Annotated in this window: 209 protein-coding genes, 6 tRNA genes, 3 rRNA genes, 1 other RNA gene, 2 pseudogenes and 1 riboswitch (2 of these 222 only partly in view); of the genes and pseudogenes, 115 read left to right on the forward strand and 106 right to left on the reverse strand. The window is 69.4% G+C overall.

Going from position 1 to position 229,030, the window contains the following annotated elements; translation table 11 throughout:
• Window positions 1–164 carry the end of a GNAT family N-acetyltransferase gene (locus tag OIE47_RS12110; RefSeq protein WP_326561593.1) on the forward strand. 376 nt of this gene lie to the left of the window's left edge, so only the last 164 of its 540 coding nucleotides appear in the window; its start codon lies beyond the left edge, outside the window; its stop codon occupies window positions 162–164.
• A gap of 23 nt (window positions 165–187) precedes the next feature.
• Here the strand turns inward: OIE47_RS12110 and OIE47_RS12115 are convergent, their stop codons facing one another.
• From OIE47_RS12115 to OIE47_RS12135, 5 genes are all read right to left on the reverse strand, one after another.
• Window positions 188–1,366 carry a MarP family serine protease gene (locus tag OIE47_RS12115; RefSeq protein WP_326561594.1) on the reverse strand — a complete coding sequence of 393 codons (1,179 nt, stop codon included), beginning with the start codon at window positions 1,364–1,366 and terminating at the stop codon, window positions 188–190.
• 72 nt (window positions 1,367–1,438) lie between these two features.
• A complete protein-coding gene (locus OIE47_RS12120) occupies window positions 1,439–2,158 on the reverse strand; it encodes an NUDIX hydrolase (RefSeq protein ID WP_326561595.1) in 720 nt (239 codons plus the stop codon).
• A complete protein-coding gene (locus OIE47_RS12125) occupies window positions 2,155–2,757 on the reverse strand; it encodes a TlpA family protein disulfide reductase (RefSeq protein ID WP_326561596.1) in 603 nt (200 codons plus the stop codon). The genes OIE47_RS12120 and OIE47_RS12125 overlap by 4 nt, the downstream gene beginning before the upstream one ends.
• Window positions 2,754–3,566 carry an endonuclease III gene (gene nth, locus OIE47_RS12130; RefSeq protein ID WP_442792080.1) on the reverse strand — a complete coding sequence of 271 codons (813 nt, stop codon included), beginning with the start codon at window positions 3,564–3,566 and terminating at the stop codon, window positions 2,754–2,756. The genes OIE47_RS12125 and nth overlap by 4 nt, the downstream gene beginning before the upstream one ends.
• A gap of 61 nt (window positions 3,567–3,627) precedes the next feature.
• Complete coding sequence (locus OIE47_RS12135) at window positions 3,628–4,824, reverse strand: CapA family protein (protein ID WP_326561598.1); 1,197 nt, start codon at window positions 4,822–4,824, stop codon at window positions 3,628–3,630.
• 327 nt (window positions 4,825–5,151) lie between these two features.
• Here OIE47_RS12135 and OIE47_RS12140 point away from each other — a divergent pair, with 327 nt between their 5' ends.
• Entirely contained in the window at window positions 5,152–5,829 is a 678-nt protein-coding gene (locus OIE47_RS12140) for a Crp/Fnr family transcriptional regulator (RefSeq protein ID WP_326561599.1), read from the forward strand.
• Window positions 5,830–5,964: 135 nt separating this feature from the next.
• A complete protein-coding gene (locus OIE47_RS12145) occupies window positions 5,965–6,714 on the forward strand; it encodes a metallophosphoesterase family protein (RefSeq protein ID WP_326561600.1) in 750 nt (249 codons plus the stop codon).
• Window positions 6,715–6,754: 40 nt separating this feature from the next.
• Here the strand turns inward: OIE47_RS12145 and OIE47_RS12150 are convergent, their stop codons facing one another.
• Window positions 6,755–7,324 (reverse strand): DUF3592 domain-containing protein, encoded by a 570-nt coding sequence (locus OIE47_RS12150; protein WP_326561601.1) that lies wholly within the window; start codon window positions 7,322–7,324, stop codon window positions 6,755–6,757.
• 108 nt (window positions 7,325–7,432) lie between these two features.
• On the opposite strand from OIE47_RS12150, the gene OIE47_RS12155 reads away from it, so the two are divergent.
• The 6 genes from OIE47_RS12155 to OIE47_RS12180 all read left to right on the forward strand — a co-directional run bounded on the left by OIE47_RS12155 (window position 7,433) and on the right by OIE47_RS12180 (window position 15,654).
• Window positions 7,433–8,035: a TetR/AcrR family transcriptional regulator gene (locus OIE47_RS12155; RefSeq protein ID WP_326561602.1), complete on the forward strand. Its 603-nt coding sequence runs from the start codon at window positions 7,433–7,435 to the stop codon at window positions 8,033–8,035.
• A gap of 36 nt (window positions 8,036–8,071) precedes the next feature.
• Window positions 8,072–8,944: a TIGR03084 family metal-binding protein gene (locus tag OIE47_RS12160; protein WP_326561603.1), complete on the forward strand. Its 873-nt coding sequence runs from the start codon at window positions 8,072–8,074 to the stop codon at window positions 8,942–8,944.
• Complete coding sequence (locus tag OIE47_RS12165; protein WP_326561604.1) at window positions 8,941–10,671, forward strand: acyclic terpene utilization AtuA family protein; 1,731 nt, start codon at window positions 8,941–8,943, stop codon at window positions 10,669–10,671. Before OIE47_RS12160 ends, OIE47_RS12165 begins: the two co-directional genes overlap by 4 nt.
• Window positions 10,672–10,869: 198 nt before the next feature.
• Complete coding sequence (locus tag OIE47_RS12170) at window positions 10,870–12,426, forward strand: acyl-CoA carboxylase subunit beta (RefSeq protein WP_442792147.1); 1,557 nt, start codon at window positions 10,870–10,872, stop codon at window positions 12,424–12,426.
• A gap of 11 nt (window positions 12,427–12,437) precedes the next feature.
• The gene (locus tag OIE47_RS12175; protein ID WP_326561606.1) at window positions 12,438–14,474 is read left to right on the forward strand and encodes an acetyl/propionyl/methylcrotonyl-CoA carboxylase subunit alpha; all 2,037 of its coding nucleotides are present in this window, start codon (window positions 12,438–12,440) and stop codon (window positions 14,472–14,474) included.
• Window positions 14,475–14,490: 16 nt separating this feature from the next.
• Window positions 14,491–15,654, forward strand: a complete 1,164-nt coding sequence (locus tag OIE47_RS12180; RefSeq protein WP_326561607.1) for an acyl-CoA dehydrogenase family protein — start codon at window positions 14,491–14,493, stop codon at window positions 15,652–15,654.
• A gap of 19 nt (window positions 15,655–15,673) precedes the next feature.
• Here OIE47_RS12180 and OIE47_RS12185 read toward each other — a convergent pair whose 3' ends face one another.
• Window positions 15,674–16,078, reverse strand: coding sequence for a hypothetical protein (locus OIE47_RS12185; RefSeq protein ID WP_326561608.1), 405 nt, complete (start codon window positions 16,076–16,078; stop codon window positions 15,674–15,676).
• Window positions 16,079–16,241: 163 nt separating this feature from the next.
• Between OIE47_RS12185 and OIE47_RS12190 the strand changes: the two genes are divergently transcribed.
• Window positions 16,242–16,766: a helix-turn-helix domain-containing protein gene (locus OIE47_RS12190; protein ID WP_326561609.1), complete on the forward strand. Its 525-nt coding sequence runs from the start codon at window positions 16,242–16,244 to the stop codon at window positions 16,764–16,766.
• Window positions 16,767–16,810: 44 nt separating this feature from the next.
• Here OIE47_RS12190 and OIE47_RS12195 read toward each other — a convergent pair whose 3' ends face one another.
• The 3 genes from OIE47_RS12195 to OIE47_RS12205 form a co-directional block, all read right to left on the reverse strand.
• Window positions 16,811–17,317, reverse strand: a complete 507-nt coding sequence (locus OIE47_RS12195) for a DUF6584 family protein (RefSeq protein ID WP_326561610.1) — start codon at window positions 17,315–17,317, stop codon at window positions 16,811–16,813.
• A gap of 105 nt (window positions 17,318–17,422) precedes the next feature.
• Window positions 17,423–18,337 (reverse strand): CU044_5270 family protein, encoded by a 915-nt coding sequence (locus tag OIE47_RS12200; RefSeq protein WP_326561611.1) that lies wholly within the window; start codon window positions 18,335–18,337, stop codon window positions 17,423–17,425.
• Entirely contained in the window at window positions 18,330–18,950 is a 621-nt protein-coding gene (locus OIE47_RS12205) for an RNA polymerase sigma factor (RefSeq protein ID WP_326561612.1), read from the reverse strand. Before OIE47_RS12205 ends, OIE47_RS12200 begins: the two co-directional genes overlap by 8 nt.
• Before the next feature lie 117 nt (window positions 18,951–19,067).
• Between OIE47_RS12205 and OIE47_RS12210 the strand changes: the two genes are divergently transcribed.
• The gene (locus OIE47_RS12210) at window positions 19,068–19,550 is read left to right on the forward strand and encodes an NUDIX hydrolase (protein WP_326561613.1); all 483 of its coding nucleotides are present in this window, start codon (window positions 19,068–19,070) and stop codon (window positions 19,548–19,550) included.
• 51 nt (window positions 19,551–19,601) lie between these two features.
• Here the strand turns inward: OIE47_RS12210 and OIE47_RS12215 are convergent, their stop codons facing one another.
• The 7 genes from OIE47_RS12215 to OIE47_RS12245 all read right to left on the reverse strand — a co-directional run bounded on the left by OIE47_RS12215 (window position 19,602) and on the right by OIE47_RS12245 (window position 26,013).
• Complete coding sequence (locus tag OIE47_RS12215) at window positions 19,602–22,130, reverse strand: alkaline phosphatase D family protein (RefSeq protein WP_326561614.1); 2,529 nt, start codon at window positions 22,128–22,130, stop codon at window positions 19,602–19,604.
• A gap of 461 nt (window positions 22,131–22,591) precedes the next feature.
• The gene (locus OIE47_RS12220) at window positions 22,592–23,359 is read right to left on the reverse strand and encodes a hypothetical protein (protein ID WP_326561615.1); all 768 of its coding nucleotides are present in this window, start codon (window positions 23,357–23,359) and stop codon (window positions 22,592–22,594) included.
• A gap of 74 nt (window positions 23,360–23,433) precedes the next feature.
• The gene (locus OIE47_RS12225) at window positions 23,434–24,321 is read right to left on the reverse strand and encodes a hypothetical protein (RefSeq protein WP_326561616.1); all 888 of its coding nucleotides are present in this window, start codon (window positions 24,319–24,321) and stop codon (window positions 23,434–23,436) included.
• A gap of 550 nt (window positions 24,322–24,871) precedes the next feature.
• On the reverse strand, window positions 24,872–25,108 hold the full coding sequence (locus tag OIE47_RS12230) for a winged helix-turn-helix domain-containing protein (RefSeq protein ID WP_326561617.1): 237 nt from the start codon (window positions 25,106–25,108) through the stop codon (window positions 24,872–24,874).
• Between the two features lie 16 nt (window positions 25,109–25,124).
• Window positions 25,125–25,346 (reverse strand): winged helix-turn-helix domain-containing protein, encoded by a 222-nt coding sequence (locus OIE47_RS12235; RefSeq protein ID WP_326561618.1) that lies wholly within the window; start codon window positions 25,344–25,346, stop codon window positions 25,125–25,127.
• A 112-nt stretch (window positions 25,347–25,458) separates the two neighbouring features.
• Complete coding sequence (locus tag OIE47_RS12240) at window positions 25,459–25,677, reverse strand: winged helix-turn-helix domain-containing protein (protein WP_326561619.1); 219 nt, start codon at window positions 25,675–25,677, stop codon at window positions 25,459–25,461.
• A 90-nt stretch (window positions 25,678–25,767) separates the two neighbouring features.
• The gene (locus OIE47_RS12245; protein WP_326561620.1) at window positions 25,768–26,013 is read right to left on the reverse strand and encodes a winged helix-turn-helix domain-containing protein; all 246 of its coding nucleotides are present in this window, start codon (window positions 26,011–26,013) and stop codon (window positions 25,768–25,770) included.
• 307 nt (window positions 26,014–26,320) lie between these two features.
• Between OIE47_RS12245 and OIE47_RS12250 the strand changes: the two genes are divergently transcribed.
• Genes OIE47_RS12250 through OIE47_RS12260 form a run of 3 tightly spaced genes read left to right on the forward strand, consistent with a single transcriptional unit; the run spans window position 26,321 to window position 28,925 of the window.
• Window positions 26,321–26,713, forward strand: coding sequence for a DivIVA domain-containing protein (locus OIE47_RS12250; protein ID WP_326561621.1), 393 nt, complete (start codon window positions 26,321–26,323; stop codon window positions 26,711–26,713).
• Complete coding sequence (locus OIE47_RS12255) at window positions 26,710–26,973, forward strand: hypothetical protein (RefSeq protein WP_326561622.1); 264 nt, start codon at window positions 26,710–26,712, stop codon at window positions 26,971–26,973. Before OIE47_RS12250 ends, OIE47_RS12255 begins: the two co-directional genes overlap by 4 nt.
• Window positions 26,970–28,925, forward strand: a complete 1,956-nt coding sequence (locus OIE47_RS12260) for a hypothetical protein (protein WP_326561623.1) — start codon at window positions 26,970–26,972, stop codon at window positions 28,923–28,925. The genes OIE47_RS12255 and OIE47_RS12260 overlap by 4 nt, the downstream gene beginning before the upstream one ends.
• 7 nt (window positions 28,926–28,932) lie before the next feature.
• Here the strand turns inward: OIE47_RS12260 and OIE47_RS12265 are convergent, their stop codons facing one another.
• The 4 genes from OIE47_RS12265 to OIE47_RS12280 form a co-directional block, all read right to left on the reverse strand.
• Complete coding sequence (locus tag OIE47_RS12265; RefSeq protein WP_326561624.1) at window positions 28,933–29,769, reverse strand: GNAT family N-acetyltransferase; 837 nt, start codon at window positions 29,767–29,769, stop codon at window positions 28,933–28,935.
• Window positions 29,770–29,913: 144 nt separating this feature from the next.
• A complete protein-coding gene (locus OIE47_RS12270) occupies window positions 29,914–31,419 on the reverse strand; it encodes a hypothetical protein (protein WP_326561625.1) in 1,506 nt (501 codons plus the stop codon).
• A 155-nt stretch (window positions 31,420–31,574) separates the two neighbouring features.
• A complete protein-coding gene (locus OIE47_RS12275) occupies window positions 31,575–33,131 on the reverse strand; it encodes an RICIN domain-containing protein (protein WP_326561626.1) in 1,557 nt (518 codons plus the stop codon).
• Window positions 33,132–33,339: 208 nt separating this feature from the next.
• The gene (locus tag OIE47_RS12280) at window positions 33,340–34,383 is read right to left on the reverse strand and encodes a YeiH family protein (protein WP_326561627.1); all 1,044 of its coding nucleotides are present in this window, start codon (window positions 34,381–34,383) and stop codon (window positions 33,340–33,342) included.
• A 97-nt stretch (window positions 34,384–34,480) separates the two neighbouring features.
• On the opposite strand from OIE47_RS12280, the gene OIE47_RS12285 reads away from it, so the two are divergent.
• From OIE47_RS12285 to OIE47_RS12295, 3 genes are all read left to right on the forward strand, one after another.
• A complete protein-coding gene (locus OIE47_RS12285) occupies window positions 34,481–35,410 on the forward strand; it encodes a LysR family transcriptional regulator (RefSeq protein WP_326561628.1) in 930 nt (309 codons plus the stop codon).
• Between the two features lie 148 nt (window positions 35,411–35,558).
• Window positions 35,559–36,092 carry a cysteine dioxygenase family protein gene (locus tag OIE47_RS12290; RefSeq protein WP_326561629.1) on the forward strand — a complete coding sequence of 178 codons (534 nt, stop codon included), beginning with the start codon at window positions 35,559–35,561 and terminating at the stop codon, window positions 36,090–36,092.
• A gap of 111 nt (window positions 36,093–36,203) precedes the next feature.
• Window positions 36,204–37,145, forward strand: coding sequence for a LysR family transcriptional regulator (locus tag OIE47_RS12295; protein ID WP_326561630.1), 942 nt, complete (start codon window positions 36,204–36,206; stop codon window positions 37,143–37,145).
• A 31-nt stretch (window positions 37,146–37,176) separates the two neighbouring features.
• Here OIE47_RS12295 and OIE47_RS12300 read toward each other — a convergent pair whose 3' ends face one another.
• From OIE47_RS12300 to OIE47_RS12310, 3 genes are read right to left on the reverse strand one after another with little or no spacing between them, the layout of a single operon-like run.
• The gene (locus tag OIE47_RS12300) at window positions 37,177–38,442 is read right to left on the reverse strand and encodes a glycosyltransferase (RefSeq protein WP_326561631.1); all 1,266 of its coding nucleotides are present in this window, start codon (window positions 38,440–38,442) and stop codon (window positions 37,177–37,179) included.
• Between the two features lie 8 nt (window positions 38,443–38,450).
• The gene (locus tag OIE47_RS12305; protein WP_326561632.1) at window positions 38,451–39,068 is read right to left on the reverse strand and encodes a tetratricopeptide repeat protein; all 618 of its coding nucleotides are present in this window, start codon (window positions 39,066–39,068) and stop codon (window positions 38,451–38,453) included.
• Window positions 39,065–39,469 carry a hypothetical protein gene (locus tag OIE47_RS12310; protein ID WP_326561633.1) on the reverse strand — a complete coding sequence of 135 codons (405 nt, stop codon included), beginning with the start codon at window positions 39,467–39,469 and terminating at the stop codon, window positions 39,065–39,067. Before OIE47_RS12310 ends, OIE47_RS12305 begins: the two co-directional genes overlap by 4 nt.
• Here OIE47_RS12310 and OIE47_RS12315 point away from each other — a divergent pair.
• Window positions 39,455–41,383, forward strand: coding sequence for a hypothetical protein (locus OIE47_RS12315; protein ID WP_326561634.1), 1,929 nt, complete (start codon window positions 39,455–39,457; stop codon window positions 41,381–41,383). The genes OIE47_RS12310 and OIE47_RS12315 overlap by 15 nt on opposite strands.
• 534 nt (window positions 41,384–41,917) lie before the next feature.
• On the opposite strand, the gene OIE47_RS12320 is transcribed toward OIE47_RS12315, so the two are convergent.
• The 7 genes and pseudogenes from OIE47_RS12320 to OIE47_RS12350 all read right to left on the reverse strand — a co-directional run bounded on the left by OIE47_RS12320 (window position 41,918) and on the right by OIE47_RS12350 (window position 50,864).
• Window positions 41,918–42,832, reverse strand: a complete 915-nt coding sequence (locus OIE47_RS12320; protein WP_326561635.1) for a GNAT family N-acetyltransferase — start codon at window positions 42,830–42,832, stop codon at window positions 41,918–41,920.
• A 14-nt stretch (window positions 42,833–42,846) separates the two neighbouring features.
• Window positions 42,847–44,598, reverse strand: coding sequence for a protein kinase domain-containing protein (locus OIE47_RS12325; protein ID WP_326563070.1), 1,752 nt, complete (start codon window positions 44,596–44,598; stop codon window positions 42,847–42,849).
• A 70-nt stretch (window positions 44,599–44,668) separates the two neighbouring features.
• Window positions 44,669–45,136, reverse strand: coding sequence for a hypothetical protein (locus tag OIE47_RS12330; RefSeq protein ID WP_326561636.1), 468 nt, complete (start codon window positions 45,134–45,136; stop codon window positions 44,669–44,671).
• Between the two features lie 283 nt (window positions 45,137–45,419).
• A pseudogene (locus tag OIE47_RS12335) lies at window positions 45,420–49,106 on the reverse strand (adenylate/guanylate cyclase domain-containing protein); the annotation flags it as partial.
• The gene (locus tag OIE47_RS12340; RefSeq protein ID WP_442792081.1) at window positions 49,103–50,026 is read right to left on the reverse strand and encodes an MBL fold metallo-hydrolase; all 924 of its coding nucleotides are present in this window, start codon (window positions 50,024–50,026) and stop codon (window positions 49,103–49,105) included. The pseudogene OIE47_RS12335 and the gene OIE47_RS12340, both read right to left, overlap by 4 nt.
• Window positions 50,027–50,250: 224 nt before the next feature.
• Window positions 50,251–50,712: a RidA family protein gene (locus tag OIE47_RS12345; protein WP_326561637.1), complete on the reverse strand. Its 462-nt coding sequence runs from the start codon at window positions 50,710–50,712 to the stop codon at window positions 50,251–50,253.
• Complete coding sequence (locus OIE47_RS12350) at window positions 50,709–50,864, reverse strand: hypothetical protein (protein WP_326561638.1); 156 nt, start codon at window positions 50,862–50,864, stop codon at window positions 50,709–50,711. The genes OIE47_RS12345 and OIE47_RS12350 overlap by 4 nt, the downstream gene beginning before the upstream one ends.
• Window positions 50,865–51,994: 1,130 nt before the next feature.
• On the opposite strand from OIE47_RS12350, the gene OIE47_RS12355 reads away from it, so the two are divergent.
• From OIE47_RS12355 to OIE47_RS12365, 3 genes are read left to right on the forward strand one after another with little or no spacing between them, the layout of a single operon-like run.
• Window positions 51,995–52,573, forward strand: coding sequence for an Rv0361 family membrane protein (locus OIE47_RS12355; protein WP_442792148.1), 579 nt, complete (start codon window positions 51,995–51,997; stop codon window positions 52,571–52,573).
• A 39-nt stretch (window positions 52,574–52,612) separates the two neighbouring features.
• On the forward strand, window positions 52,613–53,587 hold the full coding sequence (locus OIE47_RS12360; RefSeq protein WP_326561640.1) for an ArsA-related P-loop ATPase: 975 nt from the start codon (window positions 52,613–52,615) through the stop codon (window positions 53,585–53,587).
• A 54-nt stretch (window positions 53,588–53,641) separates the two neighbouring features.
• A complete protein-coding gene (locus tag OIE47_RS12365) occupies window positions 53,642–54,793 on the forward strand; it encodes an ArsA family ATPase (protein WP_326563071.1) in 1,152 nt (383 codons plus the stop codon).
• Here the strand turns inward: OIE47_RS12365 and OIE47_RS12370 are convergent.
• Window positions 54,780–55,076, reverse strand: a complete 297-nt coding sequence (locus OIE47_RS12370) for a WhiB family transcriptional regulator (RefSeq protein WP_326561641.1) — start codon at window positions 55,074–55,076, stop codon at window positions 54,780–54,782. The genes OIE47_RS12365 and OIE47_RS12370 overlap by 14 nt on opposite strands.
• 409 nt (window positions 55,077–55,485) lie before the next feature.
• Between OIE47_RS12370 and OIE47_RS12375 the strand changes: the two genes are divergently transcribed.
• Window positions 55,486–57,921, forward strand: a complete 2,436-nt coding sequence (locus tag OIE47_RS12375; protein WP_326563072.1) for a penicillin-binding protein — start codon at window positions 55,486–55,488, stop codon at window positions 57,919–57,921.
• 140 nt (window positions 57,922–58,061) lie between these two features.
• On the opposite strand, the gene OIE47_RS12380 is transcribed toward OIE47_RS12375, so the two are convergent.
• Window positions 58,062–58,517, reverse strand: coding sequence for a GatB/YqeY domain-containing protein (locus OIE47_RS12380; RefSeq protein ID WP_326561642.1), 456 nt, complete (start codon window positions 58,515–58,517; stop codon window positions 58,062–58,064).
• 25 nt (window positions 58,518–58,542) lie between these two features.
• Between OIE47_RS12380 and OIE47_RS12385 the strand changes: the two genes are divergently transcribed.
• The 4 genes from OIE47_RS12385 (at window position 58,543) to OIE47_RS12400 (ending at window position 61,450) form a co-directional block, all read left to right on the forward strand.
• Entirely contained in the window at window positions 58,543–59,436 is an 894-nt protein-coding gene (locus OIE47_RS12385) for a metallophosphoesterase (protein ID WP_326561643.1), read from the forward strand.
• A gap of 95 nt (window positions 59,437–59,531) precedes the next feature.
• A tRNA-Pro gene (locus OIE47_RS12390) sits at window positions 59,532–59,605 on the forward strand.
• A gap of 30 nt (window positions 59,606–59,635) precedes the next feature.
• Complete coding sequence (locus tag OIE47_RS12395) at window positions 59,636–59,785, forward strand: hypothetical protein (protein ID WP_326561644.1); 150 nt, start codon at window positions 59,636–59,638, stop codon at window positions 59,783–59,785.
• Between the two features lie 252 nt (window positions 59,786–60,037).
• Entirely contained in the window at window positions 60,038–61,450 is a 1,413-nt protein-coding gene (locus OIE47_RS12400; protein ID WP_326561645.1) for a sensor domain-containing diguanylate cyclase, read from the forward strand.
• A 168-nt stretch (window positions 61,451–61,618) separates the two neighbouring features.
• Here the strand turns inward: OIE47_RS12400 and OIE47_RS12405 are convergent, their stop codons facing one another.
• The gene (locus OIE47_RS12405; RefSeq protein ID WP_326561646.1) at window positions 61,619–62,686 is read right to left on the reverse strand and encodes an aspartate-semialdehyde dehydrogenase; all 1,068 of its coding nucleotides are present in this window, start codon (window positions 62,684–62,686) and stop codon (window positions 61,619–61,621) included.
• A gap of 6 nt (window positions 62,687–62,692) precedes the next feature.
• A complete protein-coding gene (locus OIE47_RS12410) occupies window positions 62,693–63,958 on the reverse strand; it encodes an aspartate kinase (RefSeq protein ID WP_326561647.1) in 1,266 nt (421 codons plus the stop codon).
• Window positions 63,959–64,271: 313 nt separating this feature from the next.
• Here OIE47_RS12410 and OIE47_RS12415 point away from each other — a divergent pair, with 313 nt between their 5' ends.
• From OIE47_RS12415 to leuA, 3 genes are all read left to right on the forward strand, one after another.
• The gene (locus OIE47_RS12415) at window positions 64,272–65,243 is read left to right on the forward strand and encodes a hypothetical protein (protein ID WP_326561648.1); all 972 of its coding nucleotides are present in this window, start codon (window positions 64,272–64,274) and stop codon (window positions 65,241–65,243) included.
• 85 nt (window positions 65,244–65,328) lie between these two features.
• A complete protein-coding gene (locus OIE47_RS12420; RefSeq protein ID WP_326561649.1) occupies window positions 65,329–65,874 on the forward strand; it encodes a nitroreductase family protein in 546 nt (181 codons plus the stop codon).
• A 313-nt stretch (window positions 65,875–66,187) separates the two neighbouring features.
• Entirely contained in the window at window positions 66,188–67,936 is a 1,749-nt protein-coding gene (gene leuA / locus OIE47_RS12425) for a 2-isopropylmalate synthase (RefSeq protein WP_442792082.1), read from the forward strand.
• 66 nt (window positions 67,937–68,002) lie between these two features.
• Here the strand turns inward: leuA and OIE47_RS12430 are convergent, their stop codons facing one another.
• Window positions 68,003–69,508, reverse strand: coding sequence for an MFS transporter (locus tag OIE47_RS12430; RefSeq protein ID WP_442792083.1), 1,506 nt, complete (start codon window positions 69,506–69,508; stop codon window positions 68,003–68,005).
• An 88-nt stretch (window positions 69,509–69,596) separates the two neighbouring features.
• On the opposite strand from OIE47_RS12430, the gene OIE47_RS12435 reads away from it, so the two are divergent.
• Window positions 69,597–70,259, forward strand: a complete 663-nt coding sequence (locus OIE47_RS12435) for an HNH endonuclease family protein (protein WP_326561651.1) — start codon at window positions 69,597–69,599, stop codon at window positions 70,257–70,259.
• A gap of 63 nt (window positions 70,260–70,322) precedes the next feature.
• On the opposite strand, the gene OIE47_RS12440 is transcribed toward OIE47_RS12435, so the two are convergent.
• The 11 genes from OIE47_RS12440 to ffs form a co-directional block, all read right to left on the reverse strand.
• Window positions 70,323–71,456: an ABC transporter ATP-binding protein gene (locus OIE47_RS12440; RefSeq protein ID WP_326561652.1), complete on the reverse strand. Its 1,134-nt coding sequence runs from the start codon at window positions 71,454–71,456 to the stop codon at window positions 70,323–70,325.
• The gene (locus OIE47_RS12445; protein ID WP_326561653.1) at window positions 71,453–72,436 is read right to left on the reverse strand and encodes an ABC transporter ATP-binding protein; all 984 of its coding nucleotides are present in this window, start codon (window positions 72,434–72,436) and stop codon (window positions 71,453–71,455) included. The genes OIE47_RS12440 and OIE47_RS12445 overlap by 4 nt, the downstream gene beginning before the upstream one ends.
• Before the next feature lie 67 nt (window positions 72,437–72,503).
• Window positions 72,504–73,460 carry an ABC transporter permease gene (locus OIE47_RS12450; protein ID WP_326563074.1) on the reverse strand — a complete coding sequence of 319 codons (957 nt, stop codon included), beginning with the start codon at window positions 73,458–73,460 and terminating at the stop codon, window positions 72,504–72,506.
• A gap of 56 nt (window positions 73,461–73,516) precedes the next feature.
• A complete protein-coding gene (locus tag OIE47_RS12455; protein ID WP_326561654.1) occupies window positions 73,517–74,524 on the reverse strand; it encodes an ABC transporter permease in 1,008 nt (335 codons plus the stop codon).
• A 95-nt stretch (window positions 74,525–74,619) separates the two neighbouring features.
• Complete coding sequence (locus OIE47_RS12460; protein ID WP_326561655.1) at window positions 74,620–76,299, reverse strand: ABC transporter substrate-binding protein; 1,680 nt, start codon at window positions 76,297–76,299, stop codon at window positions 74,620–74,622.
• Window positions 76,300–76,721: 422 nt separating this feature from the next.
• Entirely contained in the window at window positions 76,722–77,315 is a 594-nt protein-coding gene (gene recR, locus OIE47_RS12465; protein ID WP_326561656.1) for a recombination mediator RecR, read from the reverse strand.
• A gap of 10 nt (window positions 77,316–77,325) precedes the next feature.
• Window positions 77,326–77,634 (reverse strand): YbaB/EbfC family nucleoid-associated protein, encoded by a 309-nt coding sequence (locus OIE47_RS12470; RefSeq protein WP_326563075.1) that lies wholly within the window; start codon window positions 77,632–77,634, stop codon window positions 77,326–77,328.
• 116 nt (window positions 77,635–77,750) lie between these two features.
• Window positions 77,751–78,146, reverse strand: a complete 396-nt coding sequence (locus OIE47_RS12475; protein ID WP_326561657.1) for an RDD family protein — start codon at window positions 78,144–78,146, stop codon at window positions 77,751–77,753.
• A gap of 32 nt (window positions 78,147–78,178) precedes the next feature.
• The gene (locus tag OIE47_RS12480) at window positions 78,179–78,580 is read right to left on the reverse strand and encodes a DUF2752 domain-containing protein (RefSeq protein WP_326561658.1); all 402 of its coding nucleotides are present in this window, start codon (window positions 78,578–78,580) and stop codon (window positions 78,179–78,181) included.
• Between the two features lie 153 nt (window positions 78,581–78,733).
• On the reverse strand, window positions 78,734–81,340 hold the full coding sequence (locus OIE47_RS12485) for a DNA polymerase III subunit gamma and tau (RefSeq protein WP_326561659.1): 2,607 nt from the start codon (window positions 81,338–81,340) through the stop codon (window positions 78,734–78,736).
• A gap of 186 nt (window positions 81,341–81,526) precedes the next feature.
• Window positions 81,527–81,616, reverse strand: an RNA gene (ffs, locus tag OIE47_RS12490) — signal recognition particle sRNA small type.
• Between the two features lie 83 nt (window positions 81,617–81,699).
• Between ffs and OIE47_RS12495 the strand changes: the two genes are divergently transcribed.
• Together OIE47_RS12495 and OIE47_RS12500 are read left to right on the forward strand one after the other, a co-directional pair.
• A tRNA-Ser gene (locus OIE47_RS12495) sits at window positions 81,700–81,787 on the forward strand.
• 211 nt (window positions 81,788–81,998) lie between these two features.
• On the forward strand, window positions 81,999–82,448 hold the full coding sequence (locus OIE47_RS12500) for a hypothetical protein (protein ID WP_326561660.1): 450 nt from the start codon (window positions 81,999–82,001) through the stop codon (window positions 82,446–82,448).
• Window positions 82,449–82,519: 71 nt separating this feature from the next.
• Here OIE47_RS12500 and OIE47_RS12505 read toward each other — a convergent pair whose 3' ends face one another.
• A complete protein-coding gene (locus OIE47_RS12505; RefSeq protein ID WP_326561661.1) occupies window positions 82,520–83,428 on the reverse strand; it encodes an AraC family transcriptional regulator in 909 nt (302 codons plus the stop codon).
• 156 nt (window positions 83,429–83,584) lie between these two features.
• Here OIE47_RS12505 and OIE47_RS12510 point away from each other — a divergent pair, with 156 nt between their 5' ends.
• A complete protein-coding gene (locus OIE47_RS12510) occupies window positions 83,585–83,890 on the forward strand; it encodes a putative quinol monooxygenase (RefSeq protein WP_326561662.1) in 306 nt (101 codons plus the stop codon).
• 52 nt (window positions 83,891–83,942) lie between these two features.
• On the forward strand, window positions 83,943–84,911 hold the full coding sequence (locus OIE47_RS12515; RefSeq protein ID WP_326561663.1) for an alpha/beta hydrolase: 969 nt from the start codon (window positions 83,943–83,945) through the stop codon (window positions 84,909–84,911).
• A gap of 134 nt (window positions 84,912–85,045) precedes the next feature.
• Here OIE47_RS12515 and OIE47_RS12520 read toward each other — a convergent pair whose 3' ends face one another.
• A complete protein-coding gene (locus OIE47_RS12520; RefSeq protein WP_326561664.1) occupies window positions 85,046–86,566 on the reverse strand; it encodes an MFS transporter in 1,521 nt (506 codons plus the stop codon).
• A 154-nt stretch (window positions 86,567–86,720) separates the two neighbouring features.
• On the opposite strand from OIE47_RS12520, the gene OIE47_RS12525 reads away from it, so the two are divergent.
• The 4 genes from OIE47_RS12525 (at window position 86,721) to OIE47_RS12540 (ending at window position 89,698) form a co-directional block, all read left to right on the forward strand.
• Complete coding sequence (locus OIE47_RS12525; RefSeq protein WP_326561665.1) at window positions 86,721–87,461, forward strand: TetR/AcrR family transcriptional regulator; 741 nt, start codon at window positions 86,721–86,723, stop codon at window positions 87,459–87,461.
• Window positions 87,462–87,513: 52 nt separating this feature from the next.
• Window positions 87,514–88,254 carry a class I SAM-dependent methyltransferase gene (locus tag OIE47_RS12530; protein WP_326561666.1) on the forward strand — a complete coding sequence of 247 codons (741 nt, stop codon included), beginning with the start codon at window positions 87,514–87,516 and terminating at the stop codon, window positions 88,252–88,254.
• 79 nt (window positions 88,255–88,333) lie between these two features.
• A complete protein-coding gene (locus OIE47_RS12535) occupies window positions 88,334–89,074 on the forward strand; it encodes a hypothetical protein (protein WP_326561667.1) in 741 nt (246 codons plus the stop codon).
• 87 nt (window positions 89,075–89,161) lie between these two features.
• Window positions 89,162–89,698: a hypothetical protein gene (locus OIE47_RS12540; RefSeq protein WP_326561668.1), complete on the forward strand. Its 537-nt coding sequence runs from the start codon at window positions 89,162–89,164 to the stop codon at window positions 89,696–89,698.
• A gap of 32 nt (window positions 89,699–89,730) precedes the next feature.
• On the opposite strand, the gene OIE47_RS12545 is transcribed toward OIE47_RS12540, so the two are convergent.
• Window positions 89,731–90,297 (reverse strand): NUDIX hydrolase, encoded by a 567-nt coding sequence (locus OIE47_RS12545; protein ID WP_326561669.1) that lies wholly within the window; start codon window positions 90,295–90,297, stop codon window positions 89,731–89,733.
• A gap of 598 nt (window positions 90,298–90,895) precedes the next feature.
• On the opposite strand from OIE47_RS12545, the gene OIE47_RS12550 reads away from it, so the two are divergent.
• From OIE47_RS12550 to OIE47_RS12575, 6 genes are all read left to right on the forward strand, one after another.
• Window positions 90,896–91,714, forward strand: a complete 819-nt coding sequence (locus tag OIE47_RS12550; RefSeq protein ID WP_326561670.1) for a serine/threonine-protein kinase — start codon at window positions 90,896–90,898, stop codon at window positions 91,712–91,714.
• A gap of 16 nt (window positions 91,715–91,730) precedes the next feature.
• Entirely contained in the window at window positions 91,731–93,197 is a 1,467-nt protein-coding gene (locus tag OIE47_RS12555) for a hypothetical protein (protein ID WP_326561671.1), read from the forward strand.
• Window positions 93,198–94,179: 982 nt separating this feature from the next.
• The gene (locus tag OIE47_RS12560; RefSeq protein ID WP_326563076.1) at window positions 94,180–94,395 is read left to right on the forward strand and encodes a hypothetical protein; all 216 of its coding nucleotides are present in this window, start codon (window positions 94,180–94,182) and stop codon (window positions 94,393–94,395) included.
• Window positions 94,373–94,891, forward strand: a complete 519-nt coding sequence (locus OIE47_RS12565) for a DUF6879 family protein (protein ID WP_326561672.1) — start codon at window positions 94,373–94,375, stop codon at window positions 94,889–94,891. Before OIE47_RS12560 ends, OIE47_RS12565 begins: the two co-directional genes overlap by 23 nt.
• 27 nt (window positions 94,892–94,918) lie before the next feature.
• Window positions 94,919–95,770, forward strand: a complete 852-nt coding sequence (locus OIE47_RS12570) for a helix-turn-helix domain-containing protein (RefSeq protein ID WP_326561673.1) — start codon at window positions 94,919–94,921, stop codon at window positions 95,768–95,770.
• A 580-nt stretch (window positions 95,771–96,350) separates the two neighbouring features.
• Complete coding sequence (locus OIE47_RS12575) at window positions 96,351–96,581, forward strand: hypothetical protein (RefSeq protein ID WP_326561674.1); 231 nt, start codon at window positions 96,351–96,353, stop codon at window positions 96,579–96,581.
• A 25-nt stretch (window positions 96,582–96,606) separates the two neighbouring features.
• On the opposite strand, the gene OIE47_RS12580 is transcribed toward OIE47_RS12575, so the two are convergent.
• The gene (locus OIE47_RS12580) at window positions 96,607–97,203 is read right to left on the reverse strand and encodes a GNAT family N-acetyltransferase (protein WP_326561675.1); all 597 of its coding nucleotides are present in this window, start codon (window positions 97,201–97,203) and stop codon (window positions 96,607–96,609) included.
• An 11-nt stretch (window positions 97,204–97,214) separates the two neighbouring features.
• Window positions 97,215–98,003, reverse strand: coding sequence for a GntR family transcriptional regulator (locus OIE47_RS12585; protein ID WP_326561676.1), 789 nt, complete (start codon window positions 98,001–98,003; stop codon window positions 97,215–97,217).
• 161 nt (window positions 98,004–98,164) lie between these two features.
• On the opposite strand from OIE47_RS12585, the gene OIE47_RS12590 reads away from it, so the two are divergent.
• The 8 genes from OIE47_RS12590 to OIE47_RS12625 all read left to right on the forward strand — a co-directional run bounded on the left by OIE47_RS12590 (window position 98,165) and on the right by OIE47_RS12625 (window position 105,999).
• Window positions 98,165–98,419: a DUF6284 family protein gene (locus OIE47_RS12590; RefSeq protein WP_326561677.1), complete on the forward strand. Its 255-nt coding sequence runs from the start codon at window positions 98,165–98,167 to the stop codon at window positions 98,417–98,419.
• On the forward strand, window positions 98,419–99,228 hold the full coding sequence (locus OIE47_RS12595; protein ID WP_326561678.1) for an ABC transporter permease: 810 nt from the start codon (window positions 98,419–98,421) through the stop codon (window positions 99,226–99,228). The genes OIE47_RS12590 and OIE47_RS12595 overlap by 1 nt, the downstream gene beginning before the upstream one ends.
• A gap of 188 nt (window positions 99,229–99,416) precedes the next feature.
• Window positions 99,417–101,618, forward strand: coding sequence for a cell division protein FtsK (locus tag OIE47_RS12600; RefSeq protein WP_326561679.1), 2,202 nt, complete (start codon window positions 99,417–99,419; stop codon window positions 101,616–101,618).
• 102 nt (window positions 101,619–101,720) lie between these two features.
• Entirely contained in the window at window positions 101,721–102,011 is a 291-nt protein-coding gene (locus OIE47_RS12605) for a hypothetical protein (protein ID WP_326561680.1), read from the forward strand.
• Window positions 102,008–102,292: a hypothetical protein gene (locus tag OIE47_RS12610; RefSeq protein ID WP_326561681.1), complete on the forward strand. Its 285-nt coding sequence runs from the start codon at window positions 102,008–102,010 to the stop codon at window positions 102,290–102,292. The genes OIE47_RS12605 and OIE47_RS12610 overlap by 4 nt, the downstream gene beginning before the upstream one ends.
• Before the next feature lie 30 nt (window positions 102,293–102,322).
• A complete protein-coding gene (locus tag OIE47_RS12615; RefSeq protein ID WP_326561682.1) occupies window positions 102,323–104,281 on the forward strand; it encodes a DUF3987 domain-containing protein in 1,959 nt (652 codons plus the stop codon).
• A gap of 265 nt (window positions 104,282–104,546) precedes the next feature.
• Window positions 104,547–104,756: a helix-turn-helix domain-containing protein gene (locus OIE47_RS12620; protein ID WP_326561683.1), complete on the forward strand. Its 210-nt coding sequence runs from the start codon at window positions 104,547–104,549 to the stop codon at window positions 104,754–104,756.
• Between the two features lie 13 nt (window positions 104,757–104,769).
• Window positions 104,770–105,999 (forward strand): tyrosine-type recombinase/integrase, encoded by a 1,230-nt coding sequence (locus tag OIE47_RS12625; RefSeq protein WP_326561684.1) that lies wholly within the window; start codon window positions 104,770–104,772, stop codon window positions 105,997–105,999.
• A gap of 1,632 nt (window positions 106,000–107,631) precedes the next feature.
• Here OIE47_RS12625 and OIE47_RS12630 read toward each other — a convergent pair.
• Window positions 107,632–107,721 (reverse strand) — tRNA-Ser (locus OIE47_RS12630).
• A 76-nt stretch (window positions 107,722–107,797) separates the two neighbouring features.
• On the opposite strand from OIE47_RS12630, the gene deoD reads away from it, so the two are divergent.
• Both deoD and OIE47_RS12640 read left to right on the forward strand, forming a co-directional pair.
• The gene (gene deoD / locus OIE47_RS12635) at window positions 107,798–108,505 is read left to right on the forward strand and encodes a purine-nucleoside phosphorylase (RefSeq protein WP_326561685.1); all 708 of its coding nucleotides are present in this window, start codon (window positions 107,798–107,800) and stop codon (window positions 108,503–108,505) included.
• A gap of 197 nt (window positions 108,506–108,702) precedes the next feature.
• Complete coding sequence (locus tag OIE47_RS12640; RefSeq protein ID WP_326561686.1) at window positions 108,703–109,602, forward strand: universal stress protein; 900 nt, start codon at window positions 108,703–108,705, stop codon at window positions 109,600–109,602.
• A gap of 123 nt (window positions 109,603–109,725) precedes the next feature.
• Here the strand turns inward: OIE47_RS12640 and OIE47_RS12645 are convergent, their stop codons facing one another.
• From OIE47_RS12645 to OIE47_RS12660, 4 genes are all read right to left on the reverse strand, one after another.
• On the reverse strand, window positions 109,726–110,937 hold the full coding sequence (locus OIE47_RS12645; protein WP_326561687.1) for an ABC transporter permease: 1,212 nt from the start codon (window positions 110,935–110,937) through the stop codon (window positions 109,726–109,728).
• On the reverse strand, window positions 110,934–111,656 hold the full coding sequence (locus OIE47_RS12650) for an ABC transporter ATP-binding protein (RefSeq protein WP_442792084.1): 723 nt from the start codon (window positions 111,654–111,656) through the stop codon (window positions 110,934–110,936). Before OIE47_RS12650 ends, OIE47_RS12645 begins: the two co-directional genes overlap by 4 nt.
• A complete protein-coding gene (locus tag OIE47_RS12655) occupies window positions 111,653–112,696 on the reverse strand; it encodes a peptidoglycan-binding protein (RefSeq protein ID WP_442792149.1) in 1,044 nt (347 codons plus the stop codon). The genes OIE47_RS12650 and OIE47_RS12655 overlap by 4 nt, the downstream gene beginning before the upstream one ends.
• A gap of 62 nt (window positions 112,697–112,758) precedes the next feature.
• Window positions 112,759–113,307 (reverse strand): hypothetical protein, encoded by a 549-nt coding sequence (locus OIE47_RS12660; protein ID WP_326561689.1) that lies wholly within the window; start codon window positions 113,305–113,307, stop codon window positions 112,759–112,761.
• 162 nt (window positions 113,308–113,469) lie between these two features.
• Here OIE47_RS12660 and OIE47_RS12665 point away from each other — a divergent pair, with 162 nt between their 5' ends.
• From OIE47_RS12665 to OIE47_RS12680, 4 genes are read left to right on the forward strand one after another with little or no spacing between them, the layout of a single operon-like run.
• Window positions 113,470–114,126, forward strand: a complete 657-nt coding sequence (locus OIE47_RS12665) for a response regulator transcription factor (RefSeq protein WP_326561690.1) — start codon at window positions 113,470–113,472, stop codon at window positions 114,124–114,126.
• Window positions 114,127–114,137: 11 nt separating this feature from the next.
• A complete protein-coding gene (locus tag OIE47_RS12670; protein WP_326561691.1) occupies window positions 114,138–115,319 on the forward strand; it encodes a sensor histidine kinase in 1,182 nt (393 codons plus the stop codon).
• Window positions 115,320–115,361: 42 nt separating this feature from the next.
• Window positions 115,362–116,000, forward strand: a complete 639-nt coding sequence (locus OIE47_RS12675) for a TetR/AcrR family transcriptional regulator (RefSeq protein WP_326561692.1) — start codon at window positions 115,362–115,364, stop codon at window positions 115,998–116,000.
• The gene (locus OIE47_RS12680) at window positions 115,997–116,470 is read left to right on the forward strand and encodes an acyl-CoA thioesterase (RefSeq protein WP_326561693.1); all 474 of its coding nucleotides are present in this window, start codon (window positions 115,997–115,999) and stop codon (window positions 116,468–116,470) included. Before OIE47_RS12675 ends, OIE47_RS12680 begins: the two co-directional genes overlap by 4 nt.
• Before the next feature lie 160 nt (window positions 116,471–116,630).
• Here the strand turns inward: OIE47_RS12680 and OIE47_RS12685 are convergent, their stop codons facing one another.
• From OIE47_RS12685 to OIE47_RS12700, 4 genes are all read right to left on the reverse strand, one after another.
• The gene (locus tag OIE47_RS12685) at window positions 116,631–117,155 is read right to left on the reverse strand and encodes a nucleoside deaminase (RefSeq protein WP_326561694.1); all 525 of its coding nucleotides are present in this window, start codon (window positions 117,153–117,155) and stop codon (window positions 116,631–116,633) included.
• Entirely contained in the window at window positions 117,152–117,685 is a 534-nt protein-coding gene (locus OIE47_RS12690) for a tRNA adenosine deaminase-associated protein (RefSeq protein ID WP_326561695.1), read from the reverse strand. The genes OIE47_RS12685 and OIE47_RS12690 overlap by 4 nt, the downstream gene beginning before the upstream one ends.
• A 138-nt stretch (window positions 117,686–117,823) precedes the next feature.
• Window positions 117,824–117,991: a hypothetical protein gene (locus OIE47_RS12695; RefSeq protein WP_326561696.1), complete on the reverse strand. Its 168-nt coding sequence runs from the start codon at window positions 117,989–117,991 to the stop codon at window positions 117,824–117,826.
• Window positions 117,992–118,106: 115 nt separating this feature from the next.
• Window positions 118,107–118,487, reverse strand: a complete 381-nt coding sequence (locus OIE47_RS12700) for a hypothetical protein (RefSeq protein ID WP_326561697.1) — start codon at window positions 118,485–118,487, stop codon at window positions 118,107–118,109.
• Window positions 118,488–118,646: 159 nt separating this feature from the next.
• Between OIE47_RS12700 and OIE47_RS12705 the strand changes: the two genes are divergently transcribed.
• Both OIE47_RS12705 and OIE47_RS12710 read left to right on the forward strand, forming a co-directional pair.
• Window positions 118,647–119,393, forward strand: coding sequence for a M23 family metallopeptidase (locus tag OIE47_RS12705; RefSeq protein WP_326561698.1), 747 nt, complete (start codon window positions 118,647–118,649; stop codon window positions 119,391–119,393).
• Between the two features lie 64 nt (window positions 119,394–119,457).
• Complete coding sequence (locus tag OIE47_RS12710; RefSeq protein WP_326561699.1) at window positions 119,458–120,462, forward strand: prephenate dehydrogenase; 1,005 nt, start codon at window positions 119,458–119,460, stop codon at window positions 120,460–120,462.
• On the opposite strand, the gene mtnA is transcribed toward OIE47_RS12710, so the two are convergent.
• Window positions 120,434–121,423, reverse strand: coding sequence for an S-methyl-5-thioribose-1-phosphate isomerase (mtnA, locus tag OIE47_RS12715; protein ID WP_326561700.1), 990 nt, complete (start codon window positions 121,421–121,423; stop codon window positions 120,434–120,436). The genes OIE47_RS12710 and mtnA overlap by 29 nt on opposite strands.
• A gap of 64 nt (window positions 121,424–121,487) precedes the next feature.
• Here mtnA and OIE47_RS12720 point away from each other — a divergent pair, with 64 nt between their 5' ends.
• Complete coding sequence (locus OIE47_RS12720) at window positions 121,488–122,561, forward strand: PHP domain-containing protein (RefSeq protein WP_326561701.1); 1,074 nt, start codon at window positions 121,488–121,490, stop codon at window positions 122,559–122,561.
• Window positions 122,562–122,585: 24 nt separating this feature from the next.
• Here the strand turns inward: OIE47_RS12720 and OIE47_RS12725 are convergent, their stop codons facing one another.
• A complete protein-coding gene (locus OIE47_RS12725) occupies window positions 122,586–123,587 on the reverse strand; it encodes a DMT family transporter (RefSeq protein ID WP_326561702.1) in 1,002 nt (333 codons plus the stop codon).
• 143 nt (window positions 123,588–123,730) lie between these two features.
• Here OIE47_RS12725 and OIE47_RS12730 point away from each other — a divergent pair, with 143 nt between their 5' ends.
• The 4 genes from OIE47_RS12730 (at window position 123,731) to OIE47_RS12745 (ending at window position 130,000) form a co-directional block, all read left to right on the forward strand.
• Window positions 123,731–125,401 carry a DUF885 domain-containing protein gene (locus OIE47_RS12730; RefSeq protein WP_326561703.1) on the forward strand — a complete coding sequence of 557 codons (1,671 nt, stop codon included), beginning with the start codon at window positions 123,731–123,733 and terminating at the stop codon, window positions 125,399–125,401.
• Window positions 125,402–125,587: 186 nt separating this feature from the next.
• The gene (gene murD, locus OIE47_RS12735) at window positions 125,588–126,949 is read left to right on the forward strand and encodes a UDP-N-acetylmuramoyl-L-alanine--D-glutamate ligase (protein WP_326561704.1); all 1,362 of its coding nucleotides are present in this window, start codon (window positions 125,588–125,590) and stop codon (window positions 126,947–126,949) included.
• Window positions 126,950–127,183: 234 nt separating this feature from the next.
• Window positions 127,184–129,058 (forward strand): VanW family protein, encoded by a 1,875-nt coding sequence (locus OIE47_RS12740; protein WP_326561705.1) that lies wholly within the window; start codon window positions 127,184–127,186, stop codon window positions 129,056–129,058.
• A gap of 144 nt (window positions 129,059–129,202) precedes the next feature.
• On the forward strand, window positions 129,203–130,000 hold the full coding sequence (locus OIE47_RS12745; RefSeq protein WP_326561706.1) for a S1 family peptidase: 798 nt from the start codon (window positions 129,203–129,205) through the stop codon (window positions 129,998–130,000).
• Window positions 130,001–130,067: 67 nt separating this feature from the next.
• Here the strand turns inward: OIE47_RS12745 and OIE47_RS12750 are convergent, their stop codons facing one another.
• The 6 genes from OIE47_RS12750 to OIE47_RS12775 form a co-directional block, all read right to left on the reverse strand.
• Window positions 130,068–132,161, reverse strand: coding sequence for an amylo-alpha-1,6-glucosidase (locus OIE47_RS12750; protein WP_326561707.1), 2,094 nt, complete (start codon window positions 132,159–132,161; stop codon window positions 130,068–130,070).
• Between the two features lie 227 nt (window positions 132,162–132,388).
• A 5S ribosomal RNA gene (gene rrf, locus OIE47_RS12755) occupies window positions 132,389–132,505 on the reverse strand.
• Window positions 132,506–132,591: 86 nt separating this feature from the next.
• Window positions 132,592–135,698 (reverse strand): 23S ribosomal RNA (locus OIE47_RS12760).
• Between the two features lie 375 nt (window positions 135,699–136,073).
• Window positions 136,074–137,588: ribosomal RNA gene (locus OIE47_RS12765) — 16S ribosomal RNA — on the reverse strand.
• The 16S, 23S and 5S rRNA genes sit together here, the layout of an rRNA operon.
• A 519-nt stretch (window positions 137,589–138,107) precedes the next feature.
• On the reverse strand, window positions 138,108–138,365 hold the full coding sequence (locus OIE47_RS12770) for an SCO4848 family membrane protein (RefSeq protein ID WP_326561708.1): 258 nt from the start codon (window positions 138,363–138,365) through the stop codon (window positions 138,108–138,110).
• Between the two features lie 105 nt (window positions 138,366–138,470).
• Window positions 138,471–138,878 (reverse strand): hypothetical protein, encoded by a 408-nt coding sequence (locus tag OIE47_RS12775; RefSeq protein WP_326561709.1) that lies wholly within the window; start codon window positions 138,876–138,878, stop codon window positions 138,471–138,473.
• 389 nt (window positions 138,879–139,267) lie between these two features.
• Here OIE47_RS12775 and rfbB point away from each other — a divergent pair, with 389 nt between their 5' ends.
• The 4 genes from rfbB (at window position 139,268) to OIE47_RS12795 (ending at window position 143,869) form a co-directional block, all read left to right on the forward strand.
• Window positions 139,268–140,260, forward strand: coding sequence for a dTDP-glucose 4,6-dehydratase (rfbB, locus tag OIE47_RS12780; RefSeq protein WP_326561710.1), 993 nt, complete (start codon window positions 139,268–139,270; stop codon window positions 140,258–140,260).
• A gap of 200 nt (window positions 140,261–140,460) precedes the next feature.
• Window positions 140,461–140,664: a heavy-metal-associated domain-containing protein gene (locus OIE47_RS12785; protein WP_326561711.1), complete on the forward strand. Its 204-nt coding sequence runs from the start codon at window positions 140,461–140,463 to the stop codon at window positions 140,662–140,664.
• A 6-nt stretch (window positions 140,665–140,670) separates the two neighbouring features.
• A complete protein-coding gene (locus tag OIE47_RS12790; protein ID WP_326561712.1) occupies window positions 140,671–141,594 on the forward strand; it encodes a hypothetical protein in 924 nt (307 codons plus the stop codon).
• A 10-nt stretch (window positions 141,595–141,604) separates the two neighbouring features.
• Window positions 141,605–143,869 carry a heavy metal translocating P-type ATPase gene (locus tag OIE47_RS12795; RefSeq protein WP_326561713.1) on the forward strand — a complete coding sequence of 755 codons (2,265 nt, stop codon included), beginning with the start codon at window positions 141,605–141,607 and terminating at the stop codon, window positions 143,867–143,869.
• Window positions 143,870–143,894: 25 nt separating this feature from the next.
• Here OIE47_RS12795 and OIE47_RS12800 read toward each other — a convergent pair whose 3' ends face one another.
• The 3 genes from OIE47_RS12800 to OIE47_RS12810 form a co-directional block, all read right to left on the reverse strand.
• Window positions 143,895–145,979, reverse strand: a complete 2,085-nt coding sequence (locus tag OIE47_RS12800) for a prolyl oligopeptidase family serine peptidase (protein ID WP_326561714.1) — start codon at window positions 145,977–145,979, stop codon at window positions 143,895–143,897.
• A 64-nt stretch (window positions 145,980–146,043) separates the two neighbouring features.
• Window positions 146,044–147,399, reverse strand: coding sequence for an FAD-dependent oxidoreductase (locus OIE47_RS12805; protein WP_326561715.1), 1,356 nt, complete (start codon window positions 147,397–147,399; stop codon window positions 146,044–146,046).
• 7 nt (window positions 147,400–147,406) lie between these two features.
• On the reverse strand, window positions 147,407–147,769 hold the full coding sequence (locus tag OIE47_RS12810) for a TcmI family type II polyketide cyclase (protein WP_326561716.1): 363 nt from the start codon (window positions 147,767–147,769) through the stop codon (window positions 147,407–147,409).
• Between the two features lie 273 nt (window positions 147,770–148,042).
• Here OIE47_RS12810 and OIE47_RS12815 point away from each other — a divergent pair, with 273 nt between their 5' ends.
• Window positions 148,043–149,341, forward strand: a complete 1,299-nt coding sequence (locus OIE47_RS12815) for a multidrug effflux MFS transporter (protein ID WP_326561717.1) — start codon at window positions 148,043–148,045, stop codon at window positions 149,339–149,341.
• A gap of 93 nt (window positions 149,342–149,434) precedes the next feature.
• Here the strand turns inward: OIE47_RS12815 and OIE47_RS12820 are convergent, their stop codons facing one another.
• The 3 genes from OIE47_RS12820 to OIE47_RS12830 all read right to left on the reverse strand — a co-directional run bounded on the left by OIE47_RS12820 (window position 149,435) and on the right by OIE47_RS12830 (window position 151,917).
• Window positions 149,435–150,049, reverse strand: a complete 615-nt coding sequence (locus tag OIE47_RS12820; protein WP_326561718.1) for an FMN reductase — start codon at window positions 150,047–150,049, stop codon at window positions 149,435–149,437.
• Window positions 150,046–151,188, reverse strand: coding sequence for an LLM class flavin-dependent oxidoreductase (locus OIE47_RS12825; protein ID WP_326561719.1), 1,143 nt, complete (start codon window positions 151,186–151,188; stop codon window positions 150,046–150,048). The genes OIE47_RS12820 and OIE47_RS12825 overlap by 4 nt, the downstream gene beginning before the upstream one ends.
• Window positions 151,189–151,323: 135 nt before the next feature.
• The gene (locus OIE47_RS12830; protein WP_326561720.1) at window positions 151,324–151,917 is read right to left on the reverse strand and encodes a TetR/AcrR family transcriptional regulator; all 594 of its coding nucleotides are present in this window, start codon (window positions 151,915–151,917) and stop codon (window positions 151,324–151,326) included.
• Between the two features lie 108 nt (window positions 151,918–152,025).
• On the opposite strand from OIE47_RS12830, the gene OIE47_RS12835 reads away from it, so the two are divergent.
• On the forward strand, window positions 152,026–152,769 hold the full coding sequence (locus tag OIE47_RS12835; RefSeq protein ID WP_326561721.1) for an SDR family NAD(P)-dependent oxidoreductase: 744 nt from the start codon (window positions 152,026–152,028) through the stop codon (window positions 152,767–152,769).
• Here OIE47_RS12835 and OIE47_RS12840 read toward each other — a convergent pair.
• A complete protein-coding gene (locus OIE47_RS12840; protein ID WP_326563078.1) occupies window positions 152,757–153,722 on the reverse strand; it encodes an EamA family transporter in 966 nt (321 codons plus the stop codon). The two genes, OIE47_RS12835 and OIE47_RS12840, sit on opposite strands and share 13 nt — an antisense overlap.
• Before the next feature lie 77 nt (window positions 153,723–153,799).
• Here OIE47_RS12840 and OIE47_RS12845 point away from each other — a divergent pair, with 77 nt between their 5' ends.
• On the forward strand, window positions 153,800–154,711 hold the full coding sequence (locus OIE47_RS12845; protein WP_326561722.1) for a LysR family transcriptional regulator: 912 nt from the start codon (window positions 153,800–153,802) through the stop codon (window positions 154,709–154,711).
• Here OIE47_RS12845 and OIE47_RS12850 read toward each other — a convergent pair.
• Together OIE47_RS12850 and OIE47_RS12855 are read right to left on the reverse strand one after the other, a co-directional pair.
• A complete protein-coding gene (locus OIE47_RS12850; protein ID WP_326561723.1) occupies window positions 154,708–155,106 on the reverse strand; it encodes a DNA polymerase ligase N-terminal domain-containing protein in 399 nt (132 codons plus the stop codon). The two genes, OIE47_RS12845 and OIE47_RS12850, sit on opposite strands and share 4 nt — an antisense overlap.
• Before the next feature lie 92 nt (window positions 155,107–155,198).
• Window positions 155,199–156,833: a fibronectin type III domain-containing protein gene (locus OIE47_RS12855; RefSeq protein ID WP_326561724.1), complete on the reverse strand. Its 1,635-nt coding sequence runs from the start codon at window positions 156,831–156,833 to the stop codon at window positions 155,199–155,201.
• A gap of 153 nt (window positions 156,834–156,986) precedes the next feature.
• Between OIE47_RS12855 and OIE47_RS12860 the strand changes: the two genes are divergently transcribed.
• The 3 genes and pseudogenes from OIE47_RS12860 (at window position 156,987) to OIE47_RS12870 (ending at window position 161,505) form a co-directional block, all read left to right on the forward strand.
• Entirely contained in the window at window positions 156,987–157,907 is a 921-nt protein-coding gene (locus OIE47_RS12860; protein ID WP_326561725.1) for an NADP-dependent oxidoreductase, read from the forward strand.
• A 431-nt stretch (window positions 157,908–158,338) separates the two neighbouring features.
• A pseudogene (rho, locus tag OIE47_RS12865) lies at window positions 158,339–159,664 on the forward strand (transcription termination factor Rho); the annotation flags it as partial.
• 197 nt (window positions 159,665–159,861) lie between these two features.
• Window positions 159,862–161,505, forward strand: a complete 1,644-nt coding sequence (locus tag OIE47_RS12870) for an RICIN domain-containing protein (protein ID WP_326561726.1) — start codon at window positions 159,862–159,864, stop codon at window positions 161,503–161,505.
• 84 nt (window positions 161,506–161,589) lie between these two features.
• Here the strand turns inward: OIE47_RS12870 and OIE47_RS12875 are convergent, their stop codons facing one another.
• The 5 genes from OIE47_RS12875 to OIE47_RS12895 all read right to left on the reverse strand — a co-directional run bounded on the left by OIE47_RS12875 (window position 161,590) and on the right by OIE47_RS12895 (window position 168,543).
• Window positions 161,590–162,609, reverse strand: coding sequence for a pyridoxal-phosphate dependent enzyme (locus OIE47_RS12875; RefSeq protein ID WP_326561727.1), 1,020 nt, complete (start codon window positions 162,607–162,609; stop codon window positions 161,590–161,592).
• 137 nt (window positions 162,610–162,746) lie between these two features.
• Window positions 162,747–163,922 carry a DDE-type integrase/transposase/recombinase gene (locus OIE47_RS12880; RefSeq protein WP_326559317.1) on the reverse strand — a complete coding sequence of 392 codons (1,176 nt, stop codon included), beginning with the start codon at window positions 163,920–163,922 and terminating at the stop codon, window positions 162,747–162,749.
• A gap of 142 nt (window positions 163,923–164,064) precedes the next feature.
• Window positions 164,065–165,144, reverse strand: coding sequence for a COG1470 family protein (locus OIE47_RS12885; RefSeq protein WP_326561728.1), 1,080 nt, complete (start codon window positions 165,142–165,144; stop codon window positions 164,065–164,067).
• A gap of 92 nt (window positions 165,145–165,236) precedes the next feature.
• Entirely contained in the window at window positions 165,237–167,162 is a 1,926-nt protein-coding gene (locus OIE47_RS12890; protein WP_442792085.1) for a fibronectin type III domain-containing protein, read from the reverse strand.
• A gap of 166 nt (window positions 167,163–167,328) precedes the next feature.
• Window positions 167,329–168,543 (reverse strand): HupE/UreJ family protein, encoded by a 1,215-nt coding sequence (locus OIE47_RS12895; RefSeq protein WP_326561730.1) that lies wholly within the window; start codon window positions 168,541–168,543, stop codon window positions 167,329–167,331.
• 185 nt (window positions 168,544–168,728) lie between these two features.
• Between OIE47_RS12895 and OIE47_RS12900 the strand changes: the two genes are divergently transcribed.
• The 4 genes from OIE47_RS12900 to OIE47_RS12915 all read left to right on the forward strand — a co-directional run bounded on the left by OIE47_RS12900 (window position 168,729) and on the right by OIE47_RS12915 (window position 171,723).
• Window positions 168,729–169,397: a hypothetical protein gene (locus tag OIE47_RS12900; RefSeq protein ID WP_326561731.1), complete on the forward strand. Its 669-nt coding sequence runs from the start codon at window positions 168,729–168,731 to the stop codon at window positions 169,395–169,397.
• A gap of 128 nt (window positions 169,398–169,525) precedes the next feature.
• The gene (locus tag OIE47_RS12905) at window positions 169,526–169,993 is read left to right on the forward strand and encodes a hypothetical protein (RefSeq protein ID WP_326561732.1); all 468 of its coding nucleotides are present in this window, start codon (window positions 169,526–169,528) and stop codon (window positions 169,991–169,993) included.
• Between the two features lie 402 nt (window positions 169,994–170,395).
• A complete protein-coding gene (locus tag OIE47_RS12910) occupies window positions 170,396–171,061 on the forward strand; it encodes a DsbA family protein (RefSeq protein WP_326561733.1) in 666 nt (221 codons plus the stop codon).
• A 53-nt stretch (window positions 171,062–171,114) separates the two neighbouring features.
• Complete coding sequence (locus OIE47_RS12915) at window positions 171,115–171,723, forward strand: vitamin K epoxide reductase family protein (protein ID WP_326563079.1); 609 nt, start codon at window positions 171,115–171,117, stop codon at window positions 171,721–171,723.
• 245 nt (window positions 171,724–171,968) lie between these two features.
• On the opposite strand, the gene OIE47_RS12920 is transcribed toward OIE47_RS12915, so the two are convergent.
• Window positions 171,969–172,041 (reverse strand) — tRNA-Arg (locus OIE47_RS12920).
• A 35-nt stretch (window positions 172,042–172,076) separates the two neighbouring features.
• Window positions 172,077–172,167, reverse strand: a tRNA-Ser gene (locus OIE47_RS12925).
• Between the two features lie 170 nt (window positions 172,168–172,337).
• On the opposite strand from OIE47_RS12925, the gene OIE47_RS12930 reads away from it, so the two are divergent.
• Window positions 172,338–173,876, forward strand: coding sequence for a hypothetical protein (locus OIE47_RS12930; protein ID WP_326561734.1), 1,539 nt, complete (start codon window positions 172,338–172,340; stop codon window positions 173,874–173,876).
• Between the two features lie 23 nt (window positions 173,877–173,899).
• Here OIE47_RS12930 and OIE47_RS12935 read toward each other — a convergent pair whose 3' ends face one another.
• Window positions 173,900–174,670 carry a CPBP family intramembrane glutamic endopeptidase gene (locus tag OIE47_RS12935; RefSeq protein WP_326561735.1) on the reverse strand — a complete coding sequence of 257 codons (771 nt, stop codon included), beginning with the start codon at window positions 174,668–174,670 and terminating at the stop codon, window positions 173,900–173,902.
• Window positions 174,671–174,878: 208 nt separating this feature from the next.
• On the opposite strand from OIE47_RS12935, the gene OIE47_RS12940 reads away from it, so the two are divergent.
• A complete protein-coding gene (locus OIE47_RS12940; protein WP_326561736.1) occupies window positions 174,879–175,994 on the forward strand; it encodes a globin domain-containing protein in 1,116 nt (371 codons plus the stop codon).
• Between the two features lie 194 nt (window positions 175,995–176,188).
• On the opposite strand, the gene OIE47_RS12945 is transcribed toward OIE47_RS12940, so the two are convergent.
• Window positions 176,189–177,703, reverse strand: a complete 1,515-nt coding sequence (locus OIE47_RS12945; RefSeq protein ID WP_326561737.1) for a peptide deformylase — start codon at window positions 177,701–177,703, stop codon at window positions 176,189–176,191.
• A 459-nt stretch (window positions 177,704–178,162) separates the two neighbouring features.
• On the opposite strand from OIE47_RS12945, the gene OIE47_RS12950 reads away from it, so the two are divergent.
• The gene (locus OIE47_RS12950) at window positions 178,163–178,945 is read left to right on the forward strand and encodes a hypothetical protein (protein WP_326563080.1); all 783 of its coding nucleotides are present in this window, start codon (window positions 178,163–178,165) and stop codon (window positions 178,943–178,945) included.
• A gap of 415 nt (window positions 178,946–179,360) precedes the next feature.
• Entirely contained in the window at window positions 179,361–180,089 is a 729-nt protein-coding gene (locus tag OIE47_RS12955) for a class I SAM-dependent methyltransferase (protein ID WP_326561738.1), read from the forward strand.
• A gap of 67 nt (window positions 180,090–180,156) precedes the next feature.
• Here OIE47_RS12955 and OIE47_RS12960 read toward each other — a convergent pair whose 3' ends face one another.
• A complete protein-coding gene (locus OIE47_RS12960; protein ID WP_326561739.1) occupies window positions 180,157–180,696 on the reverse strand; it encodes a YbhB/YbcL family Raf kinase inhibitor-like protein in 540 nt (179 codons plus the stop codon).
• Window positions 180,697–181,423: 727 nt separating this feature from the next.
• Window positions 181,424–181,567: riboswitch (cyclic di-AMP (ydaO/yuaA leader) on the forward strand.
• Window positions 181,568–181,978: 411 nt separating this feature from the next.
• Here OIE47_RS12960 and OIE47_RS12965 point away from each other — a divergent pair.
• From OIE47_RS12965 to OIE47_RS12975, 3 genes are all read left to right on the forward strand, one after another.
• Window positions 181,979–182,827 (forward strand): C39 family peptidase, encoded by an 849-nt coding sequence (locus OIE47_RS12965; RefSeq protein WP_326561740.1) that lies wholly within the window; start codon window positions 181,979–181,981, stop codon window positions 182,825–182,827.
• Window positions 182,828–182,952: 125 nt separating this feature from the next.
• Window positions 182,953–183,108, forward strand: coding sequence for a hypothetical protein (locus tag OIE47_RS12970; RefSeq protein ID WP_326561741.1), 156 nt, complete (start codon window positions 182,953–182,955; stop codon window positions 183,106–183,108).
• A complete protein-coding gene (locus OIE47_RS12975) occupies window positions 183,105–183,332 on the forward strand; it encodes a hypothetical protein (RefSeq protein WP_326561742.1) in 228 nt (75 codons plus the stop codon). Before OIE47_RS12970 ends, OIE47_RS12975 begins: the two co-directional genes overlap by 4 nt.
• 51 nt (window positions 183,333–183,383) lie before the next feature.
• Here OIE47_RS12975 and OIE47_RS12980 read toward each other — a convergent pair whose 3' ends face one another.
• The 4 genes from OIE47_RS12980 to OIE47_RS12995 all read right to left on the reverse strand — a co-directional run bounded on the left by OIE47_RS12980 (window position 183,384) and on the right by OIE47_RS12995 (window position 185,550).
• The gene (locus OIE47_RS12980) at window positions 183,384–183,758 is read right to left on the reverse strand and encodes a type II toxin-antitoxin system VapC family toxin (protein ID WP_326561743.1); all 375 of its coding nucleotides are present in this window, start codon (window positions 183,756–183,758) and stop codon (window positions 183,384–183,386) included.
• Window positions 183,755–184,012 carry a type II toxin-antitoxin system Phd/YefM family antitoxin gene (locus OIE47_RS12985; RefSeq protein WP_326561744.1) on the reverse strand — a complete coding sequence of 86 codons (258 nt, stop codon included), beginning with the start codon at window positions 184,010–184,012 and terminating at the stop codon, window positions 183,755–183,757. The genes OIE47_RS12980 and OIE47_RS12985 overlap by 4 nt, the downstream gene beginning before the upstream one ends.
• A 66-nt stretch (window positions 184,013–184,078) precedes the next feature.
• Window positions 184,079–185,281 (reverse strand): serine hydrolase domain-containing protein, encoded by a 1,203-nt coding sequence (locus tag OIE47_RS12990; RefSeq protein ID WP_326561745.1) that lies wholly within the window; start codon window positions 185,279–185,281, stop codon window positions 184,079–184,081.
• Window positions 185,282–185,461: 180 nt separating this feature from the next.
• Window positions 185,462–185,550, reverse strand: a tRNA-Ser gene (locus tag OIE47_RS12995).
• Window positions 185,551–185,672: 122 nt separating this feature from the next.
• On the opposite strand from OIE47_RS12995, the gene OIE47_RS13000 reads away from it, so the two are divergent.
• Window positions 185,673–186,650, forward strand: a complete 978-nt coding sequence (locus tag OIE47_RS13000; RefSeq protein ID WP_326561746.1) for an NAD(P)H-quinone oxidoreductase — start codon at window positions 185,673–185,675, stop codon at window positions 186,648–186,650.
• A gap of 300 nt (window positions 186,651–186,950) precedes the next feature.
• Here OIE47_RS13000 and soxR read toward each other — a convergent pair whose 3' ends face one another.
• Window positions 186,951–187,400, reverse strand: coding sequence for a redox-sensitive transcriptional activator SoxR (gene soxR, locus OIE47_RS13005; RefSeq protein ID WP_326561747.1), 450 nt, complete (start codon window positions 187,398–187,400; stop codon window positions 186,951–186,953).
• A 46-nt stretch (window positions 187,401–187,446) separates the two neighbouring features.
• Between soxR and OIE47_RS13010 the strand changes: the two genes are divergently transcribed.
• Both OIE47_RS13010 and OIE47_RS13015 read left to right on the forward strand, forming a co-directional pair.
• The gene (locus OIE47_RS13010; RefSeq protein ID WP_326561748.1) at window positions 187,447–188,139 is read left to right on the forward strand and encodes a transketolase; all 693 of its coding nucleotides are present in this window, start codon (window positions 187,447–187,449) and stop codon (window positions 188,137–188,139) included.
• Window positions 188,140–188,171: 32 nt separating this feature from the next.
• The gene (locus tag OIE47_RS13015) at window positions 188,172–189,065 is read left to right on the forward strand and encodes a transketolase family protein (protein ID WP_326563081.1); all 894 of its coding nucleotides are present in this window, start codon (window positions 188,172–188,174) and stop codon (window positions 189,063–189,065) included.
• Here OIE47_RS13015 and OIE47_RS13020 read toward each other — a convergent pair.
• Window positions 189,046–189,756, reverse strand: coding sequence for a glycosyltransferase family 2 protein (locus OIE47_RS13020; protein ID WP_326561749.1), 711 nt, complete (start codon window positions 189,754–189,756; stop codon window positions 189,046–189,048). The genes OIE47_RS13015 and OIE47_RS13020 overlap by 20 nt on opposite strands.
• Before the next feature lie 121 nt (window positions 189,757–189,877).
• On the opposite strand from OIE47_RS13020, the gene OIE47_RS13025 reads away from it, so the two are divergent.
• Window positions 189,878–191,944, forward strand: a complete 2,067-nt coding sequence (locus tag OIE47_RS13025) for a hypothetical protein (protein ID WP_326561750.1) — start codon at window positions 189,878–189,880, stop codon at window positions 191,942–191,944.
• 9 nt (window positions 191,945–191,953) lie between these two features.
• Here the strand turns inward: OIE47_RS13025 and OIE47_RS13030 are convergent, their stop codons facing one another.
• The 4 genes from OIE47_RS13030 to OIE47_RS13045 all read right to left on the reverse strand — a co-directional run bounded on the left by OIE47_RS13030 (window position 191,954) and on the right by OIE47_RS13045 (window position 195,978).
• Window positions 191,954–193,381, reverse strand: coding sequence for a sensor histidine kinase (locus OIE47_RS13030; protein ID WP_442792086.1), 1,428 nt, complete (start codon window positions 193,379–193,381; stop codon window positions 191,954–191,956).
• The gene (locus OIE47_RS13035; RefSeq protein WP_326561751.1) at window positions 193,371–194,066 is read right to left on the reverse strand and encodes a response regulator transcription factor; all 696 of its coding nucleotides are present in this window, start codon (window positions 194,064–194,066) and stop codon (window positions 193,371–193,373) included. Before OIE47_RS13035 ends, OIE47_RS13030 begins: the two co-directional genes overlap by 11 nt.
• 94 nt (window positions 194,067–194,160) lie before the next feature.
• Window positions 194,161–194,658: a hypothetical protein gene (locus OIE47_RS13040; RefSeq protein WP_326561752.1), complete on the reverse strand. Its 498-nt coding sequence runs from the start codon at window positions 194,656–194,658 to the stop codon at window positions 194,161–194,163.
• Window positions 194,659–194,787: 129 nt separating this feature from the next.
• Window positions 194,788–195,978 (reverse strand): thiolase family protein, encoded by a 1,191-nt coding sequence (locus OIE47_RS13045; RefSeq protein ID WP_326561753.1) that lies wholly within the window; start codon window positions 195,976–195,978, stop codon window positions 194,788–194,790.
• Window positions 195,979–196,057: 79 nt separating this feature from the next.
• On the opposite strand from OIE47_RS13045, the gene OIE47_RS13050 reads away from it, so the two are divergent.
• The gene (locus OIE47_RS13050; RefSeq protein WP_326561754.1) at window positions 196,058–196,516 is read left to right on the forward strand and encodes a PH domain-containing protein; all 459 of its coding nucleotides are present in this window, start codon (window positions 196,058–196,060) and stop codon (window positions 196,514–196,516) included.
• A gap of 49 nt (window positions 196,517–196,565) precedes the next feature.
• Here OIE47_RS13050 and OIE47_RS13055 read toward each other — a convergent pair whose 3' ends face one another.
• Both OIE47_RS13055 and OIE47_RS13060 read right to left on the reverse strand, forming a co-directional pair.
• The gene (locus OIE47_RS13055; protein WP_326561755.1) at window positions 196,566–197,477 is read right to left on the reverse strand and encodes a rhomboid family intramembrane serine protease; all 912 of its coding nucleotides are present in this window, start codon (window positions 197,475–197,477) and stop codon (window positions 196,566–196,568) included.
• 92 nt (window positions 197,478–197,569) lie between these two features.
• Window positions 197,570–198,100: a peptidylprolyl isomerase gene (locus OIE47_RS13060; RefSeq protein ID WP_326561756.1), complete on the reverse strand. Its 531-nt coding sequence runs from the start codon at window positions 198,098–198,100 to the stop codon at window positions 197,570–197,572.
• Window positions 198,101–198,259: 159 nt separating this feature from the next.
• Between OIE47_RS13060 and OIE47_RS13065 the strand changes: the two genes are divergently transcribed.
• Entirely contained in the window at window positions 198,260–199,018 is a 759-nt protein-coding gene (locus tag OIE47_RS13065) for a hypothetical protein (protein ID WP_326561757.1), read from the forward strand.
• An 11-nt stretch (window positions 199,019–199,029) separates the two neighbouring features.
• Here the strand turns inward: OIE47_RS13065 and corA are convergent, their stop codons facing one another.
• Window positions 199,030–200,193: a magnesium/cobalt transporter CorA gene (corA, locus tag OIE47_RS13070; RefSeq protein WP_326561758.1), complete on the reverse strand. Its 1,164-nt coding sequence runs from the start codon at window positions 200,191–200,193 to the stop codon at window positions 199,030–199,032.
• A gap of 394 nt (window positions 200,194–200,587) precedes the next feature.
• Window positions 200,588–201,688 (reverse strand): aminotransferase-like domain-containing protein, encoded by a 1,101-nt coding sequence (locus OIE47_RS13075; RefSeq protein ID WP_326561759.1) that lies wholly within the window; start codon window positions 201,686–201,688, stop codon window positions 200,588–200,590.
• A gap of 186 nt (window positions 201,689–201,874) precedes the next feature.
• Between OIE47_RS13075 and OIE47_RS13080 the strand changes: the two genes are divergently transcribed.
• The 4 genes from OIE47_RS13080 (at window position 201,875) to OIE47_RS13095 (ending at window position 205,010) form a co-directional block, all read left to right on the forward strand.
• Complete coding sequence (locus OIE47_RS13080) at window positions 201,875–202,324, forward strand: NUDIX hydrolase (protein WP_326561760.1); 450 nt, start codon at window positions 201,875–201,877, stop codon at window positions 202,322–202,324.
• A gap of 135 nt (window positions 202,325–202,459) precedes the next feature.
• Entirely contained in the window at window positions 202,460–203,233 is a 774-nt protein-coding gene (locus OIE47_RS13085) for a phosphocholine cytidylyltransferase family protein (RefSeq protein WP_326561761.1), read from the forward strand.
• Between the two features lie 9 nt (window positions 203,234–203,242).
• Complete coding sequence (locus tag OIE47_RS13090; RefSeq protein WP_326561762.1) at window positions 203,243–204,310, forward strand: iron-containing alcohol dehydrogenase family protein; 1,068 nt, start codon at window positions 203,243–203,245, stop codon at window positions 204,308–204,310.
• On the forward strand, window positions 204,294–205,010 hold the full coding sequence (locus tag OIE47_RS13095; RefSeq protein ID WP_326563083.1) for a CDP-alcohol phosphatidyltransferase family protein: 717 nt from the start codon (window positions 204,294–204,296) through the stop codon (window positions 205,008–205,010). The genes OIE47_RS13090 and OIE47_RS13095 overlap by 17 nt, the downstream gene beginning before the upstream one ends.
• Before the next feature lie 4 nt (window positions 205,011–205,014).
• Here OIE47_RS13095 and OIE47_RS13100 read toward each other — a convergent pair whose 3' ends face one another.
• Window positions 205,015–206,184: a glycosyltransferase gene (locus OIE47_RS13100; RefSeq protein WP_326561763.1), complete on the reverse strand. Its 1,170-nt coding sequence runs from the start codon at window positions 206,182–206,184 to the stop codon at window positions 205,015–205,017.
• Window positions 206,185–206,209: 25 nt separating this feature from the next.
• Between OIE47_RS13100 and OIE47_RS13105 the strand changes: the two genes are divergently transcribed.
• From OIE47_RS13105 to OIE47_RS13145, 9 genes are all read left to right on the forward strand, one after another.
• Entirely contained in the window at window positions 206,210–207,070 is an 861-nt protein-coding gene (locus tag OIE47_RS13105; protein WP_326561764.1) for an Fpg/Nei family DNA glycosylase, read from the forward strand.
• 271 nt (window positions 207,071–207,341) lie between these two features.
• On the forward strand, window positions 207,342–208,904 hold the full coding sequence (locus OIE47_RS13110) for a sugar transferase (protein WP_326561765.1): 1,563 nt from the start codon (window positions 207,342–207,344) through the stop codon (window positions 208,902–208,904).
• A gap of 50 nt (window positions 208,905–208,954) precedes the next feature.
• Complete coding sequence (locus tag OIE47_RS13115; RefSeq protein WP_326561766.1) at window positions 208,955–210,172, forward strand: sensor histidine kinase; 1,218 nt, start codon at window positions 208,955–208,957, stop codon at window positions 210,170–210,172.
• Window positions 210,173–210,194: 22 nt separating this feature from the next.
• Entirely contained in the window at window positions 210,195–210,950 is a 756-nt protein-coding gene (locus OIE47_RS13120) for a LytR/AlgR family response regulator transcription factor (protein ID WP_326561767.1), read from the forward strand.
• A gap of 88 nt (window positions 210,951–211,038) precedes the next feature.
• Window positions 211,039–211,716: a response regulator transcription factor gene (locus OIE47_RS13125; RefSeq protein ID WP_326561768.1), complete on the forward strand. Its 678-nt coding sequence runs from the start codon at window positions 211,039–211,041 to the stop codon at window positions 211,714–211,716.
• On the forward strand, window positions 211,713–212,804 hold the full coding sequence (locus tag OIE47_RS13130) for a sensor histidine kinase (protein ID WP_326561769.1): 1,092 nt from the start codon (window positions 211,713–211,715) through the stop codon (window positions 212,802–212,804). Before OIE47_RS13125 ends, OIE47_RS13130 begins: the two co-directional genes overlap by 4 nt.
• A gap of 399 nt (window positions 212,805–213,203) precedes the next feature.
• Window positions 213,204–215,048, forward strand: a complete 1,845-nt coding sequence (locus tag OIE47_RS13135; protein ID WP_326561770.1) for a DUF4153 domain-containing protein — start codon at window positions 213,204–213,206, stop codon at window positions 215,046–215,048.
• A 59-nt stretch (window positions 215,049–215,107) separates the two neighbouring features.
• On the forward strand, window positions 215,108–215,521 hold the full coding sequence (locus OIE47_RS13140; RefSeq protein ID WP_326561771.1) for a hypothetical protein: 414 nt from the start codon (window positions 215,108–215,110) through the stop codon (window positions 215,519–215,521).
• A gap of 1 nt (window position 215,522) precedes the next feature.
• Window positions 215,523–217,163, forward strand: a complete 1,641-nt coding sequence (locus tag OIE47_RS13145; protein WP_326561772.1) for a sodium/solute symporter — start codon at window positions 215,523–215,525, stop codon at window positions 217,161–217,163.
• A gap of 160 nt (window positions 217,164–217,323) precedes the next feature.
• Here the strand turns inward: OIE47_RS13145 and OIE47_RS13150 are convergent, their stop codons facing one another.
• Both OIE47_RS13150 and OIE47_RS13155 read right to left on the reverse strand, forming a co-directional pair.
• Complete coding sequence (locus OIE47_RS13150; RefSeq protein ID WP_326561773.1) at window positions 217,324–217,521, reverse strand: DUF397 domain-containing protein; 198 nt, start codon at window positions 217,519–217,521, stop codon at window positions 217,324–217,326.
• The gene (locus OIE47_RS13155) at window positions 217,518–218,450 is read right to left on the reverse strand and encodes a helix-turn-helix domain-containing protein (protein WP_326561774.1); all 933 of its coding nucleotides are present in this window, start codon (window positions 218,448–218,450) and stop codon (window positions 217,518–217,520) included. The genes OIE47_RS13150 and OIE47_RS13155 overlap by 4 nt, the downstream gene beginning before the upstream one ends.
• Window positions 218,451–218,580: 130 nt before the next feature.
• Here OIE47_RS13155 and OIE47_RS13160 point away from each other — a divergent pair, with 130 nt between their 5' ends.
• Window positions 218,581–218,922, forward strand: a complete 342-nt coding sequence (locus OIE47_RS13160) for a hypothetical protein (protein WP_326561775.1) — start codon at window positions 218,581–218,583, stop codon at window positions 218,920–218,922.
• 184 nt (window positions 218,923–219,106) lie between these two features.
• Here the strand turns inward: OIE47_RS13160 and OIE47_RS13165 are convergent, their stop codons facing one another.
• Complete coding sequence (locus OIE47_RS13165) at window positions 219,107–219,628, reverse strand: DUF5956 family protein (protein WP_326561776.1); 522 nt, start codon at window positions 219,626–219,628, stop codon at window positions 219,107–219,109.
• 128 nt (window positions 219,629–219,756) lie between these two features.
• Here OIE47_RS13165 and OIE47_RS13170 point away from each other — a divergent pair, with 128 nt between their 5' ends.
• From OIE47_RS13170 to OIE47_RS13210, 9 genes are all read left to right on the forward strand, one after another.
• Window positions 219,757–220,746, forward strand: a complete 990-nt coding sequence (locus OIE47_RS13170) for a hypothetical protein (protein WP_326561777.1) — start codon at window positions 219,757–219,759, stop codon at window positions 220,744–220,746.
• A gap of 114 nt (window positions 220,747–220,860) precedes the next feature.
• Window positions 220,861–221,619, forward strand: a complete 759-nt coding sequence (locus OIE47_RS13175) for an ABC transporter ATP-binding protein (protein ID WP_326563084.1) — start codon at window positions 220,861–220,863, stop codon at window positions 221,617–221,619.
• The gene (locus tag OIE47_RS13180) at window positions 221,610–223,289 is read left to right on the forward strand and encodes an ABC transporter permease (RefSeq protein ID WP_326561778.1); all 1,680 of its coding nucleotides are present in this window, start codon (window positions 221,610–221,612) and stop codon (window positions 223,287–223,289) included. Before OIE47_RS13175 ends, OIE47_RS13180 begins: the two co-directional genes overlap by 10 nt.
• Before the next feature lie 43 nt (window positions 223,290–223,332).
• Window positions 223,333–223,878 carry a flavin reductase family protein gene (locus OIE47_RS13185; RefSeq protein WP_442792087.1) on the forward strand — a complete coding sequence of 182 codons (546 nt, stop codon included), beginning with the start codon at window positions 223,333–223,335 and terminating at the stop codon, window positions 223,876–223,878.
• Window positions 223,879–224,072: 194 nt separating this feature from the next.
• Window positions 224,073–224,420, forward strand: coding sequence for a DUF485 domain-containing protein (locus OIE47_RS13190; protein WP_326561780.1), 348 nt, complete (start codon window positions 224,073–224,075; stop codon window positions 224,418–224,420).
• Window positions 224,420–226,093, forward strand: a complete 1,674-nt coding sequence (locus OIE47_RS13195) for a solute symporter family protein (protein ID WP_326561781.1) — start codon at window positions 224,420–224,422, stop codon at window positions 226,091–226,093. Before OIE47_RS13190 ends, OIE47_RS13195 begins: the two co-directional genes overlap by 1 nt.
• Window positions 226,094–226,266: 173 nt before the next feature.
• Window positions 226,267–227,244, forward strand: coding sequence for an NAD-dependent epimerase/dehydratase family protein (locus OIE47_RS13200; RefSeq protein WP_326561782.1), 978 nt, complete (start codon window positions 226,267–226,269; stop codon window positions 227,242–227,244).
• Between the two features lie 77 nt (window positions 227,245–227,321).
• Window positions 227,322–228,584, forward strand: coding sequence for an LCP family protein (locus tag OIE47_RS13205; RefSeq protein WP_326561783.1), 1,263 nt, complete (start codon window positions 227,322–227,324; stop codon window positions 228,582–228,584).
• Window positions 228,585–228,727: 143 nt separating this feature from the next.
• A protein-coding gene (locus OIE47_RS13210; RefSeq protein ID WP_326561784.1) for an LCP family protein crosses the window boundary here: on the forward strand, window positions 228,728–229,030 show its beginning. The gene runs 897 nt beyond the window's last position; 303 of the gene's 1,200 nt are visible here — the first part of the coding sequence; it begins with the start codon at window positions 228,728–228,730; its stop codon lies off the right edge, out of view.

Genomic DNA, 229,030 nt, shown 5'->3' on the forward strand with positions numbered 1-229,030 from the left:
AGATCCTCGCCATCACCACCAGGACGAACCTGCGCTCCCAGGCGGTGATGCGCCGGCTCGGGATGACCACCGACCCGGCGGAGGACTTCGACGACCCGGACTCCGAACCGGGCCCGCTGCGCCGCCAGGTCCTCTACCGCAAGCAGCGCGACTCGCACGGGTAGGTGAGGCGCGGCCCGCCGGTCGGTCAGGTGCAGGCGCCGGTGTCGGTCGAGCGGGTCCGCTCGGTGCCGGCGGTCGCGGTCGACCTGGCCTCGTTGGCGGTGACCGCGAACCCGGTGTTCGGGTCGTCCGCCGCCGCCGCGAAGATCACGCCAAGCACCTGGCCGTTCGGTGCCACCAGCGGCCCGCCGGAGTTGCCGCTGCGGACCAGCGCCCGGATCGTGTAGATCTCGCGGGTCACGTCCCCGGAGTCGTAGATGTTCGGTCCGGTGATCTTGCTGACGTCCCGGACCCGTGCCGACTGCGCGTTGTACGGACCGTCCAGCGGAAAGCCGAGCACGATCGCGTCGGCCTCGCTCGGCGCCTGCCGGGCGGCGAACGGCATCACCGGCGCCGAGAGCCCCGGCACGTAGATCACCGCCAGGTCCCGTTCCGGGTCGTAGACGACCACCCGCCCGTTGTGCCGGTCGCCGTCCAACTCCACCGAGACCGACCGGGTTCCGGCGACCACGTGGGCGTTGGTCATCACCCGGTCCTCGGCGTAGACGAACCCGGAGCCCTCGATCCGGCGGGAGCAGGCCGGCGCGGAGCCGAGCACCTTCACCACCGACCGCTTCCCGTTCACCACCACCTGGGAGCCGGCCAGCGCCGGATCGGGCGGCGACACGTCGCGGGCACGGGTCGGTGCCAGCCTGCCGAACGGGTCCGGGAAGCCGTCGGTGTCGACTGTCTCCCGGAGCTGGTCCGACAGGGCCTGCGCCTGGGCCGGCAGTACCCGGTCGACCACGTTGATCAGCGCACTGTTGCGTACGGCGCTGGCCAGCCAGGGCAGTGACGAGGACCCGAGCGGGACCGCCACCAGCCAGGCGGCCAGCAGCACCGCGAACAGCGACACGAAGGCCCCGCCGATGTCGTCGGCCTTGCGGCCGGCCTGGCTCCTGATCGCGTGCCGCAGGTGCGAACCGACCCAGCCGGAGAGGGTCTGGCCGAGCACCGCCAGACCGAAGATCGTTATCAGGGCGACCAGGATGCGCATCGCCTCGCCGGTGAACTGCTCCGCGAGCAGCGGGCCGAGTTGCAGCCCGATCAGCAGACCGACAAAAAAGCCGGCGAGGGAGAGCCCTCCGACGAAAAAGCCCTGCCGGTAGCCGGTGATCGCAAACACCAGCATGAGCAGGATGAGGACCGCATCCACCACCGACACGACCCCAGCGTACGGGGACGGGGCACTCCAGATGACAGGCCGCTCACACAGAATCGGAATAAGCGCCCGGAATCAGCGCCCCGGGATGACCTTCCCGCTCCCCGAACCGGGCTCGGCCAGTTCCCCGTCGTTGCCCGCGTACGGGGCCGGGGTGGTGCGTACGGGTGGGAGTTCCACCACCCGGTCCTGCGGCCACGGTCGGTTCCACCCACCCATCCCGAGCAGGGCGTCGAGCACTCCGGCGGTAAAGCCCCAGACGAGCATCCCCCGGACCTGGAAGGCGGGACCGACCCAACCGCTCGGGTGGCGGACCCGTACCCGGTTGGCGGGGTCGACCAGTTCGGCGATCGGCAGCCGGGCGACGTGGGCCACCTCCTCCGGTTCCCGTGCGTGCACCGGATGCGGCCGGTGCCACCAGCCGAGGATCGGGGTGACCACGAAGTCGCTCACCGGGATCCAGAGCGGTGGGAGTTGCGCCAGCACGGTCACGGTCGCCGGGTCGAGGCCGACCTCCTCCTCCGCCTCGCGCAGGGCGGTCGCCGCCGCGTCGGCGTCACCGGGGTCGGCGGCACCGCCGGGGAAGGCCGCCTGGCCGGCGTGGGTACGCATGGTCGCCGCCCGCTGGAGCACGAGGACGTCCGGCCCGTACGCCGGGTCCTCACCGAGCAGGACCAGTACGGCGCTGGGCCTACCGCCGCTGGTGGGCGTACGGAGTCGGGTGAAGTCCTCGGTACGCGCGGTGCGTACCCGGCTGACCAGTGGCTCGCACCACGAGGGAAGTTGCGCGCTCATGCCGGGACCACCACCCCGAGGTGCTGCTCGACCAGGGCGGCGAGCTTGTTGTCGTCGAGTGCGCCGGTGACGTCCAGGTGCCGGATCCGCCCCTGCGCGTCGACGAACACGGTGGCCGGCAGGCCGGGGGCGGCGACCCCGCTGCGGAGCTTCTCGCCGGGGTCGAACAGGGTGGGGAAGGTGAGGCCGAGTTCGCCGGCCAGGTCGCGGGCGTCGTCCCGGTCGTCGCGGGTGTCCACCCCGACGACGTGCAGTTGCCCGCCGGCCCGTTCGGCGAGCCGCTGGAAGGCGGGCAGTTCCTTGCGGCAGGGCAGGCACCAGGCGGCCCAGAGGTTGACCACGGCGGGTCCGCGTACGGCGGCCAGGGACACCTCGGCGCCGCCGGTGAAGCAGGGCAGCCCGACGTCCGGCAGCGGCCTGGTCGACCCGTCCGGTCTCCCGCCGGTGTCGGCCGGGGCCGCGCTCGGGACGGTGGTCAGTGCGGCACAGTCGGCGAACGGTGCCGGGGGCTCCGGCTCGGGTGCGGGGTCGGACCGGCCGCATGCGGTGACGGTGAGCAGCAGCAGGGGCAGGAGCAGCCCGGCGAGCGGACGCCTCACGGTGCCTCCGCGGCCACCGCCGTGGCCGGGACCAGGACCGGGTCGATCCCGGCCGCGATCGCGAGTTCGCGGGCCCGTGGCCCCTTGAGCAGCTTGGCGGCGGCTTCGGGCTCGGTCGGGCCGAGGCCGTACGAGGGGCAGAGCGGGGCGAGCGTGCAGGCGCCGCAGGCGGGCGTACGGGCGTGGCAGACCCGGCGGCCGTGGAAGATCACCCGGTGCGAGAGCATCGTCCAGTCGCGCTTCTCGTAGAGCGCACCGACCGCGTGCTCGATCTTGACCGGGTCGGTTTCGGTGGTCAGCTTCCACCGGTGCATCAGCCGCTGGAAGTGCGTGTCCACGGTGATGCCCGGTACGTCGAAGGCGTTGCCGAGGATGACGTTCGCCGTCTTGCGCCCGATTCCGGGCAGCTTCACCAGGTCGACGAGCTTGCCCGGCACCCGGCCGTCGTACTGCTCGACCAGGGTCCGCCCCAGGTTGATCAACGAGGTGGTCTTGTTCCGGAAGAAGCCGGTCGGCCGGATCAGCTCCTCCATCTCGGCCCGGTCCGCGCCGGCGAAGTCGGCGGCGTCGTGGTAGCGGGCGAAGAGCTTCGGCGTGACTTCGTTGACCTTCTTGTCGGTGCACTGGGCGGACAGGATGGTGGCCACGGCGAGTTGCAGCGGGCCGTCGTGGTCCAGCTCGCAGTGGGCGTCCGGGTGCGTCTCGGTCAGCACCCGGCCGATCCGGCGAGCCCTTCGCTTGCGGCCGAGGTCGGTCTCGGCGGCGGGGGCAGGGGTACGGCTCACGTCGGTCAGCCTACGTCGGCCCACCGACCTCCCGGCCGGTCCTACCGCCGCGACCGCGAACTGACCTCCGCGCCGGTCCTACCGGTCAGACCGGCTGACTGATCTTCCCGGCCGCGTCGAGTTTCGCGGCGGAGTTGTCGAAGTCGTCGCCGGACAGCTCCTGGACCGCCTTGAGTCCGCGCTTCTGCGTGTCCAGGGTGGGCTTGCCCGCGCTGTTCATGTACGTCGACACGAACTCGCCCCCGGACCAGCTCCCGTCGGCGGCGAGGGACACCTTGAGCACCCCGCCCCAGCCGAGCCGGCCGCTGTTGTTCAGCGCCCCGGCACCACCGGCGAAGTTCCCCAGGCTGTACGCGATCAGCCGGCCCTGGTAGAACTCCATCCCGCGCAGCACGTGCGGCCCGTGTCCGACGATCAGGTCGGCACCGGCGTCGATCATGGCGTGGGAGAACTTGACCGGGTCGCCCCGGTTCTCGCCGAGGAACATCTCGGTGCCCGGCTTGACGTGGATCTTGTCGGTGCCCTCCCCGCCCATGTGCACCTGCACCACCACCAGGTCGGCCTGGGTGGTCGCCTTCTTGATCACCTCTGCGGCGGCGGGGATGTCGACCAGGCTGTTGTTCCACGGGTACGACGAGAACCCGACAACCGCGACCTTGACCCCCTTGACGTCGACCACGGTGATCTGGTTCGGCGCCCCGGTGTTCGCCAGTCCCTGCTCCTCGAGGTGCTTCTGGGTGTTGCGGTAGCCGGCGGCGCCGTAGTCGTACCCGTGGTTGTTGGCCTGGTTCAGCAGCCCGAACCCGGCTTCCTTGAGGTGTGCCGCGTACGACGGGGGGACCCGGAACTGGTGGCACTGGGTGGATCCGGCACCGCACTTGGAGGTGCCGGTGTCGTCCGTTATCGGCTCCTCCAGGTTCCCCATCACCAGGTCGGCGGCGAGTGCCGGCTTGACCGAGTCGAAGAACCCCTTGCCCCCGTTGGCGGGCAGCCGGGCCGGGGCGTTGCCCATCACGATGTCGCCGGTCGCCGAGAGCGAGATGACCTGCGCCGTCGTCGGGGCGGCGCTCGGCGACTCCGAGCCGGGTGTGCCGCCGTCGCCGGCCGGCTCGGCCTGCCACTGGGACTGGGCCGGGTCGTCGCCGAGCAGGCGCGTGGCGGCCACCCCGGCCAGCCCGACACCGAGCAGGAGGGCCACGACCGCCCCGATCACGAGGACGAGTCGACCCGGGCCGCGACGTCGGCGGTCCGGGCGGGGCGGAGGTTGGCTGCTCTCGTACATCGCCCGCGACGCTACATAACCCGTTCACCTGGCGATGTCGGCCGTTCGGCTCGGGAAAACCGGTCACCGCGTCCAGAGGGGCCGCAACGTCCCCGATTCGCCGGTGTTGACCTGCTCGATCGGGGGTGGTCTGCGGGGTCGGGTGGACGCGACCGCCTGGCGCGCGGATGATAGCCGCTGTCATGGTCGGACGGGTTACCGTGCCGGATCAAGTTTCCAGGGGTGCACCCCCGGATCCCGTTGACGTGCGCTTAGACTTGGCGGCGCGCGACGGATCATCGGCCGGCGGACCCGGCCGACGGAGGTGCGCGCAGTCGGAGGTGCGCGATGGACGAGGTACTGGCCCGCAGCGGGATCTTCCAGGGCGTAGACCCGGAAGCGGCCGAGGCGCTCGCCAAGGAGATGGAGACGATCGACGTCCGCAAGGGCGAAATCGTCTTTAACGAGGGCGAACCCGGTGACAGCCTCTATATCCTACTCACCGGCAAGATCAAGGTTGGTCGACGCGCCGCCGACGGCCGACAGAATCTGATCGCCGTGATGGGTCCGTCGGACATGGTCGGGGAGCTGTCGCTCTTCGACCCGGGTCCGCGTACGGCCACCGCAACCGCGGTCACCGACACCCGGTTGGTCCGGTTGCGCAAGCAGGCGTTGCGGCCGTGGCTCAACAACCGGCCGGAGATCGCCGAGCAGTTGCTCCGGGTGCTCGCCCGCAGGCTGCGCCGGACGAACGACTCCCTGGCCGACCTGATCTTCACGGACGTACCGGGCCGGGTGGCGAAGAACCTGCTGCAGATGGCGGGCCGCTTCGGCACCCGCGACGGCGGCGTCCTGCGGGTCACCCACGACCTGACCCAGGAGGAGATCGCCCAGCTCGTCGGCGCCTCCCGGGAGACGGTGAACAAGGCGTTGGCCGACTTCGCCTCGCGTGGATGGCTGCGGCTCGACGGCAAGAGCATCATCATCCTCGACCCGGAGCGTCTCGCCCGACGCGCCCGCGTCTGAGTAACAGGCACAAAAGCGGGGACCGCCGACCGGCAGTCCCCGCTTTCTGCTGTCCGCCCACTGATGCCGGGCCCGCGTTCTGCCCTGCGCTAAGGGGCCTCGACCGGACCGGTACGCACAGGCGAGGCTGGACGGATGCCACAGACCATCGCCGTACTCTCCGACATCCACGGCGTACTGCCGGCACTGGAGGCGGTGCTGGCCGAGCCGGACGTCCGCGCGGCCGACCGGATCGTCCTGACCGGTGACATCGCCGCCGGTCCGCAGCCCGTCGAGACCCTGGACCTCCTGACCGCGCTCGGCGACCGCGCCATCTGGGTACGCGGAAACGCCGACCGCGAGCTGGTCGAGATGCGCGCCGGCAAGGAGCCGTCGATCCCGGACCCGATCGCCCCGTGGGCCGCCGCACAGCTCCGCGACGACCAACTCGACCTGCTGACCTCGATCCCCGAGACGGTCACGTTCCCGGTCGACGGGCTCGGCACGGTGATCTTCTGCCACGCCACCCCGCGCGACGACGAGGAGGTCGTGCTGGTCGACTCCCGCCTCGACCGGTGGACCGAGGTGTTCGACGGGCTGCCCGACGAGGTCGACACGATCGTCTGCGGCCACACCCACATGCCGTACGTCCGGCTCGCCCATCGCCGCCTGGTGGTCAACCCCGGCAGCGTCGGCATGCCGTACGGCCGATCCGGTGCCCACTGGGCCCTGCTCGGTCCGGGCGTGCAACTACGCCGCACCGCGTACGACATCGAGGCGGCCTGCACCCGCGTCGCCGCCGAGTCGACCTACCCCGACGCCGCCACCTGGGCCGACTACTACCTCCACTCCCGAGCCAGCGACGCCGAGGCGCTGACCGTCTTCGGCCCCCGCGACGGCCGCTGAAGCAAGCAGGACGGTCACCGGTGCCGGATGGCGTCGGCCGTCAGCGGCGGGGCACCCGGTGGCGCCACGACTCGGCAAGATCCCGCCAGCGCCCCCATGTCCGGCGCAGGTAGAGCAGGTAGGCCAGGCCGGAGACGACGCCGATCGCGAGCAGGGCCAGCGGGGTGCCGGCGCCGGGGAGGCCGTCCGCCGGGTACACCCACCGGCCGGGGTCGTCGGGGTGGTACACGATCGCGACCGAATCGCCGACCTCCGGCTCCGGATCGGGGCGGGTGGCCGACGCGGTGACGGTCTGCCCGGCGGCGGTGGTGAACCGAACCGTCATGCCGGAGGTCCGCCGGGCCAGACTCACCACCGTGCCGGTGGCTGCCTGGCCGTCCCGCGCGATGCTCACCCGGTTCGCGTTCGACGATGCCGCGAAAGCGATGTCGGCGGCCATGAAGAGCACGACCAGCACCAGGCTGAGGGCCGGGTGCCGCCGCCAGTAGCCGGGCCGCCACCTGCTCCGGAGGGGTCTTTCCGGCACCGCGTCCGCCACCCGAGCATCCGGTACGGGTGCGAGGAGCCGCCGCCGGGGTCGCCCACCACCCCGCCTGTCCCGCCTGGCCATGACGCCTCCCCAGCACCCCGCCGTCCCTACATGGCACCACTTCGGAGCAATACACGATCAGAAAAAGTCAGGCTTGACTGTTTGTTTTCCGCGCGGGACGCTGGTGGCGTGTCCGCCGTCACCCGTGTGCCGCAGCAGGAGCGCAGCCGTGCGACCCAGGCCCGGCTGCTCGAAGCCACCGTGGACTGCCTGGTCGAACACGGCTGGTCCGGCACCACCACAACCGTCGTCGCGGCGCGGGCCGGCGTCTCGCGGGGCGCCCAGTTGCACCACTACCCCACCAAGGCCGCCCTGGTGATGGCCGCCGTCGAGCACCTGGCCGAGCGGCGGGCGGAGGAGATCCGGGCCGAGGCCGTCGCGCTACCGTCCGGGCCGGATCGACTCGACCGGGTGATCGACATGCTCGCCACCGCGTTCACCGGGTCGCTCTTCGTCGCCGGCCTGGAACTCTGGCTGGCCGCGCGTACGGACCCGGAGTTGCGGGACGCGCTGGTGCCGCTGGAGGCGCGGGTCGGGCGGGAGATGCACCGGCTCACCGTCGAGCTGCTCGGCGCCGACGAGCGCAACCCCGGCGTACGGGAGTCGGTGCAGGCCACCCTGGACCTGCTGCGCGGGCTCGGGGTGGCGAACCTGCTCTCCGACGACTCGGCCCGCCGCGCCCCGCTGCTCGCCGTATGGAAACGCCAGCTCGCCGCCATCGTCAACCCGTAGTGCACCTGAGCACCCGAGCGAATCATCGGAGGCACCGTGGTCGACCTGGGTCAACTGCTGACCGACCTGACCGACGAATCAAGCGAGCTGGACGCGCTGGTCGCCGAGCGGCCGGCGGTCGACTGGGCCGAGCCGACACCCGCACCCGGCTGGACCATCGCCCACCAGATCGCCCACCTGGCCTGGACCGATCACCTCGCGCTGCTGGCCGCGACCGACGTACCGGCGTTCTACGCCTGGCTCGAACACGCGGCGACGGATCCGGGCGGTTTTGTCGACCGGGGCGCGAACGAGTTCCTCGACCAGGTGATGGCCGGTGCACCCGACTGCTCGGCCGACCCGCACACGGCTCCGACCGCCCTGCTCGACCGGTGGCGTACCGGCCGGTCGGCGCTCGTCGACGCCCTCGCCGCCGCCCCCGCCGGGACCAAACTTCCCTGGTACGGCACGAGGATGTCGCCCGCCTCGATGGCCACCGCCCGGCTGATGGAAACCTGGGCACACGGGCAGGACGTGGCGGACACCCTCGGTGTCACGCGTACCCCGAGCGGGCGGCTGCGGCACGTGGCGCACCTGGGCGTCCGTACCCTCGGGCACAGCTTCGCCACCCACGGCCGAGCCACGCCCGACGTGCCGGTCCGGGTCGAACTCCGCGCCCCCGACGGTGACGAGTGGACCTTCGGACCGGCCGACGCCACCGACCGGGTCGCCGGGCCGGCACTGGACTTCTGCCTCCTGGTCACCCAGCGCCGGCACCGGACCGACCTGTCCCTGGTCGCGACCGGGCAGGTCGCCGACGAGTGGCTGGACCTCGCCCAGGCGTTCGCCGGGCCGCCCGGCGCGGGCCGGGAACCGCGCGCCGGCCGCGACCGGGCCGCCCGCCGCTCCGGCGCCGGAACCCACCCATGAGTACGCCCACACCCCCGCCCGTCCTCCGGATCGGCAACGCCTCCGGTTTCTACGGCGACCGGTTCACCGCCTGGCGGGACATGCTCGACGGTGGGGAACTCGACGTCCTCACCGGCGACTACCTGGCCGAGCTGACCATGTTGATCCTCGGCCGGGACCGGCTCAGGAACCCCGATCTCGGGTACGCCAAAACGTTCCTGCGCCAGCTCGAATCCTGTCTCGGCACGGCGGTCGAACGCGGCGTCACCCTCGTCACCAACGCCGGTGGGCTGAACCCGGCCGGACTCGCCGACGCGATCCGCGCCCTCGGCACCCGCCTCGACATCCCGGTCAGCGTCGGCCACGTCACCGGTGACACGGTCGACCAACCGGGCGCGTTGACCGCCAATGCTTATCTGGGCGCGTTCGGGATCGCGCGCTGCCTGGCGGGGGGCGCGAACATCGTGGTGACCGGTCGGGTCACCGACGCGTCCCTGGTCGTCGGCCCGGCGATCGCCCGGTTCGGGTGGACGTACGCGGACCTCGACCAGCTCGCTGGGGCGACCGTCGCCGGGCACCTGCTCGAATGCGGCACCCAGGTCACCGGGGGCAACTTCAGCTTTTTCACCGAGCTGCCGGACGGCGGGCGCCGACCCGGTTTCCCGGTCGCCGAGCTGCACCACGACGGCTCCTCGGTCATCACCAAACATCCCGGCACCGGTGGCGGGGTGACCCGCGAAACCGTTACCGCGCAACTGCTCTACGAGATCGGCGCCCCGGACTATCTCGGCCCGGACGTGGTGACCCGCCTCGACACGGTGACGCTCACCGACGACGGCCCGGACCGCGTACGGGTCTCCGGGGTGCGGGGGCTGCCGCCGCCGCCCACCCTCAAGGTGGGTGCCAACTCCCTCGGTGGGTTCCGGAACACCGCCACCTTCGTCCTCTGTGGACTGGACATCGAGGCGAAGGCGGAACTGGTCCGGGCCCAGCTCACCGAGGCGGTCGGGGCGACCGGGCTGGAGTTCGTCCTCGCCCGTACGGACCATGCGGACGCGGTCGACACCGAGTCGGCGAGCGCGCTCCTGCACGTACACCTGCGTGACGGTGACGCCAAGCGGGCCGGGCGGTTGTTCTCGGCCGCCGCGGTGGAACTGGCCCTCGCCTCGTACCCCGGTTGCACGCTGACCGGTGTACCCGGCGACGCCAGCCCGTACGGGGTCTTCACCGCCACCGACCTCCCCCAGGACGCCGCCGACCACCTGGCCGTCCTCCCCTCCGGCGAACGGATCCCCGTCCCGGCCCCACCCCTCACCGCCACCCCGCCCACCCGTCCGCCGTCGCCGCCCCCCGCCCCCCACCAGCCGGGACCGACCTATCGCGCTCCACTGGGGACGGTCGTCGGAGCCCGGTCGGGCGACAAGGGCGGGGACGCCAACCTCGGAGTGTGGGTACGGGCGGTCGACGGCTACGCCTGGTTGCGCGACTGGCTGACCGTGGAACGCCTGCGTGACCTGCTGCCCGAAACGGCGAACCTCGACGTCGAGCGGTACGAGTTGCCGAACCTGGCGGCGGTCAACTTCGTCATCCGAGGGCTGCTCGGTGCCGGAGTCGCCGCGTCGACCCGGTTCGACCCGCAGGCAAAAGCCCTCGGCGAACTGCTCCGGGCCCGGATCGTCGACCTGCCCGCGGCGCTGTCCGACAACCGTCCGGCCCTGATCGGCGACCCCACGGCGGGTACGTCATGACCCCGTCGGCGTGTCCGTCTCGCACACACGTTCGGCCGGTGTCGGTCCGTATCGCCATCGGTGAGCTGCTCGTTACGGAGGTGGCGATGGCCCAGTCCATCGCCTTCGTCATCGCGAAGGGCATGGGAAGCTGACGTGGCCGTTCTGGAGACCGCGGTGCAGCCGCGGCAGCCGGCGTACCAGGGGAACAGGGCGGCGATGCTGGAGCGTCTCGCCGAACTGGACGCCGCCGTCGCCACCGCCCGTGCCGGCGGGGGCGAGAAGTACGTGACCCGCCACCACGCGCGGGGCAAGCTCCTGCCCCGGGAGCGGATCGAACTCCTGGTCGACCGGGACTCCCCGGTGCTGGAGCTGTCCCCGGTCGCGGCCTGGGGCACCGACTATCCGGTCGGGGCGAGCGTGGTGACCGCGATCGGTGTGGTCGAGGGTGTCGAGTGCGTGATCGTCGCCAACGACCCGACCGTACGCGGCGGCGCGGTGAACCCGTACACGCTGCGCAAGACCGTACGGGCCGGGGAGATCGCGCTGGCGAACCGGTTGCCGCTGGTCAACCTGGTCGAGTCGGGCGGGGCGGACCTGCCCAGCCAGGCGGAGATCTTCATCCCCGGTGGGCAGGTGTTCCGGGACCTGACCCGGCTCTCGGCGGCCGGCATCCCGACCGTGTCGGTGGTGTTCGGCAACGCGACCGCGGGTGGCGCGTATGTGCCGGGCATGTCCGACTACACGATCATGGTCCGGGGCAGGGCGAAGGTCTTCCTCGCCGGACCTCCCCTGGTGAAGATGGCCACCGGTGAGGTGACCGACGACGAGTCGCTGGGCGGCGCGGCAATGCACGCCTCCACCTCGGGTCTGGCCGACTGGCTCGCCGAGGACGAGCGCGACGGGCTGCGGCTGGCCCGGCAGTGCGTACGCCGGTTCAACTGGCGCAAGCAGGGACCGGCTCCCCGTACGGCGGTCGCGCCACCACCGAAGTACGACGCCGAGGACCTCCTCGCGATCGCGAGCGCCGATCCCCGTACCCCGTTCGATCCGCGCGAGGTCCTGGGCCGGATCCTCGACGGCTCCGAGTTCGACGAGTTCAAGCCCGGTTACGGCAGCGCCCTGGTCACCGGTTGGGGTGAGCTGCACGGCTACCCGGTCGGGGTGCTGGCCAACGCCCGAGGGGTCCTCTTCTCCGAGGAGGCGCAGAAGGCGACGCAGTTCATCCAGCTCGCCAACAACGCCGACACCCCGCTGGTCTTCCTCCAGAACACGACCGGTTACATGGTCGGCGCCGAGTACGAGCAGGGCGGCATCATCAAACACGGCGCGCTGATGATCAACGCGGTGTCGAACTCGACCGTGCCGCACCTGACGGTGAACCTCGGAGCGTCGTACGGGGCCGGCAACTACGGCATGTGCGGGCGGGCGTACGACCCGAGGTTCCTGTTCACCTGGCCGAACGCGAAATCGGCGGTGATGGGGCCGACCCAGCTCGCCGGGGTCCTGTCGATCGTGGCGAGGCAGGCGGCGGAGGCGAAGGGCCAGCCGTACGACGAGGACCGGGACCGGGCCATGCGCACGATGGTCGAGGGACAGGTCGAGTCGGAATCCGCCGCGCTGTTCCTCTCCGGGCGGCTGCTCGACGACGGGGTGATCGACCCCCGCGACACCCGTACGGTGCTCGGTCTCTGCCTTTCCGCGATCCACAGCGGCCCGGTCGCCTCGTCGCTCCACAGTGCACGAAGCGCCGGCTTCGGCGTCTTCCGGATGTGAGGGAATCCCGAATGATTCGCAGGCTGCTGGTGGCGAACCGGGGCGAGATCGCCCGCCGGATCTTCGCCACCTGCCGGTCGGTCGGCGTCGAAACGGTCGCGGTCTACTCCGACGCCGATGCCGACGCGCCGTACGTCAACGAGGCGGACTTCGCCGTACGCCTGCCCGGTCATGCCCCGGCGGACACCTACCTGCGCGCGGACCTGCTCGTCGCCGCCGCCCGCCGGTCGGGGGCGGACGCGGTCCACCCCGGTTACGGCTTCCTGGCCGAGAACGCCGACTTCGCCACCGCAGTCACCGACGCCGGCCTGACCTGGGTCGGCCCGACCGCCAAGGCGATCGCGGTGATGGGTTCGAAGATCGAGGCGAAGGCGTTGCTGGTCGACGCCGGGGTCCCGATGCTGCCCACCGAGACCGAACCGGACCGGGTGACGGACTTCCCGGTCCTGGTCAAGGCGTCGGCCGGGGGCGGCGGGCGGGGGATGCGGGTGGTCCGGGACGCGGCGACGCTGACCGAGGCGGTCGCCTCGGCCCGCCGGGAGGCGGCCAGCGCGTTCGGCGACGGGACCGTTTTCATCGAGCGGTACGTGGAACAGGCCCGGCACGTCGAGGTGCAGATCTTCGCCGACAGCCACGGCACCGTCCTGCCGCTCGGTGAACGGGAGTGCTCGATCCAGCGCCGGCACCAGAAAATCATCGAGGAGACCCCGTCGACGGCGGTCGGCCCGGAGCTGCGGGCGGCGCTGTTCGACGCGGCGACGGCGGCGGCCCGAGCGGTCGGTTACCTCGGCGCCGGCACGGTCGAGTTCCTGCTCGCCCCGACCGGCGAGTTCTTCTTCCTGGAGATGAACACCCGACTCCAGGTCGAACACCCGGTCACCGAGGCGGTCACCGGCCTGGACCTGGTCCGCTGGCAACTCCTGGTCGCCGAGGGCGGGGCCCTGCCGGTGCCGGGCGAGCCGACCGGTCACTCGATCGAGGTACGACTCTGCGCCGAGGACCCGGCGAACGTCTGGTTGCCGGCGACCGGGACCCTGCACCGGTTCTCGGTGCCGGAGGTGGTGACCGAGTTCGAGCCGGTACCAACCGGTGGCGCCGGCCGGGCCGGGCTCCGCCTCGACGCAGGCGTACGGGACGGTTCGGTGGTCGGGGTGCACTACGACTCCATGCTCGCCAAGCTCGTCGCCTGGGCACCGACCCGCTCCGAGGCCGCCCGTCTCCTGGCCAGCGCCCTGTCCCGGGCCGAGTTGCACGGCGTACGCACCAACCGTGACCTGCTCGTACGCGTACTGCGGCACCCGGAGTTCCGTACCGGTGCGATCGACACCGGGTTCCTGGACCGGCATCCGGAACTCTTCGCCCCGCTGCTCTCCTCGGTCGACGCGGTCCGGATCTCCTGCCTCGCCGCCGCGCTCGCCGGTGCCGCCGACCGCCGACGCAACGCCCCGGTCCTCGCCGGCCTCCCCTCCGGTTGGCGCAACGTCCCGGCCGGCGCCCAGACCAGCGTGTACGACGGACCGTCCGGCCCGGTCGAGGTCGGCTACCGGCTGGACCGGACCGGAGCGCTCGCCACCTGGTGGCTCCGCCCCGTCGACCCGGACGAACTCGACCTCGCCGGTCTGTACCCGTCCGCTCCCGCCCCGGCCGAGGAGCCGCCCGCGGTGACGATCCTGTCGGCCGCCCCGGACCGGGTGGTGCTCGACGTCGCCGGGGTGCGGACGGCGTTTGCCGTACACCGGGTCGGTTCGGAGTCCTTCGTGGACGGACCGGACGGTTCGGTGACGCTGTCGGAGCTCCCCCGCTTCCCGGAGCCGGCAGCCGACCTGGCCGAAGGTTCCCTGGTCGCACCCCTGCCGGGCGCGGTCAGCCGGGTCCTGGTTGTCCCCGGTCAACGGGTGGCGGCCGGTGAACTCCTGCTCACCCTCGAAGCGATGAAGCTCGAACACCCCGTGCACGCCCCCACCGCCGGAATCGTCGCCGAGTTGCCGGTCACCGCCGGCAGCCAGGTCGAAACCGGTGCTGTGCTCGCGGTGCTCACCGACGCGTAAAGGAAGGCCACCCCTCATGGACTTCGATCTCACCTCGGAACAGGAACAGCTCCGCGACGCGGTGCGCGCGTTGGGCCGCCGCTACGGGCACGAGTACTACGTCAGGAAGGCGAAGGCCGGCGAGCACACCACCGAGCTGTGGCAGGAGGCCGGCAGGCTCGGCTACCTCGGCGTCAACATTCCCGAGGAGTACGGCGGCGGTGGCGGCGGCATCACCGAACTGGCGATCGTCTGCGAGGAACTGGCCGCGACCGGCTCCCCGCTGCTGATGATCGTGGTCTCGCCCGCGATCGTGGCCACGGTCATCACCCGGCACGGCACCGAGGAGCAGCGCAAACGCTTCCTCCCCGGCATGGCCGACGGGACCCTGAAAATCGCGTTCGCGATCACCGAACCGGAGGCCGGATCCAACTCGCACAAGCTCGGCACGATCGCCCGCCGCGACGGCGACGGCTGGCTGCTGTCCGGGCGCAAGTGCTTCATCTCCGGGGTGGACGACGCCGCGTACGTCCTGGTCGTCGGGCGTACCGAGGACGCCACCACCGGCAAGCTCAAGCCGGCCCTGTTCGTGGTCCCGACCGACGCCCCCGGGTTCACCAAATCGAAGCTCGACATGGAGATCCTGTCCCCGGAAAGCCAGTGGATGCTCTACCTGGATGACGTCCGGCTACCCGCCGACGCGTTGATCGGTGGCGGGGTCGACGTCGGACTACAGGCACTCTTCGCCGGGCTGAACCCGGAACGCATCCTGGTCGCCGCCCTGGCCGCCGGTTCCGGCCGCTACGCGATCGAGCGCGCCTCGTCGTACGCGGCGAACCGGAAGGTCTGGGGTGGCCGGACCATCGGCGCGCACCAGGGGCTTTCGCACCCGCTCGCCCACGCGGCCGTGCAGGTCGAACTGGCCCGACTGATGATCGCGAAGGCGGCTGCCCTCTACGACGCCGGCCGCGACCTGGACGCCGGAGTCGCCGCGAACATGGCCAAGTACGCCTCGGCCGAGGCCGCCGCACTCGCCGTCGACACCGCCATCCAGGTCCACGGCGGCAACGGCATGACCACCGAGTACGGCGTGGCCACCCTGCTCGGAACCGTACGCGCCACCCGGATCGCCCCGGTCAGCCGCGAAATGATCCTCAACTTCGTCGCCCAGCACGTACTGGGGCAGGAGAAGTCGTACTGAGGCTCCTCAACCCGGTCGTTCAGAGTCCGACGAGGTAGTTCCTGAGCATCAGCGGGGGCCGTGCCGCAAACAGGATGATGAGGCCCGTGACGAGCCCACCCAAATCTTCGTTCGAGAAGCCGTTGCCGAGGGTGATGAGCGTCCAGATCACCCAGACGAAGAAGGCGAGGCTGACGAGGGCGGGTGTGACCGCGCGCCGGGTGAGCAGGGCGGCCCCGGTGGCCATGACCAGGAGAAAGCAGCTGGAGATTCCCCCCACGCAGGCGAAGAAAATCGGGCCATCTTCACCACGTAGAACATCGCTGGCACTCAGGACGAAGCCGACCACGCAGATGGCGCCCGTGACGAGGAAACGGAAGAAGCACAGGATTACGTAGCGGCGGGCGATCTCGGGGCTGGGTGGGTGGCGGTGAAGGGTAATCATCAGCAGTTGTCACGCTCGTTACCGGCCCCCGACATCGCAGCAGCGTACTTCGACACCGGCATAACCTGCTGCCCCACGGACCGAGCCACGGCACGTGCAATCCATGGTTTCATAGACGCAAGAAACGAATAGGGTTACGCTTGTTGTGATCGAAGGGGGAGCCATGAGCGCAGCAGCACTGAGGGAAGAGACGTACCTGCCAGGTGCTGCCGAGCAGGTCGCGCAGGTTTTCGACTTCCTTGCGGCCCACGAGAGCGCTGGCCGAGGGCGCCCTGAGCCGCGTTACTTCCTCGCCGGCCCCACCCCGAGCGACCGGGTCGAGTTGCCAGCCGAGGTCCACCGAGTGCTGCAACAGGTGGTCACAGCACTACAGCAGGGTCTCGCGGTGACCGTGGCACCGACGACCCAGACGCTGACCACACAACAGGCCGCAGATCTGCTCGGTGTCAGCCGACCAACCGTGATCAAGTTGCTGGACAACGGCAAGGTTCCCTTCGAACGGGTGGGCACCCACCGCCGCGTACTTCTCCGGGATCTTCTCGAATACCGGGAGCAGCGTCGGGCCGAACAGTACGCGGCACTCGAAGCCACAGCCATCGATCTTGACGACGAGGAAGATCTTGAAACTGTGCTCCAACAATTGCGCGAAACACGACGCGCAGTGGCGCGCCGCCGCAGGAGCGCCTGACAAGATAGCGCGGTGTTGATGGTGCTGTTCCGGCCGACCAGGGCCTATAGCGCCCACCGGATCAAGGTGGCCAGCCCGAAGCCGGCCAGGGCGATGACGATCACGGCGATCACCCCTGTCAGCAGGCAGGACAGGTCGTCGATCCACGTACCGGAGACCTGGGGTCGGGGTCCAACCTCGGTCCAGACGACCGGAGCCGGTCCTTCCTTTCCGGTCTGTTCGATCAGTCGACCGAACCGCGCGGATGCCATTGGCCCGAGTTTGTCGGTCGGGTCAGAGTTCACCTTCAGCACGAACAAGCGCCGCCAGGCACCCGGATGGGCCTTCTCGAATGCGGCGATCTCCTCCGCGGTGGCCTCCTCGGTGAGGAACCCCCACCGCCCGGCCTCGACCACGTTGCCGACCCGCCGATACAGCGCCGCACGCCGGGTACGCAGATCGAGGTCGTCGGGGTACGCGGCAGTCAGGCTCGCCAGACGTTGCATCGCCGGGTGAGAGTGCCCGCGCCGCAGATCGGCCTCAACCTTCGCCAGTACCTGCTCTTTTGCCATGGCGCTCATTCTCGGCAGTCGGGTGTCCCACCGCAGCCTCAATTCTTCCGTCCACCGCCACCGAGGCGGGCCGCGCCACGGCGACCCGCCCCGGATGTACGAACATCAGCCGGTCTGCCCGACCTGACTCACGATGGCGAGGTCAAGTACGGCTGACGACCCCGCCATACCCAGGTAGGCGTAGGTCTCGGCGTGGAAGACGAGGACGAGTTCGTCCGGTCCGATGCTCGTCGTCGACGGCCAGGCCACCCCGACACCCGGCCGCCCCGCCCCGTCCCGGACGTTCTCGACCGCACGCAGACCGGGCTCCTGTGCCGCGGCTTCGTACAGCGCGGCCCGCGACTGGGGTCGCAGATAATCCTGGGCGAGTACGAGCACATCCTTGGCAAACGCGTTCACGCTGCCGGGCTCGCCGCTGCGGTGCTCGGTCAGGTAGACCCGCATCGCAGCCGTGTCGGTAGGCAGGTCGGCGCGGTACGCACGCTCGGGCGTACACGGCTCGGTCTGGTTCGGAACCACCTGTCCGCCCTTCACGACGGCGGCCCGTCCGTTCCGGCACCCCGGGAGCGTGATCTCCTCGGTGGCGCCGGCCGTACTCTTTCTGATCAGTCCGTCGCGGGTCCCGTCCACCGACCGCCAGCTCTCATAGAGTTCTGGGCCGTCCTGGCTCCGCTGGTAGATGTACTGGTCAGGGTTGGGAATGGCGTCAGGCAGCCGGAGCGCCGCCGCCGCCGCGCTGTGCAGGACCCGGGTGGCGTCAGCCTTGGCGACCGGTACGTCACCGCCGACCTGATCGGGAGCCAGCACGAGTACCGAGGTGACCGCCGCCGCCACCCCGGCCGCCGCCAGACCGCCGAGCACGAGTCGCCAGCGAGGCCGGGCCCGATGCCGCGAGCGGGCAGCAGGAGCGGCCGTGTCCGGCATCGCGGCCAGCAGCCGGGCGCGGGCGGGCGCCAACCGTACGGGGGTCGCCAGCGGGGTCTCGTCGCCGAGTTCCCGGAGCAGTCGCAGCTCATCCATTGTCCAGTGCCTCCTCGATCGTGGTGGTGGTGTCGGCATCGCCCAACGCCTCGCGGACCAGCTTGCGAGCGCGGTTCAGTCGTGACCGGACGGTGCCGACGGGGATCGACAGCGCGGCTGCCACCTGCTCGTACGTCAGCTCCTCCCAGGCGACCAGGAGCAGGACGTCCCGATCACCGGTGGACAGCTTGGCCAGGGCGGCGGAGAGCAGCCCGCGCAGCGACCGAGCCGTGACGGCGGTGGCGACCCGGTCAGCGTGGGACACCTCGCTCGTCGCGGGGACGTACGCCTGCCGGATCCGGTACCGACGGTCCTCGTCGCGCCGGTGCTGGCTGACGATGTGGGTGGCAATCCCGTACAGCCAGGGCCGGGCGTCGCGGTGGGTGGTGTCGAACCGGTCCCGGCGACGGAACGCGGCCAGGAACGTTTCGCCGACCAGGTCGTCCGCGGCCTCCGCGCCGAGCCGCCGGGCCAGATAACGATGGATGTACGGTGCGTGCCGGTCGAAGATCGCGGCGAACCTCTCGGGGTCCCGCGTCGACCGTTCGATGATTGTTGCGTCGTTCTCTACTGGGCTGATGTGCGCTGCCTCGACTTGTTCCGATCGATTCATGCAGAACCTTCCACGACCCGGGGATCATCACCCTGTTATCCGTGGACCGCGGAAAAAGGGTTCACGCCCCGCTGCGGAGGGCGCGATTCGGGGCGCCGGTCGAGGTAGCTTCCGCTGGTGACGACGCTTCCAGGCGACTACACCGCCGCACTGCCGCGCAAACGCATGGCCTCGGCCGTGCTGCTACGTGATCGGGAGGACAGGATCCTGCTGGTCGAGCCGACGTACAAGGACTACTGGGAGTTTCCCGGAGGCTTGGTCGAGGACGACGAGCCGCCGTACCGGGCTGCGGTTCGGGAGGTGGCCGAGGAGTTGGGGCTGTCGGTCGCACCGGGGCGGCTGCTGGTGGTCGACTGGGTTCCGCCGCAGGATGGCCTTGCCGATGGGGTCATGTTCGTCTTCGACGGCGGCCTGCTCGACCCGGTACGTGCGGCGGAGATCAGGCTTCCCGCCGACGAACTCCGCAGTTGGGCCTGGTCGACGCCGGAGGAGGCGGAACAACGCCTGTCTTCCCTGCTCGCCCGCCGGGCAACCGCCGCACTGCTCGCCCTGACCCAGGGAGCAACCCTCTACCTGGAAGACGGGAACCGAGTCACCTGACGGTCGCGCGGGCGGTCGGTTGACCCGACCGCCCGCGCGAGCAGAACCAGCTCAGAGCCGGCCGAGCACCGCGAACGGGTCGGCGTCGGTCCCGCTGTCGACGGCGGCGATCCGCCGGCGCAGGGTGTACGTCTCGCCCGGTGCGAGGGTCACCTGACGCTGGCTCATCACCCAGTTGTACGCGGCATACGCCCCGAACCCGCCCTCGTCGTAGAGCAGCCCGTACGTCTGCCGGTCGGTCCCGGTCATGCCGATCCAGGGTGCCGTCGGCGGGTAGTCGGCGGGGTCGCTGGCCTCGATGGTCCCGTGCCCCGCGATGCCGCTGCGCTGACCGGCACCATCGTGGTCGAGCGCGTCACCGGCCCAGAACGTGCTCGGTGTCGTGCCCCGGTTGGTGAAGGTGCTCTCGGCCGCCACCCACGGCTCGTTCGGCCGGATCGTGTACGTCGTGACCACCGAAAGATTGGCCACGGTGGTGCTCGCCCCGGTCGCCCGTACGGTCGCGGCCGGGCCGCTCGCCGACAGCACCTCGATCGAGTCGGTCCGTACGGTCCGCTGCTGCCAGGCGTTGCCGCCGCGCGGCTGCGCAGGTGAGGCGTACGGCAGGTTGATCCAGTCGAGCTGGTCCAGCCGGCCGACCATCGCCATGTCGAGTGGCTTGCCGACCGCGACCGGGGTCAACTGCGAGTCGTCCGTACCGGCGGAGACGGCCAACGCCACCAGGTCGTTGCTGAGCACGATGTCGGAGGTGGTGGCGGACGCCTGCGGGCCGGGCACCGTACGCCCGGTTCCGGCACGGGTGGCCGCGCGGTCGAGCCGCAGGTCGAGCTTGGCCGGCGTACCCTCGACGACCGTGACCGGGCGACTCGCCGGCTCGTAGCCGACCCCGTTGACCGCGACGGTGTAGTTGCCGGGCGGCGCGAAGGCCAGCACCTCGCCGGACGGGTCGGTGGTGCTCGCCACCAGGCGGCTCCCGTCCTCACGGGTCACGATCACCTCGACGTTCGGCAGGGCCTTCCCGGTCGCCGCGTCGGTGACCTGCCCGACGATCCCGTCCCCGGCGTCGACCCGCTGCGCCCCGGGCTTGCCGTCACGGACCGCGAAAGCCGCGATCGTGTACGCCGGAGAGGCAGCATCCCGCGCGTCGAGCACAATCCGCAGGTCGGCCCGCCAGCGCTTCTCGTTGACGTCGCAGATGACGTAGCCCCGGTAACTTCCGTTGTAGAACTTGACGTGCGGGTTCGCCGCCAGACCCGCCCGTACGTCCGGGTCCCAGCTCGCCCCCGACGAGATCGACGTGCCGACGAACTCGCTGGCGACGACCATGGCGCGCGGGTCGTCAAAGTCGGTTTTCAGGTCGTTGACCCAGTGGGTGTGCCAGTCACCGCCGAGCACGATCGGGTTGCCGATCTGGTGCTTCACGATGTGGTTCAGGATCCGGTTCCGGGCCAGCGGGTACCCGTCCCACTGGTCCAGGTTGACGATTTTCGTCGGGCCGAGGTCATAGTCGAACTGGGCCATGATGGTCTGCTGGGCGATGACGTTCCACTGGGCGTCGGACGTGCGCAGCCCGTTGAGCAGCCAACGTTCCTGGTCGGGGCCGGTCATCGTCCGCGCTGGGTCGAAGACCTCACCGGTCGGTTCCTTGCGCCCGTCACCGAGCGCCTGGTCCGATCGGTACTGCCGGGTGTCGAGCACACTGAACTGGGCCAGCTTGCCAAAATCGAACCGGCGGTACATCAGCATGTCGGCGCCGTCCGGCTTGTGCATGGGCCGCAGCGGCAGGTGCTCGTAGTACGCCTGGTAGCCGTTGGCCCGGCGCTCCAGGAACGGCCGCCCGTCACCGGCGTTCGGCGGGATGTCCCCGGCGTAGTTGTTCTGCACCTCGTGGTCGTCCCAGGTCATGATGAACGGGAACCGGGCGTGCGCGGCGCGCAGGTCGGGCGAGGTCTTGTAGAGGGCGTGCAGCCGACGGAACTCGGTCAAACTGCCGTTGGTGGTCTCGTAGATGTAGTCGCCGAGGTGCACGACAAAATCCAGCTCCTGGGCGGCCATGTCGCGGTAGGCCGGGTAGGGGCCACCCACCCACGACTGGCAGGACGCGAAGGCAAACCGCATGTGTTCGACGTTCGCGCCGGGCCGGGGGAACGTCCGGGTACGACCGGTGCGGCTGTAGACCCCGTTGGCCTTGAACCGGTACCAGTACCACCGGTCGGGCGCCAGGTCAGAAACCAGAATGTGTACGGAGTGCGCCGACGCCGGGTCTGTCATCCGCCGACCCGACTGCACCACTCGCCGGAACTCCGGATCGGTCGCGACCTCGAAGTTCACCGCCACCGGCTCCGCCGGCATCCCACCGTCCACGGTGTTGAGCGGGTCCGCCACGAGCCTCGTCCAGAGCACCACACTCTGGTCGTCGGGCTCACCCGACGCGACCCCGAGGGTGAACGGCACCGGGTCCAGCTCGTCCGCGTACGCCGGGGGAAGTTGCGCGATCAGTTGGCTCACGGCGACCGCGCCTGCGGTCCCTCCGGCCAGGGTCAGGAAATGTCGACGGCTGATCGGGAAGGCATCCGACACGGGGCACACCTGCTTCGGGTAGGCACAGAGTTGTGCCAGACACCCTGTTCACCCCGCCTGCCCACCACCTGAAGCCAACATGAAGCCCGGCCGTACGCCAGGAGTCAAGATCGCCGTACGCCCATAAGGCCGAGAAGCTGGATCGGCGAGATGGTCGGTTAGCGACGACGCCACCTAACGACAGCCTGCCGTCGTCTACCTCAACGGAAATCGGTCGGAAGGGTGGTCGTGGATCGATGCCTGCAGACGGGTCGCGAGGGCTTCCGCAGAGATGGTGCAGCGCAGCCTTCCCCTCGGTGGGGTTCACGTCCTGCGCGCGCCCGTGTCGGGCGCACGGCACCCTGCGTAGTCTCTAGGCATTGACGCCGGCGCACGGAGGACCTCCGACGTACCAAACTTCGACTACGTCCGCAGGAGGCTTGACGTTGCCTGTGAACTCAACGCCTCAATATCGCCTCCGATCAAATTGACGATAATAGCCGCTCTTCCACGAATTTAACACCAAGAGGAGAGAGCGTGACGGTACCAGAATTCGCTACATACTCAATCATGCGCGCAGCATGCAATCGTTTCAATACTCGCTTATAGTTATAAAGATTTTGTTGTTCCAAATCCTTTGCCAATCGCAGGTCACTAAGCGAAGCCACCGAGGCATACAGCAGCAGCAAGGTGCCGTCCGCGAGACTCATCCTGGAATCGAGAATTCGACGTACCTGACCAACCTCCCAGATAAGCGGCAGAGTTCGCTCGACGAGGGCCTCAACCACCGCCGTCGCCGTCACGAGGTCAGTTCCATGGAATAAGCGAACAAACTCGGCCATCACCCACTGGGCAGCATGTAGAACAAATTCGGCGTCCATATGGTTGGCATTGACGTCACCGCCGACATGCCCAACCCCACGATTGTTTCGAAAATCGTACAGGGCAACCAATACACGCGGCACGGTTACCCGAGCTGACTTGCTGTAGGTTGCGGGGTTGATCTGTCCCAACAGCGTGCATGCCCGCTCGAAGTTATTCGGCTTTGATGCCCGAGCCGCAAAGTTGTCACCATCCAGGTAGCCAGCTAGCACTGTATAAGCTACCTCGGAAAACCGCCCGCCATCCAGTTCGGCCGCCTCCCACCGCCCTTCACGGTAGTTGCGCGAGATTTTGGAGAACTCCTGAAGCAACTCAGCCCGCAAGCCGGAGGGAAGACGCGCGAGAGCGGTATCCGGATCGAGTATCATTCCTTCAGCCCTTCTCTATCAGTCAGCCCGGCTCGACAACATGATTGGCAACCTCCGCACCATATCCGGTATGTCTAGCTAAGCGACGACAAATATGCTTCACCGGGCGGCGTGATCCGAATTGACCGATCGGTGGTTGAACGATTTGCGTAGCCATTCTTTCGCAGGCCGCGGAAGTGTCCGTTTATATCGCCTGATTCAATTCCATCGCCGACGTGGTCGGTCAACCACACGATTTCTCTGTTCGACAAGCTCTTAACTCCGAGATCCTTCGCGAGTTTCAATGCCCACAGCAACTTATCGCGCTTTAGCTTTACCTCATGGTAATTAGGGACACCTTCGATCGAATTCGGGATATCATCAATCTCAGCAAACGTGTCGGGCGTAGTTGCACTACGAGTCTTCTTGACTCCGCCGCGAGGCTTTGTGCCTGCACCGCGCTTGGGCCGAATTGCCCCGAAGCCGGTCTCGAGAACTTTCTCAGCACGAGCTGTGAGAAAAAGTTCGCCCTTTGCTTCAGCCTCACCTATCCATCCAGACCGAATGGCGCTAACCAAATCTCTGGCCAGATTCCCCGGCACCGCCTCACGTGCCCGACGGAACAGCGGCTTGATGGCATCAAGCGTAAAGGTTTCTACCTGATCTGCCTGGAGGAGATACGCGGCGAGCGCCACGATCTTCTCAGCATTTGTCTTAGCTTCACTCGCTTCTAGCGCCTCTCTCAAATCGGCGATGTTGTTTCGTTGAAAGTTGCTACGAACCTGTTCGGGCACCTCGACAGGAGGTGTCACCCTATGGACCGCGTCGGTAGCAATTGCTGACACCGACGGCATACCCGCCGTCACCTCGGGATCGGCAGGACCGTTTAGCAAGGCGACGATACGAGCCGCCTGGGCAATTGTGATTTCGTCGTCGTAGGAAAGACGCCCAGACAACTTCAACTGAACCTTCTCGCCATTCATCGGCGAAGTGTACCAAGATCACACCGACTACCAGTCGTTCGATTGCTTCAGCACCTCGACGGCAGGCGATCATCGCCAAATCGTCGGAGGCGCACGAAGAAAAATTTCACAGACTCACAGAGCAACGTGCCGAATTGCGCCCAATATTGCAGATGATACAGCGCGACAGTCGCACACCCGTTCGACAAGTCACGGAACGGGTGACAGCGAACGGGAGCGGAAACGCTCGACAGACCCGTTCTTTGCCTGCAGCTAGTAGATGAGAAAATCAGTCAATTCGCGGAGGAATTCGACATTGATAGCCTGACACGACTGCCCACCCAGTCTTTTATACGACAGAACCCACTGCACTCTCGGCGCACCCTCAAGCAGTCGATACCACGATGTAGGTATTCAAAGCTACAAAAATCACATAAAAGCGACAGATTGGACCCATCCCCCCTGCGCCCGTGTCGTGCGCCAACTCTTAAACGACCCCGCCTAATGGCTTGACACAACTCCGGGCTGGCCCACCCAGAAGGCCCCTGAGCACTGCCTGGGCCGACGACAGCTACCTTCGTGCAACTCTGCCATGTCCCACGACGAAGACACCCTTGCCCTGATGCCCTTCAAGAAGGCCTTCGACCTGCAGAATCAGCAGAGCTGAACGTACGGGCTCGGCGGACACGCCATACCGCACGATCAGCTCCCGGAGCGGCGGGAGCTTAGCACCGGGTGCATACTCGCCTGAGGCGATCCGCTCACGGATGTCCTGGGCGATGCGATGGCGGTCGGGAACTCGGGCCATGTCGGCGGATCAACTATCAGGTGCACTGGTCGATGACGTAGACACCTCGGCCTTGCTGCCCGTAGACGAGGCCCTGTGCCTTGAGCTGGATCATGACGAAGCGGATCACGGTCTCGCTGACCTCGTATCGCTCCATGAGTTGCTTGGTGCTAGGCAGCCGGTCGCCGGGCTTCAGCACGCCGTAGGTGATCTGCTCGGCGATGTCGTTAGAGATCCGTTGGTAGAGAGATGTAGGCATAGGTCGCTCCCTCGATCGGCAGCGTCAGCATTGTGCAGGAGGACGACCTACCTTAGGGACAGCGTCCGACAATCTCTGCGCCGACGTAGTGACGGTGGCGCCTCTGGGACGCCTACTTGCGGTCAGCGACGTACACCCCAACGCCTTCGAGGGTCTCGGTGAGGCCGGTAGCGCGCAGGAGCATCATCGCCTTGCCGACCACGGTGTCCGAAACGCCGTACTGCTTGCAGAGCTGAGACCGGCTAGGCAGCCTCGTCCCCGCTGACCACTCGCCTGATTCGATCTTCGCCCGCAGTTCGTCGGCGACCACCTGGTACTGCTGCCTGGGCATACACACTCCCCGGGTAGAGACACCTATGCCACGTCGGCCGTAGCACCGGGCTTCGATCCCCGATCGCGCACAAGGGACGGACAGAGCCCGCTACTTCTTCTCGGCAACGAAGACGCCTACGCCGTGAGCGCTCTCGACCAGGCCCTCCGTACGCAGCGCGTGCATCGCGTACCGGACCACGCCGTCACCGACGTTGTGCTCCGCCTTGAGCTGGGCGGTCGACGGCAACTGGTCGCCAGGCTTCAGCACTCCAGTCCTGATCTGTTCGCGGATGTGATCAGCGAGCTTTTCCCACTTCGTTGCAGGCACGGGCACTCCTCGGTCTCCACCAAACATGAGATCACGAGGGACTTGAGGCAGCAAGTTCCAGGTACAGCGAACTAGTTCCCTTGACCTAAGCGAACTAGTTCGCTTAAGTTCCCTGATGCGAGGTCTCCCCGGTCTCCAACCTTTGGTCACCTCGCACGGTCGGGACGGCCGGTCTGTCCGCTTTGGCTGCCCGTCCCGGCCCCTCTACCAGCGACTTTGTCGGCGTACGGCGACCCGAGGGGCGTACGGCGGCAGAGGCGGGGATGGTCTGTCCGTGCTCAGCACGCGGGCGGGCCATCCCCGGTCACCTCGTACCCGAAAGGCAGGTCTGCCCGTGCGTACGTTCCTCCGTCGCCTCTTCGCGTCCCGCTCCCGCCCACCGACCCCGACCGCCGCCACCCCCACCACCAGCACCCCACCCACACCCCGCCCCGACACCGGCCCGTTCCACCGGAACTCCCGCACCTCCACCTACCGCAGCACCGCCCAACTTCCCCTCCGCCCGTGGCACGTACGCAACCAGCGCTTCCACCCCACCCGCCTCGGCCGGCGGGGACTCGACCCCGACGAGGTGAACGTCTTCCTCAACCGGGTGGCCGATGACCTGCAACGGGTCTACGCCGAGCTGGCCGCGAGCCGGGACGAGAACGTACGCATCAAGACCGCACTGCGGCAGTGGCAGTCGACGCAGGCGCCGCGTCCCCGCGACCTGGCGAGGCACCGGTGAGCGGCAACCGCCGGCAGTTCACCATCCACCTGCCGATCCGGGCCGCGAACCCGCAGACCGCGGCCGTCATCGCCCGCACGATCGGGCACACGATCGCGGCGGCGTTCCGCGCGCTCGACACCCGCGACATCACGCTCAGCTCACCCGACGAGCCTGAGGTCGTACACCGGGTGTTCTGCGGTCGGGCTCTGACCACCGGGCGGCGCTGCGTGCTGCGGAGCGACCATTCCGGCGACTGCAACCCCCGGATCGCCCGATGACCGGACCACCAGCCCCGGTCGAGTGCCCGGACTGCGCTGGCACCACGTTTCTCCTGGTCGACTGCCGGTGCACCCGAGGCGGCAACCGTCTCCTGGTCGACACCACCAACCCCACAACCCACGAGGCGTACGTCGACTGCCTGCTCTGCCACGGCATCGGTACGGTCGCGGTCCCCTGCCACGACTGCCGGCAACTCGGCATCCGCCGCCCCCAGGTTGTGCTGACCGTCGTCAACCTCGACACCGGTGCGGTCGCCTCCGCGAGCGTGGTGCCCGGCAGCATCGAGCCGGGCTTCGACCGCGACGGTCATCCCGCACTCGACCTGGCCCCGCTCGTCCTGGACCTCGCCGCCCACGTCGGAGTCGCCTCCGTCCACGACCTGACCACCCCCGACCGGCCGTTCGAGGAGCTGACCGTCCTGCTCCCGAACGCGTGGCGACCCGACCTGCCCGCCGAGCAACGGCACAGCCTCGAAGCCACCGCGCTGGCCCGCCACTCCGGGGACCCGTGGCTCGTCCACCTCGGCCGCAGCACCCCGGCCCCGCCACCGCCCACCGTCCAGGAACGACTGGCGAACTTGGCGACTTTCGCCAGCCAGCTCTGCCTGGACCTGGTCATCGAGGCCCGCCGCCAACGGTCAGGCGACCTGACCTGGACAATCCGCTACGACGCCCCGGCCGCGCCCGTACCCGCCGAGCAGCATCGTCGGTTCGACAGTCTCACCGCCGCCCTCGATTCGACCGCCGTCGCCGACGCCCTGCACGGGCTGCACGAACGTGCCCTGACCGCGCCGGCCTACCTGGTGGTGCCGAACGGTCCGCCACAGCCGCCCACCACCCTCGACCTGGACGTGGACCGGCTCGAACAACGGATCCGCACCGACTCTGTCGACGTTTGCACGGGCAACCCGCTGCTCGGGGCGCAGGCGATCTGGCGGGACGGCCGCTGGTGGCACACCGGGCTGCGGCAGGCCGGGAGCTGGGAGACGTACACCGCTTCGGACACCGGCCAGATCGTGCGTCGCCGGCACATGCGGGCCGAGCGTGTCTGCGAGCCGCCGGATCCGAGCTGGCAGGGCGCAGCAATCCCGAGCCTCGACTGCACCGAGTGCACCGGCTCGCAGTCACCGTTGCCGGGCTGCCGCACCTGTCGGGGTAGCCGCCGGCTCTATCTCGGCGCGGTTGTCACGATCACCGACCTCGACAACCGCGTCCTGCACCTCAACTGGCTCGCCGACCCCGAGCGGCCGGTGCCCGCGCCGCCGGTCGCCCTGCAACCCGACGGCACGCCGGTGGTCGCCCTCCCCAGTCACTACCGGCTCGCGCACTGGGCCAACATCCTCGGCGTACGACCGGAGCACCTGACCGAGCTTGACACCGGGGTCCCCGTCGACCTGGGCAGCCGGGACGGGCTCATTCCGCTGCTCCACCCCGACGACGACCCGCTCACCCGGCACATTGCCACCCTCACCGCCGGCCGCCCCGCCGCCCGCCTCCTCGTACGCACCAGCCTCCCGGCCGCGCCCCCGCTGCCTGAGCTGATCCGACTCGTCCACGGGCTGCACCTCGCCCTGGCGGTGACCGTCGAGATGAACCAGCCCCAGCCCGACACCTCACTCCGCGAGTACGCCGAAGCGTGGCAGGTCGACGTGCTCCGGCCCGACCAGGTCGAGCACTTCACACCCCAGCGCCCGTTTCATCCGAGTGTGGAGTCGGCGGTTGCCACCTGTTGGGCGTACCTCGGAATGTCGATCTGTGCGGCCGTGCCCACCGACCCACGCCGGGCAATCCCGGAGCCGCAATCCCCGGCGCTGGCGGCCGGAACCGGCGACGACCCGGAGGAGAGCATTCGCCAGCTCGGTCGTCGCCATCCCGGGCAACCGGTCGCCGCGCTCCTCACACCCACCGGGTGTCACATCCACCTGTGGTTACCCGACGGCAGCGGCACCTGAAAGCCGGTCAGCCTGCGGTGGTGTTGCCTTCGGGGCGCCAGATCCAGCTCTGGTTGTCGTACATCGGGGTGAGCCCCGAGCGGATCATGTTGTTCAGCGACGGGTTCGACTCGCCCTCGGCCGGCTTGCCGGTGTCGCTGAACAGCCAACGGACACCCGCCTCGGCGGCGGCCTGCGCCCTGGCCGTCAGCAGAGCCGACTGTGCGCCACGGTTGCGGTGACTTTCCCGGGTCGCCCCATTGTGCAGCGAGGCGAACTCCCCGTACAGGAAGAGGCCGGCACCGGCGACCATCGTGTCCCCGTCCCAGGCCGCGAACGTGAGGAAGTCCGGGCGCCCGACGGCGGCGACGAGCGACGAGTTGAACTGCTCGGGCAGGCCGAAGACCTCTTCGAGCATGCTCGCCCACTCCTCGGCGTCCTCCACCCCGACCCGACCCACCCGCAGGTCGGTGGTGCCGGGCTTGAAGTCGTCCACGTCGCCGACGAGCTTCACCGTGGCGTCCCCAGCGGTCAGCCCGTACGCGGCGCGGATGTCGTCCCAGTCCGGGGGCAGGACCTCCGGGGCGAGCTGGATCTGGGCCGACGGGCTGCCGTGCTCCCGGTGGAAGTCGACAACCTCGCCGATCAGTTTCGCGCTGACGGGTTCGGTGAAACCGAGGCCGATCGTCTTGTTCCAGCCACCGTCGGTGGGGTCGTTCCGCATCGCCAGCGCGGCACCGCCGCCGATCCGGGCGCCGGTGAGACCGAGTTCGGTCCGGCCGCGCTCGGACATGATCTCGACGTACTGGAAGTTCAGCTCGGCGGTGATGAACTCGGTGGTCCTGGTCAGGTTCTCTGACGGCACGGGGCATCCCAATGAATATTCGCGGATTCGCGAGGCTTTCGCGGAGACGCCGCAATTCAACCGGCCGGTCCCGGTTACGGGTAGCCCCGGCGGATGATTGTGATGTGGATCGCCGGACAAACGGGCAGTTCAGTCACGTCGGGGTTAGCAGCCCGAGGGGCGGCTCACCGTACCCGACTTGGAGATCCGGGTGCCGGTGATCATGTCCCCGTTGACCCAGACCTCCAGTTCCCAACCCGCCGTGGGCGACGTCAGCTCGTGGTCCAGGCCGTAGTACTTCGGCACGGTCCCGGAGAAGCTGGTCGAGCCGTCCCCGCTGATCGGATAGCCGTAGATGGTGCCGTTCTGGTGGTCGACGCCCCCGTGCGGGTCGTACCCGACCGACGCGTTGTGCAACGTCCCCGAGATGGAGAAGCCCCAGCTCCCGCCGCCCCGACACTCGGTGCTCACGGAGGCGGTCAGGTACGGCGTGGCCGCCGGCTTGGGCTGTGGGGCCGGTGCCCCCACGGGCTCGTTCCCCCTGGCCGGGGTCGTCGGGGCGGTGGTTCCGGGCCGAGCCGTCGTAGGCCGTACGGCAGTCGGGCTGACCGGGGGTCGGGTGGAGGTGGCCGTGGCCGGGGTTGGCGTGACGGTCGACGCGGGCGCGTTCGGGGCGGGATCGGGCGTGCCGTCCTGCACCGGTACGTCGACGCCCTCCTCCTCCCCCGGCTCGTCGTCCAGGGCGTACGGGTCCTCGACGCCGGGCTGGTAGCCGTCGTCGGGTGCGGGACGGAGGTACCGCAGCACCCCACCGACGCCGATCAGCAGGAGGATCAGCACCAACGCCCCGGAGAGCACCCGTGCCGCCCAGCCGGTCCGGTACATGATCGGCGGGATCAGCCAGCGCAGTCCCGCCGGCCTCGGCACGTCGACCGCCGGGTCCCGCCGATGTACGCCCGTCCACCGGTAACGCTCCTGGAGAGCGGTCGCGGCAGCCAGCGGCCGTGACGCGGGCTGCGCTGTCGGCCACCCGTCCCCGGCGTCGCCACTCTTCTCCCCTGCCGGCTCGTCCGTCGGCTCGTCGGTCGGTGGCTCTGTCGGCCGCTCGTCCGTCGACACCTCCGCGGGCACATCCGCCCGCAGTTCCCCAGAGGGTTCCCCCTCTGCCGATGGCACGGGTTCACCGGCTGCCGATGGCACGAGTGGGGTGGGAGCGGCGTCGGCAGTGCGCTCCTCCGCAACCACGGTCCCCGGCTTCGCCACCGAGGAAAGCTCCTCCGCAACCACGGGCTTGTCCGCAGACGCCGGAGGCTCTGCCGCCGGCAAGGACTCGGGTTGGTCGGCTGGGGGCTGCTCGGTTCGGGCGGCGATGCTCTTGCGGATCGCCACCCACTGCTCGACCACCGCCTCGGAACCGCCGCAGGCGCGTACGAACGCGCGCAGCAGTTCCTCCCGAGGAAGGGTGCCCCGGCCGAGTACGGCCGCGAGGGTGCTGTGCGGGAGCACGTCCCCGGCCGTCTGGGCCCGGCCCTGCAACTGCCGGTACGTGAAGCCCGACCATTGGCGTAACGCGCGCATCGCCCTGACGAACGTCGCCGCGGATGCCGTCGCCTCCGGTGGCCCCGGCAGGGCGTCACCTTCTTCGCGCGCACCACTGTCGTGCGTCGACACGATTACCTCACCCCCGTGATGGTCCCGATCACCTGCCGTTCGTACGGTCAGAGAGCGGGTTCGATGCCACGCAACAGTTCACCCTGCCCGGTCATCGCTGTAAAGGACCGATCGGCCGACGCCGCCCGACTGGAACGATGGCAATGCCTGCAGTTTCACCGCGCCTCGATGGCAAAAACCTGGTGTTTACCGCCGTCGCAGCGGGTCTGGATCAGTTGCACTCCCACGTCGCCACTGCCCCGGTAGACCCCGATGCAATAGCTGCTGCCGGCGACGGAACGTATCCGGTGACCGGCCGACGGGGTGCTGACCGGTTCCAGGGTGAACTGCTGGTCCTTCCGGCTCGCGCCGCAGTTGGCCCCGGCGAGCAGCACCTCGCTGCCGGTCCCTCCCTCGTCCACTGTGGCGCATCCGATGCCGTTCGTCGGATGGTCGAGTTTGATCCGGTAGACGCTGCCGCTGACCCGTTCGAGAATCGTCGGCGGTCCCGCCGATCCGCAGCTCTGCTGCCCGAGCACGGTCCGCCCGGACGACTTGTACAGCTCTGGCCCTTCACCGACGCAGAGGCCGGTGTGCGCCGGACGGATCCGGTAGACACCGGCGAACGTACCCGGATTGCCGTTGGCCGGGGCTGGCGCGGCGGCCGTGGTGGGGGCGGGTTTCGGGGTGGTGGGCTTCGGGGTGGGCGGTTTGGCCGGTGGCTGGGCCGGTGCGCTACCGGGGGCCGGGGTCGGGGTGGGTCCCGTGGTCGGGGCCGGGGGCGTGACTCCACCGGCGCCGTCGTCGAGGGCGTCACCGGTCTCGGCGGGCTCGTCGCCCTCGGGTGCCTCGGCCAGGGTCGACGGGATCGCACCGGGGTCGTCGCCGCCTACCTCGCGGATGATCCGTACGGTGACCGCCGCGGCGACGAACACGAGGACGACCACGATCCCGGCGGAGAGGACGCGGGTCGCCCAACCCGTCCGGTACATGATCGGCGGCACCAGCCAGCGCAGCCCGGCCGGGCGCGGCACGTCGACGGCGGGGTCGTACCGGTGGGTGCCGACCCACTCGTCCTTCTTCCGCCGGGCGACCGTCGACGCCAACGTCCCCGAGGCGAACGACGGAACGGCCGGTTCGGCGCCGGCCCGGTCCGGGGTCGACTCCTGCTCCGTCGCGTCCCCCGGTGGAGGCCCGTCGTCCGCCGCCGGCTCCTCCTCGGGTACGACCACAGCCGCCCCAACCTCCACCGGCCTCTCAGCCGGCGCAACCTCAACCGGCCTCTCAGCCGGCGCAACCTCAACCGGCCCAACCACAGCCGGTTCCACCTCGGCGGGCTCGGCGACGGCGGTGAGGGGCGGCGGTTCGTCCGTACCCGAATCGGGGGTCGCCTCGACCGCGGCGGGCACGGGCAGACCTGCGGCGATCCGCTTCCGTACGGTGAGCCAGCCGGCGGCGGTCGCCTCGTCCTGGCCGCAGGCGCGGACGAAGCCGGTCACCAGGTCCTCGCGTGGCAACGTGTTCCGGCTCAGTGCGGCGGCGATCGTGCTGTGCGGCAGCAACTCGTCGACGGCCGCCGCCCGGCGCTGGAGCTGCCGGTAGGTCAGGCCCGACCACTCCTTCAACGCGCGCATCGCGTTGACGAACTCACCCGGAGAGGTGGCGCCGTACGGATCCGGAGCCCGCATCACGTCGCTCGCCGGGTTCACCTCCCGACTGTCAATCCCCCGCATAACCGCCTCTTTTCCCCGTACCTGCCGGCTGTTTGCCTCCGCACAGGTTAGGGTCGCCGCTCCATTGTGGCTACCCGAGTCGGTCAAGGGCATTGCTCGATCACGCAAGACCACGATCACGGAGCCGGTGCGGAATAGGCCGGGGACAAACGATTCCCGTACTCGCGGGAGCAGTTATTGAAACGCACTCTTCTCGTTCGGAGAAGCGTCAGGGGGTCGCGACGACCAGCAGCCCGCCGAGCGACGTGGCCGCCAGGACAACCGTGCCGACCGCTCCCGTCGCCAGGGCCCGTCCACTGCTCCGGGTGACCGTACGCAGGTCGACCGAGGTTCCGACGGCGAACATCGCGGCGGCCAGGAGCAGTCCGGCGCCCGTCGACACCGAGGAGACCACCTGGTGCGGCAGCAGGCCGGTGGAGCGCAGTGCCATCGCCGCCAGGAACCCGACCACGAACCAGGGCAGGACGGGTGGCCCGGAACGCTGCCCGTCCACCGTCGCCGTCGCGGTACGGCGGCCGATGGCGACCAGCGCCACCAGCGGTGCGAGCAGTACGACGCGGCAGAGTTTCACCACGACGGCGGTGGCGAGGGCGGCCGCTCCGATCGCACCGCCGACCGCCACGACCTGGCCGACCTCGTGGATGCTGGCACCGGCCCAGAGGCCGATCATCGTGTCGTCCAGGCCGAACAGCAGTCCCAGGGCGGGGATGAGCAGCATGCAGAGCGTGCCCAGGACGGTGACCACCCCGATGGCGGTGACCACGTCCTCCTCCTCGCCGTCGGCGACCTCGTTCATGCCGAGCACCGCGGACGCACCACAGATCGAAACACCCGTGGCGACCAGGAGCGACGTGGCGGGACGCAGCCCGAGTCGGCGCCCGACCCACCGGGTGGTGAGCCAGGCCGCCGCGACGCTGACCACCACCACGCCGATCGGCCCGAACCCGAGGTCGACGATGTCGGAGGCGACGAGTTGCAGGCCGAGCAGGACGATTCCCGCCCGCAGCAGCCCCTTGGCGGCGAAGGTCAGTCCGGGGCGCATCCACTCCCGGTAGCCGCCGAGGCTGCGTACGAGGACGCCGAGCAGGATCGCCACGATCATCGGGCTGACCGGGGTGGCGAGCTGGTTGACGCCGTACCCGATCGAAGCGACGGCGGCGGCGAGGGCGAGACCGGGCAGGATGGCGGTGGGTCCGGGCGGGGTCGGGGCTGGTGCCCGCCCGCTGACTCGTACCCGTTCCGCTACCGCCACCCTGTCACCCCCCGATACCGGTCCCACCGGCCCAGCCTGCGCCGACAGCTCGGCCGGCAGTAGTCCTCGATCACGAACGACGTCATAGCCTGGGGCTATGAGTGGTCTTCCGGATCTCGAAACCCTGCGACTCCTGGTCGACGTGGCCGAACTCGGCAGCATCGGTCAGGCGGCGCGGGCGGCCGGCATCGCCCAGCCGTCGGCGACGAAGCGGCTCGCCGCCCTGGAGCGTTGGGCCGGAGTGCCGCTGCTGCTGCGCACCCACCGGGGTTCACCGCTCACCGACGACGGCAGGGTTGTCGTCGGCTGGGCCGTACGGCTGCTCGGTGCGGCGGACGAGTTCCAGCACAGCCTGGTCGCACTGCGTGAGGCGCGGGCCGCCCAACTCCGGGTCGCCGCGAGCATGACGGTCGCCGAGGCGTTGCTGCCCCGGTGGCTGCACCACCTGCGGTTGACGTACCCGGACATCCGGGTCGGGCTGACGGTGATCAACTCGACCGAGGTGGCCCGGTTGGTCCTCGCCGACGAGGGGATCGACGTCGGTTTCGTCGAGGGACCGACGGTGCCGGAGGGGCTCGACAGCCTGATCGTCGGGCACGACCAGTTGATCGTGGTGGTAGCGCCGGGGCACCCGTGGGCGCGACGGCGCCGGCCGCTGGAGCCGGCCGAGCTGGCCGGCACCCGGTTGGTGGTCCGCGAGGTCGGTTCCGGCACCCGGGAGACCCTGGAACTGGCGCTGGCCGACCTCGACCCGCTACCGCCCGAACTGGCCCTCGGTTCCAACGCCGCGGTCAAGGGCGCCGCCATGGCCGGTACCGCCCCGGCGGTGCTCAGCCGGAACGCGGTGGAGATGGAACTGTCCGCGAAACTCCTGGTCGAAGTGCCGGTACGGGACCTTCGGCTGGCCCGTACCCTGCGGGCGGTCTGGCCGCGCGGACGGCGACTCACCGGCTCGGCCACGGCGCTGCTCCAGGCGATCGACCGGGCCGCCCGGACGCCACCGCCCGAGCATCGTCCCGCCGGGTGACCGGGCCGGGCGCGACCGGCTCCCGGCCCGACCCATAAGCCAGGCTTTGACCCGGCCAAGAAATCGCGATTGGTACGCCGACCGCCCGGTCCGCACACTGACCCTTGGGTGTCCGAGTCATCGCAGCTCGGGCCGGAAGGGGGCGAAGATGTCAGCGGAGCAGCTCGGCAACCTGGTCGACAGCGTGCGGGCCGCCGCCAACCGGGTCTGTCCACCGGAGGAGACCGCCGCCCTGGTCAGCGCCGCCCTCCAAGCCCACCTGCCGACCCGGGACATCCTCACCCCGGAGCAGTTGGCCGGCGACCCGGACGGCTACGTGCAGCACGTGTTGCACGTCGAGCCGGACGGTCTCTTCTCCATCGTCGCCCTCGTCTGGCGCCCCGGACAGGTCACCCCGATCCACGACCACCTCTGTTGGTGCGTGGTCGGCGTGGTCGACGGGGTCGAGTCCGAGGTCCGGTACGAGGTCACCGAGCGTGAGGGGGACGTGTTCCTGTCCCGGGCGGAGGTGACCGAGAACCCGACCGGGAGCGTCTGCGGCATCGCCCCACCCGGAGACATCCACGAGGTACGCAACGCCGGCACCGCCACCGCCGTCTCGATCCACATCTACGGCGCGGACATCTCCCGCGTCGGCAGCAGCATCCGCCGCCGCTACCACCTCCCGGTCCTGGTCGGTTAGCCGTTCCCTGACGGATCGGGCGTCCCGTTTCGACCGGTGACGGCGTCGCGGCCGTCACAGCCCGTGTTCGGACCAACGGGAAGGTCGATAAGCAGTGGTTATGCTTCCGCCGTGATCGACCTGCGCCAGCTTGTGATGTTCCGCCAGGTGGTGGAGAGCGGCTCGTTCTCCGCCGCCGCCCGCGCCATGCACTGCACCCAGCCGGCGGTGAGTCAGCAGATCAAGGCGCTGGAGCGTACGGTCGGCGGGCCGCTGTTCGCCCGGGTCGGGCGTACCCTGCGGTTGACCGAGGCGGGCACCACGCTGGCCCGGCACGCCGTCGACATCCTCGACAACATGGCCGTCGCCCAGCAGCAGGTCAGGGCGGTCGCCACCCTCGAAACCGGGACCGTACGGGTCTGCGCCTTCCCGAGCGCCAACGCGACCCTGGTGCCGTACGCAGCCGCCGCGCTCAAGGAACGCCACCCGCAGGTACGGCTGGAGCTGCTGGAGGCCGAGCCACCCGAGTCGTACCAGGTCCTCCGGCGGGCCGAGTGTGACGTGGTGGTCGCCTTCACGTACGAGTCCGACGTGACCCGGCCGGCGGAGAACGGCCCGGCCGAGGCCGGGATGCTGGAGGTGCCGTTGCTGGTCGACTCCCTCGTCCTGCTGGTGCCGACCGGGCACCGGCTCGCCGGGCGGCGGTCCGTGCAGCTCTCCGACCTGGCCGAGGAGACCTGGATCGCCGGCTGTCCCCGGTGCCGGAGCAGCTTCGTCGACGCCTGTGCCGGGAGCGGGTTCACGCCCAGCATCGCCTGCGCCACCGACGACAATCTGGCGTTGCAGGGCCTGGTCGCGGCGGGTCTCGGGGTCGCCCTGCTGCCGAGTCTGGTGCTCGCCTTCCTCCAGCACCCCGAGGTCGTGGCCGTACGGGTCGAGCCGGTGCTGCGACGTACGGTCTCGGCGTACACCTGGCCGGACCTGGCGAGGACGAGCGCGATCACCGCGATGCTGGAGTCGCTGCGTTCCGCCGCCGACTCGATCGGCCCGACCGCCTTCGCAACCTCCCCGTAGGGCAGTCCGTCGCCACGAACCCGCCCGATGGTCAGATGTTCAGCAGGCCACCGTTGCGGAGGTTGTCGTCCTTGATCGCGATGAGATTCGCGGAGACGTACGGAATGTTGTGCTTCTGGTGCCACTCACTCGGGAAGTACGTGACCAACCGCGACGCCTGGAATCGGCATTTTATTTCGGGCACGAACCGGGAATAGTTGGCGTCCGTGAAATACCAGAACGAGTTCTCGTTGTAGAACGCCACATGGGTCGGATCCTGGTAGGCACCCCGACCGTCGGTGCTGGGCGTCAGCGACAACAGCATCCCGTTCGGCGCGAGCAGGCGGTACAACTCGTTGAACAGTGCGATCTTGTCCGGGACGTGTTCCAGGAAGTCCGCGGCCCGGATGACTCCGACGCTGTTGTCCGGAAGATCGACACCCTTCGTCACATCGCAGACCATGTCGACACCCGACCCGTCATGGTAGTCCAGACCGAGATACCCTTCCGGCTTGTTGTGGGCCGCACCCAGGTCGAGCGCCAGAAGCCCCTGCCGCCGCGACCAGGTCAGCGCATTCTGTTGAATGTTCCGGTCATAGATCTCCACCGTACGCTGCTGGATGCGGGCGTTGACATCCGGAATGCGCTGCGTGTTCTTGGCATGCATGCGCTGCAGGTACAGGCATTTCTGAATGTGGTGGAACTCGCTCACCTGGTAGATCCGAGCCATGAGGTCGGCGTCGTCCGCGACGTCGAACGACTCGTTGTATCCGCCGACCTTCTCGTAGATGTCCCGCCGGAAGGCCCGCACGTGGTTCGGCGCGTACCAGATGTAGCTCACATTGTGCGGCGTCGGCGGCAACGCCCGGCAGACCAGCACCTCACGGCCGTCCACCTTCTCGTCGTAGTGCCGCCAGCCGAACGAGGTCGCGAAACGGTCTTCGCACCGACTGCCGTCCTCCTGGATCTGCGCGGTGTCGCTGTAGACGAACCCGACCTCCGGGTTGGAGTCGAAGGCGTCGACGATCTCCTGCAGACAGTCGCTGCTGAGCAGGTCGTCGTCGTCGAGCTCGACCAGGATGTCCCCGGCGGCCTCGGCGCAGGCGTACGCCTTCACGGCGCCGACGCCGTTGAGGTTGTCCTGGACGATGAGCCGGATCCGGTCGTCGTGGCTCTCGGGCCGCCAACGGGACCCCTGGTTGAGCACGACCACCCATTCCCAGTCGGTGAAGGTCTGCGCGACCAGCGATCGGAAACATTCGTCGATGAAACGGGTACGGTTGCTCCCCGTGAAAACCGTTACGCGCGGCGTACGCATTGAGCCGGTCACCTGTCCGCCGGGGACGGAGAGGTCGAGGCGCGGTACTTCGCCGGCACGGCTGAGGCGAGCCCCTTGTCGAGTCGGACCGCCGTGTTGAAGGCGTCGCGCGCTTCCGCCTCGTCGCCGGCCTGGGACAGCAGTATGCCCAGTCGGAGGTAGGCGGTTGACGACTTGTCGTCGATCGACACAACCTTGCGGTAAATGTCCATCGACGCCTTCGGGTCCTTGCCTTCCAGCGCAATGGCCTTGTTGTAAAGGGCCGGCTTGTAGTTGGCGTCGGTCTCCAACGCCTTGTCGTAGTTGGTGACCGCCTCGTCGGCCTGGTTACGCGACTGGGCGATGAAACCCAGGTTGAACCAGGCAAACTTGTTGTTGGTCTCGGCTGCCAGCACCTTCTCGAAGGTGCCCTTCGCCTCGTCGAATTTACCGGCCTGGCCCTGCTCGACTCCGAGATTCAGCAGGTCCGCCGCAGCGGCTCCGGTATCGGTGCCGCCATTCGCCTTGTCACTGCTGCTGGAACTGCTCGCCTGCGGCTTCTCAGCAGGCTCGTCGCTGCATGCCGCGACTCCGGTCAGCAGGACCGCACCACAGGCGAGTGACCCGAATATCTGACGCATGCTCATTTCTCCTCCTTGACGATAACGGGGCGCTCCGGCTTGCTGGTCGGCCGGCTGGGCTTAGTACTGTTGGCCTTCGCCCGGCCGGACGTGTTGGCCGGAGCCCTCAACGCCAGCGGTGCGGCGAGCGAGATGCAGGACACCCAGATGTCGGCACCTCCGCCGGTGAAGGTGAACTGGTAGCCACTGGTCGAGAGCGGCTGGATCAGCACCGGGTTGACGCCCGCACCTGCGAGCTGATAGCCGGTCCCGACGGCAATGTCTCCGGCCTGGCACCCGAAATCAACGGGGGTGTCAGCAATAACAGTCAGCGGGCCCTGAATGTAGGCGGCATCAATTCCGTTGCCGGAAACTCCCTGCGGTCCCTGCGCGCCCGTGTCGCCCTGCGGTCCTTGTACGCCCTGCAAACCCAGCGCACCCTGGGCGCCCTGGGGACCTTGAGCACCGGTGTCGCCCTGGAAGCCCTGAGCACCTTGGATTCCCTGGGGTCCTATGTCGCCCTGAGCGCCCACGTCGCCCTGGGTGCCCTGGAATCCTTGAGCACCCACGTCGCCCTGGGCACCCTGGGCACCCTGGGCACCCTGGAAACCTTGAGCACCTTGAACGCCCGCGTCGCCTTGGGTGCCCTGAAGACCTTGAGTACCCTGCACCCCTTGAACGCCCTGGGCACCCACGTCGCCCTGAGCACCCTGAACCCCCTGGGCGCCCACGTCGCCTTGAGGACCCTGTACTCCTTGAGGACCTTGAACTCCCGCATCGCCCTGGAAACCCTGGGCGCCTTGAACGCCCTGAAAACCTTGGGCGCCCTGCGGACCTTGAGCACCCTGAGCACCCACGGCGCCTTGAGCACCCACATCGCCCTGGGGGCCTTGAGCTCCCACGGCGCCCTGAGCACCCACATCACCCTGGGGGCCCTGAACACCCGCGACGCCCTGAGGACCTTGAACCCCCGCATCGCCCTGGAAACCCTGAACACCCTGCGGACCTTGAGCACCCACGGCGCCCTGAGCACCCTGAGCACCGACGGCGCCCTGAGCACCCACATCACCCTGGGGGCCCTGAACACCCGCGACGCCCTGAGGACCTTGAACCCCCGCATCGCCCTGGAAACCCTGAACGCCCTGCGGACCTTGAGCACCCACGGCGCCCTGAGCACCCTGAGCACCCTGAGCACCGACGGCGCCCTGAGCACCCACATCACCCTGGGCGCCCTGAACACCCGCAGCGCCCTGAGGACCCTGAACCCCCGCATCGCCCTGGAAACCCTGAACGCCCTGCGGACCTTGAGCACCCACGGCGCCCTGAGCACCTTGAGCACCGACGGCGCCCTGGGCGCCTACGTCGCCCTGAGGACCCTGAGCACCTACGTCACCCTGGACCCCCTGGGGACCTTGAACACCCGCACCGCCCTGGGCACCCTGGAAACCCTGAGCGCCCTGCACGCCTACGGCGCCCTGAGGACCCTGAACGCCCGTACCGCCCTGGGCACCTTGAATCCCCTGGGGACCTTGAACACCCGCACCGCCCTGCGTGCCTTGGAAACCCTGAGCCCCCTGGACGCCCACATCGCCCTGCGTACCCTGAGCACCCACGGCGCCCTGAGCGCCTTGAACGCCCACGTCCCCCTGGGCACCTTGAACCCCCTGGGGACCTTGAACACCCGCACCGCCTTGCGCGCCCTGGAAACCCTGAGCACCCTGAGCACCCTGAGCACCTGGAACGCCCTGGGCGCCCACATCGCCCTGGGGACCTTGAGCACCCACGTCCCCCTGCGGACCTTGAACGCCCGCACTGCCCTGGGGACCCTGGAAACCTTGAGCGCCCTGAACACCTTGAGCCCCCTGGGCACCCACGTCACCCTGGGCTCCTTGAACACCCTGGGCTCCTTGAACACCCTGAGGACCTTGAACACCCGCACCGCCCTGGGCACCCTGAAGACCTTGAGCGCCCTGGGCACCCACGTCACCCTGGGCACCTTGAACACCCTGAGGACCTTGAACACCCGCACCGCCCTGCGCGCCCTGCAGACCTTGAGCGCCCTGCAGACCTTGAGCGCCCGGAACACCTTGAGCGCCCTGGGCGCCCACATCGCCCCGAACGCCCTGAGGACCATGAACGCCCATATCGCCTTGGAAACCTTGGAAACCTTGAGCACCTTGAACGCCCTGGGGGCCCTGAGTGCCCTTGGAGTCATGCGGGTATTTGCCCCCGTCGTGCCCACCCCAGGGGCCCTGCCAGCCCTGCGGGCCGTAGTCAGGTCCACCGCCGTCGTCGCGGACAGTCGCCCAGGACATCGGCCATCCGCCGTACTGGCCGAATGAACCGGGCGTACCGATGTGCACGTCCTGCGCAGACGATTTCGCTTCCACCGGTTCCGCTGCGACTGCGGGCCCACCGGTCATCCCGACTGCCAGCAGGACAGAACTCAGCCCTGAAGCGGCATGGCCATGCTTCGGCCCTCGCCGCAGCCGTCGCTTGTTGCTCATGACCCCTCCAGAGAGTCGCCCCAGATACACGCAGAGCTACTTGCCGGTGACATAACGTCACCTGGCAGGCGATTTGCAGCGTATCTGAACGATTCGTCGAACGAGAGAGGTTTTAGGACCAGCTAGGCGGATTACGACCAAAGTGGATTTTCTTCGCGATCAGCCGGATCCCACCCCCGACCGCAGCACGATCCCCAGGCACAGCGCCCAGCACCTCGTGCCCAACCGGGACCCGCACCAAGCGCACCCGCGTAGCCACCGAAACTCGGCGCGATCTTGCAGTTGTGGTGCCCGAACAGCGTTGATGATCCGCTTTTGCGTACCGCCACAAGTGCAAGATCGACGCGCTGCTGGGGGCGGGAGGAGGGGTTACGGGTGGGGTGGGGATGGGCGGTGGTAGCCGTACGTCTGGTGGCGTCGGTGGAAGCCGAGGGATTCGTACAGGCGGGCGGCGGGCAGGTTCTCGGCGTCGTGGTTGATCGTTACGGTGGTCATTCCCACCGAGCGCATCAGGCGCATGGCGTGCAGCATCACCGCCCGCGCTAACCCCCGCCGCTGGAATTCGGGGTGGGTGCCGACCGGCTCGAAGTGCCCGGTGCCGTTGCGTACGTCGACCCAGTAGACGGCGAACGCGGCGATCCGCCCGTCCGGCGCCTCGACCACGATCTCCCGTTCGGGCTGGTAGCCGGGCTTCTCCATCACCGCCGTCCGGTACAGCTCCCCGGTCCAGTTGTCGTCGAACGAGTGGTTGCGAGCCGCCGCGAGCTGCTCGGCGTCGGCCATCCGCGCCGAGCGGACCACAAAACCGGCGGGCACCGGGGAGTCGCCGACGGGGTCGGACAGGTCGCGTTCCCTGCTGTCGTCCCAGGTGCGGAAACGGGCGAAGCCGAGTTCACCGAGCAGCCCGATCCGGGTCGTGTCGCAGTCGAACACGTCGGTCAGCACGTACCCGTCGCCGGATCCGCCGGTCAGCAGGCCGGCGGTGGTCTCGTACGCGTCGCGCAGCATGCGCAGCTCGGCGGGCGTACCGCGTAACGCGGGTGCGGTGAACACGTCGAACGCCGCACCGAAGCGGAGATTGATGGCTAGACCGACGACGGTGTCCCGGTCCTCCCACAGGTGCACGAGTTCGCCGACCGGACGCTGTCCACGGAGGTTCTCGTAGATCCGGTGCGGCAGCTCACCGACGTGGTCGTAACCGCATCTGCCGGCGGTGGCGATCCAGCCGGCGAAGGTTTCCTGGAGCCGTGGCAGGTCCTGGTCGGAGTAGGGGCGCCTGTTCACGTCGGTCGATCCGCTCAGCGGCCGAGGGTGGGACCGGTCAGGCCGTTGGTTCCCTTGCCTGCCAGGCACCGGAACAGGCGCTCACCCGGCGCCAGTTCGGCCCCGTTCGGCGGCAGCACCTGGAACTGCCAACCGCCGGTACTGCGCAACTGGGTGGCGACCCGGAAGGTGTTGTCGTTGCAGACCTTCTGCACGGTCGAGTCGCGCCAGATCGCCTGGTGGTCCGCGGCGTCGACCTCGGCCGGCAGGTCACCCACGGCGTACGCCTCCCAGGTGTGTCGGCCGGCGCAGGAGACGGAGGTGGCGGCTGCCTGGGTGCCGTCGATCCGCATCGGGCCGAAGCACTCCAGTGCGTCGGTGCAGCGACCCCCGCCCGGCAGCGGGGCGCCGCATCCGGGCAGCGCCCCACCGACCGGCAGGTTGGCCGTGGACCCGGTCGGTGGCGCGGCCGGTTCGGTCGTACGGACGCCGCTGCTCGCCGACATCGGCGGGTCGGACCGGGCCACGTACCAGGAGCCCGTGGCGGCGGCCACCATCAGGGCGAGTACGCCGAACCCGCCGAAGAACCAGCGCAGCCGCCGACGGCGCGGGTTGGTCCGTACGGTCGGGTGGTCGTCGTCGTAGCGGGCGGCGGCCGGCGGACGCGGCGCGGGCGGCTCGTCACGGTGGCCGAAGCCGGCCGGGGGGCGCGGGCCGGGGACCGTTGCGCCGCCGGTGTCGTGCGGGTGCGGTGCGGTCGGACCGGTGAACGTGTTGCCGAACGCGGGTGCCCCGGAGACGGGTGAGCCGAAGCTGGGCGGGCCCGAGGCCGGTGGGCCGTAGCCGGGTGGCCCGGAGACCGGTGAGCCGGTGTCCGGCGGGCGTGGGGTGCCGGAGGTCGGCGACGCCGGGTACGGGGACGGGGTGAACGGGGACCCGGAGATCGGCGCGCCGGAGGTGGGGATGCCGGAGACCGGGGCGCCGGAGATCGGGGCGACCGGGCCGAGCGGGAGCGCGGCGAGCAGGTCCCGGAACTGTTCGGCGGACGGCCGTGCCTGCGGGTCGTTGGCCATGCCGAACCGGAGCACCTCGACCAGCTCGGGTGGGACGCCGGGGAGGTCGGGGATGGGTTCGCTGAAGAGTTCCATCAGCGTGATCAGGCTCGGGTTGCGGTCGGCCCGCCAGCGCGGGGGCTTGCCGTGCATGACCGCGTAGAGGGTGGCGGAGAGCGCGTAGACGTCGACCGCCGGGGAGGGCGGGCTGTGCCGGAACATCTCCGGCGGCGCGTACGCCGGGGTGAGCACCTCCAGGGTGACCGACGAGTCCCGGACCTCGGCCAGCACGGCCAGCCCGAAGTCGGCGAGGACCGCCGGGTTGAAGTGGGAGTGCAGGATGTTCGCCGGTTTCACGTCGCGGTGCAGCACGCCCATGGCGTGCGAGTGGGCCAGGGCGTCGGCGATCTTCACCCCGAGGTCGCGGGCCTCCGCCGGGCCGAGTGGCGAGTTGCGCATCCGTTCCGCGTACGAGCCGTCGCAGAGTTCCATGATCAGGTACGGGTGCTGGTCGGCGGTGACCCCGGCGTCGAAGAGGTCGACAACGTGCGGGTGCGAGGACATCCGCCCGGCGGCCCGCGCCTCGCGGAGGAACCGGCGCTGGTCGCGTTCGCTACCGAGGGTGCGGTTCTCCACCTTGACGGCGACCTCGCGCCCGACCGACCCCTGCGTGGCCCGGTAGACGGTGGCATATCCACCCCGGGCAAACACGTGCAAATCCGTCAGACCGGGCACCACTGGTTTCGGTAGCGCGCCTGGCGGGGTGTTGGTCACGGTAACGAAAATACCGAAGACGGCGGACGCGTCAGCGGCCCGCATCGGTCGGCGACCGGACAACACCGGTCGCCGGGGAGGTCAGAGCCACATCGGACCGTCGCGAATCAATCCAGAGCCCGACCCCCGTGGCCACCGCGCCGAGCCCTTCCCAGGCGGCCACGCCGAAGAATTTTCCGGGCGCGGAGTCGGTCAGCACCAGAGTGGTGAAGACGCTGAACGTGACCAACCGGAAAAACACCGTGAAACGGAAGAACGCTCGCCATTCAGTGTGCACGGCGACCAGGTAGTAGACCCCCATGTTCACCGCGGCCATGGACGACGCCGCGATGTACGTACGGGTGTAGTCACCACTCGCCCGATCGGCCGCGTCGATCACCTCGAAGCCCAGCAGACGCAGCAACGCCTCCGGCCGGATCAGCCCGACCAACCCCAGCACCAGGGCGAGTACGCCGAAAACGGCGATCGTCCAGCCCGCAGCCGAGCGCGGCAGCTTCATCGGTTCCTCCAGACACCCGGCGTACGCAGACGGCCCGACCTGCGCACCCGACCCGACAGCCGGACGCGCGGAGGTGTCCCGCGGGCGTCCGGTGTGGACCGTGGAAGATCTACGCTAGCGGCTGAGCGGCCGACCCGGACTCGGCCAGACCGGCAGAGTCGGTCAAACCCGCCGCACCCGCCAGACCGGCGGCGTCGGCCAGACCGGCCGCGCGGGCCAGGGCGGCCGAATCCGACAGGGTGTCGCCGCCCGGAGACTCGTCGACCCTCGGGGCGGGCAGGCGCGACGCCAACTCGGCGCAGAGCGCGTCCACCCCGGCCCGCTCGCTCGTCTGCTGCGTCGAGTACGCCAACCGCACCGCCTCCGCGGCGGCCACCCCGGCCTCCGCGTACTCGCCCATCGCGGCCAGCGTCTCGGCCAACGTCCGGCGCGCCAGCACCACGCTCCGTACGTCCTCGGCCGATGCCGCCACCGCCCGACGCGCCCAGTCCAGCGCCTGCACCGGCTGACCCTCGGCGAGCAGCGCCGAGGCGTACCGGGCCAGGGTCTGCTGGCGGGAGAAGAGCAGCGACGGGGTGCTCGCACTGGTCGCCAGCGGGGCCAGCAGCCCCACGGCGGTGCTCGGGTCACCGGCGGTCAACCGGGCGGTGGCCAGCAGCACCCGGGGACCGACCTGCACCGGAGCCAGCGAGTTGTGCGGCTCGACCGCAGCCAGGACCGCCCGGGCGTCCCGCTCGGCCGTCTCCACGTCGCCCCGCTCCAACGCCACAAAACCGCGCAACGTCCCGGCCAGACCGGTCAGCAGCGGGTGCGCGGTCCGGTCGCCGTACGACAGGGCGTCGGTGAGCAGGTCGGCGGCGTGCTCCGGCTCGCCCAGCCCGCGCGCCACGACTCCGCGTACGACCAGGGCGAAGCCCCGGCCCCAGTCGTCGGAGACGGCCGCGAAGTCCCGGTACGCCCGGCGGGCCGCCCGGTCGGACTCGGTCAGCTCGCCCAGTTCGGCGGCGGCGAACGCCTCCACCGCGCGCAGGGTGCCGACCGCCCACGCCTCCCCGACCCGTTCACCGAACGGCAGGAAGACCCGGGCCAGCCGGCGGGCCTCGGCGAGTCGGCCGGCGAGCAGCCGGGCGAACGCGGTGGTGCCGCGCAACCAGGCCTGCCCGACCGGATCGTGGGTTTCGGCGAAGAGTCGGGCGGCCCGGCCGAGCACCGCGTCGGTGCCGGCGAAGTCGCCCCGGGTGGTGGTCACCCAGGCCAGGTTCTGCAACGACCAGGCCTGCCCGCGCCGGTCGTCCGCGGCGAGGTTGACCTGGTACGCCCCGGCGAACCGGCTGCTCGCCTGGCTCAACCGGCCGTTGAAGAAGTCGCTCATGCCGAGCCGGCGCATCGCCGAGGCCCGGGGCGCCGGCAGGTCGGCGGCGGTGGCCACCTGCAACGCGTCCTGCCAGGTGTCGACCGCCCGCCGGTGGTCACCGATGGCCTGGTACGCCTGCCCGGCGATGAGCAGTGCCCCGGCCCGTCGGATCGGGTCGTCGGCGGCGTTGGCGCCGATCTTCTCGGCGAAGGTGAGCGCGTCGGCGGGGCGCCCGATCTGCAACAGGGCGCGGGCGTGGACGAGCTGGTCGGAGCCGGGGACCTCGTCACCGGCGAGCGCGGCGGCGCGTTCGGCGTACTCGACCGCGAGGGACGGTTCCCCGGCGGCGATCGCTTTCCGGGCGGACCGGTTCAGCGCGCTCACGCCCAGCGGGGCAACCGTACGGGCCACCGAGTCGGTCCGCAGGCCGACCGCGTCGGCGAGCGCGACGGCCCGTTCGACGTGTTCGGCGACGAACGCGTCCCGGAGCCCCTCCGGCAGTCCGGACCGGTCCCGGACCACGCCCAGCGCACCATCGACGGCAACCGCACCGTCGGCCGGTCCGAGCCCGTCGGCCGTACGCAGGAGCCCGTCGGCGGGTTGGGGCAGTTCGCCTGGTGCGGCCCACCGGGCGAGCGCGGCGTGCCGTTCGGCGAGGTCGGCCTTGCCGATCCCGGCGTACGCGGCCTCGCGCATCAGCGGGGTGGCGAACGTGTAGCCGTCGCGGGTGCGGTGCAGCATCCGGCGTTGCAGGAGTTCCTCGACGGCGCGGTCCAGTTCGCCGGTGTCGACCGAGGCGGGGCCGCCGTCGCGTCCGGTCCGCCGCTCCCGGAGCGCCTCGAGTGCGCCGGCCGGGACGGTGTCGCCGACGACGGCGGCGTCACGCAGCACCGATCGGGCGTCGGCGGGCAGTGCGTCGATCCGGGCGGCGAGGACCGCGGCCAGGTCACGGGAGAGCAGCCGGCTGCCCAGCGATCCCGGCACCAGCCGCCAGGTGACACCGGTGCCGGCAACCGGCTGGGTCGCCTGTTCCCGCTCGCTCACCTCGACCAGGGCGCCGCGTTCGATCAGCAGGGTGACGAGTTCGGCGAGGTAGAACGGGTTGCCCTGGGCGGTGGCGAGCAGCCGGTCGGTGTCGGCCTGCGGCAGCCGGCCGCCGCCGAGGTACGTGGTGAGCAGCCGGGCCGCGTCGGCACCCCGCAGCGGTGGCAGGGCGTTGACCTCGGCGTCCGCGACCCCGGTCAGGGCTCCGGCCGTACGGACCAGTTCGGGGCGGCCGAGCAGCAGCGCCAGCACCGGTCCGGTCAGTCGGGACAGGGTCTGGCCGAGGGCGTCGACGGTTTCCGGGGTGGCGTCGTGCAGGTCGTCGACGATCACCACCATCGGTGTCTCGGCGGCGAGCGCGCTGAGCAGGTCGGAGACCGCTGCCGGTACGGCACCGGCGTCCGGGACCGGCCCGCTCGGCGCCCACTCGGCGGCACCCACCGGTACGCCGGCAGCCGGCGTCAGGTCGCCGTACCCGAGCAGGGCGAGGAGCAGGTCGGAGGGGATCGGTGGCTGGTCGGGGCGGAACCGGGCCAGTCGCTGGCCGAGCCGGCGCAGCCGTTCCTCGACCACCGGCCGGGTGAGCGCGGGGTTCCCCCCGCTGGGCAGGCCGACGGCGGCGCGTACGAGGTCGGCCAGCGGCGCCAGCCGGCGACGCTCGCCGAAGGCGGCACAGCGTACGGAAAGCACCCTGGCGCCGGTGTGCGCGGCGAACCGCCCGGCGCCGACGTCGTAGCCGGCGGCCAGCCGTTCGACCTCGGCCGCGAACCGGGACTTGCCGACCCCGGCCTCGGCCGTCATCAGCAGCACCCGGGACTCGCCCCGGTCGATCACCTCGGCGAGCCGGCCGGCGACCCGACCGATCTCGGTTTCCCGGCCGACGAAGGGTGCCTCGTCGCCGAGCCCGGACCGGGTGCCGGGGGCGTCGAGCAGACCGAGCAGTTCGTACGCCTCGACCGGCTGGCGCTTGCCCTTGAGCCGCAGCGGGCGCAGTTGCCGCCAGGAGGAGACGTGCCGGGTGACGGCGGCGGTGCTGGCACCGGCGTAGACCGCGCCGATCGCGGCGGCGTCGGCGAGCCGGGCGGCGGTGTTCACGGTGTCGCCGATGACGGTGTACTCGATCGCGGCCTGGATGCCGGCGACCACGTCGCCGGTGTTGAGCCCGACCCGCAGGCCGAGCGGGGCACCGCCGCCACGTTCGTCGTCGAGCACCCGGCGGACGGCCCGCTGCATGGACAGGGCGGCCCGTACCGCCCGTTCGGCGTCGTCCTCGTGGGCGACGGGGGCACCGAAAACGGCCATGATCCCGTCACCGGTGAGCTTGTCGACGTGGCCGCCGAAGGTCTTGACCGCACCGGCCAGGGAGGCGAGGACCCGGTCGGTGACCGCGCCGACCCGCTCGGGGTCGAGGTCCTCCGACCAGGAGGTGAAATCGGACAGATCACCGAAGAGGACGGTAACCACCCGGCGTTCGGCCGCCGGCAGGGTCGCGGCAGCCGGCAGCGCGGCACCACAGTTGTGGCAGAACCGCGCGCCGGGCACGGCGACGGTTCCACACACCGGGCAGGTCACGGGAGGTCCAACCCACCGGCCCCCGGCCCGTGTTCCCGAATTTCGGGATCGGGCCCGTTTTCCCGGGCGAGATGGTCGACCGACCCGTTCTCCCGGGCGGGGACTGACCCGTCTTCCCGGGCGAGATAGTCGAGTTGGGCGCGGACGGACCATTCGGCGGCCCACCAGAGCGACCGGTCGACGTCGGCGTAGACGGCGGCCACGACCTCGGGCGCGGTGGTCGCACCGGCGGCGACCGCCTGGCGTACCTGGTCCAGCCGGGCCCGCCGGTGGGCCAGGTAGAACCGGGCCGCCACGGCGCAGTCGGCGAGCGCCGGGCCGTGTCCGGGCAGGGCCGGCAATCCGTCGTACGCGGTGAGCAGCTCCAGGCTGTCGAGGTACTGCCCGAGGTCCCCGTCCGGATGGGCGACCACGGTGGTGCCCCGACCGAGGATGGTGTCCCCGGTGAAGACCGCCGCCGGTGGTTCCGTCTCGATCAGGTCGGACGGTTCGACCAGGTAACAGACCGAGTCGGCGGTGTGTCCCGGCGTGTCCAGTGCGGCGAACTCCAACCCGTACGCGTCGAAGCTCTCGGTCGCCACGAGGGGGTCGGTGCCGACGCAGTGGGCCGCGTCCGCCGCGAGTACGCGGGTCCCGCCCAGCAGGTCGGAGAGGCGACGGGCGCCCTCGACGTGGTCAGCGTGCCCGTGGGTGATCAGGATGAGCCCGATCGGCCCCTGGGCGGCGATCGCGGTGAGGTGTCCCTCGTCCAGCGGTCCCGGATCGATCACGACCCCGGCGCGCTGGCCGGCCGCTCGCAGAAACCAGGTGTTGGTGCCGTCGAGGGTCATCGGACCCGGGTTCGGTGCCCGTACCAGCGTCACCCAGCTCGGTAGCTGGTCGGCGAGCGCCGCAGCCGGCGCGATCACGTGGCCAGTCATGGCAGGAATGGTACGACCCGGCGATGTCACCCCCGTGTCGCCTTTCCCCCACCCCACCCTCTCCCCACCCTCCCCACCCCCTCCCCCGCCCTCCCCACCCCTCCCTCTCGCGCGATCTTGCACTTGTGGCGGTGGACGTACCCACGCATCGGGGACAATTCCCGGCACCACAAGTGCAAGATCGCCGCAGAGGAAGGGGGCGGGGGAGGGAGGGGGTGGGAGGGTTAGGCGACCTCGACGATGACCTCGACCTCGACGGGGGAGTCGAGGGGGAGTTCGGCCACACCTACGGCGCTGCGTACGTGGCGGCCGGCCTCGCCGAAGACGGCACCGAACAGGTCCGAGGCCCCGTTGAGTACGCCGGGCTGGCCGGTGAAGCCCTCCGCCGAGGCGACAAACCCGGTCACCTTGACGATCTTGACGACGTTCTCCAGCCCGACCAGCGAGTCGACGGCCGCCAGGGCGTTGATGGCGCACCGCTCCGCGAGGTCCTTCGCCTGCTCGGCCGAGACCCCGTTACCGACCTTGCCGGTGGCGAGCAGCTTCCCGTCCACGACCGGGAGCTGCCCGGAGACGTAGACGTGGTGGCCCGACTGCACCGCCGGGACGTACGACCCGAGCGGCTGCACCACGTCGGGCAGGTTCAGCCCCAGCTCGGCGAGCTTGGCGTGTGGTCCGGTGCTCACGACTTCGGCCGCTTGAGGTACGCGACGAGCTGCTCCGGGTTCGGGCCCGGCACCACGCCCACCAGCTCCCAGCCGTCCTCGCCCCAGTTGTCGAGAATCTGCTTGGTCGCGTGCGTGAGCAGCGGCACCGTGGCGTACTCCCACTTCTGCATCGCTGGCTGGCTCCCTCGTTCTTGGCTGCTTCGCCGGACGGCGTACGGATGTGCCGGACAGCCTACGGGCAGCGTCCGGCCTCTCCCGGTGCCGCCACCCCGCAAGGGTGCAACTGACACCTGACGGCTGGTGCACGACGGCTACCCTCAGCCGCGGGCGGGCACGTATGCTCTCTCGCCAAGCCTGATCACTGCGCCAGCTCTGGGCGGCCCTGCCGGTGAGCGGTAGGGCTGCCGTGGGACCGACGTACCGAGGCCCTACGGGGGAGACGATGACTCAACCGCCCAACGGCGGCGTGGCCGAACCGCGGGGCGGTCAGCCGCCCCACGACGACGAGGCCGCGCGGCCGACCCCGGTGTCCCCGGACGCCGGACCCGCCGAGGCCGACGGCACGCCGACCCCGGCGGTCGAGCCGGAAACCACCCCGGCCGCCCCCGCAGCGGACCAGACACCTTCCCCGCAGCCGGTCGAGCAGGCACCCCGGTCGAAGACAGAGTCTGAGCCGGCAGCGGCAGCGGAGTCGACCGCATCGCCGAAGACGTCGGAGCCGACCGCAGCACCGCCAGCAACGTCGGAGCCGGCCGAGGCACCATCAGCGGCGCCGGAGCCGACCGCATCGTCAGCGGCGTCGGAGCAGGCCGCGGCACCGCCAGCCCAGCCGGGGCCGGTTCCGCCCGCGCAGGCGCAGGCGGAACCTCCGGCCCCGTCGCAGGAAACCTCGGCGTCGTCGGAGGAGCCCTCAGCGCCTTCGGAGGAGCCCACGACGCGGCCGTTGGCGGAGCAGGCGCCGTCAACGGCGGAACAGGCGGCGGCTCCGTCGGAATGGGCCCCGCCCCAGCCCGGCACGCCCGCCGCCGGGGAGCAGGCGCCCCCGACCCAGCCGATCGCGGGTCAGACGCCAACCCAGCCAATCTCGGCCCAGACGCCAACCCAGCCGATCCCCGGCCAGACGCCGACCCAGCCGATCCCCGGCCAGCCCTTGTCGGGACAGCCCGTGCCGGGGACGCCGTACCCGGGGCAGCCGGTGTCCGGGGTGCCGTACCCGGGGCAGCCCGTGCCGGGACAGCCGTATCCGGGGCAGCCCGTGCCGGGACAGCCGTATCCGGGGCAGCCGGTGCCGGGGCAGCCGGTGCCGGGGCAGCCGGTGCCGGGGCAGCCGGTGCCGGGGCAGCCGGTGCCGGGGCAGCCGGTGCCGGGGGCGGCCGAGTTCGGGCAGCCGGGTTATCCGGTGCCGCCGGGCTATCCGCTGCCGGTGCAGCCGCCGAAGAAGAGGCGCGGCCTGCTGATCGCCTCGATCGTGCTGGCGGTGGCGGTGGTGCTCTGCGGTGGCGGTGGACTCGCGGCGTTCCTGGTGCTGCGCAACGCGGAGACCGGCCAGGGCGCACCCAACCCGGCCACGGCGGTGGACGGGTTCCTGAAGGCCGTCTACACCGACAAGGACGCGGACAAGGCCGCCTCGTTGGTCTGCGCACAGGCCAACGACAAGGCCGCGGTCGCGGACAAGGTCGACGAGGTGAAAAAGCTCTCAGAGACGTACAAGACGCCCCGGTTCAAGTGGAACCCACCGAAAGTTGACGATCAGGCCGGTGACCGGGCAATCGTCTCGGTGCAGCTCACGATGACGACCGGGGACGAGAAGACCGCGGAGCAGCAGCTCAAGTTCACGGTGATACAGAAAACCGGTTGGCGGGTCTGCGAGGTGGGCTAGCTCGTGGCGTAGCCACTACGGCTGGTTACGCTCGTATACGTGCGAGCAGGTGAGGGGTCGGTCGGTCAGCCCGGTAAGGGCTGGCCGTCCCGTCTGCATGTGGTGACCGGCAAGGGCGGGACCGGGAAGACCAGCGTCGCCGCGGCCCTGGCCCTCGCGCTGGCCAGCGAGGGGCGACGCACCCTGCTGGTGGAGGTCGAGGGCCGGCAGGGCATCGGCCAGCTCTTCGGCACCGGGCCGCTGCCGTACGAGGAGCGGCGCATCGTCGAGCTTCCCGGCGGCGGTGAGGTACGCGCACTCGCCGTCGACCCCGAAGAGGCGTTGCTGGAATACCTCGACATGTTCTACAAGCTCGGTGCCGCCGGCCGCGCGCTGCGCAAGCTCGGCGCGATCGACTTCGCCACCACCATCGCCCCGGGCCTGCGGGACGTGCTCCTGACCGGCAAGGTCAAGGAGGCGACCACCCGGACCGCGGACAAGCGCCGGGTGTACGACTCCGTGGTGCTGGACGCCCCGCCCACCGGCCGGATCGGTCGTTTCCTCAACGTCACCGCCGAGGCGGCCCGGCTGGCGAAGGTCGGCCCGATCAAGACCCAGAGCGAGGGTGTGGCGGCCCTGTTGCGCTCACCGATCACCTCCGTACACGTGGTCACGCTGCTGGAGGAGATGCCGGTCCAGGAGACGATCGACGCGATCGGCGAGCTGAACAAGCTGCGCATCCCGGTCGGGAAGGTGATCGTCAACAGCACCCGGCCGGCGCTGCTGGCGGCCAAGGTGAGTCAGGCGGAGCTGCGCCGGGGACTCGCCGCGGCCGGACTGCCCGCCGACCGGGCCACCGTCGCCGGCCTGCACACCGAGGCCCGCGACCAGCTCACCCGCCGGGAGTTGGAGGAGTCGCTCCGGTCCGATCTGGTCGAGTTGGGGCTGCCGTTGGTCGAGTTGCCCCTGTTGCCGGATGGGGTGGACCGAACGGCTCTCGACCGGCTCGCAACGGTCTTGGCCAGCGCCGATTGACTCACACCTGAGCGCTGCCCTGGGCAGTGGGCGGCTCAATCCCGATACGCTCGGATCGTGCCTTCCGATCAACCAGCGCCGCAGCTGGACGTCGACCAGATCCTCGCCGATTCGGGCGTACGGATCGTGGTCTGCTGTGGCTCGGGCGGTGTGGGTAAGACGACCACCGCGGCGGCGCTGGCGCTGCGCGCGGCCGAGGTCCACGGCCGGCGTACGGTCGTGCTCACCATCGACCCGGCCCGCCGGCTGGCCCAGTCGCTCGGCCTGACCGAGCTGGACAACACGCCCCGGCAGGTCAAGGGCATCGACGTGGAGGCCAGCGGCGGTGAGTTGCACGCCATGATGCTGGACATGAAGCGGACCTTCGACGACGTGGTGCTCGCGCACAGCGATCCCGCGAAGGCCGCGGAGATCTTCGCCAACCCGTTCTACCAGGCGATGAGTTCGACCTTCGCCGGTACGCAGGAGTACATGGCGATGGAGAAGCTGGGCCAGTTGCACGCCCGGGGCGAGTGGGACCTGATAGTGGTCGACACCCCGCCGTCCCGGTCGGCGCTGGACTTCCTGGACGCCCCGGCCCGGCTCTCCCGCTTCCTCGACGGACGGATGCTGCGGCTGTTGCTGGCTCCGGCCCGTTCCGGCGGTCGGAGCATGTTCAGCCTGGTCACGGCGTCGTTCGGGATGTTCTCGCGGGCGGTGCAGAAGGTGCTCGGCGCCCAGTTGCTCACTGATCTGTCCGGGTTCGTCGCGGCACTGGACTCGATGTTCGGCGGCTTCCGGCAGCGGGCGGAGCAGACGTACCGGATTCTGCAGGCCAGGGAGACGGCGTTCCTGCTGGTCGCGGCGCCGGAGCCGGACGCGGTCCGGGAGGCTGCCTATTTCGCGGGTCGGCTCGGCGAGGAGCGGATGCCGCTGGCCGGGCTGGTGATGAACCGGGTGCACCGTACGGCGGTGGACGAGCCGACGGCACCGGAGGCGTTGGCTGCCGCGGACCGGCTGGCCGAGTTGGGCGGTCACGAGACGACGGTGGAGACGCTGCGGGCGCATGCGGCGTTGGCCCAGCAGGCGGCCCGGGAGCAGCGGGTGGCGTCGGCGTTCACCGAGGCGTACCCGCAGGTGCCGACGGTGGCGGTCACGGCGCAGCCCGCCGACGTTCATGACGTCGACGGGCTGCGAACGATTGGCGCCGCGATCAGCCGGTCGTGACCAGAGACTTGTCCTTGTTCTTCAGTGCGGCTTCGAACATCTTGCGCCAGCTGGCCACCTGCGGGTGCCGGCGCAACAGCGCCCGCCGTTCCCGCTCGGTCATGCCACCCCAGACGCCGAACTCGATACGGTTGTCGAGCGCGTCGGCCAGGCACTCGTAGCGCACCGGGCAACTTCGGCAGATCCGCTTCGCCACGTTCTGTTCGGCGCCCTGTACGAACAGCGCGTCAGGGTCACCGTTCTGACACGCCGCCAAAGTGGGCCAGTCTGTGATCATGCCCATCTGTTCACGTCCCCCCTTGCTTTTCCCGCTACCGACTCGTGCCGATCAGCCGGCCACTAACCCCCCGGCCATCCGTCGCGCCTGCCCCCAGGCGGCACGGACGACGTGCGATTTCCCTCGCCGGACCATCATGCTCTGTAGTCGACTGATTACGCAACGTTGTCGGCCAAATTCATTAATCCGGACACTCCGGGCTTCTTGCCCGGTCGTCTGTGCTGTCTACCCGGCTGCGATGTACGAAAACGCTGCGGAGATCCGTCGAATGGAGGAGACTCGGCAGCACGGTGCCCGCAACCGCATGCCTGGGTCCGTGCGTTTAGCACAACGAGACCAGCGCCCGCAGGAAATGGGGAAAGTACGCGGAGCGCGACCTCGATGCTGACTCACGTACCCTGACGAGGTGACCCGGATGCGGAAACGCGACCACAATGTCTTTGCCAACGGCGCATCGCTACTGATCTGTGGCCTGCTGGCCGGGGTGGTGGTCGCCGCGGCCGCCTTCCCCGCGGTAGCGATGTCCGGCCTGGCCGCCAAGGCCGGCGCCGAGACCTTCGACAAGCTACCGACCGAGCTGACGGTCAAGATGGCGCCACAGATCAGCTACCTGTACGCGTCGGACGGCAAGACGGTGCTCGCCACCATGTACGACGAGAACCGGCGGGACGTCCCGCTCAAGGACATCGCCCCGATGATGCAGAAGGCCATCATCGCGGCCGAGGACCACGACTTTTACCAGCACAACGGCGTTGACATGAGGGGCATCGCACGAGCCTTCGTCGCCAACAACAGCGCCAACCAGACCACCCAGGGTGCCTCCACCCTCACCATGCAGTACGTCCGGCAGGCGATCGCGTACTCGGCGACGCACCCGCAGGACGTGGTGGCGGCCACTGAGGACACCACCGCGCGCAAGCTGCGCGAGATGCGCTACGCCCTCCAGATCGACAGCGAGCTCTCCAAAGAGGAGATCCTGGAGCGCTACCTGAACATCGCGCCCTTCGGCAACGGTGCGTACGGCATCTTCGCGGCCAGCCAGGTCTACTTCAACAAGCACCCGAAGGACCTGACGATCGACGAGGCGGCGATGCTCGCCGGCCTGGTCAAGGCTCCCTCGGAGTACAACCCGGCGACCGCCAGCGGTTACCCGCAGGCGGTGGAGCGGCGCAACTACGTCATCGAGAACATGTTCGACATCGGCGCGATCACCCGCCAGGAGGCCGACACCGCCAAGACGGTCAAGCTGACCATCAGCGGCCAGCGGGCGCCGAACGGCTGCGTGGCCACCAGCAAGAACCACTGGGGCTTCTTCTGCGACTTCTTCTACCGCTGGTGGATGGACCAGGAGACCTTCGGCGCGACCACGTACGACCGGGAGCGGCGGCTGAAGTCCGGCGGCTACAGCATCGTCACCACGCTCGACGTGCAGGCGCAGGATTCGGCGAAGAAGGCGGTCGAGAAGCATCTCGCGACCGGCAAGAAGGAAGCGTTGATGGTGGCCGGGATCGAGCCGGGCACCGGTCGGGTACGCGCCCTCGCGGTCAACCGGAACTACAAGCTCGACGACCCGAACAAGCCGGCGAACGGTGCCTCCACCAACCCGAAGGCCCGCAAGGGCGCCCGGGGCACCTACCCCAACACCACCAACCCGCTGCTCAGCGGCGGTGGTGACATCACCGGTTACCAGGCCGGGTCGACGTTCAAGATGTTCACCATGGTGGCGGCCCTGGAGAAGGGCCTGCCGCTGGCACACACGATCAACGCCCCGGAGGAGTACGTCTCCAAGTACCCGGTCGGGTTCAACAGCGACGCGGCGTGCAAGGGCACGAGCAAGTACTGCCCGCGTAACGCCAGCAAGAGCATGGCCGGTCCGCACAACATGTGGAGTGCCTTCGGCATGTCGGTGAACACCTACTTCGTGCCGCTCGAGGAGCAGGCCGGCGCTCTCAACACGATCAAGGCGGCCCAGCGGCTCGGCATCAACTTCCGGTCGAGCAAGGACGCCACCATGGCCACCGAGGAAGGCGGCGGCGACCTCTGGGGTGCGTTCACCCTCGGTGTCTCCGCGACCACGCCGCTGGACCTGGCCAACTCGTACGCCACCCTCGCCGCCGACGGCAAGTACTGCGAGCCGATCCCGGTGCAGGAGATCCGCGACCTGAGCGGCAAGACGCTCGACATCGCGAACCCCCGCTGCGAGCAGCGGTTCAAGGCCGAGGTCGCCCGAGCGGCCGTCGACGCCGCCCGGTGCCCGGTCGGTGACAACTCGCCGACCACGCAGTGCAAGACCCGCACCGCGGGCAACGTACGCGGCATCGTCGGCAAGCCGGTCGCCGGCAAGAGCGGCACCACCGACTCGGACCGGACCGCCAGCCTGGTCGTCATGACCAAGCAGCTCTCCGTGGCCGGCATCCTGGCCGACCCGGACTGGCCCGAGACCACCGAGAAGATGGACCACGACAAGGTCAACCCGGCGGTCTACGAGACGCTGCGGGACGCGATGAAGGGCAAGCCCAGCGTCCAGTTCACCCCGCCGAGCGGCAAGCTCGTGCAGGGCGACCAGCGCTCGATCCCGAACGTGGAGTGCCAGTCGATCGAGTCGGCGAAGTCCAGGATCAAGGGCGCCGGCTTCGAGGTCGAGGTGGCCCGGTCGCAGACCAACTCGAAGTGCCCGGCCGGCACCGCCGCCGGCACCAACCCGGACGGTCGCACGATCAAGGGCGGCGTCGTGGTCATCGAGGTCAGCAACGGCAAGGGCGGGGGCGGCCCCACGCCGGGCGGAAACGGCCCCAGCCGCCCCGGTACCGGCCCGGACGGCCCCAACCTGGGTCGACCCCCGGGCGAGTGACGATCGGGTACGGCAGACAGTGATGGGCGGGCACTCAGGTGCCCGCCCATCGTCGTTGCGTACGTCGTCGTTGCTCCTGGCCGCCCCGCCGTCGGGCGGTCAGGAGCCGCAGGACCCCGTTGAGGAGCCGCAGGGACCGCTCAGGAGCCGAGCTGCCGGCGTACCTCGGCCGCGACCCTGCCGCCCTCGGCCCGGCCCGCCACCGCGGCCTGGCTCGCCTTCATCGCCGGGCCCAACTGGGCCTTGTTCTCGAAGCCGCCGACGGCGAGCGCCCCACGGACCAGCTCGGCCAACTCCTCGTCGCTGAGCTGCTTGGGCAGGTAGCGGTCCAGCACCTCGCCCTCGGCCCGCTCCTTGGCAGCCTGCTCGGTACGGCCCGCGTCACCGAACGCGGTCGCCGCCTCGCGGCGCTTCTTCGCCTCCTTGGTCAGCACCGACAGCACCTCTTCGTCGGAAAGCTCCCGCTTGGCCTTGCCGGCGACCTCGGCGTTGCCGATCGCGGCGAGTGCCATCCGCAGGGTCGACGTGGTCAGCTCGTCCCGCGCCTTGAGGGCGGTACGCATGTCAGCGGTGAGGAGGTCCTTCAGCGTGCTCATGACTCGTCAAACTACCCTGGTCGCCATGCAGAAGCGCACCGTATTCCGACTGGCGGCCGGCACCGTGGCGGCCGGAGCGGCCACCCTCGCGTACGCCTCACTCGTCGAGCGCAACCTGTTCACCCTCCGCCGGTTCGACGTACCGGTGCTTGCCACGGACGCGGAGCCGTTGCGCATCCTGCACCTCTCCGACCTGCACATGACCCCGGATCAGGGACGCAAGCAGCGCTGGGTCGCCTCCCTCGCGGCCACCGACCCGGACCTGGTGGTGGTGACCGGCGACAACCTGGCCCACCCCGAGGGCGTGCCGGGGGTGCTGCGGGCGCTCCAGCCACTGCTGGACGTGCCGGGGGCGTTCGTCTTCGGCTCCAACGACTACAAGGGCCCGGTCTGGAAGAACCCGCTGAGCTACGTGCTGCCGGAACGGGACTACGTCCAGGGCGTCGACCTGCCGACCGAGGACCTTCGCGAGGTGCTGGTCGGAGCCGGCTGGGCCGACCTGAACAACGCCCGTACGACCATCAAGGCTGGCGGCCGTACGGTCGAACTGGTCGGGGTGGACGACCCGCACGTCGAGCGGGACGACTACGCCTCCGTGTCCGGGCCGGCGTCCGAGCAGGCCGACCTCACGATCGGGCTGACCCACTCGCCCGAGCCGCCGTTGCTGGACGAGATGGCCGCCGACGGCTTCCAACTGCTGCTCGCCGGGCACACCCACGGGGGCCAGGTCTGCGTACCGTTCTACGGCGCCCTGACCACCAACTGCGACCTGCCCCTGTCGATGGCCAAGGGCCTGCACCGGTGGCCCGACTCGGACTCGTGGTTGCACGTCTCGGCCGGGGTCGGCACCCATCCGACCGCCCCGATCCGGTTCGCCTGCCGGCCGGAGGCGTCGCTGCTGACCCTGATTCCGCGCTGACCTGCCCACCCGGGCCGGCAGCGGTCCAGGTCGGCGCCCCGCCGGGATACCGAATTTGACCACCGAGGCTGGTGGGCTACTATTTGTCGGCAGCTCGGGGTGTAGCGCAGCTTGGTAGCGCGCTTCGTTCGGGACGAAGAGGTCGTCGGTTCGAATCCGGCCACCCCGACGAGTTGAGGGGCCATTCCCAGCGATGGGGGTGGCCCCTTCTGCTGTCCGGTCCCAACAGCCACCCCTCGCGTCCGAGACCAAGATCGCGCGCGATCCGGTGTCCCCCGCGCTGCTGGCCGCCGTCGTCCTGGTCGCCCTGCCGGCCGCGAACGCCTTCTACCAGCGCGACCGCCCGTGATCATGCTGTGAGAGGCACCACACGGGTGGTGGCCGTGGCGGATACCGAAGGTGATGAGCACTGCTCAGAGCCGTGTTCACAGCCACCTATGATGATCGACTTAGGGCAGCGGTTCCGGACCCGTGGGTAATCTTGGTCGTACGCCGCCCGGTCTGCCACCGGGCGGTCACCCCTCCCCAGCCCCTCCTGGAACGACAAAAGGTGCCCCCGGAACCCGATCGAGTCATCCCCGCCCTGACGGCCCGCTTACCCATGGCGTCGACCGCTCTGGAGGCCTGCCAGCTCACCGTCACCGCCCTCGGGCGGTACGCGCCGGCGCAGGTCTCCGTACTCCTGCCGCTGCACGACCGGCTCCGGCGGGTCGCCGCCACCGGCTCCTGGCAGATCTTCGCCACCGTCCCGATGAAGACCGGCATCGCCGGCAGGGTCTTCACCTCCGGGCAGGCCCTCACCACCGGGCAGGGCGCGACCGTCGAGGACGAGGGTCGCATCGAGGCGGACGAACCGCCGCTGCGCGCCGGGGTGGTCGCCCAGACCTGCGTACCGATCCTCGACCCGGCCGGCGGGCCGGTGGGCGTACTGGCGTTGGAGTGGACCGAGAAGGTCGATCTTGACGCCTGGCAGGCGGTCGCCGAGCAGGTCGGCGGCCGACTCGGTGCCCGGATCACCGCCCTCGGTGGCCCACCGGCGGAGAGCCGGGACGAGAAACTGCTCCGGCACGCCGCCGCGCTGACCGCTGCGTCCGACGAACCGGACCTGGTCGCCGCCGCGATCGACGCCGCCCGGGACGTGTCCGGTCTCACCTCGGCGATCCTGGTGCTCGCCCGTCCCGCCGGCCTGCGGCTGGTCGCACCCGACCCGCGCAGCGGCGACCCGGCCGAGCCCGAGTGCCGGATCCGCACCAGCCTGTCCGCCACCGAGCGGTACGCCGCCCTGGACCGGCTGATGAACCGGGTGCACCACTGCGGTTCCACGTACACGCTGGCCCAGGCCGGGGCGACGGTGGCCGACGACGAGTACGACCTGCCGCTGCCGGACGGGGTCGGCACGCTGATCGCCGTACCGCTGGGTCCGGCCGACACCGGCGGTCTGCTGTTGGTCGCCGACGAGCGGGTGCGGCGACCGGATCCGACCACGGTGAACCTGCTGGAACTGCTCGCCGCGCAGGCCTGGATCTGCCTGGACCGGCTGCGGAGCCTCGCCGGGCTGCGCGAGCGGGCCGGCTCCGACCCGTTGACCGGGCTGCGCCACTACGGTTCGTTCGGTGAGCGGATCACCGAGACCACTCCCGGCCGCACCGCGCTGCTCGCCATCGACGTGGACGACTTCAAAATCATCAACGACACGTACGGACACCAGGCGGGTGACCAGGTCCTGGTGGAGCTGGCCCGCGCCCTGGAGCTGGCGTTGCGTCAGGGCGACGAGCTGTACCGGGTCGGTGGTGACGAGTTCATCGCGGTGATCGAGGTCGGGCGACCCGAGGAGGCGGCCGGAATCGCCGAACGCCTGGTCACGGCAGCCCGCCGAATCGGTCGCACGATCAGCGTCGGCGTTGCCGTCCAACACGACGCCGAGTCACCCGAGCTGACCCTGCGCCGCGCCGACGCCGCCCTCTACGACGTCAAACGCGACGGCCGCGACGGCATCCGCCTAGCCGCCGCCTGACCCACTCCCCCGCTCCCCACTCCCGCTCCCCACCCCCGCTCCCCCCGCTTTCGTCGGCGATCTAGGGCAAATACGTGCTAGTTGATCTCCGATGACAACCATTTGCCCTAGATCGCGGGCGAGGGGTGGAGGCACAGGGGGGTGAGGGGGGGTGAGGGGAGGGGGTGGTTAGCGGGGGGTGGAGGAGTATTCGGCGGCGAGGAGTTCGGCGATCTGGGCGGTGTTGAGGGCGGCGCCCTTGCGCAGGTTGTCGCCGGTGATGAAGAGGTCGAGCGCGCGCGGGTCGTCCATCGAGCGGCGGATCCGGCCGACCCAGGACGGGTCGGTGCCGACGGCGTCGATCGGCATCGGGAACTCGCCCCGCTCGGGGTCGTCGACCAGGATCACCCCGGGTGCGTTGCGCAGTGCCTCGCGCGCCCCCTCAGCGTCCACCTCGGACCCGAAAACCGCGTGTACGGCCACCGAGTGCCCGGTCACCACCGGGACGCGTACGCAGGTCGCCGAGACCTTCAGATCGGGCAGGCCGAGGATCTTGCGGGACTCGTTGCGCATCTTGAGTTCCTCGGACGACCAGCCCCCGTCGGCGAGCGAACCGGCCCACGGCACCACGTTGAGCGCCAGCGGTGCGGGGAACGGGCCCAGCTCGTCCCCGACCGCCTGCCGTACGTTGCCGGACCGGGAGCCGAGCCCCCGGTCCCCGGCGATCTTCGTGAGCTGGTCGTGCAGGGTGTCCACGCCGGCCTGACCGGCACCGGAGACCGCCTGGTACGACGCGAGCACCAACTCCCGTAGTCCGTACTCGCGGTGCAGGGGCGCGATCGCGACGATCATGCCGAGGGTGGTGCAGTTGGCGTTGGCGATGATGCCCCTGGGCCGGTTGCGTACCTGTTCCGGGTTGATCTCCGGCACCACCAGCGGAACGTCCCGGTCCATCCGGAAGGCCCCGGAGTTGTCGACCGTCACCGCGCCACGGGAGACCGCGATCGGCGCCCACTCGGCGGCGACCTCGTCCGGTACGTCGAACATCGCCACGTCGACGCCGTCGAACGCCTCGGGGGTCAGTGCCCGTACGGTGAGCTGCTCACCCCGGCAGAGCCGCTGCTGCCCGACCGACCGCGCGGACGCGATCAGCCGGATCTCCCCCCACACGTTCTTCCGGGACGAGAGCAGATCGCACATCACGGTGCCGACGGCACCGGTCGCCCCGACGATCGCAAGGGTGGGCAGCTGGCCCATGAGGGGTTACCTCCCGGTTCCGGCGTACACGACGGCTTCCTCTGTGCCACCGAGGTCGAACGCGTCGTGCACAGCGCGGACCGCGGCGTCGAGATCGGTGTCCCGACACACCACCGAGACCCGGATCTCCGAGGTGGAAATCATCTCGATGTTCACTCCAGCCTCGCCCAGGGCAGCGAAGAAACTGGCCGCGACGCCCGGGTGGGAGCGCATGCCGGCACCGATCAGCGACACCTTACCGACGTGGTCGTCGTAGAGCAGCCCCTTGAACTTGACCGGCTCCTGGATCTTGCTGAGCGCGGCCATCGCCGTCGGACCGTCGGTCTTCGGCAGGGTGAACGAGATGTCGGTGCGTCCGGTCCCCTCGGTGGAGACGTTCTGCACGATCATGTCGAGGTTTATCTCGGCACTGGCCACCGTCTCGAAGATCCGCGCCGCGGCACCGGGCTCGTCCGGTACGCCGACGACGGTGATCTTCGCCTCGCTCCGGTCGTGGGCAACCCCGGTGATCAGTGCTTGCTCCACGGCAGGTTCCTCCATCGATCCGGTGACCATCGTGCCGGTGTTGGTCGAGTAAGACGAGCGGACATGGATCGGCAGTTGGGCCCGGCGCGCGTACTCGACGCTGCGCAAGTGCAGCACCTTCGCGCCGCAGGCGGCCAACTCCAGCATCTCTTCGTACGTGATCTGCTTGATGTGACGTGCGTTCGGGACGATCCGCGGGTCGGCGGTGAAGATGCCGTCGACGTCGGTGTAGATCTCGCAGACGTCCGCGTGCAGGGCTGCGGCCAACGCCACCGCGGTGGTGTCCGAGCCGCCCCGACCCAGCGTGGTGATGTCCTTGGTGTCCTGGGACACGCCCTGGAACCCGGCGACGATCGCGACCGCGCCCTCGTTGAGCGCGCCCTGCAACCGGCCGGGGGTCACGTCGATGATCCGGGCCTTGCCGTGCACCGAGGTGGTCAGCACGCCGGCCTGCGAGCCGGTGTACGAGCGCGCCTCGTAGCCCAGGTTGTGGATCGCCATGGCGAGCAGCGCCATCGAGATCCGCTCCCCGGCGGTGAGCAGCATGTCCAGCTCGCGGCCGGGCGGCAGCGGGCTGACCTGGTGCGCCAGGTCGAGCAGTTCGTCGGTGGTGTCCCCCATCGCGGAAACCACCACGACGACGTCATCTCCGGCCTTGCGAGCGGCGACGATCCGCTCGGCCACCCGCTTGATCCGTTCGGCGTCGCCGACGGAGGATCCGCCGTACTTCTGCACGACCAGTGCCACGACGGTCTGCTCCTTCCCACGGCCGGTTCACTCAACCGGCCACCACGCTGCCGGGCCGGCCGGTTCGCACCGGTCGTGGGCAGCCTGCTCCATTCAACCCGGAGCGTGCCGACGCCGCCGGCCACTAACCGGCGGCGCCGTATGAACGACCCTCAGGGTACCGGCCCTGCCTGTACCGGGGGCAGCCACGATCCCACCATCCGGCCCACCTTCCGCCGCGCGGCGGCCGGGTCGTGGTGACGCCCGCGACACGCCGAACACCGCTGACCCGACTGACTGATCAGTACGCCCGGACACCCCCGACAATGACACGATGCGTTCGGAAGCCACCCTTCCCGACACCGAACCGGTCGCCACCCGGCCCGACCGGCCCGACCCGTCGGCACCGGCCACCGGCACCGGGTTCGTCGACCGGATGCCGCCGCACCGGATCACCGGTCGGCACGGTGCACCGGATCGTCCACCGGCCCGCCGCGACAACGGTTCCCGGCTGTTCGCGTGTCTGCTGCTGGCCGGGGCGGTGCTGCTACTCGGCGGGTGCGGAGGCGGTGACGTACCTCCGGTGGAGACGCCGGCCGCCGACGGTTCCGCCACCCCCGGTGGATCGGCGTCCGCGACGGCCGGGGTGACCGACGCGAGGGCGCAGCTCGCCGGACTGGCGGCGGCGGCCGAGGACCGGCACCTGACCGCGCTCTACACCCTGTCCCGGTCCGGGCAGCCGAACCGGTCGGTGACCCTGGTCAGCGCCAACGACGGCACCTGGCGGGTCGACATCCCCGGTGGGGCACTCGGCGGCACCGTCGACGTCACGATCGCACAGACCCGCGACGGGATCTTCCAGTGCGCGCTGACCTCGACCCGGCGACCGGATCCGCCCACCTGCGTCAAGGTCGCCGCACCGGGCAAGGCCCTGCCCGCGAACATCGATCCTCGGGTGCAGCACGTGTTCACCGACTGGCGCAGGGTGCTCATCGACCGCCAGGCGTCACTGGCGATCTCGACGACCAAGGCGCTGCCGAACTCGCGGGGCGCGTGTTTCTCGGTCGACTCCACCGCGGCCTCGCTCAGCGCCCCGCTGGACATCGGCATCTACTGCTTCGACACCGACGGCACGCTCACCGCGGCCAAGGTGTCGTTCGGCACCCTCCTGCTGACCGGAAACCCGACCGCGGCGCCACCCACCGTGACCCTGCCCGGCCCGGTGGTCCCCGGCCAGGCGCTGCGTACGGCCGCACCGCCCACCCCGAGCGCCTCCCCCACGCCCGACATCACACCGAGCAGATGATCTCCGTTCACGTACCGGGTGCAGTCGAACACAACAGGTGACCCCGGCGGTCGCACAGAAGGTGCGATACGGCACACTCGGGCGCATGGTGGAGCTATCCCCGTTGCTCGCGGCCAGGTGGAGTCCGCACGCCTTCGACCCCGAAGCCACGGTCACCGACACCGACGTGCTCTCGCTGCTCGAAGCGGCCCGGTGGGCACCGTCCGCGGGCAACAGCCAACCGTGGCGGTTCATCGTGGGCCAGCGCGACGACGAGACGTACAAGCGGATCCTCACCAACGTCGGTCCGGCCGACCAGCGCTGGGCCGGGAACGCGTCGCTGCTGCTGCTCGGCGCGCACACGGCGACCATCCCGGCCGGCTGCCCACCCACCCAGGCCGCGTACGACCTCGGTCAGGCGGTGGCGCACCTCACCATCCAGGCGACCGCCCTGCACCTGTACGCCCACCAGCTCGCCGGCATCGACCTGGCCGGGCTCCGGATCGACCTGGACCTGCCGGTCGGCGTACGGCCGCACGTGGTGGTGGCCGTGGGTCGGCTCGGCGATCCGTCGGCGCTCCCGGACGACCTGCGCCGGTGGGAGACCGGGCTGCGTCAGCGCCGCCCGCTGGCCGACCTCCTGCTCGGCTGACCCGGCCGACCAGACGCTGCCGGGACCTGCGGAAGTGCGATTCGCATCCCAGACTGCGGACGAAACTTCCCGAACCGGAAATGCTCACGTAGGGTGACCGATGTCATGTGGCAGGCGCTCCTTCTTCGCTGCCGCGACGAGGCCCATCTGGCCGGCACCTCGTCGCGGAGTTGACGCGCGCCGTCCAACACCGCCGGTTGACCATCGTCGACCAGCCGGTTTCCGCCCGACACCTCAGCTTTTTCTGGCGCGAGCAGCGCCTTCACGTCCGCTTCACGACGTCTGACGCCGCATGACCACGGGAGTCTTCGACATGCCCAACCCAGCCGACACCGACACCGATCCGATCGCCCGGCAGCGCCCGAGCCGGATGCCGTACCAGCGTTACCAGCCGTACCACCAGCAGTTCGCCGTCGACCTGCCCGACCGGCGGTGGCCGACCCGACAGGTCGAGGTCGCACCCCGGTGGTGTGCGGTCGACCTGCGCGACGGCAACCAGGCGCTGATCGACCCGATGTCGCCGGAGCGCAAGCGGCGGATGTTCCAGCTCCTGGTGCAGATGGGCTACAAGGAGATCGAGGTCGGCTTCCCGTCGGCCAGCCAGACCGACTTCGACTTCGTACGGCAGCTCATCGAGCAGGACCTGATCCCGGACGACGTGACGATCCAGGTCCTGACCCAGTGCCGGGAACACCTGATCGAGCGGACCTTCGAGTCGCTGCGCGGCGCCAAGCGGGCGATCGTGCACTTCTACAACTCGACCTCGACCCTGCAACGCCGGGTCGTGTTCGGGCTGGACCAGGCCGGGATCACCGACATCGCCACCCAGGGCGCCCGGCTCTGCCAGAAGTACGCCGAGATCCACACCCCGGACACCGAGATCTTCTACGAGTACTCGCCGGAGTCGTACACCGGCACCGAACTCGACTACGCGCTGGAGGTCTGCGCCGCGGTGATCGAGGTCATCGACCCGACGCCGGACCGGCCGCTGATCATCAACCTGCCGGCCACGGTTGAGATGGCCACCCCGAACATCTACGCCGACTCGATCGAGTGGATGGACCGGCACCTGCCCCGGCGGGACAGCGTCATCCTCTCCCTGCACCCGCACAACGACCGGGGCACCGGCGTCGCCGCCGCCGAGCTGGGTCTGCTGGCCGGGGCGGACCGGATCGAGGGCTGCCTGTTCGGCAACGGCGAACGCACCGGCAACGTCGACCTGGTCACGCTGGGCCTGAACCTCTTCTCCCAGGGCATCGACCCGCAGATCGACTTCTCCTCGATCGACGAGATCAAGCGGGCGGTCGAGTACTGCAACCAGCTCCCCGTGCACGAGCGGCACCCGTACGCGGGTGACCTGGTCTACACCGCCTTCTCCGGCTCGCACCAGGACGCGATCAAGAAGGGGCTGGACGCGCTCGAGGCGGACGCGCGGGCGGCCGGGGTCCCGATCGACGAGTTCACCTGGGGGGTGCCGTACCTGCCGATCGACCCGAAGGACTTGGGTCGCACCTACGAGGCGGTCATCCGGGTCAACTCGCAGTCCGGCAAGGGCGGCGTCGCGTACATCATGAAGGCGGAGCACAACCTGGACCTGCCGCGCCGGCTCCAGATCGAGTTCTCCGGCGTGGTCCAGCAGGTCACCGACCACGCGGGCGGCGAGGTCGAGCCGGGCCGGATGTGGGAGATCTTCGCCAACCACTACCTGGTCGACCACCAGCCCGACCCGGCGTTGTCGCTGGTGTCGTACCGGACCGGCACGGTGGACGGCAAGGTCGAGGTCGAGGCGGACGTCCGGTTCGGCGACGAGCACCGGTCGCTGTCCGCGGTCGGCAACGGCCCGATCGACGCGTACGTGAACGCGCTGCAGAGCCTCGGCATCCGGGTCCGGGTGCTGGACTACCACGAGCACGCCCTCTCCTCCGGTGGCGACGCCCAGGCGGCGGCGTACGTGGAGGCGGAGGTCGACGGTCGTACGGTCTGGGGTGTGGGGCTGGACGCGAACATCGTCACCGCGTCGATCACCGCCCTGACCAGCGCGGTCAACCGCGTACACGGCTGATTCGGGAACGTACGACGATCGAGGGGCCGACCGGCGCGCTGCCGGTCGGCCCGCTCGTTGCGCGGGTCAGTCGGACTTCGGCGAGTCCCGGTGTGGCCGTGGGCGGTGGATGAGCACCGCGGCCAGGACCGCGCCGACGATCAGCAGCCCGGCGCACCAGAGCATCGCCGCCCGGAACGCGTTCGCCAGTTCGGCGGGCATCCGGTACGCGGCCCCGGAGAGGCCGACCAGCAGCGGCAGCGCCGCCACCGCGAGCACGCTCCCGACTCGGGAGGCGGCGTTGTTGAACCCGCTCGCCACCCCGGCGAACCGGTCGTCGACCGCGCCCAGGACCGACGTGGTCAGCGGGGCGACGACAAACGTGAGCCCGAGCCCGAAGAGGAAAACCCCCGGCACCACGTCGGCCCAGAAGGACGCGTGCGGTCCGATCCCGCGCAGCAGCAGTACGCCCCCGGCGGCGATCAGCGGCCCGACGGTCAGCGGCAGCCGGGGGCCGATCCTGGCGACCAGCGCACCGGCCCACGGTGAGCCGACGAGCAGCAGAACGGTCATCGGCAGGTTCGCCAGGCCGGTCTTCAGCGCCGAGTACCCGGCCACGTTCTGCAGGTGTACGGAGAGGAAGAAGCTGAACCCGCCGAGGCTGGCGTACACGACCACGGTGTAGATGTTCAGGACCGAGAAGAGGCGGCGACGGAACAGCGCCGGTGGCAGCATCGCGGCGTTGCCCTTGCGCCGTTCGAGCAGTACGAATCCCACCGCCGCGAGCACCCCGACCAGCGCACCGACCGCGACCAGGACCGTGGCGCCGCCGCTGCCGGGCTGGGCGGCCTCGATCAGGGCGAAGGTGATCCCGGCCAGCCCGAGCGCGCCGAGCAGGGCGCCGGTGAGGTCGAACCGCGGTGCGGCGCTGCCGGCCGCACCGATCACCGCCCCACCGGTGCCGGACGCCGCCTGGTTGGCCGCGCCGATGGCCCGGCTCTCCGGGGCCCAGCGCAGGGCGGCGAACACCACGACCACCGCGAGCGGCACGTTGATCAGGAAGATCCACCGCCAGGAGAGGGCGTCGATCAGCCAGCCGCCGAGCAGCGGCCCGACCGCGGTCGACACCCCGGAGAAGCCGGACCAGGCGCCGATCGCCTTGCCCCGGTCGTCGGGGTGGAAGCTGGCCTGGATCAGGGCGAGCGAGCCCGGGGTGAGCAGCGCACCGCCGGCCCCCTGGAGGAACCGGGCGGCGATGAGCCACTCGATGTTCTGGGCGATGCCGGACAGGACCGAGGCGGCGGTGAAGCAGACCACGCCGAGGAGGAAGATCCGGCGGCGGCCGTACCGGTCTCCGAGTGCGCCGCCGAGCAGGACGAACGCGGCCAGGGTCAGGAGGTAGCCGTCGACCGTCCACTGCAGACCGGAGACGCCGGCGTCCAGGGAGCGGCCGAGGTGGGGCAGCGCCACGTTGACCACGGTGCCGTCGAGGAACACCATGCCGGAGGCGAGGACGGCCGCGAACAGCAGTCCCCGGCCGGCGGGGCTGGCGAGCCGGATCGGCGTTGACGGTGGGGCCACGATCTCCAACATGCCCTGCCCGATACGGCGAATGTCACGAAACGCCGAAACCTCCGGTGGATACTGTGCGGATATCCGGATCAGCCCGCAAGCTTGGCTGGTGTCGTATTCGCGTACCAGATCAGCAGCCCGACGGGTCATCTCGGCCGCGCTCGTCGCGGCGCTCGCGCTCGGCGGCGCCGGCTGCGCACCCACCGCACAGTCCACGCCCGGGGCCGACCCGAGCGGCCCGGCCGGGGTGGACGGCGCAACCGCTCAGCTCGGCCAGTTGACGGTGGCCCAGGCCAGCTCGATGAAGGGCTACAGCCGGGAGCACTTCCCGCACTGGCGGGACGCGGGCAAGAACTGCGACGTCCGCGACACCGTCCTGCAGCGCGACGGTGAGGACATCAAGCTCGCCGGATGCAACGTGGTCGGCGGCCGTTGGACGAGTGTCTACGACAAGAAGACGCTGACCGACCCGGCGGACGTCGACATCGACCACATGGTCCCGCTGGCGAACGCCTGGCGGTCCGGCGCGGACGAGTGGAGCGACGCCGAACGCGGCGACTTCGCCAACGACCTCACCCGGCCCCAGCTGCTCGCGGTGTCGGCGGGCAGCAACCGGGGCAAGGGCGACCAGGGCCCGGAGGAGTGGCAGCCACCGAACCGCGACTACTGGTGCACGTACGCCGAGAGCTGGATCACGGTGAAGCACCACTGGAAACTGACGGTCACCGCCGCCGAGAAGACCACGCTCACCGAGATGCTCGGCACCTGCTGACAGGTGCGGAAGGGCTCCTTCTCCCGGCGGGAGAAGGAGCCCCTGTCGACGGTGACGCGTGACCTAGACGGTGGGGATCAGGTCGCCGGTCTCGCCGGGGGTGGCCAGGTCGGTCGGCCGGACCAGCTCCGGCTCGACGTCGTGCATCCCGATCCGCCCGGCCGCGATGTCCTCGGCGAAGTGGCAGGCCACCCGGTGACCGGTCGACGTCTCCCGCAGCGCCGGCCGCTCGTCGCGGCAGCGGGTCGGCTGCGCCCACGGGCACCGGGTGTGGAACCGGCATCCGGACGGCGGGTTGGTCGGCGAGGGCAGGTCACCGGCGAGCAGGATCCGCTCGCGGCGGTCCTCGACCACCGGGTCCGGCACCGGCACCGCCGACATCAAAGCCTTGGTGTACGGGTGCATCGGCTCCCGGTAGAGGTCGTCGCTGGACGCCTCCTCCACCAGTCCACCGAGGTACATCACGCCCACCGTGTCGGCGATGTGCCGGACCACCGCCAGGTCGTGCGCGATGATCAGGTACGTCAGTCCCCGCTCGGCCTGGAGGTCCTCCAGGAGGTTGATCACCTGGGCCTGGATCGACACGTCGAGCGCGGAGACCGGCTCGTCGGCGACGATCAGGTCCGGCCCGAGCACCAGCGCGCGGGCGATCCCGATCCGCTGGCGCTGGCCGCCGGAGAACTCGTGCGGGTACTTCCGCAGCGCCGAGGCGGGCAGACCGACCGCGTCGAGGGTTTCCCGGAGCCGGCGCAGGGTGTCCGCCTTGTCGCCGGCCAACCCGTGTGCCTTGAGGCCTTCCACCAGCAACGACTGCACCGACTGGCGCGGGTCGAGACTGGACAGCGGGTCCTGGAAGATCATCTGCATCCGGCGACGGGCGTGCCGCATCGCCTCGCCCTTGAGCGCGCGTACGTCGGTGCCGTCGAAGATGATCTCTCCGTCGGTCGGCTCGACCAGCCGCAGCAGGCCCCGACCGAGGGTCGACTTGCCGCACCCGGACTCACCGACCAGCCCGTACGTCTCACCGGCCCGGATCGACAGGGAGACGCCGTCGACCGCGTAGACGTACCCGATGGTCCGGTCGACCAGCAGCCCGCTCTTGATCGGGAAGTGCACCTTCAGGTCACGCAGCTCGATCAGCGGCGCCTGCGTCTTCGACTCCTGCGCCTGCGGCGCCTCCGCGATGGACTCGGTCATGCCGCCACCTCCTCCAGAACCGGGTTGTTGCAGCGCAGCCGGCCACCGACCGCGGTCGGCTCCAGGACCGGGGCGCCGTCGAGGCACGAGTCCACCACCCGGTCGCAGCGTGGCGCGAACGCGCACCCCTCCGTCCACGGGATGTTGTCCGAGACCGAACCCCGGATCGCGTGCAGTCGCTCGCCGCGCAGCGAGTCCAGGCGCGGCACCGAACTGAGCAACCCATGGGTGTACGGGTGCCGCGGGCGGGCGAACAGCTCGTGCCGCTCGGCGGTCTCCACGACCTTGCCGCCGTACAGGACGTTGACGGTGTCGCAGAGCCCGGCGACCACCCCGAGGTCGTGCGTGATCATGATCAGGGCGGTCCCGGAGGAGTCGACCAGTTCCTTGAGCAGGGTCAGGATCTGCGCCTGGATGGTCACGTCGAGCGCCGTGGTGGGCTCGTCGGCGATCAGCAGCCGTGGCTTGCAGGCGAGGGCGATGGCGATCAGGGCCCGCTGGCGCATACCACCGGAGATCTGGTGCGGATACTCGCTCAGCCGCCGGTCCGGGTCGGGGATGCCGACCGAGTCCAGCAGGTCGCGGGCCTCGCGCAGCGCCTGCTTGCGGTCCCGCCCCTGGTGCCGTTCCAGCACCTCGGCGACCTGCAACCCGATCGGCAGGACCGGGTTCAGCGAGGAGAGCGGATCCTGGAAGATCATGCCGATCTCCCGGCCCCGCCGGTCCCGCATGTCGTTGCCGCGCAGTTTGAGCAGGTCGGTGCCCTCGAACAGCACCTCACCGCTGACCGAGTTCCCGCGCTTGGGCAGCAGCCCCATGATCGCGAGGCTGGTCACGCTCTTGCCGCAGCCGGACTCACCGACCAGGCCGACCGTCTGCCCCGGCTCCACCGAGAAGCTGACCTTGTCCACCGCGGTGAACGGCCGCTCACCCCGGCGGTTGAAGACCACGCCCAGATCCCGTACGTCGAGCAGGCTCATGCCGGTTCCCCCTCTTGCCCGTGGTGCCCGGGCGAACCGACCCGGTGTGCGTAGGTGAGCATCCCGGTCACCGCCGGTTCTTCGGGTCGATCGCCTCGCGCATGGCCTCGCCCAGCAGGGTGAAGCCGAGCGCGACGATGATGATCGCGAGAGCGGGGAAGTACGCCAGTTCCGGGCGGATCTCGAAGTAGCGCTGGCCGTCGACGCCGAGCATCAGGCCCCACTCGGCCCGGTTGATGTCCGGGTCGCCGAGGCCGAGGAACGACAGTGCGGCGGCCTCCAGGATCGCGACCGCGAAGGTGAGCGTCGCCTGGGCGATGACCGGGGTCAGCGAGTTCGGCAGCATGTGCCGGAGCACGATCGCGCGTTCCTTCACCCCGAGTGCGCGGGCGGCGAGCACGTGGTCGCTCTCCCGTTGGGCGAGCATCGCACCGCGCAGCAGCCGGGCGAAGATCGGCACGCTGACGATCGAGACCGCGAAGATCACCGTCCACTGGCTGGACCGGCTGGCCAGGGCGACCAGGGTGATCGCCAGGAGCAGGCCGGGCAGGGCCAGCATGACGTCGGTCAGGCGCATCAGGACAACGTCGACCCAGCCGCCGAACGCACCGGCGATCGCACCGATCACCACACCGAGGGCGAGCCCGATCAGGGTGGCGAGCACACCGACCAGGAGCGTCTGCCGGGCGCCGTAGACGAGCCGGGAGGCGAAGTCGCGGCCGAGCGGGTCCGACCCCAGCAGGAACCCGTCCTGCGATCCCGGAATCGTGTCCGCGGTCAGGCCGTCGAGCAACTGGTCGAAGCGCTGGTTCGGATCGTGCGGGGCGATCAGCGGGGCGAAGATCGCCACCAGGACGAACAGGCCGACGATTACCGCCCCGGTCACCGCGACCGGGTTGCGGGACAGCCGCCGTACGATGTCGCGGAACATGCTGACGCCGCCGGGCTCGGCGCTCGCCCGCGCCAACTCGTCCAGCCGGGCCTTTTTCCGCTCGGCGAGCGCGGTGACCCCGCGCCCGCTCATTCCGCTGGTGCCGGTGTCCGGCTTGCTCGGCTCACTCACGTTCCCGCCTTGCTCGCTCATCGCACACGCACCCTGGGGTCGATGACCGCGTAGGAGAGGTCGACCAGGAGGTTGACCACGATGAAGACCAGGGCGGCGACCAGGATCAGCGCCTGTAACACCGGATAGTCCCGACTGCCGGTGATGGAGTCGGTGATCAACGTACCGAGGCCGCCCCAGTTGTAGACCTTCTCGGTCAGTACGGCACCGGCCAGCAGCGCGCCGGTCTGCAGACCGATCGTGGTCACCACCGGCAGCAGGGCGTTACGCAGGACGTGCCGCCCCCGGATGGTCCGGTGCCGCAAACCCTTGGCCTCGGCCGTACGGATGAAGTCCTCGTTCAGCACGTCCAGCACGCTGGCCCGGGTGATCCGTACGATCACCGCCAGCGGGATGGTGGCCAGGGTGACCGCCGGCAGGATCAGGTGCCAGAGCGCGTCGGCGCTGGCGTCGAACTCCCTGGTGAGCAACCCGTCGAGTACGAAGAAGCCGGTGACGTTGGTGTTGTCCAGTCCGGTGCTGATCCGCCCCGAGGGCGGGAACCAGTGGATGTTCTGGGTGAAGACGTCCTTGAGCAGGTAGCCCAGGAAGAAGATCGGGATCGAGATGCCGAGCAGCGTCCCGCCGACGGTGAGGTTGTCCAGGGTCCGACCCCGGTGCCGGGCCGCCAGGTAACCGAGCGGGATGCCGAGCCCGACCGCGATGATCATCGCGGCGAGGGCCAGCTCGACCGTTGCCGGAAAGGACCGCCCGAGCACGTCGACGACGGAGTCGCCGGTGCGGATCGAGTTGCCGAAGTCGCCGGTGAGCATCCGCTGCATGAACTTGCCGTACTGGACCAGGATCGGCTGGTCGTAACCGAGCGCCTTGGTCAGGAGTTCCCGCCGCTCGGGGGTGGCCCGCTCGCCGAGCAGTGCGTCGACAGGGCCACCGGGCAGGTTCCGGAGCCAGATGAAGATCAGCGCGGTCAGCGCGATCAGGGTCACCACCAGCTGTAGCAGGCGGCGAACTATGACTCGCAACATCTCTCACACACCATGTTCTCGATACCCGCAGGAGCGGCCCGGGCCGGACGATTCGCCCGGCCCGGGCCGCAGCTGTACGCGGGGTGACCGCTGGGTCAGCTGGCCGAAACAGTCACCGTGTTGAACTCCTCGGCCGTCAGCGGGCTGGCAACCAGACCCTTGACGTCCTTGGTGACGACGATCGCCGGCGGGGCGTGCCAGACCGGGATGGCCGGCAGCCACTTGCTGGCGATGTCCCGGTTGACCTGCTCCCACGCGGCCTTCTTGCCGGCCTCGTCGACGGTCGCGTCGGCGGCGGTGATGGCGGCGAACATGTCGGTCATCTTCTCGTCACCGAACTCCGGCTTGGCCCGCCCGAAGAACGTGCCGACGAAGTTGCCCGGGTCGTTGTAGTCGCCGGTCCAACCGAGGATGTGCAGGTCGTGCTTGCCGAACTGCTGCACGTCGTCCTTGAAGCCACCGTTCCACGGGCGAGGCACACCGTTGACCTTGATGCCGACGCCCTGGAGGTCGTTGGCGAGAACGGTGAAGATCTCCTGCGGGTTCGGCATGTACGGCCGGGAGACGTCCGGCGGGTAGTAGAAGTTGAGCGTCATACCCTCGGCGCCAGCCTCCTTGAGGAGCTGCTTCGCCTTGTCCGGGTTGAACTCGTACTTCTGGGCGTCCGGCGCGTAACCGAGCACGGTGTCCGGCAGGAACTGGCTGGCCACACTGGAGCCACCCGGCGCCTTGGTCTGGACCAGCTGCTCACGGTTGAGCGCGTAGGCGATCGCCTGACGCACCCGCAGGTCCGCGAGCTTCGGGTTGTTCTTCTGGTTGATGCCCAGGTAGAGGATGTTGAAGGCCGGGCGGTTGAGAACCTGGAAGCCCTCGGTCTCCAGCGCCTTGCGGTCGGCCGGCGCCGGGAAGTCGATGCCCTGGACGGTGCCCGCGCGCAGCTCCTGCTTACGGGTGGTCTCGTCCTTGATGACCTTGATGATCACCTTGTCGACCTTGGCCTTGTCACCCCAGTAGTCCGCGTAGCGGTTCAGGGTGATCTCGTTCTTCGCCTTGTCCCAGCCACCGAAGGTGAACGGGCCGGTGCCGACCGGGTTGGTGTTGGCGAAGGCGCTGTACTCGAACGAGTCACCGCTCTGCGTCACCTTGTCGGCGTCGTACTTCTTCAACGCCTCCGGGCTGGCGATGGAGAGCGAGGTGAGCGCGAACGCACCGGGGAAGGCCCCCTTGTACGTGTTCAGCGAGACGACCGCGGTGCCGTCGTCCTTCGCCTCGCACTTGTCGTAGATCGACTTGCCGGCCGTCTCGGCCTCGTTGGTCGCGAAACCACCGAAGACGTCCTGGTAGTAGAGCATCTGGCTCTGGGCCGCAGCGCCCTTCATGTTGTACCAGCGGTCGAAGTTGTAGCAGACCGCGGCAGCGTTGAAGGGGGTGCCGTCGTGGAACTTGACGTCCTTGCGCAGCTTGAACGTCCAGACCTTGCCGGACGCGTCGTGCTCCCAGCTCTCGGCCAGGCCACCGACCACGTCGGCGGTACCCGGCTTGTGGGTCACCAGCGTCTCGAACATCTGGCGGACCGGCCGGAACGACTCACCGTCATCGTTGAAGATCGGGTCGAAGTTCTTGGGGTCACCGGCACCGGCGAAGATGAAGGTACCGCCCGATGCGGTGCCCTCTCCGCCCTCTTCCCGGTCACTTGCCGCACATCCCGCCGCGCCGGCGGCCATCACGGCAACGGCCGCGACGGCGATCGCCGACCTGAGCCCTCTCGCCTGCATCTCTCACCTCTGTCATGCGCATGACCAACGCCGGGGTTTTGGCACGGTCCGTGTGCGGCAGGCTAATGGCCGTGAGACCTCGAACGGAACGCCTGCTTTGGAATCTCTACCAAGCCGACACCTAGAAGAGGATCTATAACGGCAGACGGCGCACTTCAACCGCCCCTGTCACATCACTGGCCAGACCGGACGTTGGCCCGTGGCCGGCGGAACCGGGCCGAAACCCGGCCACCGGGGCGGGATCGGCGCTGAGCGGGTGATCAGCACCCGCCGCGGGTGGGCCGTCGCGACGGCGGGAACCGGCTCGGTCGAACCGGACCGCGCGACCGGTACGACACCGCCGACCGGCGAGCGGGTCGGCCGGTCGGCGGGCTTTCGGATCCGTGGGTCCGCGAGGGTGGTCGGACCGTACGGCGGGGTTGTCAGACCGTACGGCGGCCGGCGAAGGCGCGGCCCAGGGTGATCTCGTCGGCGTACTCCAGGTCGCCACCGACCGGTAGGCCACTCGCCAGCCGGGTCACCGAGATGCCCATCGGCTTCACCAGCAGGGCCAGGTACGTCGCGGTCGCCTCGCCCTCGGTGTTCGGATCGGTCGCCAGGATCAGTTCCTTCGTCTCACCGTCGGCGAGACGGGCCATCAGCTCGCGGATCCGGAGGTTGTCCGGACCGATCCCCTCCAGCGGATTGATCGCCCCACCGAGCACGTGGTAGCGGCCCCGGAACTCACCGGTCCGCTCGATCGCGACCACGTCCTTGGGCTCCTCGACCACGCAGAGCACCTCGGCACCGCGTCGCGGGTCGCGGCAGATCCGGCACTGTTCGGACTCCGCCACGTTGAAGCAGCTCGTGCAGAAACGCACCAGCTCCTTGACCTTCCGCAGGGCCGTGGCCAACCGGGTGACGTCGGCCGGGTCGGCCGACAGCACGTGGAACGCGATCCGCTGGGCGCTCTTCGGGCCCACGCCCGGCAGCCGCCCCAACTCGTCGATCAGATCCTGGATCGCACCCTCGTACATCTGGGGTGACTCAGAAACCGGGCAGGCCGAGGCCGCCCATGCCGCCGGTGACCGGGCCCATCTTCTCCTCGGTCAGCTTCCGGACCGCCTCGCTGGCGTTGTGTACGGCCGCCAGCACCAGGTCCTCGAGCGTCTCGACGTCCTCCGGGTCGACCGCCTTCGGGTCGATCTTGATGGCGGTGATCTCGCCGGCGCCGGTGATCGTGACGGTGACCAGGCCGCCGCCGGCGGTGCCGGTCAGCTCCGCCTCGGCCAGCTCCGCCTGCGCCACCGCGAGCTGCTGCTGCATCTTCTGCGCCTGCTTCAACATCTGCTGCATATTGGGCTGTCCACCCGGACGCACGGCGACTCCTCGGTCAAGCGAATAGCGGTCGTCCCCAGCCTAGTGCGGCCGGTCGCGGGCGGTTGGACCCGCCCGCGACCGGCCGGGGTGTTTCAGCCCTTCACGACCACCGTGCTCAGGATCTTGTCGGCGAGGGTCTGCCGCTTCTCGTCCCAGATCGGGAAGAGGTAGCCGATGTAGCAGGGCAGGCCGTCGACGATGTGCACGATGTCGCGCAGAAACGCCTTACCCACGCCGATCGGCTGCCCGGTGGCCTCGGCCACCAGCGAGATGCCCAGGGCCTTCTTGCCCCAGCTCCGGCCGGTCTTGCCGGTCAGATACCAGCGGTTGTAGACGGCCACCGCGAGCCCGATCAGGATGATGACGACGGAGATCGCGCTGGGATTCCCGTTGTCGTCCGCGAAGGGGAGGGAGAGCAGCAAGATCGCCCATAGGGCCACCATGTCGATGAGATACGCGCCGACGCGCGTGCCCCAGTTGGCGTACATCAAGGGGGTGCTCCTTAGGAAAGGGGGGTTGCTCAGCCGAGGCCGAGCCGAATCAGTTGGAAAACCCAGCTCGCCAGGGCGAGCAGGACCATCCCCCGACCCATCCACCGTCGGGCCCGAGCCGACCAGGCAACCGGTGCCGGAAGCACACCAATTGCCCGGAGCCCGAGCACCGGACCCACGGCCACCGCGAGTGCGGCAAGACCGAAGATCACCGGATTGGCGCGGAACGCGCCGACAACATCGCCGTGAACCAGTGCGACCGCGGCCGTGGTGAGGCCGCAGCCGGGACAGGGCACACCGGTCAGCCAGCGCAGCGGACACGGCGTACCCAACCCGGTGCTGCCGGTCAGCCACGGCCAGACCGCCGCCACCGGGGCTACCGACAGGCCGAAAAGGCCGAGTCGCTCCGGTACCGAGAGTTCTCGCCGCACTGGTCCTGACCATTTCGAGAGAGGGGGCGGCTGATCTTAAGAGATCCGTGCCGACTCCGCTGACCCGTTTTTGGTCAGTCGATGATGGACGGTCGTCGCATTGACCGCAGTCGCCTTACCGGCAACCGATCCACCGACTTCCGAACCGTGCGCCTACTTGGTGTTGTCGATGTCGCCGATCCGTTCGGCACCGAGCTGCTGACGCAGCAACTCCATCGCCTGCTGCTCGCTGGTCTGCCGAGCGGTCCGCTCGTCCACCACCTCGTCGAGCGGCTCGTCACCCGGATCGAAACCCTCGTAACCACCACCGGCCGCGCGGGGCGGGCCGTCGTAGTCCGGGTCGTAGGGCGGATCGCCGGCCCAGTCCCGGTCCGCCGTACGCACGGCCGCCTGGGGCTTGGGGCCACGGCCCGCCGCCGCCGCGCGCGCGGCCGCGAGACCGGCGCTCGGCTGCGCGTTCCCGACCGGACCACCGGGTACGGCACCGTTCGTCGGCGCTGGCGGCGCCGCCGGAGCACTGTCCACCCGAGCCCCCGGTACGGATTCCGCCCGGCCTCCGCTCGCAGGGGCCGCAACCGGGTTGGCGCCACCGGGACGGGCCGGCTCCGGCCAGTCGCTCCCACCGGCGGCCGGCGCCGGTACGGCTGCCGCCCCACCCGGACGAGCGGCCTCCGGCCAGTCGGTGTCACCCGCGCCGTTCACCGGAGCGGCCGTAGCCGTCCGTCCCGAACCACCACCGGAGCGCCCGGCCGACGCGCTCTCCCCGCCCGGCGCGCTGCCACTGGCGGCGCCGGACGTCGTGTCCCACGGGGGCGGGTCGCCGGGTGCCGTGCCCCGAGGCGCCGCACCCGCCGCCGCCTCCCGAGGTGCTGCCGCCTCCCGAGCCGGTACGTCGTGCGGCGCAGTGTCCCGAGCCGGAGCCGGAGCCGGAGCCGGAGCCGCCGGAGTCGCCGAAGCGGCTGGAGTCGCCTGAGCGGTCGAAGCCGCTGGGGCCGCTGGAGCAGGCGGAGCGGTCGAGGCCGCCGGAGCCGGGCGGGATGCGGCGGAGGCGCCCGCCGAGCGGTGGTCGCCGGCCACCTCGCACCGGATCTGCCAGCGCTCCCCGAACTCCTGGTAGATCGCCTCGGTGACCACCTCGACGTTGCTGGTCAGCATCTGGGCGAGCACCGGCGACTTGACCGTCAGCACCAGGGTGTTGCCGTCGAGGTCCCGGACCACCGCGTCGCGTACCAGGGCGGCGATGCGCTTGTGGGTCCGGTTGATCATGCCGACGACGTCGCCCCACTGGCGGCGGACGGCTGCGGCGTCCAGCACACCGGGGGCGGCCGAGCCTGGAGCCACCGGGTCGGGGGTGGCCGGATCGGGCATCACCGCCGACGGCTGCACCGACCGCCGGGCCGACGCCGAGGCGGGCTCGTTCGAACCGGTCGAACCCGTCGATCCGTACGCCGACGGGGGCGGCTCGGTCGGGGCGGCTTCGGGTGCCCGGCCCACCGGGGCGGCAACCGGTGCGGACGGTATGGCAGGCGCCGGTCGTACCGGGGCGGGATCGTGGACCGGTGCGGGACCGGCGGCGGCCGACGGACCGGGATCGCCGACGTGCGTCAGCCGGCGTTCCATCCGCTCCAACCGCTGCAACAGCCCGCCGGTCGAATCCTCGGCCCCGGGCAGCAGCATCCGGGCGCAGACCAGCTCCAGCAGCAGCCGGGGGGCGGTGGTGCCGCGCATCTCGACCAGGCCGTTGTGCACGATGTCGGCGCACCGGGACAGGGTCGCCGGGCCGAGCTTCTGCGCCTGGGCGGTCATCCGCTCGATCTGGTCGGACGGGCCGTCGATCAGGCCCTTCGCCGCCGCGTCCGGCACCTGTTGCAGGACGATCAGGTCACGGAGCCGTTCCAGCAGGTCGGTGGCGAACCGGCGGGGGTCGTGACCCGCCTCGGCCACCCGGTCGACGGTCCCGTACGCGGCGGCACCGTCACCGGCGGCCAGCGCGTCGCACATCTCGTCGATCAACGCGGCGTCGGTCACCCCGAGCAGGGCGACCGCGCGGGCGTAGCTGACCCCCTCCGGACCGGCCCCGGCGATGAGCTGGTCCAGTACGGAGAGCGAGTCCCGGGCGCTGCCACCACCGGCGCGGACGACCAGCGGGAAAACCGCCGGCTCGACCTTGACGCCCTCGGCCTCGGTCAACTGCTCCAGGTACGGCCGCAGCACACCCGGCGGGATCAGCCGGAACGGATAGTGGTGCGTACGCGACTTGATCGTGCCGAGGACCTTCTCCGGCTCGGTGGTCGCGAAGATGAACTTGACGAACTCCGGCGGCTCCTCGACCAGCTTGAGCAGGGCGTTGAAGCCGGCCGACGAGACCATGTGCGCCTCGTCGATGACGTAGATCTTGAATCGGCTGTTGGCCGGCGCGAAGAAGGCCCGCTCCCGCAGGTCACGCGCGTCGTCGACACCACCGTGGCTGGCCGCGTCGATCTCGATCACGTCGAGCGACCCGGCACCGTCCCCGGCCAGGGACCGGCACGAGTCACAGACGCCACAGGGCTCCGGGGTCGGCCCCTGCTCGCAGTTGAGCGAGCGGGCCAGGATCCGGGCGCTGGAGGTCTTGCCGCAGCCACGTGGCCCGGAGAAGAGGTACGCGTGGTTCAGCCGGCCCGTACGCAGTGCCTGCGACAGCGGCTCGGTGACGTGCTCCTGCCCGATCACCTCGGCGAAGGTGCGCGGCCGGTACTTGCGGTAGAGCGCGAGTGCCACTCGTCCCGCCTCCTCTCGACCGAGCCATTCTCCGCTCCGCCGCCCCGTACGGCCACCTCGCCCCGCCCTCGACGGACAGGTTGGGCGATTGTTGGCGCTCCGGAGTGCTGGCCGGGGCCCGCTGGCGGCTCGGACCTGCGCGGTCGTGGACACGCTGGGTGGGCCGGAAAACCGGCACCAGGACGCAAAGGCCCCCCGTGCACCCGCCAGAGCCCGCTTATCCTTGCTGCCTTCCGGCCCTGGGGAGGTTCACAGGGTGACGCCACACGGGGGGTATCGCTGACTGTACCCGACCGGGCGTCGATCTTCAGGGGAGGTGCCGGGTGGGAGATTCCGCCGGAACCTGTACTCTGTCCGGCGGAGGATTCGCCTAGAGGCCTAGGGCGCACGCTTGGAAAGCGTGTTGGGTTTACACCCTCACGAGTTCGAATCTCGTATCCTCCGCCAGCACCACGAGCAGAACGATCGGACCGGCCCCTCAGGGACCGGTCCGATGTCGTTCCGGGCCTTCTCGTCTCGCTCAAGGCAGATCGAGAGCGCGTCGACCATGCGATTCAAGATTCCGTCCAAGGTCTCGGCAAGCCGGCACCGCCAAGCTCTGGGCAATCGGCACCCACCCCAGGGGCCGGAGCAGGCGAAGCAGAGGAGTGCAACGGACATGCGACGAAACCTTGCGATGCGGGTACTGCTGCCGCTGGCGGCCGTACTGACCGCGATCCTGGCCAGCGCGAACCCCGCGGCTGCCGCGGGCAACGACGACTACACGGTCTACACCGGCGACTCCCGGCTCGGCGGCGCGGTCGACTTCGTCGACTACGGCCCCGGCGCGCCCGGCGGCGGTAACAACGACGACTACCTCGTGATCCGCGACCTCCGGGGGGACGGTCACGGCGTACAGGTCTGGGCCTGGCTGCACGGGAAGTACCTCGGCACGAGGTACAACGGTGGCGGCGCGGGCAGCCAGTTGATCTACGACCCGTACTCGATCTTCCCGAACAACGTCGCGGCGAACGAGGTCATCGGGCTCAAGATCTGCCTGGTCGACGGAGAGAACAACCTGATCCAGTCGAGCTGCTCGAACCTGGAGTGGCCCAGCATCGACGGCTGACCGTGCCGTACCGGTGAGTGGAACGCGAGGGTCGGCCTGCACGGGCCGGCCCTCGCGTCGTCGCGTGGCTGTCACGCCAGGGCAGGGGCGGCACTCGGTGTCAGGCCGCGCAGGCGTACGGCGTCCTGGCTGGGAGGCGCGCCGAACTGGCGGCGGTACTCACGGCTGAACTGGGACAGGCTGTCGTAGCCGACCCGGAGCCCGACACCGGAGACGTCGTTGGGGTGCGTCGCGAGGAGCAACCGGGCCTCCTGGAGCCGGATCTGCTTCTGGAACTGGATCGGGCTCATCGCGGTCACCGCCTGGAAGTTCCGGTAGAAGGCGGAGACGCTCATGCCCGAGCGCTGCGCCACGTCCTCCACCCGGAAAGCCTGCGCGTAGTGCTCGCGGATCCACCGGACCGCACGGGCGACGTGGGTCAGGCTGCTGTCGGCGAGGCCGAGCTGACGTACGGCGGCACCCTGTTCCCCGGCGATGAGCCGCCAGAGGATCTCCCGTTTGATCATCGGTGCGAGCACCGCGATGTCGCGTGGCTGGTCGAGCAGGCGTACCAGCCTGATCGCCGCGTCGAGCAGCTCGCTGGGCGCGTCGCTGACGGCCATGCCGGACGGCGCGCCGCTGCCGGCCGGTGGAAGGTCCCCGGGGGCAGCCTGGAGCAGCAGCTCGGCGATGGTTGCCGGGTGCAGGGTCAGCCCGAGGCCGATTGCCGGCTGCTCGGGGGTGGCCTCGGTGAAGTGGCCGGTGATCGGCAGGTCGACCGAGGCGATGAGGTACTGCCCGGCGCGGTACTCGTACACGCGGTCGCCCAGCGCGATCCGCTTCGCGCCCTGGGTGATGAGGGCCATCACCGAGCCGGACATGGCCGGCGACGGCGGGTGCGGCCGCTCGACCTTCGAGATGAGCACGCCCTCGATGGCGGTGCTCATGTCGGGGCGGGCGTGGCGGGCCAGGAGGTCACGCAGCTCGTCGAGGTGGTCCATGACCCGATTGAAGCACTATCCGATCCTCTCTGCAACAGTAGGATTAGGCAAGACGTCGGGAGTATCGCTCTAACGTTTCCCCTGGTGGCGCTGATTTGATTGGTGGGTCGACATCACCGGAGCACAACGGCTCCACGACCTGGAGGGACAACCCCCATGAGCGTCAACCACGGTTTCCACGCCACCATGACCGCCAAGCCCGGCAAGGGTGACGAACTGGTCGAGTTCCTGCTCAACGCGCCGTCCCTGCCGAACGAGGACTGCGTCGTCTTCCTGATCAGCCGCTCGGCCAGCAACCCCGACATCGTCTCGGTGACGGAGGGCTGGACCAGCCAGGAGGCCCACAGCCGGTTCTTCGCCACCGACCAGGCGAAGGAACTGGTCGCGAAGCTCCAGCCGCTGCTCGACGGCGAGTCCCGGTACTCCGACGAGGTCCCGGTCGGCGGCAAGGCCGCCTTCTGATCTCCCAGCATTCCTCTCCCCCGAACACCCGACACCCCCAAAGGACAAGGCCATGACCCTCGTACGCCCCGACTTCGACCCCGAACTGCGCGCCCTGCTCGCCGAGATGCAGCCCATGCCCCCGCTCAGCCCCGAGCTGTTGGCGCAGCTCCGCCAGTTCCCGCCGACGCCGGTCGACACCCTGCTCGACGGCCGGGCGGCCACCCACCGCGAGATCACCATCCCCGTCCAGGACGGCGCACAGATCCCGCTGTCGATCTTCAGCCCGTCCGGAGCCGATCGCCCCACGGCCGCACCCTGCGTCTACTGGGTCCACGGCGGCGGCATGATCATGGGTGACCGGTTCTCGCAGGTCGACATCCCACTGGAGTGGCTCGACCGGTTCGGCGCCGTCGTGGTCTCCGTCGACTACCGGCTGGCACCCGACGTCACCGGCACGACCCTGGTCGACGACGCCTACGCCGGTCTGCTCTGGGTCGCCGAGCACGCCGACGAACTGGGCATCGATCCTGCCCGCATCGTCGTCGCCGGCACCAGCGCCGGTGGTGGTCTCGCCGCCGGAGTCACCCTGATGGCGCGTGACCGGGCCACCCCGGCGATCGCCGCCCAGATGCTGATCTACCCCATGCTCGACCACCGCAACGACACCACCTCGAGCCAGCAGTACGAGGCCAAGCCCGGTGTCTGGACCCGCGAGATGAACGAGTACGGATGGCGCTCCGTCCTCGGCGACCTGGCCGACGAGGACGTGCCCGCCTACGTCTCCCCCGCCCTGGCCGACGACCTCTCGGGTCTGCCGACCACCTACATCGACGCCGGCACGGCCGAGGTCTTCCGCGACGAGGACGTCGACTACGCCACCCGGATCTGGGCGGCCGGTGGCCAGGCCGAACTGCACATCTGGGCTGGCGGCTTCCACGGCTTCGACGCCCTCTACCCGCAGGTCCCCGTCTCGGCCGCCGCACGCCGTACCCGCACCGACTGGCTCACCCGAGTCCTGAACCCTGTTCCTGCCGAATAGGCGTCGACCCTGTCTCCAGTCCTGCGAGACCAGGCGCTCCAGACGGTTCGAGGGCCCCGATCCGGTGTTTCCGGATCGAGGGCCCTCGTCGTACGCGGTGATGCTGTTGCCGTACGCGGATCGTGGGCTTCTGCTCAACCGGCCGGGTGGCCGACGGGTTCGCGGATCTGGTCGGGCGCGGGGGTTGCGGGGTTGGTGCTGCGGTCGCGCATGAGGACTAGGGCCAGTACGGCGGCGGCCAGCACCCCGGCCCCGCCCGCCACGAAGCTGGCCGACATGGCGGTGGTGAACGCCTCCCGGGCGGTCTCGGCGAGGCCGGTGTTTCCGGTGCCGGTGGCGAGGTTGAGGGCGTCCGAGATCGAGTGGCGGCTCGCCTCCGGTGCCGAGTCCGGCATGGAACCGGTGAAGGTCCTGGACAGGACCGCACCGAGGATGGCGACGCCGAGCGCGGCACCCGCCTGCTGGACGGTGTCGTTGAGCGCCGACCCGACCCCGGCGTGCTCGGTGGGCACGGCCCCCATCAGCGCGGCGGTGGCGGCAGGCAGGGCCAGGCCGCCGCCGATCCCGATCAGGACCATGGCCGCGACCAGCATGCCGAAGCCGTTCTCCGCGGAGAGGGTGGCCAGCGCACCGAACCCGGCCGCGATCACCACGAGGCCGGCGGCGGTCATCCACCGGTTGCCGATCTTCTGGCCCAGGGTGGCGCCGACGGTGTTGGAGGCGAGGGTGGCGACCGCCATCGGGGCGAAGGCGAGGCCGGTCTGGGTGGGCGAGTAGCCGAGTACGAACTGGAGGTACTGGGTCAGGACCAGCATCAGCCCGCCGTTGGCGAAGGTCAGCAGGACGAGGGAGAAGCTGGCGCCACTGAAGATCCGGTTGCGGAACAGGCTCAGCGGAACCATCGGGTCGGGCGTACGCAGCTCCCAGACGACGAACCACACCAGGCTGACCACGGTCACCGCGAGCGAGATCAGGGTGCTCGGGTGGGCGAGGCCGTCCTTGGCCGACTCGATGATGGTCCAGACCAGCGCGGTCATGCCGACCAGGGAGAGGATCATGCCGAGCGGGTCGGCCTTGCGCCACGGTCCCTTGGACTCCGGCATCAGGACGATCGCCGCGATGATGGCGACGAGGGCGATCGGCACGTTCATCAGGAAGACCGCGCCCCACCAGAAGTGGGCGATCAGCACACCGCCGAGGACCGGGCCACCGACCAGGCCGACCATTGCCACCGCGCTCCAGGCGGCGATCGCCCTGGGCCGCTCCTCGTCGTCGAAGACGGTGATGAGGATCGACAGCGTGCTCGGCATGATCAGGGCGCCGCCGATGCCCATCAGGACGCGGCCGGCGATGAGCTGCTCGGGGTTCTGGGCGAAGGTGGCCACGAGTGACGCCGCCCCGAAGATCACCAATCCGATGATCATGACTCGGCGTCTGCCGAACCGGTCCGACAGGCTTCCCGAGGTGAGCAGCAGGCCGGCGAAGACCAGGATGTACGAGTCGATGATCCACTGGATGTCCTGGGCGCTGGCCCCCAGGTCCGCGGCGATCGGCGGGACCGACACGGTGAGCACCATGTTGTCGATGATCAGCACCAGGGTGCTGAGGCAGAGCACGATCAGGATGAGCCAGCGGCCCGGTTGACGGTCCATCATCAAACCCCTTCGGCGGTACGTCGCACGGCGTGCGTTGCTCCGCACACTGTTCGGTCGCCGCACACTGTACGGAGATGCGAACGGTGTGCGCAACCCCGTACAGTGTTCGTATCGGTCGGCTATCCTGAGCCGCGACTGACGCAGAGGAGACCGCATGCCAGCCGAAAAGCAGCCGTTCCCATCGGTGTGGACCCGCCCGCAGCGACAGCGGCGCGACCAGCCGGCACTGAGCCGGGAACAGATCGTCTCCACGGCTCTGCAACTGCTCGACACCGAGGGAATCGACGCGCTGAGCATGCGGAAGCTCGGCGACCGGCTGAACGCCGGCGCCACCTCCATGTACTCGCACGTCGCGAACAAGGACGAGCTGATCGAACTCGTCGTCGACGAGGTCTACGGCGAGATCGAGGTGCCGAAACCCGGCGACCCGGCGGACTGGCGGGCGGCGACGACCCACAGCGCACAGAGCCTGCGGTCGGCGTTCCTCCGACACCCCTGGATCGTCTCCGTGCTCGGCGGGGTCGGAGTCGCCTACCTGGGGCCGAACATGATGGGGCTCTCCGAGAACATGCTCACCGTGTTCGAGGAGGCGGGCTTCTCCCTGCCCGAGGCCGACCAGGCCGTGAACACCGTGACCGCGTACGTGATCGGGATGGCGACCAGCGAGGCAGCGTGGTTGACCGTGATCGCCCGCAGTGGACAGGACGAGCAGGAGTGGACCGAACGCCTGTGGACGGCGGTCGAACAGGCCGTGCAGCCGTACCCACGCCTGAGCAGGGTGTACGCCGCACAGCGGGGCCAGGAAGCGGACAACGTACGCATCGACAGCTTCGAACACGGGCTCGAGTGCGTACTCGACGGCCTGGAGAGCCGGCTGCGCCGTACCGGCGGGTGAGACGCGAGCTGCCGGACGGTGGCGCTCAGCGACTAGGAGCAGACTGCCCGACATGGTGATCTACGACAGCATCGGCACGACGTACAGCAGCACCAGGCGACCGGACCCGAGGGTCGCCGCCCGGATCAACGCGGCCCTCGGCGACGCCCGTACGGTCATCAACGTCGGCGCCGGGACCGGTTCGTACGAGCCGCCGCAGACCGTGCTCGCGATCGAACCCAGTCCGGTGATGATCGAGCAGCGCCCGGTCGGGGCCGCCCCGGTCCTGCGGGCGTTCGCCGAGAACATCCCGGTCGAGGACAACGCCGCCGACGCGGTGATGGCGCTGCTGACCGTGCACCACTGGACCGACCTCGAAGCCGGGATCGCCGAACTGCGGCGGATCGCCCGGCAACGGATCGTCATCCTGACCTGGGATCAGACGGTCACCCGGGAGTTCTGGCTGCTCAGCGACTACCTGCCCGAGGCGGCGGCGTTCGACGACACCCGAGCCGTGCCGGTCGACCGGCTGGCCGCGCTGCTCGGCGACGCCCGGGTGGAGGTGGTACCCGTACCGCACGACTGTGTCGACGGGTTCGGGGCGGCGTACTGGCGTCGGCCGGAGGCGTACCTCGACCCTGCCGTACGGGCCGGCATGTCGATGCTGGCCCAGACCGGTGAGGAGACGATCCGGCCCGGCCTGGAACGGCTCGCCGCCGACCTGGCCTCGGGACGGTGGCACGACCGCCACGCGGACCTGCTGGACCTGCCCGAGTTCGACGCCGGTTACCGACTGCTCGTCGCCGAGTTGTAGGAACAGGCGGTAGCTATCGACGGATCGGGTGGGTCACGGAAGAATCCGGCCGGTGGGTTGGCAGAGTTTCATTGCGGAGATGACCGGACACCTGGCCTGGCCGACCGCGGTGGTGGTCGTACTCGTGATCTTCCGTCGGCCGCTGCGGGCCAGGGTGAGCCAGCTACGGTCGGTTTCCGCCGGCAGCTTCGGCGCCGAGTTCGGCGAGGCCGACCGCCAGGTCGGAGAGGCGGTGGCGGCCGAGGCCGCCCGGTCGACGGAGGCCCGGGTCGGCGCCCGATCGGGCCGGGCCATCCCGTGGCCCAGCATCGATCCGCTGCCGGAGGCGCTGCCCGAACCGACCGGTTCGCCGATCGCCGGCCCGCCCCGGCCCGGCACACCGGGACATCGCCGCCCGACCGGCAACGGGTCCGCGGCCGGGTCGCCCGGACAGCTCGACCGCGGCTTCCGGGACATCGCGCTGCGGGCCGAGCAGAACCCGGCGTACGCGGTGGACGCCGCCTGGTCCGCGCTGGAGGACGCGATGTCCGGGGCCCTGGACGACGTACGGACCGGCGAGTTCGTGGACCGCGCCGGTGCGGCCGTACGGCGACAGGGGGCGGCACTGGCTCAGAAGCTGCTCGACCACGGGGTGATCTCGCCGGTGACGTACCAGGCGATCACCAGCCTGGGGCGGCTGCGGGACCAGGTCGCCCACGGCAGCATGTCCCCGCAGCCCGGATCGGCGGTCGGATACGTACGCTCCGTCAACGACATCGCACGGGCAGTACGGACCGGCGTCACGACGGTCCAACAGGACCAGCACTGGGGCGTAACCTAATCCGTCGTACACATGTTCTATCCACAGGATGTGGATAGAGGCAGCAACCTTCTGCCGTCCGCTCCGTTGTGCTCCCGGAGGGGATATATGAAAGCCCGCAAAACGGTACTGATCGGCTTCCTGTTGGCGACGCTCATCGCGTCGGCGAGCGGGAGCGCCCCGACCATGCCCGGCAAACCGGCCGTGGGGACATTCGGGCCGGACGTGGTCCACCTGTCCGGGGTACGCAACATCGAGTTCGGCGACACCGAAGGGGAACTGACCGCCCGGGGCGTACTGGAACCCGAACCCGAGGCCACCGAGTGCGCCGCGCAGATCAACGGCCTCGACACGGTCGGACCGGTCTTCGACCACAACCGGCTCGTGCTGATGTGGGTGAGCCCGCCGATGCACACCCCGGAGGGCGTGACCGTCGGCACCTCGCTCAACACCGTGCACGCCCGCTACCCGGCGGCGACGGCGTTGACCGCTCCACAGGGGACGTACCGGTTCGACGGGCTGCTCGCCCGGCAGGGCGACCGCGCCTTCCTGTTCCTGCACGACGGCCGGATAGTACGCAAAACCGTCGCCGGGTACGCCAACTACGCCCAGAAACTCTTCGACGAGGGCTTCGGCACCTGCTGAGGCGTTTGAGCTGGGCGTAAGTCGTGACGGGGCTATAGCTCGCCTCGCGCCTGACGTGCGATCAGTTCCAGTACGGCGATGATCGTGCCGGCACCCGCGATCTCGCCTCGGGCGATCATCTCGCGTGACTTGTCGAGTGGGATCCAATCGACCCGCTCTGCCTCGTTCACGTCCACGGGCGTACCGATGTGGTCGGCCTGCCGAGCCAGGAACAGCAGGTTCTCCGCATCGGCGGTGCCCACCCACGGTTGGAACGACAGCAACGGCTCGACCGACTTCGGCCGCCAGCCGGTTTCCTCCTCGACCTCGCGTACGGCACAGTCCGCCGGGTCCTCGTCGTCATCGACGTAACCGCCCGGCAGCTCCCACACCCACCGGTCGAGGACGAACCTGTGCCGGCGCATCAGCAACAGCCGGCCTTGCTCATCGAGTACGGCGACCATGGCAGCACGTGGCGCACGGATCACGTACTGCTCGAACCGCACCCCGTCCGGCAACTCCACCTCGGCGATACTCAGCCGCGCCCGTCGGGTGTCGTCCACGACCCGCTCGCCATGAATCGTCCACAGGGTCAGCTCCGTCGCCTGCTCACCAGCCACTTCCCCAGTATTGGACGGGTGGCGGTTTAGCGAAACGGAGCCAGAAGCAAAAGCCCTGCGCGTTCATGATTCGGCAGCCAATGAACTTCCGATCTTGGAACGGCGAAACGCCCGGTTCGTCCTTGCGGACTTGCCGGGCGTTCTGCCTGCTTGCTGGCGGTGGCGGCGGGATTTGAACCCGCGGAGGGGTTACCCCCTCACACGCTTTCGAGGTCTGCCGGCCACCGTTCAACGATGATCGGCGCTGTCCGCGACCTCGGGCAATGCATGGCCGGTGAACGCCACCGGCCGTCTTCACACGCCCGCGAATGAGACGACGTTTGAGACGAGGTCGCCGCTCCGAAGCGTCGCGCCGCTGCCCGGATCTGAGATGGGCAATTGGCCATCAATCCACCTGCATCGGCATGTATCCGGATGTCCTGGCGAATGATGTGACGTAAATATCATGCTTAGCTAGATGCGGCAGTCGGGATGCCGACTTAACGCATATTGACCGCCTGAGATCATCCCAACGGCCTCCCCTGTCTCCGCCGGGCAGCAACGACAGCAAGCGGTCGATCGATAGGTGGACGCCTGTGCAAGATATACCGTCATGCGTATGTCGTTGCCTGAACCACGGCTCGCACAACAGATGGTTGCTCCCTACCTCGAACCCGATGCTGAACTTCTAGGCGTCGGGACGTACGGCGACACCTGGAGGTCCGGCGATCGCGCCGTCAAGATCCTTTGCGGTGCACCGACCGATCCACGACGAGTTGCACGCGAAGTGGAAGCTCTTCAGAGGGTTGACAGCCCACATGTCGTGAAGCTGTACAACCTGAAGCAATTGTCGATTAGCGGAACCGACTACCTGGCCCTGGAATTTGAGTTCGTCAGGGGTGGCGACATATCAAATCGAATTGCCGCCGATGACTGGCCAACCGTTTCGGAGACGACAAGCCTGCTAATCAATTTACTTCTAGGACTCCAGGCCCTTCACGAAAGCGGGTCAATCCATCGCGACTTGAAGCCGGCAAATATCGCCTTACGTGACCGGAGTTGGCTCCACCCTGTCATCCTCGACCTCGGCCTGTCAAAGCAAGTCGACGCGAGCACCGTCACGGTATATCCGGGGCTTCTCGGTACACCAGCGTACATGTCCCCGGAACAACTGCGCGGCCAACCAGCACATAAAGCCAGTGACTTATTTGCCGTAGGCGTCATGATTCACCAACTGCTCACTAGACGCCACCCGCTGTACGAGCCGTCGGAATACTACGATCTTTCAGATATGCTCAAACGCCTAGAAGATGGCATCGAGCCCTTGCCTGACGGCTATCCAGAACCCCTGCGCCGGGTTATTGAACGGATCACATCGATCCCCACACATCGTCGGGGTAGCACCAGAAGCAATCTTCGCATTCTTGGCATCGAGTAAGCCGAAGGGATAAGGAATGGCTCACCAGCACGAAGAAGAACGGTCACCCTGGGATAGCGATGACGACGAGTTCTACGTGGATGAGATGGAGGACATGCTAGAGGAACTCCGAGCAGAACGAACAGATGAGAGCGAGTTACATCCACCCGAGGAGGTGATGGCCTTGGCACATGAGCACGCATGGATGGTTTTACGAGGATCGAAGTCTGGAACGGTTGTAAGAAATCAGCCTCCCGGATCGATAACGAGAGCAGGAAATGTCCCACCGATACCAGCTAGGGATGAGGTCTTAGATAGCGGAAATCCGATCTTCCTTTACCATGCAGGCCAACCAGCATTCGCACAAGGCCGGGAACTGCTTACCCGACTCCACGCCACCAATGGCGCGTCTCTTGGCATAGGAGTATCCGTCGGGATCCCACGCCACACGACCAAAAAGATCGCGGACGTTTTTGACTGCCCTGTCGCTGCACTTCGCATCGCAGACCCAGAAGGATTCTGGTTCGACTACAACGTATTGCAACTCGAAAACCCCGATCCGGCGAGCTACACCCACGAATCAACCGGAATTACTGCCGCTCGACGAGCCAATAGACGTAAAACCTTCGCCCCCTACCTGGAACGCGCAGAAACCGAAGGGTTCATTGACGATATTGTAGGTGCACAACGGTCAGCAGGAGCAAATCTCATTCTCACCTCCGGTCGGGCCCTCGATCCTTCTCGCGCACTCCAGAGTATCCAGACGTTGATCAGGGAGGGTGATCACGTACATTCTCTTCTTGCCCCAGACGAACGCATGGCTTTGAATATCACGCTTCCGCTTGAATTCTTGACCAATGCAAGCCACGGCGAACTACTCCTCGCGGAACTGCTAGAGCGGGACCAATTCGACGTTTGGCACGTTCGGGGCCAATGGCGCAGCAACGAAGACGGCGCTATCCTAAAGGATCCCTCCGCACTAAAGTTCTATAAGGACCTGGCAAACCTCGCCGAAGAAGAGGGCCGGGTGCTGCTACTGCCACAGACCGGCCTGACAGGATGGTACTTCCTTGCCCATGGAGCGCGAGGATTTGGGTCCGGGACTTCGATGTCGCAGCAGACATTTCTGCAGCACAGGGCTTTTGCGCGACAGAAAGGAATACCGGATGTCCAAAGGATCTTTGAGAGAGCATTGCTTCATCCGGTTGAACATACAGTCCACCTCAACCTGAGGGATCAGGACAAGTACGTCATATGCGAATGTCGTTGGTGCGAGGCAATCCATGCTTCGGGTGTTTTCAACAAGGCTACCAGCGGCTGGCATACCCTTTACAATCACGGCGTATTGACCGCCTCTATCCGTGGATCCATCTCGACAGGCGGTCGGCGGGCGGCGGTCAGGAGAATTATCAGACGCGCCCAATCATTTCGCGAGAGTCAAGCCCAGAAACTTCTTGGCCGTAACGATCCGAAACATCTCTCTTACTGGTCAGAACTACTCTAAGACAAAGACGACTCGCTACCAAACAGCGAGGACCACTGCCAGGTATGCTCGCCATCAACGTATAGCTGAAACACCCGTTCCGCCAAGATTAGCCGCTGAAGCGGCCAGGATTGCCGACTGGGCGGAAGCTTGTAAATCGCCAAGTCGCCAGATGCGCTGAGACCTGCAACCCCTACATCCATCCCGTCAAACCACTGCAAATTTCGAAGGGCTGGCCTAATCGCGTGATCGTCTAATACCACCCACGCCAAATCTGCACCTACGGCGTGCCTACTCGCTTGCGAAAGCGCACGCTTCCACGCATTCAACTTCGCCTCGATGGTCACCAGGTGCGATATTGTCGACTGAAATCCGTGAGTCGCACCCCAATATCCCTTCGAGAGCCGAAACACGTGTCCACCGTCCCGTAAGCGAGGGAGCACCGTAGAGGATAAGTATCCCGTGGACATACCGGTATGGATTGCAACTTGAGCAGTTGTTGCTACGGGGCGTTCAGCCTTTAAGGAGGCCAAGTAAAACATGGCCGCGACATCAGCAGAATCAACGATAGGCACCAAGGACCGCGCAACCCTAGATTCAACCACAACCTGATCGAAGACTGCCAAGACCAGATCAGGAATGCCTGCACTGGCAGCAACCTGGAAAAATGATTGAGCTTCGCCTGAATGACAGGCCAGTGCCCTCGCATGGCTTGCAACGGACTCATACATTGCGGATTCTGTCACAAATCGGCTAGCCGTAAGGACCATGAATGAATGATATCGGCTTGCGCATCTGATTACAATACACTTCGTTGGCGAGTCGCTCGTTCCGCGACGAAATTCAGCGGGGCAACGAGCGGGACCACATGGCGCCGAATCGGGCATTGTGGGCATGTCAAGTTGTGGAAGAAAACTCACGCACACCACTTGATGGTTTCGGCGTAAACATGCGAGCCTTGCTTGAGACTTGGTACTCACATAAGGAGCGAAGAGTGCTGCGCATGTTAGGCAAAGACCCGGAGAGCCCCAACGGTGATTCACCCACTTTGTATTACGATGAAGACCGGGACACCTACCTGTTCCAAGGCTGGAGGGTTACAGATTCGGAACGACTTGCACAGATGACCATCCCGGACCACGAGACGGTTATCGAATTCCCTAAGCGGATGATGCGCTTCTTCCCGGAGGTGCAGGGTGAATCAGGCGCCCACGCTTGAGGAACTGATGCACTCATGCGGACGGTCCGCGCTGCATCTGGAGATGCGCGATGGCTACATGCGCAACGATCCTATGTACACCGCTTGGCAAGGCGGGCATCGCTACAAGCAGGCTGACCGGGCATCGTGGTGGCATCCATGGCTGGATCTGGTCGCCCAGACCACTCGCCGGGGCGTGTCGGTACGACGCGCGCGAGTCGTGTCCGAGCCGGTTAGCGAATACATCCGATTTGAGTACGACGTGACGTTCCGGAACGTGGCTGTCGGAGAGCAGGTGCGGTGGCTGCCTCGGCGATCTACCACCGACTTAGCTCTGCCAGGCAACGACTTTTGGCTGTTCGATGGTGCGTTGGTCCTGGTGCACCACTTCAGTGGCGAGGGGGACAAGGTTGGCGCTGAGTTGGTCCAAGAGCCGGCCGTGGTGAAGCTGTGTGCGTCGGCGTTCGAGGCGGTGTGGGAGCGGGCTACCCCGCACGACGAGTACCAACCGGTCTGACCGCCGCTACCGTCGCAGACTTGTCCTGTGCCCTCGCCCTCGTCCAGTGCCCAGCAGGCGCTCGAAGCGCTCGGCGTACGCCTGCGTGAGATCCGTATTGATGCCGGCCTGACCGGGCGCGACCTGGGCCGGCTGACTGGCTGGCACTCATCCAAGGTCAGCAAGATCGAGTACGCCAAGCAGACCCCCACCCCGGACGACATCCGCGCGTGGTGCCGGCACTGTGGGACGCTGGACCAGGCGGTTGACCTCATCGCCTCGCTCAGGGCCGCTGAGGGCATGTTCGTGGAGTGGCGCCGCATGGAGAGCACCGGGCTACGGCTCGCACAGGAATCCGTGGTGCCGCTCTGGGAGCGCACCAAACGCTTCCGCATCTACAACCCCCGGCTGATCCCCGGCCCAGTACAGACCCGCGAGTACATCCGGGCACTGATGTTGGGGCTGATGGACCGGCGTGGCATCCCGGACGACCTGGACGCCGCCGTGCAGGTGCGGATGGACAAGCAACGGGTTGTACGCGAGGGAGATCACCGGTTCGCCATCGTCCTTGAGGAAGCCGTACTCCGGTTCCCCATAGGCGGACCAGCAACCATGGTCGGGCAGCTCGGGCACTTGCTCGCCTGCACCGCGCTGCCCTCGGTCTCCCTCGGCATCATCCCGCTCGGTGCCGATAGGTCGACCATGTGGCCGGTCGAGGGCTTCTGGATGTTTGACGAGGAACAGGTGTCGGCCGAGCTGACCTCCGGCCATCTCACCGTCACCCAGCCACGCGAGATTGCGGTATATGCCGATGCTTTCACGAGGCTCGCCAAGCTTGCGGTCTACGGCTCGGCAGCACGCACCCTGATTACGTCGGCGGTCAACGCGCTCGATGATTGAGCGTCGCAAACCCAAGCACACGTGTTGAGGCTCAGCTACCGCCGAATCTAGCGTTTATGGAAGGTGCGACGGTTGCCGCTCTACCTCCCACTCTCAACCGTCTCCCCTTTAGACGGCTGAACGCGTATTCCAGCCGTCTTCTGCCTGTCCAGTCAACGACGGCGAGGGTTTCATGGTGAACTGGGTTCTAGAGGCTGACCCCGGGCCGCTGCGAGACAAGCGAGCCCACGAGGCAATGCAGCAACATGTTCCACATGACTTCTATCCGCACCGCTGTCGATGTGGCGACCCGTACCCATGTCTGACTCGGTTCTATGCGCGGTATCACCTGATCCTTGGTGGCCGCCTCGTCCTGGACCGCCGGCCACCAAGGGGCAGCAGGTGAGGCTGTGGAAGCGGAGCCGGGCGTGGTGGTCGCCCCGGCGGGATGTGGTCTCACCTCCGATCGACTGCACTGGCCCGGCCACCTTGTACGTGGGGCGGTCCGGTAGCTACGCCCAGGGCTTCGCCTCCTCGGCGACCGCGGGCTCAGGCTCTGTGTCATCGGAGGGTAGGAGCAGGAAGCGGAAGGGACGGCAAGATGCCTGAGCCGGAAGAGGAGGCGACGAGCTTCCTCATACAGCTCGATGATCCGTTGATGAACCTGGTTCTGGACTACGGCGAGGCAACGGCAAGGGCTGCCACAGCTTCGGCTCGTGGCAATCGACCCGAGGCGCAGCGCGCAAGCCGTGATGGCTTCCGCCTGTTGACTGAGATGTTCGATTTACGCGACACCGAGCATGCACAGATAAAGCGTGCCCCTGAGGCATAGCCTCAGAGGCACGTCCGTGTCTCCTTCACGCCGTTCGTCGGCGGAGTTTCGCCTCAAGTACAGCTCGTGCCGCTGGCCACTCGTCATCAATGACGCTGTAGTAGATCGAGCTACGCCGGTAGCCGTCACGCAGCATTCGGTGGTTGCGGAACGTACCTTCCTGCGTGGCGCCTAGACCTTCGATGGTCCGTTGTGAGCGGACGTTGCGGGCGTCGGTCTTGAAGGCGACCCGGATGGCGCCGAGCGTTTCGAAGGCGTGCCGCATGAGCAGGTACGCCGCCTCCCGCGCGATCCCTCGCTGCCAGTAGTCGGGTGAGATCCACGCCCAACCGAGTTCGATCCCACGGTGTGCCCGCTGGATGTCGATGTAGCTCATGGTGCCGATCGCCTGGCCGTTGTCGCGATCGATGATGGCGAACGGCAGGCGTACGCCCTGGTCCTGCTCTTGGAGGGCTTCCGCGATGAGTGCGGCTACCTCGGGTTCCGTCTGTGGCGTTGCCTCGTCCAGGTAGGTCCAGATCTCATCGTGGCGAGCCATTTTGGTCAGGTCGGGCAGGTGTGCTTCGGTCAGCGGCACCAGCTCGATTTGATTGCCGGTCAGGCGGACTGGTTCTGGCTGCATCGGTGCTGGTCTCACTCGCCGGACACCTCGTACACGAGCACGTGCTTGTCCCCCGCTAGGAGCTGGTCGAACGCTTCGAGCGGCTGTTGGTCACCGTCGTACGCGACCCGTACCGCGCGAACCACGGATACGCCTGGATCGAGCTTCAGCAGCTCGGCTTCCTCCGGCGTCGGCATGCGAAAGCTCAGCTCGTCGATGTAGTACGCGATCGGCTTCCCGTGTGCGCGCTCAAGCACCGACAGCACACCCTCTTCCACCGGCTCAGAAACCGCGATAGCTGTGTCTTTGACCAGGTCGGCGAGGTAGTAACTGTCGCCGAGCTGGTACGGCTCCTCATCGATCAGCATGATCCGACGCCGTACGAGTAGGTCTGTTCCCTCGGGCACCGCCAGCCACCGGGCCGTTTCCGCCGTGGCCGGCACCTGGCCCACTTCGCGGATGTCCTGTCGGCCGACTCGACCCTGTCGGGCCGCCTCGGAGTTGAACGTAGCCGCGTGGTGCTCGGCTCGACGCGCTGCCCGGTCCTGGTCCATGGCCAGGACCCGGATCGGCCGTGCCTTGCGTACGTAGGTGCCCTGGCCCTGGCCGGAGCCGACGAGTCCCTGTGACTTGAGCGCGGACAGCGCGAGCCGGACCGTCGTCCGGGAGGCGTTGAACCGATCGGCAAGTTCCCGCTCGGCCGGCAAACGTTCGCCTGGCGTGTAGTCGCCACGAGCGATTGCCTCTCGAATCGTGGTTGCCAGGGTCACGTGACGGGGCTCCTCGCCGCGTCCGGCGGTACCGCCTGGGCTCTCGGGCATCTGCGCTCCTGACATGGGGGCAACGGTTCGCACTGGTCAGCAACTCATTCTAGCGCTTGGTACGGACCAAGCCTTGACAGGCTCTCGATCATCATGGGAGGTTCTTGGTACCTACCAAGTGGGCGGCCCAAGTGGGCCACCCAAAGTTGAGGGAGTGTCGGGTGGATACGTCTGTCCATGGGCCAGACCTGGAGCCGAGCCCTGCTGACCTGGCCGTAATCGAGCACGAGTGGCCGCTGATCGAGGCCGAGTTGGCACTACTGGATGCGGAGATCGTGGCCCTGAACTCCGAGGGCGGGCCGTCGCCGCTCGACCGGCGCAGGATCCGGCGGGCCGAACAGCGAGTCATGCGAGTAGCCGCCGTGCTCACGGACTCGCTGAGTGAGCAGCCGCGCGTCTGGAAGGCGGTGGCCTGATGACTGCGACTACGACGAGTGCGTACCCCAAGCCGGTGGAGGAACTGATTCCCGCCGCTCGTGCGCTCGCAGACAAGCTCGGCGAGGTTCCCTCCCGGAACCGGTTGATGCGGGAGCTACGGGTGGGCTCGCCCAAGGCGACCGCGCTGCGGGAAGTGCTGACCATCATTGACGCCTCGCCCGTCGCGCCGGCCGCTCCGGTTCCGGTGGACGTACCGCCGGTCCCACCGGCAGACCCGGTGCCGGTGGACGCTGCGGCCGGGTCCAACTCCAAGCAGGAGCCTGCTGTACCCGTAGAGCTGCCGGAACCATTGGCGCCGGTCGGGGTAGACGGACACCCGGTTTCCAAGGTCACCACGGAAGCTGTTCCGGCAGTCCGGAAGCCGATGCGGTCGTGGGTGTTGCTCCTACTGGCTGCGCCCGCGTTCGTGGCGATCTGGTCCGGGTGGGTTGGGCTCGGTGGGCTCACTGGGTTCGGTGTGGTGCACCCGCTCCCGGGGATCTGGGACAGCCTGAGTCTCAATACCGCGATCACCTTGCCGATCGGGGTGGAGGCGTACGCCGCGTACGCGTTGCGGGCGTGGCTGTCCGGTGACGGCGTACCCCGGAGGGCACGCCGGTTCGCCGCCTGGTCGGCGATCGGGTCGCTTCTGCTGGGCGCGGCCGGACAGGTGGCCTACCACCTGATGGAGTCCGCCGGCATCACCTCAGCCCCGTGGCAAATCACCACCCTCGTGGCCTGCCTGCCCGTGGTCGTGCTCGGGATGGGTGCCGCTTTGGCGCATCTGCTGCATACCGACGAGTCCTGACTTTGCCCGGCGGCGCGGCCTCTGGCCTGGAAACCGCGCCGCGCCGCCGGCCCATCTCCGCTGTCCGAAGACCTCGGAAGGACCCCCATGCTCGCACCCCCAACCGTCCTGCCGGACCGGCCCCGGCCTGTCGCTTTTCTGTCCCTGCCCGTCCTTGTCATCTCGCTCTGAGTAGGAGGTAACTCACCATGACGAGCAACCCTGACGAGCGGTTCGACTGGTCCGCGGCCGAGGCGGAGATGTCCGACGGCGCGGACGTGGTCGACCTGGCCGCCCGGCGTCGCAAGCCCACCGATCCCGCGAAGTCCTTCGCCGTCGACCTGGACGACGAGGCCGACCAGCAGGACACCGACGAGCCGGTACCGGTCGACCCGCCGGACCTGGCCACACCCTCACCATTCGCAGCCAGCGTGGCCGGCAAGGGCTCGACCCGTAGGCCGATCGTTCCTCCGTGGTTGCGGTCGCGCGCCGAGCTGACCAATGCTGGGAGGTGGGCGTTGTCGCACTACTCCCACGTGAGCCTGTACCACCTGACTCGCACCCCGAAGTACGCCGGCCGATTGACCTGGCGGGCGCCGTTCGGCGCGGCCCGGCTGATCGGCGCCACCACGCGTTGGGTGTGCGACGCCGAGGGCGGGCCGGTCCGGATGGCCGCCGTACGGCAGGAGAACGCCGAGCTGTACCTCAAGCTGTCCCGGCAGCGGGATGCTCGGGTGCGCTGGCGAGGAATCGTCCTGTCCATCGCGCTGCTGATCGGCGCACCCACGACAGCGGTGCTGATGGTGCTGGCCGGTTCGTGGCAACGTTGGCTGATGCTCGCCGGTGCGGTAGCCCTGCTCGGCCTGGCCGGTACGCCGAAAGACAAGCCGTTGTTGGACGTGGCCGCGGTGACTCCACGGGCGCGGAAGCTGTCGGCCGACGTGGTGACGAGGGCGTTCCTGGCCGCCGGGCTGTGTAAGCCCGATGATCTGATTACGTTCCCCGCACCGATCATGCGTGACGGTCCGGGCTGGCGGGCGATCGTTGACCTGCCGTTCTGGACCAACGCCGACAAGGCCATCAAGAAGCGCGACCAGTTGGCCGCCGGCCTGGACCTGGACGAGGTACAGGTGTGGCCGGAGCGAGTACGCGGCACCGCCGGTTCCGCCCGCCGGCTGTCCCTGTGGGTCGCCGACGAAGACCCGTACGCCAAGGGCTCCGGGTTGTGGCCGCTGATCGCCAAGGGAACCGTGGACATCTTCTCCCCGATCCCGTTCGGCCAGGACCAGCGTGGCCGCAACATCCCGCTCCTGCTGATGTTCACGTCCCTGCTGGTCGGGGCGATCCCGCGCATGGGCAAGACGTTCGCCGCCCGTCTGCCTGTGCTGGCTGCTGCCCTGGATCCGATCGTGGAGCTGCACGTGTACGACGGCAAGGGCGGTCAGGACTGGCGGGCGTTTGAACGGGTTGCCCACCGAGTCGGGTTCGGCGTACGGGACGAAGTTGTCCTGTCCCTGGTCGAAGACCTGCGGGCGCTGGTGGCGGACATGAACCGCCGTTACGACACCATCGCCACCCTGCCGTCGGACATCTGCCCCGAGTCGAAGGTCACCCGAGGAATCTCGGAGCGGCGTTCGCTCAAGCTCTGGCCGGTCCTCGTCGCGATTGACGAGTTCCAGCGGTACTCCGGTCACCCGGTGCACGGGGAGGAGATCGTGTCCCTGCTGACCGAGCTGTGCAAGGTCGGCCCGTCGGTCGGGATCATGATCCTGCTCGCCACCCAGAAACCGGACGGCAAGGCGGTACCGACCGACCTGCGCGACAACATCGGCACCCGCTTCGCGCTCAAGACCATGACCTGGCAGTCCAGCGAGGCCGTGTTGGGCGCCGGTTCCTACACCGCCGGCTATGACTCGTCCCGGTTCCAGCGCGCTCACAAGGGCGTGGGCATCCTGCTCGGCGCGGACGACTCCGGCTCGGTGGAAGAAGCGGTCACGGTCCGGACCAACCTGGCCGCCGCCAAGGACGTCGAAACCGTCGTCACGAGGGCGAGAGAGCTACGGGAGCGGGCCGGCACCTTGACCGGTCACGCCATCGGCCAGGCACCGGAGACGACCACCACGGCGGGGGACACCCTGCTTGACGACATTCTGACCGTCGTACCGGCCGCCGAGGCCAAGGTGTGGTCAGAGACCGTGGTCGCCCGACTGGCCGAGCTGCGCCCCGACACCTACGGCGCATGGGAACCGGCGCAACTGGCCGCCGCACTCAAGCCGCACCGAATCACCGTCGGCCGACAGGTGTGGGGGACCGACCCAACCACCGGCAAGGGCGCCAACCGCAAGGGCATCCACCGCGACGACATCGCCGCCGCTGTGACCGAACGTAATCGGCATCGGAAGGCCGGATAGCCCCAAGCGGGCCGCTAGGTCTAGCGCCACCACCCGCTAGACCTAGCGGCACCGCTAGCCCTCCATCTCCATCCCTGCCAGGACGCTAGCGATCTAGCGGCCGTGGCTCCGTACGCCCTGAAACTGGCCCTGGAGGCATTCGTGGACCCGTCCGCCGTGATCGCTAGCCTGCTCTGCCTCGTTCCTGCCCTCCTCACCCTCGGTTACGCCGCTCTCTGCGCCGCCTCGCCGTTTGGTCGGTGCCGGCGCTGCTCAGGCACCGGCAAACGCCGTACCCCGCTCACCCGGATCACCCGTGACTGCCATCGCTGCGACGGCATCGGGCGGCGCATCCGGCTCGGTCAGCACCTCGTGAACGAGATCCGCCGCGAGTACCGGAACGGCACCCGATGAACCGCCGCCTTGGTCACACCGACTGGTGCGCTCGTGGCCACCAGTGCGGTATCGGGGAACACCGTTCCGATTCGGTCCTGGTCGACCTGCCCGGCTACGGCCGCGCCGTCCTCACCCGTGTCCAGGCAGACGATGGACGGCAGCACGCCGAGATTCGCGTACGCGTCGCCCTGGCCGTCACCGAACCGACCGCCCGCCGGCAACTCGCCTGCCTGCTCGCCGACCTGCGGCACCTGGTCACCCGGACCGCAGCCCTCGGCCGATCCCGCCGCGCCGCCTGACCACCCGCCACCCCGAGAGGAGTTGTCATCGTGACCCGAGCACCAGCGCACGACCTGGCCGCAGAGCAGGCGGTCATCGGCGCTGTCCTGATCGCCCCGCCCGTCATCGCCGAGCTGGCCGGGCTGCTCACCCCGGCCGACTTCTACCGACCCGCACACACACTGCTGTGGGAAGCACTGTGTGGACTCCACGCGAACGGGTCGCCCACTGACCCGATCGCCCTGGCCGCGTACCTCGCCGAGATTGGCGAACTGGCCAAGGTCGGTGGAGCGCCGTACCTGCACACCCTGATGCAGGCCGTACCCACCGCCGCGAACGCCGGACACTACGCCCGCATCGTCGCCGACCACGCCCGCCGCCGCCAGGTCGTCAACCTCGGCGAACACCTCACCCAGATGGCCAACGGCGGCGCGGATGTCGCCGACCTGGTCGCCACCGGCCGCGCGCTACTCGACCAAGCCGACACCGCCGGGTGGGCACCACCGATCCCGCTCGGCGACCGCCGACACCTGCCAGAGTTCCCCGCGTACGTGCTGCCCGAATGGGTCGCCGACACCATCTACGCCGTCGCCGAGTTCACCCAAACCCCGATCGACCTGCCCGGCTGCATCGCTCTGGCCGCGCTGTCCACCGCCGCCGGAGGCCGCGCCGAGATCGAGGTACGCGGCTCATGGCGGGAACCCGCGAACCTGTTCACCGTCGTCGTACTGCCGCCCGGTTCGCGGAAGTCGGCCGTGTTCGCCGCGATGATCGGGCCGCTGCTGGCCGCCGAGAAGGCGTTGGTGGAACGCACTCGCCCGGCGATCGTGGAAGCCGACCTGGCCGCCAGGGTCGCCGGCAAGGCAGCGGAGAAGGCAGCGAACGCCGCAGCCAACGCCGACGCATCAGGCCGAGACACCCTGCTCGCCGAGGCAACCGCCGCCGCCATGCAGGCCGACGCCATCACCGTGCCCGTGTTGCCGCAGCTCGTCGCCGACGATGTCACCAGCGAGGAGGCCGCTTCCCTGCTCGCCGAGCAGGGCGGGCGCCTGGCCGTGCTCTCGCCGGAAGGCGGCATCTTCGCCACCATCGCCGGCCGCTACTCCGGCACCCCCAACCTGGAAGTTTTTCTCAAGGGCCACGCCGGAGACATGCTGCGGGTCAACCGGCGTAGCCGCGACCCCGAGCACGTCGAACACCCCGCGCTGACGCTCGGCCTGGCCGTGCAACCCGACGTGCTGCGCGACATCGCCGACATGCCCGGATTCCGTGGCAAGGGCCTGCTCGCCCGCATCCTGTTCTCCCTGCCAGAGAACACCGTCGGACGACGGAAGATCGGCGCCGACCCGGTACCCGACGAGCTGGCCGCCAGCTACACCGCCAACCTGACCACGCTGGTCGTGACCCTCGCCGAGTGGACCGACCCAGCCGTACTGCCGCTCACGCCTGAGGCCAACGAACGGGTGTTGGACATCGAACGGGCCGTGGAACCCCGACTCGGCCCCGGCGGCGCGTGGGCACACATCGTGGACTGGGGCAGCAAGTACACCGGAGCCGTCGTACGGCTCGCCGGACTGATCCACCTCGCCGAACACCTCCGCGACGGCTGGGGCAAACCGATCGCCGGAGACACGATCGAACAAGCCGCCCTGCTCGGCGAATACTTCGCCGCCCACGCCCTGGCCGCCTTCGACGACATGGGCGCCGACCGGACCAGCCGACACGCCCGCCACGTCCTGGCCTGGCTCGAACGCACCGCCACCGGAGCCTTCACCAAGCGGGAGCTGTTCCGGGCGGTCCGCAGCAGCCAACTCCCCACGGTCGCCGACCTGGACCCGGTCCTGTCCGTCCTGGAGATGCACGGCTACGTCCGCCAGCTCGACCCGCCAGCCCGTTCCCGTTCGGGTGGGCGCCCGCCGTCGCCCTCGTACCTGGTGCATCCCGACCTTCATCGGCCTGCCGCCACCGTCCACGCCCTGGCCGACGTCGACGCCCGGCGGAGCGCGTGATGGCCGCGCCAAAACTGACAGAACTGACACAACCCGCCGACGACCGAGGTTCCGTCGGTTCTGGCAGTTCTGTCAGCAGCCTCTCCGGCTCGGGGGCGACCCGGCGTGCTCGTCCGCTATCGGTGCCCGATCTGCCCGGCGCCACCCAGCGAGCGCCGCCCTTAGCGGCCCACCCGTTGCCCGCGGCATGACCAGCCGATGGTCACCGGCCGCGCAGAACCCGCGCCACCCGACCCACGACAGCGGCAAGACCTGGGGAGAACGCGTGAACAGCACAGACAGCCGAGTAGTCCTGACGATCGAGGAAGCCGCACACCGACTCGGAATCGGCCGCACCACCATGTACGCCCTCGTCATGAGCGGAGAGGTCCGTTCGGTCACCATCGGCCGCCTGCGGCGCGTGCCCGTCGGGTGCCTGGGCGAGTACGTCACCAACCTCTTGGGCGCCGACCAGCCCCTCAACCCAGCAGCCTGAGGAGACGACAACTTTGGGACGCAAGCCCGACGGCGCATCCAGTATCTACAAGGGTGGCGACGGCTACTGGCACGGACGAGTCACCGTCGGCGTGAAGAACAACGGCCGAGCCGACCGGCGCCACGTCCAGGCCATGACGGAGGCCGAGGTCATCCGGAAGGTACGAGCCCTGGAGCGCGAGCGTGACAGCGGCACCCTACGCAAGACCGGCCAGCGCTGGACGGTGGAGAAGTGGCTGACGCACTGGGTGGAGAACATCGCCGCACCGTCCGTACGGGAGAACACGCTCGCCGGTTACCGGGTCGCGGTTCGGAAGCACCTGATCCCCGGCGTGGGCGGACACCGGATCGATCGCCTAGAGCCGGAGCACCTGGAGACGCTGTACCGCCAGATGATGAAGAACGGAAGCGCTCCGGCCACCGCCCACCAGTCGCACAGAACCGTCCGTACTGCGCTGAACGAGGCTGTTCGACGCGGTCACCTGGTCCGGAATCCGGCAACACTCGCCAAGGCTCCGCGGCTACCGGAGGACGACATCGAGCCGTACTCGGTCAGCGACATCAAACGGCTCCTGGCCACCGCCAGCGAGCGGAGGAACAGCGCCCGATGGGCTATCGCCCTGGCCCTCGGCCTGCGGCAAAGCGAGGCGCTCGGGTTGAAGTGGTCCGATCTCGACTTGGAGGCAGGAGTGCTAACGGTCCGGCGTGGTCGGCAGCGCCCGAGGTGGCAGCACGGGTGCGACGCCGAATGCGGACGGAAATTCGGCGGGCACTGCCCGCGACGCATCCCGCTGCGGGCGGAGACGGCCGATACGAAGTCACGAGCCGGGCGGCGGAGTATCGGTCTGCCTGACGAGTTGGTAGCTCTGCTCAGGCAGCACCGCGAGGAGCAGGACCGGGAGCGGGAGCGGGCTTCGCAATTGTGGCAGGCTGGCGGGTGGCTCTTCACCACGCCAACCGGCAAGCCACTCAACCCGCGTACCGACTATGACGAGTGGAAGCGGCTCCTCAGGCTTGCAGGGCTGCGGGACGGCCGGTTGCACGACGCCCGGCACACCGCCGCCACTGTGCTCCTACTACTCGGTGTACCCGACCGTGCCGTGATGGGCATCATGGGCTGGTCCAACCCCTCCATGGCCAGCCGCTACCAACACATCACCGCGCAGATTCGCCGAGACATCGCAAAGCGGGTTGGAGGGCTCCTGTGGTCGGGCGCTCCCGCGAATCAAGTTGACCGCGGCTGAAAGGTGACATGCGCTTGCTGACCTCCGGCTCAGGCCAGTGCCCTTCCGTCACTACCAGGCCAGCCGCAACGTCGCCCAGCATTTGATCTTGCACTGACAGTCGAGCCGACTGTCGCACGATCCAGAGCCATGTCCCGCTAAAGACCTGGGGTGCGCCCCTCCGAGAAACGTCCCCGGAGGGGCGCGGGAAGCTGGACTACACCAGCGCGATACCGCCCGTCACTACGACGACCAGGATCAAGATCTGAACCACAATCGTTCGGTCCAGCCGTACCCGCAGGTCAATGCAGCTCGTCACTAACTTTTCACCCCCTCGGGTCCGGTCACGCGGATATTGCCGGTCACCGAGGAACTCGGCGCAACGGCTCACCTTCCGCTACGCCCCTCCTGCGAACCGCTGTAATGGTGTACCACGTCGAGTCCTCAATGCAAGTTACCCCGCGACCAAGTCTTCCGACGCGGATGCGCAGACGCGTTTAAACGCCCACGATCAGGTGCCGGTGGCGTTTAAACGGCTAGTCAGGCGGCACGGTTGCGCAGCAGCAAGCCAAGCACTCTTCTCGACCTCGGAGGCCAGCCCTTAGCTGGAACTGTTCACGCATGAACAGTTCACGCATGAACAGTGCCAGAACCGTCCCTGACTCAGACACAGGGATGTTCCGCTCGTAGCGGTCGGGCTCCGACAGACTCGACGGCGAAGTAACACAGAAACAAGGATCCTTGCTGGCCAGGGAGCTGAACATATCCAAGCGATACAGTCGTATCGTCTTGATACGGTCCCACACTCAAATGTAGATTCATACACGCCCATGGATGTCGACACTCCTCACCAAGGGTCGCGTCAGACTTGGCCCAGGTGACCATAATTACAACTCCAATTCCTATACCGGAAACCTTGACGTCACCAACGCGCCGGCTCGCGCGATACTAGATTGACCGCGACAGCAAGGTTGCGGCTTAACTAAGGTGTGGTCGTTACAGACTCCGCCGAAACCAGCACATGTCGAATTACCCCGATGATTTGCGACCCATTGACATGAAAATCTGATTAGGATTCCCGGGACTAATCCCAACATGCTTTGGCTCACAGGTCAGTTCGTGCGATAATCAGGTCGCCAGCTCGATGGGCACAACCCTGTCCTGAGCTGCTACGTAGCACCCTGTTGGGTCCATCCGGTCACGCGGGTACCCCCTGGGTAACGGCCCCTCCGCTCACCTCGGAGGGGCCGTCTTCGTATCCCGCGCCCGAACTATCAAGGTTGCCCACCGGACGAAAACACCTCGTCAAGCACTGCTTGCTCCCCGTGGAATCACCTATGCCGAGGTGACGTTGCCAGACCAAGCCCCACACAGAGCGACGACATCCTGCTCTTTCGGAATCTGGCCTACGTACGTCCGATCCCATGCCTGGCCGAGCGATGCGGTGCGCCGCATTGGCGCCTACAACGGTGATCGGGTCAGCGACACCCGAGGTGCCTAACAGCCGCGCCGCACCCGACGGTTCGCCAGAAGGACCGGCAGTGCAGCAGCAGGTCTCAAGCTCGATTGAGACGACGATTGAGACTAGCGATCTTGGAACGGCGAAACGCCCGGTTCGTCCTTGCGGACTTGCCGGGCGTTTCGCCTGTCTGCTGGCGGTGGCGGCGGGATTTGAACCCGCGGAGGGGTTACCCCCTCACACGCTTTCGAGGCGTGCTCCTTAGGCCACTCGGACACGCCACCGCCGAGAAGGGTACCGGACGCCCGGCGTGCCCGTCACGGCGGTATGGCTCAGCCGGACCTGGCAGGATCATCAGCCATGAGTACGCACATCGGCGCACAGCCGGGCGAGATCGCCGAGCGGGTCCTGATGCCGGGTGACCCCCTGCGGGCCAAGTGGATCGCGGAGACCTACCTCGAGGATGCGAGGTGTTACTCCTCGGTCCGGGGCATGTACGGGTACACCGGTACCTGGTCCGGGGTCGAGGTGTCGGTGCAGGGCTCCGGCATGGGCATGCCGTCCGCCTCGATCTACGCCCACGAGCTGATCAACGAGTACGGCGTGAAGACGCTGATCCGGGTCGGGTCCTGCGGGGCGCTCAGCGAGGACCTGCAACTCCGTGACGTGCTGGCGGCGAGCGGGTCCTCGACCGACTCGAACATGAACCGGGTGCGGTTCGACGGGCTGATCGACTACGCCCCGGTGGCCGACTTCGGGCTGCTGCGTACGGCGGTGGAGGTGGCCGAGCGGCGCGGCATCAGCATGCGGGTCGGACCGGTCCTGGCGGCGGACGCCTTCTACACCGATCGTCCGGACCTCTACGACGCCCTCGCCCTGTACGGCGTACTCGCCGTGGAGATGGAGTCGGCGGCGCTCTACACGATCGCGGCCCGCTACAAGGCCCGCGCCCTGACCGTGCTGACCGTCAGCGACCACATCAAGACCGGTGAGAAGACCACCTCGCAGGAGCGGGAGCAGACCTTCGGCCAGATGGTCGAGATCGCCCTCGACACCGCCATCGCCTGATCGTCACCGACTCCTACCGCAGCTAGGGGCAGAACAGCTCCGGGGACCTGTGGCGGCGCGTACGGGTCGAAAGACCCTTCTGCGTACGTGGTGGGCGGAAGTTGACTGTGGTTAGCGAGCTGAGGTTTTCCACGGACGCCAAGACCTGGAGTCCGTGGCAGCCCCGAGTTCGACCTGCCCAGTCGAAGGAGACTGTGATGACCACCCGACCGATCCTCGTCGGCTACGACGGATCCCCGTCCGCCTGGGCCGCACTTGCCTGGGCGGTGGACGAGGCCGCCCGCGCCCACCGTTCCGTACTGCTGGCCTATTCGTTCGAGTGGTTCAACGTCACGGCTCCGGTCGTACCCGAGGTGGCGAACTGGTCGGACCTGACCGCGCGCCGCGACGCGCAGGCCATGGTCGTCGCTGCCGCCGCCGAGGCCGCCAAGTCGCGGGCGGACGTGGCGGTCTCCGCCGTCCTGCTCGACGGTCCGCCGGCCGTGGCGCTGGCCGAGCAGTCCCGGCAGGCGGCCCTGCTCGTGGTCGGCAACCGTGGCCACGGCGGCTTCGCCGACCTGCTCGTCGGCTCGACCAGCGTTGCCGTGGCCGCACACGCGCACTGCCCGGTTGTGGTGGTCCGGGGCGTCGAGCCCGACCCGGAGGATTCGGGGCGACGGATCGTCGTCGGGTTCGACGGTTCCCAGTGCTCGTTGCTGGCGCTCGGGTACGCCTTCGACCTGGCCATGGAGTGGGAGGTGCCGCTGCACGTGATCGCCGCCTGGACCCCGCCGCCACCGCAGTACGTCCCGGTCGCCTACAACCCGGTGGCGGTCACCAACGCCGAGCGGGCCGCCCTCGACGACCTGCTGGTGAACTGGCGGCAGAAGCACCCGGAGGTTGCCGTGACCACCGAGGTTGTCGCCGACACCCCCGGTCGGGCCCTGGTCAACGCCAGTCGCAACGCGCAGTTGGTGGTTGTCGGATCCCGAGGGCACGGCGGGTTCGGCGGGCTGCTGCTCGGCTCGGTCAGCCAGCAACTGCTGCATCACAGCCGCTGCCCGGTGGCGGTCGTCCGGGAGATCCCGCCGTCCACCGAGGGCCCGGACGACAACTGACCTCGGCCGGGTCTGACCGGCATTGAGGACAACGGTCCCGCCCCGGCACGAGCCGGAGGTCTGTTACGGACCACCGGCCCTGCCGGGACGGGACCAATGAGCCGCCGCACCGGGGAGCCGTCCTCAGGGGGTGGCGAGTGCCTCCGTCGGGGGGAGGTGGGCGGCGCGGATGGCCGGGTAGAGGCCGGCGAGGGCGCCGATGACCAGGGTCGCTCCGACGCCGCCCGCGGTCGCCCAGATCGGTACGACGGTGGGCCAGGACTGGAGCAGGGCGTACCCGGACGTGACCGCCGTGCCGAGCAGGACTCCGCCCGCCCCGCCGAGGGCGGAGAGCAGCAGCGACTCGGTGAGGAACTGGGTACGGATCTGCCCCCGGGTCGCCCCGAGCGAGCGTCGCAGCCCGATCTCGGGCTGCCGTTCGAGCACCGAGATCACCATCGTGTTCGCCACCCCGACCCCGCCGACCAGCAACGCCACCGCGCCGAGGCCGAGCAGGAGCCCGGTGAACGCCTGGTCGGTGGCGCGTGCGGCGGACAGCGCCTCCGACGGGCGGGACACCTCCACCTCGTTCGGCGCCTCCGGATTCGCCGTCGCCCCGAGGACAGCGCGTACGGCCTCGACGGAGGGTTCGGTCGAGCGGCTGTAGACCGTGGTCGGGTGCCCGTCGAAACCGAGGTACGTCGTCGCGGCGTCCCAGCCGATCAGCGCGGAGAGGTCCAGTTCCGGGGCGAGGGGCACCGGGGCGAGGATGCCGATGACGGTGAACCAGCGACCGCCGACCTGGATCTGGGTGTCCGTACCGGCGGTGGCGAGGCCGAGGCGGTGGGCGGCGGTGGCGCCGAGCACCACGGCCGGGTAGCGGGCGGTGGCCGGGTTGAGCCAGGTGCCGCTGACCGTTTCCGCGCCGACGGTGTCGAGCAGTTCGAGGTTCGCCGCCCGTACGCCGATGCCCCCGGTCTGGGCGGGCGGGATCCGATCGCTGCGGAACACCTTGGCGTCGGGGAGTTGGGCGGTCGCGGCGACCCGTTCGACCGGGCCGATCCGGGCGATCATCGTTGGCGACTCCTCGGGCAACTGCGCGTCGTCGCCGAAGAGGGACTTGCCGGACGAGACGGTGAGCAGGTTCGTGCCGAGCGCGGCGAGGGTGCGGTCGAGTTCGGCCCGTGACGACGACGAGATGCCGACGACGGCGACCATCGCCGCGATCCCGATGGCGATGCCGAGCGCGGAGAGGAACGCCCGCAGCGGCCGGGTACGCAGGCCGACGCCACCGACCCGGACGATGTCACGCGGTCGCAGCCGGGCCGGCACGAGCCGGTCAGGCCCGCGCCTCACCTGGTCCCCCCGACGAAATCGGCGGCGGTCGGCTCGACGATCAGGCCGTCGCGCATCCGTACCTGGCGGGGCAGGCTCGCCGCGATCTCCCGGTCGTGGGTGATCACGATGACGGTGGTGCCGGCCCGGTTCAGCTCCTGCAGCAGGTCGAGGACCCCGGCGCCGGAGACGGAGTCGAGGTTGCCGGTGGGTTCGTCGGCGAGCAGCAGCGGCGGGTCCCCGACGACCGCGCGGGCGATGGCGACCCGTTGCCGTTCGCCGCCGGAGAGTTCGTGCGGCCGGTGGTCGAGTCGGTGGTCCAGGCCGACCCGGTGCAGCGCGGCCGCCGCCCGTCGGCGTCGTTCACCCAGGGGTACGCCGGCATACAGCAGCCCGTCCGCCACGTTCTCCACCACCGGTACGCCCGCAGCCAGGTGGAACTGCTGGAACACGAACCCGATCCGGCTGGACCGCAGCGCGGAAAGTTCCCGGTCGTTGAGTTCGCCGGTGTTATGGCCGTCGATGCGTACGGTGCCCGACGATGGTTGGTCGAGGGTGCCGATCAGGTGCAGCATGGTCGACTTTCCGGACCCGGACGGCCCGACGATCGCCACCAGTTCACCCCGCCCGATGGTCAGGGTCACGCCGCGCAGGGCCGCCACCCCGCCCGGGTAGACCTTGCTGACCTGCTCCAACGCGACCACCGGCGGCGCGTCGGGCGCGACTGCGCCGGCCGTCATGCCGGCACCCCGACCGTCAGGCCCTCGGTCAGCCCGTCGCCTGCGACCTCCACCCGTCCGCTGGCGAACAGGCCGGTGCTGACCGCGACGATCCGGGTACGCCCACCGTCGACCACCTCCACGCCGTACCCGCCCTCGGCGAGTGCCAGCAGCGCCGCCACCGGCACGGTCAGTACGTCCGCGCGTTCGTCGGCGGTGAACGCGACCTTGACCGACGCCTGGTCGTACGCGGCCAGCGCCTTCGGGTCGGCGACCGTCACGGTGACCTCGATGACGGTCTCCGGTTCGGTCTGCCCGGTCCCGCCGCTTCCGGTCTCGATCACGGTCGCGACGTCGGTGATCCGCCCGTCGAGCTGCTTCCCGTCGGGCAGCGTCACCCCGACTGTGGTGTCCTTCTTCGCCAGCCGCTGGTCGTCGATGTCGAGGTCGACGGTGACCAGCCGGTTCGTGCCGCTGTAGGTGAGCACCGACTTCCCGGGCTGGACGGTGTCGCCGGTCGACGCCTCGTGCCCCTCGACGCGTACGTCCGCGTCGGCGTAGACGATGTCCGACGGTTCGACCCGGCCGGTGTCGTCGCGGCCGAGGTCCTCCTGCCAGTCCCGGACCGCGTCGGCGGTGCTGCCGGTGTACTCGTCGTCGACGGTGAAGCCGGAGTAGCCGAGCGCGGACAGGTTCTGTTCGAACTGTTTCACGTCGGCCCCCTCCACCCCGGACCGCAACGTCCGGTACGCCGGCAGCCCCCCGTGCAGCAGCACCACCTTGCCGTTGTCGACCGCGTACAGGGGCTGGCCGAGTTTGACGGTGCCACCGGTCGGGGCCAACCAGGTGAGGGTCCCGCCGCGCCGGGCAGCGGCGGTACGCGTGGTGCCGTACCCGAGTTCCCCGTCGACGGTCTGCGCGTCGACCAGGGTCTGCCGGGTCACCTGGGCGGTTGCCGGTGGCAGGGGGCTGGCTGTGGCCGTACCCGGATCACGCCCGCCGAAGCCGATCGCGGCCGCGCCGCCGGCACCGACGGCGACGACGACGGCGGCGGTGACCAACGCCGCGCCGGTACGCGGACGGCGACGCCGGACGGGCGCCGGGGCGGCAACGGAATCGGCCGTCACTTGCCGGTCCCGGCGATCTTCGGTGCGAACTGCTTGCACTTCTCCATCGCGGCCTTCAGGGTCGGGTCGTCCAGGCCCTTACCGCCGAGCAGGCTCTTGTCGATTTTGAGCAGACCGTCGGGGCCGGGATCGGGGAAGTCGGGTATCCCGTTCTCCCGCATGCACTGCGCCATCTTGCGCATGTTCTCCGCCTGCTCGGGGTCGAGCTTGCGCCCCTCGCCACCGTTGGGCAGGAACTCGCGGCACTTCTCCATCGCCGCCTGCGCCTTGTCCGGGTCGCTGCCGCCGTTGATCCGTACCTGGCCCGGCGCGGCCGGATCGGGGTCCGGCATGTCGACCCCGTTCTCCCGCATGCACTGGGCGAACTTCAACTGCCGGTCGGCGTCGTCGAAGGCGGCGGCGCTGGCCGAGGCGGTCGGCCCGGCGCCGGCAGCACCGCCGGCGGTGGCCACGCCGTCGCCCTCGGCGGAGGTGCCGCACCCGGCCAACGCCAGGGCGAGTAACGCGGGCAGGACCAGCAGGCCGGTGACCGGTTGTCGGCGCATCTGCACACTTCCTTCCTCGGAGAGGCCGGCGCCGGTCGCCGACCCGTGCCACCCCCGGAAGCGGGGTGACCGTTGCCGACAAGTCGACCGCAACGGCGGTATCCAGGGCGTAAGCGTCGGCGTTAACGGTGGCGTTATCCGGGACCGAGTCACCATGGACCGATGCGAGTGCTGGTGGTCGAGGACGAGAGCCTGTTGGCGGACGCGATCGCCGAGTGGCTGCGACGGGAGGCGTTCGCCGTCGACGTCGTGTACGACGGTGGCTCCGCCCTGGAACGCCTGGGCGTGAACGAGTACGACGTGGTGGTCCTGGACCGCGACCTGCCGGTGATCCACGGCGACGACGTGTGCCGGTCGATCGTCGCCGGTGGCGGGGCGAGCCGGGTCCTGATGCTGACCGCCGCGGCGGCCGTACGGGAACGGGTGGCCGGGTTGTCGCTCGGCGCCGACGACTACCTGACCAAGCCGTTCGCCCTGGTGGAACTCTCGGCCAGGGTGCACGCGCTGACCCGGCGGGCCCGTCCGGCGGCACCGCCGAGGTTGAGCCGGGCCGGGATCGTGGTCGACCCGGGCCGGCACGAGGTCTACCGCGACGGCCGGTACGTGGCTCTGTCCCGCAAGGAGTTCGCGGTCCTGGCCGAGCTGATGCGGGCCGACGGGGCGGTGGTCTCCGCCGAGGATCTGCTGGAACGGGCGTGGGACGAGCACATCGACCCGTTCACGAACGTGGTCCGGGTGACCGTGATGAAGCTGCGCCGCAAGCTCGGCGACCCGCAGGTGGTCGAGACGGTGCCGGGAGTGGGGTACCAGATCTCGTGAGGCGACGACTGATGAAGCGGACCACGATCCGGGCCCGGCTCACCCTGGTCTACGGCGGGTTGTTCCTGCTCGCCGGCATGGTCCTGCTGGCGGTGACGTACGTCCTGGTGGAGCAGCGGATGCCGGAGCCGCTCGGGGTGGCGTTGACCAAGCCGGTCACCGAGATCCCCAGGACCGGCCTCGGTACGCAGAACGCCGAGGCGCTGCGGATTTTCGTCCGGGAACTCCAGGAGGACGTGAAGCAGAACGCCCTGGACTCGTTGCTGACCCAGGGCGGGATCGCGCTGGCCGTGGTCTCCGCCGCGGCGATCGCCTTCGGTTGGCTGGTCGCCGGTCGGGCGTTGCAGCCGCTGCACCAGATCACCGGCACCGCCCGGCGGATCGCCGGCGCGAACACCGCCGGGCGTGGGCTGCACGAGCGGATCGCGCTGCGCGGTCCGCAGGACGAGGTACGCGAACTCGCGGACACCTTCGACCTGATGCTGGAACGGTTGGACCGGTCGTTCGACGGTCAGCGCCGGTTCGTCGCGAACGCCTCGCACGAGTTGCGTACGCCGTTGGCGTTGAACCGGGCGCTGGTGGAGTTGGCGGTGACCCGTCCGGGTGCCTCGGCCGACGTACGGCAGCTCGGTGAGTCGCTGTTGGCGGTGAACGAGCGGCACGAGCGGCTGATCGAGGGGCTGCTGACGCTCGCCGACTCGGAGAGCGAGCTGACCGACCGTACGTCGTTCGACCTGGCCGAGGTGGCCGCGCACGTGCTCAACCAGCAGGCGGCCGAGGGGGCCGAACCGGATCCGACCAGGGCACTCGCCCGGGAGGCGGTGCGGGAACTCGCACCGGCACCGACCTCGGGGGACGCGGTGCTGCTGGAGCGGCTGACCTCGAATCTGGTGGAGAACGCGCTGCGGCACAACCTGCCGGCCGGCGGTTGGGTGTCGGTGCGTACCGGGTTGGTCGACGGGCGGCCGACGCTGGTGGTGAGCAACACCGGGCCGGTGGTGCCGGGGTACGAGATCGAGACGATTTTCCAGCCGTTCCGGCGGCTGCGCGGTGAGCGGCTCGGTGGGGGGCGCGGGTTCGGGCTGGGCCTGTCGATCGTGCGGGCGGTGGCCCGGGCACATGGCGGGTCGGTCGATGCCCGGCCGCGCGACGGCGGTGGCCTGGTGGTGAGCGTCACCCTGCCGACCCGGTGAAACTATAAGACCGATCGGTCGTTTAGTTGTACGCTCACCCGCATGACGGTCGACGGTCGAGTGGTCCGGGGCGAACGCACCCGGACCATGGTGCTCGACACCGCCGTGGCCCTGGCGACCGAGGCCGGGCTCGACGGCCTCTCCCTCGGTCAGCTCGCCGACCGGCTCGGTGTCAGCAAGTCCGGCCTGTTCGCACACTGGCGCTCCAAGGAGGAGCTGCAACTCGCCACCGTCGAACGGGCCCGCGACCTGGTGATCGAGCAGGTGATCATGCCTGCGCTGCGGGCACCCCGGGGCGTACGCCGGCTCTGGGCCCTGCACGACGCCCGGCTGACCTACTACGGCGACGGCACACTTCCCGGCGCCTGCTTCTTCGCCAACGCCGAGTTCGAGTACAACGTGCACCCCGGCCCGGTCCGCGACCGGTTGGCCGCGTGCCTCGACGAATGGCTCGTCCTGGTCCGGCGGCTCGCCACCGAGGCCGTGACCGCCGGTGAACTCGCCGCACACACCGACGTCGGGCAACTCGCGTACGAGATCGAGGCACTCGGTCTCGCCGCGGCCCTGCAGTCCCGGTTGATGCCCTCCGAACCCAGTTACCAGTACTCCCGGCAAGCGGTGCTCGACCGGCTGCGCGCCCTCTGCCCCGAACCGGACCTGCTACCCGAAGGATCGACATGACCAGCGCCAACGGCACCATCACCCCGCCCCACGTCCCGTTCGGTCACGCCGAACCGGTCTGGGTGCACTTCGACGACCTGGACATGATGGGCATCGTCCACAACGCCAAGTACGCCGTACTGCTGGAGCGGGGGCTCACCCCGTACTGGGCCGAGCGCGGGTTCTCCTTCGAGAACGGGCGGCTCACCGCCCCGGACGTCTTCCACGCCGTACGGGAGCTGTCGATCAGTTTCCGTACCCCGATCCGGGGGACCGGCCCGGTCCTGGCGCACTTCTGGTTCGAGAGCTTCGGCACCACCAGCGCCGAGTACGGCTTCCGCCTGCTCTCCGCCGACGGTGCGACCGTGCACGCCGAGGGGCGGCGGGCGATCGTCCGGCTCGACCCGGCGACGCTGCGCCCGACCCCGTGGACCGACGGCGCCAAGGCGGTCGGCCAGGCCCTCCTCCGCCCGGAGTCAGCCACCCTCTGAGCCACGGGCCACCGGCACCTCACCTCGGTACGGCGTTGTGGATATCCACAGGCGATATCCACAACTGATCCACCGTTATCCACAGAGTGTGCACAACGGTGCAGCAACGATCCACAGTTATCCACAGGCCTGTGCACAGCCGGTGTGGGTGCGGGACCGGTCAGCGGAAGAAGGAGCGCAGGAGCGCGGCGGACTCCTCGGCGAGCACACCGCCGTACACCTCGGGGCGGTGGTTGAGCCGGCGGTCGCGTACGACGTCCCAGAGCGAGCCGACCGCGCCGGTTTTCGGTTCCCAGGCCCCGAAGACCAGGGTGGAGATCCGGGCCAGCACCAACGCGCCCGCGCACATGGTGCAGGGTTCGAGGGTCACCACCAGGGTGCAGCCGTCCAACCGCCAGGCGCCGCGCAGTGCCGCCGCCCGGCGCAGGGCGAGGATCTCGGCGTGCGCGGTCGGATCACCTGCACGTTCCCGCTCGTTGCGCCCGATGGCCAGTTCGGCCCCGTCCGGGCCGTAGAGCACCGCCCCGACCGGTACGTCGTCGGCCGGGTCGCCGAGTTCCGCCGGTCGGCCGTCGTCGGCGGCCACCGCCAGGGCCCGGCGCATCCACGCCTCGTGGCGCTGTCGCCGGCCCGGATGACCGACCGCGCCGGATCCCGTCGGGTCGGCGCCGTCCGGACCGCTCACGCCTCGCGCAGTTCCTCGACCACGTCGCCGCAGCCGATCGCCTTGCACAGCTCGGCGGTGACGTCGGCGGGAAGCATCCGCTCCTGCGCGCAGAGGGCGAGCAGCCGGTGGGCCGAGATGCCCAGGTTGGCGAGGAGGTCGGCGTCGCCGATCGGGTCGGCGTCGGGGTCGGCGGCCGGCTGCTCGCTCTCCTCGTCGGCCGAGTCCAGGGCCGGGGCCGCCGGCTCGACCACGTCGTCGATCTCCAGGGCGGGTGCCTTGATGTCGCCGAGCAGCAGGGCACCGAGTCGGGACTCTTCGGCGAACGCCGAGTCGGAGCCGAAGATGCGCAGGTCCTCGCCGTCGTCCAGGCGCAGGATGGCCAGGTAGGCGTCATCGGACTCGACAAAGAGCAGCGAGGTGTCGGCGTCCAGATCGACCTCGCGGAGCAGATCCGCGACCTCGTCTATGTCCGCGGCACCACCGAGGTCGAGTTCGGCTGCGGTCCAGCCCTCCGAGCCGCGCACCACGGCCGCCGCGAAGTACGACACCGGTCCCCCCAACAACTCACGGCGTACCGCCGCCCACCACTGTCGACTGCCTGTTACGCGTGACGGTATCCGGTCGGGTCCGCGCTCGACCGCGCAACTCCCCGAAAGAGAAGGACGGAATCGGGCGGATCGGTGCGGTCAGCCGGCCAACCGGCGACGGGTGGCGATCAACTCGCGCAGCCGGTCGACCCGAACCCGTCGCGGCTGCGTCCGCTCCCGCACCGACTTCGCACCGGCCAGCTCGGCGAGGAGCTGTATCCGCCGTCGGGTGCGCTCGGGGTCGAGCCGCTGCTCTGTCCAGGCCATAGAGGCGAGGGTGCCCAGTCGCGCGGCGTTCGTCAAGCCCGGTCGCGGTGTGCCACCGAGCCGGTACCCACCGCCCTAGATCGCGTACCGAGGGAAGCAATTCGGTGACCCATGGTCACCAGAGCGGCCATCCGGCGTAACTCCACCGGACCGCGACCGCGAGAGCGGCGATCGACCACGCCAACGCGGTGATCATCGCCACACCGACGGCGGCACCCCGGTCGCCGAACCGGACCAGCAACAGCGTGGCGAGCCACGCCGCCACCCCGGCCAGCAGGGTCCACCACGCGTACTCGCGCAGGTCACCGCCGAGCAGCCCGAACAGGAGAAACCAGGCCGCCGTCAACCCGGCACCGCTGGCGAGCGCGGATCCGCGTACCGGGTGGGGCTCGCGGTAGGTCGGACGCGACGGCAGGCCGGACGGGAAGAGACCCGACGGCGTACGCGCCGGCTGACCGGCCTGGGGCCAGGGTTGCATCGTCGGCGGTTGTGCCATCACCCTCGCTCCTCCGCTCGGCAGCGGCCGGGCCCCGACCGGTCACGGTGGAGCAACGCCGCCGACTCGCAGCGTACCCGCCGGCCGAGGGCCGTCCGGCTGCTCCGCACCACGCTGGGGGGCGAGGCGGAATCGCGCCGGTTCTGTCAGGATGGCCGGATGGCACGGGACGAAACGGGTACGCGACGCCTGATCGGGCGTCGTGCGGCGTACCCGATGGTTGTCCTGCTGCTGGCGGGGGTGGCCGCCGCCGGCTGCGCGCAGAGCCGCCCGGCGGTCTGGTCCTCGCCGACCACCCCGGGAAGCGCCACCCCGGCCACCGTGGCCGCCGCCCCGCCCCCGGCCACGCCGTCGGTCACCCCGGCCGGTACGCCCTCGGCCAGCCCGACCGCCTCGCGGTACGTCTTCCCGGTGAACTCGGCCAACGCCTCCTACCACCCGACCCACTCCGCGTACGCGGCCACGGACATCTTCGCCTCGTGCGGTACGCCGGTGCTCGCCGTCACCGACGGGGAGATCCTCGAGGTGACCCGGGTCGACGAGTACAGGAAGAACGGCCCGCAGGGTCCGCTCAACGGCGGCAAGGCGGTGTCACTGCTCGGCGACGACGGGGTCCGCTACTACGGTTCGCACCTGTCGGAGCTGGCCGCCGGCATGGACGCCGGAGTACGCGTCCGCGCCGGCCAGCAGGTCGGCAAGGTCGGCAAGACCGGCAACGCGAACAACGTCTGCCACCTGCACTTCGGCATCTCGCCGCCGTGCGACCGGACCGAGGACTGGTGGACCCGCCGGGGCGTGATCTGGCCGGCGCGTTACCTGGACGCGTGGCGGGACCGGTCGAACCGCTCGCCGGTGGCCGAGGTGAACACCTGGCACCAGAAGCACAGGTGCCCGCCCGCACCCTGAGCGCCATGACCACCGGGCGAGCCTTGCCCCCTGCCGAACGGGACGGTGTGCGAGAGTCGGCGGCGTGAACGTCGCGGTTATCGGGCTCGGACTCATCGGCGGCTCCGTGCTGCGCGCACTCGCCGCCACCGGCCACCGGGTGCTCGGTTACGACGCCGACCCGGCCACCCGGGCCACCGCCAGGACCGCCGCCGCCCAGGCACCGGCGGCCCACCGCTGGCAGGTCACGCCGACGATCCGGGACACCGTGGCCCGCGCGGAACTGGTGGTCCTCGCGGTCCCGCTGCCCGCCGTCGGCGGGGTGCTGGACCAGTTGCGTGACGCCGGCTACGCCGGCCTGGTCACCGACGTCACCTCGGTCAAGGGCCCGGTCGCGGCCCTGGTCGAGGAACGACTGCACCGGCAGCCGCAGCGGTTGGCCGGTTTTGTCGGCGGTCACCCGATGGCCGGTCGGGAAACCTCCGGTTTCGGTGCCGCCGATCCGGCGCTGTTCACCGGCTGCGCGTGGGTGCTCTGCCTCGAACCGCGCGGGACCTCCCTGGCCGACTGGCTGGAACTGGCCGCACTGCTCACCCCGCTGGGCGCCCGGGTGGTCCCGACCACCGCCGCCGAGCACGACCGGGCGGTGGCGGCGGTCAGCCACGTACCGCACCTGCTGGCGGCGGCGCTGGTCGCCGGGGTGGCGGACGAACCGTTGGCCGGCACCCTCGCCGCCGGCTCGTTCCGGGACGGGACCCGGGTCGCGGCGACCCGACCGGACCTGGTCGCGGCGATGTGCGGGGGGAACGCGGCCGCGGTCGGCGCGGCCCTGGACCGGGTGCTGGCGGCACTGCACGAGGCACGGGCGGCGGTCGACGCGGGCGAGCCGATCGCGGCGCTGCGGGACTGGCTCGCTCCGGCGTCGGCGGCCCGCGCCGCCTGGCCGTACCGACCGGGGACCGCGCGGGAACTGCCGGCCCGGATCGACGACCTCCTGGAACTGGGCCGGGCCGGTGGCTGGGTCCTCGCGGTCGCCCCGAACCGTCGTACGGTGACCGCGGTCAGACCCGTTCGCCCAGCGCCGGCCTGACCACCCGCCGGTCGGTGACGATCGCGGTGATCAGGTCGTACGGGGTGACGTCGAAGGCCGGGTTCACCGCACCCGCGCTGGCCGGAGCGGTGGCGGTGCCCCGGAAGCCGAGGACCTCGTCCGGGCCACGGTCCTCGATCTCGACGTCGGCACCGGTCGCGGTGTGGTGGTCCACGGTGGATTCCGGGGCGACCACGATGAACGGGATGCCGGCACGGTGCGCGCCGAGGGCGTGCGCGTAACTACCGATCTTGTTGACGGTGTCCCCGTTGGCGCAGATCCGGTCGGCACCGAGGATCACCGCGTCGATCTCGCCCCGGGCCATCAGGAACGGGCCGGCGCCGTCGACCGCGACCCGGCACTCGATCCCGGCCTGCCCCAGTTCCCAGCTCGTCAACCGGGCCCCCTGCAGCAGCGGCCGGGTCTCGCTCGCCACCACCGCGCCGAGCCCGCCGCGCCGGTGCAGCTCGATCACCACCCCGAGCGCGGTGCCGCCGACCACCGCCGCGAGCGCACCGGTGTTGCAGTGGGTGAGCATCCGGGGGCGGGGCGGGCAGAGTTCGGCCAGTAGGTCGGCGCCGCGCTCGGCCATCGCGGCGGCGGCGGCGATCTCCTCGTCGCGTACGGCGAGGGCGGTGGCGAGGACCGCGTCGGGGCCTTCGGGCAGCCGCGCCGCCGCCCGGCGGGCACCGAGGGCCAGGTTCACCGCCGTCGGTCGGGCGTTCTCCACCAGGTGTACGGCGGCAGCCGTCGCCACCGGGTCACCCTCGTGCAGCCGGGCGGCGAGCGCCACCCCAAACGCACCGGCGACACCGAGCGCGGGTGCGCCGCGTACGGCGAGGGTCCGGATCGCCGCCACCAGTTCCTCGACCCCGTGCAGCCGCCGTACGGTGAGCCGGTCCGGCAGTGCGGTCTGGTCGATGATCTCGACGGCGCCGTCCACCCAGTCGATCGTCCTCATGTTCGGCAAGGCTACGGAGGCGCGCAAGCGTACGGGTGGCCGGTGTGCCGGCTACGGTGAGCTGATGACCGCTCGGGACGCGCTCGCCGACCTGCGCCGGATCGCCTTCCTGCTGGAGCGGGCGAACGAGGCCACCTACCGGGTACGGGCGTTCCGCTCGGCCGCGGCGACCCTGGCCGCGCTCCCCGCCGACGAGCTGGCGACCAGGGCACAGGCGGGTACGTTGACCGAGCTGAGCGGGGTCGGTGACGTCACCGCCCGGTGTGTGACCGAGTCGCTGGCCGGCGAGGAGCCGGTCTACCTGCGGCGGCTGACCGCGACCGAGGGCGTCGACCTGGACGAGGCGACCGCCGCCCTGCGGAATGCGTTGCGGGGCGACTGCCACACCCACTCGGACTGGTCGGACGGTGGTTCCCCGATCGAGGAGATGGCGCTGACCGCTGTCGATCTGGGGCACGAGTACCTCGTACTGACCGACCACTCGCCCCGGTTGAAGGTGGCCAACGGGCTGACCCCGGCCCGGTTGCGGCGCCAGCTCGAACACGTGGCGGCGATCAACGCCGCGCTGCCGGAGGGGTTCCGGCTGCTCACCGGCATCGAGGTGGACATCCTGGCGGACGGGTCGCTGGACCAGGAGGACGACCTGCTGGCCCAGTTGGACGTGGTGGTCGGTTCGGTGCACAGCGGGCTGTCGGACGAGAAGGCGAAGATGACCCGGCGGATGCTGGCGGCGATCGCCAACCCGCACCTGGACATCCTGGGGCACTGCACCGGCCGGATGGTGGCCGGTCGGCCGCCGGGGGTGACCGGTCCGGGGGACCGGGGGCACCGGGCGCGCACCCGCCCGCCGAGCGACTTCGACGCGGACGCGGTCTTCGCCGCCTGCGCCGAGTACGGCAAGGCAGTGGAGATCAACTCCCGGCCGGAGCGGCAGGACCCGCCGAAGCGGCTGATCCGGGTGGCGGTCGAGGCGGGCTGCGAGTTCGCGATCGACACCGACGCGCACGCACCGGGCCAGCTCGACTGGCAGCGGTTCGGCTGCGAGCGGGCGGCCCGGTGCGGGGTGCCCGCCGACCGGGTGGTCAACACCTGGGCGGCCGACGAACTGCTGGCCTGGACCGCCGGCCACGACGGCTGAGCGTCCGGAAGCGGCCCGTGTGGGTCAGCGGGAGACGGCCGGATCGGGTTCGGCGACGGCGATCTCCGGCTCGACAGCGTCCCGGAGCCGGTTGGTCGGGGCTGCGCGCCGCCGGCCCCGGAAGATCAGGCGTTGTGACACGGCGACCCCGAGCAGCACGATCACCGCGCCCACCGGCTGGTACCAGGCGAGATGCTCGTCCAGCGCGAGCACCCCGATCAGCACCGCGAAGATCGGGATCAGGTAGGTCGTGGTCGACGCGGTGCTCGCCCCGGCGAGCCGGATCGTCCGCAGATTGATCACGAAGGCGAGGCCGGTGCCGAGGGCGCCCAGCGCGAGGACGCTGCCGATCACCTCTGGGGAGAGGCCGGTCGGTGCCGGCGGCGCGCCGGCCACCAGCGGAGCGATGATCGCGAGCAGCACGGTCGCCACCAGCAACTGGCCCGCCGACAGCGCCAGGCCCGACTCGGGTCGCCCCGCGATGAACCGCTTCTGGTACGGGATGGAGAGCCCGTAACAGACGGCCGCGGCGAAACAGAAGAGCTGCCCGGTGAACTGCGCCCCGCCCAGTCCCTGCCAGGCGCCGAGCACCACCAGGACGCCGACGAAGCCGAGCACCAGGCCGATCCCCCGCCGGGCGGTCATCCGCTCGGTACGGAACACCAGCACCGCCATCGGCAGGACGACCAGCGGCGTGGTGGCGTTCCAGATGCCGGCCAGGATCGAGGAGACCCGCTGCTCGCCGTAGCCGAAGAGGGTGAACGGCAGGGCGACCCCGACGGTCGCGACCACGGTCAGGTGCAGCCACAGCACCGGGTCGCGGGGCAGCCGGTCCCGGAGCACCGCCAGCGCCACGAGCAGGGTCAGCGCGCCCGCGCCGGCCCGGCCGAGGGTGACGTAGAGCGGGTGCAGCTCGCGTACACCGATCTTGATGAAGAGGAAGCTGGCCCCCCAGATGACGGCAACGGCGAGGAAACCCGGCAGCCAGGCGCGTACGTTGCTGTCAGGAGCGGAAGGGGTGGTCACCCCTGACACTCTGCCGCACCGGACCGACAGAAGTCGCGCGGGTTCCGGACCTCGAACCAGGCCAATCGCCGATCGGTGGCCTGGTCGGACCGGCCGCGCAAATGGCTCGACCCGCCAGCAGGTGGGTCACGTAGGGTCGTCTCGTGGGACAAATCGATGACCTCGCCAACCGCTATGTCAGCGACTGGGCGCCACTGAACCCGGTCGGCGCCACCTTCGTCGGCATCACCGGCTACGACGACCAGCTCGGCGACCTGTCGCCGGACGGCTACGCCGCGCAAGCCGAACTCAACCGGCGCACCCTTGCCGAACTTGACGTACTCGAACCGACCTCGGTGTCCGAGCGCACCGCGAAGGACGCGATGCAGGAACGACTCGGTCTGGAACTCGCCCGGTACGACTCCGGCGAGACGGCCAGCGAGATCAACGTGATCGCCAGCGGCCTGCACGAGATCCGCCAGGTCTTCGACCTGATGCCGACCGAGGGTACGGAGGCGGTCAGCAACGTCGCCGCCCGACTCAACACCTTCGCCGCCGCGCTGACCGACTACCGGACCACCCTGCTCACCGCCGCCGACGCGGGACACGTCAGCCCCCGGGCGCAGATGATCGAAGTCGCCAAGCAGTGCGACATCTGGACCGATCCGGACCAGGACAACTTCTTCCACGGCCTGGCCGACCGGCTGACCGCCGACGGTGCACTCGCCGCCGAACTGCGCAAGGGCGCGGCGGCGGCAACCGCGGCAACCGCCGAGTTCGGGCAGTTCCTGCGTACCGAGCTGGCGCCCCGTGGGCGGGAGAAGCAGGCCGCCGGACGCGAGCGCTACCAGCTCGCCTCGCAGTACTTCCTCGGCGCCAAGATCGACCTCGACGAGACGTACGCCTGGGGTTTCGACGAACTGGCCCGGCTCGAAGCCGAGATGCGCGGTGTCGCGGCGCGAATCCTCGCCCCCGGCGCGACCGTCGACGAGGCGGTCCTGGCGCTCGACGCCGACCCGGCCCGCCGGATCCAGGGCAAGGAGGCGTTCCGCGACTGGATGCAGGCCCTGGCCGACAAGGCCATCGCCGACCTGCACGGCACTCACTTCGACATCCCCGAGCAGGTACGCCGGATCGAGTGCCGCCTCGCCCCGACCAGCGACGGCGGGATCTACTACACCGGTCCGAGCGAGGACTTCTCCCGCCCCGGCCGGATGTGGTGGGCGGTGCCGCAGGGGATCGACGAGTTCTCCACCTGGCGCGAGGTGACCACCGTCTACCACGAGGGCGCACCCGGTCACCACCTCCAGGTCGGGCAGACCCAGGTCCGCGCCGAGCTGCTCAACCGCTGGCAGCGGCTGCTCTCCTGGTCCTCCGGGCACGGCGAGGGCTGGGCGCTCTACTCCGAGCGGCTGATGGACGACCTCGGCTACCTCGACGACCCGGGCGACAAGCTCGGGATGCTCGACGGGCAGGCGTTCCGGGCCGCCCGGGTGATCGTCGACATCGGCATGCACCTCGAGTTGGAGATCCCGAAGGACAACCCGTTCGGCTTCCACCCCGGCGAGCGGTGGACCCCCGAACTCGGCTGGGAGTTCATGCGCGCCCACTGCCGGGTCCCGGACGAGAACCTGCGCTTCGAGCTCAACCGGTACCTCGGTTGGCCGGGGCAGGCACCGTCGTACAAGGTCGGCGAGCGGATCTGGCTCCAGGCCCGCGACGACGCCAAGGCGCGCAAGGGAGCCGACTTCGACCTGAAGCAGTTCCACCTCGACGCGCTGAACCTCGGCTCGCTCGGCCTCGACCCGCTGAAGGCGGCGCTGGCCCGGCTCTGACCGCCACCCCGCCCTCGGGGCCGGTCACCACGACCACCGACGGTACGCCGACCAGGGTTGAGCCCGGTCGGCGTGCCGGGTCGGGGCGTTGTCCTCACCCTGGCCGGCAGACCGGGCAGAGCGGACTAAAGTATGGACGCGAGCCGAGGGCCGCAGCCGCCGTGGTTCGCGGGCGAAGGAGTTCTGGTGCACCTCACTGATCTACGTGGTCGACGCGTCGCCGTCTGGGGCACCGGCCGGGAGGGTGTCGCCGCGGTCAACACGATCGCCCCGGTCGGCCCGGCCGACCTGGTCACGGTGCAGGACCGGGAAACCTTCCTGGCCCGACCGTGGGAGGGGCGGCTCGCCGAGATCGCCCCCCTGCACACCGGCCCGGAAGCCCTGGACCTGCTGCTGCGCGCGGACGTCGTGGTCCGGTCCCCGGTGATCGGCGAAACCCACCCGTGGATGATGCGGCTGCGCGAGCGCGGCGTGACGGTGACCGGCGGCACCGCCCTCTGGATGGCCGACCACGCCCCCACCACGATCGGGGTGACCGGGAGCAAGGGCAAGAGCACCACCACGGTCCTGATCAGTCACCTGCTCACCGCAGTCGGCCAGCCCAACGTCATCGGCGGCAACATCGGTACGGCCGTGCTGGAACTCCCCCCCGCCGACCGGTACGTCCTGGAGCTGTCCATGTACCAGTGCGCGGACCTGCTGGTCTCGCCGCAGGTCGTGGCGCTCACCGCGCTGGTCCCGGAGCACCTGGACTGGGCCGGCAGCGAAGCCGAGTACTACCGGCACAAGCTCAACATCGTCGAGCACGGCCCCGGTGTGGTGGTGTTCAACGCCAACGACGAGCAGCTCACCGCGCAACTCGCCGCCCGACCGGGACTGCCGCTGCTGGCCGCCGGCCGCCCCGACACCACCCACGTGGCACCCGGACCGGACGGCACGCCCTGGGTCCACCTCGCCGACCAGCCGCTCTTCCCCCGGTCGGCGTTCCCGCTGGTCGGCCGGCACAACGAGTGGAACCTCTGCGTGGCGCTGGGCGTACTGGCGTCGGTGGGCGTCGACCTGGTGGCGGAGCGTGACCGGCTCGGCGACGCGGCCGCCGCGTTCCCCGCCCTGGAACACCGGTTGACCCCGATCGAGGACCCGTCCGGGATCACCTTCGTCGACGACTCGCTCTCCACCATCCCGCAGTCGGCGATCCATGCCATCGAGGCGTTCGCCCACCGCCCGCTCACCGTCATCGTCGGCGGGGAGGACCGTGGCGTGGACTACGCGCCGCTGCGCGACTTCCTCGCCGACCAGGCCGTGCAGGCCACCCTGATCGGCGTACCGGACAGCGGGCCGCGCATCCTCGACATGGTCAAGGACCTGCCCGGGATCACCACGATCGGCGCGGACGACCTGGTCGAGGCGGTCCGCCTAGGCCGTACGCACACCCCGGCCGGTGGAGTGGTGCTGCTCTCCCCGGCCGCACCGAGCTACGGCCGGTTCGACAACTACGCACACCGGTCACGGGTGTTCCGCCAGGCGATCTCCGACACCGCCAACTGACCGGACCCGGTCGGATCCACTGCCGGCTCGTACCGGATCGGTCTCGTCCTTTCGGCCATGCGGCGTACGTCGATGGTGCCGTAGCGTGAGGGATTCGCGCGTACGAATCCTTCGTACCCACCCGCGGGCTGTCATCCGGTCGCGCGCTTGGCTACCGTAGGCCTCCGGGTCGTGTCACCACGCGGGCTTGCCTACCGACCCACCCCCCGCCCTTCCCCTGATCGAGGTTGACCTGTGAGCCTGTACGGCGCGAAGAGACCCCCCGCCGGCGAGACACCGACCACCGAGATCTCGGCGGTGCCGCAGCAGGTCGGTGGACCCGTGACCGGGTCGGCCCCCGAGCCGCAACAGCCGGACTTCATGACCTTCGGCGCACCCGAGCAGGGCGAGGACCCGGCCGGCGCTCCGATCGAGCCGAAGTCCCGCCGGGGGCGGCGCACGGCGCTCGTCGCGGGCGGCCTGGTCGCCGCCGTGCTGGCCGCGATCGGCGGCACCGCGGGGTACGCGTACAGCGGCGAGGTGCCGCGCGGCACCGAGGTGCTCGGCGTCGACCTGGGCGGCAAGTCCAAGGCGACGGCGGCTGCCCTGCTCCGGGCCGAGTTGGAGCGGCGGGCGGACACCTTCGCCGCCCCCGTCTCGGTACGGATCGGCGACCAGACGGCCGAGTTCAAGCCGATCGACGTCGGGCTGGCCGTGGACGTGACCGCCACCGTCGAAGCGACGATCGGCGCCGGTGCGGGACCGGTAGACCTGCTCTTCAAGTCCCGCACCGTCGAGCCGGTGGTGACCGTCGACCCCGGCCTACTCGACACGGAACTGCGCAAGACGGCCGGGAAGACCGGCCGCCCGATGACCCCGCCGTCCATCGTCTTCCAGGGCACCACCCCGAAGCCGAACTACCCGTCGCCGGGTCAGGACCTGGACCCGCAGCAGTCGGCGGAGGCACTGCGTACGGGCTGGCTGAGCGGTCAGCCGGTGGTCGTACCGCTGGTCGAGGCGCATCCGACCACCACGAAGGAAGATGTCGACAAGCTCGTCAACGAGCTGGCGAAGCCGGCCGTCGCGGCGCCGGTCACGGTCACCACCGAACGCGGTTCGTTCACCATTCCGCCGGCCGCGATCGCGAAGAGCCTGCTCCTGAACGCCGACAAGACCGGCAAGATCGCACCGGCGGTGGACGAGAAGAAGCTCCAGGCCGCGCTCACCACCCAGCTCGCGAAGGTCGAGGTCAAGCCGAAGGAGGCCACCGTCGCCCTCCAGGGCGGCAAGCCCCAGGTGGTGGCGAGCACCGGCGGGCAGGCGGTGGACACCGCGGCGCTGAGCCGGGACCTGCTGGCGGTGCTGCCGCGCGCCGACGCACGTGAGGTCAAGGGTGTCCTCAAGCCGGTCGAGCCGAAGACCAGTACGGACGCGATGGCCAAGTTGGGCATCAAGGAACAGGTCTCGACCTTCTCCACCAAGTTCACCGGTGGGCTCTCCTCCCCGCGCAGTCACAACATCGTGACGATCGCCAAGGAGGTCGACGGTGCGGTGGTGAAGCCCGGCGAGACGTTCTCCCTGAACAAGCACACCGGCGAGCGCAGCTACGCGCAGGGCTACAAGGACGCCCCGGTCATCCTCGACGGCAAACTGGTTCCGGGCGTCGGCGGCGGGGCCTCGCAGTTCACCACCACCATCTTCAACGCCACGTACTACGCCGGCCTGGAGGACGTGGAGCACAAGCCGCACTCGTACTGGTTCGACCGGTACCCGGCGGTGATCGAGTCGACGATCTTCTACCCGGACCTGGACTTCAAGTTCCGCAACGACACCGAGCACGGCGTCCTCATCGACACCTCGTGGACCAACGACACGATCACCGTGTCGATCTGGAGCACCAAGGTGTACGACAGCGTCAAGACGGTCTACGGCCCCCGCCGCAACATCACCAAGCCGAAGCTGATCCACCTGGACCCCGGCCCGTCCTGCATCGCCACCAGCGGCATCGACGGCTTCACCCAGGACGCGTTCCGGGTCTTCAACAAGGACGGCAAGGAGCTGAAGCGGGAGAAGTTCACCTGGCGGTACGACGCCGAGCCCCGCTACGTCTGCGCCAAGAAGCCGAGCTGACCCCGCAACCCTCGCTCGAAGGTATGACACAACCGGGATGACATCGAAGCATTGCGATACATCGGCTGGCTTCCATACGCTGCCGGCAACGTGATCTGCGCGCGCCCACAAGGCGCGCCAATCCTTTGCTTGGAGAGGGATCCCATGGTTCGCTGGCGCAAGCTCACCGGCCTGGCGGCTGCCGCGTTGACCGCGGTAACCGTCGGCAGCCTCGCACTGGTCGCACCCGCCTCCGCCGCACCGGAGGGCGACGTGACCCCGCTGGTCGTCGGCGGCACACGGGCCGCCCAGGGCGAGTTCCCGTTCATGGTCCGGCTCTCGATGGGCTGCGGCGGTGCCCTCTACAGCCCGCGGCTGGTCCTGACCGCCGCGCACTGCGTCGGCGCCACCGGCACCAACACCAGCATCACGGCGACCCTCGGCGCGGTCGACCTCCAGTCGTCCAGCCGGATCACGGTCCGCTCCAACTACGTCCTCCGGGCGCCGGGTTACAACGGCAACGGCAAGGACTGGGCGCTGATCCGGCTCGCGACGCCGGTCACCAGCCTGTCCACCCTGCCGATCGCCACCAGCACCGCGTACGACTCCGGCACGTTCACCGTCGCCGGTTGGGGCGCTGCCCGCGAGGGCGGGGCGCAGCAGCGTTACCTGCTGAAGGCGACCGTGCCGTTCGTCGCCGACAGCACCTGTGACTCCCAGTACGGCGGCGATGTCATCGTCGCCGAGGAGATCTGCGCCGGCTTCGCCAGCGGTGGCACCGACACCTGCCAGGGCGACTCGGGTGGCCCGATGTTCCGTCGGGGCGCCAACAACGCCTGGGTCCAGGTGGGCATCGTGAGTTGGGGCAACGGCTGCGCCCGCCCCAACTACCCGGGCGTCTACACCCAGGTGAGCTACTTCGCCTCGGCGATCGCCTCGGCCGCCGCGAGCCTCGGCGGCTGACCGTACGTCAAACGGCGGCCGGTCCGGGACAACCTCCCGGTCCGGCCGCCGTTTCGTGTACGGGCGCTCAGGGTGCGACCACGTTGCCCCTGCCCCGGCGCCCACCCCGCCCGGACCGCCGACGCTGGCTCTCCACCCGGTCCCGACCGAACGCGTCCAGCCGCCCCCACCGCCCCGGTACGTCGAGCAGCTCGATCCGCCCCATCCCCTGTGGCAGGGCCGGGTCGACCACCAGGTGGTTGTCGTGCGGTTCGAGACCGAGCAGCACCCGGATCAGCATCATCGGGGTGCCGGCCGACCAGGCGTGCGGGCTCCAGTTGGTCGGGTACTGCACCGGATACTTGGTCAGGCTCCGGTCGTACCCGGCGAAGAGTTGCGGCAGCCGCCCGTCGAAGTACTGCGAGGCGTCGATCATCGCGGAGGCGATCCGCCCGGCCTCCTCGTTGAAGCCGTACCGGCGCAGGCCGAGGGCGATGAACGAGTTGTCGAACGGCCAGATCGCCCCCGTGTGGTAGCCGGTCGGGTTGTACCGCTCCTCCCCTTCGGCGAGGGTGCGTACCCCCCAGCCGGAAAAGAGACGCGGGCCGAGGAGGTGCTCGGCCACCTTGGCCGCGCGCGGCGGGTCGACGATTCCGCTCCAGAGCAGGTGGCCCATGTTCGACGACAACGCGTCGACCTGGCCGCCCTCGGCGTCCAACGCCAGGGCGTAGTACTGGCCGTCCTCGATCCAGAAGTCCCGGTTGAACCGGGCCTTCAGGTCGGCCGCCTCTGCCTCGAGCCGGTCGGCGTAGATCGGGTCGTGCCAGATCCGTCGGGCCAGCCGGGCCCCGCGCATCTTCGCGTCGTACGCGTAACCCTGTAGTTCGCAGGTGGCCCGGGGGAACGACGGCAGTCTCCCGTCCCGGTACGAGATCGAGTCGGGGGAGTCCTTCCAGCACTGGTTTTCCAGCCCGCTGGCGGTGTTGCGGCGCTCGTACGAGATGTAGCCGTTCCCGAGCAGGTCGCCGTACGCGTCGATCCAGTGCAAAGCCGCCCGTGTCTCGTGCTCGAGCCGGCGGACGAGTTCCACGTCCCCGGTCCAGCGCTCGTACTCGTCGAGCAGGATCACGAACAGGGGAGTCGAGTCGGCCGCACCGAAGTACGGCGAGTGCGGCTGCTCCTCGAACGCGGCCGACTCCCCGTACCGGAACTCGTGCAGGATCTTGCCGGGTTCCTTCTCCCGGAAGTCGTCGAACACGGTGGCCTGCGTCGCGGCGAAGGTGTTCAGCGTGCCGACCGCGAGCTGTGGTGTGAACGCCATGGCCTGGATGGAGGTCAGGATGCTGTCCCGACCGTAGAAGGTCATGAACCAGGGTGTTCCGGCGGCGATCAGGTTCGCGCCGGTGGCGAGCGCACCGAACTGGACCGCCGCCAGGTCGATCAGCCCTCGCCGGTACGCCGTTGCCAGCGCGGCGTCGTCGCACCCGAGCTGTGGCGCACCGGCGAGCCATGATTCGAGATCCCGCTGTGTCTCCGGGTTCACCGCGGCCCGGTGGGTGTCCAGGAGGTCCCGGGTGTCCTTCCCACCTTGGCCGGGCAGGTGGGCGGTTACCGTCAGCAGGGTCGTCCACTGCCCGTGCGGCGCCAGCCGGAGCCGGAACGTCATCCCATGTTCGTCGATGTCGGCCGGGGCGCTCGACGACACCAGCGCTTCCCGTACGTAGCTGTCCCGGACGTAACGGAGGCGGAGGTAGCCGTCCTCGACCACCACCGACGTCTCGCGCTTCGTGGCCAGGGACTGCTTGAGTTCGAACACGTCGACGAAGTCGGCCGCCATGTCCAGCCGTACGGTGAAATCGACCGTCTCGCCCCGGTGGTTCAGTACGGTCAGTTCCTCCTGGAGCCCTCCGCTGAGCCTCCGGTGCCGGATGACGGAGACCTTGGCGTCGAGGTAGTGGGTCGGTTCTCCGGGTACGAGGAAGAACCGCGATTCGTAGTACTGGAGGTCGTCGACGGAGAGGGCGTGCAGACGCTCACCGTTGACGGTCAGTTTCCACTCGGACAGAAAACGCTGGTCGAACGAGAACATCCCGGTCGGTACGAGCGCCGAGGGTTCGATGTCGCCGCGACCGTCGCTGACCACGAAGGCGTTGCCGGCCAGGATGGTGACATACGGCTTCACTGCGGCCCCCTATCGCGTCGAGCGCGGTGGGAGGGCGCCCCACCCGGCCAGGATGAGCCTCCTTCCCCGGCAGGCAGCCTCCCCGTTGCCGCCTCGGCCACGTCACCCGTACGGGATGAGCTTCCACCAGGGCAGTCGCACCCGTCCCTGACGTCACATGCGGCTCGGGCATTCGGGGTGGAAAACAAGTTAGGGCCACCCCGAAGGGTGGCCCTAACTAGAAAGAAGTCCGGCGGCGTCCTACTCTCCCACACCCTCCCGAGTGCAGTACCATCGGCGCTGGAGGGCTTAGCTTCCGGGTTCGGAATGTAACCGGGCGTTTCCCCACCGCTATAACCGCCGTAACACTATCGACTTAACAAACAACCTCAACCCATACGGGGTGATTGTTCGTTTGTCGGGAATCACACAGTGGACGCGTAGCACCTTAGTAATCAAGTCCTCGGCCTATTAGTACCGGTCAACTCAACCCGTTACCGAGCTTACATCTCCGGCCTATCAACCCAGTAGTCTAGCTGGGGGCCTTACCCCACAAAGTGGGTGGGATACCTCATCTTGAAGCAGGCTTCCCGCTTAGATGCTTTCAGCGGTTATCCCTTCCGAACGTAGCCAACCAGCCGTGCCCCTGGCGGGACAACTGGCACACCAGAGGTTCGTCCGTCCCGGTCCTCTCGTACTAGGGACAGCCCTTCTCAAGTATCCTACGCGCACGGCGGATAGGGACCGAACTGTCTCACGACGTTCTAAACCCAGCTCGCGTACCGCTTTAATGGGCGAACAGCCCAACCCTTGGGACCTGCTACAGCCCCAGGATGCGACGAGCCGACATCGAGGTGCCAAACCATCCCGTCGATATGGACTCTTGGGGAAGATCAGCCTGTTATCCCCGGGGTACCTTTTATCCGTTGAGCGACACCGCTTCCACTCGCAAGTGCCGGATCACTAGTCCCGACTTTCGTCCCTGCTCGACCTGTCAGTCTCACAGTCAAGCTCCCTTGTGTACTTGCACTCAACACCTGATTGCCAACCAGGCTGAGGGAACCTTTGGGCGCCTCCGTTACATTTTAGGAGGCAACCGCCCCAGTTAAACTACCCACCAGACACTGTCCCTGAACCGGATCACGGTCCGAAGTTAGATACCCAAATCAACCAGAGTGGTATTTCAAGATTGCCTCCACCCATACTGGCGTATGGACTTCACCGGCTCCCACCTATCCTACACAAGCTAATTCGGATACCAATGTCAAGCTATAGTAAAGGTCCCGGGGTCTTTCCGTCCTGCCGCGCGTAACGAGCATCTTTACTCGTAATGCAATTTCGCCGGGCCTGTGGTTGAGACAGTGGGGAAGTCGTTACGCCATTCGTGCAGGTCGGAACTTACCCGACAAGGAATTTCGCTACCTTAGGATGGTTATAGTTACCACCGCCGTTTACTGGCGCTTAAGTTCTCAGCTTCGCCCCGAAAGACTAACCGGTCCCCTTAACGTTCCAGCACCGGGCAGGCGTCAGTCCATATACATCGAATTACTTCTTCGCATGGACCTGTGTTTTTAGTAAACAGTCGCTTCCCCCTGCTCTCTGCGGCCATACAACGCTCCACCCGCAAGGGGCTTCACGTCTCCGGCCCCCCTTCTCCCTAAGTTACGGGGGCAATTTGCCGAGTTCCTTAACCACAGTTCGCCCGATCGCCTCGGTATTCTCTACCTGACCACCTGTGTCGGTTTGGGGTACGGGCCGCTAAGAACTCGCTAGAGGCTTTTCTCGGCAGCATAGGATCACTGACTTCACCTGAATCGGCTCGGCATCACGTCTCAGCCTTAATGCGTCGCGGATTTGCCTACGACACGGCCTACACGCTTACCCCGGCACAACCACCGGCCGGGCTCAGCTACCTTCCTGCGTCACCCCATCGCTTGACTACTACCCACCAGGTTCCTCAAATCACCAAAACCAACCCGAAAGCCGGCCTCAGATCAAGGAGTTAGCACAATGAGGTTCACCACGGACGCTCTTTCGCGGGTACGGGAATATCAACCCGTTGTCCATCGACTACGCCTCTCGGCCTCGCCTTAGGTCCCGACTCACCCAGGGCGGATTAGCCTGGCCCTGGAACCCTTGGTCATCCGGCGGAAGGGTTTCTCACCCTTCTTTCGCTACTCATGCCTGCATTCTCACTCGTGCCGCGTCCACAACTGGATCACTCCGCTGCTTCACCCGCGGCACGACGCTCCCCTACCCATCCACACACCTGCACGCGCTCTCGAAAGAACACGCGAAGTAAAATATGAATGCCACAGCTTCGGCGGTGTACTTGAGCCCCGCTACATTGTCGGCGCGGAACCACTTGACCAGTGAGCTATTACGCACTCTTTAAAGGGTGGCTGCTTCTAAGCCAACCTCCTGGTTGTCTATGCGACCCCACATCCTTTTCCACTTAGCACACGCTTAGGGGCCTTAGCTGGTGATCTGGGCTGTTTCCCTCTCGACTACGAAGCTTATCCCCCGCAGTCTCACTGCCGCGCTCTCACTTACCGGCATTCGGAGTTTGGCTGATTTCGGTAAGCTTGTGGGCCCCCTAGACCATCCAGTGCTCTACCTCCGGCAAGAAACACGCGACGCTGCACCTAAATGCATTTCGGGGAGAACCAGCTATCACGGAGTTTGATTGGCCTTTCACCCCTAACCACAGGTCATCCCCCAACTTTTCAACGTTGGTGGGTTCGGCCCTCCACGCGGTCTTACCCACGCTTCAGCCTGCCCATGGCTAGATCACTCCGCTTCGGGTCTAGGACACGCGACTGAACGCCCTATTCAGACTCGCTTTCGCTACGGCTACCCCACACGGGTTAACCTCGCCACATGCCACTAACTCGCAGGCTCATTCTTCAAAAGGCACGCCGTCACCCCTAAAGGCTCCGACGGATTGTAGGCGAACGGTTTCAGGTACTATTTCACTCCCCTCCCGGGGTACTTTTCACCATTCCCTCACGGTACTAGTCCGCTATCGGTCACCAGGAAGTATTTAGGCTTACCAGGTGGTCCTGGCAGATTCACGGCAGATTACAGGGGTCCGCCGCTACTCGGGAACATCCACAGAAGACCAGCCACTTTCACCTACCGGACTCTCACCGTCTACGGTTGGCTTTCCCACACCATTCGGCTAGCAACTGGTTTTATCACTTCTCGACCCAATGTCAGTTGAATCAGCAGAGTCCCACAACCCCAACCACGCAACCCCTGACAGGTATCACACGCAGCCGGTTTAGCCCAAATCCGCTTTCGCTCGCCACTACTCACGGAATCACTATTGTTTTCTCTTCCTACGGGTACTGAGATGTTTCACTTCCCCGCGTTCCCTCCATACACCCTATGTGTTCAGGTGCAGGTGACAGCACATGACTGCTGCCGGGTTCCCCCATTCGGACACCCTGGGATCACAGCTAGGTTGACAGCTCCCCCAGGCCTATCGCGGCCTCCCACGTCCTTCATCGGCTCCTGGTGCCAAGGCATCCACCGTTCGCCCTTGACAACTTGACCACAAAGATGCTCGCGTCCACTGTGCAATTCTCAACAAACGACCAACCCACAACCCACAACCACCACACCAAACCCCACCACCAGAAAACCTGGCTCCGGGAATCCGTTTGCGATGACAGGCCATGCCTGGCAACCCGAAACAACAAACACACCGTGTTTGTTCCTTCAGGACCCAACAGGATGCTTATCATTCACCACCAGCCGCACCACCAACCACATTCCCACCACAACCCCTCTCAGGGTCACAGCTGTACTAGCGATCGGACGGCCGTTGCCGACAGTGAACTCACCAGTGTCTCCGCCATCTGAGCACCCCACCACCACGTACGGGTGGCGCGGGCTCCTAACCCACTTTCGCGGGCAGGTGCTCCTTAGAAAGGAGGTGATCCAGCCGCACCTTCCGGTACGGCTACCTTGTTACGACTTCGTCCCAATCGCCAGCCCCACCTTCGACGGCTCCCTCCACAAGGGTTGGGCCACCGGCTTCGGGTGTTGCCGACTTTCGTGACGTGACGGGCGGTGTGTACAAGGCCCGGGAACGTATTCACCGCAGCGTTGCTGATCTGCGATTACTAGCGACTCCGACTTCACGGGGTCGAGTTGCAGACCCCGATCCGAACTGAGACCGGCTTTTTGGGATTCGCTCCACCTCACGGTATCGCAGCCCATTGTACCGGCCATTGTAGCATGCGTGAAGCCCTGGACATAAGGGGCATGATGACTTGACGTCATCCCCACCTTCCTCCGAGTTGACCCCGGCAGTCTTCGATGAGTCCCCGCCATAACGCGCTGGCAACATCGAACGAGGGTTGCGCTCGTTGCGGGACTTAACCCAACATCTCACGACACGAGCTGACGACAGCCATGCACCACCTGTGAACGGCCCCGAAGGACCCGACATCTCTGCCGGATTTCCGCCCATGTCAAACCCAGGTAAGGTTCTTCGCGTTGCATCGAATTAATCCGCATGCTCCGCCGCTTGTGCGGGCCCCCGTCAATTCCTTTGAGTTTTAGCCTTGCGGCCGTACTCCCCAGGCGGGGCGCTTAATGCGTTAGCTGCGGCACAGAGAACCGGAGAGGCCCCCCACACCTAGCGCCCAACGTTTACAGCGTGGACTACCAGGGTATCTAATCCTGTTCGCTCCCCACGCTTTCGCTCCTCAGCGTCAGTATCGGCCCAGAGACCCGCCTTCGCCACCGGTGTTCCTCCTGATATCTGCGCATTTCACCGCTACACCAGGAATTCCAGTCTCCCCTACCGAACTCTAGCCTGCCCGTATCGGCTGCAAGCCCGCGGTTGAGCCGCGGGTTTTCACAGTCGACGCGACAAGCCGCCTACGAGCTCTTTACGCCCAATAAATCCGGACAACGCTCGCACCCTACGTCTTACCGCGGCTGCTGGCACGTAGTTGGCCGGTGCTTCTTCTGCAGGTACCGTCACTCTCGCTTCGTCCCTGCTGAAAGAGGTTTACAACCCGAAGGCCGTCATCCCTCACGCGGCGTCGCTGCATCAGGCTTCCGCCCATTGTGCAATATTCCCCACTGCTGCCTCCCGTAGGAGTCTGGGCCGTGTCTCAGTCCCAGTGTGGCCGGTCGCCCTCTCAGGCCGGCTACCCGTCGTCGCCTTGGTAGGCCATTACCCCACCAACAAGCTGATAGGCCGCGAGTCCATCCCAGGCCGAAAAACTTTCCACCCCCCACCATGCGGCAGGAAGTCATATCCGGTATTAGCCCCCGTTTCCGAGGGTTATCCCAAAGCCTAGGGCAGGTTACTCACGTGTTACTCACCCGTTCGCCGCTCGAGTACCCCGAAGGGCCTTTCCGCTCGACTTGCATGTGTTAAGCACGCCGCCAGCGTTCGTCCTGAGCCAGGATCAAACTCTCCAACAAAAAACTGTGGAAAAAATGTCCCGGCAACAAAATAAGTTGCCAAAGGAATCCAACCAAACCAACCCACCCCCGAAGGAACAGGCAAGCCGGCCGGGGTTAAATCATAATTGGCACTGGCTTATCAAGCACCCTGTTGAGTTCTCAAAGAACAAACACACACCGAACCGCCAACCCCAATCAAGGGGCCCACAACCCGGGGCTTTTTACTCCCAGTTCATCACCCGGCGTTCCCGCCCGGCGCTTTTACTACGCTACCCGGTCGTTTCCGCCGAGTCAAACCGGCGTTCCCGGTTTGTTCACAACCACCCGACCAGACTTCGATCGGGCCCGCTCTGCGCACACAGCAACCTACACCCTGCGCGTTCGAGAGGATTTAGCGGGCCGTCCTGCTCCCACCGGCGTTTCCCGGTAGTTCCTGTCCGGTGCCCCGCTGACTTGGAAAAAGTTACCGGATGACTGGTTCAGAGCCAAATCGATCATGGTGACTGGATTTCCGGACGAGCTCGGGCGGTCCCGTACTCAGCTGTTCCGGGTCGTTTTGCGGGCCGCCCACCAGGCGCGGACACCGAGCAGGCCGACGGTGGTACCGATCGCCAACGAGACGCCGATCAGCAGCGCGTGCACCCAGAGAAAGCTGGTCGGATCCCCCTGGCTCACTTCCCCGGTCGACCAGGATCGGGGGTCCTGCCAGATCGCCAGGCCGAATCGCGGCCAGATGACCCAGGTCCATACGCCGACCCCGAACAGGAAGAGCGCCCAGCCGCGCGAAAGCGTCACGAGCGGCGAGTATGCCAGGTCAGCTGGCCTGTCGATGTTCAGCCGGCGGGCGCCCGAGAGCCGCTGCCCCCGCACGAGAGCGGCAACCCGGGTGACCCTTCCCGCTCAGGACCGACGGTGGCGCAGGCCCCGGGAGATGGCGAGGGTCAGCGCACCGAGCACGAGCAGGAGTCCGCCGGCGAAGAACAGCCAACCGGGCGGCATCGGATCGTCCCCGGTGACCGGGAGGTGTCCTCCCGTGTGAGTGGGCCGGGGAGTGGGCGGGACCGTGGGACTGGCCGTGGGACTGAGGGTGGGCTGTGGCGGCAGCACCTCGAAGGTCACGTTGCCGCCCGACGTTCCCCCCGGCGCCGGCGCCGCCATCGGGGCTACCGCGCCGAGCGGCACGAGCTGACGGGTGGCGACCGGAACGTCCAGGGTCAGGGCTGCCGCGAGCGCCACGCCGGCGAGGATCGAGGTGAGCAGGCCCCGCCTGCCCGGCGTACCGCGTCGGTTCTCTGCACGGACGACCATCGTGGTGCCCCCTTCGCGACCGGGCGGTGGACCAGCTCGGCCAGCGGTCGCACTCCCCCCGCTTCGGAGAACGGCGCCGCCGAGTTGTCCCGATCCATCCGCATCCCAAGGCGACGGTACCGAATATTTCTCTCTTATTGCGGCAAATGCCGTGTCCGTCGGACCAACCGTTCGACCGGTGTCGGCAGCACCCTGGGCTACCACCCGGACCACGACGGTCCGCCGGGGGTGCGGCCGGACCGTCGCCGCGACGCCGGACCCGTCCCCGGGACGCCTCGCGTACGGGGTGAGACCGGCTCACGAGCAGGGCTACCGGAGCGGCTACGGACGCCCTCGACCCCCGCTACGCCTGACTCTCCGTGAACGCCGGCGCTGTTACCATGGCGCCCATGCGTTTACTGGTTACCGGTGGTGCGGGATTCATCGGATCAAACTTCGTCCGCCAGGCAGTGGACGCACTCGACTTCCAGGTCGACGTACTGGACGCACTCACCTACGCGGGTGACCGGAGCAGCCTCGCCGAGGTGGAGCACCGGATCAATTTCGTGCACGGCTCGGTGACCGACGCCGACACCGTCGACGAGCTGGTACGGCAGGCCGACGCGGTGGTCCATTTCGCGGCCGAGTCGCACAACGACAACTCGGTGATGGATCCGAGCCCATTCGTGCAGACGAACCTCATCGGGACGTTCAACATCCTGGAGAGCGTGCGTCGGCACGACAAGCGGCTGCACCACATCTCCACCGACGAGGTGTTCGGCGATCTGGAGCTGGACGAGGACCGGCGATTCACCGAGGGCAGCCCGTTCGACCCGTCGAGCCCGTACTCGTCGACGAAGGCGGGCTCGGACCTGATGGTGCGCGGCTGGATCCGGTCGTTCGGTGTCCGCGCCACGATCTCGCACTGCTCGAACAACTACGGGCCGTTCCACCACATCGAGAAGTTCATCCCGCGGCAGATCACCAACGTCATCGACGGGATCCGCCCCAAGGTCTACGGCTCCGGCCTCAACGTCCGGGACTGGATTCACGTACATGACCACAACACGGCGGTGAACGCGATTCTCGAACGCGGCACGATCGGTCAGACGTACCTGATCGGCGCCGAGTGCGAGCTGAACAACATCGTGGTGGTCCAGGAGATCCTGCGCCTGATGGGGCGCCCGGACGACTGGTTCGACATGGTCGGCGACCGCCCCGGCCACGACCTGCGGTACGCGATCGACTCCAGCAAGCTCCAGGCGGAGCTGGGTTGGAAGCCGCAGTACCTCAACTTCCGCGACGGGCTGGCCCAGACCATCGAGTGGTACCAGCAGAACGAGAAGTGGTGGCGGCCGAAGAAGGAAGCGACCGAGGCGAAGTACCGCCAGCTCGGTCGCTGACCTCCCCTCGACCGCCGGGACCGGCGGTCGAGCCCTGATCTCGCAGAACGCGCCGCTCGCCCCCGGTGAGCGGCGCGTTCCGTATCCGCCGGCCACGGCTCGCCGGACGGCCAGGCCGCCACCACCCCGTCATCCCGATCCGAACCCGAGTGTCGTGGACCACCTTGATACCCCTGGGGGGTACGGGTATCGTTCTCCACATGGAGACGACATACCAGGTAACCGGAATGACCTGCGGCCACTGCGCCCGTTCCGTGCAGACCGAGGTCGGCGCCCTGCCCGGCGTCAGCGAGGTACGGGTCGACGTGGCCAGCGGCGCCGTGACCGTCAGCAGCGCCCAGCCCCTCGACGAGGCCGCGGTCCGTACCGCCGTCGACGAGGCCGGCTACACGCTGGTCAGCTAACTACCGATGGAAACCCGATACCGGGTCGGCGGTTACCTGGCCGGGCTGGTGGTGGTCTTCGGGGCCGCCCTCGGCGCCGGCCAGGTGACCGGGGGCGGGCCCGAATCCGCCCCGCCCGCCCAGTCAGACCACGGTCACCCCGGCGCGGCGGCACCGAGTCACGGCAACGAGCAGAGCGCGACACCGGCACAGCCGCCGGGCGGGTTGCAGGTGGCCCAGGACGGTTACCGGCTCACCCCGCTCACCGCGTCGCTGACCACCGGACCGGCCAACCAGCTCTCGTTCCGCGTGCTGGGACCCGACGGCAACCCGGTGACCTCGTACGATCCGACGCACGACAAGGACCTGCACCTGATAGTGGTCCGGCGGGACCTGACCGGTTTCCAGCACGTGCATCCGGAGATGGCGGGCGACGGGACCTGGTCGATTCCGCTCGCCGTCCACGCGCCGGGACAGTTCCGCCTCATCGCCGACTTCCAGCCGGCCGGTCACCCCGACAACATCACGCTCGGGGTGGATCTACCCGCTCCCGGTGACTACCGGCCGGTGCCACTGCCCGCCGCCGGGCGGAGCGCGTCGGTCGGCGACGGCTACACCGTCACGCTCGACGGCGACCTCGTACCGGGCACCTCGTCCACCCTCGCCCTGACCGTGAGCAGGTACGGAACCCCCGTCACCGACCTCTCGCCCTACCTCGCGGCGTACGGTCATCTGGTTGCCCTGCGCGACGGGGACCTCGCCTACCTGCACGTACATCCCGAGGGCGGGCCCGGGGACGGGCGGACCCCCGCCGGACCGACCATCACCTTCCAGGTCGAGGTGCCCAGCGCCGGGGCGTACCGGCTCTTCCTCGACTTCCAGCACCTGGGGACGGTCCGGACGGCCGCGTTCACCGCGCTCGCCGGCACACCCGGCCAGACCCACGGTTAGGAGATCAGCGATGACCACCGCCGGCCGATCCCTACCCCGGGCCGCCGCACCGATCCAGCTCACCATCGGGGGCATGACCTGCGCCTCGTGCGCGTCCAGGATCGAGAAGAAACTCAACCGGCTCGACGGCGTCGAGGCGACGGTCAACTACGCCACCGAGAAGGCGACCGTCACCCTCACCGACGACACCGTCACGGTGGCCGAGCTGATCGCCACCGTGGAGAAGACCGGGTACACCGCCCAGCTCCCGCCGCCGCCCCGATCCGCCGACGAGGGCGGTACGGGCACCGAGCCGGCCGACGAGCTGCACGCACTGCGTACCCGATTGTGGGTTTCGCTGGTCCTGACCGTGCCGGTGATCGCGCTGGCGATGGTTCCGGCCTGGCAGTTCACCTACTGGCAGTGGCTGTCGCTGACCCTGGCCGCCCCGGTTGTCGTCTACGGCGGGCTGCCGTTCCACCGGGCCGCCCTGGTCAACCTGCGACACGGCGCCGCGACCATGGACACCCTGGTCTCGCTCGGCACCGTCGCCGCCTTCGGCTGGTCGCTCTGGGCGCTCTTCTTCGGCACCGCCGGCACCCCCGGCATGGTCCACCCGTTCAGCTTCGACATCAGCCGCTCCGACGGCAGCGGCAACATCTACTTCGAGGCAGCCGCCGGGGTCACCCTGTTCATCCTCGCCGGGCGCTACTTCGAGGCCCGGTCCAAGCGCCGGGCCGGATCCGCGCTGCGTGCCCTGCTCGAACTCGGCGCCCGCGACGTCGCGGTGCTGCGCGGCACAACCGAGGTACGCCTACCGGTCGAGCAACTGATGGTCGGTGACCGGTTCGTGGTCCGCCCCGGCGAGAAGATCGCCACTGACGGGGTGATCGAGGACGGCACCTCGGCGATCGACACCAGCCTGCTCACCGGGGAATCCGTGCCGGTGGAGGTCGGTCCCGGCGAACCGGTGGTGGGTGCCACCGTCAACGCCGGCGGCCGGCTCGTCGTACGAGCCACCCGGATCGGCTCGGACACCCAGCTCGCCCAGATGGCGAAGCTGGTCGAGCAGGCGCAGACCGGCAAGGCGCAGGTGCAACGGCTCGCCGACCGGATCTCCGGGATCTTCGTGCCGATCGTGATCGCGCTGTCGGTGGCGACCCTGGGTTGGTGGATCGGCGCCGGTCAGGGCGGGTCGGCCGCAATCACCGCCGCCGTCGCCGTACTGATCATCGCCTGCCCGTGTGCGCTCGGCCTGGCCACACCGACCGCCCTCCTGGTCGGCACGGGACGGGGTGCGCAGCTCGGGATCCTGATCAAGGGTCCGCAGGTGCTCGAATCCACCCGTACCGTCGACACGATCGTGCTGGACAAGACCGGGACCGTCACCACCGGCCGGATGACCCTGGTCGACGTGGTCACCGCCGACGACCAGCAGCCCGACCAGGCGTTACGCCTGGTCGGTGCGGTGGAGGCCGCCTCCGAACACCCGATCGCGCGAGCCATCGCGGCCGGTGCGGTCGACCGGGTCGGCACGCTGCCCCCGGTCGGCGGCTTCGCCGGACTCGGCGGGCTCGGTGTCACCGGTACGGTCGACGGCCACCACCTCACCGTGGGGCGGGAACGCCTGCTCGTCGACCGGGGACTGGAACTGCCCGAACACCTGGCCACCGCCCGTGCCGACGCCGAAGCCGAAGGTCGTACGGCGGTCCTCGCCGGCTGGGACGGGCGGGTCCGGGCGGTGTTCGTGGTCGCCGACGCGGTCCGGCCGACCAGCGTCGAAGCGGTCGCCGCCCTCCGCGCGCTCGGCCTGACCCCGGTGCTGCTGACCGGGGACAACACCGGCGCGGCCCGGTCGGTCGGTGCCGAGGTCGGTATCGACGAGGTGATCGCCGAGGTACTGCCGGCGGACAAGGTCGACGTGGTCAAGCGGCTCCAGGACGAGGGCCGGGTGGTGGCGATGGTCGGCGACGGGGTGAACGACGCCGCCGCGCTGGCCCAGGCCGATCTCGGCATCGCCATGGGCACCGGCACCGACGTGGCGATCGAGGCCGCCGACCTGACCCTGGTCCGGGACGACCTGATGGCCGCCGCGGACGCGATCCGGCTCTCCCGGCGTACTCTGGCGACGATCAAGGGCAACCTGTTCTGGGCCTTCGGTTACAACGTCGCCGCCCTGCCGCTGGCCGCGACGGGGCTGCTCAACCCCATGATCGCCGGAGCCGCGATGGCGTTCTCCTCGATCTTCGTGGTCGGCAACAGCCTCCGCCTCCGCACCTTCCGCCCCCTGCCCTGACCGGCTACCCGGCTGACCGGTCCCGTCACGCGGGGTGGGTCAGGCGGCGGTGGAGGAACTCCAGGATGAGGGCCCATTTGGCGGCGCGTTGGGCATTGTCGGCGGCGGCGCCGTGTCCACCCTCGACGTTCTCGTAGTAGGAGACGTCGTAACCGTGCTCGCGCAGGCGGGCCACCATCTTCCGGGCGTGACCGGGATGGACCCGGTCGTCGCGGGTCGAGGTGACGAACAGGACCGGCGGGTACGGCCGACCCGCCCGGACGTTGTGGTACGGCGAGAACTCCCGCAGGTACGCCCAGTCCGCCTCGTCGTCCGGGTCGCCGTACTCGGCCATCCACGACGCCCCGGCCAGGAGCTTGTGGTATCGCCGCAGGTCAAGCAGGGGGACCGTGGCGACGACCGCCCCGAACAGCTCCGGATACCGGGTGAGCATCACCCCCATCAGCAGGCCGCCGTTGCTGCCGCCCTCGATGCCCAGCCGAGCGGGTTCGGTGATCCCCCGGGTCACCAGGTCGGTCGCCACGGCGGCGAAGTCCTCGTACGCCCTGGGTCGGTTCTCCCGCAGGGCTGCCAGGTGCCAGCGTGGGCCGTACTCGCCGCCGCCCCGGATGTTCGCCAGCACGTATGTGCCGCCCCGGGCCAGCCAGCCCCGGCCGGTGATCCCGTCGTAGTCGGGTGTCATCGACACCTCGAAGCCGCCGTACCCGGTCAGCAGGGTCGGGCCCGGGTCACCGTCCGGGGGACCCACCACGAAGTACGGGACCCGGGTGCCGTCGGCCGACGTGGCGAAGAACTGCCGTACCGACAGGCCGGTCGGGTCGAAGAAGGACGGTGCCTGCTTGAGCGTGCTCACCTCGGCACCGACCTGCCCGTACCGCAGGGTGGCCGGTTGCAGGAAACCGCTGGTGGAGAGCATGAACTCGTCGGTGTGGTCCGGGTTGGTGGCCACCACGTCGGCGTGGTCGAACCCCGGACCCCGGTCCAGGAGCGCCCGCCGCCAGCCGTCGCCGTCCGGGCTGAGCACCTCCAACCGCAGCCGTACGTCGTCGAGCACCGCCAGGATCAGGTGGTTGCGGGTCCAGGCGTGGTAGCGCAACGAGGTGGTCGGTCCGGGCTCGAAGATCAACGTCAGGTCCCGCCCACCGGCGAGGAAGTCGGCGAACCGGGTGACCAGCACCGCCCCCTCGGGGTACGTGACCCCGTCGACCGTCCAGTCCGACCGGAGCCGGATCAGCAGCCACTCCCGGTGGACGTCGGTCCGGGCGTCGTCCGGGACCTCGATCCGGACCAGCTCACCGGCCCCGGTCAGCAGGAACCGTTCGGCCCGGTAGAAGTCGTGCAGCCGGTAGACGAAGTCGCGCTCGAAGCCGGGGGTGTGATCGTGACCGGCCTGCACGGCGACGTCGGCCGGCTGCCCCTCGAAGACCACCTCCGCCTCGGCGAGCGGCGTCCCGCGCCGCCACCGCTTGGCCAACCGTGGATAGCCGGAGTCGGTCAACGAGCCGGGGCCGAAGTCGGTGCCGACAAAAACATGGTCGGAGTCGATCCAGCCGACGTCGCTCTTCGCCTCCGGCAGCACGAACCCGTCCGCGACGAAGGCCCGTTCGACCAGGTCGAACTCGCGTACGACGACGGCGTCGGAGCCGCCTCGGGAGAGGCTGACCAGGCATCGCCGGTAGTCGGGCGGGAGCACGTCGGCGCCCTGCCAGACCCAGCTCTCCGACTCCCGCCGGGCCAGGTCGTCCAGGTCGAGCAGGATCTGCCACTGCGGGTCCGGCGTCCGGTACTGCTCCAGCGTCGTACGCCGCCACAGCCCGCGCGGGTGGGTGGCGTCCTGCCACAGGTTGTAGAGGAACTCGCCGCGCCAGGTCGGGTAGGCGATCCGGTCGTCGGCGTCGAGGACCTGGCGCAACCCGTCGCGCAGGTGCGCGTACGAGTCGGTCCCGGCGTACGCGGACAGCGTCTCCGCGCTCCGGTCCGCCACCCAGGCGGTGGCCGCCGCGCTGTCCAGATCCTCCAGCCAGCGGAACGTGTCCTCCTCGTCCACCCGGCTCGGGCCCTGCGCCGGTTGGCCCGGGCCCTCCTCGCGCGCACCGATGAACCCGGTCACCTGCCACCCCTCCCGCACCCCGCGTCAGCTCGCCGCCACCGAAGGGAAGGCTAGGGGGTGGCGGTCAACCGTGGGCACCCCGGCGGGCGTAGATCTCGTCCACGAATCTGCGGCGCAGCGGCGGGACCCGGCTGGTCAGGCTGAAGTAGCTGCGGGCCGCCAACAGGGCGAACCGGCCGATCACCGGCCGGTAGAGCGGGTCGTCGCCGCTGGTGCCGTTGTTCGCCAACGAGTCGGCGACCCGGGCGAAGCCGTACGGCAGCATCTCCGCCTCGTAGTCCGCGACCCCGCGCAGCAGGGGCTTCTCCCCGGCGTTGACGGCGGTGAGCTGGCGGCAGAGCAGGGCCGCGTCGCGCAGGGCCGTGTTGGCGCCGACGCCCCGGCCCGGGGTCATGGTGTGGATCGCGTCGCCGATCAAAGTGACGTTGCTCGGCGGCCACGGCTGCACCGGTTCCGAGGTGGCGACCTTGACCGGGATGCAGCTCTCCGGGTCGCTGCGCTCGAACAGCTTCCGCAGGTTCGGATGCCAGTTGCCGGTCAGGTCGAGGGCGAGCCGGACGAGTTCCTCGCCCCGCCGCGCCATCACGTCCGGCGGGAACCGGTCGTGGGCACTCCAGATGATCAGGTTGATGTAGTCGCGGGTGTTGTCGAAGAGCAGTCCGGGCCAGCGTTCGATCAGTCGCGCGTCGCTGTCGCCGATGCCCGCCTTGGGTACGCCGTGCCGGTCCCAGTTGAACTCCATCACGTGCAGGACGCCCATCAGCCCACCGGTCCCGAAGATCAGTGAGATGCCGTCGCGTACCCGCTCCGAGAGCAGCGCCCGGGTTTCGTCGGTGAGCGGGATCTTGGTGGCGATGTTGATGCTGCCCGCGTCCTGGATCCGGGCGTGCGGCAGGTACTGCCGCCGGGTGGCGGAGTGGGTGCCGTCCGCCGCGACCAGGAGGTCCGCGCTGGCCCGGCTGCCGTCGGCGAAGTACGCCGTGACCCGGCCGTTCGGGTGCTGCTCGTAGTGGGTGAAGGTCTTGTCGAACCGCACCACGTCTTCCATCCCGGTGAGCAGGACCTGCCGCAACGTCATCCGGGAGACAGCCCGGTCGGTGTCCACCGGGTCGGTCTCGGTCTCCGGCCGCAGCGGAAAGGACGCCGTCTGCCGCATCTTCTCGGTCAGTACGTTGAAGTACCGGGGCGAGCGCGCACAGGTGGCCATGAACGTCGCGAACAGTTCCGGCGGCAGGCACTCCCGAAGTGCCCGGTTACCCGTGGGGCCGATGCCGACCCGGTAGCCGTGCAGGCCGTCGCCTCGGGTCCGGTAGCGCTCGTAGACCGAGACGGCGATGCCCGCCCGGCGCAGACCGTGCGCGAGGCACATGCCACCCGTACCGGCACCGATGATGATCACTTCCAGCGGGCCGGACGGCATCAGCCGCTCACTGCCCGCTGCGCTGTGCCGGAACCGGCGCGTCCCAGGTGTAGAAGCACCTCGCCATGGCGTCGCGCGGCGAACGCCACGTCGACAGGTACGGCGAGGTGCAGCTCGACAACTGCTCGTTGAGCCGTACGAACAGGGGGTGCGCGGTGGCCGCCGGCAGCCCGCCCGGACCGGCCCCGTCCATCTCGACCAGGTGCAGGTACAGGTCACCGAGGGTGTAGAGCGACCGGTGCCGGGCACCGGTGATCGACGGCAGTTCGGTCCGGTCCGACTCGGCGAAGATCTGCGCGATCCGTTCCTCGGCGCCCGGCCCGCTCTCCGGGCCCGGTGCCATCCGACCGACAATCAGAAGACGGCTCATCGAAGCTCTCCCCTCGGCTTATGCTCGACCGACCGGCCCCGGTTCGTGGCCGACGGCTGATCCCGGTCACCTTGCTGGTCGCGACGTCAACGCGACGTCACCACGACTCCGGCGGCTGTCGACTCGCCGTTGACGAGGTCCGTGCGGGTGTGACGTTGAACACCGTGCGTCGTCGCGGGAATGGGCCCGCAACCGATCGTCCTTGTTGAGGTTGGTTAGCCCGGGCCGTGTGCTCCGTACCAATTCCCGCCAAGACCCCCGGAAAGGGGCCACATGACCACGGTCGATCGACGGGTTGACGACGTAGCAGCCACGGCGGGGCCACCGGCCCGGCCGGCGCCGGAGCAGCTCAACCGCCGGCAGCAGCGACGGCTGGTCCTGGTCCTCGGCTCGCTCATCGCGATCGGTCCACTGACCATCGACATGTACCTGCCGGCGTTGCCGACCATCACCGCCGACCTCCAGACAACCAGCGCGGCGGTGCAGCTCACCCTCACCGGGACCCTGGCCGGTCTCGCCATCGGACAGTTGGTGATCGGCCCGCTCTCCGACGCCGTGGGCCGGCGCCGACCACTGCTGGCGGGGACGATCGTGCACGTCATCGCCTCGGTGCTCTGCGTCGTCGCGCCGAACATCGAGGTGCTGGGTGCGCTGCGCGTACTCCAGGGGCTGGGTGCTGCGGCGGCGTCGGTGATCGCGCTGGCCGTGGTCCGCGACCTGTTCACCGGCTCGGCCGTGGCCCGCCTCTTCTCCCGGCTGATGCTGGTCATGGGGGTCGCCCCGGTGCTCGCGCCCACCCTCGGCGGTGGACTGCTCAAGTGGACCGACTGGCGGGGCGTCTTCGTCGCCCTCGCCGTGTTGGGGACCGGTCTCATCGCGGTGATCGTGTTCGCACTCCGCGAGTCGCTGCCGCCCGAGCACCGTCGCACCGACGGGGCGCTCGGCACCCTGAAGGTCTACGGCTCGCTGCTGCGGGACCGGACGTACGTCGGGTTGGCGCTGGTCGCCGGCCTCGCGATGGCTGCCCTGTTCGCGTACGTGGCCGGTTCCTCCTTCGTCTTCCAGGACCAGTACGGCCTGGACGAGCAGCAGTTCGCGGTGGTCTTCGGCGCCGGTGCGGTGGGCCTGATCGGAGCCACCCAGCTCAACGTACGGCTGCTGCGCCGGTACACCCCGTTCCAGATCCTCCGGGGGGCGCTGATCGCCGGGACCGTACTCGGATCCGGTCTGCTCGTCGTCGCGGCGACCGGGTTCGGCGGCCTGGTCGGCGTACTGGTGCTGCTCTGGTTGGTGCTGGGCACCGCGGGCCTGGCGCTGCCGAACGCGCCCGCACTGGCGATGGCCCGGCACGGTGACGCCGCCGGTACGGCCGCCGCGCTGCTCGGTGCGGTGCAGTTCGGGATCGGTGCCATCTCCGCGCCCCTGGTCGGTGTCCTCGGCACCGGCAGTGTGGCGATGGCGGTGGTGATCGCCGGCGGCATGCTGGCGGCGATCGTGGTGCTCCTGGTGGTCGCCCGCCCCGAACAGCTCACCGACATCGACTCCGCCGATCCGGCGGTCGCCGTCCACTGACCCGCCACCGCACCCGGACACACGGAAAGGGCATCCGACCCGCGAGGGTTCGGATGCCCTTTCCGTTTACCTGTTCAGGCTCCGGATGGTGGCTCAGTCACCGGCGAGCAGTTGCTCGAACGGGGTCGGATTGTCGTACGGGTCGGCGACGGTCGCCGGCTCGCGCAGGTCGAGCTGCACTGCCAGTTCGGCGGCGGCCCGGTTGATCCGGTTCGCGAGTCCGCCCTGGACGGTGTCCGTCCCCCAGTCCTCTGATGCGGCGAAGACCGAGGTCGGGACGACCACCGCGTGCAGGTAGACGAACATCGGCCGGAGCGCGTGTTCGAGCGCCAGCGAGTGCCGGGCGGTCCCGCCGGTGGCCCCGATCAGCACCGGCTTGTCGATCAGGGCCGTGTCGTCGAGCACGTCGAAGAACGACTTGAACAACCCGCTGTACGACGCGTTGAAGATCGGTGTCACCGCGATCAGCGCGTCGGCGGCGGCGACCTGGTCGAGCGTCTGCCGCAGCCCGGTGGTCGGGAAGCCCGCGAGCATGTTGTTCATCAGGTCGTGCGCGTGGTCCCGCAGCTCGACCACCTGCAGGTCGAGCCGGGTCCCGCGCTGCTCAGCCTCGCGCTGGGTGGCCGCGGCCAGCCGGTCGACCAGCAGGCGGGTCGACGACGGCTGGCTCAGGCCGGCGGAAATCGCAACCAGGTTGCGCTGCTTCATCGCTCGGCTCCCGCCACCGCGTCGGTGTCGGTGTCGACCTGGTCGCCGGCGACCGCTTCGATTTCCGCGTCCCGGGCGGCCTTCAGGCTGGCGTGGGTCGGCGCGTCCGGTACGTGCGCCGGGCGGAGGGCGTCCAACTCCTTGCGCAGCACCGGAACCACCTCCTCACCGAGCAGGTCGAGCTGCTCCAGCACCGTCTTGAGCGGCAGGCCGGCGTGGTCCATCAGGAACAGTTGGCGCTGGTAGTCGCCGAAGTGCTCGCGGAAGGTCAGGGTCCGGTCGATCACCTGCTGCGGGCTGCCGACGGTCAGCGGGGTCTCCCTGGTGAAGTCCTCCAGCGACGGGCCGTGTCCGTACACGGGGGCGTTGTCGAAGTAGGGGCGGAACTCGCGTACCGCGTCCTGCGAGTTCTTCCGCATGAACACCTGCCCGCCCAGGCCGACGATGGCCTGGTCGGCCTTGCCGTGGCCGTAGAACTCGAACCGCTTGCGGTACAGCTCGATCATCCGCTGGGTGTGCTCCATCGGCCAGAAGATGTTGTTGTGGAAGAAGCCGTCACCGTAGTAGGCGGCCTGCTCGGCGATCTCGGGGCTGCGGATCGAGCCGTGCCACACGAACGGCGGAATCCCGTCCAGCGGGCGCGGCGTCGAGGTGAACGACTGCAACGGCGTACGGAACTTGCCGGTCCAGTCGACCACGTCCTCGCGCCACAACTTGTGCAGCAGCGCGTAGTTCTCCACGGCCAGCGGGATGCCCGCCCGGATGTCCTTGCCGAACCACGGGTACACCGGCCCGGTGTTGCCCCGACCCATCATCAGGTCGACCCGACCCTCGGCCAGGTGCTGCAACATCGCGTAGTCCTCGGCGATCTTGACTGGGTCGTTGGTCGTGATCAGCGTGGTGGCGGTCGAGAGGACGATCCGCTTCGTCTGCGCCGCGACGTACCCGAGCATGGTGGTCGGCGACGACGGCACGAACGGCGGGTTGTGGTGCTCGCCCATCGCGACGACGTCGAGCCCCACCTCCTCGGCCTTCAGCGCGATCGCCACCATCGCCTTGATCCGCTCAGCCTCGGTGGGTGTACGCCCCGTGGTGGGATCGGTGGTCACGTCACCAACGGTGAAGATCCCGAACTGCATGTCTGCTGCCCGCCTCGTCTCGACCGGATCTCGTTCGTTCAAGTTTGAACTACACCCTGAAACCAGGTGCGGCCCGCCCCTATTCCGGTTCCCCCCGACGAGTTGTCTACCCCTGCGGATCCGACCCGGTATGCCCTATTCCCACGGCAGCCGGACGAGGGCGAGGTCCGCCATGCGTTGCAGGTCGGCCCGGCTCGCCCCGGAGGCGGCCTGCACCGCGATGCCCTGGGCGAGGGCCACCACGTACCGGGCGGCAACCTCCGGCTCGGCGTCAACCGGCAGGTCCCCGGTCCGGCGGGCCCGTTCGAACCGCTCGGTCAGCGCGACCTCGGCGGCCTGCCGCCGGTCACGCAGTTCGGCCCGCACCTTGTCCGCACCCTCCCCGCTCACCAGCGCCGCCTGCACCAGCAGGCAGCCGGGCGGAGTGTCCGCGCCGGAGGTGGCCCGAACCACCCCGTCCAGCCATATCCGGACGACCTCGCGCGCACTGTCGGCCTCGATGGCCGCCGGACCGTACGTGACCACCGTCCGGACATAACGGTCGACCACCTGCATGAACAGGCCGATCTTGCAGCCGAACGCGGCATAGATGCTGCCGGGCTTGAGTCCGGTCGCCGAGGCGAGGTCCGCCATGGTGGCGCCCTCGTATCCCTTGGCCCAGAAGACTCGGAGTGCGGACTCCAGCACCTCGTCGACGTCGAACTCGCGGGGTCGCCCCATCGTCGCCATCCGTGGCCTCCCCTTACTTCTGGAACACGAGTTCAAGATATCACTTGTGGATCGACCGCCCATCTGACATCTTGAACGGACAATCAATAAGTGCAGAGGAGATGTTCGATGTCACAGAGCCTGGCCGGCAGGGTTGCGATCGTCACCGGCGGATCGCGGGGAATCGGGGAGGGCATCACCCGTCGGTTGGCCGAAGCCGGTGCGACCGTCGCGATCACGTACAGCGCCTCGGTCGAACGCGCCGAACTCCTGGCCAAGTCCATCAACGACGCGGGCGGCCGGGCGATCGCCACCCGGATCGACGCCGCCGACCGAGCCGCCGTACGGGCCGGCATCGACGAGATCGTACGGACCCTCGGGCGACTCGACATCCTGGTCAACAACGCCGGAGTGATCGGTGCCGGGCCGATCGGGGAGATCACCGACGCCACCTACGACCACACCGTCGGGGTCAACCTCGACGGCGTCTTCTTCACCACCCGGGAAGCCCTGCGACACCTCGGCGAGGGCGGACGGATCATCAACATCGGCAGCATCAACGCCGACCGGATCCACTTCGTCGGCGGTAGCCTCTACGCCCTCACCAAGGCCGGCGTGGCCGGCTTCACCCGTGGCCTGGCCCGCGAGATCAGCAGCCGGGGAATCACCGTCAACACCATCCAGCCCGGTCCCGTCGACACCGAGATGAACCCGGCCGACGGCCCGTACGCCGGCATCACCCGGCCGCACATCGCGGTCGACCGCTACGGCACCGCCGACGAGATCGGCAGCCTCGTCGTCTACCTCGCCGGACCCGACGCGGCCTACGTCACCGGCGCGGCCATCAACGTCGACGGCGGCTACGCCGCCTGACCATCCGCCGGTCCGGCCCCGATCCGGCCACCGGTACGGGCGGCGGCGTACTCCGGCGCCGCCGTCCCCGTACCCGCCGGCCCGCCCTCCGGGTCGACGGCGGATACGGGCGGTCGGCGCAGCACCAGGGCCAGCCCGGTGAGGATGACCCCGGCGGCGACCGCCTCGGTGAGGCCGACCCGCTCACCCAGGAACACCCGGGACGCGGCCAGCCCGAACACGGGCACCAGCAGGCTGAACGGCGCCACCCGGGCGACCGAGTACTCGGCGATCAGCCGGTTCCAGAGACCGAAGCCGACCAGGGTGGAGACGTAGGCGACGTACAGCACGGCGAGGACGGCGCTCCAGGAGAGCCCGGTGACCGCGTCGAGGACCCGGCCGGGCCCGTCCACCACACCGGCGAGCCCGAGCAGCGGGATCGGCGGAACGAGGCTGGACCAGACCAGCAGCGACAGCGGGCGGGTCTCGCCGCTGGCCCGTACCACCACGTTCGCCACCGCCCAGCTCGCGGCGGCGGCAAGGGTGAGCGCGAATCCCACCACCGTGGCCCGACCACCGCCGCCGACCGCGAGCATCCCGATGCCGACCGACCCCACGAGTACGCCGGCCACCTGCCAGCCGGTCGGACGCTCCCGCAGCAGCGCCGCCGCGAGCAGCACCGAGACCAGTGCCTGTGCCTGCAACACCAGCGAGGCGAGCCCAGCGGGCATCCCGGCATCCATGGCGGTGAAGAGCACCCCGAACTTCAGTACGCCGAGCACCAGCCCGTAACCGACGACGTAGCGCAGCCGGGCGGTGGGCCGGGGTACGAGCAGCACCAGCGGCACCGCCGCGACGAGAAACCGGAGCGCGGTCAGGACCAGCGGGGGCAGGTCCCGCAGCCCGATGTCGATCACCACGAAGTTGACGCCCCAGATGGCGGCGACGAGCAGTGCCTGGAAACGGTGGGTCATTCTCACCCGGTTACCGTCCCCCGACCGAACCTTAAGGTCCAGTTCATAGTTCTTAACTGTCGCTGTAGCGTGGCTACATGGATCTGGACGTACGACGGCTACGGGTGCTGCACGAGGTCAACCTGCGGGGCGGGGTGACCGCAGCCGCGGCGGCACTGCACGTCACGCCGTCGGCGGTCTCCCAGCAACTCGTACAGCTCTCCCGGGAGGCCGGGTGCGAACTCGTCGAGCGGTCCGGTCGGGGCGTTGTACTCACCGCCGCCGGGCAGGTCCTCGCCGCCCACGCGGAACGGATCCTCGGCGCGGTCGAACACGCGGTGGCGGGGCTGGCCGTACTCCACCGGCGGGTCGGCGGCACCGTCCGGGTGGCCGCGTTCCCGTCCGCCGCCGGATCCCTGGTCGCCCCGGCCGCCGCCCGCGCCATGGCGGAACACCCGGACCTGGACGTACGCGTGATCGAGGCCGAGGACCAGCAGAGCCAGCTCGACCTCCGCTCGGCCACCATCGACGTCGCCATCCTCCAGGAGTACGACCACGTACCGGTGACCCGGATCGCCGAACTCGACCGGCACCCGATCACCACCGACCCGATGCACCTGATCACCCCGAGCGGCTGGGTACGGGCAACCCGCCGGCTGGCCGACCTGTCGGACGTACCGTGGGTGGCCAGCGCCGAACACACCCCCTGTGGGCGCTCGACCCTGCGCGCCTGCCACCTCGCCGGGTTCGAGCCGGACATCCGGCACCGGGCGATCGACTTCGCCCTCACCCTCGATCTCGTCGCCGCGGGACTCGGCACGGCGCTCGTACCCGGGCTGGCGCTGCGCAACGTGCCGGACGGAGTCGACGTACGTCCGCTCGACGCGCCGGTGACCGGCCGGCAGATCTTCGCGGTCACCCGCCCCCGTGGCGACGGACCGTTGCGACCGGCGATCGACGCCCTGCTCCGCGCGCTGACCCCGGCACCCACCGGCGCCCCGACGCGCTAACCGTCGGGCTGGTCCTTCGTCCGGTGCAGCAGCCAGTTCTGCCGGGTGTGGATCAGGGCGTAGCGGCCGGACCCGGCGCGCCCGTGCAGGGTGAAAAGCAGCCGGCGGTCGTTGCGGTCGTGCTCCTCCCACCAGCCCAGGTCGGCGATCGACTTGTCGGCGTCGGTGTAGGTGAGGTGGTCCAGGTCGTGGTCGGGCACCGCGACCGCCAACCGGTCCCCGGACGGGTCGGTGGGCAGGCCCCTCGGCACCGCCCACGACCGGAGCACGCCGTTCTCCTCCAGCCGCAGGTCGAAGTGATGGGTCGGCCGCCGGTGCTCGTGCAGGACAAACGCGGGACGGGGCAACTCCCCGTCCCGCCCCTCGTCGCCGTCCGGCCCGGTCTCCGCCGCCATGGGCAATGTCTACCCCGTGACACGGCGGCGAATACACCGGGTGCCGGTCGGGCCCCCCGACCCGACCGGCACCGGCTCGGTGACGCCTCGGCTCAGCCGATGACGTCGTAGGTGGTGATGCCCTTGGTTCCGCCGATGACCGGACCGGCCTCCCAGTGCCGACAGGCCGTCTGGGTCGGGTCCTCGGTGGTGCAGAACTTGTTGCCCGCGATCACCAGGACAACCGTGACGACCCGCCCGTCGGGCAGGTTCACGCTGGCCGACGGCCCGGAGTACGGCGTCCCGCAGCTACCGCGGACCCAACTGCTCGGTGCCGACGCCGCCCGGGTCCACGTACCGAAGCCGTGGTCGTAGAGCCAGACACCACCGGACGCGCCACTGGAGACGCAGTTCCAGAGGTTGACGGTCTTGACCGAGAGCGGCGGCGGCGGGGGTGGGCTCGCGGTGGTGGCACAGATCTCGGGCGCCGGGTCGTAGCCGAAGCCGGTCTTGATCGGGCCCATCTTGAAGCAGTACCGGGTCGAGGGTTGGAGGTTGTTCATCATGAAGGTCATCGGCCCGGTGCCGGCGGTGCCGGGCGCGTACATGGTGTTCACGCCGACGTGGTCGACCCGGTACTGGGTCTCGCCGACGGCGTTGTCGGTCCAGTTCAGCACGAGCGAGGTCTCGGTCACCCCGGTCACCGAGACGTCGGTCGGGCGGGGCAGGGCGGGCAGCGGCAGATCCCGGCAGACCACCGCCGAGGTGGCCGAACCGTACGGGTTGTCGGCCCGGACCCGGTAGCAGTACTGGTTGCCCTGCGACACGCCGGTGTCGTCCCAACTGAACGCCGTCTCACCGTTCCGGTTGTTGCTGTGCACCTGCACCCACGGGCCGGCGCTGCCACCGACCGAGCGCTCGACCACGAAGCCGGACGCGTTGGTGCTGCGCGGCTGGACGTACAGGTACATCGTCGGCACCGTCTGGGCGGCGTTGACCTGGAGGTCGGGCGCGGCCGGCGGGCTGCCCTGGGTGACCGTGCCGCAGCCGAGCTGGGTGTTCACCGTGCCGGTACCGACGTTGATGCCGTACACGCAGACGGTGTGCTGGCCGGGTCCGGCGGGCACGGTGAGGTCGTAACCGTGCGCCGCCCCGTACGGCGGGTGCACGGCGGCGACGTCCGGGCGGCTGCCGCTGGCGTTGACCGTACGGACGTACGCCCCGTCGAGGTAGACGTGCACGTCGATCGGGTTGGCGGTGTCCGGGTCGATCGACCAGCCCCGTACCCGCAGGCCGGCCGGGCCGGGCGACACCTCGTCGACCGACCCGATCGGGTCGACGGACACGAGGAACGTCCGGCAGACGGACTTGTCCTGGCCCTCGTTCTGGTTCTTGGCGACCGCGCAGACGGAACTGCCCGCCCTCGCCGGCACGGTGCCGGAGTACGCCCCCGTCGACCTGTTGGCGGCCAGCGTGGCGACGACCGCGCCCCCGACCTTGATCTGTACCTGGACCGGACCGGAGGCGTCGCGGTCCTTCGCGGTGCCGCTGACGACAAGACCGGCCGGCTGGCGGACCGGGGTGGAGAGGCTGATGGTGGGGCTGCCGAACTCGTCCTCGGTGTCGCAGATCGGGGGCGGGTTGGGCACGTCGCATTCTGGTGCCGCGATGGCGGGGGTCGTGACGACGCCGACGAAGGCGGCGCTGAGCAGCACCACCGTTGCGGCGTTGACGAATCGGTTACGCATGGCGCCAGGATGGCGATACCGCGGGTGTCCGGCGATGTTCCCGGTGAGTCCTGGACAGGGGCCGCGAGTCCTGCCCATCCGCCTTCGGGTCACCGCCGATGCTGTCAGAGTCAGGGTGTCCGACGGATATCTCGGCAAGGAGCACCCACAACAATGCCCAAAGCGGTCAGATTCGATGAGTACGGTGGAATCGACGTCCTACAGGTGGTGGAGGTCGACCGGCCCGTCCCCGGCGCCGGGCAGGTTCTCGTCAAGGTGGTTGCCGCCGGCATCAACATCGGCGAGTCATCCATCCGGCAGGGGGCGATGGACAGCATTTCCCCGAGCACCTTCCCCTCCGGTCAGGGCAGCGACCTCGCCGGGGTGGTGGTGGAGTTGGGCCCCGACGTGAGCGCTTTCTCGGTCGGCGACGAGGTGCTCGGCTTCAGCAACGATCGGGCGAGCCAGGCCGAGCTGGTTGCCGTACCGGCCGACCAACTCGTCCCGCGACCGGCGAATGTGCCCTGGGAGGTGGCCGGCGCACTGGCCGTCGTGGGCACCACGGCGTACGCGGCGACGCAGGCCGTGGGCGTCGGCACGGGCGACACCGTTGTCGTCGCCGGTGCGGCGGGCGGGGTCGGATCGCTCGCCGTCCAGCTGGCCTGCAGCGCGGGAGCGAGCGTCATCGGCCTGGCCGGACCCGCCAACCACGACTGGCTCACCGCGCACGGCGTGACCCCGGTCGCGTACGGCGAGGGAATGGCCGACCGGATCCGAGCCGCCGCCGGAAGTCCGGTTGACGCCTTCGTCGACACCTACGGCGACGACTACGTCGACCTCGCCATCGAGCTCGGGGTGAAGCCCGACCGGATCGACACGATCATCAACTTCGCCGCCGCGAAGAAGTACGGCACCAAAACAGCGGCGAACAGCGAGGGGGCGAGAGCGGACGTGCTGGCCGAAATCGCCCGGCAGGTCGATCAGGGGCGGTTGGATGTCCCGATCGCCCGTACCTACCCGTTGGACCAGGTCCGCGAGGCGTTCCGGGAGCTGGAGCAGCGGCACACCCGGGGCAAGATCGTACTGATGCCCTGACATGGCGATACTTGCCATCGCGGGCTAACCGCGTTATCTTGACGGCAGTGCACCCCTGAGGTGTCGGCGAAAGATTCCGACCCAGGGCGTGTGATTTCCTTTTCACGAGCTCGGCTCGCATGATCAGTTCACATGATCACCGGCAAATCGTTTCCGCCGGAGCTTACGAACCACTTCCGCTGATGCGCCGACGCGCATCCCGCCCAGGGCCCGACCCTCGGCCGATCGGCACCACCCGCCCGCCCGAGCCACGCCGGCCACCAGAGCCGGGCTCGCCCGAGCACCGGCAAACCACCGGATCGACGCCGGTAGCCGGCGCGTTCGCCGGTCCGATCCGGCTCGGTACACGGCGGACAACACCTTCCCAAGGAGAAGCAATGACTGCTACCGATTCGCTGGTAGACCAGCACTCCACCACGTTCAGCAACCCGTCCCGCCGGGGCGGTGGCGTCGACGACGCCCCCTCGGGCAGCACCGCCCGCCGGTCCACCCGGACCCCGCGCCGCGCCGACGGCCGCAGCGCCAACACCAGCAACGGCCGGCGCACCCGTACCACCCGTGACCGCAGCCGGGGCGACAGCGAGGACGAGACCCGGATCGGCGACGACACCGCGCTCGTACCGGTCGCCGGGATCCTCGACCTCCAGGACAACCACGGCTTCATCCGTACCGGTGGGTATCTGCCCGGCCCGGACGACGTCTACGTCTCGATCGCCCAGGCCCGCAGGTACGGCCTCCGCCGGGGTGACGCGGTGACGGGTGCGGCCCGTCCCGCCCCCGACGACGACCAGCGCCGGCACCAACCGCTGGTCCGGTTGGACACGGTCAACGGTGCCGACCCGGAGGACGCCCGGCGGCGACCGGACTTCTACAAGTTGACGCCGTTGTACCCGCAGGAGCGGTTGAACCTGGAAACCGAGCCGAACCTGCTCACCACCCGGCTGATCGACCTGGTCATGCCGCTGGGCAAGGGTCAGCGGGCGCTGATCGTCTCGCCGCCCAAGGCCGGTAAGACCATGGTCATGCAGGCGATCGCCAACGCGATCAGCCGCAACAATCCCGAATGCCACCTGATGGTGGTGCTGGTCGACGAGCGCCCCGAAGAGGTCACCGACATGCAACGGTCGGTCCAGGGCGAGGTCATCGCCTCGACCTTCGACCGGCCGACCCAGGACCACACCACGATCGCGGAGCTGGCCATCGAGCGGGCCAAGCGACTGGTCGAACTCGGCCAGGACGTGGTGGTCCTGCTCGACTCGATCACCCGGCTGGCCAGGGCGTACAACCTGGCGGCGCCGACCGGCGGCCGGACCATGTCCGGTGGTATCGACTCGGCCGCGCTGCACCCGCCGAAGCGGCTGCTCGGTGCGGCCCGGAACATGGAGAACGGCGGGTCGCTGACCATCATCGCCACGGCCATGGTCGACACCGGATCGGCGATGGACGGGGTCATCTTCGAGGAGTTCAAGAGCACCGGCAACGCCGAGCTGCGGCTGGACCGCAAGCTCGCGGAGAAGCGTATGTTCCCGGCGGTCGACATCCACTCCTCCGGCACCCGGATGGAAGAGGTCCTGTTGGCCCCGGAGGAGTTGGCCATCATCGGCCGGTTGCGTCGGGCCTTCAGCGGCCAGGACGCCCAGCAGTCCCTCGAGCAACTGCTCGACCAGTTGCGCAAGTCCGGGAGCAACTTCGAGTTCCTGACCCGGATCTCCGGGGGCACCCTGTCGGCCGGCACCGCGTCGCGTACCCGGCGCTAGCCGGCCCCTTCCCCGCCGGACACGGTCGTACCGGCGGGCCCCTGATCTCCCGTGGCGACAAGCCATTGATAAACTTGACTTGATTGAAACGATTCGATAGCGTGCGAGTGCTGTTGGAAAGCCCTTTCCCCTGCCCGGTGCGTCGCCCGGCACCGGGCTTTTCCGGGTCAGTGCGACCCCCAGGTCCGGGAGGACCAATGACGCTCACCGCCACCACCCAACCCGTCCCCGACAACGGATCCCGCAGACACCGCCGCCGGATCGGCCTCGCCGTCGCCACGGCCGTCGCCCTGGTCGGCACCGGTGCCACCATCAGCCCGCAGCCGGCCTCGGCCGCCACCATCGACACCGGCGCCTACTACGTCATCACCTCGCGCCACAGCGGCAAGGCACTCGACGTCTACAACCTCGCGACGAACGACGGCGCCCCGATCGTGCAGTGGACCCGCAACGACGGAAACCAGCAGCAGTGGCAGTTCGTCGACGCGGGCAGCGGCTATTACAAGATCAAATCCCGGCACAGCGGCAAGTTCCTCGAGTTGCCCAACGCCAACGACGGCACCCAACTCGTCCAGAACGCCGACAACGGCACCACCCGCCAGCACTTCCAGGTCGCCGACTCCGACGGCGGGCACGTGCGGTTCGTCAACCGGCACAGCGGCAAGGCGCTGGACATCTGGGAATGGTCCACCGCCGACGGCGGGATCATCTCCCAGTTCCAGGACCTGGGCGGCTGGAACCAGCAGTGGCAACTCAACCGGATCGGTTCCGGCGGAGGTGGCACCGGCTGCGGCAGTGGCTCGTTCAACGCCGAGGCGGTGCTGAACGGGAGCACATGGACCGCCCGCAACGGCAGCAGCACGGTCTACACCGGCACCGACATGCGCTCCGCGATGCAGGCGGCGGTGAACAGCCTCTCCCCGGGTCGTACCTCGAAGCAGCGGGTGGTCGTACGCGGCTCGGGTTCGATGAGCGCGGGAGCGCGCCTCTCCCTGCCGAGCTACACGATCCTCGACGTCTGCGGCACGATCAACGTGACCGGATCAGGATCCGGAGACCAGGCACCGGTGTACGCCAGAGGCGCCACCGACATCGAGGTGCAGCACCTGAACCTCACCGGATCACCCCTGTACGGGATTTTCATGCGCAACGTCAACAACCTGATCCTGGGACAGATCGACATGCGACTCTCCAGCGGCCTGGGCGTGCGGATCGACAACCACGGCGGGGACCGCGCGGTGAAGGTACGCAGCATCCGGATCGACAACGTGTACGTGCAGGGCACCAGCAGCCAGGGCGTGGAGACGTACGGGGTGGACGGGTTGACGGTCGGGACCGTCACCGCCCGGAGCACCGGCGAATCGGGCCTGCTGCTCAACGACACGATCAACGCCACCGTCGGAACCGTCGACGCCGACAACGCCGGCACCGGCACCGGGTACGCCGCGTTCCGGATGGCGAACCGCAACGGCCGGGTCGGCAGCAGCTACCCGACGAACATCCGGGTCGGCACCGTGATCGCCCGAGGGGGCGGACGCGGGATCTTCTGCGTCTCGGAGAGCGGCGGGGCCGTCATCGACCGGGTGACCATCTCGAACACCGGCAACAACTCGATCCTGGTGGAGAACTGCTACAACGTGACGATCGCCGGGGTCTCCGGGACGGTCACCGGCGGCGGCGAGGTCAGGGTCGCCGCGCGTACGGAGTTTCCGATCTCCTCCGGCATCACGTTCCAGAACCTGACGGTGACCAACACCAACATCACCCAGAACCCCTGCGGTGGCGCCAACAACGTGGTCCGGAACGTGACCCGGGTCAACTCCACGTTGAGCTGGTGCTGACCGGGTTCGAACGAGCTTTCACGCGTACGACGGTTGCGGGCCGTGGCTCGGCGGTGGTCTCGCCGGCCACGGCCGTTCCGTGCGTCAGGAAGCGTTGCCGGCCGGGGCGGGGCGGTAGCGGCCGAGAGCCGATTCGGCCCGGCTGATCGTGTCGGGGTGACCGAACAGTCCGGGCAGGCCACCGGTGTGCAGGAAGACCGTCCTGGCGTCCGGGGCGATGTCCCCGTCCCGGACGGCGGCGGCCAGGCCCGCCATCGCCCGGCCCGTGTAGATCGGATCGAGCACGATGCCCTCGCTCCGCGCGGTCAGCTCGAGTGCTTCGGCGGACGGCCCGGTGAGGTGGCCGTAGCCGTCGCCGACCTGGTCGCCCCGGATGCGCAGCTCGTGCGCGGGCACCCCGGTCCCATCGAGCCGACCGGCCAGGGCGGCGACCGCCTCGGCCGGTTCGGGCAGGGCGCCGACGTCGACTCCGAGCACCCTGCCGGCGCCGAGCGCGACGACGAGTCCCGCCATGGTGCCGCCGGAGCCCAGCTCGACCACGACAACGTCGACATCGGGCACCTGTACGAGCAGCTCCCGACCCGCCTCGACGTACCCGTACGCCCCGACGGCGTTGGAGCCGCCGAACGGAATCAGCTCGGGCCGGGCCCCGCCACCGCGCAGCTCGTCGACGATCCCGGTGGCAACGGTGGCGAGTTGGCCCCGGTCCACGTCACCGGCCCAGTGGATCTCGGCGCCGAAGAGACCGTCCAGGGCCAGGTTCCCGGAGCTCGAGCGACCCGGTTCACCGGGAAAGACCAACACCACCCGCAGACCGAGTCGGGCGCCCGCGGCGGCGGTCAGCCGGGCATGGTTGCTCTGCGGCGCACCGGTCGTGACCAGGGTGTCCGCACCGTTGGTCAGCGCGGCACCGATGGTCCATTCGAGCTTGCGGATTTTGTTGCCCCCGCCACCGAGACCACCGAGGTCGTCCCGCTTCAGCCACAGACCACCGGGGGCAAGCCCGATGGCCTCGGCGAGTCGGGGCGCGGGCTCGACGGGTGTCGGCCAACTGCCCAACGTCACCCGCCGACCCGGCGTCGGTACGGAGTCGAAAACCGTCATCGCTGCTTCCCTTCCTCCACCCCCGCATCATCCACCGCCTGGGTGGGCAGGTGGTGGTCGAGCTGTGGCGTTCCACTGCCCCCAGGGGGGCTGTCATGTCCCGGGTCATCTGTCAAAGGGGTGTCCCGGGACATGTGTCAGTGGGTTGGTGTGAGTGGGGTGTAGCTCTTGCCGGGGGTGATGGTGACGTGGCCGAGGGGGTGGCCGCTGGTGGTGTAGACGGTGATGTGGTTGTTGTCGCGGATCGCGGTGAGGGTTTGGCCGTGGTAGGCGCGGCCGATGCCGATCCGGGTTTGGCCGACGTGGAGTGTGCCGGTCTCGGTGACGCGGGTGCGATGGATCGTTGCGTCGGTTTGGATCGGTAGTGCTTGGGGGCTGCCGTGCTGTGGGGCGGTGGTCCAGGCGTGGTGCGGGGTTGCTCGTCCGGGTAGGGCGCTGTGGCGGCGGTGGTTGTAGTGGTCGCGGTAGGTGTCGAGTTGGTGTTGTAGTTGTCGCAGGGTGCGGGGTTGGTGTGGTTGGGCGCGGAGCCATTTTTTGAGGGTTTGGTGGTGCCGTTCGACCTTGCCGCAGGTTTGTGGGTGGTAGGGACTGGAGTGGATCAGGCGGGTGCCGTAGTGGTGGACGGCTTTGGCGAAGCGTGAGGGGCCGGCGTTGGTGTGTAGTAGGCGGCTGGTGAATGCCAGGCCGTTGTCGGATAGCACGATCGCGGGTGGGCCGTGGTCGGTGAATGCTCGGCGGATGCTGGTGATCGCGGCGGCTGCGGTCTCTGCGGGGGCGGCTCGGCAGGCGACGAGCATGCGGGTGCAGTCGTCGAGGACGTCGAAGATGACTACGGGGGTGCCGTCGGCGAGGGTGAGGCCGGTGGCGTCGATCTGGTAGCAGTCTCGGGGTTGGGCGTAGGCGAAGCGGCGCCAGGAGCTGCGGGGTCGTTTGGCGGGATTGCGGTCGAGGAGGTCGTGGCGGGCGAGGACCCGGTTGATGGTCGATCGTGCTGGTACCGCCCAGGCGGGGGTGGTTTCGGAGGCGATGCGTTGGAGTTCGTCGCGGATGTGGTCCGCGCCGTTGTCCACACCGAGGTCGGCGCGGAGCTTGCAGATCCACGCGTCCAGTTCCGGGGGTGTGATGGAGGGGCTGTGGTGCGGTCGTCGGGATCGTTGCCGCCATGCCCCTTCGGCTTCGATGCGAGCCCGGTGTCGGTAGTAGGTGCGGGCGTTGACGCCGTTGTCGCGGCACCACTGCTGCACGTTATCGATCTTCACGCCTGCTGCGAGCAGGGCATCCAACGCGGTCATGACCTGCCGCCGGTTCGCCATGCCCAGCAGTCATACCGCCCGGACCACTGATCTTGTGACACATCTACCGGGACATCAACTGCGACAGATCTCATGGGACTGAAGAGCCCCCAGGGGGGCGCAGAACCGCCACAGCCCTACCGGGGTATGGAGGACGGGGCGGTCAGCGTACGTCCGGGTTCTTGTCGCGAAGTGCCTGCGCGACGGCGTCGCGGACCCGGCCGTCCTCGCGCTGCTTGCGCCGGGCACGGTTGCGGCGGGCGAACAGGTACGCCCCGACGACAACGGCGATCAGTACGACGACCAGCACCAGGAGCTGCCACGGAGTGGCCCAGCCGTGTGTCGTGCCCTTGACCGGTTCGAGCGGGGTAGTGGAACCCGACGCGTCGGTGAGCAGGGGCGTCAGGGTCGCGGTCGCGGCCAGCCTCAGCGCGGGCGCCACACCGTGCACGGGTACGGACACCTTCCGGCTCTCACCCGGTAGCAGCTCCGGCGGCGCCTTGATCTCGCCCGCGTCGACCCGCAGCCAACCGAACGGGCCGGAGACCGACACGGCCTGCTGGGCGGACAGGACGGCGTTCCCGGTGTTGTGGATCGTGTACGTGACCGTGGCGTCGCCCTTGGCGAAGGGGTTGGACGTGCCGTCGTAGTCCACGTGCAGGTCCTCGATCGCGAGGTTCGGCTTGAGCTCGCCGCCGACCCGCAGCTTGATCCGGATACCGAGGCGCCGGTCCACGTTGATCCCCGCCGCCTGGTCGGGCTGGGTCAGGGAGGTCAGGATGCCGCCCACGTAGTCGCCGGGCGTGGCGTTGCCCGGCACGGTGACCTTGAAGGGGACCTGGGCGGTCTTGCCGGGCTCGACGTGGACGCTGCCGCCGCCGGCCTTGACCCAGGCACCGACGCCGACGGACTTCCCGTCCTTGGCGAGCAGGTCGAGTTGGCCGGTGTCGGTCGTGAAGCCGTCTGCGGCGTAGACGGTCAGGTCGAGCGCGACCGGTCCGTGGTTGGCGACGACCATGGCGTCGTCGACCGCGCCACCGGGGTTGACGGCGTAGCTGAAGCTGGACCGGTCGGCGCCGTAGCTGTTCGAGGCCGTCCTCACCGTCCAGGCGACATCGCCGTCCGCCGCCAGGGCTGGGCCGGCGGCCAGGCCGACGACCGCGAAGACCGCGATCAGGGCCAGAGCCGCGGTACGGAGAAAGGCGGCGACGCCTGTGTTCCGGGGCGTTGTGGACGATTGCATCTCGTGGTCCTCAGGGGATCTGGAGCGGGTTGGAGCGGAGCGGCGGGGTAAGCACCCGCAGGTGCCTACCCCGCCCGGCAATGCGGATCCGATCAGCTGCTCAGCGCGGTGATCGTGAGGGTGGCGCGGTAGTTGCCCTTCGCGATGCTGTCCGGGAACTTCAGACCCAGGTCGGCACCGAGCTTGGCCGAGCCACGGGGGTGGCCCTGCTCGGCCGAACCGAGGCCGCGCGAGACAGACAGGCCCTGGCCCTGGTCGTCGTACGAGGAGAGCACCGGAGCGCTGGCCTGGGCACCGGCACCCGCGTCGAGCACGTACGGGGTCCAGCCGAGGTAGGAGCCGGAGAACTTCTTGCTGCCGTCCTGGAAGTCACCCACGCTGGCCGAGATCGACCACGGGGAGAGCGAGCGACGGCTGTCCGACACGATGATCGGGTTGATCTTGCCCGCCGCCTCGAAGTGGTTGCCGTTGACCTCCTGCGCGGTGCCGAGGTCCACCAGGCCGTTGTTGCCGTCGATCGTCCAGCCGAACTCGCCCGGAGCCACGTCCGGCACGTTGACCTGGAGGTCCTGGCCGTCGGCGTGGAGCGGGTGCACCGAGACCTTGTCAACGATCGAGCCCACGCCCTGGTCGCCGTTGGCGGCGCTGCGGATGTTCTCGACCACGAGCTTGTCGTTGCGTACCTGGACCTTGACGTAGGTCCGGACGTGCTCCTGGTTCTCGACCGAGTTGTACCAGTAGTTGTCCGGGTTCAGCGGGTCGGCGCCGTTGCCCGCGCCGCTGGTGCCGCTGCTGTCCGGCTTGGTGATGTCGTAGTACTTCGAGCCGGAGGCCGAGTTCGCGGTGACGTAGAGGACGCCGCCGGGGCCGGCGACGACGTCTTCGGCACCGGGCTGCTCGTTCGGGTCCGCCTTCTCGCCGTTCTTGATCAGGTAGCTACGGGAGTAGCTGTGGTCGTGGCCCTGGAGCACCATGTCGACGCCGAGCTTCGAGAACGTGGTCGGGAAGTCGACGCGGCGGGCCTTGTTGTCGCCGTCCTTGGCGTGCGAGGCCGGCGAGTAGATCGAGTGGTGGTAGACGAGGACCTTCCACTTGGCCTCGGCACCGTGCTGGTTGATGACGTCGGTGACGTACGCGGTGTGCGCCTCGTCGCCGCCGCCGCCCGAGGAGGTGGCGTAGCTGTTGCTGTTCAGGTCGATGAACAGCACGTCCTTGTAGATGTACCAGTAGTCGCCACCCGAGGTGTTGGAGGCCGGGTTCCCGTTGGCGTAGTACGGGGCCGAGCGGTCCGTGTTCGGGGTGAAGTGGTGCTGCTCCCAGGCCTTGCCGCCGACGTCGTGGTTACCGATGGTCGCCGCGACGGGGTACTGGCGAAGCTGGTCGGGGGCGAGGAAGGCGTTCCACTGGGCCTCGGTGTTCGCCGTCTCGACGTGGTCACCGCCGGACACCAGCATCTCGATGTTCGGGTTGGCGGTGAGCGCGACGTTCAGGGTGTCCTGCCAACCGGCCTGGTCCTTGGCGATGTCGCCGGAGGAGCCGATCTGCGGGTCGCCGAAGAACAGGAAGTCGTAGTCGCCCTCGAAGTCCTGCGTCTTGAACGAGTACGCCGGGGACCAGTTGCCCTCGGCGCCGACACGGTACGAGTACGCCGTGTGCTCCTTCAGACCGGTGATCGTGGCGTGGCGGTTAAAGCCGCCGCTGGTGGCGATGTTCGCCCCACCGGTGGCGTCGAAGCTGAGGGCGCCGGCCGGGAACTCGCCGTTGACGATCTCGGCGGTCGGGGCCAGTTGGATCTTCTGTGCGGTGTCGGCCGAGGAGTACCAGGTCACGATGCGCTGGGTCTCGTCGGCGCCCACACCGAGGACGATGCCGGTGAGCGAGGTGGACTCGGCTGCGCTGGCAGCGGACGCCAGGCCGCTACCGGCGGCTACCGCCAAGCCCAGGAATGCCGCCGTGGCCCCTGCGGCCACTCGGCGCCGCACAAGCCCGGAGGCTCGTGTCGTGTTGCTCGATGTCATCGATTTCCGTTCCTTGTTCGATAGAGACATGGAGAGCTTTCCAATAGATATATGGAAAAGCTTTTCCCGATGACGGGGAATCGCATCTCAAGCTTTACCTGGATGATGAACCCGTCATGAACGTGATCTTGCGGCTGCCTGGACTTTCCGAGATACCTGGACTGACTCAGGACCCGGACACGCGTTCAATGAACCAGATCAGCCCCATGATGGACACGCCCGCAGAAACGACACCGGTCGCCCAGAGTCCGAGTTTCGGCGCACGGCGCCGCAATACGATCAGCAACGGGAACACCACCGCGATGATCGTCAACTGCACGGTTTCGATACCTACGTTGAACACCAGCAGGGACCACAGCAGAGTCCAGGACCAGGCTTCGTTGATTCCCAGCGCACCGGCGAAACCCAGGCCGTGCACGAGACCGAAGCAGAACACCACCCCGAGCCGAATCCAGCCCCGACGATCGAGACTGAAGTGCCCCCGGCCCGCCGTCTCCAGGTCGGTGGCGTGGTCACCACGTCGCCAGATCCCCCACAGGTGCCAGCCGGCGACCACGGCGATCGACAACGCGATCACGGGTTCCACGACACTCCCGGGCACGTCGACCAGGCCGAGGGCGGCGAGCATGAACGTCACCGAGTGCGCCAGGGTGAAGCTGGTGGCGGCGAGCACGATCTCCCGCAGCCGCCGCGACCCGGCGATGAGCGCCACCAGGAACAGGATGTGGTCGATCCCGGTGAGCAGGTGCTCGGCACCCAGGACGAAGAACTCCCGGAATCGCTCGTACCAGGCCTGCCCGGTGGAGAAGGACGGGTTGGCCGAGTCGAGCGCGGCAGAGCCGGAGCGACCGTCGATCTCGTACGTGACGATCGTCTTGGTGCCCTTGACGTAACCCTCCCCGTCAGGGAAAAGACCGCTGCGGACCTCGTGCGCGTCGGTCCGCTCCGGGCAGGTCCAGTCGAACACCAGATCGGCGTACGGCACGCCCTCCCGCTCGGTCATCGCCACGTCGCCGACCTGCATCGCCGTACAGGACTCACCATCCGAGGTCACAGAGAAGCGCTCGGTGACATATTTGGTGGCCGACTGCGCGTGGGTCTTCAGCGCCGCCGCCTGCGCCCCGGTGTCGCCCGCGTCGAATGCGGCGGTTCCTTCCCGGAAGAGAGAATCGTCGTCCTCGTAGTCGGCGGCGGACACCACAAAGAGGTCGTATTCGAGCCCCAGCTTCGTCCGTATGTGACCCTCGTCTCCCGCTGTGATATTCGCGTACACAGTCGACGAAAATCCATGGGCGAACGCCGGTACGGCGTTCAGAATAGCGATGACTGCCGCCGCGATCCCGACAACGGTGACGATAACGGTACGGCGGACGGGTCTCATCATGCGGCTCCCTCGTAATGGCCAGTGCACGTTGCATGGCGAGGGTTAACACCAGCCCGACCACCGGCGAACCGCTGGAAAACAAACTCCCGGAAGAACCGCCCGCCGGTCGGGCACGGGAGTAGTTGGGATAGGAATACAAAGAACTACGCGCACCTTCCGCCACCACTGAAGAGGACGATCACTTGCGCCCTCCGCTTCGGGCCGTTGTCACGCTGGCCACGGTCGCCGCCTTGGTCACCGGATGCAGCTCCGGCGACGACTGGTCCCGGCCACATCCCAAGCCCATCGCCATCGGCACTCTCGGCCCGGGTTTCGTCGACCCCTCCGCCCGCCCCGCCCCGGAGGCGACCGTCACCCCGCAACCCGGCTCGTGGGACGCGGTGCACCCGTCGAAGGGCTACCGGGTGGTGCTGCTCACCGCGGGTGACGACAGCCCGACCAAGGCCCTCGTGAAGGCTGTCAAGGACTGGGCGGAGGACGAGGACGTCGACCTCAGGACGGTGACCGCCGACCTCCACGACCCCGTCACCAGCATCACCAAGGCCCTCGGGATGAGCCCGGACCTCATCGTCAGTGCGGGCAACGACCTCGTCGACCCGCTCACGCTGGTCGCCCCGAGCCACCTGTCACAGCCGATCCTCGTAGTGGGCGCGGAACTGGCCGAGCCGACCCACAACGTCACGTCAGTCGACTGGTCCGGCGCATCGTTCCGTGGCGAGGGGGTCAACGCGTCGTCGACGTACGACCCCGCCTCGTTCACTCCCGAGCGCTGCGCGGCGGCCATCAGGGCGGGCGTCGCCGCCGTACTCAACGACCTGACCGGAATCGTGGTCTGGCTCGACCAGCTCTAGCCGGCGTACAAGCCGCGGCGAGGAGCCAACCCGTGATCCCCGGTCCTCAGCCCGGCACCGAGCGTCGGGTTCACAGCATGGGCGACAGCGGCGGGACCGAACGCTGACGGTGTCGTAGCCTGAGGTGCATGACCTGCGGGAGCTATCGCACCACCGCGCCCATGGCGTGGCTGCGGCAGCTGATCGCGGTCGCCGCCTTCGCCGCGGTGGCGCTGCTGCACGGCATGCAGTGCACCAACGGGGCCGCCGGCATGGTGCTGACACCCGCGGGACTCGCCCACGCCACCGACTGCGGTGCCGATGCGGTCGCCGCAACGACGACGGCGGCGCACTCGCTCGTGGCCGCCATGTCGGTGGTCGACCCACCCGCGATCGTCGCTCACACGCTGGACAGCAGCCCCGTCAACGATTCCCACCGGGAGGCCGGCGCCGGTGCCGTCTGCCTGGCACTGCTGGCAGCCGCCGGTGCCGCGCTCCTGTCCCGGTCCGGTGGCGGCTGGTGGAAACGGTTGATGGCGACCGGCCACACGGTGACGATGGCCGCGCAACGGTCACTCCAGCCGCAACTGCTCTGCCTCTGCGTGTCCCGCACGTAGGCCCCCGTACGCGCGACGGGTCGGCCAGGCCACACCGGGCCACAACCCTCGGCCCCTCATCGCGGGTGGGTGACACGAGCCCGGCGCACCGTAGCGGTGGTCGGGGCGCAGTCGCATCCTGTTCGGCACGCGCGCCCCGTGGTCCTCGATGGCGACAGGTACGAGGTCCTCGGCGTGGCCGAGCCAACGCGGATCCTTGCGGCCTCACCCCGCGGTGACCCGCCTGTCTCCCATCGCCGATTGCCACCACCCCCTGCTTCGACCGGCGCGGGTGACGCGCAGGGGCTTTCCCCGCGTGCCCTCAGCCGTTCGCGCGGCGACGTCTCCGGCACCCGGGGATCGCCATGCGGGGCCGCCTCATCCCAGACAGCCAGCACACAGACCAGATCGGATCGGTAGGACATGACTCGCAACGTGAAGACATCGCTGGTGATCGTGGCCGTGGTGGCCGCCGTGATCATGGCCGCGGCGCTCGCCGACGGCCCCGCCACACCCGGCGGCCAGGGCCCACAGGTCACCGACACGGCCAATCCCGCCCTGGTCCGGCCGGACAGCCACCGACTGTCGACCGCCACCGACGGCAAGGTCACCGTGGTGGAGTTCCTGGACTTCGAATGTGAGGCGTGCGGGGCGACCTACCCGACGGTGGAGAAGATCCGCGCCGCGTACGCCGACCGGATCACGTTCGTGGTCCGGTACTTTCCCGTCGCCAGCCACCCCAACGCCGAACTCGCCGCGAGGGCGGTCGAGGCCGCCGCCCGGCAGGGGAAGTTCGAGGCCATGTACGGCCTCATGTTCCAGCGCCAGACCCAGTGGGGTCACCAGGACGGCAAACCACAGACCGACACCTTCGCCGGCTACGCGCGCGAGCTCGGTTTGGACCTGGACCGATTCGCCCTGGACCTGCAGGACCCGGAGGTCGCCGAGCGGGTGGCGGCCGACCAACGCGACGGGGCAACCCTCGGCGTCCGAGGCACCCCCACCTTCTTCATCAACGGCACTCCCATCGACGGCCTGCCCGACCACGCCACCTTCGTGGCCCTGCTGGATGAGGAACTGGCCCGGTGAGCACCACCGGACCCGCACCCGTCAGTGCACCCGCTCGGGCGGTAACCACGGCGGTGGGTCCTCGACGACCCGTCCCTGCCGTGCTGCGGATCCTGCCCTGGGTGCTGACAGTTGGCGGGCTGATCGGGCTCGCCGCGTCGGGCATCCTCATCATCGAGAAGATCAACCTGCTGTCCCGACCCGGGTACGTCCCGTCGTGCAGCATCAGCCCGATCGTGTCCTGCGGATCGGTGATGACCAGTTGGCAGGCCGAGGTGTTCGGCCTGCCGAATCCGCTGCTGGGTGCGGCCGGATTCGCGGTCGCCGCCACCATTGGTGTGATGCTGCTCGCGGGTGCCGCGCCGCCCCGTTGGTTCTGGCTCGGCCTGCACACCGGGACGGCACTCGGCGTCGGTCTGATCCATTGGCTGATCTTCCAGAGCCTCTACCGCATCAACGCGCTGTGCCCCTACTGCATGGTCGTGTGGGCGGTCACGATTCCGATCTTCTGGTACGTCACGGTGCACAACCTGCACACCGGGATCCTGTCCACGTCCGATCGTTGGCGGCGCACCGGCGACGTCCTGGCCAGCTACCACGGCATCGTGCTGACTGTCTGGTTCATGATCATCACGCTGGCCATCACCCACAGATTCTGGGACTACTGGAGCACGCTGCTGTGATCCATGGCCCGGATCTCCCACTGGTGCGGCCCTGATCGCCACGCCCTGTGGTGGCTCATCGCCGGTGACTTATCGCTAGGCGATAAGTCACGCCAAAACGCCAGGTCGGCGCCTCACGCGACCCATTTACATCACGGAGAGTAGTCACATAAACACGCCTTCCGGACGGCACCCACAGTCCAGGTAAGACGATCAACAAAAAACGCCTGACCGCGTTTCCGCAGGTCAGACGTTTTTTGATCTTGTGCGCCCGAAGGGACTCGAACCCCTAACCTTCTGATCCGTAGTCAGATGCTCTATCCGTTGAGCTACGGGCGCAGGTGCTCGATCAGCATACACAAGCCAATCTCGCGCGGAGACTCCGGGATTCGAACCCGGGAGGGGCTTTAAGACCCCAACCGCATTAGCAGTGCGGCGCCATAGACCAGACTAGGCGAAGTCTCCCCGGTGGTCAGCAGACCACCGCCGACCGAGAATACAGGTCCCCCACCGGACGAGGCAAAGCGAGTATCCCGCGCGGCGTACGCGACGCGCCGCCGAGCGCCGCGCGCCGGCTCGTACCGGCGAACTTTCCGGGAGGTGAACCTCGATGAACCGGACTAGGCTCGCTGGACATGGAGGAGCAGCCGCCCACCGACCCCCCGCCCGGCCGCCGACCGCAGGCGAAGTCAGCACCCCGCTCCCGTACGCCGAAGGCAGCCTTCACCGCCCCGCCGCAGCCGGACCCGCCACCACCGACCGCGGCGCGTACGGGCAGGGCCGCACCGGCGGTGCTCTTCCAGCCCCCGTCCGAGGAGCAGCCGGCCCGCCCGACGCCGCCTCCCGTTGAGCCGAGCCGGAACCCGACCCCCTCGGACAGCACCGGTGATCTACCCGCCGACCAGCCCGAGCCCCCACCCGTCAAGGCAGCCCGGAAGACGACCGCCCCGCGAAAGTCGACCACCGCCGCCAAGGCCACCGCCGTCAAGGCCACCGCCGAGGCCACCCCCGCCAAGACGACGCCCACCAAGATCACCGCCGCCAGGACAACCGCTCCCAAGAGCATCACGCCAAAGACGACCGCGTCGAAGAAGGTCGCCCCGCAGGAGCCGAGCCAGCCCGAGGCCACCACCCCGGCCGACCTCTCCTCCACCCCGCCCCCGATCACCCCGCCGACGCCCGAACCCGACCCCACTCCGACCGTCGAACCGGCCTCGGTCCAGGCACCGGTCAAGCGCGCCGCCCGCAAGACGGCCGCCATGAAGCCAACAAAGGCTGCGAAGGCGACAAAGGCTGCGAAGGCGACCAAACGCGCCGAGCCCGTGGCCGTCCCCGCCCAGACACCGCCAACACAGCCCCACCCGGCAACCACCGAACAGGCAACCACCGAACAAGGAAACACCCGACCCACAACCACCGAACCGGGAACCACCCGACCGGCAACGGCCGAACCGACCGGGGCCGAACCGAGGGCCGAGGCGCCGGAGGCTGACCAGCGGGCGTTGGTGCGTACACCGGAAGAAGGCCGACCACCGATCACCGCCCGCCTGTTCGAGCACCCCGGATTTGCCCCCGAGCTGGTGGCACTCGCCGCCGTACGCGCGCTGGGACCGGCGGCCGGGGCCTGGTCGGCCCGGACCAGGGCGAGTTATCCCACCGCGACCCCGGACGGCCTGGCTCGGCTGGTCACCACCCGGTTCGTCCGGCTGGCCGGCGCGGGTGGCGCGGCATCGGCCGCCGCCGGCCTGTTCGCGCCGCTCGCCGAACTGGCCGCGGTCTCCTGGACCCATGCTGAGCTGGTGCTGCACCTGGCGGCCGCCTACGACCGCGACCCGACCGATCCGGAGCGGGCGGTCGACCTGCTGGTCCTGACCCAGGTGCATCCGGACGACGGGAGTGCCCGCGACGCCCTCGCCGCCGCGGTGGCGGCTGCCCCGGATGGTGACGGTGGCGGTCTGCACCGGTTGGCGGAGGCGGGTTGGCGGCTGGCCGCACCGCTCGCCGCGCAGGCCGGTGGTTGGGTGATGCTGCGGCTGGCTGCCCGACTACTGCCCGGTGCGGCGATGCTCGCCGCCGCCGCTGGCGACTCGGCCGCGGCCCAACGGTTGGCCGCGCGAGCGGTGACCCGCTACCGCACCGCAAGAGTGAGCGGCGGAGCGGTCGGCAGCAACTGAACGCGCCGCCAGCGAATGATCGACTACAGCCAGTCGAGCCAGCTCGACGGTAGGGCGGAATAGCCGACAAAGGCGACCACGTCGAGCAGCGTGTGCGCGACCACGAGCGGCAGGACCCGCTTCGTCCGCAGGTAGAAGAGGCTGAAGATCACGCCCATGATCGCGTTGCCGATGAACGCGCCGAAACCCTGGTACAGGTGGTACGAACCGCGTAGCACCGCGCTCGTCGCGATCACCGCGCCGACCCGCCACCCGAGGTCGCGCAGCCGGGTCACCAGGTAGCCGACGACCACGATCTCCTCCAGGATCGCGTTCTGTGCGGCCGCCAGCACCAGCACCGGGACGGTCCACCACAGGTCGCGCAGGGCGGTCGGAACCACCGAGACGTTGATCCCCAGTTTGGCCGCGACATAGAACAGGCCGAGGCCGGGCAGGCCGATCAGCGCGGCCAGGCCCGCGCCCCGGGCCAGGTCCTGGCCCGGCCGGTGGGCGTCCAGGCCGAGGGTCAGCCGGGCATCGCCCCGGTCGCGGTTGAGCAGGTGTACGGCGAGCAGCACCGGAACCAGCGCGAACACGATGTTCAGTAGCTGGTACGTGAGGTCGAGCCAGGGTCGGGCCGACTGGGACGCGTTGAGTGTCGCGGTCTGCTGGGACAGCGGCCGGTCGGCGGTGAGCCGGCCGATGATGTTGACCATCGCGTAGATCGCGGACTGGCCGAGGGAGACGCCGAGGACCAGCAGGACCTCGGTGCCGATGGTCCGGCGGGACACCGGCCTGGCGAGCTCAACCGTCACCCGACCACTCTGCCTCACGCCACCGTGACTCGACCTCCCCGGACCCGAAAGTTTTACGCGCCACCCCCGTCCCGGAGTCGATCGCACATTCTGTGCGACCGACATCCACGGAGAGTGCCCATCCTGATCGAGACGGACAGCCCCATGGTCCCGCCATCCGATCAGCTCGCACGTGCGCCGGCCGCACGTCGTCATCGAGAAGGGCGCAATGGACAACCTGGCGCAGGTGTTGAAGGAGAGTTGGACCCTGGTCGAAGAGGACCGGTCCAAGATCGCAGGACATTTCTACGCCCGCCTCTTCCTCTCCAACCCGCAACTGCGCGAGCTGTTCCCCGTACAGATGGACGGCCAGCGGGACCGGCTGTTGGAGGCGATCGTCACCTCGATGCAGACGCTGGACGATCCGGAGCGGTTCGACGACTTCCTGCGCGGGCTCGGTCGCGATCACCGGAAGTACCACGTCAGCCCCGAGCACTACGCGCTCGTCGGCGAGGCGTTGCTGGTGGCGTTGCGGACCGCCGGGGGCGAGCAGTGGACCATCGAGTACGACCAGGCGTGGCGCGACGCGTACGCGGTGATCGCGGAGAAGATGATCGCGGGGGCCGCCGACGACACCAATCCACCGTTCTGGCATGCCGAGGTGCTGACCCATGAGCGACGGGGCCGGGACGTGGCGGTCTTCACCTGCCGCCCGCTCCAGTTCCCCCTGCCCTACCGTGCCGGCCAGTACGTCAGCATCGAAGTGCCCCGCTACCAGCCAAGACTGTGGCGTACGTACTCGGTCGCCAACGCGCCGACCGAGGACAACGTGATGGAGTTCCACGTCCGGGCGGTCGGCGCCGGTTGGGTCTCCAGCAGCCTGGTCCGCAAGATCAAGCCGGGGGATCTGCTGCGGTTGGCGGCCCCGATGGGGTCGATGGTCCTCGACCGGAAGTCGAACCGGGACATCCTGTGCGTCGCCGGCGGTGTCGGCCTCGCCCCGATCAAGGCACTGGTCGAGGAGTTGACCCTCTACAACCGCACCCGGTGGGTGCACGTCTTCTTCGGCGGCCACAGCCAGGACGAGTTGTACGGCCTCACCGAACTCTACGAACTGGCCGCCCGGCATCCCTGGTTGTCGGTCCTGCCCTCGTGCAGCGTCGATGACGGTTTCACCGGCGAGCGGGGCGACCTGGCCGAGGTCCTGGCCCGGTACGGCCCGTGGACCACCCACGACTGCTTCGTTTCCGGCTCGGCCCCCATGGTCCGTTCCATCCTGCGCCTGCTGGCCCAGCACGACGTACCCCCGGCCAACATCCGTTACGACACCTTCGGCGACGTCTAACCCCGCACCACCCCACCACCCCTCACCCAGCCCCCTCCCCCCAAGCCGGGTATCGGGCCCTGCCGGCAGGGCCCGATACCCGGCCCCCCTTCACCCACGCCCGCCCCCAGCGGGCCCTGATACGGAGAAAGAGTGGCTATCCCCCCGGATATAGCCACTCTTTCTCTACATCTGCCCAACGCAGGGCGGGTGGGTCAGTAGCGCCAGGGGCTGCCGGTTTCGCGGTATTCCTCTACCGGGACCAGGGGGATGTTGGGGTCCATGCGGTCGATGTAGAGCTTGCCTTCGAGGTGGTCGATCTCGTGGGCGACGAGTCGCGCCATGGCGAACTCGAAGGACGTGATCGCCCGCCCCCCGTCCCATCTGGCGTGTTCGACGTCGAGTCGGAGTGGGCGGGCCACCAGGCCACGCTGGTCGAAGAAGGAGAGGCAGCCCTCGTACTGCTCGTCGGTGTCCCGGGCGGTGTCGACAACCCGCGGGTTGAGCAGGACGACGGGTTCGGCGTCCCGGTCGGGTGGGCGTACGACGGCGGCGGCCCAGGGGATGCCGAGCTGCGGTGCGGCGAGCCCGACCCCCTTGCTGAACGGGTGCAGTTCGTCCAGCCGGTGCAGTGCCGCCCGTAGTTGGAAGACGACGTCCCGGGCGGTGGCCTCGTCCCGGGGCAGTTCGAACAGTCGGGCCGGTTGGCGCAGGAGGGCCGCCCCGCGCTGGACGATGCCGGCGGCCCGCATCCGGTCGCTGGCCCGTGGCTCGGGCTCGGCCTCGGCGGTGGGCTGGGCCCGGTAACGCCATTCGAGGCGGTAGCGGGCGTTGAGCGGTGGTTCCTCGGTCGACCAGTCGAAGACCGCCCGGCCGTCGACGTCGTGCCGGAGCAGGGGCGTACGCAACGGCCCCTCTTCGGCCGAGAGGGTGGTCTCCACCCCCCACACCTGGGGGTCGAGGTCCAGCGGGAGGTTGAGCCGGACGGAGAGGTGCCGGGTGGGCAGGCGTACGGCCCGCTGGAACCACGGACCCCACTTCTCCTCACCGACGGTGTATGCGTACTCGATGGTGACCCGCTCGCCGGGGTAGAGCGGGAAGCGCCCGTTGGCGTTCTCGAAGAGCAGCCAGACCTCTTTGAAGGCGTCCCGGTCGTGCTTCTTGCGCCAGTCCATCGGCTCGGGGCTGGCTTCGTCGCCGCAGAACGCCTGGAGGTCGAGTTCGGCGAAGGTGAGCGGGTGCTCGCGGTGGTGCCGGTTGGAGCGCCCGGGGTCGCTGGGGTACCGGTCGACGGCGACCCGGACCAGGTAGCGGGTGACGGGTTCGGTGCCGGCGTTGTAGAGCGCCCGCCGGATGACGCACCGGTACGCCTTGTCCTGGTGGGTGAGGGTGGCGGACTCCTGCTCGACGATGAGCCCGGTGCCCGGGGGCAGCCACTGTTCGGGTACGGGCGGGTCCCGGTGCGCGGTCATGTTCGACCGGGCGTGCCGGAGTTCGTCGTACTCCTGGAAGCGTTGCCAGATCGCGCCGGACGCGGCGAGTACGGCCTCGGCCCGGCGGGCGAAATCCTCGGTGGGCCGGTGGCGGCGGCCCTCTACGTGACTGACATATGAGGGGTCGAACCCCATGCGGGCGGCGAGCTGCTTCTTGGTCATGCCCCGCTCGACCCGCCGTCTGGAGAGTTCGGCCGCGAACGAGTCGGCAGCTCGCTCAATGGGCGAGGTGGTCATCGGGTTCCTAAGGGGCCGGGAATCCCAGTCTGGTGGGCGACCTACCCACTGGGGCAGAACTGCCGCGTTAACGACATTTGGCTTGACAATTCTTCCATCATCATCGATCCTATCGCGGCTCGATGCCCTGCTCAGGGCCATGGTCGAGCCCTCCGATCGGTCACTCCCGGTTACCTGTCACCCGTTCGGGTATCCGCCCGCCAGGCGTACCGGTGGATCTCGGTAGCCGATGGTGACGAACGCCTCCGCACCCTCCAAGATGTGGTTAGGCTTCCCTTAGTGCTAACGTGGCGACCGGTACGGTGACCGAAGGGCGGGTGCGGTGACAGCGGTGACACCATGGCGAACGCGGCCCCTGCGCCACGCTGACCTGGGCATCCTCCCGACACGGCGGCACCGCGCCGCCGACCCGCTGGACACTTCCGAGCAGCAGACGGGTGACCCACGGTGACGGCCGTCATCGATGGGCGCGCGTACGCGACCGCACCGCTCGCACCGGTCAACGCGACCCTGCGTCAGATGTTCGGGACCGACGACCTGCCCGGGCTCGTACCCGGACTGTTCGTCGACGACGAGCGGGGCTGGCTGCCCGCCACCGACCTGATCAACGGCAGTCACCTGCCCGACCTGCTGGCCGCCGCGCAGCGCTCCTGGCAGTCCACCCCGCACGCCGCCGCCGCGCTGTTCTGGAAGTCCTACACCTACTGGTTGGCGCTGCCCACCGTGGTCGGCTGGGCAGCCGCCCGCCGGGTCCCCCTGCTCCGGGCGTCGGACGTACTGGTGCGGGTCGAAACCGACCGGGCGACGCTGACCCTCGGGCTGCGCCGCTCGACCACGGTCGCGGTGCTCGCCTCCGACCCGCTGGCGCTCAGCGGGCTGCCCGAGGTGCGGGTGCTCACCGACGAGACCCAACTCCTCCGCGAGCTGCGTGCCTCGTTGCTCGACGAGCACCTGACCCCGCTGCTCGACGCGATCCACACCCAGGTCCGGGTCGGCGCCCGTACGCTGCTCGGCTCGGTCGCCTCCGGGGTCGCGTACGGCATCCTGCGGGCCGCGGCCGGCCTGCCCGGCGCGTCCGAGGAGAACGTCGCGACGCTGCTTCGCGCGCTCGACCTCGAAGACCTGATCGAGCTGGTGCCCGGTCCGGACGGTGAGCCGACCGTGCAGCGCAAGACGTGCTGCCTCGCCTTCACCCTGCCGCAGCCGCGGATCTGCAAGGGCTGCTGCATCCGCTCGAACTGAGCCCGGGCAGGACGCCCCGCCGGTTCACCCGTCCGGCAGGGGACGGACGTCCCAGACCCGGACCCCCGCCGATGGGCTTCGGCACGACGCCGGTCAGCGCGGTCATCCCGGCGCGCAGTGCGTCGGCCCGAGCACCTCCGCGCGGCTGGAACCAGAGCCCGGAGGTGATCCAGACCGCCAGTCCGAAGTAGCTCAGCACCGCGCGATGTCCGGCAGCGGACCGCGCCGGTGACGGCGCGGGGTCACGGGCATCGCCGCGCTCTGTGCCCGAACGCCCGGAAGGCGGACGGGGACGGATCAACCGAACAATCCGTTCGTGCCACGCCGATGCCTCAATTTCCCTACGGTCGTCGTAGATGGTTCACTCTGTCGGTCCAGGGTGCAGGTCGAGTTTCAGATCGCGAGGAATCGACGCATGGCAGAAATCACTGGGGATCAGCGAGTTCAGTCCGAGGTACTCGAGGGTCTCGCGACCGCCGTGAACCACCGCCGATGGTTTGTTGAGCTGGCGCTGCCCTACCTGGGGGACAACCCGATCGAGATCGGCAGTGGCCTCGGTGACTACGTGCTCGAGTGGGCGCCGCACTTCCCCAGGTTCACGGCCACCGAGGCCGATCCCGACCGGTTGGTGGCACTGAAGGAGCGCCTCGCCGGCGAGTCCAACGTCGAGGTACGGCAGATGCTGCTGCCGCAGCCGGAGCAGGAACGCGGCGACTACAGCGCGGCGGTCTCGTACAACGTGCTCGAACACATCGAGGACCACGTCGGAGCGCTGCGGAGCATGCGGGAACTGGTGCGTCCCGGCGGTGCGATCGTACTGATCGTGCCGGCGTTCGAGTTCGCCATGGGTCCGGCGGACATCGCCACCGGACACGTACGGCGCTACACCAAGAAGACGATGCGGGCCGCGCTCACCGACGCGGGGCTGACCGTGGAGCGGTTGCACTACGCGAACGCCCTCGGCCTCATCGGCTACTACATGGCGACGAACGTGTTCCGGCTGATGCCCAAGGAAGGCCCGATGGTGAAGGTCTACGACAGCCTGGTGCTGCCGGTGACCAAGGCGGCGGAGCAGCTCGTGCGGCCGCCGTTCGGACAGTCCGTCTTCGCCGTCGCCCGGGTACCCGGCGCGTCGGAGGCCTGACCGGAGAGCGACGACCGACACCGTTCAACCCGTCCCCGGTGTCGGCCGTCCACTTACTCCGGCAAGCTCAGCCCTTGACCTGGTACGTGGGCCGGATTACCGCCCGTGCCAGGGTGTGGAAGGTCAGGTTGAAGCCGACGTACGCCGGGCTCGCGTCCGGCGTGAGGTCGAGCTGCTCCACATCGAGGGCGTGTACGGCGAAGAGGTACCGGTGGACGTGGTCGCCGGCCGGCGGGGCAGCGCCGCCGTACTCCTGGGTGCCGTAGTCGTTGCGGACGGCGAACGCACCACCCTCGACGGACCCGGCCTTGCCCGCGCCCCGGGGTAGCTGGGTGACCGACACCGGGATGTTGACCAGGACCCAGTGCCAGAAACCGCTGGTGGTAGGCGCGTCCGGGTCGTAGCAGGTGACCGCGAAGCTGCGCGTCCCGTCCGGGAAACCGGACCAGGCGAGCTGCGGCGACAGGTCGCCACCGCCCACGCTGGAGTGTACGAACTCGGTGCCCAGCGGCTCCCCGTCGCGCACGTCGTCGCTGGTCAGCGTGAACGCCGGCACCGGCGGCAACAGGTCGTACGGGTCCGGCCCGATCGCTCGCTCAAGGTTCATCAGGATGTCCTTCCAAAGAGGGAGACTCAGTGTCTTTGTACCCTGTCCGGCCCGCCTCAGTGCTGCCGGTGGGGGAAACAGTGGGCAACCGGTCTCCCGACGTCCACGACAACGCGGCCGGGCCCCATTCTCGAAATACCGATCCGACCGCTCGTACGGATGGCCCGCCGCTGTTTCAGCCGAGAATCAGCACCGGTTCGGAAACCCTCTACCTCGTACGCGGACGCGCCTTTCATCCGGGCTTTTCCCGGCCGGTTCGGCGGCGCTTTCGTGGTCCGGTCGTGGGCGCTCTCCCGGTCTGGTCGTCGGCGCTTTCCCCGTCGGGTCGTCGGCGCGACCCCCGACCGGCGGAGCGTGAGCGACGACTCGCTGGCCGCCGCACCGGTCGACCGAGGCGGGGGGACCCCGGGTCCGTGGCCGCCGACGAGGGGACCAGCCCACCTCGGCCCAACGGACATTTCTCTGATCCGGACTCCGTGCCGGCAATGTCACCCCGTCGACAAATCCGACGTCGTCAACGTGCGGGACACAAGCGGGTACGTCGGTCGCAGTCAAACTGGTCACTGCGGCTACAACCACTCTCCGTGATCACGAGTCGAGGGTCGCACCACCCGCAAGAAGCGGCATGGGTCACGGTTTAAGCAGGCCAAGAGGGGTTGGCAGGAGCAGAAGCGGCCCAGTAACGTCAGCCCGTCTGGTCCGGCCCTTAGTCACCGCGGGTGACACCGGAACAGGCCCGCTGAGTCGTAACTGTTACGAGCCGGGGACCCAAAGTAGTTCTGGGGTGAATCCGCGAACCATTGGTTCGCGGTAGGGCGTGCTTCCCGCCCGAATCCGTCAGCTAACCCGGTAGGCGGTATCGGAAGGAGAACATGCTCGTGCAGCGCCGTACCTGCCGTGGCCCAACCCTCGATCCCCCCGGCCCGTTCCGCCACCTGCCCCGGCTCGCCCGCATCGCGGTCCAGCCCGCGAAGGTAGCGCACTAGGCCCACTCCGACGACCGGCGACGCACACGCGTACGCGGTCGGTGGCACGAGGACGCGCGTGACCGGTAGGTGATCCGAAATCGCCCGGCAATTCCCGTGGCGAGTTCATCCGGTAACGCATTTCACCGCATCGCGGTGACGGTTCCGCACGCCCCGATCCGGACCCGACGGCTGGCGGTGAATCCGCCCCGCCGATAGCGCGTACCCCGGTCACGTACCCGGCCCCGGCAGAGACATCTCGCCATCCCGATTCATGTGCCCCCGATCGCAGATCGGCACATCTGCGGAGGATCTATATGAAGCATCGTCAGCAACTCCGACGCGTCGTGACCGCCAGCCCGTACCGGGCCGGCGCCGTCTCCGCCGCCGTTCTCGCCGTGGGTCTCACCACCGGCATCCTGCTCACCCAGGGCAACGGGTCCACCCCGCCGGCCAACGCCTCGACCATCGCGGTCGCGGAGAAGATGGGCGGCCAGGCCGGCGCCGAGGTCGCGCCCAGCCTGGTAACCCCGAGCCCGGCCACCCCGTCCCCGAGCGCCTCGACCTCGGCACCGGTTCCGGCGGCCCCGTCGTCGGCCCCGCCCACCGCCGCGAAGGCCGTGGCGACACCGACCAAGGCGGTCAAGAAGGCTCCCCCCGCGTCGAAGGTGCTCGACTACGACTACGAGGCGCAGATCAACGGCTGGTACTGCGGGCCGGCGGCCACCCGGATCGCCCTCACCGCCCGCGACCGTCAGCCGAGCCAGGACGACGTCGCCGCGGCCCTGGGCACCACGTTCAACGGGACCAACTCCGCCGACGACGTCACCCGTGGGCTGAACAGCCTGGCCAAGACCAACTTCTACACGAGCACGTTCATCCAGGGGTCCCCGTCCCCGGCCCAGATGGACCAGCTCCAGGCGGACGTCGTACACGCCGTCAGCAGCGGGTACGCGGTCGTCGCGAACATCGCCGGTTCGGCGACCGACACCGACGGCGGCTGGCACTCGTACGACGGTGGTCACTACCTCACCGTCGTCGGTTACCGCGACAGCGGACGGACCGTGCAGATCGCGGACCCGGCGTTCGTCAACGGGGTCAGCTCCTACTGGATGACCACGATCGACCTGGCCAACTGGATGGCCACCCGAGGCTACTCAGCCTGACCCGCCCTCCCCCCGGTCCCGGGTGCCGACCCAACCGGTCGGCACCCGAGGCTGTCCGTACCAGTGGGACGGTGGCCGCGTTGCCACAACCATCCACGTACGCGTGCGTTGACCCTGTCGTGACCATGGACCTCGCCAATCGGGCGGACACCGGCGACCGCAGGGTCCCGGCGGCCGGCGGTGCTCCCAGTCGCTACTCCGAGCCGGTCGCCACCGCGCGCCGGTACCCCGAACGAAAGGCACAGGTGGTGGCCATGGCCGGTCAGGTGTTCGCCCGATGAGCCGCGTCGACGAGCCGCTGACCCGCGCGGGAATCTGGGAGGCGGCGGCGATGACCATCGCCCAGCACGAGGACCGGGGTACGTCCTACGCTCCCGGCACCTGCGCCTGTTGCACCCCGGACGGCTGCGCGCAGTTGAGCTGGGCGATGGAGGTACGCGCCGGACGTGATCCGGAGTACCCGATCGGCAGCCCGGCCCCGCCAACCCTGAAGTCGATCAGCTGACGCCCCAGCCCGAAACTGCCCGATCATCGTGGCAGGAAATGTGATGCTCGTTCATGCGGCGAGCACGGAGACGTCGTACTTCCGAATCTCGGGGTCCCGGGTGATCAGGGTCAGATCTTCACAGCGAGCCTGGGCCACGAGCATCCGATCGAACGGATCACGATGGAACAGCGGAAGACGCCCAGCCGCGATGGCATGCTCGGACGTCACTGGGAGTTCGCGGAAACCGCTGGCGCGGATACGCTCAGGAAGATCGGCCGGCTCCTTGAGCTTGCCGATCGCCTGTTTGATGCAGACCTCCCAGACCGTGACCGGGCTGACATAGACATCCGGCTCGTGATCCAACTGAGCCTTGATCTCTTCCGCCAACGTCGGATCATCCGTCAACCACCAGATCACGACATGCGTGTCCAGGAGCAATCTCATCGCGGCATACCGAAGTCACCGGCGATGCCGTCGTTGACCTCGGCGGAGTCCCAGTCCTCTGTGGCGACCAGTTTTCCTCGTAGCGAACCGCGACCACTGCGGTCCACCCGGCGAGTCAGCGGGATGACCTTTGCGACCGGGTTGCCGGCACGGCTGATGATGATCTCCTCGCCGTGTTCGACCCGATCGATAATCCGTGACAGGTTCGTCTTCGCATCATGGATGTTGAACTGCATCGCCGCTTCGCCTGACATGTCGCCTCCTTAGCTAAGAGGTTAGTCCATCCCGCGTACTGCCGCTGCTAGCTGGTGAAGTCGCGGTTACCGACCGTCTGCCGCCTCGATGGCGAGCTTGGCGAACTCGTTCAGTCCGCCGTTCCACATGAAGTCGCTGGTCTGGGTCAGGGCGATGGCGACCAGGTCGGAGTGGGGATCGTTGAACCAGGTGGTGCCGTACCCGCCGTCCCAGCCGTAGCGGCCCGGTACGGGCGAGATCTCGTCCGGCTCGACCGCGACGGACATGCCCAGCCCCCACCCCCGGCCGCCGAGCAGCATCCCGCCGGTGGAGATCTGCTCCGGGGTCAGGTGGTTGGTGGTCATCAGGTCGACCGACGCCTCCGACAGCAGCCGCTCACCCCGGTGCACCCCCTTCGCCAGCAGCAGCCGGGCGAAGGCCAGGAAGTCGTCGGCGGTGGACAGCAGGCCGCTGGAGCCGGACGGGAAGACCGGCGGGCTGGACCACTCGCTCGGGGTGGAGACCGTACGCAGTTCCATCTTCCCGGTCTGGAAGTCCGTCATGTAGTGGCTGGGCAGCCGCCTGGTGTAGTCGGCGGGCAGCCAGAAGCCGGTCTCGGTCATGCCGAGCGGCTCGAAGATCCGGGCCCGGAAGAAGTCACCGAGCGGCTGTCCGGCGGCCCGCGCGACCAGGACACCCAGCACCAGCGTGCCGACGTTGTACTGCCACCGCTCGCCGGGCTGGTACATCAGCGGCAGCGAGGCGAACCGCCTGATCCACTCGTCCGGCTCGTGCGGCGTACGCGGATCCGGCTGTCCGAGGACGAGTTGCAGCTCGTGGACCGCCTTGTTGATCGGGAACGGTGGGTCGAAGCTCGGTTCGGTGATCGTGCCGAATCCGAGGCGGAAGGTCAGCAGGTCCTCCACCAGGATCGGACGGTCGGCCGGGACGGTCTCGTCGAGCGGCCCGTCGACCTGCTTGAGCACCCGGCGATCGGCCAACTCCGGCAACAGCCGGTCGACCGGCTCGTCCAGGCTCAGCCTGCCGTCCTCGACCAGCATCATCGTGGCCGCCGCGAGGACGGGCTTGGTCATCGACGCGATCCGGAACAGGGTGTCCCGCCGCATCGGCACGTCGCCGCCGAAGGCGGTGCACCCGATGGTCTCGACCCGTACGTCGTCGCCCTTGGCGACCAGGGTGACCAGGCCCGGCAGCTCCCCCTTGGCGACCCGCCCCGCCATGGCATCGCGCAGCCGGTCGAGTCCGGCCCGATCGAGTTCGCCTGTCATCTCACAACCTCCGATGCGTACGGTTCCACGAACGGGTCGAAGCAGCGTTCGGCGGATCGACATCCAATCGGGTCCATCTTCACCCTCGACACCGACAGTCGACGCCCCGACACATCGTGTCGAGCGCCCGGTGGTGGGTGGCATGCGATGGTGCGGGCGGGCGTTCCCGCTGTTCAGGGGCGGAGGGTGTGGGATTCGAACCCACGAAGAACATCGCTGCCCTTACCGGTTTTCAAGACCAGCGCCATCGGCCACTAGGCGAACCCTCCTTGGCCTCGGAAGCCGTACCCGGCGGTCCGTTGCCGTCGCCTAGTCTGCCATGAACCGGGCCTACCCAGACGCCATGGTCCACAGGACTGGACAGGACGACGGGTTTCGCCAGACTGGACACATGAAGGCGATCACTGTTCCGGAGCCGGGCGGACCCGAGGCACTGGTCTGGGCCGACGTGCCCGATCCCGAACTCGGTCCGGGCGAGGTGCTGATCGACGTACGCGCGACCGCCGTCAACCGCGCCGACGTACTGCAACGGCAGGGCAGGTACGAGCCGCCGAAGGACGGTTCGCCGTACCCGGGGTTGGAATGCTCCGGGGTGATCGGCGCGATCGCCCCCGACGTGACCGGGTGGCGGCTCGGCCAGGAGGTCTGTGCCCTGCTCACCGGCGGCGGCTACGCGCAGCGGGTGGTGGTCCCCGCCGGGCAGGTGCTGCCGGTGCCGGCGAACGTCGACCTCGTCGACGCGGCCGGCCTGCCCGAGGTGGCCTGCACGGTCTGGTCGAACCTGGTGCAGGTGGCCCGGCTCGGCGCGGGCGAGACGCTACTCGTCCACGGCGGTGGCAGCGGCATCGGCACCTTCGCCATCCAGTTCGGCACCGCCCTGGGCGCGAACGTGATCGTCACCGCCCGGGCCAGCAAACACGAACAGTTGCGCAAGCTCGGCGCCACCCACGTCATCGACTACACCGACCAGGACTTCGTCGAGGAGACCAGAGCCGCCACCGACGGGCGCGGTGCGGACGTGGTCCTGGACATCATGGGTGGGTCGTACCTGACCCGGAACGTGCAGGCGCTCGCCAACCACGGCCGGATCGTGGTGATCGGCCTACAGGGTGGCCGCAAGGGTGAGCTGAACGTGAGCACCCTGATGTCGAAGTACGGCTCGGTCCACGGGACCGTCCTCCGGTCCCGCCCGTCGGCGCAGAAGGCCGCCATCATACGGGGAGTGCGCGACGAGGTCTGGCCGCTGCTGGAGTCGGGCGTGATCCACCCCGTGGTGGACCGGCGACTGCCGATCACCGAGGCGGCGCAGGCGCACCGGATCCTGGAGGACAGCAACCACCTCGGCAAGGTGCTCCTCACGCTGGAGTGATCGCGGTGGGTCGCGCTGGGTTGGGGCGGGTCGGGGCGGATTGCCGCAGGTCGCGGCCGGCCCGGGACCGCCGCCGGCCCGTCCAAGGGGCATCCCCCGGCCGCAGACATACAACACCTTTCTCCTCTACATCAAAGATGATGTAGATACATCATCTTTGATGTACGAATCGAACTCGTTGTTTTGTCTGGCGGGACGACCGGCAAGAGGCCCGGCGGGACGACCGGCAAGAGGCCCGGCGGGACGACCGGCAAGAGGCCCGGCGGGACGACCGGCAAGAGGCCCGGCGGGACGGGTGCGCTAGGCCCGGGCGGAGCGGGGGAGCATCAGGCGGGCGCCGGGTCCCTCGGCGGCCAACTCGTCGCCGGGGTTGTAGAGGGTGCACCGCTGCAACGACAGGCACCCGCAGCCGATGCATCCGTTCAGGTCGTCGCGGAGTTTGGTGAGCATCCGGATCCGCTCGTCCAGCCGACCCTGCCAGCCGGCGGAGAGCCGGGTCCAGTCCGCGGTGGTCGGCGTACGCGAGTTGGGCAGCGAGTCGAGCGCGGCACGGATCTCCTCCAGCGAGATCCCGACCTGCTGCGAGATCCGGATGAACGCCACCCGGCGCAGTTCGCTGCGCTCGTACCGGCGCTGGTTTCCGCCCGTGCGTCCGGCCCGGATCAGCCCGAGCCGCTCGTAGTAGCGCAGCGCCGAGGGGGCCACGCCGGACCGGACGGCCAGATCGCCGATGGTCAATCCCTCCTGCACGATCACCCCTTGACTTGAAGTTAACTTCAACTCGCAGGCTAACCGCATGACAACGGCACCGACAACCAGCGCCGGGCTCGGCCCGCTGCTGCGCCGGCTCACCGGCGACGAGAAACACGGGCCCAGCGCGTTTTCGACCCTGGACGTGATCTGGGTGCTCTACGACCGCATCCTGCGGGTCGATCCCGACCGGCAGGACGCTCCCGAGCGAGACCGGTTCCTGCTCTCCAAGGGACACGGACCGGCCGCCTACTACGCCGTACTCGCCGCCAAGGGGTTCATTCCCGAAGCGTGGCTGGACGACCTCGCCGGGCCGGAGAGCCGACTCGGCCACCACCCGGACCGGCTGCTGGTGCCGGGGGTGGAGATCGGCAGCGGCTCACTCGGGCACGGCCTCGGACTGGGCGTGGGCAGCGCGCTCGGGCTGCGGGCCCAGGGCCTGACCCAACCCCGGGTGTACGTCCTGCTCGGCGACGCCGAACTGGACGAGGGCGCCAACCACGAGGCGATCGCGTACGCGGGTGCGACCGGGCTGTCGAACCTCACCGCGATCGTGATCGACAACCAGTCGGCGAGCCACGGGTGGTCGGGCGGGATCGCCAGCCGGTTCACCGTCAACGGCTGGACCGCCGCGGGCGTCGACGGGCGGGACCGGGACGCCATCGAGGCCGCCCTGCGCGGCCACCAACCCGATCGGCCGCACGTCGTGGTGGCCCGAGTCGAAGCGAAGGAAGGCTGACGAACATGTCCGGTACCGCAGTTCCGTGCACCATGCGGGAGACCTTCGTCAGCACGGCGACCGCGCTGCTCGCCGAAGCGCCGCGTACGGCCGTGGTGCTCGCCGACATCTCCGCCTCGGCGTTCGCCCCGGCCGCCCGAGCCCATCCCGACCGGGTGCTCAACGTCGGCATCCGCGAACAGTTGATGATCGGCGTCGCCGGTGGGCTCGCCCTGACCGGGCTGCGCCCGATCGTGCACTCGTACGCGACCTTCGCCGTGGACCGGGCGTACGAGCAGCTCAAGCTGGACCTGGACCATCAGGGCGTGGGCGCGGTGGTGGTCAGTGTCGGAGCGTCGTACGACGGTTCGAGCATGGGCCGGACGCACATGTCCCCGGCCGACGTGGCACTGATCGACACGCTCGGCGACTGGACCGTGCACGTACCCGGTCACCCGGACGAGGTCCCGGCGCTGCTGCGTACCGCGGTCGGCAACGACGATCCGGTCTACCTGCGGCTGTCCACCCAAACCAACAACCGCCCGTACGAGGACAACGGGGGCCGGCTCCGGGTGCTGCGACGGGGAAGCGCGCAGGGGGCGGTGGTGGTGGCGGTCGGGCCGATGCTCGATCCGACGATGCGGGCGGTCGCCGGACTGGACGTCACGGTCGCGTACACGAAAACGCCCCGCCCGTTCGACACGGCGGGGCTACGTTCGCTGGTCGGCACCAGGGGTACGGCGGAGGTGGTCCTGGTCGAGCCGTATCTCGCCGGTACGTCGAGCACTCCGGTCGGGCAGGCGCTGACCGACGTGAGCCATCGGTTGCTGGCCCTGGGCGTGGGCCGCACCGACCTTCGACGTTACGGCAGCCCGGCGGACCATGCCCGGTGGCACGGGCTGGATCCGGCAGGCCTGCACGCCTCGATCAGCGCTTTCCTGGGGTAGGGACGTTGCGGCGTCGGGCGCGTTCACGGCCGAGGATCCAGACCGCCTCGACGCCGTCCTTCCAGGTGATCTTCTTGCCCTCCTCGCGGCCCCGGGCGCGGTAGCTGATCGGCACCTCGTACGGGCGGATCTTGCGACGGAGCAGCTTGCCGGTGACCTCGGCCTCCATGCCGAACCCGCGCGACTTCACGTCGAGCGAACGGTAGAGCGCCACCGGCAGCAGCTTGAAACAGGTTTCCAGGTCGCCGATGTACGAGTTGAACAGGACATTGGCAGCGGTCGTGACGGCCTTGTTGCCCATCACGTACCAGAAGCTGTATGCGCTGTGGCTGCCGAATGTCCGATTTCCGTATACCACCGTGGCCCGCCCGTCGAGTACCGGGTCGAGCAGCTTCGGAATGTCCTGCGGGTCGTATTCGAGATCGGCGTCGAGCATCACCATGTACTCGCCGTCCGCGTGCGCGACCGCGGTCTTGATCGCGGCGCCCTTACCGGCGTTACGCGGGTGGGTGATCACCCGGAGCCGCGCGTCGTCCGCGCGACCGAGGATTTCGGCGGTGCCGTCGCGGCTGCCGTCGTCGACGACGAGCAGCTCGATCTCGCACGGGTAGTCGACCGCAAGTGCCTGTTTGAGGGCATCCGCGATGCGTTCTTCCTCGTTGTAAACCGGCATGAGGATCGATAGCTTCACAGGAGGTCTCCACGGTGCGGACGACGAATCGGCCCTAGCCTAGCTGGTCCCGCCGATTGGCAAAGTCCGGCGCTGTGCGTCGGTTGCCGGACCGCAGGCCATGTGGTGTTTACTTCCCGCCATGCCGGCTGCGTCGTCCGCGCTCGTGGTGGTGCCCCTCCTCGGGTACCTGTCCCTGCTGTACGCGGTGCGCCCGGCCACGGGTACCACCGTCGGACCGTACCGGTTGGCCGCCGTCCGGGCCGCGCTGGCCACCGGCGCCTACGCCGTACTCGCCGTGGAACTGCTCGGTGCGCTCGACGCGCTGACGCTTCCGGCGATCGCGCTCGCCTGGCTGATCTTCCTGGTCGCGGCGGTCGCCCTGGCCGTACTACGCCGTCGCCGCGAGGGGCCGGGTCGGTGGGCGCCGGTCCGCGACCGGTTCCGCTCCGCCTGGCGTACGGCGAGCCGGGGCGAAAAACTGCTCGCCGGTACGGTCGCCGGCCTGCTCCTGGTCGATCTCGTCGTCGCCCTGCTGGCCGAGCCGAACAACTTCGACTCCCAGACGTACCACCTGCCGAAGATCGAACACTGGGTGGCCCAGGGGTCGCTGGAGTTCTGGCCGACCGCCATCCACCGGCAGGTCACCATCCCGCCCGGCGCCGAATACCTGCTGCTGCACCTGCGCCTGTTCACCGGCGGCGACGGGCTCTACAACCTGGTCCAGTGGGCCGCCGGGGTGGGCTGCCTGCTGCTGGCCGCCCGGATCGCCGCCCAGCTCGGCGGCGGCCGGCGGGCCCAGCTCCTCACCGCGTTCCTGGTCGGGACCACCCCGATGGTCGTACTCCAGGCCACCAGCACCCAGACCGACCTGGTCACCGCCGCCTGGGTGGCCTGCCTGGCGACGCTGGTCCTCGACGGGCTGACCCGACGCGTCACCGCCGGTACGGCACTCGCCCTCGGTACGGCCACCGGGCTGATCGCGGTCACCAAGACGAGCGGGTTGCTCGGCGCCGGTCCGCTGCTCGTCCTGTGGGCGCTCGCCCAGCTCCGGCTCAGCCGGACCGGCGACCACCCCGGTCGGGGCCGGGCGGTGTGGTCCACCGGGCTCGCCTCGGTGGTGATCCTGCTGGTCGCGGCCGTGGTCACCGGACCGTTCCTGCTCCGGGTCACAGCCGAGTTCGGTAACCCGCTCGGGCCGCCCCGGTTGCGCGAGTCGATCCCGATGCAGCGGCACGACCCCGGCTCGATCCTGGTCAACGCCCTGCGGATCGGGCAGACCGCGCTGGACACACCGCTGAGCGCACTGACCGGCACCTCGGCGGGTGTGGTCGGCGACGCACCCGCCGAGGCGATCGAGGGCGGGGCGCGGCTGATCGGGGTGGACCCGCAGGACCGGGCGACCACGTTCGGCAAGACCACGTTCCCGGTCCAGGCGTGGTACCCGGACGAGGACCGGGTCGCGTTCCCCAGCGCCGGCGCGCTGGCGCTGATCGGCTGCGTGTTCGCGCTGGTCCGCCCGCGTCGGATCAGTCCGGACCGGCCGGGTGCGCTGCGGGCGTACGCGGTGACGGTGGCGGTGACCCTGCTGCTGCACAGCGCGATGATCAAGTGGCAGCCGTGGGGGAACCGACTACTGCTGTACGCGCTGGTGATGGCCGTGCCGCTGGCCGGGCTCTGGCTGGACGCGCTGCTGCGTGCGCGTACCCGGGACAGGACGACCACCGACCGACCGGGCCGGCGCTCGGTGGCGGTCGTCCTGGCGGTCGCCCTGCTCGCCGGCTCGGCGCTGGCCGGCGTGCTCGCCGTGTCGTACGGCTTCCCCCGCCGGCTCGTCGGCCACGGCTCGGTGTTCACCACCTCCGACTGGGACACCCGGTTCCTGCGGCGTCCACAGTGGGCGGACGAGTTCCGGTGGGCCGCCGACCGGGTACGGGCGACCGACGCGCGACGGATCGGCCTGGTGCAGCAGAACGACAACTGGGAGTACCCGTGGTGGTTGCTCCTGCGCGACGAGGACGGGGGTGCCGAACGCGATATCGTGGCGTTGCAGTCGGTGCTGCCCAAACGGCCACCGGCCAGCCCGTCCAGTGTGGACGCCATCGTCTGCACCGGGATCCGTGCCGACTGCACCCGGCTCGTACCGCCGGGTTGGCGGGTCGAGTTCCGCGACTACGTCGGCGTCGCCCTCCCGCCCGACCCCGGATGAGCCGGTGGATCAGCGGGGCGGTGGCAGCCAGACGGTGAACCGGGCACCGCCCTCGGGCGCGTGCCCGGCGTCGATCCGGCCGCCGAGCCGGCGGACCAGACCGGCGGCGAGCGCCAGTCCGAGCCCACTGCCGACCTTGCGTACGCCCCGGTAGCGCTGGTGCAGCGCACCCCGCTCGAAGGCCACCGCCAGGTCGTCGTCGGTGAAACCGGGCCCGCCGTCGCGTACCTCGATCACCCCGCCGCCGTCCGGGGCGACCGCCACGGCGAGCACCACCGGTGCACCCGGCGGTACCACCCGCAGCGCGTTCTCCAGCAGCCCGTCGACGACCTGCCGGATCCGTCCCGGATCGGTGTACGCCGACACCGGCCCGTCCGGCACCTCGGTACCGAGGTGCACCCCCAGGCCGGCGCACCGGGCTCCCCAGGTCTCGGCCGCGTCGGCGACCAGCCGGGCGAGGTCGACCGGAATCGGTTCGAGCGGAAAGTCGACCGCCTCCAGCCGGGCCAGCGCCAGCAGGTCGCTGACCAGCCGGTCCAGGTGTTCGGCCTCGGCGAGCATGGTCTGTCCGGCGCGCTGCGCCCCCTCCGGGCCGACCACCCCGTCGGCGATCGCCTCGGCGTAACCCCGGATCGCGGTCAGCGGCGTACGCAACTCGTGCGAGACCGAGAGCAGGAACTCGCGCTGCCGGCCCTCGCTGCCGGCCAGCGCGGCGGCGAGCTGGTTGAACGCGTACGCCAGGTCGGCCACCTCCTGCGGTGGCTCGACCGGCAACCGTACGGTCCGGTCACCGGAGCGCAGCCGCCCGGCGGCAACGGCCGCGTCGTGGATCGGCCGGGCCAGCCGGCGGGCGAGCAGCACACCGGCGACGACGCCAGCGGCGAGTCCGGCGAGCAGCGGTAACCAGAGGCTGCCGAGCACCGCCCAGGAGAGTCCGGTGGAGACCGGGCGGGCAAGCACCACCCCGTTGCCGCCGGGCAGGGTGCGTCCCTCGACCAGTGACGGAACACCGGCGACCGTACGGCGGCCGGAGAAGTTCCGCCCGGCACCTACCTGGTCGACCACCCGTGCCGGCAGACCCGGCCGGTCGGCCACCCCGGCCCGGATCAGGTACGCGTCGATGTCCTGGTTGCGCAACTGCCGGATGATCCGTTCCTCGTCGGCGGTACGGCCACGGTCGAGGCGCAGACGGAGGGTCTCGGCGGCCAACCGGGCCTGCGCGGAGAGCGCCTCCTTGGCTTGGCGCTGTGCCGCGTTGGCCGCCAACGGTCCGGCCACCGCGGCGGTGACCAGCACCGACGCCAGCGCCACCGCGCAACTGACCAGCACCGCACGGGCGGACAGGGTGCGTCCGACCCGCCACCAACGCGGCGGTGGCAGGTCGGACGGGACCTCGGCGGACGGGTGCGTGTGCGGGCCGTGCCGGTCAGTCGGCACAGGCGTACCCGACTCCCCGGTGGGTCCGGATCACGTCCGCACCGGCACCGAGCTTGGCGCGTACCTGCGCGACGTGCACGTCCACGGTCCGGGTGCCGGCGTGTGCCGCGTATCCCCAGACGGCGGCGAGCAGCTCGTCCCGGGTGAAGACCCGGCCGGGCCGGGCCATCAGGTGCGCGAGCAGGTCGAACTCGGTCGAGGTGAGCTGCACCGCGGCGCCCGCGACGGCCACCGTACGCCGGGCGGGGTCGAGGGTGACCGGCCCGGCGGCGCGCGGGCGTTCGGTCCGGTCCGGCGGCCCCGCCGCCCGGCGCAGTACGGCCCGGATCCGGGCGACCAGTTCCCGTGGGCTGAACGGCTTGGTCACGTAGTCGTCGGCGCCGAGTTCCAGCCCGACGATCCGGTCCGTCTCGTCGTCGCGGGCGGTGAGGAAGATGACCGGGGTCCAGTCCCCGTCCTCGCGCAACCGGCGGCAGACCTCGGTGCCCGCCAGTCCGGGCAGCGAGATGTCGAGTACGCAGGCGACCGGGCGCAGCCGTCGGGCGGCGGCGAGCCCGGCGGTGCCGTCCCGTTCGACGTGCACACCGAACCCGTCCCGGACCAGGTAGAGCCGGACCAGATCGGCGATGGCGGGCTCGTCCTCGACTACCAGGACGAGTCCACGAGCGGGTACGTCGTCCGTCACCCGACCATGATGGCCGACTCCGGTCCGGCCGGACATGGCGGCTCTGTTCGGGTTCTGTACGGATCCGGTACGGCGGTTAGTGCGGCGGGTCGACTCAGATCGCCACGGCCGGGCTGAACTTCGGTCGACGGGCCTCTTGCGGGCGCGCCGCCACCTGCGGTTCGGGTACGTCGGCGCCGAGGAACACGTGGTTGAGCAGGGCGTCGAGATGCACCACCGGCTGCCGCCGGCCGGCCCTGATCAGGTAGCGCTCCCGGACGCCGTCCACCGCGGTCGCGGTGAACTCCATGACGGGCAGCCGGGGGTCCGGAGCCCAACTGACGTTGTTGAGGTGCCGCAGGTCGGTGTTGAGGTGCAGGCTGAGCCGGTGCAGCAGGCGGCTCTGCTGGGTCACCACCAGCCGGTGGGCGGTGAGCAGGAGCAGGTGACCGCCGGACACCGGCGCGTCCGGTCGGATGCAGCGGGCGACCAGGACCGTGTGGTCGTCGGCGGCCACGCTCCGCCGGAAAACCGGCAGGTGCCTGCTCAGAATCGGCTCGGCCAACCCCGCCTCCGCCGCAGCCGGCAGGAACGTTCGGAAGAAGAGGTCCATGCGATATCCAACGAGACGTCACCTGGATCTGACGTGGCGCAGGCATGGATGAATGTGAAATTACAGAACTTCCACGATGGCAAGTCCACGCTCCGACGGCGCGTTGGACGCCCATAAGCGGACAAACAACTACAGCAGCTCCACGATCGTGGCGTTGGCCATGCCGCCGCCCTCGCACATCGTCTGCAGGCCGTACCGGATGCCGTTGTCCCTCATGTGCTGCAACATCGTGGTCATGATCCGGGCGCCCGAGCCGCCGAGCGGGTGGCCGAGGGCAATCGCGCCGCCGCGCGGGTTGAGCCGGTCCGGGTCGGCCTCGGTCTCGGCCAGCCAGGCCAGCGGCACCGGGGCGAATGCCTCGTTGACCTCGTACACCCCGATCTCCTCGATGCCCAGTCCGGCCCGGCGCAGCGCCTTCGCGGTGGCCGGAATCGGTCCGGTCAGCATGATCACCGGGTCGTCGGCGGCGACCACCGCGGTGTGGATCCGGGCCAACGGTCGCAGGCCGTGCTGACCGGCCCACTCCGAACTGGTCACCGCGAGCGCGGCGGCACCGTCCGAGATCTGCGACGCCGAACCGGCGGTGACCACACCGTCGGGCCGGAACGGGGTGGCCAGTTCGGCCAGCCGGGCCAGCGTGGTGTCCCGGCGGATGCCCTCGTCGGCGGCGACCTTGCCGCCGTCGGCCACCGGGACCGGGGCGATCTCCGGGTCGAACGCGCCCGCGTCCTGGGCGGCGGCCGCCTTCTCGTGACTGGCCAACGCGAACTCGTCGAGCTGGGTACGCGACAGCCGCCACCGCTGCGCCATCAACTCGGCCCCGACCCCCTGGTTGAACGGCACCGGATCCGAGGCGGCGAACCCGTCCACCCCCCGGTAGCGGGCCCGTACCTGGTCGCCGTACGGCAGCCCGTCGGTGCCGGAGGCGGGCACCTGGATACTGCTGCCCATCGGCACCCGGGTCATCGACTCCACCCCGCCGGCCACCACCAGCTCGGCCTGACCGGAGATCACCGCGGCGGCGGCGAAGTGCAGCGCCTGCTGGCTCGAACCGCACTGCCGGTCGAGCGTGGTGCCGGGCACCGACTCCGGCCAGCCCGCACCGAGTACGGCGTTGCGCCCCACGTTCCACGCCTGCTCGCCGACCTGGGAGACGCAGCCCCAGATCACGTCGTCCACATCAGCCGGATCCAGGCCGGTACGTTCGGCCAACGACCGCAGCACGTGCGCGGACAGGTCGACCGGATGGACCGTGGCCAGGCCGCCCCGGCGTCGCCCGACCGGGGTGCGTACCGCGCCGACGATGACCGCGTCTCTCATCACAACTCCCCGGTAACTTAGCCTGCTCCGATCGTACGCGGGCTGGATCCGTGCACCGCGATCCTGGCATCCTGGATCGGTGCACCCCGATCAGAGCGTGACGCCGACCCGGTGGCGGGTTCGCCCCTCCGTGCCCGTACTGAAGGTCACCGGGGCGGTGGTCCTGGTCGGGCTCGGCCTGCTGCTCGGTGGCGGGGACCCGGTGCCGATCGGGGTGACCGCGCTGGCCGCCGCCGGACTGCTCGGCTGGGCCGTACGCGACCTCGTCGCTCCGGAGAGGCTCGCCGTCGACCCGGCCGGGGTGACCGTGATCAGGGGATTCGCCGGTCGCCGGCACCTCGCCTGGACCCAGATCGAACGGATAGCGGTGGACAACCGGCCCCGCCTCGGTCTGCGTACGGACACCCTGGAACTCGACGCCGGTGACTCACTGCACTTCTTCAGCCGCCACGATCTCGGTGCCGAGCCGGGCGAGGTGGCCGAGGCCCTGCGCGCGGCCAAGTTCGGCGCCGGCCGGGGAGCCGCCGACCCCGCCTGATCCGGCGGGGTCGCGCCGACGTTGGTGGCCCACCTCGGGCCGCCGGTCGTCAGCCGAGCAGCAGTGAGGTCCGGAGCACGGTCAGACCGATCAGCGCGATCACGATCACCGCGCCACCGGTGGCCTGGAAGACGGACCGGCGCATTCGCGGGGCGTAGGCGAGCACCAGCGCCATCAGTGCGCCGATCACCAGGCCGCCGAGGTGGCCGGCGATCGAGATGCCGGGCACGGCGAAGGTGAAGACCAGGTTGACCACGAGGACCGGCACCACCGCCGAGGTGTCCCGACCCATCCGGCGCATGATGATGAACAGCGCGGCGAAGAGCCCGAAGATGGCGGTCGAGGCGCCCACGGTCTGGGCGTTGGGCGCGGAGAACAGGTACGCGGCCACGTTCCCGCCGAGCCCGGCGATCAGGTAGAGGGCGAGGAAGCGCAGCGGCCCGAGGGTCGCCTCCAGGGTGCGGCCGAGCATCCAGAGCGCCCACATGTTCAGCAGCAGGTGCACGATCCCGTAGTGCAGGAACATGGCCGTGAACAGGCGGTAGTACTCGTCGGCGGCGACTCCGTGCGGCGCGCCGAACGGCTGGTACGACGCGAAGCCCAGCACCGAGCCCCACCGGGTGAGCGGGGTCCCGCCGCCGAGCAGTCCGCCGAGCCCGCCACCGGCGACCGCGTCGCCGCCACCGGCCGACGCGATCGAGATCAGCATCAACAGCACGTTGAGGCCGATCAGGGTCTTGGTCACGTACCCGGCACGGCCGGCGGCACCGCCACCGAAGGCGGTACGCGCCGGCCGCTGGGTACGCCGGCCTTCCGAAACGCACTCCGGGCACTGGTGCCCGACCGATGCTTCCCGCATGCAATCAGGGCAGATCGGCCGGTCGCACCGGGTGCACCGGACCCAGGTCTCCCGACCCGGATGGCGATAGCAGACCGGGGTGGTCGGGGGCGACTCGCTCACGCGGCCACCTCACTGCGCTTACTCAACGCCCGCCACCTCGCTGCACTCGGGGTGCTCTCGCTCATGCAGGCAAAGGGTACCCCGGTCGGTGGTCAGTCGCCGATGCGCTCGATCTCCACCCGCTCGATCACCACGTCCTGACGGGGCCGGTCGGCCGGGTCGGTCGGGGTGTTGGCGATCGAGTCGACAACCTTCACCGAGTCGTCGTCGGCCACCTGGCCGAAGATCGTGTGCCGGTTGTTCAGGTGCGGGGTCGGGCCCACGGTGATGAAGAACTGCGAACCGTTGGTGCCCGGTCCGGCGTTCGCCATCGCGAGCAGGTACGGCCGGTCGAAGCGCAGCTCCGGGTGGAACTCGTCACCGAAGTTGTAACCGGGACCACCCCGGCCGGTGCCGGTCGGGTCGCCCATCTGGACCATGAAGCCGCTGATCACGCGGTGCGAGATGGTGCCGTCGTAGTACGGCCCGCTGCCCGGCTGCCCGGTGCGCGGGTCGGTGTACTCCTTCGTGCCCTCGGCGAGCTCGACGAAGTTGCGCACCGTCTTGGGCGCGTGGTTGGGGAAAAGTTCCAGCCGGATCGGACCGGCGTTGGTGTGCAGGGTGGCGTAAATGGCCTCGGCCACGGGGTACTCCTCGATCGTCGTGGACTTGCCGGCCGGGGGACGCAGACCGGCAGGCACGGGTCAGTTTCCATGCGGATCCTCCCATGTGCCCGTTCCGGCCGTGCGGAGGCATCCAAAGGTGGAGGATGACGGAGGAACAACCCGAGGAGGTGGAGACCGGTGTTTGGATTCGGGCGCCGCAAGTCCCACACGCAGCTCGTCCGTACCGAGCTGGGTGAGGGCTTCGGTCACATCAGGCAGGCTGCCGGCCACGCGGCGGAGGGTGTCGGCGCGACCGTCGGCCCCCGCGTACAGGTGGCCCGGAACTACCTCGCGCCGACCGCGACGAAGGTCGCGCAGACGGCAGCCGATGGTTGGGGATCGACCATGACCGCGATCGCGCCTCTCGCCGTGGCCGCGTTGGCCGGCGCCCGCCAGGCCGGCACGGGAGCCGGGCGGACGGGGACCAGGAACCTGACGGGATCTAAGAAGAAGATGATGAAAGCGATGCCGAAGAACAAGCGGAAGTCGACCACGTCACGTCGGCGCTGGACCCTGCTCACCGGGCTGCTCGCGGCCGGTGCGGTGGCCGGCGCGGTGGGGGCGGTCGCGATGCGCCGCCGGCACCAGGAGCACTGGGAGACGTACGAGCCGTTGCCCGCACCGGAGACGAGCCGCAGCGATGGTCGGGCGACCGCCGGTGGCGGCCTCAGCTCCAGCGCCGGTGGCGCCGGCCGACCCTCCGGTGAGAACGCCGCAGGGGCGACGAAGCCGAAGCCGGTCACGATCGAGAAGGTCCGGGACCGGACCGCGGTAGCCGGAGAGAAGATCTCCACTACCGCCGGTACGGCCACCGACGGTGCCAAGTCCGCCGCCAAGGCCGGGGCGAAGCCCGACGGGCTGCTCGGCACCGGACCGGCGGGCAACAGCCGGAGCTGACCCGCCAGCGGTCAGAGCCAGCGGTTGCGCCGGAACCAGCGGTAGAGCCCCAACGAGATCGCCACCATGAGGGCGGCCACCACCGGGTAGCCGTACTTCCACTGGGTCTCCGGCATGTACGCGAAGTTCATGCCGTACACACCGGCGATCGCGGTCCAGACGGCGGCGATACCGGCCCATGCGGCGATCTTGCGCATGTCGTTGTTCTGGTCGACGGTCACCTGGGCGAGTCGCGCCTGCAGGATCGAGTTGAGCAGGTCGTCGTACGAGTTGACCTGTTCGACGGTCCGGGTGAGGTGGTCCTGGACGTCCCGGAAGTAACGCCGGATCTCCTTGGGCACGTCCCGGTTGACCGTGCCGGTCAGCATCATCAGCGGCCGTTGCAGCGGGACGACGGCGCGCTTGAACTCGACCAGCTCACGCTTCATCTGGTAGATCCGCTGGATCCGGCCGTGTGCCTTGACCGAGAACACCTGGGCCTCCAGGGTGTCCAGGTCGGCCTCGACCTGGTCGGCGACCTCCAGGTAGAGGTCGACCACCCGGTCGGTGACCGCGTACGCCACCGCCCACGGTCCCTGTTCCAGCAGCTCCTTCTTGCCCTCCAGATCGGCCCGGACCGCGGCCAGCCGGCAGGCGTCACCGTGGCGGACGCTGATCACGAAGCGGGGGCCGATGAAGAGCATCACCTGGCCGGTCTCGACCACCTCGGAGGTCTCGGTCAGCTCGCCGTGCTTGACGTACCGGGCGGTGCGGAGCACCAGGAAGCTGACCTCGCCGAACCGTTCCAGCTTGGGGCGCTGTTCGGCCTTGACCGCGTCCTCGACGGCCAGCTCGTGCAGGCCGTACGTCTCGGCGATGCCCGCCATCTCCTCCTGACCCGGCTCGTGCAGCCCGAGCCAGACGAACGCGTTGGACTTGCTGCCGTCGGCGGAATTCTGCTCGGCGGCGGCCAGCGCGGAGGCGTAGTCCCATTCGCCGGGCTGGCGCACCCCGTCGACGTAGAGGCCGCAGTCGACCACGCCGGTTCGGACTCCGCCGGGCGAGGATGCGTGGTGCTGGCCGGGGTCGGCGTTGAGCCTGCGTCCCATCGCCCGGACCGGCTCTATCCAGGAGCGGGGCCGGACCCGGACCCGCCCGTCACTACCCGTCTGGTCCCGGTCGAGTCGCTCTGCCATGGGCCTGCCCGCCCCCCTCCGTGATTCTCGGTACGCGGCTTGCAGGCTACGCCGAGAGTCGCCGTACGCCGACCGCGCCGGGGAGGGGTCGGCGCCGGGTGGACCGACCGCGTCGGGGGGTAAGGTGCGGTCGGCCCACCCGGCGCCTTTGGGGGCGGGGGGCTATGCATTTGGGTCCTGCCGGTCGATCGCGGCAGGACCAGCACGGACAACGTCGTGGCTGGTGGCCGGGTCGAAACGCGACAGGCGCTCGCAGCATTGTGAGCCGTTTGCCGGTCCGGTGGGACCCCCGGACCGGCAAAGGCGAACTTCTGTCGGGTATCTGACAGTTCTTTAGTGGCCGACGCCGATTCTTTCTGATCAACGCCGGTTTCTTGCGTACCGCTTTCCGTGCTCAGTTCTGGCCGCGGACCTCGTCCACCGCGGCGGCCAGCCGGCGTACGCCCTCCTCGATCTGGTCGACCGTGACCGCCGAGTACGCCAACCGCAGCGCGTGGTGCCCGCCCTCGATCAGGAAGTCACTGCCCTTGACCACGGCGACCCCGCGCTCGGCCGCGGCCGGCGCCAGCCGGTCGACCCGCACGTCCGGGGGCAGCTCGATCCAGAGGAAGTAGCCGCCGTCCGGCTCGTAGAACCGGACACCCGGGATCTGGGCGCGCAGCGCCTCACCGAGCAGCCGGGCCCGCTCGCCGAGCGCGGTGCTGACCGTCTCGATCGAGCGGTCGATGTCACCGGAGACGCAGAACTGGTAGACGGTCGCCTGCGCGAACATGCCCGGCGAGATGTAGAGGTTGGTGGCCTTCTTGGCGATCTCGGCGATCAGCGCGGCCGGTCCGATCAGGTAACCGACCCGGACCCCGGGGCAGACCGTCTTGGTGAAGCTCGACGCGTGCACCACGACGTCGTGCTCGTCCAGGGAGAGCATCGAGGGGATCTGCTCACCCCGGAACCGGATGTCCGCGTACGGGTCGTCCTCGAAGATCGTGAAGCCGTACTCGGCCGCCAGGGCGAGCAGCGTGCGCCGCTTCTCCAGCGAAAGGGTCACCCCGGCCGGGTTCTGGTAGTTCGGAATGATGTGCGCGAGCTTCGGACGTACCCCGGACTCGAGCAGCTTGCCCAGCTCCTCGGTGTCGATGCCGTCCGGGTGGATGGTCACCGAGTGCAGGTCGCCGCCCTGCTGCTGCAGGTTGAGCAGGGTCCGGTCGTAGGTCGGCCGCTCCACCACCACCGAGTCGCCGGGCCGGACCAGGTGCTCGAAGAGGAACGCGTCGGCCTGCAACGAACCGTTGGTCACCAGCACCTGGTCCACCGCGACGCCGTGCTTGCGGGCGATCCACTCCCGCAGGGGCGGGTAGCCCAGCGACGTTCCGTAGGCGGTGACGCCGGCCGGGTCCGCGTCCAGCGCGCGTACGGCCGCGGCCTTCAGCCCTTCGATATCGATGATGTCCAGCGACGGAGCGCCACGGGCAAAGGAGATCAGCTGCTCGGCAGTCATGACTACCCAGCGTACGGGCGACCCCGGCCGCTCCGGCGGCGGCACGGCGATGTCCGAATCCTGGAAAACGGGACCGACTCCGTCCCAACCCGCGCGCCGAACCAGGGGTACGCGCACCGCCCGGACGTCGGTGCACCCCGGAATAGACCCTGTTCACAGCGCACATCCGGGAACTAATCTCGACCCGTGCCCACCGACCCCCTCCGGTGCGCCGGAGCCCTGATCGTCGACGACGACGGTCGGATCTTCTTCCAGCGCCGGTCCCCGCAGCGAAAGCTCTTCCCCGACACCTGGGACATCGTCGGCGGCCACCTGGAACCCGGCGAGGGGATCGAGGACGCGCTGTCGCGTGAGGTGACCGAGGAGACCGGCTGGACCGTCTCGGTGGTCCTCGGCCTGGTCGGTGAGTACACCTGGACCGGCAACGACGGGTTCACCCGGCTGGAGAGCGACTTCCTGGTACGCGTCGACGGTGACCTGACCCGCCCCCGGCTCGAGGTGGGCAAGCACACGGAGTTCCGCTGGCTGAACGAGCACGAGATGGAGGTGCTGGACGAGCACCGGCACGTCAACGACGGCATGATCCGCCGGATCGCCGAGGACGCGTTCGCCGCCCTGCACGCGATCGGCCTCTGAGAGGACGCGTTCGCCGCCCCGCACGCGATCGGCCGCTGACCGGTCCGACGGCTGCCCGGTCCGGCTGGAAACCGCCGTTCTGTCCCTCGGGGCTATCCTCCGTGCGGTAGTCGTTGTCACAAGGAGGATCCACTGATGATCGGATTAGTGCTCGCCGCAGGGGCCGGGCGCCGGCTGCGCCCGTACACGGACACCCTGCCCAAGGCGCTCATTCCGGTCGATGGTGGCACGACCATCCTCGACATCGCGCTGCACAACCTCGCCGAGGTCGGGCTGACCGAGGTGGTCGTCGTGGTCGGCTACGCCGCCTCCGAGGTACGCGACCGCCAGGCCGCCCTGGAGCAGCGCCACGGCGTACGGCTCACCCTGGTGCAGAACGACAAGGCCGAGGAGTGGAACAACGCGTACTCCCTCTGGCTGGCCCGGGACCACTTCGCCCAGGGGGCGTTGCTGGTCAACGGCGACACCGTGCACCCGGTGAGCGTGGAGCGGACCCTGCTGGCCAACCGTGGTCCGGGCATCCTGCTCGCCATCGACGACGTCAAGAAGCTGGCCGACGAGGAGATGAAGACCATCTTCGACGCCGACGGGCAGCTCACGAAGATCACCAAGCTGATGGACCCGGCCGACGCGTACGGGGAATACATCGGCGCCACCCTGATCGAGCCGGCCGCCGCGCCCGCCCTGGCCGAGGCGCTGGAGGCGACCTGGCGCCGGGACCCGAACCTCTACTACGAGGACGGCTACCAGGAGTACGCGAACCGGGGCGGTGAGGTGCGCGGCACCCCGATCGGTGACGTGGAGTGGGTCGAGGTCGACAACCTCGCCGACCTGACCCGGGCCCGTGAGATCACGAGCTGGCAGTGGGCGACCGGGTCCGGCACCGACGACCGGCCGACCGGCAGTTAGGGGAGTCGGGTGCCGCTGCTAGCCCGTACGGTCAACACGCCACTGATCATCGAGGTACGCCGGGGCGCGATCGCCGACCTCGGCCCCCTCCTCGCCGACCAGCGCATCTCCGCCGGTGGTGACGTGGCGGTGGTGGTCGGCCCGGGGCAGGGTGAACGGATCGTCGAACTGATCCGCCCCACCCTCGGTTCCGCCGACGTGTTCACCGTCGCCGGTGGCACCCTGGACGCCGCCCTCGAACTCGGCGACAAGCTCCGCGCCCGCTCGTACGACGCGGTTGTCGGCATCGGTGGCGGCAAGACCATCGACACCGCCAAGTACGCCGCCGCCCGGTACGGCATCCCGATGGTGTCGGTGGCGACCAGCCTCGCCAACGACGGGATCGCCTCCCCGATCGCCACCCTCGACCACGACGGGGGACGCCCGTCCTACGGGGCGCACATCCCGATCGCGGTCGTGGTCGACCTGGACTTCGTCGAGTCCGGCCCGGACCTGCACAACCGGGCCGGGATCGGGGAGCTGCTCAGCAACATCAGCGCGCTCGCCGACTGGGAGCTGGCCCGCGAGATGTGCGGTGAGCGGGTGGACGGGCTCGCCGCCACGCTGGCCCGTACCGGCGCCGAGGCGATCATCAACCATCCCGGCGACATGACCGACGACGGTTTTGTCACCATCCTCGCCGAGTCGTTGATCGCGAGCGGCCTGGCCATGGCGATCAGCGGCACCAGCCGGCCGTGCAGCGGCGGTTGCCACGAGATCATGCACGCGATGCACCTGCTCCGGCTCGGCACAGGTTCGCACGGCGAGCAGGTCGGTCTCGGCGGCCTCTTCTGCACCTTCCTCCGGGGTGACCTGCCCCGGTTCCGGCAGATGGCGAGCTGCCTGCACCGCCACGGCCTGCCGATCCTGCCGGCCGATCTCGCGCTGACCGACGACCAGTTCGTCGATGTGGTGCTGCACGCTCCCCGGACCCGACCGGACCGCTACACGATCATCGAGCACCTCGACCTGTCGCCGGACGGGATCCGCGACCGGCTGGCAGACTACGCCGATGCCCTCCGTGACCACCTCCGCTGAGCCGTTCCGTCCGACCACCGCCGACTTCTACCGGGTGAACCGGGGCGGCGGCCTGTTCAGCGAGGCGTTCAGCCAGCGCCTCGGTGCCGGCTTCGCGCTGCTCGCGTACCGCCTGGGGTTGAGCCCGACCGCGTTGACCATGGGCAACCTGGTGCTCGGGCTGGCCGCCTCGGTCGCCGTGGTGGCGCTGGCCGGGCCGGTCGCCGACGGGGACGTACCGGCCTGGGTGGTCGGGCTGATCGCGCTGGTCGGCTGGCAGGTCGCGTACGCCCTGGACTGTGCCGACGGGCAGCTCGCCCGGGTCACCGGGCGGGGCAGCCCGGCCGGTGCGCGGGTCGACATCCTCTGTGACGTGGCGGCCCAGATCGCCCTGGTGACGGCGCTCGGGGCGACCGCGGTGGCGCAGCGCCCGAGCACCCCGGTCTGGCTGGTGGCGGCGTTCGCCGGGACCTGGATGGTCAACCTGGTCACCTCGGTGATGCAGGCCGGTCCGAACCACGCCAGCATGGTCACCTCGACCAGCCTGCCGGTACGCCTGGCCAAGCTGATCCGCGACTACGGGGCGGTGATCTTCGTGGCCGCCCTGGTCCTGATCCTCGTCCCGGCCGCCACGATCTGGATCATCGCGGCCTTCACCGTGGTCAACGGGGGCTTCCTGCTCGCCAGCATCGCCTTCTCCGCCCGCGCCTCCCTCCGCTGAGGGCCTACCCGGCGAGGGACTTGTAGGTGTCGAGGAGTTGGGTGGTGACCACCTCGGGGCGGAAGGTGGCGAGGTAGCGGGTGCGGGCCAGGGGGGCGAGCGCGGGCGCGGCGGCGCGGGCGGTGGGCAGGGCGGCGGCCAGGGAGGTCGCCTCCGCCGGCACCACCCAGCCGGCGGCGGTCGGCGGATGGTCCATCCCGATCAGGTACGGCACCCCGCCGAGCGCCGTACCGAGCACCGGGCGGCCGGCGGCGAGCGCCTCGATCACCACCGTCGGCAGTACGTCGTGCCAGGTCGGTACGGCCACCACCACCGCGGCTGCCCGTACGGCGGCCCACACTCCGGCGCGGTCCAGCGGGCCGAGGTACTCGACGTCGGTACGTTCCCGGGCCGCCGCCTCGGCCAGTGGGCGCAGCTCACCGTCCCCGGCGATCCGGAGCGGGCCGAGGGACCCGTCGGGGTGCTGCCGCCAGGCCTGGAGCAGCAGGTCGAGACCCTTCTCCGGGGAGAGCCGACCGAAGAAGAGGAAACCGTCGCCGAGCGGGGCCGGCTCGCCCGGATCGGGGATCGCGTTCGGCTTGATCACGATCCGGTCGTCCGGGATGCCGTACTCGCGCAGGTGGTCGGCGACGGCTGAGGTGAGGGCGATGAACCTGTCGACCGAACGCCAGGTCGGCCGGTGGACCGCGAGCGTGGTCGCCATCAGCGCGCTCTGCGCCCGGGAGCCCCGGTAGCAGCGGTGCACGATCGCCGGCACGCCGAGCGCCCGTCCTCGACAGTCGTGGCAGATGTGCCCGTCCCGGAAGTACAGCCCGGAGGAGCAGACCTGCCGGTAGTTGTGCACCGTCTGGACCACCGGCACACCGTGCCGGTGCGCGGTCCGCACCACCCAGGGTGACAGGAGGGGGTACGGATTGTGCAGGTGCAGTACGTCCGGCCGCTCGGTCTCGATCAACCGGCTCAGATCCTGCTGCGCCTGGGGCGCGTAGATGGGCGAGATCGGCAACAACACCTTCGCGCTCTTGGGCATCGCCGGGATCTCGTCCGAGCTGCGCAGGAACGGCAGCACGTCGACCCCAGCCCCGGTGAGCTGGGCGATCTCCAGATCGACCATGGTGTTCTCGCCCGACGGCTGAGCTTCTCGATACCGGTTGTGCGCTACGACCACCTTCACGCGACTAGAGGCTACCGTTAGTGACGTGCCCGAACTGCCTGAGGTAGAGGCGCTCGGCGCCTATCTGCGCGAGCGCGCGGTCGGCCGCCGGGTGGAGCGACTCGAGGTCGCCGCCATCAGCGCCCTGAAGACGTACGACCCGCCGCCGTCGGCCGCGTCCGGTCGCTCCGTGACCGGCGCCGGTCGGTACGGCAAGTTCCTCGACGTCCGGTTCGACGACGGCCTGCACCTGGTGGTCCACCTGGCCCGTGCCGGCTGGCTGCACTACCGGGAGGCGTTCCCGTCCACCGCCCCGCTCAAGCCCGGCAAGGGTCCGATCGCGGTCCGGGTACGCCTCGACGACAGCTCCGGCTTCGACCTCACCGAGGCCGGTACGCAGAAGAAGCTCGCCGCGTACCTGGTGACCGATCCGGCGCAGGTGCCCGGGGTGGCCCGGCTCGGCCCGGACGCGCTCGCCGCCGACCTGCCCCTGTTCAGCGAACGGCTGCGCGCCAAGCGCGGGCAGGTCAAGGGGGTCCTGACCAACCAGGAGATCCTGTCCGGGGTGGGCAACGCGTACTCCGACGAGATCCTGCACACCGCCCGGATGTCCCCGTTCGCGATCACCGACCGGCTCAGCGACACGCAACTCTCCGCCCTGCACGCGGCGACCCGGCAGGTCCTCGGCGACGCGGTCGCCCGGTCGGTCGGGCAACGGGCCGCCGAGCTGAAGGGCGAGAAGCGGTCCGGGCTGCGGGTGCACGCGCGTACGGGGCTGCCCTGCCCGGTCTGCGGCGACACGGTGCGTGAGGTCTCGTTCGCTGATTCGAGCCTCCAGTACTGCCCGACCTGCCAGACCGGCGGCAAGCCCCTGGCGGACCGCCGACTATCGCGACTTGTGCGTTAGGTGACCAACAATTGGCTGAGGGTAGAAATCGCCCAGGTGGAGATGAAATCTCCATCGGACAGATCTGGCCAGGACGCCATCCATCGGTATAGTGACCCGGTCCGAGGCGCTTATCGGGCGGTGCCGGCTCGCTCTCATCGCCCGTCGGTGGAGCGTAAAGTCCCTCCGGTCGACGCCCCTACCGGGGCCTGCGTGGGAGACTGAGACGGTGGGCGACCCGAGCCCTTTCGGCGAATGGGCGGCACGTGTCACACGGGAGGACGTAGGTGAGGTGACGACAAGCCTCCAGCGCCCGGTAACTGGCACTGGCCGGAATGGCCCGGTACGACACGTCGACAGCTTCGAGATCCAGCTGCCGGCGACTCCGCCACCGAACGGCGTACCCCGTTCCGCCTGGGCCAAGGTCAGCCGGCGGGTCTCGCGGTGGCACCGTCCGTACATCCTGATCCTGCTCGTGCTGGACTTCGGCGCGGCCGCGTTGGCGAGCTGGGTGTCGATCCAGCGGTTCGAGAAGGCCACCTCCGGTTTCAACGGCGCGGACGTCGACGCCACCTGGTTCCACACGGTGACGTACCTGTTACTGCCGCTCGGTTGGTTGCTGGTGCTCTGGGGCAACCGCGCCTATGACCGGCGCTATCTCGGCATCGGCACCGAGGAGTTCAAACGCGTCGTACGGGCCGGCATCGTGGTCGCGGCGAGCGTTTCATTCCTCGCGTTCGCCACCGTGACGGCGCTGTCCCGACTCTCCGTCGCCACGGCGGTACTCGGCGCACTGCTGTTCATCCTGATCTTCCGATTGCTGGCGCGTTTTGTACTGCACACGATGCGGCGACGCAGCGGACACGCCGCGCACCGGATGGTGCTGGTCGGCACCCTGCCGGAGGCGCTCGAGGTCTACACCGCGGTCACCCGCAGCCCGGCCGCCGGGCTGATCCCGGTCGCGATCCACCTCACCGACGGTTACGCCGCCGCCCGGGGAATGGAGACCCCGGTGCCGGTCTACGCCGGGCGCGACGTGCTGGCGCTGGTACGTGAGGTCGCCGGCGACACGATCGCGGTCTGCGGCTCGGCCAGTTGGGAACCGGGCGAACTGCGCCGGCTCGCCTGGCAACTGGAGGGGTCCGGCATCGACCTGGTGGTCGCCCCGCAGTTGACCGACATCGCCGGTCCCCGGGTGCACATCCGGCCGATCGAGGGCCTGCCGCTGCTGCACGTCGAGGAGCCCACCCTCTCCGGTCCGGCGCTGCTCGCGAAGAACCTGCTCGACCGGGTCGCCGCCGGGCTGGGGCTGCTCCTGCTCTCCCCGCTGTTCATCGCGATCGCGCTCGCCATCCGGATCTCCGACCCCGGCCCGGTCTTCTTCCGCCAGCCGAGGGTCGGGCACGAGGGCCGCACCTTCCGGGTCTGGAAGTTCCGGACCATGTACGTCGACGCGGAGGACCGCCTCGCCGGGCTGGTCGACCAGAACGAGACCGACGGCATGCTCTTCAAGATCAAGGAGGACCCGCGGGTCTTCCCCGTCGGCCGGTTCCTGCGGGCCAGTTCCCTGGACGAGCTGCCGCAGCTCATCAACGTACTCAAGGGCGAAATGTCCCTGGTCGGCCCGCGTCCGCTCCCGGCCGACGACGGCGACTTCCTCGGCGACGTACGCCGCAGACTGCTCGTCCGCCCCGGCATGACCGGCCTCTGGCAGGTCTCCGGCCGATCCGACCTCTCCTGGGACGAAGCCGTCCGCCTCGACCTCTACTACGTCGACAACTGGTCCCTCGCCTACGACCTGAGCATCCTCTGGCGGACCATCGGCGTGGTCCTGGCCCGCAAGGGCGCGTACTAGCCGGACCAGGGCGGGTTTCGCTTTTGGGGCGGGTCGGACAGGATCTGTCCGTGGGGCCGAACCTCTCTGCTGTGCTTGCGGTCGTCGCGCTGGTGAGTGCGCTCGGCGCCGCCCTGTTCGCGGTGCTCCGGCTGCGCGCCCGGCGGGGCATCGCGACCGCGACCCAGTTGGCGACGTACGACGTGTTGCACACGGCCGGACTCGCGGCCGAGCCGTTGCGCGCGGGCCTGAACCCGGCGAGCGCGGCGAAGGCCGTACGGCACCTGCGTGCCCTCGTCGGGGCGGCCGGGTTGGCGCTGGTCGACGACAGTGAGGTGCTCGCGATCGACGGTCGGGGCGGCCACCACGGCGCCCAGTACGTCACCGCCGCCGAGCGGGCGATCGGGGCGAACCGGTCGACGGTGCTCGGCGAGTCGGAGCTGCGCTGCGACCGGGTCGACTGCCCGATCCGGGGTGCGGTGGTGGCGCCGCTGACCGGGTCGGACGGCCGGGCCCTCGGGGTGCTGGTGGCGATCGCGGACGACCAACCGGCGCCGGGTCTGGTCCAGGCGACGCTGGAGACGGCCCACTGGGCGAGTGCGCAGCTAGCGCTCGCCGAGCTGGACTCGTCGCGGGAGCGGCTGGCCCGCGCGGAGGTACGGGCGCTGCGGGCACAGATCAGCCCGCACTTCATCTACAACGCGCTGACCGCGATCGGCTCGTTCGTGCGTACGGATCCGGAGCGGGCCCGGGAGCTGATCCTGGAGTTCGCCGAGTTCACCCGGTACTCGTTCCGGGCGCACGGCGAGTTCACCACGCTGGCCGAGGAGTTGCGCTCGATCGACCGTTACCTCACGATCGAGCGCGCACGGTTCGGTGACCGGCTCCAGGTCCGGCTGGAGATCGCGCCCGAGGTCCTGCCGGTGAGCGTGCCGTTCCTCTGCCTGCAACCGCTGGTCGAGAACGCCGTACGGCACGGCCTGTCCCGCAAGCCGGGGCTGGGGATGGTCAGCATCGAGGCGCGCGACGCCGGAGCGGAGTGCCACATCACGGTGGAGGACGACGGGGTGGGGATGGATCCGGCGGTGCTGGCCCAGGGGATCGCCGAGGCGGCCCGGGACAGCGCCGACGACTCGGGCCAGCACGTCGGACTCTCCAACGTGGACGAACGACTCCGGTCGGCGTTCGGGGACGGGTTCGGCCTGGTGGTGGAGACCGGGCTCGGATCGGGTACGAAGGTGAGCATGCGGGTGCCGAAGTTCCACCGACAGGTCCGGGCGCGTACGTGAACGGGTGGGAAGGGGTGGGGGTGTGAACGGTTTCCTGCGGGTGCTGGCGGTCGACGACGAGCCGCCCGCGCTGGACGAACTCGCGTACCACCTGCGGGCCGACCCCCGGGTGGCCCGGCTGCACACCGCGTGCGACGCGACCGAGGCGTTGCGGGTGCTCCGGGACGCGGACGTCGACGTGGTCTTCCTCGACATCCGGATGCCGGGACTGGACGGGATGGAACTGGCCCGGGTGCTGCGGCGGTTCGCCCGACCTCCGGCGATCGTCTTCGTCACCGCGTACGACGACGGCGCGGTGGACGCCTTCGACCTGGGCGTGACCGACTACGTCCGCAAGCCCGTACGCGCCGAGCGGCTGGCCGAGTCGCTGCGTCGGGTGATCGGCGCCCGGGTGGTGCCCGCCCATCCGGCGGCGATGGCCCGAGCCGAGGAGGATCCGACCATCCCGGTGGAGTTGGCCGGTACGACCCGGATGCTGCCCCGGTCGGCGGTGCGTTGGGTGGAGGCGCAGGGCGACTACGCCCGGCTCTACACGGCGGACGCGTCGCACCTGGTCCGGGTCCCGCTGGCCACCCTGGCGGAACGCTGGGCCGACGCCGGTTTCGTCCGGATCCACCGCTCGTACCTGGTCCAACTCCGGCTCATCGCCGAACTCCGGCTGGCCAACTCCGGGTACGTGGTGGTGGTCGACGGCACCGAGCTGCCGGTCAGCCGCCGGCACACCCGCGAGCTGAAGGACAAACTCGTCCGGGCGGCGAAACAGGACTGGAACCGCTGACCGGTTATCCACAGGCGAAGCTCGTTCTCCACAGGTTATTCACAACCTGCCCCATCCCTCTCCATCCCGCATGCCTACAGTCCAGGACATGAACGAACGTCGGGTCCTGGTCGTCGAGGACGAGCAGACGATCGCGGAGGCGGTTGCCGCGCGGTTGAGGGCCGAGGGTTTTGCCGTCGAGATCGCCGGTGACGGTCCGTCCGCGGTTGAGTCGGTCCGGATGCGCCCACCGGATCTGGTGGTGCTCGACGTGATGTTGCCGGGCTTCGACGGGCTGGAGGTGTGCCGCCGGATCCAGGCCGACCGCCCGGTGCCGGTGCTGATGCTGACCGCCCGCGACGACGAGACCGACCTGCTGGTCGGCCTCGCGGTCGGGGCGGACGACTACCTGACCAAGCCGTTCTCGCTGCGGGAACTGGCGGCTCGGGTGCACGCACTGCTGCGCCGGGTGGACCGGGCGGCGAGCAACGCCCAGCAGATCCTCCGGCTCGGCGACCTGGAGATCAACCAGGCCGAACGGCGGGTACGCCGCGCCGGGGTGGAGGCCCACCTGACCCCGACCGAGTTCGACCTCCTGGTCCACCTCGCCGGGCGGCCTCGGACCGTACTGCCACGGGAGCGGCTGCTCTCCGACGTCTGGGGGTGGGCCGACGCGTCCGGCACCCGGACCGTGGACAGCCACATCAAGGCGCTGCGCCGTAAGCTCGGCGCGGATCTGATCCGGACCGTGCACGGTGTCGGCTACGCACTGGAGGTACTCCCGTGACGGAGACGATCTGGGCGTGGATCAACCGGGGGCTCGACCTGCTGCCCCGCCCGCTGGATCCGGTCCGTTCGATCAAGGTGAAACTCGGGATACTGCTGGTGTCCTCGGGCGCCGCCGCCCTGGTCGTCTTTCGGATCGGCATCGGCTGGATCCCGCCGTGGACCTCGGTGACCGCCATCATCATCGCCCTGGCCACCTCGCAGGTCCTCGCCCACGGGATGACCTCGCCGCTGCGGGAGATGACCGCCGGAGCACGGGCGATGGCTCGGGGCGACTACTCCCGGCGGGTCCGGGCCACCTCGCGGGACGAGGTGGGCGAGCTGGCGGTCGCGTTCAACCAGATGTCGGCGGAGCTGGCCGAGGCCGACCGGCGGCGGCGCGAGCTGATCGCCAACGTGTCGCACGAGCTGCGTACGCCGATCACCGCGTTGCAGGCGGTGCTGGAGAACATCGTGGACGGGGTGGCGGAGCCGGAGCCCGCGACCCTGCGTACCGCCCTGGCCCAGACCGAACGCCTCGGCCACCTGGTCGCCGACCTGCTGGACCTGTCCCGGCTGGACGCCGGGGTGGTGCCGCTGCGCCGGGTCAACATCGACGTCGCGGACTTCCTCGACGAGGCGGTCCGGCAGGCCGCGGTGAGCGCCACCGGCGCCGGACGGACGGTTGAATTCCGGGTACGCCAACCAGCCGTACCGCTGAGCATCAAGGCCGACCCGTGGCGGCTGCACCAGGTCTTCGCGAACCTGCTCGACAACGCGGCCCGGCACAGTCCAGCCGGCGGAAACGTACTCGTCAGCGCGGTGCAGCGGGCCGACCGGCTCGACGTCGAGGTGACCGACGAGGGCGAGGGGATCCCGGTGGGGGAACGCTCTCGGGTCTTCGAACGGTTCACCCGGGGCGAGCGGGCCGTTGACGGCGGCACCGGACTCGGCCTGGCCATCGCCCGCTGGGTGGTCGAGATGCACGGCGGCACCATCGCGGTGGCGGAACCTGCGCCGACTGCCGGCAACCGCCGGAACACCGGTTGCCGGATCCGGGTGAGCCTGCCACTCGGGCTCACCCAACCATCGGTCTCCACCGGCTCCTGAACCCTTTCCGCACCACCGGCTGCCCGGCCCCGCGTACGAGCGGGCGGGCGGACCGGCCGGTCGGATCCGTGCGCCTTCGGAGGAACCATGTCCGCACGTCCAGTTCCCGGTCCGGTACCCGAACCGGAACCGTCATCCAATCCGCACCAGCCTCGGGAACCCATCGCCGCACCAGCAGCGGCTCCGACCCGGGCGACGGGTCCGGCTCCGGCACAGGCCGCGGGTCAGGGTCCCGCTCCGGCACAGGCCGCGGATCAGGTTTCGCCTCAGCAGCCGGCACCAGCCGGGCAGCGGCCTGCGGCACCCGCGCGGGTGCCGCACGTGGCAGCGCAACGTCCGCCGGCGACCGCGTGGCCGCCCACGGGTCCCCACTGGCCGGTTCCGGCGCAGCCACCGCTCGTGCCCCCACCGCCCTCGATGTGGCAGCGGCGTTGGCCGGGACCGGCGGGAGGCGCACCGCAGGCGGTGCTTGCCGCGACGGCCGTGGCGGCGGTCATCGCCGCCGTCAGCATCCCGCTGGACCGGGCCGGGGTCGGCTGGCTCGTCGCCGTGGTGGCGGGCACGGTGTCGCTGGGAATCGCCGCATTCAGCCGGGCGACCACGAGTCTGCCCAGCCCGGCCAAGGCGAGCGCGACCCACCCGAGCCCGGCCGAGGCGAGCGCGACCGAGGCGAGCGGGCTCGCGGCAAACGCGGCTAACCCGGTCCGGGCGGGCCAGAGCGCACCCAGCCCTGACCGCGCGAGCCAGAACGCGGTGCGGCCGAGCCCGGTTCCTGCGGGCAGTGCGGTCGGGAAGCCGGCCGAGCCCGGCCCGGCCGGCGTACCCGCTGGCCCGGCTGGCGTACCCGCTGGCGGGGTCGGCGTCGGTGGCCCAGACCCGGTACGGTCCGGCAACACGGGGATGCCGGACCGTACCGCTTCGGCCGGGGCGGGGCGGGTGGGCAGGGCGCCGCTGGGCGTGACCCGGCTCGTCTGGCTGGCGGCGACGGTGGCCCTGGTCGGGGTCGGCACCGTACGGGCGGCCGGGTGGCTGTTCGTACTCTGTCTGCTCACCGCCGGACTGACCGCGTGCCTGGCGGTGGCGAACGGCCGCACCCTGTCCGGCCTGTTCTTCTCCGTCGTGATCGCACCCGAGGCGTTCTTCCGGTCGGTGCCGTGGGCGCGACGCGGGCTGCGCCAGGCGGACCGGACGGGCCGCTCCAGCCTCAGCCGGGGGTTCGCCACCGCAGGGGTCTCGGTCGGCCTGCTGGTCGTCTTCGGCGCCCTGTTCGCCTCGGCGGACGCGGCGTTCGCCGATCTGATCGACGGGCTGCTCCCGGAGTTCTCGGCCGGAACCGTGTTCCGGTGGATCTTCGTGGGGCTGGCGGTCGGGGGCGGGCTGCTGGGAGCGGCGTACGTGCTGGCCGCGCCGCCGGACCTGACCGGGTTGGAGCGGCCCTCCCGACACCGCCTGCGGGGTACGGAGTGGGCGGTACCGGTCGCCCTGCTCGACGTACTCTTCGCGGCGTTTGTGCTCGTGCAGCTCACCAACCTGTTCGGCGGTTCCGCGCACGTGCAGGACACCGCCGGACTGACCTACGCCGATCATGCCCGGGGCGGCTTCTGGCAACTGCTGGCGGTCACGTTGCTGACCCTGATGGTGATCGCCGGGGCGATCCGTTGGGCGCCTCGGGACACCCCGGCGCAGCGTTGGTTGATCCGGGGCCTGCTTGGCGTACTCGCCCTGTTCAGCCTGGTTGTGGTCGCCTCCGCGCTGTACCGGATGAACGTCTACACCCACGCGTACGGCGCGACCCGGCTCCGCCTGCTGGTGGCCGCGTGCGAGCTGTGGCTCGGGGCGATCTTCGTACTCATCCTGGCCGCCGGGGTGCGCCTGCGCGCAACCTGGCTGCCCCGGGTGGTGGTCGGTACGGCGGTGCTGGCGCTGCTCGGCCTTGCCGTGGCGAACCCGGACCGGCTGATCGCCGAACGCAACGTCGACCGGCACGCCACCAGCGGACGGGTGGACCTCGACTACCTGTCCCGGCTCTCCGCCGACGCCGTCCCGGCACTCGACAAGCTCCCCGGCCCGCTGCGCGACTGCGCGCTCAGGGAGATCGCGCAGAACCTGACGGACCATCCCGACGACTGGCGGGGGGCCAACCTCGGCCGGTCCACCGCGTGGAAACTCCTGCGCGCGGACCCGGTCGTCGGCCCCGGCCAGCAGTACGGCACCTGCTCAGGAGCAAGCCGACCGACCTCCTGAGCAGTGGGCGGTGGGGGGCGGGCACTTGACAATCGGCTACGGCGGGTGAGACTGCCGGGGTGGCCGCTCCCATCGATCCGTCCCCCGATCCGGCGGCGCCGACCGTCACGCCTCGGTCCCGGATCGTGCTGGCCGAGGTGTCCCGGCACGGTCACGGGCCGGCGCGTACCCGGACCGAGCTGACCGAGCAGACCCGGGTCGGCGAGGCACTCGTACGCGGACTCGTGCGCGCCCAACTGGCGCTCGCCCTCCGGCTGTCCCTGGTGGTCGCGATCGGGCTCGGCGGCCTGCCGTTGATGTTCGCGCTCGCTCCGGCGGCCGGTGCGGTGAAGCTGTTCGGGGTGAATTTGCCCTGGCTGCTGCTCGGTGTCGGCGCGTTCCCGTTCCTGGTCGCGGTGGGCTGGGCGTACGTGCACCTGGCGGAACGCAACGAGCAGGAGTTCACCAACCTGGTCCAGCGACCGGAGCGCTGAGGTGGCGAACCCGTACCTGGTGCCGTCGATCGTCGCGGTCACCCTGATCACCGTCGCGATCGGGTTCTACGGGCTCAAACTGGCCCGGACGACCTCGGACTTCCTGGTCGCGTCGCGTACGGTCAGTCCGAACTGGAACGCGGCGGCGATCGGCGGCGAGTACCTGTCGGCGGCGTCCTTCCTCGGCATCGCCGGCCTGATCCTGAAGTACGGCGTCGACGTCCTCTGGTACCCGGTCGGCTTCGCCGCCGGCTACCTGGCCCTGCTGCTGTTCGTGGCGGCCCCGCTGCGCCGGTCCGGTGCGTTCACCCTGCCGGACTTCTGCGAGGTCCGGCTCGGCTCCCGCTGGCTGCGCAAACTCGCCACCCTCTTTGTCATCTTCATCGGCTGGCTGTACCTGGTGCCGCAGTTGCAGGGCGCCGGGCTGACCCTGACCACGGTCGCCGGTGGCCCGTACGAGCTGGGTGCGCTGCTGGTGGGCGCGGTGGTGACGACAAACGTGGCGCTCGGCGGGATGCGTGCGGTCACCTTCGTGCAGGCCTTCCAGTACTGGCTGAAGCTGACCGCGCTCGCCGTACCGGTGATCTTCCTGGCGTTGCAGTGGCAGTCCGACGGGCGACCGGCGGTGACCCCACCGGACGGGCCGACCTTCCGGTCCGCGATCACCGTCGTGGTCGAGGAGCCGGCGACCCTCACCCTGCCCGACGGCGGAACCCGAGCGGTACGCCCCGGCGACGAGCTGACCTTCGACGCCGGTGACCCGGTGCCGGAGGTGTCGGGCGTGGTCACCGACGGACCGGACTGGCTGCTGCCGAGCGCCGCCGGTAGCGACGACCGGGACCTGTTCGCCACGTACTCGCTGATCCTGGCGACGTTCCTGGGCACGATGGGGCTCCCGCACGTACTCGTGCGTTTCTACACGAACCCCGACGGAGCCGCCGCCCGCCGGACCACGCTGGTGGTCCTCGCCCTGGTCGGCATGTTCTACCTGCTCCCCACCCTGTACGGCGTCCTCGGCCGGATCTACACCCCACAGTTGCTGCTGTCCGGGCAGACCGACGCGGTGGTGGTGATGCTGCCCGGTGCGGCCCTCGGTGGCGGCCTGACCGGGCAACTGCTCGCCGCCCTGGTCGCCGCGGGAGCCTTCGCCGCGTTCCTGTCCACCTCGTCCGGCCTGCTCACCAGCGTGGCCGGCGTCATCTCCACCGACGTCCTCGGCCGAGGCTCCGTACGCGACTTCCGCCTGGCCACCCTGCTCGCCGGGGTGGTCCCGCTGGTGCTCGCGCTGAACGTGTCGGGGCTGGACGTGTCCCAGGTGGTGGGGCTGGCGTTCGCGGTCGCCGCGTCGAGTTTCTGCCCACTGCTGGTGCTCGGCATCTGGTGGCGGGGACTGACCGACCTGGGCGCCGCGGCCGGCATCCTCGCCGGTGGCGGCGCCTCGATCCTGGCAGTCCTGGTCACCGTGGTCGGCCCTGACTTGACCGGCTGGCCGGCAACCCTGATCGCCCAGCCCGCCGCGTGGACCGTACCCCTGGCGTTCACGGTCATGGTCGCCGTCTCCATGGCCACCCGCCGCCGGACCCCGCTCGACGTCGGCGCGACGATGCTCCGCCTACACGCCCCAGAAGCCCTCCGCCTCTAACTCCTCCCCGCCCCCGCCCCACCCCTGTCCGCGCGATCTTGCAGTTGTGGCGGTGTACAAATCGGTCCAATACGTGCAATCCGTGGCACCACAAGTGCAAGATCGACGGCGAAAGGCGAGGGTCGGGAGGTGTCGTGCGGTCGCTCCCGCTTCGAAGGGGTCAGCCGAGATCGGTCTTCACTGCCGCCACGAAGCTGGACCATGCCGCGGGACCGAAGGCGAGCGCCGGACCGCCCAGGTCCTTCGAATCACGTACGCCCACAGCCGCACCCGCGAACCGCACCTCGACGCAGTTGGCATTGTTGGCACTGCGCGAGGACTTGAACCAGTCCCGGACGGGGACGGCTTCGGTGCTCATGTCATCTCCTCGGCGATCCGCTGGATGAGGGTCAGCGACTCTTCCGAGCTTAACGTCCGTTCCAGCGTCTCCGCGAAGGTCACCACGTAGTCGGTGACCCGAGCGGACTGGTCCATGATGTCGATGAAGGTCAGGATTTCCTGCCACACCAGGTCGGGCAGTCGTGGCGAGGCGAACGACAGCACCTGGAACGGACCGCCGAACGCCGGGTGCGCACCCGCGCTGAAAGGCATCACCCGGATCTGGATCTGTTCGGGCCGATCATTGGCCAGCGATACAAGGTGCTCAAGCTGGGCGCGCATCACCGCCGGTCCGCCAACCTGTTGCCGCAGCACACCCTCGCTGAGCACCGTAGTCAGCCTCAGAGGGCGGTCGCCTGTCAGCCGCGCCTGCCGAGCCATCCGGGCAGCAACCCGCCGATCCACCTCCGTCAACCGAATGGTGGTGGTGCCACCGCGGATAACCGCTCGGGCATAGTCCTCGGTCTGCAACAACCCGTCGACTACCTCGCTGTGATAGCTGCGTACGTGCTCCGCGCCGGCCTCACAACCAAGGAAACGGATGAACTCAGCCGGGAGAAGCTGCGAGTATTGCTGCCACCAGCCGCGCCGGGTGGCACCAATCCTCAACTCCTCCAACTCCGCCGCCTCGTCGGCGTCCAACTCGTAGATCTTCACGAGTTGGGTCAGCCGGTCGGCCGGAAGCTTGACCTTGCCAGCTTCCACACCGGACACGTACGCCTGAATGATCCCGGCAGCACGGCCAACGGCGGCTGCGGTCAGCCCGATCTCCTCGCGTCGTTGCCGCAGCCGGAGGCCCAGCTCCCACGCCTGGACCGTAGGCGACGCCTCCGATGTCGGCTGCTCGCGGCGCGAACTCGTCGCCCTGGACTTGGCGGACATCATCATCACTACCTCGATCTGGTGCACGTGATCGCACCTGAGTAAATCCAAGCACATAAAACTAGTTAAGGACAAGGTCTTGATATCAAGGATGTGGTGCCAGATGCTGGACTAACCAGGCTTCCAACGGATTGAGCGGAGAACAACAATGCCGGAGATGGGCAGGTGGGTGTTCCAGACCCCCGAGGTGCGGTACGCGTTCACGCTGTGCCGCGTGGTCGAAGCCGGCACCCTCGACGAGCGTTACGACCTGCTCGGCACGGTCCAGGTCAACGCGAATCCGCGTGAGCCGGAGGCCCTCCAGGACCGGCTGCACCCCTGGGCGCTGGCCACACTCACCGCCGGGGCATACGGCTTCGGTCGCTACTACGCCGCTCTCGGCACCCTGGACGAGGCTGGCGAGCCGGACCGGCAGCTAGCCGAATCGCAGATCGACTGGTCCGGCACCGCAATCCTCGTCCCCGCCGGCGACACCCCTCCACCGATCCTCGGCTGCTGAACCCTGTCGAGGGCGACGCCTAACAGGGTTCAACAGCCGACAATCAGCCTCCCCCACACCTGCCAGCGCGCGATCTTGCAGTTGTGGCTGTGACCAAAGCGCACTAATGCCCCAATTCGTGGCACCACAAGTGCAAGATCGTCGACGAGTTGGGGAGGGCGTCGGGAGGGCCGGAGGTGTTGCACTACTCGGGGGTTGCCGGTGCCTCTTCCAGCGCCTCAGCCGTCGTCCGTACGAAGGCGACGTTGAAGCTTGCCGGAGTCGCCGCGTTCTCGATCCGCTGTTCCACGTGTTGCAGGAACGCGTCGACCGAGTCGAAACCGGGCGGCGGTTTGAGCAGCCAGATCCGTCCTCTCGGACGGCCGGCGACTCCAGACTGTGCCAGTAACGAATCGAGGTCCCGCTCGACCACCGCCAACTCCTCCTCCGAGGAAACGGCGGTGAACGTACGCGTCTCCCCGGTGGCCGGGTTGGTGACGTACCGCTGCTCGTAGTGGGTGGATCGGTCGGGGACCCAGGTGCGCAGCCGGCGGGGCCACACCGCAGGGAGGAATCCGAGGTGCGGGGCGTTCGGGGCCAACTCCCACCCTTGACCCATCAGCTGCCGTACCTCCGGCAGTTGCGACGCCTCGGCCGCGACCTTGCCCACGTGCTCGCCGGCCGTCGGATCGGGCGGCTGGTCCGGGCCCCAGTCGATGGTCGCCATGGACGGGACTCTAAACCGCCGAACCGGACGGATCAGGCTCGTACAGCAGGGCAGGGGTCGCGTCGGGAGCCGCGGACGCTGCAGTAACGTCGCGCTGCACCTCTGCCCCACCGTGCTCGGGAGTCTGCATGTCGGCGTTGCTACGACGGGCGCTCGGCGTCCACGTCGATCCCACCCAGGGAGACCCTGTCGCCCGCCGCCTGACCGCCGCCGCCGCGCGGGGCGACTGGCCGACGGTACGGGACCTGTTCGACACCGTCACCGATCTCGACGACAGGTCGTTCTACACCTACGTCGTGTCCTGCGTGCCGGGTGTGGAGAAGTGGCTGGTCGCCGTTATCCGCGACGAGCCGTACGACGCCACCGCGTTGGTGCTCTACGGGTACCGGATGACGATCCTGGCGTGGAAGGCCAGGACGGGGTACGGCGCCGAGCACGTGACCCGCGACCGCTGGAAACTGTTCTTCGAACGCCTCAACATCGCCGAAGAGACCCTCGCCGACGTTGTCCTCAAGGACCCGGACAACGTCACCGCCTGGTACGCCCTGCTGATCACCAGCCGTGGCCTCCAGTTCGGGGTGGACGAGACCCGTCGCCGGTTCACCGAGGTCGTCTCCCGCCACCCGGGGCATCTGCGCGCCCACCAGCAAATGCTGCAACAGCTCTGCACCAAGTGGGGCGGCTCGGACGCGGAGATGTTCGCGTTCGCCCGGGAGTCGGCGAGCCGGGCGCCGGCCGGTAGCCCGTTGGGCAGCCTGGTCGCCATGGCGCACCTCGAATCGTGGATGCGTACCGGCGGAAACCGACGGGTCGATTTCCGCCTCAACACCCACCACTTCCGCAAACCGGAGGTACGTGCCGAGCTGCGCGAGGTGCTCGACCGCAGCGTCCGGCACCCGGACTACGTACGGCGGCCGGGCTGGGCGCGGGTGCACAACGAGTTCGCGATGGCGCTGGTGCTGGCCGGGGAGCGGTCGGCGGCGGCAGACCAGTTCCGGGCGATCGGTGCACACCTGACCGAAATCCCGTGGGCCTATCTTCCCCCGTCGGGCTTGTGGACCTGGCTTGCGCGTAGCTACCGGGGCAGCTCGTACCTGCGCGCCCGTACCGGGCGTTAGCCCCGACCGAACGCCAGCCCGTACCGAGAGTCAGCCCGGACCGATCGAGCATGGTGACAGATCGGCACGGCACGGGCACGATTCGGCGCTCCGAGCGACTACCGTCAAGGAATGATCGGGGCTGAGCACGCCGCTCTCGCGCTGCGCGGGCTGGGCAAGCGGTTCGATGCCAAGGTCGCCGTGGCCAGGGTTGATCTCGAAGTGCCGGCCGGGTCGTTCTACGGGCTGCTCGGCCCGAACGGTGCCGGCAAGACCACCACCCTCTCCATGGCGGTCGGGCTGCTCCGGCCCGACACGGGCGCGGCCTGGGTGCTCGGCCACGACGTCTGGGCCGATCCGGTACGCGCCAAGCAGCTCCTCGGGGTGCTGCCCGACGGCGTACGGCTGTTCGACCGGCTCAGCGGGGCGGAGCTGCTGGCGTACCACGGGTTGCTTCGGGGGATGGAGCCCGCGGTGGTCGACCAGCGGGCCGGTGAGCTGTTGGACGTACTCGCGCTGGCGGACGCCGGGCGGACCCTGGTGGTCGACTACTCGGCCGGCATGAAGAAGAAGATCGGCCTGGCCTGCGCTCTGCTGCACGGTCCGCGCCTGCTGGTCCTGGACGAGCCGTTCGAGGCGGTCGACCCGGTCTCCGCCGCCCTGATCCGCGACATCCTCCAGCGGTACGTCGCCGGTGGCGGGACGGTCGTCTTCTCCAGCCACGTGATGGAGGTGGTGGAGCGGCTCTGCAGCCACGTCGCGATCCTCGCCGACGGCACCATCAAACGGGTCGGCACCCTGGCCCAGGTACGCGGCGACCGCTCCCTGGAGGACGTTTTCGTCGAGGTCGTCGGCGGGCGTACGGCCACCGGGGAGGAACTGGCGTGGCTCTGAGTGCCGAGGGTGCGGTGACCGGCGTACGTCCCGTCTCGGCCCGGCACTTCGTCCGGTTGAAGCTGCGGATGATGGCCAACAGCTTCCGGGGGCAGGGCTGGCGGATCGCGATCTTCCTCAGCGGTGTCCTGATCGGCGGCTGGTTCGCCGCGTCCGGTTTCCTGCTCCTCGCCCTGCCCGGCCTGGTGGAGAACCGGCAGATGGCCGGCATCACCGCCGCCTTCGGCGGCTCCCTGCTGGTGATCGGCTGGCTGCTGCTGCCGCTGATCTTCTTCGGGGTGGACGAGACCCTCGATCCGGCCCGGTTCGCCCTGCTCCCGCTCTCCCGGCGCACCCTGCTCACCGGTCTGCTCGCCGCCGCGCTGACCGGGGTGCCGGCGGTGGCGGCCCTGCTCGCCACCGGTGGTGTGGTGCTGACCGGGTGGGCGCTCGGCGGGTGGGGCGCGGGGCTCGTCGCCGGGCTGGGCGTCCTCGCCGGATTGCTGCTCTGCGTCACCGCCAGCCGCGCGGTGACCAGCGCGTTCGCCAACATGCTCCGGTCACGCAAGGTACGCGACCTGGCCGCGATCCTGCTCGCGGTCTGCGCCGCCCTGCTCGGGCCGTTGCAGATCGGGTTGCTCAGCGCGGTCGAGGGGGCGGACTGGGATCGGCTGGCGGGTTTCGCCCGGGTGTTGAGCTGGACCCCGCTGGCGGCGCCGTACACGATCGGTTTGGACGTCGCCGACGGGCGGGCCTGGGCCGTACCGGTGAAGTTGCTGATCATCGCCGCGACCGTCGGCGCGCTGCTGCGCTGGTGGTCGGCCTCGCTGGAGGCGGCGATGCTCGGTACGGCCAACGGCGACCGGGCGGCGCAGGGCCAGCCGGCGGCCGGCGGCGGATCGAGCGCGCAGCTCTTCCCGAGGATTCTCGGCTGGCTTCCACACGACCGGTACGGCGCACTCGTGGCCCGGGAGGCCCGGTACTGGTGGCGGGACACCCGGCGACGGGCCAGCCTGATCACCTTCGCCGTGGTCGGCATCTTCGTGCCGGTGTCGGTGAACGTGGGCAGCCACGGTCTGCTCTCCGGGCCGACCGAGTTGAACGCGTCCCCGGTCCTGGTCAGCCTGTCGATGGTCTTCGTCGGCGTGGTCGCGGCGGTCACCCCGGCGAACCAGTTCGGCTGGGACGGCAGCGCGTACGCGGCGAACGTGATCGCGGGGGTGCCGGGGCGGCTGGAACTGCGGGCGCGGGTGGTCGCGTTCTCGCTCTACGTCGGTCCGATGCTGCTGGTGATCGCCACCATCCTGGCGTTCTTCCTGCGTGAACCGGAGTGGGTCGGTGTCCTGGCCGGGTCGCTCTTCGCGGCGTACGGGAGCGGCCTGGCGGTCACCCTGTACGTCTCGATCCTGAGCCCGTACGCCGTGCCGGACAGCACGAACCCGTTCGCGATGAACAGCGGCGCCGGGGTGGCGAAGAGCGCCCAGGTGCTGCTGGCGATGTTGATCGGGTCGGTCCTCGCCCTGCCGATGGTGCTGGCCACCGCCCTGCTCGGCGGGGTGTGGCTCTGGCTGGCGCTGCCGGTCGGGCTGGGGTACGGCCTCGGCGCGCTCGCCCTCGGCATCCACCTCGCCGGTGACGTGCTCGACCGGCGGATGCCGGAACTGCTGGTCGCGATCACCCCGCGCCGGTGACCGGGGACAATGTGCCGGTGAGCGGACAGGGGACCACTGCGGGGTGTTTCACGTGAATCCAGAACCGGGTGCCCGGATCCACGACACCGACCCGTTCGCCACGCCCGAGACCGACCGGTCGCCCGTACGCCGGATGCGTGGCCGGCTGGCCACGGCGGTGACCCTCTGGACGGCCGGTGGTGACCCGGTCCCGCCGGCCGGTCTGACCGTCTCCTCGACCCTGGTGGCCGACGGCGAGCCGGGCCGGCTGCTCGGCCTGGTAGACGAGGAGTCGGAGTTCTGGACCTCGGCGTCGGCGACCGGGCGGTTCGCGGTCGCCACCCTCGGCCCGGCGCACCGGCAGCTCGCCGACCGGTTCGCCGGCCTCTTCCCCGCGCCGGGTGGACTCTTCGCCACCGGTGACTGGACTTCCACCGGGTACGGCCCGGTGCCGGCGGACGCCGGGGCCTTCATGGGGTGCCGCCTGGACGGCTTCCGCGAGTTCGGCTGGTCCCTGCTGGTGGAGGCCACCATCGAGGTGGTCGAGGTGGTCGGCGAGAGCGTGCCGATGGTGTACCACCGGGGTCGCTACCGGGGCCTGGCCGACTGACGGCACGGGCGGCGCGGACGGCCGACTGCACGGCGACGGGCCCGCCGTTGAGCGACGTGACCGGGGTCACTCGGCGCAGCCAGTAGCCCGTTCGGCGCAGCCGCCCGCAGGGGCCCTCGCACCGCTTTCCGGCAGGTCGGCCGGGTCCTTACGGTGCGCGCAAATCCCCCACACCTGCGAAGGTGGTGACTCCCATGTCCACGGATGCTCCCGCACCGGCGAACGCGCCGGATCGGTACATCGCCGTACAACAGTCGGACGAATTCAGCGGGCTCCGCAAGGCGCTGCGCGGCTTCGTCTTCCCGATGACGGTGGCGTTCTTCCTCTGGTACGCGCTCTACGTGATCCTCTCCGCGTACGCACGCGGCTTCATGAGCACCAAGTTGTTCGGCAGCAACATCAACGTGGCGCTCGTCTTCGGGCTGCTCCAGTTCGTCTCCACGTTCCTGATCGCGTGGCTCTACTCGCGCTACGCCGATCGCAAGCTCGACCCGGTAGCGGACAAGATCCGGGAAGACCTCGACAAGGGGGCCGATTCCTGATGCCCACCGTGTTCGCCGCTGCGGCCGGGGACAACACCGCCCGTACGCTCACCATCACGCTGTTCCTGGTCTTCGTCGCGGCCACCCTCGCCATCACCATCTGGGCCAGCCGGCAGACCAAGACCGCCACCGACTTCTACGCCGGTGGCCGTTCGTTCACCGGTTTCCAGAACGGCATGGCCATCGGCGGCGACTACATGTCGGCGGCCTCGTTCCTGGGCATCGCCGGCATCATCGCCCTGTACGGCTACGACGGCTTCCTCTACTCGATCGGTTTCCTGGTCGCGTGGCTGGTCGCGCTGCTGCTGGTGGCCGAGCTGCTGCGTAACTCCGGCCGCTACACGATGGCGGACGTGCTGGCGTTCCGGATGCGGCAACGGCCGGTCCGTACCGCCGCAGCGGTCTCCACCATCACCGTGTCGATCTTCTACCTGCTGGCCCAGATGGTCGGCGCGGGTGCACTGGTCGCGCTGCTGCTGGGGATCCGGCCGGGGACGACGTTCCTGGGCATGGACGCCGACGCCGCGAAGATCGCGACCATCATCATGGTCGGCGCCCTGATGATCATCTACGTGACCGTGGGTGGCATGAAGGGCACCACGTACGTGCAGATCGTCAAGGCGTTCCTGCTGATGAGCGGTGCGCTGGTGATGACCCTGCTGGTGCTGGCGCACTACAAGTTCAACCTCTCCGCGCTGCTCGGCGACGCGGCGGCGACCTCCGGCAAGGGGGACGCGTTCCTCGAACCGGGACTCCGGTACGGCGTGGAGGTGGCCGGCAACGCCACCCAGACCTTCTACAACAAGGTCGACCTGCTCTCGCTCGGCATCGCCCTGGTGCTCGGCACCGCCGGCCTGCCGCACATCCTGATCCGGTTCTACACCGTGCCGACCGCGAAGGCGGCCCGCAAGAGCGTGCTCTGGGCGATCGGCATCATCGGCACCTTCTACCTGTTCACCCTGGCCCTCGGCTTCGGCGCGGCGGCCCTGGTGGGCGGGGAGGCGATCACCGCGCAGGACAAGGCCGGCAACACCGCCGCGCCGCAGCTCGCCCAGGCACTCGGGGCCGACCTCTTCGGCAGTGACCTCGGCGGGGCCACCCTGCTCGCGATCATCGCCGCGGTCGCCTTCGCCACCATCCTCGCCGTGGTCGCCGGCCTCACGCTGGCGTCGTCGTCGAGCCTGGCGCACGACTTCTACGCCAACGTGATCAAGCGGGGCGAGGCGTCGGAGCGGCAGGAGGTACGGGTCGCCCGGATCTCGGCGTTCGTGATCGGCGCGATCTCCATCGCACTGTCCATCTTCGCGCAGAACCTCAACGTCGCCTTCCTGGTGGCGCTGGCGTTCGCGGTCGCGGCGTCCGGAAACCTGCCGGCCATCCTCTACAGCCTGTTCTGGAAGAGGTTCAACACGTCCGGTGCGGTCTGGGCGATCTACGGCGGTCTGATCAGCGCCGTGGTGCTGGTGTTCTTCTCGCCGGTGGTCTCCGGCGCGGCGACCTCGATGTTCCCGGACCACGACTGGCAGTGGTTCCCGCTGTCCAACCCGGGCATCATCTCGATCCCGCTCGGCTTCCTGGCCGGTTGGATCGGGACGATCGTCTCCAAGGAGACCGACGAGGAGAAGTACGCCGAGCTCGAGGTCCGCGCACTGACCGGACACGGGGCGCACTGACCCGTACGGCACCAGGTTCGGTGCCGGGTGACCCTCGGGTTGCCCGGCACCGAACCGTTTACAAACAACCCTGAGCGACCAATCAATAACACAACGGTACGAGCGGTATCGAGTCGCCATCAGCGCCCCACCCATCACCCGCAGGAGATCGCCGTCCTGGGTAGGCTGGCGGCATGGTGGTAACCCAGCGATTCGGACAAGGTCACCGCATTCTCGTCACCGGAGGCGCTGGGTTCGTCCCGTCTCACCTGGTCGACGCGCTGATCGCCCGTGGTTGCACGGTCGTCGCGGTGGACAACTTCGTCACCGGGTCGAAGGAGAACGTCGCCCACCTGATCGAGCACCCGCGATTCACCCTGGTCGAGGCCGACGTCTCCGAGGGTCTGCCCCAGCACGAGCCGGCGATCGCCGAGCGGTTCGACGCCATCCTGCACCTGGCGTCCCCGGCGAGCCCGACCGACTTCGCCTCCCTGCCGATCGAGATCCTGCGGGTCGGTTCCATCGCCACGCTGCACCTGCTCGACCGGGCGGTCGCCGACGGTGCCCGGTTCGTCATGGCCTCCACCTCCGAGGCGTACGGCGACCCCAAGGAGCACCCGCAGCAGGAGACCTACTGGGGCAACGTGAACCCGGTGGGCATCCGCAGCGTCTACGACGAGGCCAAGCGGTTCTCCGAGGCGGCCACCATGGCGTACCACCGGTTCCACGGGCTCGACGCGGGCATCGTCCGGATCTTCAACACGTACGGGCCCCGGATGCGGCCGGACGACGGGCGGGCCATCCCGACCTTCATCACCCAGGCGCTGCGCGGCGAGCCGATCACCGTGCACGGCACCGGCACCCAGACCCGTTCGATCTGCTACGTCGACGACCTGGTCCGGGGCATCCTGCTGCTGCTCGACTCGACCGAGACCGGTCCGATCAACTGCGGCACCGAGCACGAGGTCACGATGACCGAGCTGGCCGAGCTGATCGTGAGCCTGACCGGGAGCGGTTCCTCGGTGGCGTACGTCAACCGGACCGCTGACGACCCGGAGATGCGCCGGCCGGACCTGACGCTGGCCCGGGAGCGGCTGGGCTACGCGCCGACCGTCACCCCCACCGAGGGACTCCGTCGTACGATCGAGCACTTCAGCCACCGGTTGGGCTGATCCGGAGCAGGCGAATTCGTACCGGCCCGGCGGTTGCTGCCCAGCGCCCCTTGGCATCCCTCCGTACCCTGATGCACATGTCAGCCAGCGCGTCCGTCGGTCCCCTGCCCGCCACCGCCCGTCTGCGTTCCGGCGGCGGTAACGCCGGGCGCGCCTCGGCCTCCGGGTCCGACCCCGGTCGCACCGGGCGCACCTACGGCAGACCCCCGCGCCGGCAGGACCCCGAGTACGGCCCCGGAGCCGGTGGACCCTCCGGACCCGTCGGACCGGGTGGACCCGGCGGACCGTCCGGACCCGGTGGACCGGTGCCGCCCGGTGGGCCGGTACGCCCCGGCCCGCGTCCGCGCTGGGGCCGGATCGCCCTGGTCGCCGGTGCCGCGGTGCTCGTACTCGCCCTGATCGCGGCCGGCGGAACCTGGATCTACGTACGCGGGCTGGACAACGACCTGGCCCGGACCGACCCGTTCTCGGCGCTGACCGGCGACCGGCCGAAGTCGGTCAACGGCGCGCTCAACATCCTGCTGGTGGGCAGCGACTCCCGCGATCCCGACGCGCCGGTGGACGAGTCGAGCGAATGGCGGGCCGACACGATCATCGTGATGCACATACCGGCCAACCACAAAGAGGCCTATCTCGTCTCCATTCCCCGCGATCTATACGTGCCCATTCCGGACGGGGCCGGGGCGGAGTGCGGTAGCGGTGGGCGAGGGAAAATCAACGGTGCGTTCGCGTTCGGCGGTCTGCCGCTGGCCGTACGGACCGTCGAGTGTGTCACCGACGTACGGATCAACCACGTGATGGCGATCGACTTCGGCGGCTTCAAGGAGGTCACCGACGCACTCGGCGGGGTGGACCTGACCGTCGAGCGGACCGTCACCTCGATCCACAAGCCGTTCCGCAAGTTCAACAAGGGCGTCAACCACATGAACGGCACCGAGGCCCTCGACTGGATCCGGCAGCGCAAGCAGTTCCCGGACGGCGACTTCGCCCGGATGCGCCACCAGCAGGAGTTCCTGAAGGCGCTGCTGGACAAGGCGGCCAGTTCCGGGACGCTGACCAACCCGGCGAAGCTGAACGGGTTCCTCAAGTCGGTCACCGCCTCGGTCACCGTGGACGAGGGTTTCTCCCTGGTGGACATGGCGGTCGAGTTCCGCAACCTGCGCGGCGAGAACCTGCGCTTCTTCACCAGTCCGAACGTCGGTAGCGACACCATCGACGGAGAGTCGGTGGTGGTCTCCGACCGGGAGAAGGCACTGGCGATGTACCAGGCGATGGCGGCCGACAAGATGGCCGAGTGGGCACAGGCAAACGGCGCTCCGGCAACCCCGGACAGTAACTGATTCGGAACGGAAATGCGGGAATCGAGCCATCGACGAGTATGACGATGGACACGACACGGGTTTGAAACGTACAAGACTCGCGCAATTGGGGTTCTTGTCCGTACAGTGGGCTCGCCCCCATCGATCCGCGAACTGGAGCGAGTATGCCGGTTCAGACCCGCCGACGGCCCTCGTCGCCGGACCAGACCGAGAAGCCGATTCGCAGCGGGACCGTAGTCGGGAAGTCCGGCAGGCCGGGCAAGCGCGCCCGCCGCAAGGACCCGCTCTGGGCCCGGCTCGCGTTGGTGATGGGTGCGGTCCTGGTGGTGAGCAGCGGCGTCGCGATCATCGGCAGCAAGGTCGTGATCAACCAGGCGACCAGCACCATCGACCAGGAGAACCTGCTCGGCGACGCCGGCAAGAGCGACGCCGAGGGCGGCAAGGACCTCGAGGGACCGATCGACCTG

The sequence above is a fragment of the Micromonospora sp. NBC_01796 genome (assembly GCF_035917455.1).
Lineage (GTDB): Bacteria > Actinomycetota > Actinomycetes > Mycobacteriales > Micromonosporaceae > Micromonospora_G.

Excerpts from the sequence above, each read along its gene's own strand:
- OIE47_RS12575 (WP_326561674.1), top strand. The coding sequence starts at position 96,351 with ATGCCTGAGCCGGAAGAGGAGGCGACGAGCTTCCTCATACAGCTCGAT.
- OIE47_RS13045 (WP_326561753.1), bottom strand. The coding sequence starts at position 195,978 with ATGAGAGACGCGGTCATCGTCGGCGCGGTACGCACCCCGGTCGGGCGA.
- OIE47_RS12795 (WP_326561713.1), top strand. The coding sequence starts at position 141,605 with ATGACCACCGCCGGCCGATCCCTACCCCGGGCCGCCGCACCGATCCAG.
- OIE47_RS13000 (WP_326561746.1), top strand. The coding sequence starts at position 185,673 with ATGAAGGCGATCACTGTTCCGGAGCCGGGCGGACCCGAGGCACTGGTC.
- OIE47_RS12185 (WP_326561608.1), bottom strand. The coding sequence starts at position 16,078 with ATGATTACCCTTCACCGCCACCCACCCAGCCCCGAGATCGCCCGCCGC.
- OIE47_RS12580 (WP_326561675.1), bottom strand. The coding sequence starts at position 97,203 with ATGCAGCCAGAACCAGTCCGCCTGACCGGCAATCAAATCGAGCTGGTG.
- OIE47_RS12300 (WP_326561631.1), bottom strand. The coding sequence starts at position 38,442 with ATGCGTACGCCGCGCGTAACGGTTTTCACGGGGAGCAACCGTACCCGT.
- deoD (WP_326561685.1), top strand. The coding sequence starts at position 107,798 with ATGAGTACGCACATCGGCGCACAGCCGGGCGAGATCGCCGAGCGGGTC.
- OIE47_RS12965 (WP_326561740.1), top strand. The coding sequence starts at position 181,979 with ATGAAGCATCGTCAGCAACTCCGACGCGTCGTGACCGCCAGCCCGTAC.
- OIE47_RS13040 (WP_326561752.1), bottom strand. The coding sequence starts at position 194,658 with ATGGACCTCTTCTTCCGAACGTTCCTGCCGGCTGCGGCGGAGGCGGGG.
- OIE47_RS12535 (WP_326561667.1), top strand. The coding sequence starts at position 88,334 with ATGACCGGACACCTGGCCTGGCCGACCGCGGTGGTGGTCGTACTCGTG.
- OIE47_RS12505 (WP_326561661.1), bottom strand. The coding sequence starts at position 83,428 with ATGGACCACCTCGACGAGCTGCGTGACCTCCTGGCCCGCCACGCCCGC.
- OIE47_RS12885 (WP_326561728.1), bottom strand. The coding sequence starts at position 165,144 with ATGCAATCGTCCACAACGCCCCGGAACACAGGCGTCGCCGCCTTTCTC.
- OIE47_RS12140 (WP_326561599.1), top strand. The coding sequence starts at position 5,152 with ATGGACGAGGTACTGGCCCGCAGCGGGATCTTCCAGGGCGTAGACCCG.
- OIE47_RS12845 (WP_326561722.1), top strand. The coding sequence starts at position 153,800 with ATGGATCTGGACGTACGACGGCTACGGGTGCTGCACGAGGTCAACCTG.
- OIE47_RS12895 (WP_326561730.1), bottom strand. The coding sequence starts at position 168,543 with ATGAGACCCGTCCGCCGTACCGTTATCGTCACCGTTGTCGGGATCGCG.
- OIE47_RS12290 (WP_326561629.1), top strand. The coding sequence starts at position 35,559 with ATGTCAGCGGAGCAGCTCGGCAACCTGGTCGACAGCGTGCGGGCCGCC.
- OIE47_RS12785 (WP_326561711.1), top strand. The coding sequence starts at position 140,461 with ATGGAGACGACATACCAGGTAACCGGAATGACCTGCGGCCACTGCGCC.
- OIE47_RS12805 (WP_326561715.1), bottom strand. The coding sequence starts at position 147,399 with ATGCCGTCCGGCCCGCTGGAAGTGATCATCATCGGTGCCGGTACGGGT.
- OIE47_RS12540 (WP_326561668.1), top strand. The coding sequence starts at position 89,162 with ATGAAAGCCCGCAAAACGGTACTGATCGGCTTCCTGTTGGCGACGCTC.
- OIE47_RS12700 (WP_326561697.1), bottom strand. The coding sequence starts at position 118,487 with ATGGCACAACCGCCGACGATGCAACCCTGGCCCCAGGCCGGTCAGCCG.
- OIE47_RS12340 (WP_442792081.1), bottom strand. The coding sequence starts at position 50,026 with ATGACTGGCCACGTGATCGCGCCGGCTGCGGCGCTCGCCGACCAGCTA.
- OIE47_RS12455 (WP_326561654.1), bottom strand. The coding sequence starts at position 74,524 with ATGTTGCGAGTCATAGTTCGCCGCCTGCTACAGCTGGTGGTGACCCTG.
- OIE47_RS12705 (WP_326561698.1), top strand. The coding sequence starts at position 118,647 with ATGGCACGGGACGAAACGGGTACGCGACGCCTGATCGGGCGTCGTGCG.
- OIE47_RS12235 (WP_326561618.1), bottom strand. The coding sequence starts at position 25,346 with ATGCCTACATCTCTCTACCAACGGATCTCTAACGACATCGCCGAGCAG.
- OIE47_RS12165 (WP_326561604.1), top strand. The coding sequence starts at position 8,941 with ATGAGTACGCCCACACCCCCGCCCGTCCTCCGGATCGGCAACGCCTCC.
- OIE47_RS12450 (WP_326563074.1), bottom strand. The coding sequence starts at position 73,460 with ATGAGCGGGCGCGGGGTCACCGCGCTCGCCGAGCGGAAAAAGGCCCGG.
- OIE47_RS12930 (WP_326561734.1), top strand. The coding sequence starts at position 172,338 with ATGGAGGAGCAGCCGCCCACCGACCCCCCGCCCGGCCGCCGACCGCAG.
- OIE47_RS12190 (WP_326561609.1), top strand. The coding sequence starts at position 16,242 with ATGAGCGCAGCAGCACTGAGGGAAGAGACGTACCTGCCAGGTGCTGCC.
- OIE47_RS12135 (WP_326561598.1), bottom strand. The coding sequence starts at position 4,824 with ATGTACGAGAGCAGCCAACCTCCGCCCCGCCCGGACCGCCGACGTCGC.
- OIE47_RS12910 (WP_326561733.1), top strand. The coding sequence starts at position 170,396 with ATGACTCGCAACGTGAAGACATCGCTGGTGATCGTGGCCGTGGTGGCC.
- OIE47_RS12260 (WP_326561623.1), top strand. The coding sequence starts at position 26,970 with ATGACCGGACCACCAGCCCCGGTCGAGTGCCCGGACTGCGCTGGCACC.
- OIE47_RS12640 (WP_326561686.1), top strand. The coding sequence starts at position 108,703 with ATGACCACCCGACCGATCCTCGTCGGCTACGACGGATCCCCGTCCGCC.
- OIE47_RS12815 (WP_326561717.1), top strand. The coding sequence starts at position 148,043 with ATGACCACGGTCGATCGACGGGTTGACGACGTAGCAGCCACGGCGGGG.
- OIE47_RS13195 (WP_326561781.1), top strand. The coding sequence starts at position 224,420 with ATGCCCACCGTGTTCGCCGCTGCGGCCGGGGACAACACCGCCCGTACG.
- OIE47_RS12440 (WP_326561652.1), bottom strand. The coding sequence starts at position 71,456 with ATGACCGAGTCCATCGCGGAGGCGCCGCAGGCGCAGGAGTCGAAGACG.
- OIE47_RS12825 (WP_326561719.1), bottom strand. The coding sequence starts at position 151,188 with ATGCAGTTCGGGATCTTCACCGTTGGTGACGTGACCACCGATCCCACC.
- OIE47_RS12970 (WP_326561741.1), top strand. The coding sequence starts at position 182,953 with ATGGACCTCGCCAATCGGGCGGACACCGGCGACCGCAGGGTCCCGGCG.
- OIE47_RS12600 (WP_326561679.1), top strand. The coding sequence starts at position 99,417 with ATGACGAGCAACCCTGACGAGCGGTTCGACTGGTCCGCGGCCGAGGCG.
- OIE47_RS12370 (WP_326561641.1), bottom strand. The coding sequence starts at position 55,076 with ATGGGCATGATCACAGACTGGCCCACTTTGGCGGCGTGTCAGAACGGT.
- OIE47_RS12380 (WP_326561642.1), bottom strand. The coding sequence starts at position 58,517 with ATGAGCACGCTGAAGGACCTCCTCACCGCTGACATGCGTACCGCCCTC.
- OIE47_RS12840 (WP_326563078.1), bottom strand. The coding sequence starts at position 153,722 with ATGACCCACCGTTTCCAGGCACTGCTCGTCGCCGCCATCTGGGGCGTC.
- OIE47_RS12835 (WP_326561721.1), top strand. The coding sequence starts at position 152,026 with ATGTCACAGAGCCTGGCCGGCAGGGTTGCGATCGTCACCGGCGGATCG.
- OIE47_RS12400 (WP_326561645.1), top strand. The coding sequence starts at position 60,038 with ATGGCGTCGACCGCTCTGGAGGCCTGCCAGCTCACCGTCACCGCCCTC.
- OIE47_RS12200 (WP_326561611.1), bottom strand. The coding sequence starts at position 18,337 with ATGGATGAGCTGCGACTGCTCCGGGAACTCGGCGACGAGACCCCGCTG.
- OIE47_RS12405 (WP_326561646.1), bottom strand. The coding sequence starts at position 62,686 with ATGGGCCAGCTGCCCACCCTTGCGATCGTCGGGGCGACCGGTGCCGTC.
- OIE47_RS12940 (WP_326561736.1), top strand. The coding sequence starts at position 174,879 with ATGGACAACCTGGCGCAGGTGTTGAAGGAGAGTTGGACCCTGGTCGAA.
- OIE47_RS12285 (WP_326561628.1), top strand. The coding sequence starts at position 34,481 with ATGAGTGGTCTTCCGGATCTCGAAACCCTGCGACTCCTGGTCGACGTG.
- OIE47_RS12420 (WP_326561649.1), top strand. The coding sequence starts at position 65,329 with ATGGTGGAGCTATCCCCGTTGCTCGCGGCCAGGTGGAGTCCGCACGCC.
- OIE47_RS12460 (WP_326561655.1), bottom strand. The coding sequence starts at position 76,299 with ATGCAGGCGAGAGGGCTCAGGTCGGCGATCGCCGTCGCGGCCGTTGCC.
- OIE47_RS12375 (WP_326563072.1), top strand. The coding sequence starts at position 55,486 with ATGCGGAAACGCGACCACAATGTCTTTGCCAACGGCGCATCGCTACTG.
- OIE47_RS12980 (WP_326561743.1), bottom strand. The coding sequence starts at position 183,758 with ATGAGATTGCTCCTGGACACGCATGTCGTGATCTGGTGGTTGACGGAT.
- OIE47_RS12180 (WP_326561607.1), top strand. The coding sequence starts at position 14,491 with ATGGACTTCGATCTCACCTCGGAACAGGAACAGCTCCGCGACGCGGTG.
- OIE47_RS12170 (WP_442792147.1), top strand. The coding sequence starts at position 10,870 with ATGCTGGAGCGTCTCGCCGAACTGGACGCCGCCGTCGCCACCGCCCGT.
- OIE47_RS13150 (WP_326561773.1), bottom strand. The coding sequence starts at position 217,521 with ATGAGCACCGAAGCCGTCCCCGTCCGGGACTGGTTCAAGTCCTCGCGC.
- OIE47_RS12830 (WP_326561720.1), bottom strand. The coding sequence starts at position 151,917 with ATGGCGACGATGGGGCGACCCCGCGAGTTCGACGTCGACGAGGTGCTG.
- recR (WP_326561656.1), bottom strand. The coding sequence starts at position 77,315 with ATGTACGAGGGTGCGATCCAGGATCTGATCGACGAGTTGGGGCGGCTG.
- OIE47_RS12695 (WP_326561696.1), bottom strand. The coding sequence starts at position 117,991 with ATGGCCTGGACAGAGCAGCGGCTCGACCCCGAGCGCACCCGACGGCGG.
- OIE47_RS12975 (WP_326561742.1), top strand. The coding sequence starts at position 183,105 with ATGAGCCGCGTCGACGAGCCGCTGACCCGCGCGGGAATCTGGGAGGCG.
- OIE47_RS12240 (WP_326561619.1), bottom strand. The coding sequence starts at position 25,677 with ATGCCCAGGCAGCAGTACCAGGTGGTCGCCGACGAACTGCGGGCGAAG.
- OIE47_RS12530 (WP_326561666.1), top strand. The coding sequence starts at position 87,514 with ATGGTGATCTACGACAGCATCGGCACGACGTACAGCAGCACCAGGCGA.
- OIE47_RS12145 (WP_326561600.1), top strand. The coding sequence starts at position 5,965 with ATGCCACAGACCATCGCCGTACTCTCCGACATCCACGGCGTACTGCCG.
- OIE47_RS12225 (WP_326561616.1), bottom strand. The coding sequence starts at position 24,321 with ATGAATGGCGAGAAGGTTCAGTTGAAGTTGTCTGGGCGTCTTTCCTAC.
- OIE47_RS13190 (WP_326561780.1), top strand. The coding sequence starts at position 224,073 with ATGTCCACGGATGCTCCCGCACCGGCGAACGCGCCGGATCGGTACATC.
- OIE47_RS12875 (WP_326561727.1), bottom strand. The coding sequence starts at position 162,609 with ATGACGGTTTTCGACTCCGTACCGACGCCGGGTCGGCGGGTGACGTTG.
- OIE47_RS12195 (WP_326561610.1), bottom strand. The coding sequence starts at position 17,317 with ATGGCAAAAGAGCAGGTACTGGCGAAGGTTGAGGCCGATCTGCGGCGC.
- OIE47_RS13010 (WP_326561748.1), top strand. The coding sequence starts at position 187,447 with ATGACAACGGCACCGACAACCAGCGCCGGGCTCGGCCCGCTGCTGCGC.
- corA (WP_326561758.1), bottom strand. The coding sequence starts at position 200,193 with ATGGCAGAGCGACTCGACCGGGACCAGACGGGTAGTGACGGGCGGGTC.
- OIE47_RS12245 (WP_326561620.1), bottom strand. The coding sequence starts at position 26,013 with ATGTTTGGTGGAGACCGAGGAGTGCCCGTGCCTGCAACGAAGTGGGAA.
- OIE47_RS12855 (WP_326561724.1), bottom strand. The coding sequence starts at position 156,833 with ATGCGTAACCGATTCGTCAACGCCGCAACGGTGGTGCTGCTCAGCGCC.
- OIE47_RS13170 (WP_326561777.1), top strand. The coding sequence starts at position 219,757 with ATGTCGGCGTTGCTACGACGGGCGCTCGGCGTCCACGTCGATCCCACC.
- OIE47_RS12775 (WP_326561709.1), bottom strand. The coding sequence starts at position 138,878 with ATGGTCGTCCGTGCAGAGAACCGACGCGGTACGCCGGGCAGGCGGGGC.
- OIE47_RS12660 (WP_326561689.1), bottom strand. The coding sequence starts at position 113,307 with ATGCGCCGACAACCGGTCACCGGCCTGCTGGTCCTGCCCGCGTTACTC.
- OIE47_RS13165 (WP_326561776.1), bottom strand. The coding sequence starts at position 219,628 with ATGGCGACCATCGACTGGGGCCCGGACCAGCCGCCCGATCCGACGGCC.
- OIE47_RS12230 (WP_326561617.1), bottom strand. The coding sequence starts at position 25,108 with ATGGCCCGAGTTCCCGACCGCCATCGCATCGCCCAGGACATCCGTGAG.
- OIE47_RS12415 (WP_326561648.1), top strand. The coding sequence starts at position 64,272 with ATGCGTTCGGAAGCCACCCTTCCCGACACCGAACCGGTCGCCACCCGG.
- OIE47_RS12595 (WP_326561678.1), top strand. The coding sequence starts at position 98,419 with ATGACTGCGACTACGACGAGTGCGTACCCCAAGCCGGTGGAGGAACTG.
- OIE47_RS12810 (WP_326561716.1), bottom strand. The coding sequence starts at position 147,769 with ATGAGCCGTCTTCTGATTGTCGGTCGGATGGCACCGGGCCCGGAGAGC.
- OIE47_RS12330 (WP_326561636.1), bottom strand. The coding sequence starts at position 45,136 with ATGAAGCTGCCGCGCTCGGCTGCGGGCTGGACGATCGCCGTTTTCGGC.
- OIE47_RS12220 (WP_326561615.1), bottom strand. The coding sequence starts at position 23,359 with ATGATACTCGATCCGGATACCGCTCTCGCGCGTCTTCCCTCCGGCTTG.
- OIE47_RS12955 (WP_326561738.1), top strand. The coding sequence starts at position 179,361 with ATGGCAGAAATCACTGGGGATCAGCGAGTTCAGTCCGAGGTACTCGAG.
- OIE47_RS12850 (WP_326561723.1), bottom strand. The coding sequence starts at position 155,106 with ATGGCGGCGGAGACCGGGCCGGACGGCGACGAGGGGCGGGACGGGGAG.
- OIE47_RS12175 (WP_326561606.1), top strand. The coding sequence starts at position 12,438 with ATGATTCGCAGGCTGCTGGTGGCGAACCGGGGCGAGATCGCCCGCCGG.
- OIE47_RS12880 (WP_326559317.1), bottom strand. The coding sequence starts at position 163,922 with ATGGCGAACCGGCGGCAGGTCATGACCGCGTTGGATGCCCTGCTCGCA.
- OIE47_RS12790 (WP_326561712.1), top strand. The coding sequence starts at position 140,671 with ATGGAAACCCGATACCGGGTCGGCGGTTACCTGGCCGGGCTGGTGGTG.
- OIE47_RS12120 (WP_326561595.1), bottom strand. The coding sequence starts at position 2,158 with ATGAGCGCGCAACTTCCCTCGTGGTGCGAGCCACTGGTCAGCCGGGTA.
- OIE47_RS12670 (WP_326561691.1), top strand. The coding sequence starts at position 114,138 with ATGAAGCGGACCACGATCCGGGCCCGGCTCACCCTGGTCTACGGCGGG.
- OIE47_RS12510 (WP_326561662.1), top strand. The coding sequence starts at position 83,585 with ATGAGCGTCAACCACGGTTTCCACGCCACCATGACCGCCAAGCCCGGC.
- OIE47_RS13160 (WP_326561775.1), top strand. The coding sequence starts at position 218,581 with ATGGGCAGGTGGGTGTTCCAGACCCCCGAGGTGCGGTACGCGTTCACG.
- OIE47_RS13205 (WP_326561783.1), top strand. The coding sequence starts at position 227,322 with ATGTCAGCCAGCGCGTCCGTCGGTCCCCTGCCCGCCACCGCCCGTCTG.
- OIE47_RS12475 (WP_326561657.1), bottom strand. The coding sequence starts at position 78,146 with ATGTACGCCAACTGGGGCACGCGCGTCGGCGCGTATCTCATCGACATG.
- OIE47_RS13015 (WP_326563081.1), top strand. The coding sequence starts at position 188,172 with ATGCGGGAGACCTTCGTCAGCACGGCGACCGCGCTGCTCGCCGAAGCG.
- OIE47_RS12500 (WP_326561660.1), top strand. The coding sequence starts at position 81,999 with ATGCGACGAAACCTTGCGATGCGGGTACTGCTGCCGCTGGCGGCCGTA.
- OIE47_RS12585 (WP_326561676.1), bottom strand. The coding sequence starts at position 98,003 with ATGCCCGAGAGCCCAGGCGGTACCGCCGGACGCGGCGAGGAGCCCCGT.
- OIE47_RS12150 (WP_326561601.1), bottom strand. The coding sequence starts at position 7,324 with ATGGCCAGGCGGGACAGGCGGGGTGGTGGGCGACCCCGGCGGCGGCTC.
- OIE47_RS12520 (WP_326561664.1), bottom strand. The coding sequence starts at position 86,566 with ATGATGGACCGTCAACCGGGCCGCTGGCTCATCCTGATCGTGCTCTGC.
- OIE47_RS12555 (WP_326561671.1), top strand. The coding sequence starts at position 91,731 with ATGGCTCACCAGCACGAAGAAGAACGGTCACCCTGGGATAGCGATGAC.
- mtnA (WP_326561700.1), bottom strand. The coding sequence starts at position 121,423 with ATGAGGACGATCGACTGGGTGGACGGCGCCGTCGAGATCATCGACCAG.
- OIE47_RS12675 (WP_326561692.1), top strand. The coding sequence starts at position 115,362 with ATGACGGTCGACGGTCGAGTGGTCCGGGGCGAACGCACCCGGACCATG.
- OIE47_RS12960 (WP_326561739.1), bottom strand. The coding sequence starts at position 180,696 with ATGAACCTTGAGCGAGCGATCGGGCCGGACCCGTACGACCTGTTGCCG.
- OIE47_RS12205 (WP_326561612.1), bottom strand. The coding sequence starts at position 18,950 with ATGAATCGATCGGAACAAGTCGAGGCAGCGCACATCAGCCCAGTAGAG.
- OIE47_RS13125 (WP_326561768.1), top strand. The coding sequence starts at position 211,039 with ATGAACGAACGTCGGGTCCTGGTCGTCGAGGACGAGCAGACGATCGCG.
- OIE47_RS13200 (WP_326561782.1), top strand. The coding sequence starts at position 226,267 with ATGGTGGTAACCCAGCGATTCGGACAAGGTCACCGCATTCTCGTCACC.
- OIE47_RS12650 (WP_442792084.1), bottom strand. The coding sequence starts at position 111,656 with ATGACGGCCGGCGCAGTCGCGCCCGACGCGCCGCCGGTGGTCGCGTTG.
- OIE47_RS12720 (WP_326561701.1), top strand. The coding sequence starts at position 121,488 with ATGACCGCTCGGGACGCGCTCGCCGACCTGCGCCGGATCGCCTTCCTG.
- OIE47_RS13025 (WP_326561750.1), top strand. The coding sequence starts at position 189,878 with ATGCCGGCTGCGTCGTCCGCGCTCGTGGTGGTGCCCCTCCTCGGGTAC.
- OIE47_RS12275 (WP_326561626.1), bottom strand. The coding sequence starts at position 33,131 with ATGCGGGGGATTGACAGTCGGGAGGTGAACCCGGCGAGCGACGTGATG.
- OIE47_RS12430 (WP_442792083.1), bottom strand. The coding sequence starts at position 69,508 with ATGTTGGAGATCGTGGCCCCACCGTCAACGCCGATCCGGCTCGCCAGC.
- OIE47_RS12560 (WP_326563076.1), top strand. The coding sequence starts at position 94,180 with ATGTTAGGCAAAGACCCGGAGAGCCCCAACGGTGATTCACCCACTTTG.
- OIE47_RS12610 (WP_326561681.1), top strand. The coding sequence starts at position 102,008 with ATGAACCGCCGCCTTGGTCACACCGACTGGTGCGCTCGTGGCCACCAG.
- OIE47_RS12905 (WP_326561732.1), top strand. The coding sequence starts at position 169,526 with ATGACCTGCGGGAGCTATCGCACCACCGCGCCCATGGCGTGGCTGCGG.
- OIE47_RS12870 (WP_326561726.1), top strand. The coding sequence starts at position 159,862 with ATGACGCTCACCGCCACCACCCAACCCGTCCCCGACAACGGATCCCGC.
- OIE47_RS12305 (WP_326561632.1), bottom strand. The coding sequence starts at position 39,068 with ATGAGCATGCGTCAGATATTCGGGTCACTCGCCTGTGGTGCGGTCCTG.
- OIE47_RS12350 (WP_326561638.1), bottom strand. The coding sequence starts at position 50,864 with ATGCAGAAGTGGGAGTACGCCACGGTGCCGCTGCTCACGCACGCGACC.
- OIE47_RS12385 (WP_326561643.1), top strand. The coding sequence starts at position 58,543 with ATGCAGAAGCGCACCGTATTCCGACTGGCGGCCGGCACCGTGGCGGCC.
- OIE47_RS12515 (WP_326561663.1), top strand. The coding sequence starts at position 83,943 with ATGACCCTCGTACGCCCCGACTTCGACCCCGAACTGCGCGCCCTGCTC.
- OIE47_RS12745 (WP_326561706.1), top strand. The coding sequence starts at position 129,203 with ATGGTTCGCTGGCGCAAGCTCACCGGCCTGGCGGCTGCCGCGTTGACC.
- OIE47_RS12820 (WP_326561718.1), bottom strand. The coding sequence starts at position 150,049 with ATGAAGCAGCGCAACCTGGTTGCGATTTCCGCCGGCCTGAGCCAGCCG.
- OIE47_RS12945 (WP_326561737.1), bottom strand. The coding sequence starts at position 177,703 with ATGACCACCTCGCCCATTGAGCGAGCTGCCGACTCGTTCGCGGCCGAA.
- OIE47_RS12525 (WP_326561665.1), top strand. The coding sequence starts at position 86,721 with ATGCCAGCCGAAAAGCAGCCGTTCCCATCGGTGTGGACCCGCCCGCAG.
- OIE47_RS12990 (WP_326561745.1), bottom strand. The coding sequence starts at position 185,281 with ATGACAGGCGAACTCGATCGGGCCGGACTCGACCGGCTGCGCGATGCC.
- OIE47_RS12985 (WP_326561744.1), bottom strand. The coding sequence starts at position 184,012 with ATGTCAGGCGAAGCGGCGATGCAGTTCAACATCCATGATGCGAAGACG.
- OIE47_RS12550 (WP_326561670.1), top strand. The coding sequence starts at position 90,896 with ATGTCGTTGCCTGAACCACGGCTCGCACAACAGATGGTTGCTCCCTAC.
- leuA (WP_442792082.1), top strand. The coding sequence starts at position 66,188 with ATGCCCAACCCAGCCGACACCGACACCGATCCGATCGCCCGGCAGCGC.
- OIE47_RS12665 (WP_326561690.1), top strand. The coding sequence starts at position 113,470 with ATGCGAGTGCTGGTGGTCGAGGACGAGAGCCTGTTGGCGGACGCGATC.
- OIE47_RS13085 (WP_326561761.1), top strand. The coding sequence starts at position 202,460 with ATGATCGGATTAGTGCTCGCCGCAGGGGCCGGGCGCCGGCTGCGCCCG.
- OIE47_RS13075 (WP_326561759.1), bottom strand. The coding sequence starts at position 201,688 with ATGACTGCCGAGCAGCTGATCTCCTTTGCCCGTGGCGCTCCGTCGCTG.
- OIE47_RS12890 (WP_442792085.1), bottom strand. The coding sequence starts at position 167,162 with ATGACATCGAGCAACACGACACGAGCCTCCGGGCTTGTGCGGCGCCGA.
- OIE47_RS12860 (WP_326561725.1), top strand. The coding sequence starts at position 156,987 with ATGCCCAAAGCGGTCAGATTCGATGAGTACGGTGGAATCGACGTCCTA.
- OIE47_RS12445 (WP_326561653.1), bottom strand. The coding sequence starts at position 72,436 with ATGAGCCTGCTCGACGTACGGGATCTGGGCGTGGTCTTCAACCGCCGG.
- OIE47_RS12680 (WP_326561693.1), top strand. The coding sequence starts at position 115,997 with ATGACCAGCGCCAACGGCACCATCACCCCGCCCCACGTCCCGTTCGGT.
- OIE47_RS12470 (WP_326563075.1), bottom strand. The coding sequence starts at position 77,634 with ATGCAGCAGATGTTGAAGCAGGCGCAGAAGATGCAGCAGCAGCTCGCG.
- rfbB (WP_326561710.1), top strand. The coding sequence starts at position 139,268 with ATGCGTTTACTGGTTACCGGTGGTGCGGGATTCATCGGATCAAACTTC.